General features: G+C 67.6%; 211 protein-coding genes and 1 tRNA gene (2 of these 212 running past the window's edge). 91 read left to right on the forward strand and 121 right to left on the reverse strand.

The genetic code is table 11. The annotated features are described in order from the left end of the window. A protein-coding gene (gene mscL / locus ACP690_RS02780) for a large conductance mechanosensitive channel protein MscL (protein ID WP_017977802.1) crosses the window boundary here: on the reverse strand, window positions 1-125 show its 5' portion. The gene continues 316 nt to the left of window position 1, outside the view; 125 of the gene's 441 nt are visible here — the first part of the coding sequence; it begins with the start codon at window positions 123-125; its stop codon lies beyond the left edge, outside the window. A gap of 113 nt (window positions 126-238) precedes the next feature. Between mscL and ACP690_RS02785 the strand changes: the two genes are divergently transcribed. Genes ACP690_RS02785 through ACP690_RS02800 form a run of 4 tightly spaced genes read left to right on the forward strand, consistent with a single transcriptional unit; the run spans window position 239 to window position 2,940 of the window. Then, the gene (locus ACP690_RS02785) at window positions 239-844 is read left to right on the forward strand and encodes a LemA family protein (protein ID WP_294211082.1); all 606 of its coding nucleotides are present in this window, start codon (window positions 239-241) and stop codon (window positions 842-844) included. 5 nt (window positions 845-849) lie between these two features. Then, a complete protein-coding gene (locus tag ACP690_RS02790; RefSeq protein WP_426260068.1) occupies window positions 850-1,743 on the forward strand; it encodes a TPM domain-containing protein in 894 nt (297 codons plus the stop codon). A 1-nt stretch (window position 1,744) separates the two neighbouring features. Continuing rightward, complete coding sequence (locus ACP690_RS02795) at window positions 1,745-2,416, forward strand: TPM domain-containing protein (RefSeq protein WP_426260069.1); 672 nt, start codon at window positions 1,745-1,747, stop codon at window positions 2,414-2,416. Then, a complete protein-coding gene (locus ACP690_RS02800; RefSeq protein WP_426260070.1) occupies window positions 2,413-2,940 on the forward strand; it encodes an NUDIX hydrolase in 528 nt (175 codons plus the stop codon). Before ACP690_RS02795 ends, ACP690_RS02800 begins: the two co-directional genes overlap by 4 nt. A 303-nt stretch (window positions 2,941-3,243) precedes the next feature. Here the strand turns inward: ACP690_RS02800 and ACP690_RS02805 are convergent, their stop codons facing one another. After that, complete coding sequence (locus ACP690_RS02805) at window positions 3,244-3,525, reverse strand: ETC complex I subunit (RefSeq protein WP_426260071.1); 282 nt, start codon at window positions 3,523-3,525, stop codon at window positions 3,244-3,246. A gap of 10 nt (window positions 3,526-3,535) precedes the next feature. Next, window positions 3,536-6,013, reverse strand: coding sequence for an ATP-dependent helicase HrpB (hrpB, locus tag ACP690_RS02810; RefSeq protein ID WP_426260072.1), 2,478 nt, complete (start codon window positions 6,011-6,013; stop codon window positions 3,536-3,538). Window positions 6,014-6,107: 94 nt separating this feature from the next. Between hrpB and ACP690_RS02815 the strand changes: the two genes are divergently transcribed. Both ACP690_RS02815 and ACP690_RS02820 read left to right on the forward strand, forming a co-directional pair. Continuing rightward, window positions 6,108-6,428, forward strand: a complete 321-nt coding sequence (locus tag ACP690_RS02815; RefSeq protein ID WP_426260073.1) for a hypothetical protein — start codon at window positions 6,108-6,110, stop codon at window positions 6,426-6,428. Between the two features lie 808 nt (window positions 6,429-7,236). Further along, the gene (locus tag ACP690_RS02820; protein ID WP_426260074.1) at window positions 7,237-8,175 is read left to right on the forward strand and encodes a cation diffusion facilitator family transporter; all 939 of its coding nucleotides are present in this window, start codon (window positions 7,237-7,239) and stop codon (window positions 8,173-8,175) included. Window positions 8,176-8,571: 396 nt separating this feature from the next. Here the strand turns inward: ACP690_RS02820 and ACP690_RS02825 are convergent, their stop codons facing one another. Further along, on the reverse strand, window positions 8,572-9,582 hold the full coding sequence (locus tag ACP690_RS02825; protein ID WP_426260075.1) for a polyprenyl synthetase family protein: 1,011 nt from the start codon (window positions 9,580-9,582) through the stop codon (window positions 8,572-8,574). Between the two features lie 66 nt (window positions 9,583-9,648). On the opposite strand from ACP690_RS02825, the gene ACP690_RS02830 reads away from it, so the two are divergent. The 5 genes from ACP690_RS02830 (at window position 9,649) to ACP690_RS02850 (ending at window position 13,288) form a co-directional block, all read left to right on the forward strand. Then, the gene (locus ACP690_RS02830; RefSeq protein WP_043060426.1) at window positions 9,649-9,963 is read left to right on the forward strand and encodes a chorismate mutase; all 315 of its coding nucleotides are present in this window, start codon (window positions 9,649-9,651) and stop codon (window positions 9,961-9,963) included. A 23-nt stretch (window positions 9,964-9,986) separates the two neighbouring features. Continuing rightward, on the forward strand, window positions 9,987-10,394 hold the full coding sequence (locus ACP690_RS02835) for a DUF2147 domain-containing protein (protein ID WP_426260076.1): 408 nt from the start codon (window positions 9,987-9,989) through the stop codon (window positions 10,392-10,394). Further along, the gene (gene tmk / locus ACP690_RS02840) at window positions 10,391-11,050 is read left to right on the forward strand and encodes a dTMP kinase (RefSeq protein WP_426260077.1); all 660 of its coding nucleotides are present in this window, start codon (window positions 10,391-10,393) and stop codon (window positions 11,048-11,050) included. The genes ACP690_RS02835 and tmk overlap by 4 nt, the downstream gene beginning before the upstream one ends. 202 nt (window positions 11,051-11,252) lie before the next feature. Next, a complete protein-coding gene (locus ACP690_RS02845; protein ID WP_426260078.1) occupies window positions 11,253-11,813 on the forward strand; it encodes a hypothetical protein in 561 nt (186 codons plus the stop codon). Then, window positions 11,810-13,288: a PepSY-associated TM helix domain-containing protein gene (locus ACP690_RS02850; protein ID WP_426260079.1), complete on the forward strand. Its 1,479-nt coding sequence runs from the start codon at window positions 11,810-11,812 to the stop codon at window positions 13,286-13,288. The genes ACP690_RS02845 and ACP690_RS02850 overlap by 4 nt, the downstream gene beginning before the upstream one ends. 54 nt (window positions 13,289-13,342) lie before the next feature. Here the strand turns inward: ACP690_RS02850 and ACP690_RS02855 are convergent, their stop codons facing one another. Further along, on the reverse strand, window positions 13,343-13,807 hold the full coding sequence (locus ACP690_RS02855; protein WP_020486387.1) for a hypothetical protein: 465 nt from the start codon (window positions 13,805-13,807) through the stop codon (window positions 13,343-13,345). 116 nt (window positions 13,808-13,923) lie between these two features. Beyond that, entirely contained in the window at window positions 13,924-15,009 is a 1,086-nt protein-coding gene (locus tag ACP690_RS02860) for a CobW family GTP-binding protein (protein ID WP_426260080.1), read from the reverse strand. Between the two features lie 140 nt (window positions 15,010-15,149). On the opposite strand from ACP690_RS02860, the gene ACP690_RS02865 reads away from it, so the two are divergent. Further along, a complete protein-coding gene (locus ACP690_RS02865) occupies window positions 15,150-16,385 on the forward strand; it encodes a GTP-binding protein (RefSeq protein ID WP_426260081.1) in 1,236 nt (411 codons plus the stop codon). A gap of 8 nt (window positions 16,386-16,393) precedes the next feature. Then, window positions 16,394-16,972 (forward strand): DUF1826 domain-containing protein, encoded by a 579-nt coding sequence (locus ACP690_RS02870; protein WP_426260082.1) that lies wholly within the window; start codon window positions 16,394-16,396, stop codon window positions 16,970-16,972. Window positions 16,973-17,076: 104 nt separating this feature from the next. On the opposite strand, the gene ACP690_RS02875 is transcribed toward ACP690_RS02870, so the two are convergent. From ACP690_RS02875 to ACP690_RS02890, 4 genes are all read right to left on the reverse strand, one after another. Next, window positions 17,077-17,153: transfer RNA gene (locus tag ACP690_RS02875), tRNA-Arg, on the reverse strand. A 44-nt stretch (window positions 17,154-17,197) separates the two neighbouring features. After that, on the reverse strand, window positions 17,198-17,854 hold the full coding sequence (gene nth / locus ACP690_RS02880) for an endonuclease III (RefSeq protein WP_294282184.1): 657 nt from the start codon (window positions 17,852-17,854) through the stop codon (window positions 17,198-17,200). Next, window positions 17,851-18,579 carry a 4-hydroxy-tetrahydrodipicolinate reductase gene (gene dapB, locus ACP690_RS02885; RefSeq protein ID WP_426256109.1) on the reverse strand — a complete coding sequence of 243 codons (729 nt, stop codon included), beginning with the start codon at window positions 18,577-18,579 and terminating at the stop codon, window positions 17,851-17,853. The genes nth and dapB overlap by 4 nt, the downstream gene beginning before the upstream one ends. Before the next feature lie 192 nt (window positions 18,580-18,771). Then, window positions 18,772-20,121 (reverse strand): methyl-accepting chemotaxis protein, encoded by a 1,350-nt coding sequence (locus ACP690_RS02890; protein ID WP_017977728.1) that lies wholly within the window; start codon window positions 20,119-20,121, stop codon window positions 18,772-18,774. Window positions 20,122-20,259: 138 nt separating this feature from the next. Here ACP690_RS02890 and ACP690_RS02895 point away from each other — a divergent pair, with 138 nt between their 5' ends. From ACP690_RS02895 to ACP690_RS02905, 3 genes are all read left to right on the forward strand, one after another. Further along, entirely contained in the window at window positions 20,260-20,451 is a 192-nt protein-coding gene (locus tag ACP690_RS02895) for a hypothetical protein (protein WP_294219520.1), read from the forward strand. A 190-nt stretch (window positions 20,452-20,641) separates the two neighbouring features. Further along, entirely contained in the window at window positions 20,642-22,483 is a 1,842-nt protein-coding gene (locus ACP690_RS02900; protein ID WP_426260083.1) for a methyl-accepting chemotaxis protein, read from the forward strand. Between the two features lie 75 nt (window positions 22,484-22,558). Beyond that, window positions 22,559-23,281: an NAD-dependent deacylase gene (locus ACP690_RS02905; RefSeq protein ID WP_426260084.1), complete on the forward strand. Its 723-nt coding sequence runs from the start codon at window positions 22,559-22,561 to the stop codon at window positions 23,279-23,281. Between the two features lie 127 nt (window positions 23,282-23,408). Here the strand turns inward: ACP690_RS02905 and era are convergent, their stop codons facing one another. The 3 genes from era to lepB all read right to left on the reverse strand — a co-directional run bounded on the left by era (window position 23,409) and on the right by lepB (window position 26,011). Beyond that, complete coding sequence (era, locus tag ACP690_RS02910) at window positions 23,409-24,308, reverse strand: GTPase Era (protein ID WP_017977724.1); 900 nt, start codon at window positions 24,306-24,308, stop codon at window positions 23,409-23,411. 183 nt (window positions 24,309-24,491) lie between these two features. Further along, the gene (gene rnc / locus ACP690_RS02915; RefSeq protein WP_426260295.1) at window positions 24,492-25,160 is read right to left on the reverse strand and encodes a ribonuclease III; all 669 of its coding nucleotides are present in this window, start codon (window positions 25,158-25,160) and stop codon (window positions 24,492-24,494) included. Continuing rightward, a complete protein-coding gene (gene lepB / locus ACP690_RS02920; protein ID WP_063687820.1) occupies window positions 25,157-26,011 on the reverse strand; it encodes a signal peptidase I in 855 nt (284 codons plus the stop codon). Before lepB ends, rnc begins: the two co-directional genes overlap by 4 nt. Window positions 26,012-26,142: 131 nt before the next feature. On the opposite strand from lepB, the gene pgi reads away from it, so the two are divergent. From pgi to gorA, 4 genes are read left to right on the forward strand one after another with little or no spacing between them, the layout of a single operon-like run. Beyond that, window positions 26,143-27,633, forward strand: coding sequence for a glucose-6-phosphate isomerase (pgi, locus tag ACP690_RS02925; protein ID WP_426260085.1), 1,491 nt, complete (start codon window positions 26,143-26,145; stop codon window positions 27,631-27,633). Between the two features lie 44 nt (window positions 27,634-27,677). Next, window positions 27,678-27,890 (forward strand): type II toxin-antitoxin system VapB family antitoxin, encoded by a 213-nt coding sequence (locus ACP690_RS02930; RefSeq protein WP_017977720.1) that lies wholly within the window; start codon window positions 27,678-27,680, stop codon window positions 27,888-27,890. Further along, on the forward strand, window positions 27,881-28,294 hold the full coding sequence (vapC, locus tag ACP690_RS02935) for a type II toxin-antitoxin system VapC family toxin (protein WP_426260086.1): 414 nt from the start codon (window positions 27,881-27,883) through the stop codon (window positions 28,292-28,294). The genes ACP690_RS02930 and vapC overlap by 10 nt, the downstream gene beginning before the upstream one ends. Window positions 28,295-28,298: 4 nt before the next feature. Further along, complete coding sequence (gorA, locus tag ACP690_RS02940; protein ID WP_043060606.1) at window positions 28,299-29,645, forward strand: glutathione-disulfide reductase; 1,347 nt, start codon at window positions 28,299-28,301, stop codon at window positions 29,643-29,645. Window positions 29,646-29,698: 53 nt separating this feature from the next. Here gorA and ACP690_RS02945 read toward each other — a convergent pair whose 3' ends face one another. The 6 genes from ACP690_RS02945 to ACP690_RS02970 form a co-directional block, all read right to left on the reverse strand. Next, window positions 29,699-30,475, reverse strand: a complete 777-nt coding sequence (locus ACP690_RS02945) for an enoyl-CoA hydratase/isomerase family protein (RefSeq protein WP_426260087.1) — start codon at window positions 30,473-30,475, stop codon at window positions 29,699-29,701. A gap of 191 nt (window positions 30,476-30,666) precedes the next feature. Further along, window positions 30,667-31,098: a c-type cytochrome gene (locus ACP690_RS02950; RefSeq protein ID WP_426260088.1), complete on the reverse strand. Its 432-nt coding sequence runs from the start codon at window positions 31,096-31,098 to the stop codon at window positions 30,667-30,669. Beyond that, the gene (locus tag ACP690_RS02955; RefSeq protein ID WP_426260089.1) at window positions 31,098-32,468 is read right to left on the reverse strand and encodes a dihydrolipoamide acetyltransferase family protein; all 1,371 of its coding nucleotides are present in this window, start codon (window positions 32,466-32,468) and stop codon (window positions 31,098-31,100) included. Before ACP690_RS02955 ends, ACP690_RS02950 begins: the two co-directional genes overlap by 1 nt. Window position 32,469: 1 nt before the next feature. Beyond that, window positions 32,470-33,477, reverse strand: a complete 1,008-nt coding sequence (locus tag ACP690_RS02960) for an alpha-ketoacid dehydrogenase subunit beta (RefSeq protein ID WP_426260296.1) — start codon at window positions 33,475-33,477, stop codon at window positions 32,470-32,472. A gap of 187 nt (window positions 33,478-33,664) precedes the next feature. Then, window positions 33,665-34,951 (reverse strand): 3-methyl-2-oxobutanoate dehydrogenase (2-methylpropanoyl-transferring) subunit alpha, encoded by a 1,287-nt coding sequence (locus ACP690_RS02965; RefSeq protein WP_020486371.1) that lies wholly within the window; start codon window positions 34,949-34,951, stop codon window positions 33,665-33,667. A gap of 310 nt (window positions 34,952-35,261) precedes the next feature. Further along, complete coding sequence (locus ACP690_RS02970; protein WP_426260090.1) at window positions 35,262-36,263, reverse strand: fumarylacetoacetate hydrolase family protein; 1,002 nt, start codon at window positions 36,261-36,263, stop codon at window positions 35,262-35,264. Window positions 36,264-36,536: 273 nt separating this feature from the next. Between ACP690_RS02970 and ACP690_RS02975 the strand changes: the two genes are divergently transcribed. The 3 genes from ACP690_RS02975 (at window position 36,537) to ACP690_RS02985 (ending at window position 39,715) form a co-directional block, all read left to right on the forward strand. After that, window positions 36,537-37,691 (forward strand): acyl-CoA dehydrogenase family protein, encoded by a 1,155-nt coding sequence (locus ACP690_RS02975; protein ID WP_426260091.1) that lies wholly within the window; start codon window positions 36,537-36,539, stop codon window positions 37,689-37,691. 286 nt (window positions 37,692-37,977) lie between these two features. Further along, the gene (locus ACP690_RS02980; protein ID WP_017977710.1) at window positions 37,978-39,333 is read left to right on the forward strand and encodes a DEAD/DEAH box helicase; all 1,356 of its coding nucleotides are present in this window, start codon (window positions 37,978-37,980) and stop codon (window positions 39,331-39,333) included. Between the two features lie 115 nt (window positions 39,334-39,448). Continuing rightward, window positions 39,449-39,715 (forward strand): hypothetical protein, encoded by a 267-nt coding sequence (locus tag ACP690_RS02985; RefSeq protein ID WP_426260092.1) that lies wholly within the window; start codon window positions 39,449-39,451, stop codon window positions 39,713-39,715. Between the two features lie 350 nt (window positions 39,716-40,065). On the opposite strand, the gene ACP690_RS02990 is transcribed toward ACP690_RS02985, so the two are convergent. Continuing rightward, window positions 40,066-40,731: a nitroreductase gene (locus ACP690_RS02990; RefSeq protein WP_426260297.1), complete on the reverse strand. Its 666-nt coding sequence runs from the start codon at window positions 40,729-40,731 to the stop codon at window positions 40,066-40,068. A gap of 74 nt (window positions 40,732-40,805) precedes the next feature. Here ACP690_RS02990 and ACP690_RS02995 point away from each other — a divergent pair, with 74 nt between their 5' ends. Together ACP690_RS02995 and ACP690_RS03000 are read left to right on the forward strand one after the other, a co-directional pair. Continuing rightward, window positions 40,806-41,975: an acetyl-CoA C-acetyltransferase gene (locus ACP690_RS02995; protein ID WP_426260298.1), complete on the forward strand. Its 1,170-nt coding sequence runs from the start codon at window positions 40,806-40,808 to the stop codon at window positions 41,973-41,975. Window positions 41,976-42,114: 139 nt separating this feature from the next. Then, window positions 42,115-42,897 (forward strand): SDR family NAD(P)-dependent oxidoreductase, encoded by a 783-nt coding sequence (locus ACP690_RS03000; RefSeq protein ID WP_426260093.1) that lies wholly within the window; start codon window positions 42,115-42,117, stop codon window positions 42,895-42,897. A 130-nt stretch (window positions 42,898-43,027) separates the two neighbouring features. Here the strand turns inward: ACP690_RS03000 and ACP690_RS03005 are convergent, their stop codons facing one another. After that, the gene (locus ACP690_RS03005; RefSeq protein WP_294314888.1) at window positions 43,028-43,807 is read right to left on the reverse strand and encodes a crotonase/enoyl-CoA hydratase family protein; all 780 of its coding nucleotides are present in this window, start codon (window positions 43,805-43,807) and stop codon (window positions 43,028-43,030) included. A 171-nt stretch (window positions 43,808-43,978) separates the two neighbouring features. Here ACP690_RS03005 and ACP690_RS03010 point away from each other — a divergent pair, with 171 nt between their 5' ends. Beyond that, window positions 43,979-44,404, forward strand: coding sequence for a PaaI family thioesterase (locus tag ACP690_RS03010; RefSeq protein ID WP_426260094.1), 426 nt, complete (start codon window positions 43,979-43,981; stop codon window positions 44,402-44,404). Further along, entirely contained in the window at window positions 44,401-44,796 is a 396-nt protein-coding gene (locus ACP690_RS03015; RefSeq protein WP_017977703.1) for a PaaI family thioesterase, read from the forward strand. The genes ACP690_RS03010 and ACP690_RS03015 overlap by 4 nt, the downstream gene beginning before the upstream one ends. Before the next feature lie 102 nt (window positions 44,797-44,898). On the opposite strand, the gene ACP690_RS03020 is transcribed toward ACP690_RS03015, so the two are convergent. After that, the gene (locus tag ACP690_RS03020; RefSeq protein ID WP_043059733.1) at window positions 44,899-46,038 is read right to left on the reverse strand and encodes a PQQ-dependent sugar dehydrogenase; all 1,140 of its coding nucleotides are present in this window, start codon (window positions 46,036-46,038) and stop codon (window positions 44,899-44,901) included. 172 nt (window positions 46,039-46,210) lie between these two features. Here ACP690_RS03020 and rimP point away from each other — a divergent pair, with 172 nt between their 5' ends. From rimP to ACP690_RS03090, 14 genes are all read left to right on the forward strand, one after another. Continuing rightward, entirely contained in the window at window positions 46,211-46,780 is a 570-nt protein-coding gene (rimP, locus tag ACP690_RS03025) for a ribosome maturation protein RimP (RefSeq protein ID WP_331360550.1), read from the forward strand. A 1-nt stretch (window position 46,781) separates the two neighbouring features. Continuing rightward, window positions 46,782-48,413 carry a transcription termination factor NusA gene (gene nusA / locus ACP690_RS03030; protein WP_017977700.1) on the forward strand — a complete coding sequence of 544 codons (1,632 nt, stop codon included), beginning with the start codon at window positions 46,782-46,784 and terminating at the stop codon, window positions 48,411-48,413. After that, window positions 48,413-48,643 (forward strand): tautomerase family protein, encoded by a 231-nt coding sequence (locus tag ACP690_RS03035; protein WP_017977699.1) that lies wholly within the window; start codon window positions 48,413-48,415, stop codon window positions 48,641-48,643. Before nusA ends, ACP690_RS03035 begins: the two co-directional genes overlap by 1 nt. A gap of 177 nt (window positions 48,644-48,820) precedes the next feature. Next, window positions 48,821-49,543: a DUF448 domain-containing protein gene (locus ACP690_RS03040; protein WP_426260095.1), complete on the forward strand. Its 723-nt coding sequence runs from the start codon at window positions 48,821-48,823 to the stop codon at window positions 49,541-49,543. Then, the gene (infB, locus tag ACP690_RS03045; protein ID WP_426260096.1) at window positions 49,540-52,389 is read left to right on the forward strand and encodes a translation initiation factor IF-2; all 2,850 of its coding nucleotides are present in this window, start codon (window positions 49,540-49,542) and stop codon (window positions 52,387-52,389) included. The genes ACP690_RS03040 and infB overlap by 4 nt, the downstream gene beginning before the upstream one ends. A gap of 151 nt (window positions 52,390-52,540) precedes the next feature. After that, a complete protein-coding gene (rbfA, locus tag ACP690_RS03050; RefSeq protein WP_426260097.1) occupies window positions 52,541-52,939 on the forward strand; it encodes a 30S ribosome-binding factor RbfA in 399 nt (132 codons plus the stop codon). Between the two features lie 66 nt (window positions 52,940-53,005). After that, window positions 53,006-53,797: a hypothetical protein gene (locus ACP690_RS03055; protein ID WP_426260098.1), complete on the forward strand. Its 792-nt coding sequence runs from the start codon at window positions 53,006-53,008 to the stop codon at window positions 53,795-53,797. Beyond that, window positions 53,797-54,375: a thymidine kinase gene (locus ACP690_RS03060; protein ID WP_426260099.1), complete on the forward strand. Its 579-nt coding sequence runs from the start codon at window positions 53,797-53,799 to the stop codon at window positions 54,373-54,375. Before ACP690_RS03055 ends, ACP690_RS03060 begins: the two co-directional genes overlap by 1 nt. 159 nt (window positions 54,376-54,534) lie before the next feature. Then, window positions 54,535-55,224, forward strand: coding sequence for a site-2 protease family protein (locus tag ACP690_RS03065; protein WP_017977693.1), 690 nt, complete (start codon window positions 54,535-54,537; stop codon window positions 55,222-55,224). Further along, the gene (truB, locus tag ACP690_RS03070) at window positions 55,224-56,231 is read left to right on the forward strand and encodes a tRNA pseudouridine(55) synthase TruB (RefSeq protein ID WP_426260100.1); all 1,008 of its coding nucleotides are present in this window, start codon (window positions 55,224-55,226) and stop codon (window positions 56,229-56,231) included. Before ACP690_RS03065 ends, truB begins: the two co-directional genes overlap by 1 nt. A gap of 16 nt (window positions 56,232-56,247) precedes the next feature. Next, on the forward strand, window positions 56,248-56,517 hold the full coding sequence (rpsO, locus tag ACP690_RS03075; protein WP_017977691.1) for a 30S ribosomal protein S15: 270 nt from the start codon (window positions 56,248-56,250) through the stop codon (window positions 56,515-56,517). A gap of 226 nt (window positions 56,518-56,743) precedes the next feature. Next, the gene (pnp, locus tag ACP690_RS03080; RefSeq protein ID WP_426260101.1) at window positions 56,744-59,131 is read left to right on the forward strand and encodes a polyribonucleotide nucleotidyltransferase; all 2,388 of its coding nucleotides are present in this window, start codon (window positions 56,744-56,746) and stop codon (window positions 59,129-59,131) included. Window positions 59,132-59,349: 218 nt separating this feature from the next. After that, window positions 59,350-59,526, forward strand: a complete 177-nt coding sequence (locus ACP690_RS03085; protein WP_294214908.1) for a hypothetical protein — start codon at window positions 59,350-59,352, stop codon at window positions 59,524-59,526. 349 nt (window positions 59,527-59,875) lie between these two features. After that, complete coding sequence (locus ACP690_RS03090) at window positions 59,876-62,377, forward strand: TonB-dependent receptor (RefSeq protein ID WP_426260102.1); 2,502 nt, start codon at window positions 59,876-59,878, stop codon at window positions 62,375-62,377. 171 nt (window positions 62,378-62,548) lie between these two features. Here the strand turns inward: ACP690_RS03090 and ACP690_RS03095 are convergent, their stop codons facing one another. After that, window positions 62,549-63,913, reverse strand: coding sequence for a sensor histidine kinase (locus tag ACP690_RS03095; RefSeq protein ID WP_426260103.1), 1,365 nt, complete (start codon window positions 63,911-63,913; stop codon window positions 62,549-62,551). 3 nt (window positions 63,914-63,916) lie between these two features. Next, the gene (locus tag ACP690_RS03100; RefSeq protein WP_017977685.1) at window positions 63,917-64,591 is read right to left on the reverse strand and encodes a response regulator transcription factor; all 675 of its coding nucleotides are present in this window, start codon (window positions 64,589-64,591) and stop codon (window positions 63,917-63,919) included. A 236-nt stretch (window positions 64,592-64,827) separates the two neighbouring features. On the opposite strand from ACP690_RS03100, the gene ACP690_RS03105 reads away from it, so the two are divergent. Together ACP690_RS03105 and ctrA are read left to right on the forward strand one after the other, a co-directional pair. Then, window positions 64,828-65,940: an AI-2E family transporter gene (locus ACP690_RS03105; RefSeq protein ID WP_426260104.1), complete on the forward strand. Its 1,113-nt coding sequence runs from the start codon at window positions 64,828-64,830 to the stop codon at window positions 65,938-65,940. A gap of 120 nt (window positions 65,941-66,060) precedes the next feature. Then, window positions 66,061-66,756 carry a response regulator transcription factor CtrA gene (ctrA, locus tag ACP690_RS03110; protein WP_020486368.1) on the forward strand — a complete coding sequence of 232 codons (696 nt, stop codon included), beginning with the start codon at window positions 66,061-66,063 and terminating at the stop codon, window positions 66,754-66,756. A gap of 82 nt (window positions 66,757-66,838) precedes the next feature. Here ctrA and ACP690_RS03115 read toward each other — a convergent pair whose 3' ends face one another. Beyond that, window positions 66,839-68,500 carry an amidohydrolase gene (locus ACP690_RS03115; protein WP_426260105.1) on the reverse strand — a complete coding sequence of 554 codons (1,662 nt, stop codon included), beginning with the start codon at window positions 68,498-68,500 and terminating at the stop codon, window positions 66,839-66,841. Window positions 68,501-68,556: 56 nt separating this feature from the next. On the opposite strand from ACP690_RS03115, the gene ACP690_RS03120 reads away from it, so the two are divergent. Beyond that, on the forward strand, window positions 68,557-69,798 hold the full coding sequence (locus ACP690_RS03120; RefSeq protein WP_426260106.1) for a threonine ammonia-lyase: 1,242 nt from the start codon (window positions 68,557-68,559) through the stop codon (window positions 69,796-69,798). 3 nt (window positions 69,799-69,801) lie between these two features. Here ACP690_RS03120 and ACP690_RS03125 read toward each other — a convergent pair whose 3' ends face one another. Both ACP690_RS03125 and ACP690_RS03130 read right to left on the reverse strand, forming a co-directional pair. After that, a complete protein-coding gene (locus ACP690_RS03125; protein ID WP_426260107.1) occupies window positions 69,802-70,290 on the reverse strand; it encodes a hypothetical protein in 489 nt (162 codons plus the stop codon). A gap of 141 nt (window positions 70,291-70,431) precedes the next feature. Continuing rightward, on the reverse strand, window positions 70,432-70,680 hold the full coding sequence (locus ACP690_RS03130; protein WP_017977679.1) for a hypothetical protein: 249 nt from the start codon (window positions 70,678-70,680) through the stop codon (window positions 70,432-70,434). A 254-nt stretch (window positions 70,681-70,934) separates the two neighbouring features. Here ACP690_RS03130 and ACP690_RS03135 point away from each other — a divergent pair, with 254 nt between their 5' ends. Continuing rightward, window positions 70,935-71,726 (forward strand): arginyltransferase, encoded by a 792-nt coding sequence (locus ACP690_RS03135; RefSeq protein ID WP_024310446.1) that lies wholly within the window; start codon window positions 70,935-70,937, stop codon window positions 71,724-71,726. A gap of 6 nt (window positions 71,727-71,732) precedes the next feature. On the opposite strand, the gene ACP690_RS03140 is transcribed toward ACP690_RS03135, so the two are convergent. The 5 genes from ACP690_RS03140 to ACP690_RS03160 form a co-directional block, all read right to left on the reverse strand. Continuing rightward, window positions 71,733-72,695, reverse strand: coding sequence for a cell wall hydrolase (locus ACP690_RS03140; protein ID WP_426260108.1), 963 nt, complete (start codon window positions 72,693-72,695; stop codon window positions 71,733-71,735). A 357-nt stretch (window positions 72,696-73,052) separates the two neighbouring features. Beyond that, window positions 73,053-73,856, reverse strand: coding sequence for a transglutaminase family protein (locus tag ACP690_RS03145; protein ID WP_018250505.1), 804 nt, complete (start codon window positions 73,854-73,856; stop codon window positions 73,053-73,055). After that, window positions 73,856-74,791 (reverse strand): alpha-E domain-containing protein, encoded by a 936-nt coding sequence (locus ACP690_RS03150; RefSeq protein ID WP_024310445.1) that lies wholly within the window; start codon window positions 74,789-74,791, stop codon window positions 73,856-73,858. Before ACP690_RS03150 ends, ACP690_RS03145 begins: the two co-directional genes overlap by 1 nt. A 190-nt stretch (window positions 74,792-74,981) precedes the next feature. Beyond that, the gene (locus ACP690_RS03155) at window positions 74,982-76,493 is read right to left on the reverse strand and encodes a circularly permuted type 2 ATP-grasp protein (RefSeq protein ID WP_426260109.1); all 1,512 of its coding nucleotides are present in this window, start codon (window positions 76,491-76,493) and stop codon (window positions 74,982-74,984) included. Window positions 76,494-76,756: 263 nt separating this feature from the next. Then, entirely contained in the window at window positions 76,757-78,784 is a 2,028-nt protein-coding gene (locus tag ACP690_RS03160) for a protein-disulfide reductase DsbD family protein (protein WP_426260110.1), read from the reverse strand. Window positions 78,785-78,845: 61 nt separating this feature from the next. Here ACP690_RS03160 and ACP690_RS03165 point away from each other — a divergent pair, with 61 nt between their 5' ends. Together ACP690_RS03165 and ACP690_RS03170 are read left to right on the forward strand one after the other, a co-directional pair. Further along, window positions 78,846-80,543, forward strand: coding sequence for an alkaline phosphatase family protein (locus ACP690_RS03165; protein WP_426260111.1), 1,698 nt, complete (start codon window positions 78,846-78,848; stop codon window positions 80,541-80,543). A 224-nt stretch (window positions 80,544-80,767) separates the two neighbouring features. Then, complete coding sequence (locus tag ACP690_RS03170) at window positions 80,768-81,829, forward strand: sialidase family protein (protein WP_426260112.1); 1,062 nt, start codon at window positions 80,768-80,770, stop codon at window positions 81,827-81,829. Window positions 81,830-81,944: 115 nt separating this feature from the next. On the opposite strand, the gene ACP690_RS03175 is transcribed toward ACP690_RS03170, so the two are convergent. Further along, window positions 81,945-82,871, reverse strand: a complete 927-nt coding sequence (locus tag ACP690_RS03175; RefSeq protein WP_426260113.1) for a right-handed parallel beta-helix repeat-containing protein — start codon at window positions 82,869-82,871, stop codon at window positions 81,945-81,947. Between the two features lie 201 nt (window positions 82,872-83,072). Between ACP690_RS03175 and ACP690_RS03180 the strand changes: the two genes are divergently transcribed. After that, window positions 83,073-84,281, forward strand: coding sequence for a cation:proton antiporter (locus ACP690_RS03180; protein WP_426260114.1), 1,209 nt, complete (start codon window positions 83,073-83,075; stop codon window positions 84,279-84,281). Between the two features lie 105 nt (window positions 84,282-84,386). Here the strand turns inward: ACP690_RS03180 and ACP690_RS03185 are convergent, their stop codons facing one another. From ACP690_RS03185 to ACP690_RS03205, 5 genes are all read right to left on the reverse strand, one after another. Continuing rightward, window positions 84,387-85,262 (reverse strand): cupin-like domain-containing protein, encoded by an 876-nt coding sequence (locus ACP690_RS03185; protein WP_426260115.1) that lies wholly within the window; start codon window positions 85,260-85,262, stop codon window positions 84,387-84,389. Window positions 85,263-85,395: 133 nt separating this feature from the next. Next, on the reverse strand, window positions 85,396-88,227 hold the full coding sequence (gene metH / locus ACP690_RS03190) for a methionine synthase (protein WP_426260116.1): 2,832 nt from the start codon (window positions 88,225-88,227) through the stop codon (window positions 85,396-85,398). Beyond that, window positions 88,224-89,270 carry a homocysteine S-methyltransferase family protein gene (locus ACP690_RS03195; protein WP_426260117.1) on the reverse strand — a complete coding sequence of 349 codons (1,047 nt, stop codon included), beginning with the start codon at window positions 89,268-89,270 and terminating at the stop codon, window positions 88,224-88,226. The genes metH and ACP690_RS03195 overlap by 4 nt, the downstream gene beginning before the upstream one ends. Before the next feature lie 174 nt (window positions 89,271-89,444). Next, window positions 89,445-90,386 carry a methylenetetrahydrofolate reductase [NAD(P)H] gene (gene metF, locus ACP690_RS03200; protein WP_294314835.1) on the reverse strand — a complete coding sequence of 314 codons (942 nt, stop codon included), beginning with the start codon at window positions 90,384-90,386 and terminating at the stop codon, window positions 89,445-89,447. Beyond that, window positions 90,383-91,336: a metalloregulator ArsR/SmtB family transcription factor gene (locus ACP690_RS03205; protein WP_294314833.1), complete on the reverse strand. Its 954-nt coding sequence runs from the start codon at window positions 91,334-91,336 to the stop codon at window positions 90,383-90,385. The genes metF and ACP690_RS03205 overlap by 4 nt, the downstream gene beginning before the upstream one ends. A gap of 106 nt (window positions 91,337-91,442) precedes the next feature. Between ACP690_RS03205 and ACP690_RS03210 the strand changes: the two genes are divergently transcribed. The 3 genes from ACP690_RS03210 (at window position 91,443) to ACP690_RS03220 (ending at window position 93,090) form a co-directional block, all read left to right on the forward strand. Further along, a complete protein-coding gene (locus tag ACP690_RS03210; RefSeq protein WP_426260118.1) occupies window positions 91,443-91,814 on the forward strand; it encodes a hypothetical protein in 372 nt (123 codons plus the stop codon). Window positions 91,815-91,903: 89 nt separating this feature from the next. After that, window positions 91,904-92,143, forward strand: a complete 240-nt coding sequence (locus ACP690_RS03215) for a hypothetical protein (protein WP_426260119.1) — start codon at window positions 91,904-91,906, stop codon at window positions 92,141-92,143. Beyond that, window positions 92,140-93,090 (forward strand): aldo/keto reductase, encoded by a 951-nt coding sequence (locus ACP690_RS03220; RefSeq protein WP_426260120.1) that lies wholly within the window; start codon window positions 92,140-92,142, stop codon window positions 93,088-93,090. Before ACP690_RS03215 ends, ACP690_RS03220 begins: the two co-directional genes overlap by 4 nt. Before the next feature lie 165 nt (window positions 93,091-93,255). Here the strand turns inward: ACP690_RS03220 and ACP690_RS03225 are convergent, their stop codons facing one another. The 5 genes from ACP690_RS03225 to ACP690_RS03245 form a co-directional block, all read right to left on the reverse strand. Beyond that, complete coding sequence (locus tag ACP690_RS03225; RefSeq protein ID WP_426260121.1) at window positions 93,256-94,695, reverse strand: hypothetical protein; 1,440 nt, start codon at window positions 94,693-94,695, stop codon at window positions 93,256-93,258. 594 nt (window positions 94,696-95,289) lie between these two features. Continuing rightward, on the reverse strand, window positions 95,290-96,882 hold the full coding sequence (locus ACP690_RS03230) for an isocitrate lyase (protein ID WP_426260122.1): 1,593 nt from the start codon (window positions 96,880-96,882) through the stop codon (window positions 95,290-95,292). 138 nt (window positions 96,883-97,020) lie between these two features. Then, window positions 97,021-98,406 carry a helix-turn-helix domain-containing protein gene (locus ACP690_RS03235; RefSeq protein ID WP_147036882.1) on the reverse strand — a complete coding sequence of 462 codons (1,386 nt, stop codon included), beginning with the start codon at window positions 98,404-98,406 and terminating at the stop codon, window positions 97,021-97,023. 235 nt (window positions 98,407-98,641) lie between these two features. Further along, the gene (locus tag ACP690_RS03240; RefSeq protein WP_426260123.1) at window positions 98,642-99,022 is read right to left on the reverse strand and encodes a type II toxin-antitoxin system death-on-curing family toxin; all 381 of its coding nucleotides are present in this window, start codon (window positions 99,020-99,022) and stop codon (window positions 98,642-98,644) included. Beyond that, on the reverse strand, window positions 99,019-99,336 hold the full coding sequence (locus tag ACP690_RS03245) for an AbrB/MazE/SpoVT family DNA-binding domain-containing protein (protein ID WP_426260124.1): 318 nt from the start codon (window positions 99,334-99,336) through the stop codon (window positions 99,019-99,021). Before ACP690_RS03245 ends, ACP690_RS03240 begins: the two co-directional genes overlap by 4 nt. 23 nt (window positions 99,337-99,359) lie before the next feature. Between ACP690_RS03245 and ACP690_RS03250 the strand changes: the two genes are divergently transcribed. Together ACP690_RS03250 and ACP690_RS03255 are read left to right on the forward strand one after the other, a co-directional pair. Next, window positions 99,360-100,316: a cation diffusion facilitator family transporter gene (locus ACP690_RS03250; RefSeq protein ID WP_294215743.1), complete on the forward strand. Its 957-nt coding sequence runs from the start codon at window positions 99,360-99,362 to the stop codon at window positions 100,314-100,316. 74 nt (window positions 100,317-100,390) lie between these two features. Continuing rightward, a complete protein-coding gene (locus ACP690_RS03255; protein WP_426260125.1) occupies window positions 100,391-101,053 on the forward strand; it encodes a hypothetical protein in 663 nt (220 codons plus the stop codon). A gap of 223 nt (window positions 101,054-101,276) precedes the next feature. Here the strand turns inward: ACP690_RS03255 and ACP690_RS03260 are convergent, their stop codons facing one another. Both ACP690_RS03260 and ACP690_RS03265 read right to left on the reverse strand, forming a co-directional pair. Next, window positions 101,277-101,927: a DUF4893 domain-containing protein gene (locus tag ACP690_RS03260; protein WP_426260126.1), complete on the reverse strand. Its 651-nt coding sequence runs from the start codon at window positions 101,925-101,927 to the stop codon at window positions 101,277-101,279. Beyond that, on the reverse strand, window positions 101,924-102,709 hold the full coding sequence (locus ACP690_RS03265; protein ID WP_426260127.1) for a 3-hydroxybutyrate dehydrogenase: 786 nt from the start codon (window positions 102,707-102,709) through the stop codon (window positions 101,924-101,926). Before ACP690_RS03265 ends, ACP690_RS03260 begins: the two co-directional genes overlap by 4 nt. A 101-nt stretch (window positions 102,710-102,810) precedes the next feature. Between ACP690_RS03265 and ypfJ the strand changes: the two genes are divergently transcribed. Continuing rightward, on the forward strand, window positions 102,811-103,722 hold the full coding sequence (gene ypfJ / locus ACP690_RS03270) for a KPN_02809 family neutral zinc metallopeptidase (RefSeq protein WP_426260128.1): 912 nt from the start codon (window positions 102,811-102,813) through the stop codon (window positions 103,720-103,722). A gap of 268 nt (window positions 103,723-103,990) precedes the next feature. On the opposite strand, the gene ACP690_RS03275 is transcribed toward ypfJ, so the two are convergent. Next, a complete protein-coding gene (locus ACP690_RS03275; protein ID WP_426260129.1) occupies window positions 103,991-105,238 on the reverse strand; it encodes an N-acetylmuramoyl-L-alanine amidase family protein in 1,248 nt (415 codons plus the stop codon). 492 nt (window positions 105,239-105,730) lie between these two features. On the opposite strand from ACP690_RS03275, the gene ACP690_RS03280 reads away from it, so the two are divergent. Next, window positions 105,731-108,418 carry an Rne/Rng family ribonuclease gene (locus ACP690_RS03280; protein ID WP_426260299.1) on the forward strand — a complete coding sequence of 896 codons (2,688 nt, stop codon included), beginning with the start codon at window positions 105,731-105,733 and terminating at the stop codon, window positions 108,416-108,418. A 597-nt stretch (window positions 108,419-109,015) separates the two neighbouring features. On the opposite strand, the gene ACP690_RS03285 is transcribed toward ACP690_RS03280, so the two are convergent. From ACP690_RS03285 to thiS, 3 genes are all read right to left on the reverse strand, one after another. Continuing rightward, entirely contained in the window at window positions 109,016-109,303 is a 288-nt protein-coding gene (locus tag ACP690_RS03285; protein WP_017977648.1) for a hypothetical protein, read from the reverse strand. Window positions 109,304-109,388: 85 nt separating this feature from the next. Next, window positions 109,389-109,571: a CsbD family protein gene (locus ACP690_RS03290; protein ID WP_426260130.1), complete on the reverse strand. Its 183-nt coding sequence runs from the start codon at window positions 109,569-109,571 to the stop codon at window positions 109,389-109,391. Window positions 109,572-109,698: 127 nt separating this feature from the next. After that, a complete protein-coding gene (gene thiS / locus ACP690_RS03295; protein WP_331360585.1) occupies window positions 109,699-110,706 on the reverse strand; it encodes a sulfur carrier protein ThiS in 1,008 nt (335 codons plus the stop codon). Between the two features lie 339 nt (window positions 110,707-111,045). Between thiS and aroQ the strand changes: the two genes are divergently transcribed. From aroQ to ACP690_RS03335, 8 genes are all read left to right on the forward strand, one after another. Continuing rightward, window positions 111,046-111,480, forward strand: a complete 435-nt coding sequence (gene aroQ / locus ACP690_RS03300) for a type II 3-dehydroquinate dehydratase (RefSeq protein WP_426260131.1) — start codon at window positions 111,046-111,048, stop codon at window positions 111,478-111,480. A 14-nt stretch (window positions 111,481-111,494) separates the two neighbouring features. Further along, window positions 111,495-111,980 (forward strand): acetyl-CoA carboxylase biotin carboxyl carrier protein, encoded by a 486-nt coding sequence (accB, locus tag ACP690_RS03305; RefSeq protein WP_426256162.1) that lies wholly within the window; start codon window positions 111,495-111,497, stop codon window positions 111,978-111,980. A gap of 6 nt (window positions 111,981-111,986) precedes the next feature. Further along, complete coding sequence (gene accC / locus ACP690_RS03310) at window positions 111,987-113,348, forward strand: acetyl-CoA carboxylase biotin carboxylase subunit (RefSeq protein WP_426260132.1); 1,362 nt, start codon at window positions 111,987-111,989, stop codon at window positions 113,346-113,348. A 327-nt stretch (window positions 113,349-113,675) separates the two neighbouring features. Continuing rightward, a complete protein-coding gene (locus tag ACP690_RS03315) occupies window positions 113,676-114,059 on the forward strand; it encodes an HdeA/HdeB family chaperone (protein WP_017977642.1) in 384 nt (127 codons plus the stop codon). A gap of 131 nt (window positions 114,060-114,190) precedes the next feature. Continuing rightward, entirely contained in the window at window positions 114,191-114,526 is a 336-nt protein-coding gene (locus ACP690_RS03320; protein WP_426260133.1) for an arsenate reductase family protein, read from the forward strand. A gap of 458 nt (window positions 114,527-114,984) precedes the next feature. Then, window positions 114,985-115,323 carry a P-II family nitrogen regulator gene (locus tag ACP690_RS03325; protein ID WP_017977640.1) on the forward strand — a complete coding sequence of 113 codons (339 nt, stop codon included), beginning with the start codon at window positions 114,985-114,987 and terminating at the stop codon, window positions 115,321-115,323. 116 nt (window positions 115,324-115,439) lie between these two features. Beyond that, the gene (gene glnA / locus ACP690_RS03330) at window positions 115,440-116,849 is read left to right on the forward strand and encodes a type I glutamate--ammonia ligase (protein WP_017977639.1); all 1,410 of its coding nucleotides are present in this window, start codon (window positions 115,440-115,442) and stop codon (window positions 116,847-116,849) included. A gap of 287 nt (window positions 116,850-117,136) precedes the next feature. Further along, window positions 117,137-117,436: a hypothetical protein gene (locus ACP690_RS03335; protein WP_295561329.1), complete on the forward strand. Its 300-nt coding sequence runs from the start codon at window positions 117,137-117,139 to the stop codon at window positions 117,434-117,436. 27 nt (window positions 117,437-117,463) lie between these two features. Here ACP690_RS03335 and ACP690_RS03340 read toward each other — a convergent pair whose 3' ends face one another. The 6 genes from ACP690_RS03340 to rpiA form a co-directional block, all read right to left on the reverse strand. Continuing rightward, a complete protein-coding gene (locus tag ACP690_RS03340; RefSeq protein WP_043059831.1) occupies window positions 117,464-118,210 on the reverse strand; it encodes an HAD-IIB family hydrolase in 747 nt (248 codons plus the stop codon). After that, window positions 118,207-119,037, reverse strand: a complete 831-nt coding sequence (locus tag ACP690_RS03345) for a Cof-type HAD-IIB family hydrolase (protein WP_426260134.1) — start codon at window positions 119,035-119,037, stop codon at window positions 118,207-118,209. Before ACP690_RS03345 ends, ACP690_RS03340 begins: the two co-directional genes overlap by 4 nt. After that, window positions 119,034-120,035, reverse strand: a complete 1,002-nt coding sequence (gene gnd / locus ACP690_RS03350) for a phosphogluconate dehydrogenase (NAD(+)-dependent, decarboxylating) (protein WP_426260300.1) — start codon at window positions 120,033-120,035, stop codon at window positions 119,034-119,036. Before gnd ends, ACP690_RS03345 begins: the two co-directional genes overlap by 4 nt. A gap of 201 nt (window positions 120,036-120,236) precedes the next feature. After that, complete coding sequence (tal, locus tag ACP690_RS03355) at window positions 120,237-121,361, reverse strand: transaldolase (protein WP_426260135.1); 1,125 nt, start codon at window positions 121,359-121,361, stop codon at window positions 120,237-120,239. Next, entirely contained in the window at window positions 121,361-123,430 is a 2,070-nt protein-coding gene (gene tkt / locus ACP690_RS03360) for a transketolase (RefSeq protein ID WP_426260136.1), read from the reverse strand. The genes tal and tkt overlap by 1 nt, the downstream gene beginning before the upstream one ends. A 71-nt stretch (window positions 123,431-123,501) precedes the next feature. Beyond that, window positions 123,502-124,203: a ribose-5-phosphate isomerase RpiA gene (rpiA, locus tag ACP690_RS03365; RefSeq protein ID WP_426260137.1), complete on the reverse strand. Its 702-nt coding sequence runs from the start codon at window positions 124,201-124,203 to the stop codon at window positions 123,502-123,504. A gap of 167 nt (window positions 124,204-124,370) precedes the next feature. Here rpiA and ACP690_RS03370 point away from each other — a divergent pair, with 167 nt between their 5' ends. From ACP690_RS03370 to ACP690_RS03385, 4 genes are all read left to right on the forward strand, one after another. Further along, window positions 124,371-125,612, forward strand: a complete 1,242-nt coding sequence (locus ACP690_RS03370) for an efflux RND transporter periplasmic adaptor subunit (RefSeq protein ID WP_426260138.1) — start codon at window positions 124,371-124,373, stop codon at window positions 125,610-125,612. A 142-nt stretch (window positions 125,613-125,754) separates the two neighbouring features. After that, complete coding sequence (locus ACP690_RS03375; RefSeq protein ID WP_426260139.1) at window positions 125,755-129,003, forward strand: efflux RND transporter permease subunit; 3,249 nt, start codon at window positions 125,755-125,757, stop codon at window positions 129,001-129,003. Beyond that, complete coding sequence (locus ACP690_RS03380; protein ID WP_426260140.1) at window positions 129,000-130,604, forward strand: efflux transporter outer membrane subunit; 1,605 nt, start codon at window positions 129,000-129,002, stop codon at window positions 130,602-130,604. Before ACP690_RS03375 ends, ACP690_RS03380 begins: the two co-directional genes overlap by 4 nt. 83 nt (window positions 130,605-130,687) lie before the next feature. Further along, window positions 130,688-131,191, forward strand: coding sequence for a GNAT family N-acetyltransferase (locus ACP690_RS03385; RefSeq protein ID WP_017977628.1), 504 nt, complete (start codon window positions 130,688-130,690; stop codon window positions 131,189-131,191). Window positions 131,192-131,229: 38 nt separating this feature from the next. On the opposite strand, the gene ACP690_RS03390 is transcribed toward ACP690_RS03385, so the two are convergent. Then, the gene (locus tag ACP690_RS03390) at window positions 131,230-131,658 is read right to left on the reverse strand and encodes a phasin family protein (protein WP_426260141.1); all 429 of its coding nucleotides are present in this window, start codon (window positions 131,656-131,658) and stop codon (window positions 131,230-131,232) included. Window positions 131,659-131,768: 110 nt separating this feature from the next. Between ACP690_RS03390 and ACP690_RS03395 the strand changes: the two genes are divergently transcribed. Further along, entirely contained in the window at window positions 131,769-131,957 is a 189-nt protein-coding gene (locus ACP690_RS03395; protein ID WP_017977626.1) for a hypothetical protein, read from the forward strand. 26 nt (window positions 131,958-131,983) lie between these two features. Here the strand turns inward: ACP690_RS03395 and ACP690_RS03400 are convergent, their stop codons facing one another. The 5 genes from ACP690_RS03400 to ACP690_RS03420 form a co-directional block, all read right to left on the reverse strand. Continuing rightward, a complete protein-coding gene (locus ACP690_RS03400; RefSeq protein ID WP_426260142.1) occupies window positions 131,984-132,466 on the reverse strand; it encodes a hypothetical protein in 483 nt (160 codons plus the stop codon). Beyond that, window positions 132,463-132,933: a hypothetical protein gene (locus ACP690_RS03405; protein WP_017977624.1), complete on the reverse strand. Its 471-nt coding sequence runs from the start codon at window positions 132,931-132,933 to the stop codon at window positions 132,463-132,465. Before ACP690_RS03405 ends, ACP690_RS03400 begins: the two co-directional genes overlap by 4 nt. 46 nt (window positions 132,934-132,979) lie before the next feature. After that, entirely contained in the window at window positions 132,980-133,369 is a 390-nt protein-coding gene (locus ACP690_RS03410) for a hypothetical protein (protein WP_426260143.1), read from the reverse strand. Between the two features lie 44 nt (window positions 133,370-133,413). Beyond that, on the reverse strand, window positions 133,414-134,088 hold the full coding sequence (locus tag ACP690_RS03415; protein ID WP_426260144.1) for a helix-turn-helix domain-containing protein: 675 nt from the start codon (window positions 134,086-134,088) through the stop codon (window positions 133,414-133,416). 69 nt (window positions 134,089-134,157) lie between these two features. Continuing rightward, window positions 134,158-134,442: a hypothetical protein gene (locus tag ACP690_RS03420; protein WP_426260145.1), complete on the reverse strand. Its 285-nt coding sequence runs from the start codon at window positions 134,440-134,442 to the stop codon at window positions 134,158-134,160. A 225-nt stretch (window positions 134,443-134,667) separates the two neighbouring features. Here ACP690_RS03420 and ACP690_RS03425 point away from each other — a divergent pair, with 225 nt between their 5' ends. Both ACP690_RS03425 and acnA read left to right on the forward strand, forming a co-directional pair. Next, complete coding sequence (locus ACP690_RS03425; protein WP_426260146.1) at window positions 134,668-135,387, forward strand: L,D-transpeptidase family protein; 720 nt, start codon at window positions 134,668-134,670, stop codon at window positions 135,385-135,387. Between the two features lie 157 nt (window positions 135,388-135,544). Next, entirely contained in the window at window positions 135,545-138,232 is a 2,688-nt protein-coding gene (gene acnA, locus ACP690_RS03430; protein ID WP_147035738.1) for an aconitate hydratase AcnA, read from the forward strand. Window positions 138,233-138,435: 203 nt separating this feature from the next. Here the strand turns inward: acnA and mtnP are convergent, their stop codons facing one another. The 6 genes from mtnP to ACP690_RS03460 form a co-directional block, all read right to left on the reverse strand. Beyond that, a complete protein-coding gene (gene mtnP / locus ACP690_RS03435; RefSeq protein ID WP_426256178.1) occupies window positions 138,436-139,293 on the reverse strand; it encodes an S-methyl-5'-thioadenosine phosphorylase in 858 nt (285 codons plus the stop codon). Next, window positions 139,290-140,681: an amino acid permease gene (locus ACP690_RS03440; RefSeq protein ID WP_426256179.1), complete on the reverse strand. Its 1,392-nt coding sequence runs from the start codon at window positions 140,679-140,681 to the stop codon at window positions 139,290-139,292. Before ACP690_RS03440 ends, mtnP begins: the two co-directional genes overlap by 4 nt. Before the next feature lie 183 nt (window positions 140,682-140,864). Then, entirely contained in the window at window positions 140,865-141,659 is a 795-nt protein-coding gene (locus ACP690_RS03445; RefSeq protein ID WP_426260147.1) for a transporter, read from the reverse strand. Continuing rightward, window positions 141,656-142,426, reverse strand: coding sequence for an exodeoxyribonuclease III (gene xth / locus ACP690_RS03450; RefSeq protein WP_426260148.1), 771 nt, complete (start codon window positions 142,424-142,426; stop codon window positions 141,656-141,658). The genes ACP690_RS03445 and xth overlap by 4 nt, the downstream gene beginning before the upstream one ends. 4 nt (window positions 142,427-142,430) lie before the next feature. Then, window positions 142,431-142,763 (reverse strand): iron-sulfur cluster insertion protein ErpA, encoded by a 333-nt coding sequence (erpA, locus tag ACP690_RS03455; RefSeq protein ID WP_017977613.1) that lies wholly within the window; start codon window positions 142,761-142,763, stop codon window positions 142,431-142,433. Between the two features lie 246 nt (window positions 142,764-143,009). After that, a complete protein-coding gene (locus tag ACP690_RS03460; protein ID WP_241769102.1) occupies window positions 143,010-144,149 on the reverse strand; it encodes a M23 family metallopeptidase in 1,140 nt (379 codons plus the stop codon). Between the two features lie 342 nt (window positions 144,150-144,491). On the opposite strand from ACP690_RS03460, the gene ACP690_RS03465 reads away from it, so the two are divergent. Beyond that, window positions 144,492-145,457, forward strand: coding sequence for an isopenicillin N synthase family dioxygenase (locus ACP690_RS03465; RefSeq protein WP_294284726.1), 966 nt, complete (start codon window positions 144,492-144,494; stop codon window positions 145,455-145,457). A 141-nt stretch (window positions 145,458-145,598) separates the two neighbouring features. On the opposite strand, the gene ACP690_RS03470 is transcribed toward ACP690_RS03465, so the two are convergent. The 5 genes from ACP690_RS03470 to parE all read right to left on the reverse strand — a co-directional run bounded on the left by ACP690_RS03470 (window position 145,599) and on the right by parE (window position 152,476). After that, complete coding sequence (locus tag ACP690_RS03470) at window positions 145,599-146,813, reverse strand: M20 metallopeptidase family protein (protein WP_426260149.1); 1,215 nt, start codon at window positions 146,811-146,813, stop codon at window positions 145,599-145,601. A gap of 98 nt (window positions 146,814-146,911) precedes the next feature. Beyond that, entirely contained in the window at window positions 146,912-147,829 is a 918-nt protein-coding gene (argF, locus tag ACP690_RS03475; RefSeq protein ID WP_147035744.1) for an ornithine carbamoyltransferase, read from the reverse strand. A gap of 149 nt (window positions 147,830-147,978) precedes the next feature. Beyond that, on the reverse strand, window positions 147,979-149,175 hold the full coding sequence (locus tag ACP690_RS03480) for an aspartate aminotransferase family protein (protein ID WP_426260150.1): 1,197 nt from the start codon (window positions 149,173-149,175) through the stop codon (window positions 147,979-147,981). 111 nt (window positions 149,176-149,286) lie between these two features. Beyond that, window positions 149,287-150,423, reverse strand: coding sequence for a hypothetical protein (locus tag ACP690_RS03485; protein WP_426260151.1), 1,137 nt, complete (start codon window positions 150,421-150,423; stop codon window positions 149,287-149,289). A gap of 70 nt (window positions 150,424-150,493) precedes the next feature. After that, on the reverse strand, window positions 150,494-152,476 hold the full coding sequence (gene parE / locus ACP690_RS03490; protein WP_294313446.1) for a DNA topoisomerase IV subunit B: 1,983 nt from the start codon (window positions 152,474-152,476) through the stop codon (window positions 150,494-150,496). Window positions 152,477-152,657: 181 nt separating this feature from the next. Between parE and ACP690_RS03495 the strand changes: the two genes are divergently transcribed. Next, window positions 152,658-153,491 (forward strand): outer membrane protein, encoded by an 834-nt coding sequence (locus ACP690_RS03495; protein ID WP_426260152.1) that lies wholly within the window; start codon window positions 152,658-152,660, stop codon window positions 153,489-153,491. 330 nt (window positions 153,492-153,821) lie between these two features. Here ACP690_RS03495 and ACP690_RS03500 read toward each other — a convergent pair whose 3' ends face one another. After that, a complete protein-coding gene (locus ACP690_RS03500) occupies window positions 153,822-154,526 on the reverse strand; it encodes a GcrA family cell cycle regulator (protein ID WP_426260153.1) in 705 nt (234 codons plus the stop codon). 66 nt (window positions 154,527-154,592) lie between these two features. On the opposite strand from ACP690_RS03500, the gene ACP690_RS03505 reads away from it, so the two are divergent. Then, the gene (locus tag ACP690_RS03505; RefSeq protein WP_426260154.1) at window positions 154,593-155,447 is read left to right on the forward strand and encodes an ABC transporter permease; all 855 of its coding nucleotides are present in this window, start codon (window positions 154,593-154,595) and stop codon (window positions 155,445-155,447) included. Further along, on the forward strand, window positions 155,405-156,739 hold the full coding sequence (locus ACP690_RS03510) for a serine hydrolase (protein ID WP_426260155.1): 1,335 nt from the start codon (window positions 155,405-155,407) through the stop codon (window positions 156,737-156,739). Before ACP690_RS03505 ends, ACP690_RS03510 begins: the two co-directional genes overlap by 43 nt. Here the strand turns inward: ACP690_RS03510 and ACP690_RS03515 are convergent. The 4 genes from ACP690_RS03515 to ACP690_RS03530 all read right to left on the reverse strand — a co-directional run bounded on the left by ACP690_RS03515 (window position 156,717) and on the right by ACP690_RS03530 (window position 159,744). Beyond that, entirely contained in the window at window positions 156,717-157,232 is a 516-nt protein-coding gene (locus ACP690_RS03515; RefSeq protein ID WP_426260156.1) for a GNAT family N-acetyltransferase, read from the reverse strand. The two genes, ACP690_RS03510 and ACP690_RS03515, sit on opposite strands and share 23 nt — an antisense overlap. After that, on the reverse strand, window positions 157,229-158,017 hold the full coding sequence (locus ACP690_RS03520) for a LysR family transcriptional regulator (protein WP_241890834.1): 789 nt from the start codon (window positions 158,015-158,017) through the stop codon (window positions 157,229-157,231). The genes ACP690_RS03515 and ACP690_RS03520 overlap by 4 nt, the downstream gene beginning before the upstream one ends. Window positions 158,018-158,132: 115 nt before the next feature. Beyond that, window positions 158,133-158,531, reverse strand: coding sequence for a Co2+/Mg2+ efflux protein ApaG (gene apaG, locus ACP690_RS03525; RefSeq protein ID WP_426260157.1), 399 nt, complete (start codon window positions 158,529-158,531; stop codon window positions 158,133-158,135). Window positions 158,532-158,538: 7 nt separating this feature from the next. After that, a complete protein-coding gene (locus ACP690_RS03530) occupies window positions 158,539-159,744 on the reverse strand; it encodes a trans-sulfuration enzyme family protein (protein ID WP_063687619.1) in 1,206 nt (401 codons plus the stop codon). Between the two features lie 496 nt (window positions 159,745-160,240). On the opposite strand from ACP690_RS03530, the gene ACP690_RS03535 reads away from it, so the two are divergent. Then, window positions 160,241-161,461 (forward strand): phospholipid carrier-dependent glycosyltransferase, encoded by a 1,221-nt coding sequence (locus ACP690_RS03535; protein ID WP_426260158.1) that lies wholly within the window; start codon window positions 160,241-160,243, stop codon window positions 161,459-161,461. On the opposite strand, the gene ACP690_RS03540 is transcribed toward ACP690_RS03535, so the two are convergent. The 7 genes from ACP690_RS03540 to hflK form a co-directional block, all read right to left on the reverse strand. Then, window positions 161,458-162,555 (reverse strand): glycosyltransferase family 2 protein, encoded by a 1,098-nt coding sequence (locus ACP690_RS03540; RefSeq protein WP_426260159.1) that lies wholly within the window; start codon window positions 162,553-162,555, stop codon window positions 161,458-161,460. The genes ACP690_RS03535 and ACP690_RS03540 overlap by 4 nt on opposite strands. Before the next feature lie 9 nt (window positions 162,556-162,564). Then, window positions 162,565-163,602, reverse strand: coding sequence for a 3-isopropylmalate dehydrogenase (leuB, locus tag ACP690_RS03545; RefSeq protein ID WP_147036608.1), 1,038 nt, complete (start codon window positions 163,600-163,602; stop codon window positions 162,565-162,567). A 34-nt stretch (window positions 163,603-163,636) separates the two neighbouring features. After that, the gene (gene recO, locus ACP690_RS03550; RefSeq protein WP_426260160.1) at window positions 163,637-164,368 is read right to left on the reverse strand and encodes a DNA repair protein RecO; all 732 of its coding nucleotides are present in this window, start codon (window positions 164,366-164,368) and stop codon (window positions 163,637-163,639) included. 365 nt (window positions 164,369-164,733) lie between these two features. Then, the gene (locus ACP690_RS03555; protein WP_426260161.1) at window positions 164,734-166,383 is read right to left on the reverse strand and encodes a helicase HerA-like domain-containing protein; all 1,650 of its coding nucleotides are present in this window, start codon (window positions 166,381-166,383) and stop codon (window positions 164,734-164,736) included. A gap of 147 nt (window positions 166,384-166,530) precedes the next feature. Next, window positions 166,531-168,087, reverse strand: a complete 1,557-nt coding sequence (locus ACP690_RS03560) for a Do family serine endopeptidase (RefSeq protein ID WP_017977592.1) — start codon at window positions 168,085-168,087, stop codon at window positions 166,531-166,533. Between the two features lie 153 nt (window positions 168,088-168,240). Next, on the reverse strand, window positions 168,241-169,116 hold the full coding sequence (gene hflC / locus ACP690_RS03565; protein ID WP_294284756.1) for a protease modulator HflC: 876 nt from the start codon (window positions 169,114-169,116) through the stop codon (window positions 168,241-168,243). Next, window positions 169,113-170,243, reverse strand: a complete 1,131-nt coding sequence (hflK, locus tag ACP690_RS03570) for an FtsH protease activity modulator HflK (protein WP_017977590.1) — start codon at window positions 170,241-170,243, stop codon at window positions 169,113-169,115. Before hflK ends, hflC begins: the two co-directional genes overlap by 4 nt. Window positions 170,244-170,314: 71 nt before the next feature. Between hflK and ACP690_RS03575 the strand changes: the two genes are divergently transcribed. From ACP690_RS03575 to ACP690_RS03595, 5 genes are all read left to right on the forward strand, one after another. Further along, entirely contained in the window at window positions 170,315-171,262 is a 948-nt protein-coding gene (locus ACP690_RS03575) for an Mrp/NBP35 family ATP-binding protein (RefSeq protein WP_426260162.1), read from the forward strand. Window positions 171,263-171,470: 208 nt separating this feature from the next. Then, window positions 171,471-171,902 carry a CoA-binding protein gene (locus tag ACP690_RS03580; protein ID WP_426260163.1) on the forward strand — a complete coding sequence of 144 codons (432 nt, stop codon included), beginning with the start codon at window positions 171,471-171,473 and terminating at the stop codon, window positions 171,900-171,902. Window positions 171,903-171,962: 60 nt separating this feature from the next. Then, entirely contained in the window at window positions 171,963-172,238 is a 276-nt protein-coding gene (locus ACP690_RS03585; RefSeq protein ID WP_017977587.1) for a hypothetical protein, read from the forward strand. 80 nt (window positions 172,239-172,318) lie between these two features. Then, entirely contained in the window at window positions 172,319-172,666 is a 348-nt protein-coding gene (locus tag ACP690_RS03590; protein WP_426260164.1) for a hypothetical protein, read from the forward strand. Then, a complete protein-coding gene (locus tag ACP690_RS03595; RefSeq protein WP_426260165.1) occupies window positions 172,663-173,100 on the forward strand; it encodes a hypothetical protein in 438 nt (145 codons plus the stop codon). Before ACP690_RS03590 ends, ACP690_RS03595 begins: the two co-directional genes overlap by 4 nt. Window positions 173,101-173,254: 154 nt before the next feature. Here ACP690_RS03595 and ACP690_RS03600 read toward each other — a convergent pair whose 3' ends face one another. Beyond that, entirely contained in the window at window positions 173,255-174,550 is a 1,296-nt protein-coding gene (locus ACP690_RS03600; RefSeq protein WP_426260166.1) for a homoserine dehydrogenase, read from the reverse strand. 138 nt (window positions 174,551-174,688) lie between these two features. On the opposite strand from ACP690_RS03600, the gene ACP690_RS03605 reads away from it, so the two are divergent. After that, window positions 174,689-176,668, forward strand: coding sequence for an OPT family oligopeptide transporter (locus ACP690_RS03605; RefSeq protein ID WP_426260167.1), 1,980 nt, complete (start codon window positions 174,689-174,691; stop codon window positions 176,666-176,668). A gap of 146 nt (window positions 176,669-176,814) precedes the next feature. Continuing rightward, complete coding sequence (locus ACP690_RS03610) at window positions 176,815-176,982, forward strand: hypothetical protein (protein WP_156002590.1); 168 nt, start codon at window positions 176,815-176,817, stop codon at window positions 176,980-176,982. A 236-nt stretch (window positions 176,983-177,218) separates the two neighbouring features. Here the strand turns inward: ACP690_RS03610 and ACP690_RS03615 are convergent, their stop codons facing one another. The 3 genes from ACP690_RS03615 to queF form a co-directional block, all read right to left on the reverse strand. Continuing rightward, on the reverse strand, window positions 177,219-178,499 hold the full coding sequence (locus tag ACP690_RS03615; RefSeq protein WP_331360622.1) for a glycoside hydrolase family 130 protein: 1,281 nt from the start codon (window positions 178,497-178,499) through the stop codon (window positions 177,219-177,221). Window positions 178,500-178,552: 53 nt separating this feature from the next. Continuing rightward, the gene (locus ACP690_RS03620) at window positions 178,553-180,829 is read right to left on the reverse strand and encodes a glycosyltransferase family 4 protein (protein WP_294313430.1); all 2,277 of its coding nucleotides are present in this window, start codon (window positions 180,827-180,829) and stop codon (window positions 178,553-178,555) included. Between the two features lie 123 nt (window positions 180,830-180,952). Continuing rightward, window positions 180,953-181,399 carry a preQ(1) synthase gene (queF, locus tag ACP690_RS03625; RefSeq protein ID WP_017977579.1) on the reverse strand — a complete coding sequence of 149 codons (447 nt, stop codon included), beginning with the start codon at window positions 181,397-181,399 and terminating at the stop codon, window positions 180,953-180,955. Window positions 181,400-181,428: 29 nt separating this feature from the next. Here queF and ACP690_RS03630 point away from each other — a divergent pair, with 29 nt between their 5' ends. The 3 genes from ACP690_RS03630 to metC all read left to right on the forward strand — a co-directional run bounded on the left by ACP690_RS03630 (window position 181,429) and on the right by metC (window position 185,099). Then, window positions 181,429-182,973, forward strand: a complete 1,545-nt coding sequence (locus ACP690_RS03630) for a cryptochrome/photolyase family protein (RefSeq protein ID WP_426260168.1) — start codon at window positions 181,429-181,431, stop codon at window positions 182,971-182,973. Window positions 182,974-183,040: 67 nt separating this feature from the next. Continuing rightward, window positions 183,041-183,895, forward strand: a complete 855-nt coding sequence (gene sseA / locus ACP690_RS03635) for a 3-mercaptopyruvate sulfurtransferase (protein WP_426260301.1) — start codon at window positions 183,041-183,043, stop codon at window positions 183,893-183,895. Beyond that, the gene (gene metC / locus ACP690_RS03640; protein WP_426260169.1) at window positions 183,885-185,099 is read left to right on the forward strand and encodes a cystathionine beta-lyase; all 1,215 of its coding nucleotides are present in this window, start codon (window positions 183,885-183,887) and stop codon (window positions 185,097-185,099) included. The genes sseA and metC overlap by 11 nt, the downstream gene beginning before the upstream one ends. 375 nt (window positions 185,100-185,474) lie before the next feature. On the opposite strand, the gene ACP690_RS03645 is transcribed toward metC, so the two are convergent. The 5 genes from ACP690_RS03645 to ACP690_RS03665 are packed head-to-tail and all read right to left on the reverse strand — an operon-like array spanning window position 185,475 to window position 191,383. Continuing rightward, a complete protein-coding gene (locus tag ACP690_RS03645) occupies window positions 185,475-185,891 on the reverse strand; it encodes a DUF3035 domain-containing protein (RefSeq protein WP_017977575.1) in 417 nt (138 codons plus the stop codon). Further along, complete coding sequence (gene lspA / locus ACP690_RS03650; protein ID WP_426260170.1) at window positions 185,884-186,393, reverse strand: signal peptidase II; 510 nt, start codon at window positions 186,391-186,393, stop codon at window positions 185,884-185,886. Before lspA ends, ACP690_RS03645 begins: the two co-directional genes overlap by 8 nt. After that, entirely contained in the window at window positions 186,386-189,175 is a 2,790-nt protein-coding gene (gene ileS, locus ACP690_RS03655) for an isoleucine--tRNA ligase (protein WP_426260171.1), read from the reverse strand. The genes lspA and ileS overlap by 8 nt, the downstream gene beginning before the upstream one ends. Before the next feature lie 39 nt (window positions 189,176-189,214). After that, on the reverse strand, window positions 189,215-190,153 hold the full coding sequence (locus tag ACP690_RS03660; RefSeq protein WP_043059870.1) for a bifunctional riboflavin kinase/FAD synthetase: 939 nt from the start codon (window positions 190,151-190,153) through the stop codon (window positions 189,215-189,217). 12 nt (window positions 190,154-190,165) lie between these two features. After that, the gene (locus tag ACP690_RS03665) at window positions 190,166-191,383 is read right to left on the reverse strand and encodes a dipeptidase (protein ID WP_426260172.1); all 1,218 of its coding nucleotides are present in this window, start codon (window positions 191,381-191,383) and stop codon (window positions 190,166-190,168) included. A gap of 203 nt (window positions 191,384-191,586) precedes the next feature. Here ACP690_RS03665 and ACP690_RS03670 point away from each other — a divergent pair, with 203 nt between their 5' ends. Next, window positions 191,587-191,952: an energy transducer TonB gene (locus tag ACP690_RS03670; protein WP_426260173.1), complete on the forward strand. Its 366-nt coding sequence runs from the start codon at window positions 191,587-191,589 to the stop codon at window positions 191,950-191,952. Between the two features lie 15 nt (window positions 191,953-191,967). On the opposite strand, the gene ACP690_RS03675 is transcribed toward ACP690_RS03670, so the two are convergent. From ACP690_RS03675 to ACP690_RS03705, 7 genes are all read right to left on the reverse strand, one after another. Continuing rightward, complete coding sequence (locus ACP690_RS03675) at window positions 191,968-192,237, reverse strand: hypothetical protein (RefSeq protein WP_426260174.1); 270 nt, start codon at window positions 192,235-192,237, stop codon at window positions 191,968-191,970. Window positions 192,238-192,295: 58 nt separating this feature from the next. Continuing rightward, window positions 192,296-194,122, reverse strand: coding sequence for a cobaltochelatase subunit CobT (gene cobT, locus ACP690_RS03680; protein WP_426260175.1), 1,827 nt, complete (start codon window positions 194,120-194,122; stop codon window positions 192,296-192,298). Beyond that, a complete protein-coding gene (locus tag ACP690_RS03685; protein ID WP_426260176.1) occupies window positions 194,122-194,508 on the reverse strand; it encodes a type II toxin-antitoxin system VapC family toxin in 387 nt (128 codons plus the stop codon). Before ACP690_RS03685 ends, cobT begins: the two co-directional genes overlap by 1 nt. Further along, a complete protein-coding gene (locus ACP690_RS03690; RefSeq protein WP_426260177.1) occupies window positions 194,508-194,789 on the reverse strand; it encodes a type II toxin-antitoxin system Phd/YefM family antitoxin in 282 nt (93 codons plus the stop codon). Before ACP690_RS03690 ends, ACP690_RS03685 begins: the two co-directional genes overlap by 1 nt. Window positions 194,790-194,836: 47 nt before the next feature. Then, the gene (cobS, locus tag ACP690_RS03695; protein WP_426260178.1) at window positions 194,837-195,841 is read right to left on the reverse strand and encodes a cobaltochelatase subunit CobS; all 1,005 of its coding nucleotides are present in this window, start codon (window positions 195,839-195,841) and stop codon (window positions 194,837-194,839) included. 124 nt (window positions 195,842-195,965) lie between these two features. Beyond that, window positions 195,966-196,445, reverse strand: coding sequence for a dihydrofolate reductase (locus tag ACP690_RS03700; protein ID WP_426260179.1), 480 nt, complete (start codon window positions 196,443-196,445; stop codon window positions 195,966-195,968). Further along, window positions 196,442-197,236, reverse strand: coding sequence for a thymidylate synthase (locus tag ACP690_RS03705; RefSeq protein ID WP_426260302.1), 795 nt, complete (start codon window positions 197,234-197,236; stop codon window positions 196,442-196,444). Before ACP690_RS03705 ends, ACP690_RS03700 begins: the two co-directional genes overlap by 4 nt. 108 nt (window positions 197,237-197,344) lie before the next feature. Here ACP690_RS03705 and ACP690_RS03710 point away from each other — a divergent pair, with 108 nt between their 5' ends. Next, on the forward strand, window positions 197,345-197,770 hold the full coding sequence (locus ACP690_RS03710) for a JAB domain-containing protein (RefSeq protein ID WP_426260180.1): 426 nt from the start codon (window positions 197,345-197,347) through the stop codon (window positions 197,768-197,770). Window positions 197,771-197,966: 196 nt separating this feature from the next. Here the strand turns inward: ACP690_RS03710 and ACP690_RS03715 are convergent, their stop codons facing one another. From ACP690_RS03715 to ACP690_RS03730, 4 genes are all read right to left on the reverse strand, one after another. Then, window positions 197,967-198,737, reverse strand: a complete 771-nt coding sequence (locus ACP690_RS03715) for a DUF5677 domain-containing protein (protein WP_426260181.1) — start codon at window positions 198,735-198,737, stop codon at window positions 197,967-197,969. A gap of 241 nt (window positions 198,738-198,978) precedes the next feature. After that, window positions 198,979-199,710 carry a class I SAM-dependent methyltransferase gene (locus tag ACP690_RS03720; RefSeq protein ID WP_063687569.1) on the reverse strand — a complete coding sequence of 244 codons (732 nt, stop codon included), beginning with the start codon at window positions 199,708-199,710 and terminating at the stop codon, window positions 198,979-198,981. Then, the gene (gene prfB / locus ACP690_RS03725) at window positions 199,707-200,834 is read right to left on the reverse strand and encodes a peptide chain release factor 2 (RefSeq protein ID WP_147036098.1); all 1,128 of its coding nucleotides are present in this window, start codon (window positions 200,832-200,834) and stop codon (window positions 199,707-199,709) included. The genes ACP690_RS03720 and prfB overlap by 4 nt, the downstream gene beginning before the upstream one ends. 114 nt (window positions 200,835-200,948) lie before the next feature. After that, on the reverse strand, window positions 200,949-203,471 hold the full coding sequence (locus tag ACP690_RS03730; RefSeq protein WP_426260182.1) for a penicillin-binding protein 1A: 2,523 nt from the start codon (window positions 203,469-203,471) through the stop codon (window positions 200,949-200,951). A 95-nt stretch (window positions 203,472-203,566) separates the two neighbouring features. Between ACP690_RS03730 and ACP690_RS03735 the strand changes: the two genes are divergently transcribed. After that, on the forward strand, window positions 203,567-204,277 hold the full coding sequence (locus ACP690_RS03735) for a CPBP family intramembrane glutamic endopeptidase (RefSeq protein WP_426260183.1): 711 nt from the start codon (window positions 203,567-203,569) through the stop codon (window positions 204,275-204,277). Between the two features lie 96 nt (window positions 204,278-204,373). Here the strand turns inward: ACP690_RS03735 and ACP690_RS03740 are convergent, their stop codons facing one another. The 8 genes from ACP690_RS03740 to ACP690_RS03775 form a co-directional block, all read right to left on the reverse strand. Continuing rightward, a complete protein-coding gene (locus ACP690_RS03740) occupies window positions 204,374-205,135 on the reverse strand; it encodes an ABC transporter permease (RefSeq protein WP_147037050.1) in 762 nt (253 codons plus the stop codon). Between the two features lie 58 nt (window positions 205,136-205,193). Continuing rightward, a complete protein-coding gene (locus tag ACP690_RS03745; protein ID WP_426260184.1) occupies window positions 205,194-206,123 on the reverse strand; it encodes an ABC transporter ATP-binding protein in 930 nt (309 codons plus the stop codon). Between the two features lie 90 nt (window positions 206,124-206,213). Continuing rightward, entirely contained in the window at window positions 206,214-207,902 is a 1,689-nt protein-coding gene (locus ACP690_RS03750) for a sensor domain-containing diguanylate cyclase (protein ID WP_426260185.1), read from the reverse strand. A 67-nt stretch (window positions 207,903-207,969) separates the two neighbouring features. Then, entirely contained in the window at window positions 207,970-208,683 is a 714-nt protein-coding gene (locus tag ACP690_RS03755; protein ID WP_426260186.1) for a DsbA family protein, read from the reverse strand. Next, complete coding sequence (locus ACP690_RS03760) at window positions 208,680-210,053, reverse strand: M48 family metalloprotease (RefSeq protein ID WP_426260187.1); 1,374 nt, start codon at window positions 210,051-210,053, stop codon at window positions 208,680-208,682. Before ACP690_RS03760 ends, ACP690_RS03755 begins: the two co-directional genes overlap by 4 nt. A 438-nt stretch (window positions 210,054-210,491) precedes the next feature. Continuing rightward, the gene (gene glpX, locus ACP690_RS03765; protein ID WP_043059882.1) at window positions 210,492-211,454 is read right to left on the reverse strand and encodes a class II fructose-bisphosphatase; all 963 of its coding nucleotides are present in this window, start codon (window positions 211,452-211,454) and stop codon (window positions 210,492-210,494) included. Between the two features lie 210 nt (window positions 211,455-211,664). Next, a complete protein-coding gene (dapD, locus tag ACP690_RS03770) occupies window positions 211,665-212,492 on the reverse strand; it encodes a 2,3,4,5-tetrahydropyridine-2,6-dicarboxylate N-succinyltransferase (protein ID WP_426260188.1) in 828 nt (275 codons plus the stop codon). Beyond that, window positions 212,489-213,154, reverse strand: a complete 666-nt coding sequence (locus ACP690_RS03775; protein WP_147037046.1) for a pyrimidine 5'-nucleotidase — start codon at window positions 213,152-213,154, stop codon at window positions 212,489-212,491. The genes dapD and ACP690_RS03775 overlap by 4 nt, the downstream gene beginning before the upstream one ends. Window positions 213,155-213,272: 118 nt before the next feature. Between ACP690_RS03775 and ACP690_RS03780 the strand changes: the two genes are divergently transcribed. Beyond that, complete coding sequence (locus ACP690_RS03780; RefSeq protein ID WP_426260189.1) at window positions 213,273-214,271, forward strand: LLM class flavin-dependent oxidoreductase; 999 nt, start codon at window positions 213,273-213,275, stop codon at window positions 214,269-214,271. Here ACP690_RS03780 and ACP690_RS03785 read toward each other — a convergent pair. The 4 genes from ACP690_RS03785 to ACP690_RS03800 form a co-directional block, all read right to left on the reverse strand. Next, entirely contained in the window at window positions 214,231-214,908 is a 678-nt protein-coding gene (locus ACP690_RS03785; protein ID WP_426260190.1) for an HPP family protein, read from the reverse strand. The genes ACP690_RS03780 and ACP690_RS03785 overlap by 41 nt on opposite strands. Before the next feature lie 189 nt (window positions 214,909-215,097). Then, entirely contained in the window at window positions 215,098-216,495 is a 1,398-nt protein-coding gene (locus ACP690_RS03790) for a sensor histidine kinase (RefSeq protein ID WP_426260191.1), read from the reverse strand. A gap of 100 nt (window positions 216,496-216,595) precedes the next feature. After that, the gene (locus ACP690_RS03795; protein ID WP_017977544.1) at window positions 216,596-217,261 is read right to left on the reverse strand and encodes a response regulator transcription factor; all 666 of its coding nucleotides are present in this window, start codon (window positions 217,259-217,261) and stop codon (window positions 216,596-216,598) included. A gap of 12 nt (window positions 217,262-217,273) precedes the next feature. Then, window positions 217,274-217,579: a hypothetical protein gene (locus ACP690_RS03800; RefSeq protein ID WP_286165152.1), complete on the reverse strand. Its 306-nt coding sequence runs from the start codon at window positions 217,577-217,579 to the stop codon at window positions 217,274-217,276. 121 nt (window positions 217,580-217,700) lie between these two features. Between ACP690_RS03800 and ACP690_RS03805 the strand changes: the two genes are divergently transcribed. Then, window positions 217,701-219,491 (forward strand): ABC-F family ATP-binding cassette domain-containing protein, encoded by a 1,791-nt coding sequence (locus tag ACP690_RS03805; RefSeq protein ID WP_426260192.1) that lies wholly within the window; start codon window positions 217,701-217,703, stop codon window positions 219,489-219,491. 402 nt (window positions 219,492-219,893) lie between these two features. Here ACP690_RS03805 and ACP690_RS03810 read toward each other — a convergent pair whose 3' ends face one another. Genes ACP690_RS03810 through ACP690_RS03830 form a run of 5 tightly spaced genes read right to left on the reverse strand, consistent with a single transcriptional unit; the run spans window position 219,894 to window position 227,545 of the window. Further along, window positions 219,894-220,724, reverse strand: coding sequence for a DUF815 domain-containing protein (locus ACP690_RS03810; protein ID WP_231291968.1), 831 nt, complete (start codon window positions 220,722-220,724; stop codon window positions 219,894-219,896). Between the two features lie 43 nt (window positions 220,725-220,767). Continuing rightward, window positions 220,768-222,765, reverse strand: a complete 1,998-nt coding sequence (locus ACP690_RS03815) for a tetratricopeptide repeat protein (protein WP_426260193.1) — start codon at window positions 222,763-222,765, stop codon at window positions 220,768-220,770. Beyond that, complete coding sequence (gene prsR / locus ACP690_RS03820) at window positions 222,758-224,116, reverse strand: PEP-CTERM-box response regulator transcription factor (protein WP_426260194.1); 1,359 nt, start codon at window positions 224,114-224,116, stop codon at window positions 222,758-222,760. The genes ACP690_RS03815 and prsR overlap by 8 nt, the downstream gene beginning before the upstream one ends. Further along, window positions 224,113-226,146, reverse strand: a complete 2,034-nt coding sequence (prsK, locus tag ACP690_RS03825) for an XrtA/PEP-CTERM system histidine kinase PrsK (protein ID WP_426260195.1) — start codon at window positions 226,144-226,146, stop codon at window positions 224,113-224,115. Before prsK ends, prsR begins: the two co-directional genes overlap by 4 nt. Before the next feature lie 10 nt (window positions 226,147-226,156). Beyond that, window positions 226,157-227,545 carry a TIGR03013 family XrtA/PEP-CTERM system glycosyltransferase gene (locus tag ACP690_RS03830; protein WP_426260196.1) on the reverse strand — a complete coding sequence of 463 codons (1,389 nt, stop codon included), beginning with the start codon at window positions 227,543-227,545 and terminating at the stop codon, window positions 226,157-226,159. Between the two features lie 159 nt (window positions 227,546-227,704). Here ACP690_RS03830 and ACP690_RS03835 point away from each other — a divergent pair, with 159 nt between their 5' ends. Beyond that, window positions 227,705-228,405, forward strand: the 5' portion of a protein-coding gene (locus tag ACP690_RS03835; RefSeq protein ID WP_426260197.1) for a mannose-1-phosphate guanylyltransferase/mannose-6-phosphate isomerase. Its footprint extends 337 nt past the window's final position; only the first 701 of its 1,038 coding nucleotides appear in the window; it begins with the start codon at window positions 227,705-227,707; its stop codon lies off the right edge, out of view.

Here is a 228,405-nt window from a genome sequence, read left to right on the forward strand (position 1 = left end):
ACCGGCATGATGATGTCTTCGGTCAGCGACGTCACGATCTTGCCGAATGCCGCGCCGATGATGACCGCCACGGCGAGGTCCAGCACATTGCCCCGCGCGATGAAGGTCTTGAATTCCTTGAACATGATCGCGTCTTCCCCGTTGTTCAGGCGTAGAATGAAAAGCCTAGGCTGCGATTACCCCTTCGCCAAGCCCGCACGCTGTCCTATATGGATAGCACAGATACGCTCTCAGGAGGATGTTCATGTCGTCGCTTCGTCCCGTTGCCGCCTTCGCGCTGGCTGCCACCGCGAGCCTGTCGCTCGCCGGATGCGGGATCAATTCCGTGCCGACGGCCGAGGAAAACGCCAAGGCGCGCTGGGCCGACGTCCAGAACCAGTATCAGCGCCGCGCCGACCTGATCCCCAACCTCGTCGCGACGGTGAAGGCCGCGGGCGCGCAGGAAAAGGACATTCTGGTGCAGGTGACGCAGGCGCGCGCCGGTGCTAACCAGGTGAAGCTGTCGGGTGACCAGCTCAGCGATCCGGCCAAGATGCAGGCGTTCGAACGCGCGCAGGGCGCCGTCACGCTGTCGCTCCAGCGCTTGCAGGAGGCGTACCCCGAGCTGAAGAGCCAGAGCAATTACACCACGCTGATGAGCCAGCTGGAAGGCACCGAGAACCGCATCACCATCGCGCGCACCGACTACAACAATGCGGTGCAGGCCTATAACACCAAGATCCGCACCTTCCCCGACGCGGTCGGCGCGAAGATCTTCTATGGCGCCAAGCCGCTGACCCCCTTCGCCGCGACGACGCCGGGGGCGGATCAGGCCCCGACCGTCAACTTCGGGAACGCGAGCTGACGGCGATGGCGCTCATGACGCGGGCGGCGATCGTGTGGCGGGCGGCCTTGCTGCTGCTCGCCGCGAGTCTGATGCTCGCGCCCGCAACCGCGCAGACCTTCCCCAAGTTCACCGGCCTCGTCGTCGACGCCGCGAACGTGCTGCCGCCGGAGACGAAGGCTGCGCTGACGCAGAAGCTGGAGGCGTTGCAGAAGGACACCAAGCGCCAGCTCGTCGTCGCGACCATCCCCGATCTGCAGGGCGATTCGATCGAGGATTACGGCTACAAGCTCGGCCGGAGCTGGGGCGTTGGCCTGCGCGACGTCAACAACGGCGCGATCCTCATCGTCGCGCCCAATCAGCGCAAGGTCCGGGTCGAGGTCGGCCGCGGACTGGAGCCGTTCATCACCGACGCTTTGTCCAGCGTCATCATCAATCAGGACGTCATTCCCCGCTTCAAGGCGGGTGACATGCCGGGCGGCATCACCGCCGGTGTCGATGCCCTCGACAAACAACTGCGCGCCTCCCCCGAAGAACAGCAGGCCCGGCTCGATGCGGCGGCGAAGCAGTTCGACCAGATCCATCAGCGCTCCGCCGAACGCCGCAGCGGCGGTGGCGGCGTCCCGTTCGGCCTGATCATCTGGGCGGTCATCCTGTTGTTCGTCCTCGTGCCGCTGATCATCGGTCGCCGGCGCAGCGCGGGGCCATGGGGTCGCCGCTATGACGATGGCGGCGGCAGCGCGCTGCCCATCGTCCTGTGGGGCATCGCCAACGAGATCGGCCGCTCGTCCGGCGATCGTGGCGGCGGCTGGGGCGGCGGCGGCTCGTCGGGCGGCAGCGACGGCAGCTGGGGTGGCGGTGGCTTCACCGGCGGCGGCGGCGGCGATTTCGGGGGCGGCGGCGCCTCGGGGGATTGGTGACATGCGCCTGACCCCCGCCGATGCCGCCCGCGTCGCCGAAGCCGTGGCAGAGGCCGAGCGCACCACCTCGGGCGAGATCGTCACGATCGTCGCGCACCGATCCGACAAATATCACGACGTCGCGCTGCATTGGGCGGTGCTGGCGATGCTGCTCGTTCTCGCGCTGCTCGCGCTCTGGCCGGAGATCGCGGTGACACTCCACGGTCTCGTCGCCGATCCGTGGGACGGCGCGCCCGCGCCCGGCGGGCTGTTCACCGTCGCGCTGGTACTGCTCGCCGCGACCTTCCTGATCGTCCGCGTCGCGCTCGCCTGGATGCCGCTCCGCCTCGCGCTGACGCCCAAGCGCACCGCCGCCCGCCGCGTCCGGATGCGTGCGCTGATGCTGTTCCGCGCCAGCGCCGAAGCGCGCACCCGCGACGCGACCGGCGTGCTGCTCTACCTCTCGCTCGACGAACATCGCGCCGAGCTGATCGCCGATGCCGCAATCCACTCCCGCGTCGCGCCCGAAGTCTGGGGCGCCGCGATGGCCGCGCTCATCACCGCGACGCGTGACGGACGCCCCGGCGACGGCATGGCAGAGGCGATCCGCCAGATCGGCATCGTCCTCACCGAACACTTCCCGCCGCGCGCCGACGACACCAACGAACTGCCGGACCGCCTGATTCAGCTATGACGACCGATACGATGTGGCAGGGCAAATACCTGTCGGTCCGCAAGGCGGGCACTTGGGAATATGCCGAGCGCAACGGCGGCATCGGCGCCGCGGTGATCGTCGCGATCGATGCCGAGGGGCAGCTGCTGCTCGTCGAACAATATCGCGTGCCGCTCGGCCGCCCCTGCCTCGAACTCCCCGCCGGCCTGGTCGGCGACGAAAGCGCGGGCGAAAGCATCGCCTCGGCCGCCCGCCGCGAGCTCGAGGAGGAAACCGGCTATCACGCCCAATTCGTCGAGGAACGCGGTGAGTATTTCTCCTCGCCCGGCATGACCTCGGAAAGCTTCACGCTCGTGCTGGCGACCGGCCTCACCCGCATCGGCGACGGCGGCGGCGACGCCGACGAGAATATCACCGTCCACCGCGTGCCACTGGCCGGAGTCGAAGGCTTCGTCGCCGAGAAACGCCGCGCCGGCGTCGCGATCGACGCCAAGATGCTGCTGCTGCTCGGCAGCGGCATCGTCGCGGAGATGATGGGGCGCTGAGAGCCCTTCTCCGTTCGCCCTGAGCCTGTCGAAGGGCGGCTATCCGCAAGCACACCGCTTGTGGCGCGCGCCCTTCGACAAGCTCGTGGCGAACGGGAAAGAAACGCCCGCAAGCGCTCGCATCGATCCTCCCCGCCTCCGCGGGGCGACGCGCGATGGGGGAACCGGCACACGCCCACACCCCCAATCGTCATTCCCGCGACGGCGGGAATCCATACCCTCTAACGTTTCGAATCCATCGAGGCGGTAACGCGTCTGGATTCCCGCCTCCGCGGGAATGACGGTGCGCGTTGGGAAACGCCCTTACCGGAAATTATCCGCGTACGCCTGCAGCTTCAGCTTGCGCTCCGGCGCCGGGATTAGCTCGTAATCGAAGCCCTGCGCCTCGCAATACGCCACCGCCGCCTCGGCCGACGGAAAGCTCAGCCGCACCTGTTCGCGCGTATCGCCGCTGCCCGCCCAGCCGGTCAGCGGATCGGGCTGCTTCGGCTCGGCCGGTTCGAACTCGAGGGCCCAGGTATGCGTGCGGGCCTTGCCCGATTGCATGGCGTTCTTGGGGCGCTGGAAGATGCGGGCGGTAGGCATAGATGCCCCTTTAGCGCGTCCCGCCGCCCCGCGCATCCGCCTTTTTCGTCCGCAACGTCGCGGTCGCCGCGGCGGGATCGCCGGGCCAGGGATGTTTGGGATAGCGCCCGCGCATCTCCTTCGCGACCGCCGTCCAGCTACCCGCCCAGAAGCCCGGCAGGTCGCGCGTCGTCTGGATCGGCCGCCCGGCGGGCGAAGTGAGGCTGAGCACCAACGGCACCCGCCCCGACCCGATGCCCGACCCGATACAGGGATGCTCGCCCAGCCCAAACAGCGCCTGCACCCGCAGCTCCACCTTCGGCCCGCCCTCCGCCGCATAGTCGATGGCGTGCGTACTGCCCGCAGGGCTGGTGAAGTCGGCAGGCGCCAGCCGGTCGATCTGCCGCATCCCATCCCAGCCGATCAGCGTGCGCACCGCGTCGGTCAGCGCCCCCGCCGGAATCGCGTCGAGCTTGCGCCGCCCAGCCAGCAGCGCCGGCAGCCATTCGTCCAGCCGCTCGACCAGCATGTCTTCCAGCGGCACGCCCGCATAGTCCGCCCGCGCCCGCAGCGCCGCCGCCCCCGCGCTCCACGGCAGCAGCGCCAGCCCATGCGTCCGCACGCCCTCCAGCAACGCCCCCGCAATCGCGTCCGGCTCCGCCCCCGCATCCGGCCCCGACGACAGCCGCAGCGCGCCCAGCCGCCGCTCGCGCAGCGTCACCACGCCGCCGCTCGCCGCATCGAACGTCACCGTCCGCCGCGTCTCGATCCGGTCGGCGAACAGGCGCTCGATCGTCGCCAGCGCGATCGGCGCCGCCGCCAGGATGCGCGCGCCCGATGCCGCCCCCTGCGTCTCCGCCACCGCCAGCCACGCATGCCGCGCCAGCGGCAGCGTCGGGTCGAGCCGGAAGCCACGCCCGCCCGCCGACGCCCATAATTCGCCGCTCGCATCCCGCGCCTTCGCGATCCGGTCGGGGAAGGCTAGCGCAATCGCCACCTCCACGCCCGCACCGTCGATCCGTAGCGGCTCGCTCACCGGCTTGCCCGCCAGCGCCGTCCAGCGCTCCGCCAGCCGCCGCGCCGCGGTCGCCTTCGTCCCCCGGTCGCTCCGCCAGCGCCGCAGCCGCACGTCGAGGTCGGGATCGTTGCCGCCCAGCCCGCGCTCCGACAATAGCACCGCCACCTCGGCGGCGAGCGCGCCCTGCCCCATCGCCCCCGCGCGCAGCAGCATATGCGCCAGGCGCGGCGGCATCGGCATCGCCGCGACGCGCCGCCCGTGCGCGGTCGGCCGCCCGTCGCCGTCGACCGCGTCGATCGCGGCCAGCCGCTCGCGCGCCTCCGCCACCGCCGCGGCAGGCGGCGGATCGAGCCAGGCAAGGTCGCGCGGATCGCCGACGCCCCAGATCGCACTCGCCAGCACCAGACCCGACAGATCCGCTTCCATGATCTCCGGCGGGTCGAATCGCGGCAGGCCGCCCGTTGCCGCCTCTTCCCACAGGCGATAGGCGACGCCCGGCCCCTGCCGCGCCGCACGCCCGGCGCGCTGCGTCACCGCCGCCTGGCTCGCGCGCTCGGTCACCAGCCGCGTCATCCCCGCCGCCCGGTCGTAGCGCGGCCGCCGCGCCAGCCCCGAATCGACGACGATGCGAATGCCGTCCAGCGTCAGGCTGGTCTCGGCGATGCCCGTCGCCAGCACCAGCTTGCGCGCGCCATCGGGCTCGGGCCGGATCGCCGCGCGCTGCGCCGCCGGCTCCATGCTGCCGTGCAGGTGATGCACCCGGATCGTCTCCGGCAGCCCCTCCAGCCGCTCCGCCGTCCGCTCGATCTCGGCGACACCGGGCAGAAACGCGAGCACGCCACCCTCCGCCTCGCGCAGTGCCTGCCGGATCGCGCTCGCCATCGCATCCTCGATCCGGCCGTCGCCGCTCCGCCCCAGATAGCGCAGGGCGAGCGGATAGCTGCGCCCCTCGCTCTCGATCACGGGCGCCCCCTGCTCCGTGGCGCCCAGCAGGCGCGAAAAGCGCGCCCCGTCCAGCGTCGCCGACATCGCGACCAGCCGCAGGTCCGGCCTCAGCGCGCCCTGCGCATCCAGCGCCAGCGCCAGACCGAAGTCGCCGTCCAGGCTGCGCTCATGCACCTCGTCGAACAGCACCGCCGATACGCCGGTCAGCTCTGGATCGGCCTGGATACGCGCGACGAAGATGCCCTCCGTCACCACCGTCACCCGCGTCGCCGCGGACCGCTTGCTGTCCATCCGCGTCGCATAGCCATAGGTGCCGCCCGGGCTTTCCCCGGCCAACGCCGCCATCCGCTCCGCCGCCGCGCGCGCCGCCAGTCGCCGCGGCGACAGCAGCAGCACCTCGCCCGTACACCAGTCCTCGCCCAGCAGCGCCGGCGCCACCGCGGTCGTCTTGCCCGCCCCCGGCGGCGCGACGAGCACAGCGTTGCTCCCGGTCCGCAACGCGGCGAGCAGGTCGGGCAGGACGGCGAAAATCGGCAGGTCGGTCACGATGCGCGCTCCCTTGCCACGGATCGCCCCGCGACGCGACCGTCACCGCCTGCTATGCTCCACGCCCGCGCGAACCGACGCGCGCAGGAGACATATGATGGGTCTGTTGGACGGCATCCTTGGCCAGATGGGCGACAATCCGATTCTCACCAACCTCGCCGAAAAGATCGGCCTCTCCCCCGAACAGGTCGCCCAGGCGATCGCCGCGCTGGGTGCCGCGCACGCCGAACCCGGCGACACGGTGGCCGGCGCCGCCGATTCGACCGGCCTGTCCCCCGACGTCCTGCACCAGATCCTCGCCCACCTCGGCGGCGAAGGCGCCCTCGCCAATATCGGCGGCATGCTCGGCGGCGAAGGCAACGGCGCGCTCGGCAATCTGGGCGGCATGCTCGGCGGCCTCTTCGGCAAGTCCTGAGGCCGCGGCAACTCCCTCCCTCGTCACCCCGCGCCCGACTCAGGGTCCCACTTCTCCCACGGTCGCCCCAAAAAGCGGGACCCCGGCTCTCCGGCCGGGGTGACGAGGAAACGGGCTCACCACCCAAAGCCCCCGGCCGAACGGGGGCGCGAGGCACGCCCCAAACACCCCCGTCACCCCGGACTCGTTCCGGGGTCCACTCCGCGGCGAGGGAGACGGCTAGAGGCTCCAGCTTCCCCCCGCGGCCCGGTAGACCCCGGACCAAGTCCGGGGTGACGAAGTGGATGGGACCCCCCGCCAAACCCACATCCCGTCACCCCGGGCTCGCCGCGGGGTCCCGCTTCTTCCCGCAGTCGCCCCAAAAGAGCGGGACCCCGACTCTCCGGCCGGGGTGACGAGAAAGAGCGCACACCACCCCAAATCCCCCGAACGAATGAGAGCGCAAGGCACGCCCCAAATCCCCCGTCACCCCGGACTCGTTCCGGGGTCCACTCCGCGGCGAGGGGGACGGCCAAAGGATCCAGCCTCCCCCCGCGGCCCGGTGGACCCCGGACCAAGTCCGGGGTGACGAATTGGATGAGGCACCCCGCCAAACCCACACTCCCGTCACCCCGGGCTTGACCCGGGGTCCCGCTTCTTCCCGCAGTCGCCTCAAAAAGCGGGACCCCGGTTCTCCGGTCGGGGTGACGAGGGAATTGTGGCGAATGTCCCCCACACCAGCCGGCACAACGCCCCCCGACAATCGATGCGCTAGTATCACGCACCGCCGCAGTGATACGACCACCCCACAACCACCCGGACGAGATCATTGGGCGCCCATCACCACCACGGCCACGCGCACGACCATAGCAAACATAGCCACAGCCACGGCGGCCACGGCCATTCCCACGCCCCCGCATCGTTCGACCGCGCCTTCGCGATCGGCATCGCGCTCAACATCGCTTATGTCCTGGCCGAAGGTGGCGCCGGCCTGTGGACGGGATCGGTCGCGTTGCTCGCCGACGCGGGCCACAATCTGTCCGACGTGCTCGGCCTCGCCGTCGCCTGGGGCGGCGCCGCGCTCGCCCGCAGTGCGCCCTCCAAGCGCTTCACTTATGGCCTCAAAGGCTCGACGATCCTCGCCGCGCTCGCCAATGCGCTGCTGCTGCTCGTCGCGCTGGGGGCGATCGTGCTGGAGGCGGTGCAGCGGATCGGCGACCCGCCGGTGCTCGCCGGCCTCACCGTCTCGACCGTCGCGGGCATTGGCATCGCGGTCAACGCCTTTACCGCCTGGCTGTTCGCGCGCGGGCGCAAGCACGACATCAACGTCCGCGGCGCCTATCTCCACATGCTCAGCGACGCGGTGGTGTCCGCGGGCGTCGTCCTCGCCGGCCTCGCGATCTGGGCGACCGGCCTCGGCTGGATCGATCCGATCGTCAGCCTCGTCATCGCCGCGCTGATTTTCTGGCAGACCTGGGGCCTGCTGCGCGAGACGGTCGAAATGAGCCTCTCCGCCGTACCCCGCCACATCGATTACGACGCGGTCACCGCCGCGCTCGCCGCGCTGCCCGGCGTCGCGCGCGTCCACGACCTCCACATCTGGCCGATGTCGACCACCGAACCCGTGCTCACCGCACACCTCGTCATGTCCGGGCGCTATCCGGGCGACGCCTTCCTCGTGGACGCGCGCGCGATGCTGCACGACCGCTTCGGCATCGGCCATACGACGCTGCAGGTCGAAACGGGCGACGACTGCGGAAGCTGTTGAGGGCCTCGCTCGACCCCACTCCAATCGTCATCCACGCGAAGGCGGGGATCCAGACTGGCTAGCCTATCGACTCTAGCGGTTGTGGATTCCCGCCGGCGCGGGAATGACGTGAGAGGGACGGTGTTGGACGACACCCTATGCAAGCTGCTGACTAAGCAGCGTAACCCCGCCCTGACAGCACTCTATCTCAGCCTTGAATCACCGCCCATTCCGAAACGATAGCCCTATATCGTTTCGCGCAAGGTGTTCATGTTGTTCATGTTGTTCATGTTGCGCATCCGGCCCGCCGACGGCAAAGCCGCCGGCCTGACGTCGGACGGGTTCGGCTAAGGCCGACCCGCCGGCCGTGCCGGGCGCTGCTTCGCATCGGCGCGGGCGTCGCCGCGCCTGCGCCCGTCAGTACGCGCGGGCCACCGCGAATTCGACCGCCTCGATCATCGCGTCCTTCGCCTTCCCGTTCGGGAAATGCCCGATCGCATCGATCGCGCGCTGGCCGTAATGCCGCGCGCGCGCCAGCGTGTCGTCGACCGCGCGCGTCTTGCGCACCAGGTCGATGGCGTGCGCGAAATCCTCGTCCGACGCGCGCCGTCCCTCGACCGCATCCTTCCAGAACTTGCGGTCGGTCTCGTCGCCGCGCGCATAGGCCAGGATGACGGGCAGCGTCATCTTGCCCTCGCGGAAGTCGTCGCCCGCGTCCTTGCCCATCGTGCCTGCGTCCGACACGTAATCGATCGCATCGTCGACCAGCTGGAACGCGATGCCCAGGTATCGGCCGTACGCATCCAGCGCCAGCTCGTCCGCCTCGCTCCGCTCCGCCACCACCGCCGAAATCCGGCAGGCGGCGGCGAACAGCGCCGCGGTCTTGGCGTTGATGATGTCGAGGTAACGGTCCTCGCCCAGGTCGATCCGCCGCGCCGCGGTCAGCTGGTTGACCTCGCCCTCCGCGATGACGGCGCTGGCGTTGGACAGGATCTTCAGCACCTTCAGGCTGCCGTCCTCGACCATCAGTTCGAAGCTGCGGCTGAATAGGAAGTCGCCGACCAGCACGCTCGCCGGATTGCCCCAGATCAAATTCGCTGCGCGCTTGCCGCGCCGCATGTCCGATCCGTCGACCACGTCGTCGTGCAGCAGCGTCGCGGTGTGGATGAACTCCACCGATGCCGCCAGCCGGTGGTGGCGCGTGCCGGTATAGCCGATCAGCCGCGCGCTCGCGAGCGTCAGCATAGGCCGCATCCTTTTGCCGCCGCCCGCGATCAGATGCCCGGCGAGCTCGGGGATCAGCGGGATCTGCGACTGCATGCGATCCAGGATCACCGCATTGACGGCGTTCATGTCGGCCGCGACCAGTTGGAGCATCGGCTCCAGCGACGGTTCGGGACGATCGAGGCGGTGGATGGTGGCGGTCATCTCGCCACGCGCTGTGGCCGCTGGCGCCCCCGAACGCAAGTCTTGCTCGCGCCCGCAACAACGCTCATGGGGGTCGGACTTGACCATCGAAGGGGGCGACCGGTGAGCGACGACGTGCTGCAAGGCTATCGCAAGAGCATCGACAATATCGATGCTGCGCTCGTCCATCTGCTCGCCGAGCGGTTCAAGGTGACGCAAGCGGTCGGCCGGCACAAGGCGACCAGCGGCCTGCCCGCCGCCGATCCGGGGCGTGAGGAACGCCAGATCGCCCGCCTGCGCCGCCTGGCCGAAGACGCCGAACTCGATCCCGAATTCAGCGAGAAATTCCTGCGCTTCATCATCGACGAAGTGATCCGCCACCACGAACAGTTGCGCGGCTGACCCGCGCCAGCCATCTGATCGACGTGTCCCTCCTTTCGTTCCTTGCCGCTCTGCCGCTCGCGCTCCAGTCCGCCGCGCTGCCGGCAGACCCGCATGCGCCGATCATCGGCAATTGGCACAACCCCAAGAACACCGTCGCGGTGCGCACCGGCCGCTGTGGCCAGAACCTGTGCGGCTGGGTCATCCGCGCCTCGGACAAAGCGAAGGCCGACGTCGCGAACAAGGGCTATCCGCCGCTGATCGGCACCGCGCTGCTGCGGGGCTATCGCAACAACGGCAAGGGCCGCTGGGCGGGGCAGATCTACGTACCCGACATGGGCCGCGCCTTCGGGTCGACCGTCACGATGATCGACGCAGACACGCTGAACGTGAAGGGCTGCCTGATCGGCGGCTTTATCTGCAAATCGCAGATCTGGCGCCGGGAATCATGACCCCGCGCGGCGCGTTCATCGCGGTCGAGGGCGTCGACGGCTCGGGCAAGAGCGGCGTCGTCCGCGCGCTCGTCGCCGCGTTGCAGGCCGCGGGGCATGACGTCGTCGCCACCCGCGAACCCGGCGGCACCCCGCAGGGCGAGGCGTTGCGCGGCCTGCTGCTCGCCGGCGACGACGCGGCATGGGAACCGCGCGCCGAATTGCTGCTGATGACCGCCGCCCGCGTCCAGCACGCCGCGCACGTCATCCGCCCCGGCGTCGCCGCCGGCCGGATCGTCGTCTCGGACCGCTACGCCGGCTCGACGCTCGCCTATCAGGGCGCGGGCCGCGGCATGGACGAAGCGCTGATCCGCGGCCTCCACGCGACGATGCTCGACGACCTGTGGCCCGACCTGACGCTTGTCCTCGACCTCGACCCGGCGATCGGCCTCACCCGCAGCCGCAAGCGCCTGTCCGACGAGGCGATCGATGAAGGCCGCTTCGAAAGCCTCGCCCTCCCCTTCCACCAGCGCATCCGCGCCTCGTTCCTGGCACAGGCCGCCGCGGCGCCCGACCGGCATGCGATCATCGCCGCCGACGACACGCCGGAGGCGGTGCGCGAGACGGCATGGCACGCAGTGCGCGACTTTCTGGCACGCGGCGCCGCACGCACCTGAGCGGCCCCGAGAGCGTTTCGAACAGCCTCCCCCAGCCACCGCCTATTTGATATTGATTCGCATTACGGCTCGCACTAGGTCGTCGTCCGGAAGGGGGACCGATGACACCGACCGTATATGCGCCTGCCCGCACCGTCCCGCACGGCCTGACGCCGCGTCCCGCTGACGCGCCGTCGGGCCGAGCCCCGATGGGACAGCCGGCATGATCGCGCTGCCCGCACTCCTCGCCATCGCAGGCGGCATCGCCGGTGCCACGCTGCTGCGCCGCGCCTGGGCCGAGCGTCAGCGCGAGCGACCGGACCTGATCGCGGCGGGCTGGGCGGTGATCGGCGGCACGATCCTGGCCGACGCCGCCTGGATCGGCTGGATCCGGGGCGGCGCGCTTGCCGTCGTCGCGGTCGGCATCGGTGCACTGATCGTCCTCATCCGGGGCCGGACCGTAAAAGCCACGCGCGCCGCCCGCGCCACCACCGCGCCGACCGAGCCCGACGAACCGTCCAGGGCGTGGCGCGGCGTGCTGAAGACGATCCTGGCCGGGCCGCTCGGGCTGGCCGCCGCCGTGGCCATCGCCTATTGCGCCGCCGCCTGGGTGCCCGGCGCGCCGCCCACCCGTGTCCTGATCGGCGGGCTCACCATCCCCATCGTCTGGGCGCTGGCGATGATCTGGACGCTCGCCGACCCCCGTCTGATGCGGTCGCTCGCCATGATCGTCACCACGACGCTGACCGGCTTCGCGCTCGCCGCCTTGCAGGGACCGGTATGACCGAGGCCCCCAAGACGGACGCGCCGCGCGGCTGGCCGCTGGCACCGGGCACGGTGCGCGCCGTGCTCAACGGGCATGGCATCCTCGGCCTCGCCTTCGCCGCGCTCATCTATCTCGTCTGCCTCACCGGCACGCTCGCCGTCTTCGCCGGCGACATCGCACGGTGGGAAGCGCCCGGCGCACCCGTGTCGAACCAGTTCGCCCCCGGCGCGCTCGATCGCGCGGTCAGGGCGGCGCAGACCGGCGGCCCGGCACAGGCAACGCTCTATCTGACGCTGCCCTCCCCCGCCCAGGACGGCGCCCGCATCCTCGCCTATACGCCAGCCGAGCACCACGACTGGGCGATCGCCCGCGACGGCACGCTGACCGAACAGCACACGCCGTTCAGCGAATTTCTGATCGACCTGCACATCGCGCTCCACCTGCCGCGGACATGGGGCGCGATGCTCGTCGGGCTGACCGGTGTCGCGCTGCTGTCCGTTCTGATCTCGGGCATCCTCGCGCATCCGCGCGTCTTCAAGGACGCCTTCAGCCTGCGGCGCGGCGGCGCGCGGCGCTTGCAGGAGGCGGATCTGCACAACCGCCTCGGCACCTGGGCGCTGCCGTTCCACGTCACCATCGCGCTGACGGGTGCGATCCTGGGGCTGACCACGCTGATCGTCGGCGTGCTTGCGATGCTGCTCTACGGCGGCAACACCGCGCGCGTGTACGGCTTCTTCTTCGAGCCACCGCCCGCCGCAAACGCCGCCGCGCAGCCGCTGCCCGCCCTCGCCCCATTGTTGCTGGACGCCCGCCGCCGCAGCGACGGCGCCGCCCCGCAGCAACTGATGATCGAACGCGCCGGCCGCGCCGATGCGCGCATCGCCATCACCTCGCGCCGCGACCGCCTGCTCGTGCCACAAGACACGACGGTCTTCGACGCGCGCGGCCGGATGGTGACGGACCGCCATCCGGCCGATCTGCCCGCCGGCGTGACGCTGCTGGGCGGAATCGGCCAGCTTCACTTCGGCTGGTTCGGCGGCTTGCCGGTGCGGCTGCTCTACGGTCTGTTGGGTCTGGCCCTCTGCCTAGTCACGTCGAGCGGCGTGACGATCTGGCTCGCCCGCCGCCGCGACCGCGGCCGCGCCGTGCCGCTGTGGGAACGCCTGTGGACGGCGGTCGCCTGGGGCCAGCCCGTCGCGCTGGCGCTCACCGCCGCCGCGTCCCTCGCGCTGCCGGCCTTCGGCGACGCCCTGATATGGCTATGGCTTGCGCTGACGCTCGCCCTGTTGCTCGCCGCGGGGCTGTCCCGACAATTCGGGGCGGCGGCCGGGTCGATCCGCGCGCGTCAGGCCGTGGGCGGCACGCTCCTCGGGGTCGCCCTCTTCTACCTGTTCGTGCGTCCTATCGACCTGTCGGGTCTGGGGGTGGAGGCCGCCCTGCTGCTCGGCGGCGCGCTGCTACTTCGGCGGCCCGCGACGCATCGCATCGCCTGACGCGCGTCATCGAAGGAACGGCAGCGCTGCGGGCAACGCTGCCGTTCCGAACGATCAGGGCTGATAGGGCAGCGACGATTGGTGCAGGACGATGCGCACCTTGCCATCCTCGCACGCCTTGAACACGAAGCTCTTGTTCACGAAGATGTGGCTGTCGTCCTGGCCGATGAAATGCACGTTGCACTGCACGATCGCCAGATCGCCGTGCAGGATGAAATCCTCCTTGCTGTACCACACCTTGACCCAGGGCTTCAGCTTGAACCCCTTGTCGTCGGGAAAGGCCTCGCTCCCGCCCGTGAAATAGGCCAGCGCGCCCTCCTTCGTCGGGCGGTAGGTCTGGGTGCCGAAAGTCAGCGTCGGCTTGAACAGCACCTTGCCATGGTCATAGTCGTAATTGTCGCTCAGCACCCGTTCCGCCACCGCGCGCGGATCGCCGCCTTCGGCATGCGCCTTGCCGACCGCCACGACATTGTCGCACCACGTCTGCAAGGCCGTATGGACCATCTCTTCGGTAAACATCGTATTCACTCCCGTTGAAAATAATGGGCGGCCGGATCGCCGCCGGCCGCCGGTGGGTCGCGATCGCTACGCGTGCGCGGAGGCCGGAGCGTCGTCGCCCCGGATCACGCCGACCATCACGGCGTCACGCTCTCGATCAGTCCCTGCAGGTCGACGCCGTTCAGGCCCACGGTCATCAGCGCCAACGTGCCCCGCAATTCTTCGGGATCGATATTGCGCGTGACGAACACCATCCGCGTGCGCCGGTCCGCCGACGGCCAGCGATCGAGTTCGATCGGCGGGTGGAAGACGTGCTGCACCCCGTGAATCACCACCGGCGCGTCATGCCCGACGAGGTTCACGATGCCCTTCACGCGCAGCAGGTCGGCGCCCTTGAACATGGTCAGCAGCCCTAACCAGCGATCGAAGGCGAGCGGCTCCAGCGGCGTATCGAACGTCAGGCAGGTCGCGCGGATACCGGCATCGTGCCGGTTCACGTCATGATGGTGATGGTGGTGATGGCCGGCATGCGCGGCCTCATGCGCCAGCCAGCGATTGACGTCCTCGCTCTTGCTGGCCGGGTCCCACAGCCCCACGTCGAACAGTGATGCCGGGTCCACCGCGCCATTGGTCACCGCGATGATCGGCGCGCCGGGGTTCAGCGCGGCCAGCCGGTCGCGGATCGCCTGCTGTGACGTCGCATCGGTAAGGTCGGTCTTGGTCAGCAGCAGCCGGTCGGCGACGGCCGCCTGCTTCACCGCTTCGGGCTGCGCGTCCAGCGTCGCCATGCCCGCCGCCGCGTCGACCGTCGCGATGACCGCGTCGAGCCGATAGAGCGGCGCCAGCTGCGGATCGGTCATCAGCGTGTGCAGGATCGGTGCGGGATCGGCCAGCCCGGTGGTTTCGATCACCACGCGGTCGAACCAGCACTCGCCGTCGCGGGCGAAGCGCCACGGCGCGTCGCGGAGCGTCCGCGACAGGTCGCCGCGGATGGTGCAGCACAGGCAGCCGCCCATCATCTCGACGACCAGATCCTCGTTCGATCGGGCGATCAATTCGTGATCCAGCCCCACCGCGCCGAATTCGTTGATGACGACCAATGCCCGCGCCATGCCGGGCGACCGGACCAGATGGTTGAGGACGGTCGTCTTGCCGCTGCCGAGAAAGCCGGTCAGCACCGATACGGGAATACGCGTGCCCGGCCCCTCTGGACCGCTGCTCATGCCGCACGCCTCGCCGCGACGGCGCCACGGCCCGCCGTCCCCTGCATCGGTCCACGCGGTTTCATGATCATGATGTCACTGGACATCGTTGGGCATCTCTGGATAGGTCATGTTGTAACATATCACATTGGACCGTCATCATGGCAAGCCTCTCCCCATCCGACACCCGTCTGCCCGTGACCGTCCTGTCCGGCTTCCTCGGCGCGGGCAAGACGACGCTGCTGAACCATATCCTCGCCAATCGCGAAGGGCGGCGCGTGGCGGTGATCGTCAACGACATGTCGGAAGTGAACATCGACGCCGATCTGGTGCGCGGCGGAGAGGCGGCGTTGTCGCGGTCGGAGGAAGCCCTGGTCGAAATGACCAACGGCTGCATCTGCTGCACACTGCGCGACGACTTGCTCGCCGAGGTGCGCACGCTCGCCGAAGCCGGGCGGTTCGATTATCTGGTGATCGAATCGACCGGCATTTCCGAACCCCTGCCGGTCGCCACCACCTTCTCCTTCCGTGACGAGGACGGCGTGTCGCTGGGCGACGTCGCGCGGCTCGACACGATGGTGACGGTGGTCGACGCGCTCAACCTGCTGGCCGATTATTCCAGCCAGGATTTCCTCGCCGATCGCGGCGAGAGCATGGGGGAAGACGATACGCGCAGCCTCGTCGGCCTGCTGGTCGAGCAGATCGAATTCGCCGACGTCGTGATCGTCAACAAGGCCTCGTCGGTGTCCGCGGAGCAGTTGGCCACGGTCAAGAAGCTCGTCGCCAGCCTGAATGCCGATGCGGTGATCGTGACTGCCGATCACGGGCGCGTCGACCTCGACCTCGTGCTCGCCACCGGGATGTTCGACGAAGAGAAAGCGGCGCGCCACCCGCTGTGGGCCAAGGAATTGTACGGCTATGCCCACCATCAGCCCGAGACTGAGGAATATGGGATCGAAAGCTTCGTCTATCGCGCCCGCGCGCCGTTCGATCCTGCGCGCTTCTACGCGTTCCTGACCGAGGGCGGGCTCGAGAATGTCGTGCGGGCCAAGGGGCATTTCTGGCTCGCGACGCGCCCCGACTGGGTCGGCGAACTGGCGGTGGCGGGCAGCCAGACGACCACCTCGCGGATGGGCCGCTGGTGGGCCGCGGTGCCCAAGCATCACTGGCCCGACGACGGCCGCTTCGAAGACTTCGTTGCCCAGCATTGGGACGACATCTGGGGCGACCGCCGACAGGAAATCGTATTCATAGGCATCAACATGGACGAACTCTCCATTCGGCGCCGGCTCGACGCATGCTTGGTGGCCGCCTCTGCCTTTACCCCGACGCTGTGGACGTCGCTGCCAGACCCATTCCCGGCCTGGGGTGAGCGCCAGTTGGAGACCTCCGTATGACGCCCGCCATGCTGGAGGACGTCGTCGCCTTCGGTTATGATCGCACGTCGCTCGACGCGATCGCCCGCCCGAAAACAGCGCTGGCGATCTGGTGGCGCCCGCTTCCCGACGCGGTGAAGGCCGGATTGGCTGCGCTGGACCTCGACACGGTCGATGACGTGACGCTGGACCTCGACGCGGACGCGCCGCTCGATGACGCGCTGCGCGACGCCGGCTACCCCGACGATATCGCCACCTCGCTTGCTGCGGACATCGACCTCCTGCTCCGGCGGCAGGCAGCGCTGACCGGCGACGATCGCCTGCGCCTGCGGCTCGAAGTGATCGAGACCGATGCCTGCCGGCGTTTCCATGCCGACTATGTCACGCTGCGGCTGCTATGCACCTATGTCGGGCCGGGAACCCAATGGTGCCGCGCCGCGGCGGCAGATGCAATCTACGAGGTACCGACCGGCGCAGTCGGCGTCTTCAAAGGCCGGATGCTGCTCGATCCTCCGACCGTACTGCACCGATCACCGCCCATCGCCGCCACGGGCGGACAGCGCCTGATCCTCGTGATCGACCCTATTCGTAGCAACGATGCAATGTAGCGATAGCGCGTCCGGAACAGGCGCGACGCTTGGCACGCCAGACGAGCCCGGCCCATCATGGCCGGACGACGATCAAAGCTATTGAAGAAGGCACTTGCCGATTTTGGCGCACCCGACAGGATTCGAACCTGTGGCCTCTGCCTTCGGAGGGCAGCGCTCTATCCAGCTGAGCTACGGGTGCCTGGGTGGCTCGCCTAGCAAAGGCGTCGGGGTTGCGCCAGTGGTTTATGGGGCCTTGATACGCTTGGGTGGCGGGGTCTTGGGCTTGTAGGCACACAGGTCGGCGACGGGGCAGCGCCAGCATTCGGGCGTGCGCGCCTTGCAGATGTAGCGGCCGTGCAGGATCAGCCAGTGATGCGCGTGCAGGCGAAAGGGCTGCGGCGTCGCCTTGTCGAGCTTCAGCTCGACCGCGAGCGGCGTCTTGCCGCGGGCAAGGCCGGTGCGGTTGCCGACGCGGAAGATATGCGTGTCCACCGCGAAGGTTTCGGCGCCGAAGGCGACGTTGAGGACGACATTGGCGGTCTTGCGGCCAACACCGGGCAGCGCTTCCAGCGCCGCGCGGTCGTTCGGCACCTTACTGTCGTGCTGCGCGATCAGGGCTTCCGACAGCGCGATGACGTTCTTCGCCTTGGTATTGAACAGGCCGATCGTCTTAATGTGCTGTTTCAGGCCGTCCTCGCCCAGCGCCACCATCTGTTCGGGCGTCTTCACCTCGGCGAAGAGTACGCGCGTCGCCTTGTTGACGCCGGCATCGGTCGCCTGGGCGGACAGCACCACCGCGACCAGCAGCTGGAAGACGTTGCCCGATTCCAACTCGGTTTCCGGATGCGGGTTCGCTTCCGCCAGACGGCGGTAGAATTCGAAGACGTCTGCTTTTTTCACAGGCCGAGCACGTCGCCCATGCGATAGCGGCCGGCGGGCCGGCCGGCCAGCCACAGCGCGGCCCGCACCGCGCCCTTGGCGAAGATGCCGCGATCCTGGGCCAGATGGGCGAGTTCGATCCGCTCGCCCTCGCTGGCGAAGACGACATTGTGATCGCCGACGATCGAACCGCCGCGGATGCTGGCCAGCCCGATCGTGCCCTCGGTCCGCGCGCCCGTCAGCCCCGCGCGGCCGTCAACGCGCAATTCGGACAGCGTCGTCCCCCGCCCGCTCGCCGCGGCCTCGCCAAGCAGGATCGCGGTGCCGGACGGCGCGTCGATCTTGTGGCGGTGATGCGCCTCTACGATTTCGATATCCCAGTCGGTGCCGAGCCGAGTTGCCGCCTCGCGGACCAATTGTGCGAGCAACGTGACGCCCAATGACGTGTTGCCGGTCTGGAGCACCGCAATGTCAGTCGCCGCGGCGTCGATCATGGCATGCTGGTCGATGCTGAGGCCGGTGGTGCCGATGACCATCGGGGTGCGCGTCGCCCGGGCGGCGGCGACATGCGCCTCCAGCGCGGCGGGAGTGGAGAAATCGACCAGAACGTCGGATATTTGCGCGAGTGCGCGCGGATCGCCGCCGGCATCGACGCCGCCCGCCAGCCGCGCGCCCGCCGCCTCGATCTGTTCGGCGATCGCGCGGCCCATACGACCGCTGCTGCCGTAGATGCCGATCGCGGTCATAGCGCCCCCGACAGGTCACGAGGGGCGCACGAACACGCAAGGTTCGCAGAGCGACGGCGGCGCGGGTCACAGGTCATGCCGCCCGTCTGGCACAAGTCGGGCGCGCAGGACAGGTGGGAGCTTTGGCCGGAATTATTGATCGGCGCCCGACGCCACCCGCGCGCGACCGGGGTCAGCGCCGCGCGCCGAGCATCAGCGGCGGGCGCGGCCGGCGAGGGCTACGACCCGGCCGGTCATCGCCGGCTCGTGCCGCGCCTCGCCGACGCGGAAGCGGCAAACGGCATCGGCGAGGCGCTCCGCATCCGCCGCCAGATTGCGGGCGGCGGCGGTGGTTTCCTCGACCATCGCGGCATTCTGCTGCGTCATCGCGTCCATCTCGCCGACCGCCGTGTTGATCTGGCTGAGCCCGCCGGCCTGCTGGCGCGCGGCGGATGCGATGCTGGCGACCGAGCTGCTGATGTCGGCCATCTGCGTGATGATCCGCTGGAGCGCAGCGCCGGTTTCGGAGACGAGGCCGACGCCATTGTCGACCTGTAGCGTCGAGGCGGTGATCCGCGCCTTCACGTCGCGCGCCGCATCGGCCGAGCGCTGCGCGAGCGCACGCACTTCGGAAGCGACGACGGCAAAGCCCTTGCCCGCATCGCCCGCGCGCGCCGCCTCGACACCGGCATTGAGCGCGAGCAGGTTCGTCTGGAAGGCGATGCCGTCGATGACGCTGATGATTTCGGAAATCTCGTTCGACGCGCGTTCGATTCCCGCCATCGCCTGCATGGCGCGCTCGACGACAACGCTCGATTCCTCCGCCGCGCGGTGCGCGCCGGCGACGATCGTCTCGGCCCGGCCGGCGGTGTCGGCGGTGACGCGGACGTTGCTGGTGATCTCGTCCATCGCCGCAGCGGTTTCTTCGAGGCTCGCCGCCTGACGCTCGGTGCGCAGCGACAGATCGTCCGCCGCGGTGCGGATGTCGCCGCAACCCGACGCGAGGCCGTTGCCGACCGCAACCACTGTCTGGAGCGAATCCTGCATCGTCGCGGCGGCGCTGTTAAAGCTGGCGCGCAGCGGTTCGAATTCCGGAGTGAATGCGGCGTCGATCCGCACGGTGAGGTCGCCCCCCGCCAGGCGTTCCAGGCCCTCGCCGATCGCATCGACGACCTGCGACGTCGCGGTCATGTCCTGCACCAGCACCAGAACCTCCGCCCCGCCGTCGATCGCCACCGGGATCAGCGTGACCAGCATGCGCACGATCTGGCCGTTACGCATGTTGAGCCATTCGAACCGGGCATGGCCGTCACGGATGGCCTGCGAGACGCGTTCGTTGACATGTTCGATCGTCGGACGCCCGTCGCCCTGTTCCGGTGCCGAGAAGACCACGGGATTCTGCCCGAGGATCGCGGCGGTCGGCGCGCCATACACCTGCTCGGCCGCCGCGTTGCAGGCGACGAACCGGTTATCGCGCAACAGCATCATCGCGTCGGGCGAATGGCGGAAGACGGCGAGCGCAGTGCGCGCTTCGAGCGTGTCGGAAGGGCGTTTGAACAGCATGGTTAAACCGATATCGACCGTTTCTTAACATGCGGTTGATCCGGATCGGCACTATCGCACCGGCCGTGATGCGCACACATGACGGCCTCGTCCCCCGCAGCCGTTGCCTGCCAAAGTCGCGCAAGCCAGTCTGCCCTGATGTGGACCACCGTCCTGACGATCATCGCGATCACCATCCCCGCGCTCTACTGTCTTGCGAGAGGGATCATCGACCTGCGCGCCCGCCGTTATGGCTGGGGCCTGATCGGAGTGTTCAGCGCGATACTGCTGTTCCTTATCCCGATTCCGACTAACGTCATCAAGGTAGACTTGCCGGTCGCCGGACAGTGATCACACCGGTTTGCAACGGCCGATATTTTCCAGTCTTTTCAGGTGGACAGATACGTCCGCGCGGCGCCCTACTTCAATAAGCCACTGCTTTAAGGAGGTTCCGCAGGCCACTTTCCCACATTTGGTTTATGGCCATAGTGAACCTTTTTATTAACCCATGTTGCTTATCGGGTCCTCTCAGGAGGATCGCATGACTATCCGCAACAAGCTCTTTTCTTGCCTCGCATCCCTCGCCGTGGCGATCGTGCTGCTCGCAGGCGTGTCGCTGTGGAGCATGCACAACAGTAAGACGGCGCTCGATTCGATCCTGAAGGATCGGGTCGTGCCGATGCGCGATCTGAAGATGGTCGCAGACAAATATGCCGTCGATATCGTCGATGCGTCGCACAAGGCGCGCAACGGCAATCTCAGCTTCGCCCAATCGTCGGCAAAAGTGCGCGCCGGATTGCGCACCTTGCACGAGCATTGGAAGGCCTATCGCGCCACCCGCATCACCGGCGACGAAGCCGCGCTGGCCGACGAGGCGGAGGCGCGCATGCGCATTGCGGACGAGCGCGTCGCCGAACTCCAGACGATTTTGGATAGCGGCGATCGCGCCGCGCTCGACCATTTCGTCGTCACCTCTCTGTATCGAGCCATCGATCCGGTGTCCGACTCGATCGGCAAGCTCGTCGACCTGCAACTGAAGATCGCGGAGCAAACCGGCACCAACGCCAGCATCACCGCGCAGACGAACCGCACGATCATGATCGCACTGGTGCTGGCCGGAATCGCGGTGCTTGCCGTGTCGCTGTTCATCATCGCGTCGAAGGTCGTCACGCCGGTCAAACGCCTGTCCGGAACGATCCGCGGGCTGGCCGCGCAGAATGGCACGGCCACCGTGCCGCATCTGGATCAGCAGGACGAGATCGGCGACATCGCGCGGGCGGTCGACATCTTCCGCGACTCCGTCGTCAGGGCCGAGCAGGACAAGGCCGCTGCCGCCGCGCAGGCGACCGACGCGCTGGCGACCGGGCTTGCCGCCCTGGCCGACGGCGATCTCACCTGCCAGCTGAACGGCAGCTTCCCGCCCGCCTATGCCAAGCTGCAGTCCGACTTCAACGACGCGGCCGCAGCGCTGCGCAGCGCCCTGTCGCAGGTCACGGAATCGGCGAGCGGCATCAACAGCGGCGCCAACGACATTCGTCAGGCTTCCGACGATCTGTCGCAGCGGACCGAGCAACAGGCGGCATCGCTGGAAGAAACCGCGGCCGCGATGGACGAGATCACCGCGACCGTCCGGTCGACGGCGGAGCGTGCCGGTCGCGCCGACGCCGCGATGCGCGACGCTCGCGTCGAAGCCGAGCGTTCGGGCGAGGTCGTGCAGCGCGCGGTCGATGCGATGGGCGGCATCGAACGCACCTCGCACGAAATCTCCGAGATCATCAGCGTGATCGACGGCATCGCCTTCCAGACCAACCTGCTGGCGCTGAATGCCGGCGTCGAGGCCGCGCGCGCCGGCGATGCCGGCAAGGGCTTCGCCGTGGTCGCATCCGAAGTGCGTGCGCTGGCGCAGCGCTCTGCCGAAGCGGCGAAGGATGTGAAGGCGCGGATCACCGCGTCCTCGGTTCAGGTGACGGCGGGCGTCCAGCTGGTCGGCGAGACGGGCGACGCGCTCGGCCGCATCATCGGCAAGATCGGCGAGATCAACGGCCTCGTCTCCGCGATCGCGGCGTCGGCCGAGCAGCAGGCGACCGGCCTGCAACAGATCAACACCGCCGTGTCCGAGATGGACGGCGTCACCCAGCAGAATGCCGCGATGGTGGAGGAGGCGACCGCCGCCGCACGCAGCCTGGCATCCGAAGTCGAGGAGATGAGCCGCCAGATCGCTCGGTTCCGGGTGGGCGAGGCCCCGGTGGGCGCCGCCGTACCCGTCGCCGTCCTGCGTCACCGCCCCGCCCCGGCCGCGCAGCGTACCGCCCGCCCCGCGCCGCCGCGCGCGGTCGGCAATACCGCGCTGGCGGTGAGCAACGACGACTGGTCGGAATTCTGACCGCGAGGAAGGTGGTGCGCCGACCGCCGGCCACCACCTTCCCGCCACCCGGTTCCGGTCCTATCTTCGCGGGCCATGACCGCTATCCGCAATATCGTCGTCCTGACCGGCGCCGGCATTTCCGCCGAATCCGGCATCGCCACCTTCCGCGGGCCGGGTGGGCTGTGGGAGGGACACCGCGTCGAAGACGTCTGCACGCCAGAGGCGCTGGCGGCGGACCCGGCGCTGGTGCATCGCTTCTACGACCTGCGGCGGGCGGCGCTGGCGGAGGTCGCGCCCAATGCCGCGCACACGGCGCTGGCGCGACTGGATCGCGCGTGGACGGGCGAGTTGCTGATCGTGACGCAGAATGTCGACGATCTGCACGAGCGTGCCGGTGCGACGCGGTTGCTGCACATGCACGGCGAGCTCCGATCGGCGCTGTGCGCGGTCTGCGGCATCCGCGAGGATTGGGACGGCGCGCTGCCGCCCGACACCGAATGCCCCAATTGCGGCGAGCCGGCGTTGCGGCCCGACATCGTGTTCTTCGGTGAGATGCCCTATCACATGGACCGGATCGAGGCGGCGCTGGCGGCGTGCGACCTGTTCGTATCGATCGGCACGTCGGGCGCGGTCTATCCCGCCGCCGGCTTCGTGCAGATGGCGGAGGCCTATGGCGCCGACACGCTGGAGCTGAACCTGGAGCGATCGGCGGGCAGCGGCTTCTTTGCCGAGACGCGGCTGGGGCCGGCAGGGGAATTGGTGCCGGCGTGGGTGGATGCGCTGCTGGCGGAGGCTGGCAGCCCGGCTGAGGGATAGCCCCGCGCGCGCCTCATTCCTCCCCCGCCAGGGGGAGGTGGCACCGCGCAGTGGTGACGGAGGGGGAGGATAGGACGCCGCCCGCCCAAGTTGCGGGCGCGTTCCGGGCAGCGCCGAAGAGAGGCCTTTACTCCACCCAGTCGAGACCGATGTCGCGGTAGATCTCGCGGTCTTCGTCCCAGCCGGGCTTGACCTTCACATGCAGGTAGAGGTGGACCGGCACGCCCAGGATGCCGGCGAGCTCGGTACGCGCGCGCGCGCCGATGTCGCGGATGCGCACGCCACCCTTGCCGAGCACGATCGCGCGCTGCGTCGGGCGTTCGACGAGGATCTGCTGATGGATTTCGACCGATCCGTCCTCGCGCTCGCTATACTTTTCCGTCTCGACCGTGCTGGCATAGGGCAGTTCGGCGTGGAGCTGGAGGTAGAGCTGTTCGCGCGTCACCTCGCTGGCGAGTGCGCGTTCGGTGGCGTCGGAGACCTGATCCTCCGGATAGTGCCACGGCCCCTCCGGCATCGCGGCGGCGAGTGCGGACTTGAGCTCGGCAAGGCCGTCGCCGGTCTGCGCCGAGACGAACCATGTGTCGGCGAAGTGCATCAACGCGTTGAGCTTTTCGGCGTGGAGCAGCAGCTTGGGCTTGTCCGCGACGTCGACCTTGTTGAGGATCAGGATCTTGGGCTCGGGCCGGTCCTTCAGCGCCTCGGCGATGCGTTCGACCTTGGGGCCGATGCCGCCCTTGCCGTCCACCACGAGCGCGATCATGTCCGCGCCCTCGGTGCCGCTCCACGCGGCCGACACCATCGCGCGGTCGAGGCGCCGCTGCGGTTCGAAGATGCCGGGCGTGTCGACCAGCAAAATCTGCGCCGCGTCCTGGATCGCAACGCCGAGCAGCTTGGTGCGCGTCGTTTGCGCCTTGGGGCTGACGATGGCGACCTTCTGGCCGACGAGCGCGTTGACGAGCGTGGACTTGCCCGCGTTGGGCGCGCCGACGACGGCGACGAGGCCGCAATGTTGGGTCTGGGTCATGGGGCTTCTTTTGGTTGGGTGGCGGGCGTTGGGCAAGTCACTCCTCCCCCGCCAGGGGGAGGTGGCGGCGCTGCTGCGCCGACGGAGGGGGGGATACGGCACAGAGGTCGTTTGTGGAACCGCCCCCTCCACCATTCGCTGGCGCGAACGGCCCCCCTCCCCCGGCTGCGCCGAGGGAGGAATTTACGACGCCACCTTCGCTAGCAGGGCCTTCGCTGCCGCGGTTTCGGCGATCTGCTTGTTCGCCCCCGTCGCCGTGGCTTCCGCGAACGTCCCGATCTTCGCCTGCACGGTGAACCGTGGCGCATGATGCGGGCCGGATCGGTCGACGACGACATATTCAGGCGTGCGGCGGCCATGCGCGGCGGCCCATTCCTGCAACGCCGACTTGGGGTGCTGCGGTGCCTTGTCGCTGCGGCGGACGCGGTCGCCCCAGGCGCTGCGGACGAAGGTGCGCGCCGCATCAAGGCCGGCTTCGCGATACCAGGCGCCGATCAGCGCCTCCATCACGTCGCCCAGGATATTGTCGCTCTCATACGCCCCGTCATCGCGCGCCTGTTTGCCGAGCTTCAGATGCGCGCGCACGCCGATCGACCGGGCGACGTCGGCGCAGACCGCGCCGGTCACCAGCGCGTTCAGGCGCTTCGACAGGCTGCCCTCGGTTTCCCTGGGGAACAGCTCCCACAGCCATTCCGCCATGATGAGGCCGAGCACGCGGTCGCCGAGAAATTCGAGCCGCTCGTAATTCTCCGCCGCCTGGCTGCCATGCGTCAGCGCGCGCGCGAACGGGGCGAGGTCGGCGGGTGCCCGGCCGAAGGTCTGCGCGATCCAGCTGGCGAGATCCGGGGTCAGAAGCCTTCTCCGATGCGGTTCCAGCGGGCGGCGGTGAACCAGCTGATCGGATTGAACCAGCGATAGTTGCCGTTGGTCGAGAAGAAGGTGACGACCGCCTTGCCCTCGATCCGCTCCATCGGGATATAGCCCATGCCGATCGGCGCGGGGAAACGGCTGTCGGCGCTGTCGTCGCGATTGTCGCCCATCAGGAAGACGCTGCCCGCGGGCACGGTGTAGAGGCCGGTGTCGTCCGCCTGCGGAATGTCCGCCTGGTCGAGCACCATATAGCTCTTGCCGTTGGGCAGGGTCTCGCGGAACTGGGGGTAGCGGCAGATCGGCTGCCCCTTTGCGTCGACGTCGACGAAGGTCGCGCCGCACTTCTGCTCGTTGAAATTGGCGGTCAGCGGCAGGACGAAGTCGGCGACGCGCTGCTTGGGGACGGGCACGCCGTTCAGGATCACCTGGCCGCGGCGCATCTGGATCGTGTCGCCGGGCAGGCCGATGACGCGCTTGATGACGTCATGGTCGGCGTGTTCGGGATCGGTATCGCCGGGCGCGGGATCGGGCGAGCGGAACACGACAACGTCGCCACGCGCCGGATTGCGGCCAAGCAGGCGGCCCGGGATCGGCGGAAAGCCATAGGGCAGCGACCAGCGCGAATAGCCGTAATTCCATTTCGTGACGAACAGATAGTCGCCGATCAGCAACCGCGGCAGCATCGATTCGCTGGGAATCGAGAAGGGCGCGAAGATGAAGCTGCGCAGGATGAACACGGCGACCGCCAGCTTCACGAGGAAGCGGATCGTCTCGCTGGTTTCCGAGCGGGGCTGTACCGGCTTGGGCGTCGCGGGGGCAGGAGTATCGGCCATAGGAGCGGAGCTTTAGCCGCCCCCGTGCGTCCTCACCAGTCGTTCCGGTGTCGGTGGAAACGGGCTTGTCGCCCGGCGCAGGATCGATACGGGACGGTCACGACTTTCCCCTCCCCATGAAGGACGGACATATGAGCGACTGGTCTGCGATCGAAGCCCTGCCCTCCCCCAAGCTGATGGACCTGTTCGCCGAAGACGGCGAGCGGCTGAAGACGTTCAGCCTGGACGTCTCCGGCATCCATTTCGACTGGTCGAAGACGCATCTGACGCGCGACGCGGTCGCGGCGTTCGAAGCGCTGGCCAAGGCCAAGGACCTTGCCGGCAAGCGCGACGCGATGTTCGGCGGCCAACACGTCAATGTCACCGAGGATCGCCCGGTCGAGCACACCGCCGAACGCGGCGAGGGTAATCCGGACAGCGTCGCCCGCGCTCGCCGCTTCCACGAGCGGATGCGCGCGCTGATCGACGCGATCGAGGCGGGCGCGCTGGGCGACATCCGTCACGTCCTCCACATCGGCATCGGCGGATCGGCGCTGGGGCCGGACCTGCTGGTCGATGCGCTGGGCCGCGAGGACAAGCGCTATGACGTCGCGATCGTCTCCAACGTCGATGGCGTGGCGCTGGAAGAGGCGATCAAGGATTTCGATCCATCGGCGACGCTGCTCGTCATCGCGTCCAAGACCTTCACCACCAAGGAAACCATGCTCAACGCCGAATCGGCGATGCAGTGGTTCCGCGAGCATGGTGTCGAAGACCCGTACGGCAAGGTGATCGCGCTGACCGCCGCGCCCGACAAGGCGATGGAATGGGGCATCGATGAAACCCGCATCCTGCCGTTCAGCGAAGGCGTCGGCGGCCGCTATTCGCTCTGGTCGTCGATCGGCTTCCCGGCGGCGGTGGCACTGGGCTGGGGCGCGTTCGAGGAACTGCTGGAAGGCGCGGCCGAGATGGACCGCCATTTCCGCCTGACCGCGCTGCACGAGAATGCCCCCGCGCTCGCCGCCTTCGCCGACCTCTACTACACGCAGGTCCGCCACGCCGAAACGCGCGCACCCTTCGCCTATGACGAGCGGCTGCGGCTGCTGCCGAGCTATCTCCAGCAGCTGGAGATGGAATCGAACGGCAAGGGCGTGACGGTGGACGGCCAGCCGGTCGGGCGGCCGACCGCGGCGATCACCTGGGGCGGCGTCGGCACCGATGCGCAGCATGCGGTGTTCCAGCTGCTCCACCAGGGCACGCACCTCGTCCCCGTCGAGTTCATCGCGGTGATCGAGCCGGGCGATACGCTGGCGGAGGATCACCATCGCCAGTTGCTGCTCAATGCCTTTGCGCAGGGCGCCGCGCTGATGAAGGGCAAGCAGGTCGACGATCCCGCGCGCTCGTACAGCGGCGGCCGCCCGTCCTCGACGATCCTGCTCGACGTGCTCGACCCGCGCACGCTGGGCGCGCTGATCGCCTTCTACGAACACCGCGTGTTCGTGAACGGCGTGCTGCTCGGCATCAACAGCTTCGACCAGTTCGGCGTCGAGCTGGGCAAGGAAATGGCCAAGGCCGCCGATCAGGGCGGGCAGGAGTTCGACCCCTCGACCGAAGACCTGATCCGCCGCGCCGGTCTGGATTGAGCTGGGCGTGAACGCTATGTGTATGGCTCTGCGGAGCCATACACATGCGGACGAATATCGAGATTGACGATGCTTTGATGGCGGAGGCCATCCAGCGCAGCGGCTTGAAGACCAAGCGTGACGTCGTGCAGTTCGTGCTGAACCGCTACGTTAACATCGAGCGGCAGCGTGAAGCGCTCGAAGGTTTACGTGGCTTGGGCTGGGACGGTGATCTCGACGCCATGCGGACCGACGACCCGGTGCGCGAATGGGGCTGACGCTCGTCGACTCGAGCGTATGGATCGACCTGTTGGCCAACCGCTCAACTGTACAGACCCGCGCGCTGACGCAGTGCCTTGATCGTGGCGACCCACTCGCCATCGGCGACCTAGTGTTGATGGAGGTATTGCAGGGCGCCCGCAGCGAACGAAGCGCCGATGATGCAATCCGCTTCTTCGCCAAGTTTAACAAAGTCCAGATCGCCGACCACCGCATCGCCGTGCAGGCCGCCCGCAATTACCGGCACCTGCGCAGCCTCGGCATCACCATCCGCAAGACGATCGACACGCTGATTGCGACGCGGTGCATCCTCGATCGCCTTCCCTTGTTATACAGTGATCGCGATTTCGACCCTTTCGTGCAGCATCTGGGCCTTCGCCCGGCGCTCGCCACCCCGGAGTAATACCATGCCCCAATATGACTACGACCTCTTCGTCATCGGCGCGGGGTCCGGTGGCACGCGCGCGAGCCGCGTCGCAGCGGCGCATGGTGCGCGCGTGGCGGTGGCCGAAGAGTATCGCGTCGGCGGCACCTGCGTGATCCGCGGCTGCGTGCCCAAGAAATTGCTCGTCTATGGCGCGCACTTTGCCGAGGATCTGAAGGACGCCAAGCGCTTCGGCTGGCAGGTGCCCGACCAGTGCGACTTCGATTGGAAGACGCTGCGCGACAATGTGCTGGAGGAGGTCGACCGGATCAACGGCGCCTATACGCAGACGCTGGAGACGCATGGCGTCGAGATCATCCACCAGCGCGCCACCGTCAGCGGCCCGCACAGCGTGCGGCTGGCCGACGGCACCGAGAAGACCGCGGAACGCATCCTGATCGCGGTCGGCGCGCATCCGGCCGTCCCCGCCTGCCCCGGCGCCGAACACGGCATCACCAGCAACGAGGCGTTCCACCTCGACGCCATTCCGAAGCGCATCCTGATCGCCGGCGCGGGCTATATCGCCAATGAATTCGCCGGCATCTTCCACCAGTTCGGCGCACACGTGATCATCATGAACCGCACGCAGGACATCCTGCGCGGTTACGACTTGTCGATCCGCGATCGCCTGCTCCAGATCAGCATGATGAAAGGGCTGGAGTTCAAGTTCGACGCCAATTTCGAACGCCTCGACAAGGGTGAGGATGGCTGCCTGACCGTCCATATGTCAAACCACGAGCCCGTGACCGTCGACATGGTGATGTTCGCGACCGGTCGCGTGCCCAACACCGAAGGTCTCGGGCTCGAAGAGGCTGGCGTCGCGCTGGAGAAGGGCGCGGTCGTCGTCGATGAGCAGAACCGGTCGAGCGTCGATAGCATCTTCGCGATCGGCGACGTCACCAACCGCATCCAGCTGACGCCCGTGGCGATCCGCGAGGGCCAGGCGTTCGCCGACACCTTCTTCGGCAACAAGCCCACCACGGTCGATTACGCCAACATCCCGTCGGCCGTGTTCAGCCATCCGCCGATGGCGGGCGTCGGCATGACCGAAAGCGAGGCGAAGCAGAAGCTGGGGTCGGTCGCGGTCTATTCGTCCGATTTCCGGCCGATGAAGAACGTGCTGGCCGGGCGCAACGAGCGCGCGCTGTACAAGATGGTGTGCGATGGCGTGTCGGGGAAGATCGTCGGGCTGCACATGATCGGGCCGGACGTGCCGGAGATCCTGCAGGCCGCGGCGATCGCGGTGAAGGCGGGGCTGACCAAGGCGCAGTTCGACGACACGGTCGCGCTGCATCCGACGATGGCGGAAGAGTTGGTGCTGATGAAGTAAGCGCCCCCGTCACCCCGGACTCGTTCCGGGGTGACGGCGTGTATGGGACGGCGTTAGGCGCCTACGAACCGTCCAGGACGGCGTTCGTTGACCGCGCGCACGCCCTCGGCAAAGTCGGCGGTCTTCTGCAACCAGGCCTGTTCGGCGAGTTCGTGGTCGGTCTGCGCCTCGACCAGCGCAAACAGTTCGCCGCGCATGGTTGCCCGAGTCGACTGCACCGCGAGCGGCGCTCCCGCCGCAATCTCCTGCGCCAATGCCAGCGCCTCGGCGCGCAGGCGGTCGGCGGGCACCAGCAGATCGACGAGACCCCAGTCCGCCGCCTGCTCCGCCTTGATGCGACGCGCGGTGAGATTCATCAGCAGTGCGCGCTGGCGGCCGATCACCCGCTCCAGCACCGCCGAGATGCCGAAGCCCGGGTGAAATCCCAGCGCGACAAAATTGGCGACGAAGCGCGCCTCCGCCGCCGCGACGCGGAAATCGGCGACGAGCGCGAGGCCGAGGCCTGCTCCCACCGCCGCGCCCTGGATTGCGGCAACGACCGGCGTCTTCACCGCGTAGAGCCGCGCGGCGGCGACGTAGAAGGGGTTGCGCGTGCCCGCGGGCTGGTCCTTTTCGACGGGATTGTCGCGGGCAAGGTCGGCACCGGCGCAAAAGATGCGGCCATCCGATTGCAGCACGATCGCGCGCACCTGCGGATCGGCATCCGCCGCGGCAAAGGCGGCGCCGATCGCCTCAATCAGCGCGAGATCGGCGAAATTGTGCGGCGGGCGCGCGAAGGTGAGAATGGCGACATGGCCGTCGCGGGCGGTGTGGACGAGGGGCTGGGTCATGGCGCGACAGTGGCGCGGATCGGGTTGCGGCGCCAGTAAGGTGGCTCGCCAGATGTTGCGAGAGATGTCCTGCACGCCCCCCGATCTCGTCATTGCGAGCGTAGCGAAGCAATCCAAGGCGTCCTGGTCCGGCTCTGGATTGCCGCGCTACGCTCGCAATGACGATGCGTAGGATTATCGCCCGCCGTGCTTCACCGCTGTGCGCTGAGATAGGCGATCAGGTCCGCGCGGGCGAGCGGGTCGGCGAGGCCGGGATAGCCCATCGACGTGCCGGGTGCGAAGGCGTGCGGGTTGGCGATCCACGCATCCATCCGCTCTGGCGTCCAGCGGCCGCCGATGCGCTGCAGCGCGGCGGTGTAGCCGAAGCGCGGACTGACGCCGGCGACCGGCGCGCCCATCGCGCCGAACAGATTGGGGCCGTTGCGATCGGGCGCGCCCTTGCGGATCGCGTGGCAGGCCGCGCAGGCGTTGAACAACCGCTCGCCCGTCCCGGCATCCGCGACGCGCAACAGCGCCGTGACGTCCGGGTTGGGCCCTGCCGCGCGCAGCCGGGCCGCCCGATCCGCACCGCCATCGCCGCAGCCGGCGAGCAGCAGCACGACGGCGGCGGCGGCCCCGCGCATCAGTCGGCGAACAGCAGGACCGGCGTCTCGAGCTGCGTCTTGAGCGCCTGGATATAGCTCGCCGCGTCCCAGCCATCGACGACGCGATGGTCGCAGCTGATCGACACGTTCATCAGCTTCGCCCGACGGATTTCGTCACCGCGGCCGGTGAAGACGGGGCGCTCGACGATCTTGTTCGGCCCGATGATCGCGACCTCCGGCCGGTTGATGACCGGCGTCGTCGCGATGCCGCCGAGCGGCCCCAGCGACGTGACGGTGATCGTGCCGTTGCCGAGTTCATCCGGCTTCAACTTGTTGGCGCGGGCCGCCTCGGCGAGGCGCGATATCTCGGCAGCGAGCTGCCAGACGTTCTTGTCCTGCGCGTCGCGGATGACCGGCACGGTCAGCCCGGCGTCGGTTTGCGCCGCCATGCCGAGGTGGACGCGGCCCGAGCGCGTCACCACGCCCGCCTCGTCGTCATAGCGCGCGTTGAGCATCGGGAATTGCGGCAGCGTCCGGCAGATCGCGACGATCAGCAGTGGCAGCATGGTGAGCTTGGGGCGCGGACCGCGGTGCGCGTTGAGATCGGCGCGCATCGCCTCCAGCGCGGTCACGTCCACCTCGTCGACATAGGTGAAGTGCGGGATGTGACGCTTGGCCGCAGCCATATTCTCGGCGATGCGACGGCGCATGCCGATGACGCGGACCTGTTCGTCCTCGCGCGCACGCGACGCGCCGGGGGCGTGATAGCCCTGGCCGGCATTGTAGCGGAGGAAGGCGTCGAGGTCGGCGTGGCGGACGCGATCGGCGTCGGTCTTCACCTGGGCGAGATCGATGCCGAGATCGCGGGCACGAGCGCGCACCGCGGGCGAGGCGAGGACGTGGGCGGCGACGGGTGCCTTGTCCGCCGTTTGCCCTGAGCCTGTCGCAGGGCTGGTCGCCGCTGGGGGTGCGCTTGCGGCCTGTGCTTCGACAGGCTCGGCACGAACGGGGGATGGCGTATCGCCCGATCCCGCCGGCGCCGTCACGGCAACCGCTTCGACCGCCTCGACGCCGGGGTTCTCGGCCTCATATTGCTGCGCGACTTCCGCCTGTTCCGCGGTCGCGGGCGCGGCGACGACCTCACCCCCCGCATCTTCGGCGCCCGCATCCTCGGTTTCGATCACGACCAGCGCCGCGCCGATCGCGACCTGGTCGCCGACCTCGCCCGCCAGTTCGACCACGACGCCTGACACCGGCGATTCCATCTCGACGGTCGCCTTGTCGGTCATCATGTCGGCGATGTTCTGGTCTTCCTCGACGCGATCGCCAACGGCGACGTGCCAGGCGACGATCTCGGCCTCGGCGATGCCTTCGCCGATATCGGGCAGGCGGAAGGTGAAGCGGCCCATCTTATGCGTCCTTCATGATCTTCTTGAGCGCCTGGCCGATGCGGACCGGGCCCGGGAAATACGCCCATTCGAGGCTGTGCGGGTATGGCGTGTCGAAGCCGGTCACACGCTCGATCGGGGCTTCGAGATGGTAGAAGCAGCGTTCCTGCACCAGCGCGGACAGTTCGGCGCCGAAGCCCGACGTACGCGTCGCTTCGTGGACGATCATGCAGCGGCCGGTCTTCTTCACCGACGCCTCGATCGTCTCGATATCGAGCGGCACGAGCGTGCGCAGGTCGATGATCTCGGCATCGATGCCTTCGTCGGCGACCACCTGCGCACAGACGTGGACCATCGTGCCATAGGCGAGGATCGTCAGCGCCTCGCCCGGCCGCACCACCTTCGCCTTGCCCAGGTCGACGCGGTAATAGCCGGTCGGCACCTCGCCCCCCGGATGCTTCGACCAGTTTTCCGCCGGCCGATCCCAATGGCCGTTGAACGGGCCGTTATAGATGCGCTTGGGTTCGAGGAAGAGGACGGGGTCGTTGTCCTCGATTGCCGCGATCAGCAGGCCCTTGGCGTCATAAGGCGTCGACGGAATCACCGTCTTCATGCCCGAGACGTGGGTGAAGATACCCTCCGGGCTCTGCGAGTGCGTCTGCCCGCCGAAGATACCGCCGCCATAGGGCGAGCGGATCGTGATCGGCGAGGTGAACTCGCCCGCCGAGCGATAGCGCAGCCGCGCCGCCTCGCTGACCAGCTGGTCGAGCGCGGGATAGATGTAATCCGCGAACTGGATTTCGGGGACGGGGCGCAGGCCATAGGCGCCCATGCCGATCGCGACGCCCATGATGCCGATCTCGGTGATCGGCGTGTCGAACACACGGGTCTTGCCGTATTTCGCCTGGAGCCCCGCGGTCGCGCGGAACACGCCGCCGAAATAGCCGACGTCCTCGCCCATCACCATCACGTCCGCGTCGCGCCCCATGCAGACGTCGAGCGCGGAGTTGATCGCCTGGATCATGTTCATGCGGGTGATGGCAGGCGTGTCGATCGTGGTGTCGGTCATGGCGTCACTCATAATCCCTCTCCCGGCGGGAGAGGGAGGGAGCCGCGAAGCGGCGGAAGGGTGAGGGTCGAAAGGCAGGCTGCCCTCACCCGTCCCACTGCCTCCGGCAGCGGGCCCCTTCCCTCTCCCGCTGGGAGAGGGAGATACATCACTTGCGCGCCCATGGCCGCCCGCTCGCTTCTTCCTCGGCGATCATCTGCGCCTGTTGTTCGCGCAGATGCCACGGCATCTCCTCGAATACGCCGTCGAACAGGCTGTCCAATGGCTGGTGCAGACCGTGGCCGAGGATGCCGTTCTTCTCGGCGTCCTTCTGCTGCGCACGGACGTACTCGGCCAGCTCCCGGTCCTGCGCGGCGTGGCGCTCCTCGTCCCATTCGCCGATGACGATGAGGTGCTGCTTCAGCCGCGCGATCGGGTCGCCCAGCGGCCAGGCGGTCGGTTCGCCGGCGCTGCGATATTGCGTCGGATCGTCGGAGGTCGAATGGCCTTCCGCGCGATAGGTGAAATGCTCGATCAAGGTCGGACCGGCGTTGGTGCGCGCGCGCTCCGCCGCCCACAATGTCGCGGCATAGACCGCGAGCGCGTCATTGCCGTCGACGCGCAGGCCGGCGATGCCATAGCCGATCGCACGCGCCGCGAAGGTGGTCGATTCGGCACCCGCGAAGCCCGAAAAGCTCGAAATTGCCCACTGGTTGTTGACGACGTTGAAGATCACCGGCGCGCGATAGACGGACGCGAAGGTGCAGGCCGAATGGAAGTCGCCCTCCGCGGTAGACCCCTCGCCGCACCAGGTCGCCGCGATACGCGTGTCGCCCTTCGCCGCCGACGCCATCGCCCAGCCGACGGCCTGCGGATATTGCGTGGTGAGGTTGCCGGAAATCGAGAAGAAGCCGAAATCCTTCGCCGAATACATGATCGGCAGCTGCTTGCCCTGCAGCTTGTCGCCGGTGTTCGAGTAGATCTGGTTCATCATCTCGACCAGCGGATAGCCGCGCGCGATGAGCAGCCCCTGCTGTCGATAGGACGGGAAGCACATGTCGTCGGCGTCGAGCGCCTGCGCCGCGGCGATCGCCACCGCCTCTTCGCCGGTCGCCTTCATGTAGAAGCTGGTCTTGCCCTGGCGCTGCGCACGGAACATGCGCTCGTCGAACGCGCGCAGCAGTGCCATGTTGCGCAGCATGCGGCGCAGCATGTCGGGCGACAGCTTGGGGTCCCACGGGCCGACCGCGCGCCCGTCCTCGTCGAGGACGCGGACCATCGTATAGGCGAGGTCGGTGAAATCGTGCGCCGATTCGGCGGTATCGGGCCGTCGTGCGGCACCGGCCGGGGGAATGTCCACGCCGACGAAATCGACGGGATCGCCGGGGCGGAACTTGGGTTCCGGCACGTGCAGCCGCAGCGGCTGCAAATTGGCGCGAGGATGCTCGCCGGCCACGTTTCTCTCCTGTCCGTGCCCCGCGGGAGTCGCCGGCACCGTTGATCGATACTTTCGCGCCGTTGTAATTAGATTTCAAGCGAGATTTTGGTCCAGTCCTCCCCCGCCAGGGGGAGGTGGCGCGCCCGCAGGGCGTGACGGAGGGGGAGGACGGCGGTGTTCCTGCTAAACGGGATTCACCCTGTCCTCCCCCTCCACCCCCACGCTTGCGCGTGGCGGTCCCAGCATCGGGTCGGATCGTCCCCCGGACGATCCTTGAGCATGCGCGGCATGCGCAACCCGATGCTCCCTGGCGGGGGAGGAATGTATGTCACCCCACAGTCTGTTCGATGACGCCGAAGATCGGATGGTGCTTGTCGTCCTCCGCCCAGATGCGCACGGTGTCGCCCGGCTTGAGGAACGGCGTCGTCGCCTTGCCGGTCGCGATCGTTTCGACGGTGCGCAGCTCGGCAAGGCAGCAATAGCCGACGCCGCCGTCGGCGATCGTCTTGCCGGGGCCCCCGTCGGCACCGCGGTTGCTGACGGTGCCCGATCCGACGATCGTCCCCGCCCCCAGCGCGCGCGTCTTGGCGGCATGCGCGACGAGCGTCCCGAAATCGAAGGTCATGTCCTCGCCCGCCTCGACCCGGCCGAAGGGCTGACCGTTGAGGTCGACGTTGAGCTTGCGGTGGAGCTTGCCGTCCCGCCACCAGTCGCCCAGCGCATCGGGTGTCACGAACACAGGCGAGAAGGCGCTGGCCGGCTTGGACTGGAAGAAGCCGAAGCCCTTCGCCAACTCGCCGGGGATCAGCCCGCGCAGCGACACGTCGTTGGTCAGCCCGACGAGGCGGATCGCGGCGAGCGCCTCTTCGCGGCTCGCGCCCAGCGGCACGTCGCCGGTGACGACGACGACCTCTGCCTCCATGTCGCACCCCCAGCTCTCGTCGCCGAGCGGAATGGGATCGCGGGGGGCAAGGAAGCCGTCCGATCCGCCCTGATACATCAGCGGATCGTGCCAGAAGCTCTCCGGCATCTCGGCCCCGCGCGCCTGCCGCACCAGTGCGACGTGGTTCACATAGGCCGACCCGTCCGCCCACTGATAGGCGCGCGGCAGCGGCGAGGCGGCGTCATGTTCGTGGAAGCGTTCGCGCGGGATCACCGCATGCTCCAGGTCGGTCGCGAGATTCTGGAGGTCGGGCAGATACCGGTCCCAATCGTCGAGCGCCGCCTGCAACGTCGGCACGATATGGCCCGCGTCCGCACACCAGGCGAGGTCGTTCGAGACGACGACGAGCCTGCCGTCACGCTTGTGCTTCAGACTGGCGAGTTTCATCGGGCATCCTCTTTTGGTTGGGCGCCCATGCTATCGTCGGCGGTGACGGGATGCACCGAAAAAGTCTCAGGCGTTACGATCTCCTCCATCCGTTCGTGCTAAGCCTGTCGAAGCACGGGTGGCCCCAGGCGCGGCGCTAGGGGAAACCCGCCCTTCAACAGGCTCAGGGCGAACGGCAGGGGTTTCCGAGGTTGTCCGTAACATTTGTTATTTTGACTTGACGGGGGCGCCTCTCGCCTGCAGCCTCTCACCCAAAGAGACAAGGAGAGGATCATGACGCTGGACAATGTCGCGGGCCGCAGCGCCTATGACGGGGATCACGAGGCGTTCCGGCAGAGCGTACGCCAGTTCCTGCGCAAGGAAGGCGTGCCCAACGTGGCGGACTGGGAGGCGAACCGGCTGGTGCCCCCCGCGTTCTGGCGCGCGGCGGGGGCGGTCGGGATGCTGTGCCCGACGGTGCCGGAGGAATATGGCGGGCTGGGCCTCGATTTCGGCTATAACGCGATCGTCAACGAGGAGCTGACCTATAACGGCGTGCCCGCGGGCTTCACGCTGCAATCGGACATCGTCGTCGGCTATCTGGAGCATTACGGATCGGAGGAGCAGAAGCGCCATTGGCTGCCGCGCATGGTGTCGGGCGAGACGATCACCGCGATCGCGATGACCGAACCGGGCACGGGCAGCGACCTCCAGTCGATCCGCACCACGGCGAAGCGCGACGGCAACCACTACGTCCTCAACGGCAGCAAGACCTATATCACCAACGGCCAGAACGCCGATCTGGTGCTGGTCGTCGCCAAGACCGATCCCGACGCCAAGCCCGCGTGGCGCGGCATGTCGATCATCCTGGTCGAGGCGGAACGCGAGGGCTTTCGGCGCGGGCGTAAGCTCGACAAGATCGGGCAGGAAGCGGCGGACACGTCCGAATTGTTCTTCGACGACGTGCGCGTGCCGATCACCAATTGTCTGGGCGAAGAGGGCAAGGGCTTCGTCTATCTGATGAGCCAGCTGCCGCAGGAACGGCTGTCGATCGCGGTCGGCGCGCAGGCGTCGGCACAGAAGGCGTTCGACGATACCGTCGCCTTCACCAAGGATCGCAAGGCGTTCGCCGGCGTGGTGTTCGACTTCCAGAACACGCGCTTCGTGCTGGCGGGCATCAAGACGAAGCTGCAGGTCGGCTGGGCGCATCTCGACTGGGCGATCCGCCGGCATCTGGCGGGCGAGCTGACCAACGAGGAAGGCGCGGCCGCCAAGCTGTGGCACACCGAATTGCAATGGGAGGTGCTCGACGCCTGCCTCCAACTGCATGGCGGCGCGGGCTATATGAACGAATATCCGATCGCGCGGGCATGGCGGTCGGCGCGCGTGACGCGGATTTACGGCGGCACGAACGAGATCATGAAAGAGGTGATCGGGCGGGCGTTGTAAGCCTCGCCCTTCGTCATCCCGGCGAACGCCGGGATGACGAATTTCGGGGGAAGCGCGCACGCTCCACCCCACCCCCACCTTGACTTTTGCGGCAGTGCAGCGCACATGCCGGGCCATCGAGGCGTCATGCAGCGTGAACGGGTTGGCCTTGCCACCCCCGGCTCCGCCTCGGTCGTTAGCTGAAGGCTTCCCTTTTCACGCGGGGTGTCGGTTTCCCCCGCCGCACCGGCGTGCCCTCTCCTTCGGACGGCGCGCTGGCGAGGCCGTTTTTGAAGGTTGTTATTCCATGTCATTCGCTCATCTCGGCCTTGCCGAGCCGCTCGTCCGTGCGCTCGAGGCCAAGGGCTATGCCACCCCCACGCCGATCCAGGCACAGTCGATCCCGATCCTGCTGGAAGGCAATGATCTACTCGGTATCGCGCAGACGGGCACCGGCAAGACCGCGGCGTTCGTGCTGCCGTCGATCCAGCGCCTGGTCGCCGCGCAGAAGCGCGTCCTGCCGACGCATGTCCGCATGCTCGTCCTCGCCCCGACGCGCGAACTCGCCAGCCAGATCGCCGACAATGCGCGCGGCTATGGCCAGTTTTCCAAGCTTAGCGTCGCGACCGTGTTCGGCGGCACCAGCATCAACAAGAACCGCCAGGACCTGAGCCGCGGCGTCGACATTCTCGTCGCGACGCCGGGCCGCCTGATCGACCTGGTCGAACAGGGCATGTGCAACCTGTCGATGATCGAAATCCTGGTGCTCGACGAAGCCGACCAGATGATGGACCTGGGCTTCATCCACGCGCTCAAGAAGATCGTGCGCATGATCCCGCGCAAGCGCCAGACGTTGTTCTTCTCGGCAACGATGCCGACCGCGATCCGCGATCTCGCCGGCCAGTTCCTCACCAACCCGAAGACCGTGTCGGTGGTGCCGGAATCGACCACCGCCGAGCGCGTCGATCAGTACGTCACCTTCGTCAACCAGACGGAGAAGCAGGCGCTGCTGACGCTGGTGCTGCAGGACCCGGCGATCGATCGTGCGCTTGTCTTCACGCGCACCAAGCATGGCGCCGACCGCGTCGTGAAGCTGCTCGCCGGCAACGGCATCGCGGCGAACGCCATCCATGGCAACAAGAGCCAGGGCCAGCGCGAACGGGCCTTGGGTGAGTTCAAGGACGGCAAGACCAAGGTGCTGGTCGCCACCGACATCGCCGCACGCGGCATCGACGTGTCGGGCGTCAGCCATGTCGTCAACTTCGAGCTGCCGAACGTCGCGGAACAGTATGTCCACCGCATCGGCCGCACCGCGCGCGCGGGCAACAGCGGTATCGCCATCGCCTTCTGCGCCGATGACGAGCGGCCGTATCTGAAGGACATCGAGAAGATCACGCGTCAGAAGGTGACCGTGCGTCCGCTGCCGGACAATTTCACCGGCCTCGCCAATGAGATCAAGGCGACGCGCGTCAAGGCGATCGGTGCGGACCCCGCGCCGCGCGCCGACCTGCCGCGCGGCCAGCGCCAGCCGGCCCGCCCGCGCGCGACGCATGCACCGACCGCGACGCGCAACTATGCCAACGCCAGCCGTCGTGGCGGCGGTGGCGGCCGCGGTCGTTCGGGCGGCGGCGGCCGTGGACAGGGTGCCGGCGCCGCGCGCTGATACCCTTCCCTTCGCGACTTGATGGCGGCCCGGCGAGCATCCCTCGCCGGGCCGTCGTCGTATCCGGCAACCGCGTTGCGGGTTCGCGCATTGTCCATGGCAAAGGAGAGCAGCCATGGACGTGTCGACCACTCCCGTCGCCGAACGGATCGCCCGCGTGCTGGCGGGGCAGCGGATCAGCGTGAATGCCGGCGGCGATGCCGAAAGCGCGAGCGATCAGGTGGACAGCGCGTGGCGCGATTACCTGCCCGATGCGCTGGCGGTGCTGCGCACATTACGCGAGCCGGACCAGTGCATGGCCGCGGCGGGCGACCCGGCGGTGTGGGAACGGATGGTGCTGGCGGCGATCGAGGAGTCGAAGCCTGAGCGGGTGGTTCTGTAGCCCCCCGTCACCCCCGACTTGATCCGGGGCCCCGCTTCCAGAGCCGATCAGCGGTCACCGTCGTGATGGAGTTTTCGACGAGCGGAAAGGCATGAAGAAGAAAGGGTTTTGTTCGCGCGGAGGCGCGGAGGACGCAGAGGTGTCGCGTTTGCCGCGCGAGCGGCCTGTCTATCTCGGTCGAGGTCAAGGCGAAGCGTTCCCACGCGCGTGACATCTCCGCGTCCTCCGCGCCTCCGCGCGAACCATCTTGTCTTTACCTCTTCGTATCTTGGCGTCAGTGAATGTCGATCGGTCCTAAGAAAGCCGGTAAGGAACGTCACCCCGGATCGAGTCCGGGGCGACGATAGCCGCTATTCCACCACGCTCAGCCACTCGTCCGCCGGTGCGCGCTCGCTGCGCAGCGCGTTGGCTGGCGCGTCCGTATCCTCGAACCCGATCGCCACGCCGCAGAACAGAATCCGGCCCTCGGGCAACTTCAGAAAATGCCCCACCGTGTCGGGATACATCGCCCAGCATTCCTGCGGACAGGTCGCCAGCCCCGCCTCGACCGCGAGCAGCATCAGCGTTTGCAGATACATACCGAGGTCCGACCATTGCGGCGGCCCCATACGCCGGTCCACCGAGCAGAAATACGCCGCCGGTGCCCCGAAGAAGCGATAATTGGCGGCGAACCAGCGTCGGCGCCCCGCCTTATCCTCCCGCGGAATGCCGAGCCGATCGTACAGCGCCTCCCCCACCGCAAAGCGCCGGCCGCGCCACGGGTCGTCGAGCTCCGGCGGATAGATGGCGTATTGCGGTGCCTCGCTCGCCCCGCTCGCCAGTCGATCGGCCATGAGGGCTTTCAGCCGCGTCATCGCGTCGCCCTGCACGATCTGCACGTGCCATGGCTGAAGGTTGCCGCCCGAGGGCGCCCGCGCCGCCGCCTCGGCAAGGTCCCGCAACTGCGCCAGCGGCACCGGCGTATCGAGGAACCCGCGTACCGATCGTCGTGCCGCCACCGCCTGTCGAACGCCCATCGTCACCCTCTTGCGCTTTGCCATGGATTACGCGACACATCGCCACAATAACAAGAGTTATGGAGAGCGAAGCGATGGCGGAGGCCTATATCGTCCAAGCGGTGCGGACCGCGGGCGGACGGCGCGGCGGGCGGCTGGCGGGCTGGCACCCGGCGGACATGGCGGGGGCGACGCTCGACGCGATCGTCGGACGGAGCGGCATCGATCCCGCCGCGATCGAAGACGTCATCATGGGCTGCGTCAGCCAGGGCGGCGAACAGAGCTTCCAGGTCGGGCGTGGCGCGGTGCTCGCCTCGTCGCTGCCGACCAGCGTGCCCGCCGTCACGATCGACCGCCAGTGCGGATCGTCGCAACAGGCGATCCAGTTCGCTGCCCAGGCGGTGATGAGCGGGACGCAGGACGTCGTGATCGCCGCGGGCGTCGAAAGCATGACGCGCGTGCCGATGGGCTCGACCGGCGCGCTGTTCGCGCAAGCCGGCCTCGGCAAGGCGAAAAGCCCGCGGCAGGAGGCGCGCTTTCCGGGCGTGCAGTTCAGCCAGTTCATGGGCGCCGAGATGATCGCGCGCAAATACGGCTTCGATCGGGCGCAGCTCGACGCCTATGCGCTCGAAAGCCACCGCCGTGCTGCCGCAGCGACCGAGGCTGGCGCCTTCGCCGACGAGATCGTCGGGCTGGAGGTGGAGACGCCCGAGGGCACGGTGATCCACGATCGCGACGAGGGCATCCGCTACGACGCGACGCCGGAAAGCATCGGCGCGGTGAAGCTGTTGCAGGAGGGCGGCTCGATCACCGCGGCCAACGCCAGCCAGATCTGCGACGGCGCGAGTGCGGTCATGGTGGTGAGCGAGGAAGCGCTGAAGGCGCATGGCCTGACGCCGCTGGCCCGCATCCACAATCTGACCGTCACCGGCGGCGATCCCGTCGTGATGCTGGAGGAGCCGTTGTTCGCCACGGATCGCGCCTTGCAGCGCGCCGGCATGCGCATCGACGACATCGACCTGTACGAGGTGAACGAGGCGTTCGCGCCGGTGCCGCTAGCCTGGTTGCAGCACACCGGTGGCGATCCGGCAAAGCTTAACGTCAACGGCGGTGCGATCGCGCTCGGCCATCCGCTCGGCGCGTCGGGTACGAAGCTGATGGCGACGCTGGTCCATGCGCTGCACGCGCGCGGCGGGCGGTACGGCTTGCAGACGATGTGCGAAGGCGGCGGCATCGCCAACGTGACGATCATCGAGCGGCTGTAACCAGTCCTCCCCCGCCAGGGGGAGGGGGACCGTTCGGCGTCAGCCGAATGGTGGAGGGGGAGGACGGCGGTACGTTCCGTAACGAAAGGCGCCGTCGCCCTTCCCCTGGCGGGGGAGGACTGAAAGAAGGACAGGGTCTATGCATATCACGAACACCACCGCCGCGGTCGTCACCGGTGGCGCATCCGGGCTCGGCGCGGCCACCGCACGCGCGCTGGCGGCAAAGGGCGCGAAGGTCGCGATCTTCGACCTGCAACGCGAGAAGGGCGAGGCGCTCGCCGCGGAGATCGGCGGCATCTTCTGCGAAGTGAACGTCACCAGCGACGACAGCGTCGACGCCGGCTTCGCCAAGGCGCGCGAGGCGCACGGGCAGGAATCGGTGCTTGTCTGCTGCGCCGGCACGGGCAATGCGGTGAAGACCGCCAGCCGATCGAAGGAAGACGGCAGCATCAAGCACTTCCCGTTGCAGGCGTTCGACTGGCTCATCCAGATCAATTTGGTCGGCACGTTCCGCTGCGTGGCCAAGTCCGCGGCCGGCATGCTGACGCTGGAACCGGGCGAACATAACGAACGCGGTGCGATCGTGATGACCGCCAGCGTCGCGGCGGAGGACGGCCAGATCGGCCAAGCGGCCTATTCCGCGTCGAAGGGCGGCGTCGTCGGCATGACGCTCCCCATCGCGCGCGACCTGATGGGCGAAGGCATTCGCGTGAACACGATCCTGCCCGGCATCTTCGACACGCCGCTGCTGCAAGGCGCGCCGCAGCCGGTGAAGGATGCGCTGGCGGCCAGCGTGCCGTTCCCGAAGCGGCTCGGCGATCCGGCGGAATATGCGCACCTTGCCATAACGTTGATCGAGAACGGCTATTTCAACGGCGAGGATATTCGCCTCGACGGCGGCATCCGCATGGCGCCGCGGTAAAGCGGCCGTCCCGCACCCACCCTCACCCTTCCCACGGCCTGACGGCCGCGGGCCCCTTCCCTCTCCCGCCGGGAGAGGGAGGGAGGCGCGCAGCGCCGGAAGGGTGAGGGTGTGTGCGGGACGTCGCTCCTCAATCCACGAACACCGGCGCCCGCTTGCCCATGTTCGCCGCGACCGCCTCCATCATATTCGGCTTGCCGATCACCTTCAGCTGTTCGGCCGTCTCCGCCTCCAGCATCGCGCGCGGGTCGGCGTCGTGCGCCATGTTGAGCAGGCGCTTTGCCCCGCGGATCGCATGCGGGCTGCGTCCGGCGATCTCGCGCGCCAACGCCAGGGCGGCTTCGTAAGGGTCGTCCGCCAGCCGCGTGACGAAGCCGTGGTGCAGCGCCTCCGCCGCATCGAATTCGCGCGCGGTATAGACCAGCTCACGCAGCACGTCGTCGCGCACCAGCCCGCGCCAGATCGGAAAGCCCGCCATGTCCGGCACCAACCCCCAATGCGTCTCGCGGATCGCGAAGCGCGTGTCGGGCGCGGCGATGCGGATGCAGGCGCCCGACATGATCTGGAAGCCGCCGCCGAAGGCGACGCCATGCACCGCGGCGATCACCGGCATCGGCAGCTGGCGCCAACCCCAGGTGACGTGCTGCGGCAGGATGCTGCCCTGGTCGTTGCGCGCGATCCCCGTGCCGGACCCGCCGCGCGCCATGCTCGCCATGTCGAGGCCGGCGCAGAACCCCCGTCCCTCACCCGACAGCACGACGCAGCGCACGTCGGTGCGATCGTGCAGCGCGTCGATCGCCGCGCCGATCGCTTCGAACATCGCAGGATCGATCGCATTCATCTTGTCGGCCCGCGTCAGGCGGACGTCGGCGATGCCGTCGGTGATGGTCGTGGTGACGCGGTCGTTCATGGCTCTCTCCCAAATCCTGCCCGTTCGCCCTGAGCCTGTCGAAGGGCAGGTGGCGGCCACCGTGCTTCGACAGGCTTAGCACGAACGGCGTGCAGATGCGTTCATGCTTTACCGCACGCTACCTGCTCGCCCCGCGTTGCGCCACCGGTCGCGGCGTGTAGAGACGGGGGCATGAGCGGTTTCAACATAGAGGCGTTCATGGCGCATCGCTTCGGCGGCCATGGCGGCGCAGTGGGTATCACCTATCACGGCAGGGACGACGATTGGGTCGAGCTGGCCTTGCCCTACGATGCGCGGCTGATCGGCGATGTCGACAGCGGCGTCCTCGCGTCCGGCCCGATCATCGCGCTGATGGACATGGCGACCAGCGTCGCGGTCTGGATCAAGCGCGACAAGTTCGCGCCCCAGGCGACGCTGGACCTGCGCGTCGATTACCTGCGGCCCGCGGTGCCGGGACGGACCGTGATCGGGCGCGGCGAATGCCTGAAGCTGACCCGCTCGATCGCCTTCGTTCGCGGTATCGCCTACGATGAAACGCCGGACGATCCGCTGGCGCATGTCGCGGGCACCTTCATGCTGATGGACCAGATGGCATGAACACGCAGCACGCTTTGCCGCCCTATGCCGAGATGCTCGGCGTGACGCTGGAGCCACGCGACGGCGCCGCACCGCTACTGGTGATGCCCTTCCGCAACGAGGTGCTGGGCCGCCCCGGCTTCCTGCACGGTGGCGCGATCTCGGGCCTGCTGGAGGTCGCGGCGATCGTATCGTTGCAGCATGCGCTGGCCGAAGAGGGTGGCGGACGGATCAAGCCCGTCAACGTGACGGTCGACTTCATGCGCGGCGGCCGCGACAAGCCGACACACGCCGAAGGGATCGTGACGCGGCTCGGCACGCGCGTCGCGAATGTCGAGGCGATCGCCTGGCAGGACGATCGCGACAAGCCGATCGCGCACGCGCGGATGAACTATCTGGTGGTGCGGGACTGAGACTGCCCCGTCACCCCGGCCGAAGAGCCGGGGTCCCGCTTCTTCTACGGCCGGCCAAAAAGCGGGACCTCGGGTCAAGCCCGGGGTGACGAGCGCAAGAGATTACCGCGGCGTCAGCCGAATCAGTCGCCCCTGCGACTCGCCGCCGTCCTCGATCACCCAGATCGCGCCGTCCGGCCCCTGTTCGACGTCGCGAATGCGCGCGCCCATCGGCCATTGGTCGGCCTTCTTCGCAGTCTGCCCGTCGAGGTCGACGCGAACCAGCGACTTGGACGACAGGCCGCCGATGAAGGCATCGCCCTTCCACGCCGGGAAGAGGTTGCCCGAATAGATCATCAGCCCGCCCGGCGAGATCACCGGGTTCCACCACACCTTCGGCGGTTCGTAGCCGTCGCCGGGGCGGTGATCGGGAATGTCGCGGCCGTCGTAATGGCTGCCGTTCGATGCATTGGGCCAGCCGTAATTGCGCCCGGGCATGATGAGGTTCAGCTCGTCGCCGCCCTTCGGCCCCATCTCCTGCTCCCACAACCGCCCCTGCGCGTCGAACGCGATGCCCAGCAGGTTGCGGTGGCCATAGCTCCACACCTCCGGCGCGAAGCCCTTGGCGACCAGCGGATTGCCCGGCGCGGGCTTGCCGTCGAGCGTCAGGCGCAGCACCTTGCCGAGCGTCGCCTGCGGGTCCTGCGCCGGCGTGAACTTCTGCCGCTCGCCATTGGTGAAGAACAGGCTCTGGCCATCGGGCGCGAAGGCGATGCGGCCCGAATAATGGCCGTTACCCTCGACGAAGGGCCGCGCCTGGAACAGCGCCTCGATCTCGCCGAGGCGTTCGCTCGCCCCCTCGCCGCGCAGCCGGCCGCGGGCGAGCACCACACCCTTGCCGCCCTGACCGGCAGTCGAATAGCTGAAATAGATGCGCTTGCTGGTCGCGAAGTCGGGCGCGGGCACCACGTCCATCAACCCGCCCTGCCCCGCCGAATCGACAGGCAGCGTCGCGATCGTCTGGCGGCGCTTGCCGTCGGCCGACAGCAGGATCATCTGCCCCGCCTTTTCGGTGACGAGGATGCGATTGTCCGGCAGGAACGCCAGCGCCCAGGGCGAGACGAAATCGGCGACCACCGTCTCGCGGAACGGTTTGGCTGAGGGCGGCGTCTCACCGGCCTGCGCGCCCTCCCCGGTCGCGGGGGCGTTGCCCGAACAGGCGATCAGGGCCACCGGCAAGGCGGCGAGCAGGTGCAGGCGCATGAATGTCTCCCTTTTATCGGTGCAGCGAACGCACGGGCCCGCACGATGGATGCTTGTTTCTATGCGGGGGCCGGCGTATATAGCCGCTGCCTTCTCTAACATCGTCAGGTGAAAGAGGCTGCGGGGGACCCCTTCCGCGGCGGCGAACACGCATATCTGTTTTGGAGCCCGCATGGCGGACATCGCCCTTCTGACCGCATTGATCGAACCCGAAGCCAAAGCGCTGGGTTTCGACCTCGTGCGCGTGAAGATGTTCGGCGGCAAATCCGACCCCACGCTCCAGATCATGGCCGAACGGCCCGACACCGGCCAGCTGACGATCGACGATTGCGCCGATCTGTCGCGCCGCATCTCGGACGTGCTCGATGCGCTGGAGGCCGAGGGCAAGGACCCGATCGAGGACGCCTATCGCCTCGAAGTGTCGTCGCCCGGCATCGACCGCCCGCTGACCCGCCCGCAGGATTACGTGAATTGGGCGGGACATGAGGCGAAGGTGACGCTGGTCGAGAAGATCGACAACCGCAAGATCCTGACCGGCGATCTGGTCGGGATCGAGGGTGATCGGGTGACGATCGACGTGCGCGGCTATCAGCCGATGACCGTCGGCCTCGACCAGATCCACGACGCGAAGCTGACGATCACCGATCGCCTGCTCGCTGCCACCGCGCCGCTTTCCAGCGAAGGCGCGGACGAATTCGAAGAAACAGACGACACCGACGCATCCAACGAAGGACAGCAGTAAGATGGCCACCGTCGCCACCGCCAACCGCGCGGAACTGATCGCGATCGCCAATTCGGTCGCATCGGAAAAGATGATCGACAAGAGCATCGTGATCGAGGCTCTGGAAGAAGCGATCCAGCGTGCGGCCAAGACCCGCTACGGCATCGAGAACGACATCCGTGCGAAGCTCGATCCGCAGACCGGCGACCTGCGCCTGTGGCGCGTCGTCGAGGTGGTCGAGGCGGTCGACGATTATTTCAAGCAGGTCGACGTCAACCAGGCGCAGAAGCTGCAGAAGGGCGCAACCGTCGGCGACTATATCGTCGATCCGCTGCCCCCGATCGAATTCGGCCGCATCCAGGCGCAGGCGAGCAAGCAGATCATCTTCCAGAAGGTCCGCGACGCCGAGCGCGAGCGCCAGTATGAAGAGTTCAAGGACCGCCAGGGCGAGATCATCACCGGCGTCGTCAAGCGCGTCGAGTTCGGCCACATCGTCGTCGATCTGGGCCGCGCCGAAGGCGTCATCCGTCGCGACCAGCAGATCCCGCGCGAAGTCGTCCGCGTCAACGATCGCATCCGGTCGCTGATCCTCAACGTCCGCCGCGAGAACCGCGGGCCGCAGATCTTCCTCAGCCGCGCGCACCCCGACTTCATGAAGAAGCTGTTCGCGCAGGAAGTGCCCGAAATCTACGACGGCATCATCACCATCCAGGCGGCGGCGCGTGACCCCGGTTCGCGCGCGAAGATCGGCGTCATCAGCCGCGATTCGTCGATCGACCCGGTTGGCGCCTGCGTCGGCATGAAGGGCAGCCGCGTGCAGGCCGTCGTGCAGGAAATGCAGGGCGAAAAGATCGACATCATCCCCTGGTCGCCCGACACCGCGACCTTCGTCGTCAACGCGTTGCAGCCCGCTTCGGTCAGCCGCGTCGTAATCGACGAGGAAGAGGACCGGATCGAGGTGGTCGTGCCCGACGACCAGCTCAGCCTCGCCATCGGCCGCCGCGGCCAGAACGTCCGCCTCGCCAGCCAGCTGACCGGCAAGGCGATCGACATCCTGACTGAGGCCGACGCGAGCGAAAAGCGCCAGAAGGAGTTCGTCCAGAATTCCGAGATGTTCCAGAACGAACTGGACGTCGACGAGACGCTGGCGCAGCTGCTGGTCGCCGAAGGCTTCGGCGCGCTGGAAGAGGTCGCCTATGTCGAGCTGGACGAACTGGCCGGCATCGAGGGCTTCGACGAGGACCTCGCGCAGGAACTGCAGAGCCGTGCGCAGGAAGCGCTCGACCGCCGCGAGGCCGCGGCGCGTGACGAACGTCGTGCGCTGGGCGTCGAGGACGCGCTCGCCGACATGCCGTATCTGACCGAAGCGATGCTGGTCACGCTCGGCAAGGCGGGCATCAAGACGCTCGACGACCTCGCCGATCTCGCCACCGACGAACTGGTCGAGAAGAAGCGCGCCGAGCCGCGTCGCCGCAACGAGGACGCGCCCAAGCGCCCTGAGCCGAAGGGCGGTATCCTCGCCGAATACGGTCTCAGCGACGAGCAGGGCAACGAGATCATCATGGCCGCGCGCCAGCATTGGTTCGAGGACGAAGCGCCGGCAGCCGCCGATGCCCCCGCCTCGACCGACGCGTCGGAGGGTGAGGAGGCCTGATGCCTTTCGTCTCGATCCGACTGGCCGGCTCCGCGACCAAGGAGCAGAAGGCAGGGGTCGTCGCGGACGTGACGGCCAGCCTCGTCACGCGCCTCGGCAAGAACCCCGCCGCGGTCCAGATCGTGATCGAGGAAGTGTCGACGGAGAATTACGGTGCCGGCGGTCAGCTGATCGCCGACCGCGATGCGCCCCAAGTGCGGGAGGACGCTGATGCGGTTCCCTCGCAATGAGACGCTGACGGTTCAACGACGCTTTGTGAGGGGCGACTCGTTCGCCCTTCCCTATCCGTCATCCCCGCGCAGGCGGGGATCCAGACTCGCTGACGTTGCGACTCTGTCGCGGACGGTAGTGCGTCTGGATTCCCGCCTTCGCGGGAATGACGATCGCTATCTGGCGGAGGTGGCGGCATGACCGACCCCATCCGCAAATGCATTCTGACGCAGGACCGCGATGTCCGCGACAACCTCGTGCGACTCGCAATCGCGCCGGACGGGCAGGTGCTGCCCGACGTGCGTGCCAAGGCCCCCGGCCGCGGCGCGTGGATCGGCGTGACCCGCGCCGAACTGGACGAGGCGATCACCAAGAAGCGACTGCGCGGTGCGCTCGCTCGTGCGTTCAAGGGCGCCGAGCTCGTGATCCCCGACGACCTGCCCGCGCGCATCGCCGGGGCACTCGAACGCAACGCGCTCGACCGCCTCGGCCTCGAATCGCGCTCCGGCCTGCTGCTGACGGGGTCCGAAAAGATCGAGACGGCGGCACGCTCGGGGCAGCTGCACGCGCTCTATCATGCGGCCGACGCCGGCACCGACGGCAACCGCAAGCTCGACCAGGCGTGGCGGATCGGATCGGATCGTGAAGGATCGGACATCCGGGGCTTGGTATTGCCGGTCTCGCGCACCATATTGTCGTTGGCGCTGGGCCGCGAAAATGTGGTACACATCGCCCTGACCGACCGCGCTGCCGCCGCGCGGGTGAGCGACGCGCTCGACCGCTGGCTGCATTTTATCGGACCTGAACCCACTCCCGTGCCTTGCGAAACGGCCCCGCAAGGCGCATCGGCGCACCGGTTATCCGGCGCCGAACCCGGCGGGACGCGACCGGCCGTAGACGTGAACGAGGAATTTGAGTGAGCGACACCGACAACGATAAGCCGAAACTTGGCATGCGCGCGCCCCTGGGGCTGAAGCGCACGGTCGAGACCGGCCAGGTGAAGCAGAGCTTCAGCCATGGCCGGTCCAATACGGTGATCGTGGAAACGAAGAAGCGGCGCGTGCTGGGCCGCCCGGGTGAGGCGCAGGCTGCGCCCGAGCAGCCGGTGCAGGCGCCCGTCGCCGCGCCGACGCCGGCTCCGGCGGCCCCCGCCCCGCGCCCGGCGCCGTCGAACGAGACGCCGCAGGAGCGCCAGGCCCGCATGCTGCGCGAGGCCGAGGACCAGCGCATGCACGCGTTGGAAGACGCGCGTCGCCGCGAAGAGGCCGCGCGTGCGCAGGCGCTTGAGGACGAACGCCAGCGCGCCGCCGAAAAGGCCGCCGCTGCTGCGGCAGCCGCCGCCGCTCCCCCGGCAGCGCCCGAGCCCACGCCCGCGCCCGAGCCGGTTGCACCTGCCGCAGCCGCCCCGGCGGCGCCTGCCGCGCCGACCGTGACCGTGCCGACCCCGGCCGGCCGTGGCTTCCGCCCGGTCGAGCGACCCGTGCCGCCGACGCCGGTCGAGGAACCCGTTGCGGCGCCCGAACCGACGCCGGCCCCCACGCCCGCGCCGGCCCCCACTCCGGCTCCGGCTCCGGTGGTCGCGCAGCCTGCGCCGCGTCCGGCGGCACCCGCCCCGGCGCCTGCGCCGACGGTGGAACTCGGCCGCGATCCGTCGCTTCCCGCGCCGCGTCGCTTCTCGCCAGTCGCGCGTCCCGAAATTCCCAAGCCGCAGCCCAAGCCGGCGCCGGCGCCCGCGCCCGCAGCGGCTCCGGCCGCGAGTGCGTCGGGCAGCAGCGCCTCGGGTGGCGTCAACCGCAACCTGCCTTCGGGTCAGGCGACGCCGCGCAACGCGCCGCCGAGCCGTCCGACGCAGCGCGACCGCAAGGGCGACGAGCGTCGTGGCGGAAAGCTGACCGTCAACCGCGCGCTGGGCGACGATGGTGCGCGCAGCCGCAGTCTCGCCGCGCTGAAGCGTGCGCGTGAAAAGGAAAAGCGTCACTTCGGTGGCCCGCGTGAAGCGCAGCCCAAGCAGGTCCGCGACGTGCAGGTGCCCGAGGCGATCACCGTCCAGGAACTCGCCAACCGTATGGCGGAAAAGGGCGCCGACCTCGTCAAGACGCTGTTCAAGATGGGCATGCCCGTCACGATGACGCAGACGATCGACCAGGATACGGCCGAGCTGCTCGTGACCGAATTCGGCCACAACATCGTCCGCGTCTCCGACAGCGACATCGATCTGGCAATCGACACGGTCGAGGATGCCGAAGAGGCGATGAAGCCGCGTCCCCCGGTCGTCACGATCATGGGCCACGTCGATCACGGCAAGACCAGCCTGCTCGACGCGCTGCGCGGCACCGACGTGGTGCGCGGCGAAGCCGGCGGCATCACGCAGCATATCGGCGCCTATCAGGTCACGCTGAAGGACAAGTCGAAGATCACCTTCCTCGACACGCCGGGCCACGAGGCGTTCACGCAGATGCGTGCGCGCGGTGCCGACGTCACGGATATCGTGGTGCTGGTGGTCGCGGCCGACGACGGGCTGATGCCGCAGACGATCGAGGCGATCAACCACACCAAGGCGGCCGGCGTGCCGATGATCGTGGCGATCAACAAGATCGACAAGTACGAGGCGAATGCCCAGCGCGTGCGCGAGCGCCTGCTGGAGCATGAGGTGGTGGTCGAGGAAATGGGCGGCGACGTCCAGGACGTCGAAGTCTCCGCGCTCAAGAAGACCGGCCTCGACGAGCTGATCGAGAAGATCCAGCTCCAGGCCGAGCTGCTCGAACTGCGCGCCAACCCCGACCGTCCAGCCGAGGGCACGGTGATCGAGGCGAAGCTCGACAAGGGCCGCGGCCCGGTTGCGACCATCCTGGTCAACCGCGGCACGCTGAAGGTCGGCGACGTCTTCGTCATCGGCGCGGAAAGCGGCAAGGTCCGTGCGCTGGTCGACGACAAGGGCCGTCAGGTGAAGCAGGCCGATCCGGCGATGCCGGTCGAGGTGCTCGGCATCTCGGGCGTGCCGTCGGCGGGCGATCCGCTGCAGGTCGTCGAGAACGAGGCGCGCGCCCGCGAGGTCGCCGAATATCGCCAGGGCGTGCTGACGCAGAAGCGCACCACGACCGCGCCGGCGAGCCTCGAGAGCATGTTCTCGGCGCTGAAGGCCAATGCGGCGAAGGAATATCCGCTCGTCGTCAAGGCCGATACGCAGGGCACCGTCGAGGCGATCGTCGCGTCGATCAACAAGATCTCGACCGATCTCATCAAGGCGCGCGTGCTGCATTCGGGTGTCGGCGGCATCACCGAAAGCGACGTGACGCTGGCGGGTGCCAGCGGCGCGCCGATCATCGGCTTCAATGTCCGTGCCAATGCCAAGGCGCGCGAGATCGCCGATCGGCAGAAGGTGGCGCTCAAGTATTACGACGTCATCTACGACCTGATCGACGAGATCCGGGCGGGCATGGCGGGCGAGCTCGGGCCGGAAGCGTTCGAAACCGTCGTCGGTCGTGCGGAAATCCGCGAGGTCTTCTCCGCGGGCAAGCACGGCAAGGCCGCGGGTCTGCTGGTCGTCGAAGGCGTCATCCGCAAGGCGCTCAAGGCCCGCATCACGCGCAACGACGTCATCATCTACCAGGGTGAGATCGCCAGCTTGCGCCGCTTCAAGGACGACGTCGCGGAGGTTCGCGCAGGGCTGGAATGCGGTGTGACGTTCACGCAGAATTTCACCGACATCAAGGCCGGCGACTTCCTCGAAACGTTCGAAGTCGAGATGCGCGAACGCACCCTCTAACCCTGACGTCCCTCTCCCTTTGGGAGAGGGAGGGAGCTGCCGCAGGCAGCGGAAGGGTGAGGGTGGCAATGGCGCCGTCCGTCACCCTCCCCCTCCCACCGCCTGACGGCGGCGGGCCCCTCCCTCTCCCGGCGGGAGAGGGGTTGGAGGCATGATGAACAAAGACTCCCAGGAAAAATCGGTCCGCACGCTGCGCGTCGGCGAACAGGTGCGCCACGTGCTGTCGGAGATCCTCCAGCGCGGCGACGTACACGACGAAACGCTGGCCAAACACATGGTCAGCATCACCGAAGTGCGCATGTCGCCTGACCTGCGCCATGCGACCGTCTTCGTGAAGCCGCTGCTTGGGCGTGACGAGGAGGCGGTGCTGAAGGCGCTGCGCACCAACACCGCCTACCTGCAACGCGAAGTCGCGCACCGCATCCAGAACAAGTACGCCGCGAAATTGAAATTCTTGGCCGACGAAAGCTTCGACGAAGGCAGCCACATCGACCAACTGCTCCGCCGGCCGGAAGTGGCACGCGATCTGGGTGACTCGGGCGAGGATTGACGGCTGGACGGCGGCAGGTCACGTTGGTGAATGACGGCGACCGTCATCACGTAGGCGGACGGCCGAATGCTACCGCCGAATCGCCCTGCATGCGCCATTGGTTCAATGCTCGAGGTGTCGGTGGGACGGAAGGGCAAAGCGTATTGGGTTCGCACGGCCGTAAGGCGCCATGGTCTATGGCTTTGTGCGCTCACCATCATAACGGCACTCAGCCAAGCGTCGTTCGTCCAAGCGCAGATCGGTGCGCTGACCACCAACTGCAAAGCCAGCGGGTTCAACCGCACCAAGACCGTCTATCAATTCGTTGCGACATGCCGCGGTCGGGCGCCGTCCCCGGATGGCAGCTTGGTTATTGTCCAGCGGGCATATCAAGATCGCCAGCCGCCGATCGAGCTTCAGGATTCGCGCGGCAAAATACTCGCGCGTCTGAGCTCTCTGTCCGATGATATGCCGTTCACGGTGCTCTGGTCGCCTGATGCCCACTGGCTTGCGGTGAACCATCATGTCGGTTCGTTCATGGATGAGCTTGAGCTCTTCGAAATCGTCGACCGCCGGGTCGTGCGGCGCCGTCAGCTTGTCACCGCAGCGAAACGGCAGGCAGTTAGTCGGTTCCGCTGCCTTACTCCGGACGCCGTCCTACCATCGGCGATGCGCTGGTCGAAGGACAGCCGGAATCTCATGATCGTTACGGTCAGTTCGTCCTACGCCTGTAGCGAGAACGCAAAGGCCGGCGACTGGTGGCCGCTGTGGATGATCGGCGACGTCGCTACGGGGCGGATCGACGCCAAGTCGGTGAGGGTCGATAAGGCAGAAGGCGCTTTACAGGAACCCCGCGATCCCCTGTACCGCCGCTTCTGATGGCCAAGCTCTATTTCTACTACGCCTCGATGAATGCGGGGAAGTCGACGACGCTGTTGCAGGCGGACTTCAACTATCGCGAGCGGGGGATGGAGACGATGCTGTTCACCGCGGCGGTGGACGATCGCTTTGCGCACGGCACCATCACCAGCCGCATCGGGCTGGAGGCGCCGGCGACGCCGTTCGAGGGTTTGACCGATCTCGCCGCCTGCGTCGCGGGTCGACTCGCGCGCGGCCCGCTCGCCTGCGTGCTGGTCGACGAGGCGCAATTCCTCTCCGCCGCGCAGGTCGCGCAACTGGCGCACATCTGCGACGTGCTCAACGTGCCGGTGCTCGCTTATGGTTTGCGGACCGATTTCCAGGGGCGGTTATTCGAGGGATCGGCGCGGCTGCTCGCGATCGCCGATGCGCTCATCGAGATCAAATCGGTGTGCGTATGCGGGCGCAAGGCGACGATGAACCTGCGCGTCGATGCCGAGGGTCGCGCCATCGCCGAGGGCGCGCAGACCGAGATCGGCGGTAACGATCGATATATCGCATTGTGCCGGCGGCATTTTTCGGAGGCGTTGGGCACGTAATCCCCTTTCGTCATCCCGGCGTACGCCGGGATCCATGGTTCCGGTGCCGCAAACGAGGGCGAGCTGCCATCGGCGTCACGCGTCCATGGATCCCGGCGTACGCCGGGATGACGAACAGGGGAGTGGCGCTCTCCCCTCCCCCGCGCCATATCGCGCGCCATGAACCCCGATAACATCGTCTACCGCACGGCCGTGTGGATCATCCCGCTCGTCATCGCGATCGTCTTTCATGAAGTCGCGCACGGCTGGATGGCGAAGTGGCTCGGCGATCCCACCGCCGCGGAGCGGAAACGGCTGAGCTTCAACCCGCTCCGCCACGTCGATCCGGTCGGCACGCTCATCCTGCCGCTCGGCCTCGCCATCGCAGGCGCGCCGGTGTTCGGCTGGGCGAAGCCGGTGCCGGTCGTCGCGCAGCGCCTGCGCAACCCCCGATGGGGCATGGTCGCGGTGGCGCTCGCCGGGCCGGGCATGAACCTGATCCTCGCCACGATCGCCGCGATTCTGATCGGCACCGCTGTCGCCCTACTGCATGGCGCACAGCCGACCGGCGTTGCGGCGTTCGTCTTCGCGAACCTCGTCAACTTCCTCTTGGTCAACGTCTTCCTCGCGATCTTCAACCTGCTGCCGATGCCGCCGTTCGATGGCGGGCATGTCGTCGAGGGCATCCTGCCCCGCCCGCTCGCGGCGCAATGGGCGAAGATCGGGCGGTTCGGCTTCCTGCTGCTGCTCTTTGTCCTCGTCGTCCTGCCGATGATCGCGCCCAAGGCCGATGTGGTCGGCCGGCTCGTCGGCCCGCCGGCCGATGCGGTGATCGGCCTGTTTCTGAAACTGGCGCAGGCGATCGGCTGATGCACGGCTGGATCATCGTCGACAAGCCGTTGGGGCTCGGCAGCACGCAGGTCGTCTCCGCTGTGAAGCGTGCGCTGCGCCAGGGCGGCTATGGCAAGTTCAAGGTCGGCCATGGCGGCACGCTCGATCCACTCGCGACGGGCGTGCTGCCGATCGCGGTCGGCGAAGCGACGAAGCTTGCCGGGCGGATGCTCGACAGCGACAAAGTGTACGACTTCACCATCCGCTTCGGCGAGCAGACCGATACGCTGGATGCGGAAGGCGTGGGTGTAGCGACGTCGGACGTGCGGCCGACGCTGGCCGACGTGGAGGCGGTGCTGCCGCGCTTCACCGGTGCGATTACCCAGGTGCCGCCGGCGTATAGCGCGCTGAAGGTCGACGGCGAGCGGGCCTATGATCTGGCGCGCGCGGGCGAGGAGGTGGTGCTGGCGAGCCGAGACGTGACGGTGCATGCTCTCCAATCCTCCCCCGCCAGGGGGAGGTGGCAGCGCGAAGCGCTGACGGAGGGGGAGGATACGACGACCGTCGCATCTGCGGACACGCCCCCTCCACCACTCGCCTGCGGCGAGCGGTCCCCCTCCCCCGCTGACGCGAGGGAGGCATTGCAGGACATCACCCTCACCGCCCACGTCTCCAAGGGCACCTATATCCGCTCCCTCGCCCGCGACATCGCGCTCGCGCTCGGCACGGTCGGCCACGTCACCATGCTCCGCCGTACCAAGGCCGGCCCCTTCACCCTCGCACCCGCGATAACGCTGGACAATCTCGCGGAAGCCGGTATGGGGCGCACCCTTGAACAGATACTCCTGCCGTTGAGGGCGGGGCTGGACGACATCCCGGCTCTACCCCTCACCCCCGATCAGGCAGGGGCGCTCCGCCAGGGGCGTGTTCTGACCGGGATCGCCACGGACGATGGCCCATACTTCGCATGCGACGGCGACACGCCGGTCGCGCTGGTATCGGTGGAGGACCAACAGGTCCGCGTCGTCCGCGGTTTCAATCTGTGATGTCGAGGATGAACACATGACCATTACCGCCGAGCGCAAGAACGAACTCGTCAAGGCTCACGCCCGCCAGGAAGGCGACACGGGTTCGCCGGAAGTCCAGGTCGCGATCCTGTCGGAGCGCATCAAGAACCTGACCGAGCACTTCAAGGGTCACAAGAAGGACAACCACTCGCGCCGCGGGCTGCTGATGATGGTCAACAAGCGGCGCTCGCTGCTCGACTATCTGCGCAAGACCGATGGCCAGCGGTATCTGGACCTGATCGCGAAGCTGGGTCTTCGCAAGTAACCTCCAGCGGGTGAAACGAGAGGGCGGCCTTCGGGTCGCCCTTTTCGTATATCCGTGCTATGGGCGCGCCACACGTTTCACGAATACCGGCACGAGCCGGGTAAGCGGAAGACGGGCAATTCGGCCCCGATCCATCGGAGCGACAAGACGCTCCACACCGCGCGAGCCGGCTTAGCTCGCAGATAGGCCCCCCGACGCATTTGGCGTGGGGAGTGAAGGAAAATACATGTTCAATGCCAAGAAGGTATCGATCGAGTGGGGCGGCCAGACGCTCACCCTCGAAACGGGCAAGGTCGCCCGCCAGGCCGACGGCGCGGTGATCGCGACGCTCGGCGAGACGGTGGTGCTCTGCGCCGTGACCGCCGCCAAGTCGGTGAAGGAAGGGCAGGATTTCTTCCCGCTCACCGTCCACTACCAGGAAAAGTTCTCGGCTTCGGGCCGCATCCCCGGCGGCTTCTTCAAGCGCGAGCGTGGCGCGACCGAGCGTGAAACGCTCGTCAGCCGCCTGATCGACCGTCCGATCCGCCCGCTGTTCCCCGAAGGCTTCTACAACGAGATCAACTGCATCGCGCAGGTTCTGTCGTATGACGGCGAGAACGAGCCCGATCTGCTGGCGATGATCGCCGCCTCGGCCGCGATGACGCTGTCGGGCGTGCCCTTCATGGGTCCGATCGGCGCGGCGCGCGTCGGCTACAAGGACGGCGAATACGTCCTCAACCCGTCGGATGCCGACGTGCTGACCGGCGAGCTCGACCTGATGGTCGCCGCGACGCATGACGCGGTCATGATGGTCGAATCCGAAGCCAAGGAGCTGTCGGAAGACGTCATGCTCGGCGCGGTGATGTTCGCACACAAGGCGTCGCAGCAGGTGATCGACGCGATCATCGACCTCGCCGAACAGGCCGCCAAGGAGCCCTGGGAACTCAAGGTCCAGGCCGACAGCGCAGGCGTGAAGGCCAAGCTGAAGAAGCTGATCGGCAAGGACCTGGAGGCGGCCTACAAGCTGACCGACAAGCAGGCCCGCCAGACCGCGATCAACGACGCGCGCGCCAAGGCCCGCGACGGCATGGCCGACCTGAAGGACAGCGATCCGCAGGCGTACCTCGCCAGCCTGAAGCTGGTGAAGAAGCTGGAAGCCGACATCGTCCGCACCGCGATCCTGAAGACCGGTCGCCGCATCGACGGCCGTACCACGACGCAGATCCGTCCGATCGAATCGGAAGTTCACTTCCTGCCGCGTGCGCATGGTTCGGCGCTGTTCACGCGTGGCGAGACGCAGACGATCGCGACCACCACGCTCGGCACCCGCGACGCGGAGCAGATGATCGACGGCCTCAACGGCCTGTCGTATCAGAACTTCATGCTCCACTATAACTTCCCGCCCTATTCGGTCGGTGAAGTCGGCCGCTTCGGTGCGCCGGGTCGTCGCGAAGTCGGTCACGGCAAGCTCGCCTGGCGCGCGCTGCACCCGGTGCTGCCGTCGAAGGAGGAATTCCCCTACACGATCCGCGTCACGTCGGACATCACCGAGTCGAACGGCTCGTCGTCGATGGCCACGGTCTGCGGCGGTTCGCTGTCGATGATGGATGCGGGCGTGCCGCTGAAGCGCCCCGTGTCGGGCATCGCGATGGGCCTGATCCTGGAAGGCAAGGACTTCGCCGTCCTGTCGGACATCCTGGGCGACGAGGATCACCTCGGCGACATGGACTTCAAGGTCGCCGGCACCAGCGAGGGCATCACCGCGCTGCAGATGGACATCAAGATCTCGGGCATCACCGAAGAGATCATGAAGGTCGCCCTGAAGCAGGCCCACGAAGGCCGCGCGCACATCCTGAATGAGATGGCGAAGGCGCTGGGCGAGACCCGCTCGGAGCTGTCGGCGCACGCGCCGCGCATCGAGACCTTCACGATCGACAAGTCGAAGATCCGCGAAGTGATCGGCACGGGCGGCAAGGTGATCCGCGAGATCGTCGCCACCACCGGCGCCAAGGTCGACATCGACGACGAGGGCGTCATCAAGGTGTCGTCGTCGGATTCGTCGCAGATCGAAGCCGCGATCAAGTGGATCAATGGCCTGGTCGAAGAGGCTGAGGTCGGCAAGATCTACGACGGCAAGGTCGTCAACCTGGTCGATTTCGGCGCGTTCGTGAACTTCATGGGCGGCAAGGACGGTCTCGTCCACGTCTCGGAGATCAAGAACGAGCGCGTCGAGAAGGTCTCGGACGTCCTGTCGGAAGGCCAGCAGGTCAAGGTGAAAGTCCTCGAGATCGATCCGCGCGGCAAGGTTCGCCTGTCGATGCGCGTCGTCGATCAGGAAACCGGCGCCGAGCTGGAAGACACGCGTCCGGCGCGCGAACCGCGTGAAGGAGGCGACCGTGGCAGCCGTGGCCCGCGCGGCGACCGTGGCGATCGCGGCGACCGTGGCGATCGCGGCGACCGTGGTCCCCGTCGTGACGGCGGCGATCGTGGCGGCGACCGCGGCGATCGCGGCCCGCGCCGTGACCGTGGCCCCCGCGGCGAAGGCGGTGACCGTGGCCCGCGTAACGGCGGCGGCAACGATGACGGCCCCGCGCCGGAATTCGCGCCGGCCTTCCTGACCGGTGATCGCGACTGATCATCGGCCAACGGCTGATGGAATGGGGGTTCGGCAGCGATGCCGGGCCCCCTTTTCGTTTGGAGACCGATCGGCTTTTTGCCGTTCGAGAGCCGCGCCGCCGGCCCGGGGCGGATTGATGCAGATGAAGGCGAAACGCGCCCTATCATGCTAAAAGGTCATGGCTTGTGACGCGTTGCCCGTTGGCGACAAGCATCACCTCAATGAGGGAGGCCTTCATGCCGACTCATGCCGAAACCCAATTCTATATCCATCGCGAGCGCCAGGAACGCGCGCTCGCCGATCGCACGCCAAACAGCGACGGCCGCCGCGTCCACCTCGACATGGCCCGACGCTACGCCAAGCTGATCGCCGAGGGAGAGGCGCAGGAGGCCGTCGACCGACGTCCGTCCTGACGCCCCTGCCCCAGCATTTGCCGATATCGGCAGCATCGTTCCGCTAACCTTTGCGATCGCCAGCAGCGAAGAGCAGCGGGCCTTCGCTGCCCTCGACATGCGGTCGCCCCCAAAACTGCGCGTCGGTCCGCCGCGACCGTCAACCGCCCCGTTCGGGGAACCCCAAGGCTTCGCATGGATTATGCCGACCCGGATCCAAATCGTCACCACGGCGTGGCCCCGTTCCGAAAATGAAACCAAGATGAAATCCCGCTCGCCGGCGGCGTCATCGAATCGCAACACGCCCGCCACAGCCCGGCGGTAGGCGCGCCCCAGGAAGGCACATTGCCTCGAAGGGGAATATTTCGTCATGATGAAGATGTCCGGCAGCCGCGCGCTGCTGATGATCGGCGTCGCCGCATCCGCCCTCGCCGCCGCACCAGCGTTCGCCGCCGATGCTGCCAAGGCGACCGCCACTGCCGCGCCGGCCGCCGATCCCACGCCCGCCACGGACCCGACCCCCGCGGCCGAGCCGGACCAGCTGCAGGACATCGTCGTCACCGCCACCAAGCGCGAAACCAACCTGCAGAAGACGCCGATCGCGATCAGCGTGCTCGATCCCGAAGCGATCAAGGACCGTCACGTCCAGAGCCTGCTCGACCTGGGTGACGGCGCGGTGCCCAGCTTGCGCGTCGCGACCTTCGAAGCGCGCCAATCGGCACTGACGATCGGCATCCGCGGCATCGTGCCGTTCGACCAGAACCAGACCGCGCGCGATTCGGGCGTCGGCGTCTATATCGACGGCGTCTACCTCGGCCGCTCGCAGGGCCTGAACGCCGCGCTGTTCGACGTGCAGCGCATCGAAGTGCTGCGTGGCCCGCAGGGCACGCTGTTCGGTCGCAACACCGAAGGCGGCGCGCTCAGCATCGTCACTAAGGCGCCCACCGGGGAATTCGGTGGCCGCGTCACCGCAGGCTTCGGCAATTATGGCGCGCGCAATGGCGAAGCGCATATCGACCTGCCCGAATATCAGAACATCTCGATCAAACTGGACGGCGTGTACCAGCATCAGGATGCGACGACGCGCAACCCGCTCGCCGGCCAGCTCGGCTGGAACGCCTATGACCGCGTCGGCGGCCGGATCGCCGCGCGCTGGAAACCGACCGACAGCTTCACCGCCGACGTCGCCTTCGACAAGGCGCGTGATGAGAACACGCCGTTCTTCAGCCAGCTGATCAACTATAACCCGCTGGGCCGCACCGTCGGCGTGCTGGACCGCACCACCAACCGCATCGTCCTGCCGGGCAGCGCGGCCGGCGCGCCCACCTGCCTGTCGAGCACGATCTCGGCCACCACCTGCATCGCGCCGCTGCCCGCGCTGGTCGGCGTCCACCCGAACCGCCAGAGCGTCGCCGACGTCGGCGTGCCGCAGCAGTACAGCGTTGACAAGACGCAGGGCGTCAGCGCGACGCTGTCGTACAAGGTCGATCCGGCGATCACGCTGAAGTCGATCACCGCATGGCGCCGCGTGGCGACCAACCAGTGGGACAATTCGGGCGGTCCGGAGCGCGTCGCCTACGCCCCCAACGGCAAGTTCAGCCGCTACAGCCTGTCGGATCTGTACCAGAGCCAGTTCAGCCAGGAATTCCAGGCGATCGGCAGCGTCGACCAGCTCGACTGGGTCGCCGGCCTCTATTATTTTAACGAACAGGCCCGCGAATCCGCCGCGACGCCCTCGTCGAACCAGTGGAACGCCGACGGCACCGCCTACACCATCCTGCCCTCGCAGGTGTTCGGCACGATCAGCTCGTCCAACCAGGGCTGGGACTATAACTCCCGCTTCCTGCAGCGCGCCAGCGTCGCCCGCACCCGCAGCTATGCCGCGTACGGCCAGGCGACCTGGACCCCCGCCGCGGCGGAGATGCTGCACCTGACGGTCGGTGGCCGCTATTCGAAGGACAAGCGTAACGGCACGCTGTACCTCGTGTCGGGCGTGCCCACCAATTACGTGCTGAACTACGATCGCGGGCGGTTCGACCCGATGGTGACGCTGGCCGCCGACGCGGCGCCCGGCATCAACCTGTACGCCAAATATTCGAGCGGCTTCCGCGCCGGCGGTGCCAACGACCGCTCGTCGAACTTCGGCGCGTTCGGGCCGGAATCGGTGAAGGCGTATGAAATCGGCGCGAAGACCGACTTCCTGAACCACAAGGTGCGCGTGAACGTCGCGGGCTATATCATGGACCGCAAGAACACGCAGATCGACTTCGACAACGTCGATACCAACCAGTTCCTGCCGGGCACCACGATCGCCAACCCGAACTTCAACCTGCACACCGAAAATACGGCGAATGCGCCGGGCACGTCGAAGATCCGCGGTATCGAACTGGACGTCAGCGCGCGGCCGATCGACAGCCTGACGCTGACCGCCTCCTACGCCTACACCTACACCAAGGTGCCCGCGACGGCGAACCCGAACCCGGGCCCGACCTTCGGCGTGCTGACGCAGGTCTACACCGTCTACACGCCGCCGCACGCGGCATCGGCGGCGATCGATTACGATCTGCCGGTCGGCACGGGCAGCACGCATGCGCGCTTCCACCTCGACGCCAATTATGCGGCGCCGCAGTACAGCTTCCAGTCGGAAAGCGTGAAGACCGACTCGAGCTTCATCGTGAACGGCCGCATCGCGCTGGCGGACATCCCGCTGAGCGCACAGGGCCAGAAGGCGACGCTGTCGCTCTGGTCGCGCAACCTGCTCAACGAACAGCATATCTATCGCCGTTCGGACGCGAACATCGCGGTGCTGGGGTCGTATGCGAACTTCAACCCGCCGCGCACCATCGGTTTGGAAGGATCGGTGAACTTCTAAGCGGCCGACAGGTCAGACTGCCTAGGGGCGGTGCCGGCGACGGCGCCGCCCCTTTCGTTTGGACTCAGACAGACGTCATGCCACCGAAGGTTGGGATCTCCGTGCAATGAGGCGCAGCAGGAGCTGCGAGAGGCCCCGCCTCCGCTGGGGCGACGATACTGTCGGGATCGATCACCCAGTCAGCGGCACGCTCAACACCACGCGCAGCCCCGGTGCCGCATCCTCCAGCGACAGCTCGCCATGATGCAGCCGCGCGATCGCCGCGGCGAGTGGCAGGCCCAGGCCGAACCCGCCGGTCGACCGGCTCGCATCCAGCCGGCCGAAGCGCCGCAACGCGGTGGCGCGATCCGCCGCGGCGATGCCAGGCCCGTTATCGGCCACCCGGACGATCGCCTGCCCCCGCATCGCCACGGCCGACAGCGTGATGCGCGTCCCCGCTGGCGTATGGCGCACGGCATTGACGATCAGATTGACCAGCACCTGCGTCAGCAACTGGCGATCGGCGTGGACGGGCAGCGCGGCGACGGGATCGCAGACGAGGACATGCGCATCGTCCTCGACCACCGGCGCCATCATTTCCCCGACCTCCGCGACGAGTTCGCCCAGGTCGAAGCGCGCGAAGCCCGCCCGCCGCGCGCCGCCCTCCACTTCGGCGATGCGCAGGATCGCGGCGAACATGCCGAGGATCGTGTCGCTCTGCGCGATCGCCGCGGACAGGCCGTCGCGCATCGCTGGCGTCTCGGCGCGGCGTTCGAGCTGGACGAGCTGGCCGCGAAGCCGCGCGAGCGGGCTGCGCAGGTCATGCGCGATGTCGCTCGACACTTCGGCGATCCCGCGCATCAGCTCGGCGATCCGGTCGAGCATGGCGTTGAACGCGTGCGCCTGTGCATCGAACGCGCCGCCATCGCCCTCGGTCGGCACGCGGCGCTGCATGTCGCCATCGACGATCGCCGCCGCGGTCGCGCGCATCGCACCGATCCGCCGCTCGACGAGCCGCGAAAACATCACGAGCCCCAGCCCGACGACCAACAGGATCGATCCGAAACCGGCAAGGTAGCTACGCAGCCGCGCCGTGCCCGAATCGTCGAACGGCTCGGTTTCGGCAATCATCGTCAGCCGCCGCCCATCGCCGACGTCACCGGTATAGGCGCGCCCAGCGGTCAGCCCCTTGATCCCGTCGTCGCTGTGCAGAGAGCTGAAGCCGCGCGGCGGCACCTGGCGCAACCGGATGTTGCCGCCGATCTGCCGCCCCTGCGCATCGACCAGCATCGCGCCGATGTCGCCGGTGTCGCGGTCGCTCGCCAGCATGCGCAGCCGCTCGACCAGAACCGGCGTCGGCATCGGCCGCTCGCCTTCGTGCGCGATCGCGTCGACCGCCGTGGCGATCCGCTGGTCGACCAGCTGGACGATCGCCCGACGCTGCGCAGTGTAAATGGCGACGCCCGTGCCCAGCGTCGCCGCGATCATCGCCGCGACGAAAATCCAGGTCAGCGCCCGCAGCGATCGCGGCGCACGCAGCCGCCGGCTCCGCGGCATGCGTCAGCTGCGCAACAGATAGCCGACGCCGCGCATCGTCTGGATCGGATCGTCGCCGCCATGCGCGGTCAGCTTCTGGCGCAGGCGGCGGATGTAGACGTCGACCAGATTGGTGTCGGGCTCGAAATCGTACCCCCACACCCGCTCGATCAGCATCGCGCGCGTCAGCACCGTATCGGCGTTGCGCACCAGTTCGGCGAGCAGCTTCAGCTCCAGCTTGGCGAGGTCGAGCGGCTTTTCGTCGCGCCATGCCCGGAACCGCGACGGGCTGACCACGATATCGCCTGCGCGCAGCGTGTCGCTCGCCTCGCGCGTCCACTGCCGGCCGCGCACCACCGCCTGCAGACGCGCGTGCAGTTCGGCCGCCTCGACCGGCTTGACGACATAATCGTCGGCGCCGGCGGCCAGGCCACTGATCTTGTCATCGGACTGGCCGCGCGCGCTCAGCATGATGACGGGCACCGATCGCGCGTCGCCGCGCAGCCGCTCGAGCAGCGCGATTCCGTCCACCCGCGGCATCATCCGGTCGAGCACCACCGCATCGAACGCATCCTGATCGATCGCCGCGAGCGCCGCCCGCCCGTCGCTCGCAGTCGACAGCGCGTGGCCGAAGCCGGTCAGTTCATCCGCCAGCGAATCGGCCAGGACGGGGTCGTCATCAACCAGAAGGATCTTCATGGGGCTCAAGTCCGCTCGACGCTGTTACGTCCAAAGGGCTGCCGTGTCGGCGGATAAAGATCAAATGACAAAGGTGTAAGGTGCGCGCAGGCGGCATTCGCGATGCCCCCGCATCGCCCACCTCCGCTACCCTGCAACCGGAACCGATCCGGCCCCACGGCAGTACTGCCCCCACCTCTTGTCCATTGCCCCCCGATCCTGTCAGGATAGCCCATGCCCAGCGCCCCCCGCCCCGCGTGAACCGTCTCGCCCCCGATCCCGATGATGCGCGCTTCATCCGGCGCATCTTTTACGTCCTCCTCATCGCAGCGGTCGCCGCGGCGCTGCTGCGCGCGGGCAATCTGCTGATCCTTGCTTTCGGGTCGATGCTGGGCGCGATCGCCATCCATGCGCTCGCCGACCTTTACCGCGATCACCTGCGTGTGTCGGACCGGACCGCCTTCTGCCTCGGCATGGCGACCGCCTATGGCGTCGTCGCCTTCCTCGTCTGGCTGTTCGGGGTGCAGTTCCGCGAGCAGGTCAACGTGCTCGTCACGCAATTGCCCAACCTGCTCGACCAGCTCGCCGCCTGGGCATCGCAAAGCCCGGTCGGCGCCAAGATCGTCGATGCCGTGCAACAGGCCTATGCCGGGTCGAAAGCGGCGCAGGACGTCGGCGGGCTGGTGCAGGGCGCGGGCGAACTCATCCTCAACAGCATTCTGCTGCTCGTCGGCGCGGCCTTCTTTGCCGCCGATCCCGGCATCTACCAGCGCGGCTTCCTGTTCCTGATCCCGCCCTCGAAGCGCCCGGCGATCGAGGATGCGTTGTTCGACGTCGGCTCGACGCTGCGGCTGTGGCTGCGCTCGTCGCTGATCCTGATGACGACGATGGGGCTACTGATCGGCATCGGCCTGTGGATTTCGGGCGTACCCTCCGCCGCCGCGCTCGGCCTGCTCGCCGGCCTGTCGGAATTCATCCCCTATGTCGGCCCCACGGCGGCGATGATTCCGGCGCTGGGCCTCGCCGCGACGCAGGGCAATGGCGCGCTGATCGGCGCGCTCGCCACCTATGCGATCGTCCGGCTGATCCAGACCAACTTCATCACCCCCTACGTCCAGGCGCGCGTCGTCTCGATCCCGCCGGCGATCACCGTCTTCGCGATCATCGGCATCGGCGTGATCTTCGGTATCTTCGGGCTGTTCTTCTCGGCGGCGCTGCTGGTCGTGATCTTCACGTTGGTGCGCAGCCTGTATCTGCGCGAGGTGCTGGGCGAGGATATCCCGCGCAGCCGCCACCAGACGCTGCTCGGCCCCGATCTGACACCGCACGATCCGGATGCCGATCCCGAGGCGGACGAGCGCAAATCGTAAAGATTGACGCCCGCACTTAATCCCGAATTAACCTTTTACCTTCAGATGTCGTTTGGTTAATGAATCGGGGCGAGCCGCGAGCCAGGGGTGCTGGCGGCCTCGCCAACAGGGGACGACGCGATGCGGGTGTTGTTGATCGAGGACGAGCCGACCACGGCCAAGGCGATCGAGCTGATGCTCGGCACCGAGGGATTCAACGTCTATACGACCGACCTTGGCGAGGAGGGCTTGGACCTCGGCAAGCTGTACGACTACGACATCATCCTGCTCGACCTCAACCTGCCGGACATGCACGGCTATGACGTGCTGAAGAAGCTGCGCGTCGCCCGCGTGACCACGCCGGTGCTGATCCTCAGCGGCATCAACGAGATGGACAGCAAGGTGCGCAGCTTCGGCTTCGGCGCCGACGATTACGTCACCAAGCCCTTCCATCGCGAAGAATTGATCGCCCGCATCCATGCGGTCGTCCGTCGTTCGAAGGGCCATTCGCAATCGGTCATCCGCACCGGCAAGCTCGCCGTCAACCTCGACGCCAAGACGGTCGAGGTCGATGGCGCGCGCGTGCATCTGACCGGCAAGGAATATGCGATGCTCGAGCTGCTCAGCCTGCGCAAGGGCACCACGCTGACCAAGGAAATGTTCCTGAACCACCTGTACGGCGGCATGGACGAACCCGAACTCAAGATCATCGACGTCTTCATCTGCAAGCTACGCAAGAAACTCAGCCTGGCCTGCGACGGCGAGAATTACATCGAGACCGTCTGGGGCCGCGGCTATGTGCTGCGCGAACCCGAAGAGGTCGTCGCGGTCGCCTGACCGCCCATTTTTACCCCTCCCCAGTATCTGGGAGTGAAGGGCCGCAGCATCGGGGGGTGCTGCGGCCCTTTTGGCGTGCGGCTTACTTCCGCTGCCACACCTTCTGGCCGCCGATCCACGTCTGTTCGACCTTGGTCGCGCGCAAGTCTGCGGGGGAGGCGAGCAGGGGGTCGCGGTCGACGATGACGAAATCCGCCTTCTGGCCGGGGGCGAGGCGGCCGAAGCGATCCTCGGCAAAGCCCGCATAGGCCGCGCCGCCGGTATAGGCCCACCACGCCTGTTCGCGCGTGATCGCCTCCTGCGGCTGCCAGCCGCCGAACGGCTGGCCGTCGGGGCCCTGGCGCGTGAACGCCGCCGCCCAGCCGGCCCAAGGATCGGGCTTTTCCACCGGATAGTCCGATCCGAACGCCAGTTTCGCGCCATTGCGCAGCATCGACGCCCAGGCATAGGCACCGGCGAGGCGTTGCGGGCCCAGCCGCGCCTCGGCCATCAGCCGGTCGCTCGTTTCATGGACCGGCTGCATCGAGGCGATTGTGCCATATTTGCCGAAGCGCGGCAGGTCGACGGGGTCGACGATCTGCGCATGCTCGACACGCCAGCGCCGGTCGCCCTTATAGGTCTGCGCCATCTCGTCGATCGCATCCAGCACCTCGGCATTGGCGCGGTCGCCGATCGCATGCACCGCGACCTGATAGCCGTCCATCGCCGCGCGGCTCATCCGGTTGCGCAGCACGGTGTCGTTCATGAAGCCCGCGCCCGTCTGGCCCGGCGCATCGGCATAGGGCGCCTTCAGCCACGCGCCACGCGATCCCAGCGCCCCGTCGGCGTAGAGCTTGACGCCGACCAGCTTCAGCCGATCGTCGTACAGCCACGGCGTCGGCCCGGTACCGCCGATCTGCACCGTCGTATCGACCCCCATGCCATAGCTCATGATGCGCACGCGCAGGCCGCCGAGGTCCGCGATCCGGCGATAGGTCAGCCAGTCGTCGATGCTTGTGCCCATGTCGGCGGTCGCGGTGACGCCATAGCCGAGCAGAATTTCCTGCGCCTTCAGGAAGGCGGCGTTGCGGTCCTTGCCCAGCGGCTGGGGCAGAATCTTCACCACCAGATCCTGTGCCGCATCGACGAACACGCCCGCGGGCTGCCCCCCCGCGCCCTTCTCGATCCGGCCGCCCGCGGGCGACACACTCTTCGCGGTGACCCCGGCTGCTTTCAGCGCGGCGCTGTTGCCCCAGCCGGCATGGCCGTCGGCGCGCGCCAGCCACACCGGACGATCGCCGACCGCAGCATCGAGATCGGCGGTCGTCGGGAAGCGGCCCAGCCCCCACGTCTCCTGGTTCCAGCCGCCGCCGATGATCCACGCCTTGTCGGGATTGGCGCGCGCATAAGCGGCGATCTTCATCTGCGCCTCGGCGAGGCTCTTCGTATCAGACAGGTCGAGTTCGAGCGCGCGAAAGCCCAGTTCCATCACATGGCCATGCGCGTCGATCATGCCGGGCAGCAGATATTTGCCCTTCATGTCGGCCCGCCAGTCGAGCTTCTCCGGCCGTTTGTCCTTTGCCGACAGCAACCTGACGACGGCGCCCTGCGCATTGACCAGCATCGCCTGGAACCGGACGACCTTACCGTCCTTGTCCAGCGTCATGCCGTTGACGTTATCGACCAGCCCGTCGGCGCCGGCCGCGTGCGAAGTCGCCAGAACCGCGGCCAGCGCCGCCACTATTGTCAAAGCCGATCGTGCCATAGCCTCAGCGCATAAGCGGTGTTCCCCCGCCGCACCAGATGGTCTAGCTCGGCGCCATGGCCACCAACCCTGCCGACACCGCCTCGCTCCCCGTCTCCATCGACGATGTGTACGCCGCCCACGCCCGCATTCGCGATGCGATCGTCCGCACGCCGACGCTGATCAGCAAGACGCTGAGCGAGATGACCGGCGCCACCGTGTTCCTGAAGTTCGAAAATCTGCAGTTTACCGCGGCGTATAAGGAACGCGGCGCCCTCAACACGTTGCTGCAATTATCGCCGGAAGCGCGCGCCAAGGGCGTCATCGCCGCCTCGGCTGGCAATCACGCACAGGGCCTCGCCTATCACGCCAACCGGCTCGGCATCCCCGCGACGATTGTGATGCCGCGCACCACGCCGACGGTGAAGGTGACGCAGACCGAAGGCCACAAGGCCAAGGTGGTGCTGGAAGGCGACACGTTCGACGCCGCTTACGCCCATGCCCGCGTGCTGGAGGCGGAGTGCGGCTTCACCTTCGTCCACCCGTTCGACGATCCGCGCGTCATCGCCGGCCAAGGCACTGTCGCGGTCGAGATGCTGGAGGACGTGCCGAGCCTCGACACGCTGCTGATCCCGATCGGCGGCGGCGGCCTCATCTCGGGCAACAGCGTCGTCGCGCGCGCTGCGGACCATCCGATCGAGGTGATCGGCGTGCAGGCCGAACTCTTCCCCTCGATGTACAACCGCATCCGCGGCACCGCTTTGCCCTGCGCCGGCGATACGCTCGCCGAGGGTATCGCGGTGAAGGAACCCGGCGGCATCACCTCGCGCATGGTCGCCGAGCTGGTCGACGACATCGTGCTGGTCGGCGAGCGCAATCTGGAAGAGGCGGTCAGCCTTCTGCTCCAGATCGAAAAGACCGTGGTCGAGGGCGCCGGGGCCGCCGGCCTTGCCGCGCTGATGGCCTATCCGGAGCGGTTCAAGGGCCGCACCGTCGGCATCGTGCTGTGCGGCGGCAATATCGACACTCGCCTGCTCGCCAACGTGCTGCTACGCGACCTCGCCCGGTCGGGCCGCCTCGCCCGCCTGCGCGTGCGGCTGCAGGACCAGCCCGGCGCGCTCTACAACGTCGCGCGCATCTTCGACGCGCAGCGCGTCAACATCATCGAAGTCTACCATCAGCGCATCTTCACCTCCTTGCCGGCGAAGGGCCTGATCACCGACATCGAATGCGAAGCCCGCGACCGCGACCACCTCAACCGCCTCATCACCGCGCTACGCGAAGGCGGCTTCGAAACGAGCATGGTGGAACAGGCGTAGGGGCTAGCGGATACTCCACGCATTTATGCAGCGTCCGTTCCATCCTGCGGGCGAAAGCCGCATGATGCACAGGCCCCCGTGGGCGGAAATACCTTTGCTGTAAGACACTTCCACCAAAGCGATGCGGCGATCGGTCGACAGGATGGGAGCGCTGAACGCAACCGCATAGCCGCTCTTCTCCCCCACGGTGTCGTCCTTGTCCCATGCGCACTGCGGGACGAAACCGGGGGATACGGCCGCCGCCTCGTTGGACTGCAGGTCCGCAAACTCATCGGCGGTCAAGCCGGTATAGCTTCGAAACTCCGGCCTATACGTCGCCAGAGGCGACGGGTCCGTCTTTGCAGGTCCGACCGTCGACAGATCGGTGCCGTGCCCCTCGCCTGTCGATATTCGATAGGCCTTTTGCAGCAACGTACACGTCTCGGGGGGCGTAACCGCTTGCGCAGGTGTCGGCGTCGACAGCGCCAGTGCGATAACCCAAAATGCCGGCATGATTCCCCCCGATGATCAAACGGATCATAAACACCCCGCATCTCGGTACAAAGATGCGTGGCGCCGGACGTCTTCGGGGAACGCGACACAAAAAAGGGGCCGCGCCGTGGCGCGACCCCCGCTTTGCAGCTGAGCGAACGCTCAGTTGCTGTCGGAATTGCCGTCGTCGACGATCGCGACGACACCGATCGCCACCACGCTGGCGGCGATGATCGCGGCGAGCAGGCCGCCACCGGCGAGCTTGTTCTTTTGCGCCGACGGGGCGCTGGCGCGGACCGACTTGGCCACCGACAGCGAGGCGGCGGGGTTCACGGGAGCCGCGAACGCCGGCGTGGCGATCGAGGCGGTGGTCAGCGCGAGCGCGGCGAGCGAGCCTGCAATCTTGGTCATCAGTCAACTCCGAAGTTACACCTAGGGACAGGGCCAACGTCCCGTCCGGCCTGAAGTTCCCGCACCGCAGCAATCAGGGTGCGGCGCAATATGGGCGCTGTCCGTCCCGGATCGGACCAACAGGCCGTGCTGGAAAGACTCTCTGCCGCCGATTAACCTTCTTTGATGGTAAAGCCGCTTTTCAGGACCGACGGGGTGATTCATATGTCGCCGCGGCGTATCGTGCGCCTGTCTGCTTCGGGGGTTTGTCGGCGGTGACTGCGCCTTTTCGCTTTCCGCGCTTCTTCGTCACCACGCCCGCGCCCTGCCCCTATCTGCCGGGCCGGCAGGAGCGGAAGGTGTTCACCGAATTGTCCGGCCCGCATGCCGCCGAGCTGAACGACGCGCTCGGCCGTATCGGCTTTCGCCGGTCGCAGGGCGTCGCCTATCGCCCCTCGTGCGCGGGCTGTGCCGCCTGCGTGTCGGTGCGCGTCGTCACCGACGAATTCGTGCCCAATGCGACGCAGCGCAAGCTGCTCCGCCGCAACGAGGATCTGGAGGTCAGCGCCTGCCGCCCCTGGGCGACCGACGAACAGTTCCAGTTGCTGCGCCGCTATCTCGGCGCACGTCATCCGGGCGGCGGCATGGCGGGGATGGACGAGGAGGATTATGCCGACATGGTCGAGCATTCCCCGGTCAATTCGCACGTTATCGAATATCGCACGCCCTCGGTCGGGGGCGTGCGCGGCCAGCTGGTCGGCGCCTGCCTGACCGACCGGCAGGCGGATGGGCTGTCGATGATCTACAGCTTCTTCGATGCGGATGGCGACGATCCCGCGACCGCGCGGCCGGGCCTCGGCAATTACATCATCATGGACCATATCCTGCGCGCGCGGGACAGCGGCCTGCCCTATGTCTACCTCGGCTATTGGGTGAAGGGGTCGGCGCGCATGGCATACAAGACGCGCTATCGCCCGATCGAGATGCTGGGCCCCAACGGCTGGCGCGCACTGACCGACGAGGAACTGGCCCCGCCGCCGCTGCCCGACGCGATGGCGGTCGCCTGACGCGGCTCAGGTCGGGTCGGATTCGGCGCCGATCACCGCACCCTCGGTCATCAGGCGCCGCGGCGCCTCGCTGCCGCGATGCACGCGAACGCCCGCCGCGATCATCATCCGTGGAGCAGGCGCGTCCGCCTTGGGGGCATCGGTCGCGGGCGCCTCGGCGATGCTCGCCACCGGCGTCATCCGGCCGCGATGCACCGTGACGCCGCGATCGTCCTGACTGTCGCGATACAAAGTCGCGACCTGCGGCTGCGCTCCGCCATCGCCACCGCCCGCGACCACCCCCGGCTCGACGCCCGCATAGGCCGCACGGAAGCTGAGCGCGCTCTCCATCGCGCCGCGCCAGCGATAGAAGATATGCGCGCCGACCGACCCGATCCGCGTCAGGCTGGACGCCCACCACGGCAGGATCGCATCGGTGTGGTAGAAGGTCGCGCCGCCGACCGGGGCATAGACGTTGCCCGCCAGCGCCGCCTGGGCCACGCTGCGCGCCCGCGCCCAGGCATAGGGTTCGCGGCGATGCGCCATCGATCCGTCGCAAGTGAAGCTGAACTGGCACCCCGTGCGCCGCGTCGATCCCTGAAACACCACGCCGCACACGCTGTGCGGAAAGGCACGGTCGCGCACACGGTTCAGCACCACCTGCGCGACGGCGCGCTGGCCATCGATGGGTTCGGAGCGCGCCTCGTAATAAACCGCGGCGGTCAGGCAGTCGGTGGCGCGCGCCGCATCCTCCTGGCTCTGCATCTGCGCGAGGAAGGGCGGCGCGGCCTGTGGCGCAATGGCCGCGGTATCGTCGCCGTCCACCGCATCGCGCAGGCTCGCGGGCAGACCGGCAAGCCCCGGCAGATCGCCGGGCACGTCGAGTGCCAGGTCGCGCAGCAACTGCCGCGGCGTCGGCGGCGGCACCGCCTGCGACACGCGGCTGACGCCCTGCCGCGGCGGCACGCACGACGCAGCGCTGACCAGCATCACGCCAACCCATGCGTATCGCAGCCTCGAGATGCGGACATACCCCACGCTGCCCGCCTAACGCCCGCGGAGTTGTGATCCGGTTAACTGCGTTTGCGGAGGAGCGACACGCACGAACAGCCCCTTTTCGTCATCCCGGCGCAGGCCGGGATCCATGGATGCGGGATCCCTGCCGCATCAACCGCCAACCGGCGTTCCGACACCATGGATTCCGGCGTCCGCCGGGATGACGAAAGGAATGCGCGCCCCCCAATCGTCATTCCCGCGCAGGCGGGAATCCAGACGCGCTACCGTCTCGGCTCAAGTCGGACCGTCAGCGGACATGCATCCCGCCAGCACAGCGAAGACGGCACGCAGCTATTGCGCCGCCGACACCTTCACCGCGACGTCCAGCTCCTCCTCGCCCTCGCCCAGCCGCGATCCCGCCACCGGCGCCGCGCCTGCCGCATCGAGCGCCGCGGCGACGCGGACGCTTTCCTCCTGTGGCGAGCGCCCCGTGCAGGGATCGAACCCCACCCAACCGAGCCCGGGCACATGCGCCTCCGCCCAGCCATGCGGCGTCGGGCGCAGCGATCCTTCGACGATGCTATATCCCGACACATAGCGCGCCGGAATGTCGAGGCTGCGCGCCGCCACCGCGAACATCTGCGCCAGATCGCGCGACGTCGCCGCCTCGCGCGTGAACGCTACCGCCGCGCTCAACCCCGCCTCCGGCCGCCGCCGGTCGAGCGCGAAGCGGCCATGGAAGGCGTGGTTCAGCCGATGCAGCTGCGCGATCACGCCGTCCGCGCCCGCCACCGCCTCGCGCGCATAAGCGGCAATCGCGGGGTCGCGTGGCGTTGCGTCGGTCGCGCGCAGGAACACTGCGGGCGGCAACACCTCGTTGACGCCGCGCACCACGCCATCCGAATGGCTGGTCAGCACCTCGCCGCGCACCGCGATCTCGATATCGAGCAGCGGCCCCTCGACGTACAGCATGGTGACGGCATTGCCGAAGCCATCGCGTCCGCGCCGCATCGTCGCGTCGTGATCCACGTCGATCCGCCAGCGCGCCACCGTCTGGTCGTGGCTGTTTTCGGGCGTCATGCGCAGCATCTGGACGAGCCGGCTCTGCGGCTCGCTGAAGCGGTAGACGGTGCGGTGATCGATCGAAAGGCGCATCAGCCGAACCGGAACTGGCGGCCGATCGCCTCGTGCAATTGGCCGTTTTCGCGGATGAAGGCTTGCAGATATTGGTGCAGTCCGCTCGCGATCACCTCGCCCGACCGCGTCCGCCCCAGCCGCGCGGCGCGCATCCGCGCCATGCGGTCCGCCTCACCGTGCGCGCCCGTCCGCTCGGCGAGCAGCCCGAGCAGATCGACCGTCGTCTCGGCGGAGGCGAGCAGGCTGCGCGGCAGGTCGCGGTTGGCGATCAGCAAGTCGATGACGTTCGCCGGGGTCAGCCCGTCCGAATAGAGCCAGCGATAGGCGGTCACTGCCGACACCGTCTGCAGGATCGTCGTCCACTGGTCGCGATCGACCACGCCGCCCACCGCCTCGCCCTCGGGCAGCAGGATATGGTATTTGACGTCGAGCAGGCGTGCGGTGTTGTCGGCCCGTTCCACCGCCTGCCCCAGCCGGATGAACCAGTGCGACTGATTGCGCAGCATCTGGTGCACCGCGCCTTCGAAACCGCGCGTCTCGTTCTTCACCGCCTCGACCAGGCTCAGCGTCTGGGCGGTGTCGCCCACCTGGTTGCGGTTTTCGAACACCAGCCACGCGCGGTTGATCGCGGTCCACGCCTCGCGGCTCAGCGCCGTGCGCACCGCCTTGGCATTGTCGCGCGCGCGGTCGAGGCAGCGGATCACCGATCCCGGGTGGCTGGTATCGAGCGTCAGGAAACGCACGACCTCGGTCTGGCGGAGCGCGGCGCCACTGGCGGCGAACGCCTCTTCGGTTTCGGTGACCGCAAGCGCCGACGACCAGGCGATCTCCCCCGCCGGCCGCGACGACATCACGTCGAGCCGCACGGTCGCCTCGATCAACCGCGCGATGAAATCGGCCCGCTCGAGATAGCGACCAAGCCAGTAGAGCGACGCGCCGGTGCGGGAGAGCATCATGCGAAACGCTCCCCGGAAAGTGTGGCACGCACCCCACGCCCCACCCACTCCGTCACCCCGGACTCGTTCCGGGGTCCACCCGGCCGCGGGGGCAGCGCCCGAACCTCCAGCCATCCCCCTCGCCGCGGAGTGGACCCCGGACCAAGTCCGGGGTGACGGAGGGTTCGTGGGTAATGGTGCGACACGCTCACGCCACGCCCCCCTGGCTCTGCGTCATGCCACCCCCCGTCTGCGTTTGCGTCTGCGTCTGCCGCTGCCGCGGCGTCTCTTCCGCCATCAGCACGAAGCTGTCCTTCGTTCCCCCGCCCTGGCTCGAATTGACGACCAGCGACCCCTCCTTCAGCGCGACGCGCGTCAGGCCACCCGGCACCACCTGCACGCCGCACGACCCGGTCAATACGAAGGGACGGAAGTCGACATGCCGCGGTGCGACGCCCGCATCGGTCAGCGTCGGCACGGTCGACAGCGCCAGCGTCGGCTGCGCGATATAGCGGTGCGGCTCGGCGACCAGCGCGGCACGGAACGCCTCGATCTCGGCCTTGCTCGCCGTCGGGCCGACCAGCATGCCATAGCCGCCCGACCCGTCGACCAGCTTCACCACCACCTCATCCAGGCGATCGAGCACATAGGACAAGGCCTCGGGCTCGCGGCAGCGCCACGTCTCGACATTGGGCAGCTTCGCCTCGCCGCCCGAATAGAAGCGGACGATCTCGGGCATGTAGCTGTAGATCGCCTTGTCGTCGGCGATGCCGTTACCCGGCGCGTTGATAATCGCGACGTTTCCTGCGGCATAGGCCGCGATCAGCCCCGGCACGCCGAGCATCGAATCGGGGCGGAAGACCAAGGGATCGAGGAAGTCGTCGTCGATCCGGCGATAGATCACGTCCACCTGCACCCGGCCTGCGATCGTGCGCATCCACACGCGATCGTCGTCGACGACCAGATCGGCCGCCTCGACCAGTTCGATCCCCATCGAATCCGCGAGGAAGCTGTGCTCGTAATAGGCCGAATTGTAATGACCCGGCGTCAGCACGACGCACACCGGCTGGCTGCCCCGCCCCGGCGGCGCCACCGACTTCATCGTCTGGAGCAGGCGGTCGGGATAGCTGTCGACCGGCTCGACACGATATTCGCGGAACAGCTCGGGGCACAGCCGCACCATCGCCTCGCGGTTCTCGAGCATGTAGCTCACACCCGATGGCGTGCGGGCGTTGTCCTCCAGCACGAAGAACTGGTCGGGCCCGGTGCGCACCAGGTCGATGCCGCAGATATGCGCCCAGATGCCGTGCGGCGGGCGCATGCCGGCGATCTCGGGGCGGAACTGCGGGTTGCCGAGGATCAGGTCGGCGGGCAGCACGCCCTCTTTCAGGATACGGCGCTCGCCATAGATGTCGTCGAGGAAGGCGTTGATCGCCTCGACCCGCTGCACCAGCCCCTCGGACAGACGCGCCCATTCATCGTGCAGGAACACGCGCGGCACGATGTCGAACGGGATGATCCGTTCGCGCGTGTCGGTGTCGCCATAGACCGCGAAGGTGATGCCCAATTGGCGGAAGGTATTTTCGGCGGCCTGCTGCCGACGGCGCAGATCGTCATCCGGAGTATCGGCGAGCCACGTGCCCAAGGCTGCCAGTTCGGGCCGCGGCGGCGTGTCGCCGTGCTGCCCCATGATCTCGTCGAACGCCGGTCGTTTCCCCATCGGAACGATAAAGCCCCCCTGCCAGCTTCGGTTCCATGCTGCGAGGAATCGCTGCGCCGCACAAGAGGGGAATATTCAACCAGTTCCGCAGAGGCGCCCCCCCCCAAGCCCTCCCCCGCCAGGGGGAGGTGGCAGCGAAGCTGACGGAGGGGGAGGATGGCGGTGTCCTGTACAATGGGAACCGCGCTTACCTCCCCCTCCACCATTCGGCTGACGCCGAACGGTCCCCCTCCCCCTGGCGGGGGAGGACTTCGACTTGGGGGTTATTTCAGCTCCGCCAGCATCCCCGGCGTCAGCACCTGCGGCAACACCCTCGGCTCAGTCGCTCCCGGCGCATAGTATAGATACAACGGCACGCCCGCGCGGTTATGCGCCTGGATGAACCGCCCCAGTGCCGGATCGCCATCGGTCCAGTCGCCCACCAGCACCGCGACATTGTTGCGCTCGAACGCCGCGCGCGTCGCGTTCGTGTCGATCGACGAGGCTTCGTTGACCTTGCACGACAGGCACCAGTCCGCGGTGAAATAGGCAAACACCGGCCGCCCCTGCTTGCGTAGGCTCGCCAGCCGTTCCTCGCTGAACGCATCGCCGCCGGTGTGCGCGGGCTTGGTCGCGCCGCCGGTCAGCGCCGCCGCCAGCCCCGCCGGCACCACCAGCGCTGCCAGCGCCAGCGCCCAGCCGAAGCCCTGGCCGCGCCGCTGCCGCGCGCCGCCCAGGCTCAGGATCACGCCCGTCGCGACCAGCGTCGCGAGGCCCAGCGCCAGCCCCATCGTCCCCGCCTGCCGCCACGCCAGCCACAGCAGCGCGAGCACCGTCAGCGCCATCGGCACCGCCAGCACGCGACGGAACCGCTCCATCCACAGCCCCGGCTTAGGCAACCGCCGCCGCAGCGCGGGCACGAAGCCGATGGCGAGGAACGGCAGCGCGAGCCCCAGCCCCAGCCCCGCGAACACCGCCAGCGCCGCCGGCCACGGCAGCACCAGCGCCGCACCCAGCGCCGCGCCCATGAACGGCCCGCTGCACGGCGTCGCGACGAAGGCGGCGAGCGCACCGGTCGCGATCGATCCCGCCGCCCCGCCATGGCTGGCGAAGGCGGGCACCGGCACCTCGAACCGCCCGGCGAGGTTCAGCGTGATCGCAAAGGTCAGCGCGATCAGCAGCACGACGATGCGCGGGTCCTGCAATTGGAACGCCCAGCCGACCGCCGATCCGCCCGCCCGCAGCGCCAGGATCAGCGCCCCCAGCCCGACGCACATCAGCACCGTGCCCAGCATATAGCCCAGCGCATCGATCCGCGCCGCGCGCTCGTCCGATCCGCCACGCGCCAGATGCAGCGCCTTCAGGCTCAGGATCGGGAACACGCACGGCATCACGTTCAGGATCAGCCCGCCCAGCACCGCGCCGGCAAAGGCGAGCAGCGCAGCCATCCAGCCGCTCCGATCGTCAGGCGACGCCACCACGCCGGGCTTGGCGGTCACGCTCAGCCCCAGGTTGCGACCGATGCGCAGCACGCCCGCAATCTCGCCCTTCGGCGCGCCCTCGGTGGTCAGCAGCAGCCGGTCGCCGTCGCGCGTCACGCTCTGCGCCGCGGCATATTTCACCATGTCGGGGCCATAAGGGAAGAAGGCGACGTCAGAGACTTTGGCCGCGGCGGGCAGCGGCACCGCCATCACCAGCTTGCCGTCTTTCACCTGATAGGTCGCGGCGGCATCCAGCGGCTTGGGGATCGCCGCGCGCCAGCGGTCGAAGTCCGCGCCATGCGACGGTGCGCCATCCCCGACCGTCAGGTCCAGGCTCAGCGCCTGCGCCTCGGGCACGCAGATCGTGTCGGTGCAGACGAGATAGTTGATCGCCAGCCGCACCGGCAGCTTCGTACCCTTGGCCAGCCCCGCCGGCACCCGCAGCGTCGCGAGCGGCGCATAGGGCGCCTCATACACGTAATTCATCAGCCCCGCGACGACGAGCGTCGAAGGCACCGGCCATTGCAAATCGGGCGCGGCGGTCACGCCCTTGGGCAGCGTCCATTGCAGCGCGGGCGCGAACCCCGCATCGCCCGGATTGCGCCAATAGCCGTGCCAGCCCTTTTCGGGCTGCGTCGCGATCGCGATCGTCAGCGCCTGGCCGGCGCGCGGGCTGTCGCTCTCCGGCACCAGCTGCATGGCCAGGTGCGGCGCGCCGCCCGCGGGGGCGGGGTCCGCCGTCGCCGGCACCGCCCACAGGCTCGCCACAATCGTCATCAGCGCGCAACACAGTGCGCGCATCGCCACCACCGCCGTTCGCGGCTTGCCCATTCTTGCCCGATCCATCGCCGCCCGTCATAGCGGCGGCGGTTTCGTAACACGAGTACCCTCGATGAAAGCGCTGATCGCCGCCGCCCTGTTCGCCACCGCCGCCGCGCCGGCGATCGCCCAAACCACGCCCGCGCCGGGCTTTCGCCCCGAACCGAGCCCCGCGCCCCGCATCCCGACGTCCGCCACGGCTCCCGGCGCGACCAGCACCGCGCTAAAGACGCCGCCGAAGCTGATCGTCGCCATCTCGGTCGACCAATTCTCCGCCGACCTGTTCCAGCAATATCGCAATCACTTCACCGAAGGCTTCGCGCGCCTGCTGACCGGTGTCGTCTTCCCCTCGGGCTATCAGAGCCATGCCGCGACCGAGACGTGCCCCGGCCATTCGACGATCCTCACCGGCATGCGCCCGGCGCACACCGGCATCGTCGCCAACAACTGGGTCGAGCAAAACATCGCCCGCGCCGACAAGATCGTCTATTGCACCGAGGACGAAACCGTCCCCGGCACCGACCACGAACATTACGTCGTCAGCGACAAGCATCTGAAGGTGCCGACGCTCGGCGAGATGATGAAGGCCGCCGATCCGCGCACCCGCGTCGTCTCGGTCGCGGGCAAGGATCGCGCCGCGGTGATGATGGGCGGCCACAAGGTCGACGAATTGTGGTGGTGGGACGGCAAGACCTATTCCAGCTACGCCGGCCGGGCCGTGCCCCGCGCCGTCCAGCGCGGCCGCGACGCCGTGGCGGCGCTGGTCGCCAAGCCCCAGGAACCGCTGCCGCTGCCCTCTTATTGCGAGGCGCTCGACCGGCCGATCACGGTGGCAGGCAAGGTCTACGGCCAGGGCCGCTTCGCGCGCGCGGCGGGTGACCTCAAGGGCTTCCGCGTCTCGCCCGCCAGCGATGCCGCGGTGTTCGCGATCGCCGCGGGGCTGATCCAGGACATGGGCCTCGGCAAGGGGCCGCAGACCGACATCATCGATATCGGCGCCTCGGCGACCGACTATATCGGCCATGCGCTCGGTACGCAGGGCACCGAAATGTGCATCCAGATGGACCAGCTCGATCACACGTTGGGCAGTTTCCTCAACACGCTCGACAGCTGGGGCATCGATTACGAGGTCGTGCTGACCGCCGATCACGGCGCGCACGACATGACCGAACGCCAGCAGCAGCATGCGATGCCGATGGAAGAGCATGTCTCCGGCGACGCCTCGATCAAGGTGGTGAATGCCGCACTGATGCGCGAGTTCGGCCTCACCGTTCCCGCGCTGGTCGGCGCGGAGGGCGACGTCTATCTCGGCAAGGACCTGCCCGCCGCGCTGCGTCCCCGCGTGCTGGCCGAGGCGCAGAAGCGCTTCGCCGCCATGCCGCAGGTCGCCGGCGCCTTCACCCGCGCGCAGATCGCCGCCACGCCCTTCGCCACCACGCCGCCCGAAAACTGGACGCTCCTCGAACGCGCGCGCGCCTCGTTCAATCCGGACGTGTCGGGCGACCTGCTCGTCCTGCTCAAGCCGCGCGTGACGACGATCGAAGAGCCGAAGGAAGGCTATATCGAAACGCATGGGTCTCCCTGGGATTACGACCGCCGCGTGCCGATCCTGTTCTGGCGCAAGGGCATCGCCGGCTTCGAACAGCCGCTGTCGGTGGAAACGGTCGACATCGCGCCGACGCTCGCCGCGACGATCCATCTGCCGGTAAAGGGCCTCGACGGCCGCTGCCTGGACCTCGACCCCGGCACCGGCGATACCTGCGCACGATGACGACCCCGCGTTTGCCCCTCCGCTCGCCCCACCCACACCGTCACCCCGGACTCGTTCCGGGGTCCACCGGGCCGCGGGGGCAACGCGTGAACCTCCAGCCATCCCCCTCGCCGCACACCCCTCGTCACCCCGGACTTGTTCCGGGGTCCACCCAGCCGCAGGGGCAGCGTCCGAGCCTCCAGCCATTCCCCTCGCCGCAGAGTGGACCCCGGACCAAGTCCGGGGTGACGAAGTGGGTGGGATGGCTGGCGCTCGTCATCACGGCCGCCGCCACGCCTGCGCTGGCCCAATCCCCCATCCTGCAATCCCAGTTCATCGACGCCGCCCCGCCCTACCCACAGGCGCACGCCTCGACGATCGTCGAACTCCCCGACGGCCAGCTCGCCGCCGCATGGTTCGGCGGCAGCGGCGAAAGCCGGCCGGACGTGAAGATCTGGTTTGCCCGCCACAGCGCCAAGGGCTGGGACACACCCGTCGCGGTCGCCGATGGCCGCGGCGTGGACGGCAAGCTCTACCCCACGTGGAACCCGGTGCTGTTCCAGCCCGCCGGCCAGCCGCTCCATCTGTTCTACAAGATTGGCCCCAACCCCCGCGACTGGTGGGGCATGGTCATCACCTCCACCGACGGCGGCCGCCACTGGAGCCAGCCGACGCGCCTGCCCGACGGCATCCTCGGCCCGATCAAGAACAAGATGTTCGTAACGCGCAACGGCAGCTGGCTCGCGCCGTCCAGCCGCGAAGTCGGCACGCCCGAAAAGAACCGCTGGTTCCTCACGATGGAACGCTCCACCGATCGCGGCAAGACGTGGCAGGCGGACGCGGAAATCCCCTCGCCGATGAATATCGAGGCGATCCAGCCGAGCGTGCTGAGCTTCCCCGACGGCCGCCTCGAACTGATCGCCCGCACCCGGCAGGGCGCGCTGGCGATGAGCTGGTCGAAAGACGACGGCAAGAGCTGGTCACCGCTCGCCGCGATCGACCTGCCCAATCCCAATGCCGGCACCGACGCGGTGACGCTGCAGGACGGCCGACAGCTCATCATCTACAACCACGCCGCGCACCGCCCCGACACACCCGGCGACGGCCCGCGCTGGCCGCTCAACATCGGCCTGTCCGCAGATGGCGTCGACTGGCACAAGGCGCTGACGCTGGAATCGAAGCCGATGCCCGACGGCTACGCCTATCCCGCGGTCATCCAGACCCGCGACGGCCTGGTCCACATCACCTACACCTGGAACCGCACGCGCATCCGCTACGTCGTGGTGGATCCCAAGCGGCTGAAATAGCGCCCACCCGCCGTTCGCCCTGATCCCGTCGAAGGGCAGCTTTCCACACGGGCGACGGTGCGCGGGGATACCCGCCCTTCGACAGGCTCAGGGCGAACGGAAGGGGCTTCCCCCCTCACCGCGTCTCGAACATCCGAATCCCCGGCCCCAGCCGGTTCGCCCCCACCGACAGCCGCTCGTGGCTCAGGTCCGCGACGAACGCCGGGTTGGTCGGCGCCCCCGGCGCCAGCCGCGCGTCATTGCCCTCGATGCGCAGCCCCGCGGACGGATAGGTCTTCGCCTCCGCCGCAATGACGATCAGGCCGCTGTGATTCTCCTTGGCGCGGCCCTGCACGAAGGTGTTGCGCGTGATCAGCCCGCGCGCGCCTTCCGGCAGGTCGATCATGTAATTGGTCTTCTGCCCCGCCGTGTCGTCGAAGCTGTTGTCGCTGATCGTCACATTGGGCACGCGCAGCTTGACGTAATGCCCGCCGCGACCGCGCTCGAACCGCGAATTGGTGATCGTCACCTGCCCGCGATTGGCGAGGTAGATGCTGTGTGCGCAATCGGGCGTCTCGTCGCACTGGCCGAGGCCGGAAAAGGTCGCATGGTCGATCCGGATGCGCTGCCCGGTCGGCTCGCCGCCCAAGATGCCTTCCTGGCTGTCGAGGAACATGGAGTTGGTGACGGTCAGGTCGCCCATTTCGGTGCGGATCCCTGCGCCATTGCCGTCCGGCACGCGATAGCCGCGGAACACGAGGCCATCGACCGTCGATCCCTGTCCGCGCAGCACCAGCCCGGCCTTGTCCTCGCACGCGGTCTTTTCGAAGATCGCAGTGCCCGGCTGCGCGGCGCGGAAGGTGATGCGCCCGCCCTGCTGCACCGCGCATTGCCGGTACACGCCGGGCGCGATGCGGATCGTTCCCGTCCCCATGCGGATCGACGACACCGCCTCCTGCAGATCGGTGAAGCCCTGCCCCGTCTCGACGATGGTGAACGGCGCCTGCTGCTGGGCAAAGGCGGGGCTGGCGACGAGGACGAGCGCGATCAGGGTACGGGTCATGGCCGCAATCCTGCCGCCCGCCCGCGCGCCACGCCAGCCTCAATTGCAGTTAACGGATCGCCCCGTTCTTTCATGGGGTTAGCGGACACGGGACGTGTCCCAGCGCGGGTCAGAAAAAGCATTGCGGACGCGGATCGGAGGGGGCAACACGCATGCCGCAGCGCGTCGGGGGACACGCCGCACCGGGGATATTGTCCAATCATGCACGCGATGTCGGCGACCGAGGTATTCCTCCTCGCCATCCTGATCATCTTCACCTTGCCCTATGCGGTGTGGCGGCTGGGGCGAACCGATTATTGGGCGCCGCTGGTCGTCGTGCAGATCATCGGCGGTATTTTGCTGGGGCCGGGCATCCTCGGCGCGATCTTCCCCAATTATTACGCCTTCGTCTTCGCGCCCGCGACGATGGGGGCGCTGAACGGCATCGCGTGGTGGTCGGTGATGCTGTTCGTCTGGGTGGCGGGGCTGGAGCTGGACGTCGGCGAGGCGTGGCGGCGGCGGCGCGAGACGGGCGTCACCGCCGGCCTTGCATTGGGCGTGCCGCTGATCGCGGGCAGCCTCGCCGCGCTCGTCATCCTGCGCTATCCCGGCTGGCGCGGGCCGAGCGGTGCGAACTGGCAGGTGGTGCTCGGCATCGGCATGGCCTGCGCCGTCACCGCGCTTCCCATCCTCGTGCTGCTGATGGAAAAGCTCGCCATCCTGCGCGCGCCGCTGGGCCAACGCGTGCTGCGCTACGCCAGCCTCGACGATATCGCGATCTGGGGCGTGCTCGCGCTGATCCTGCTCGACTGGGAGCGCGTCGGGCGACAGGCGGGCTTTCTCGTCGGCTTCGCCGTCGCGACCTGGGCGATCCGCAAGCTGCTGCGCGCGCTGCCGGAAAACGATCGCTGGTACGTCGGCCTGATCTGGCTCGCGCTCTGCGCGTTCGCCGCCGACTGGGCGGGCCTCCACTTCATGGTCGGCGCGTTCCTGGCGGGGGCAGTGCTCGACGCGCATTGGTTCGGCGAGGCGCGGATGGACCGGTTCCGCGGCACGATCCTGCTCGCGGTGATGCCCGTCTATTTCCTGTCGACCGGCCTCAAGACGCAATGGGGCATGGGCGGCGCATCCGTGTTCGCGGTCGCCGCGTTGCTGCTCGCCGCCTCGGTCGGCGGCAAGCTCGCCGGCATTCACCTGGCGGGCCGCATCCTCAAATGGCCGAAGGGCGATGCCAGCGCGATCGGCTGGCTGCTCCAGACCAAGGCGCTGATCATGATCATCTTCGTCAACATCCTGTTGGACAAGAAGATCATCACCAGCGAGACGTTCACCGCCCTGCTGCTGATGGCCGTCGCCAGCACGATGCTGACCATCCCCGTCGTCGCCCCGCAGCTCCGCCGCAACCCCGGCCTCGCGAAACGCGGATTCTAGCGCCCCCGTCATCCCGGCCTTGAGCCGGGATCCCGCTTCTGCTCGGGCGAACGAACGCGGGACCCCGGATCACGTCCGGGGTGACGGAATAATCGTTGGTGTCGCTCACCGGTTCGGCGGAAAATCCCGGAACGCGTCGTTGGGCCAGATGAAATTGTGATAGGTCAGCATGGCGCTGAACGACAGCGCCTCGACCTGGTGCCACCAGCCCACCGGCATGAACAGCGCATCGCCGGGGTGGATATCGACATGATAGCAGCGCGCCGAGAGCACCTCGGGATATTGCGCCACCTTGTCGTCGCTCATGATGTCGTGGACGTCGCTGAACACGAAGTCATTGTTGGCGAGCTTCGACGTCTCGTCCGGCGGCAGCAGGAACAGGCGCTTGGTGCCCATCAGCTGCACCAGCAGATTGTTGTTGAGGTCGTGGTGCAGCGGCGTGAACGTGCCCTTCGGCCCGATCCAGATGCTGCCGATCCGCTCGTCCAGAAACGGCACCGGCCCGAAATCGCCCATCAGCGGCTGTAGCGCCACCGTATTGGCGACGTTGTTATAGGCGGTGATATAGGCGTCGTTGCCGGTGTCGGCGCTCGTCACCATGTCAATATAGGCGTCGAACGGCATGGTCCGCGTGTGGCGCGTCTTGGCGATCTCGAAATCGGGGGCGCTGTTGCGGCCGCCCTGATAGGTGATCTCCGCTGACCCCACCTTGCGCGCCAGCTTCTTAGTCGTCCACTGGCGCACCGCCGGCCATTTCGCCGCCAGCCCTTCGATCACCACCGGAATGCCCGGCGCGTAGAACAGGTCGAGGAACGTCTCCGCCGATACCGGCCCGCGGATGCGCGGCACTGCGGTCAGCACCGGGCTCAGCGCCTGCTGGCGCTGGCGCGTCCGCACCCGCCACGCATCGCGCTCCGCGGCGACCGAGGCAAAGTCCGGCAGCGCGACACTGCCCGGCACGGGTGGAAGCTGGAGGCACATATGGCAACGTCCCTTGGCGTATACGGGCAGCCCTGCGGCACGCCCTTCCTCGCCGCTGCCTATCGGGAAGTGGTTAACAATCCGGTAGCACTCCGCCTCCCCTCCCTTCCAGGGAGGGGAGCAAGAGAATGCCTCAGTCCAGATTCGGCCGCAGCCAGCGCGTCGCCTGCTCCACCGAGACGCCGCGCCGCGTGGCGTAATCCGCCACCTGATCCTCGCCGATCCGCGCCACGCCGAAATATTCCGCCTGCGCATGGCCAAAGTAGAAGCCGCTCACCGCCGCGGTCGGCAGCATCGCGAAGCTGTCGGTCAGCTCCAGGCCCGCATTGCCCTGCGCGTCGAGCATCTCGAACAGCGTCACCTTCAGCGAATGTTCGGGGCACGCCGGATAGCCCGGTGCCGGCCGGATGCCGCGATATTGTTCGCGCACTAGCGCTTCGTTGGTCAGCTGCTCGCCCGGCGCATAGCCCCACAAATCGGTGCGGACATGCGCGTGCAGCCGCTCCGCGAACGCCTCGGCCAGACGATCCGCCAGCGCTTTGAGCAGGATGTCGTTGTAATCGTCGTTGTCCGCCTTGAACCGCGCCAGATGCGGCTCGATGCCGTGGATGCCGACCGCAAAGCCGCCCATCCAGTCGCCCGCCGGATCGATGAAATCGGCGAGGCACATGTTGGCGCGGCCCTCACGCTTGGCGATCTGCTGGCGCAGGAACGGTAGCCGCACGCTCGCTTCCTGCGTGCGGTCGAGGTTCGGGATCTGGAAGCCTTCGGGAATGCTCGCGCCATCGGGGCTGCGATGCGCCTCGCGATGCTGTGTATAGACCCACACGTCATCGTCGTGACGATGGCACGCCCACAGCCCGGCGACGCCGCGCGCGGTCAGCCACTTCTCCGCGACGATCCGGTCGAGCATGGCTTGCGCGTCCGCATACAGGCTGCTCGCGCTCTCGCCGACCACGTCGTCGGTCAGGATCGCCGGGAAGTTGCCGGCAAGCTCCCACGCACGGAAGAACGGCGTCCAGTCGATATACGCCCGCAGGTCGGCGAGGTCCCAGTCGTCGAACACATGCACGCCCGGCTGCGCCGCCGCCGGCGCCTTCAACGCCATGTCGACCGTCAAGCCCCGCGCCCGCGCCTCGGCGAGTGGCAGCAGGTCGTTCTGTCCCTTGTTGGCGCGCGCGATCCGCACCTTTTCGTAATCCTCGGCGACACCGGCGACATAGGCATCGCGCTGCGTGTCGCTGACCAGGGTCGTCGCGACGCCGACCGCGCGGCTGGCGTCGAGCACATGGACGATCGGCCCGTCATAGGCGGGCGAGATACGTAGCGCGGTATGCACCTTCGACGTCGTCGCACCGCCGATCAGCAGCGGCATCGACATGCCCGCGCGCTTCATTTCTTCGGCCACCGTCACCATTTCGTCGAGGCTCGGCGTGATGAGGCCGCTGAGGCCGATCATATCGGCGTCATTCTCGTTCGCCGCCTCGAGGATCTTCGACCAGGGCACCATCACGCCCAGGTCGACCACCTCGAATCCGTTGCATTGGAGCACGACGCCGACGATGTTCTTGCCGATGTCGTGGACGTCGCCCTTCACGGTCGCGAGCACGATCTTGCCCTTGCCCTTCGCGCCCGGCTCCTTCGCCGCCTCGATGAAGGGCAGCAGGTGCGCGACCGCCTTCTTCATGACGCGCGCGGATTTCACCACCTGCGGCAGGAACATCTTGCCCGATCCGAACAGGTCGCCGACGACGTTCATCCCGTCCATCAGCGGGCCCTCGATCACCTCGATCGGCCGCGCGAACGCCTGGCGGCATTCCTCGGTATCGTCGACGACATGCGCGTCGATGCCCTTCACCAGCGCATATTCCAGCCGCTTGACGACCGGCAGGCTGCGCCATTCCGCCGCGGCCTTTTCGGCCACCGCATCGGTGCCGCGGAACCGCTCGGCGAGCGCGACCAGCCGGTCGCCCGCCTCCGGATCGCGGTTGAGGATAACGTCTTCGCACGCGGTGCGCAGCTCGGGATCGATCGTGTCATAGACGTCGAGCTGCCCTGCGTTGACGATCCCCATATCCATGCCCGCGGGGATCGCGTGGTACAGGAACACCGAATGCATCGCGCGGCGCACCGGCTCGTTGCCGCGGAAGCTGAACGACAGGTTGGACAGGCCACCCGAGATATGGACGTGCGGGCAGCGCGCCTTGATCTCTTTGCACGCCTCGATGAAGTCGACGCCGTAATTGTTATGCTCCTCAATCCCCGTCGCCACCGCGAAGATGTTGGGATCGAAGATGATATCTTCAGGCGGGAAGCCGATGCCCATCAACAGGTCATAGGCGCGTGCGCAAATTTCGACCTTGCGGTCCTTGGTGTCCGCCTGGCCCACCTCGTCGAACGCCATCACGACCACCGCGGCGCCATAGGCCATGCAGCGCTTGGCATAGTGAAGGAACGACTCCTCGCCCTCCTTCATGCTGATCGAATTGACGATCGGCTTGCCGCTGACGCACTTCAGCCCCGCCTCGATCACGCTCCACTTGGAGCTGTCGATCATGATCGGCACGCGCGCGATATCGGGCTCGGCGGCGATCAGCTTCAGGAAGGTCGTCATGGCATGCTCGGCGTCGAGCAGCCCTTCGTCCATGTTGACGTCGACCACCTGCGCGCCATTCTCGACCTGCTGGCGCGCGACCTCGACCGCGCGCGTATAGTCGCCCGCCATGATCATCTTCTTGAACGCCGCCGATCCGGTAACGTTGGTGCGCTCGCCGATATTGACGAACTGGGCAGAGGAATTGGTCATCGTCTTTTCTTCCAATCCTCCCCGCTCGCGGGGAGGGGGACCGCTCGGCGAAGCCGAGGGGTGGAGGGGGCTCTCCACCGGCGATATCGTGTGTGGAGAACCCCCTCCACCATGCTGGGCATGGTCCCCCTCCCCGCAGGCGGGGAGGATTGGGATCACGCCGCCATCGTAAACGGCTCCAGGCCCGCCAGCCGGGTCCGCACCGGTGGCGTCGGGATCGTGCGCGGCGCAACCCCGCGCGCCATGTCGGCGATCGCCTTGATATGCGCTGGCGTCGATCCGCAGCAGCCGCCCAGCACGTTCACCTGACCCGCGCTCGCCCATTCGCCGACCAGCCCCGCGGTCGTCGACGGCGCCTCGTCATACGCGCCCAGTTCGTTGGGCAGGCCCGCATTGGGATAGACCATGATCAGCGTGTCGCACGTCTCGCTCAGCGTCTTCACGTGCGGCCGCAGCTGTTCCGCACCGAACGAACAATTGAGCCCGATCGTCACCGGCTTGGCATGCCGCACCGCATGCCAGAACGCCTCGACCGTATGGCCCGACAGGTTGCGCCCGGAGAGGTCGGTCAGCGTCATCGACAGCATCAGCGGCAGGTCGCGCCCCAACGCCTCGGCGGCGTCCAGCGTCGCCATGATCCCCGCCTTGGCGTTCAGCGTATCGAACACCGTCTCGATCAGGATGAAGTCCGCCCCGCCCTCGACCAGCGCATCGATCTGTTCGCGGTAGACGTCCTTCAGGTAATCGAAGTCGATCTCGCGATAGCCGGGATCGTTGACGTCCGGCGACAGCGACAGGGTCTTGTTGGTCGGCCCGATCGCGCCCGCAACGAAGCGCGGGCGGCCATCCTTCGCCTGGAATTCGTCCGCGATCCGCCGGGCGAGCCTCGCGCTCTCGACGTTGATCTCGCGCACCAGATGCTCGGCGCCGTAATCCGCCTGGCTGATCCGGTTCGCCGAGAAGGTGTTCGTCTCCGCGATATCCGCCCCCGCCTCGAAATAGGCGCGATGGATCGCCTCCGGCACCTCGGGCTTGGTCAGCGCCAGGATGTCGTTATTGCCCTTCTGGTCGTGGGACAGCCCCAAAGTGCCGGCATAATCGGCCTCCGAAAGCTTCCAGTTCTGGATTTCGGTCCCGAACGCCCCGTCGGTGATCAGGATGCGCTTGGCGGCTTCGCCCAGGAAGGTGTCGCGTATGGTCATCAAAGTCCGTCCTAAAACAAGTCCTCCCCCGCCAGGGGGAGGTGGCGCCGCGAAGCGGTGACGGAGGGGGCGGTAAGCGGGAGACCCGTCATCCAGTCCACCGCTTACCGCCCCCCTCCACCATTCGGCTGGCGCCGAACGGTTCCCCTCCCCCTGGCGGGGGAGGACTTCCCTTTACGCCGCCGCCGCGTCCTGCATCGGCTTCGCCCGCACGCCCAGCAGGTGGCAGATCGCGAACGACAGCTCCGCCTTGTTGAGCGTGTAGAAGTGCAGCGACTTGCAGCCGCCCGCATACAATTTGCGGCTCAGCTCCGCCGCCAGCGTCGCCGCCACCAGCTGCCGCGCGGCGGGATGATCCTCCAGCCCGTCGAACAGCCGCGCCAGCCACGCCGGCACCTCGGTGCCGCACATCTTGCTCATGCGCACGACGCTGGCGAAGTTGGTGACCGGCATGATCCCCGGCACGATCTCCGCGGTGATCCCGGCGGCGGCCACCTTGTCGCGATAGCGGAAGAAGGTTTCGGGCTCGTGGAAGAATTGCGTGATCGCGCGCGTCGCGCCCGCATCGATCTTGGCCTTCAGATTGTCCAGATCCGCCGCGACGCTCACCGAATCCGGATGGCATTCGGGATAGGCCGCGACCGAAATCTCGAACGGATGCAGCCGCTTCAGCCCCGCGACCAGCGCGGCGGCATTCTCATAGCCGCCCGGATGGCTTTCAAACTTCGCGCCCGCCGCGGGCGGATCGCCGCGCAGCGCGACGATGTGGCGCACGCCCGCCGCCCAATAATCCTCGGCGACCTGATCGATCTCCGCCTTGGTCGCCTCGACGCAGGTCAAATGCGCCGCCGCCGCCAGGCTCGTCTCGCGCTGGATGCGGGCGACGGTGGCGTGCGTGCGCTCGCGCGTCGAGCCGCCCGCGCCATAGGTGACGGAGACGAAGCTGGGCCCAAGCGGCTCCAGCGTCCGCACCGCTTCCCACAATTGCTCGTCCATCTTCTCCGTCTTGGGCGGGAAGAATTCGAACGACACGTCCAGATGGCCGCCCACGTCCGCGTACAGCGGTGCCTTCAGCGCGATCTGCGCCTCTTCCAGCTGGTTCACCGAAATCGTCATGCCGCTCTTACCTCACGCAGGCTGGCGCCGGACTTGCGCCCCAGCCATAAAGTCACCGTCAATTCGCCGCCGCCCAGCGTCTCCGTCCGGGCGAGGCTGAGCCCCGCATTGCCGAACCAGCCCGCGATCTGGTCGTCCGCAAAGCCCAGCCGCGTGTGCGCGTTACGGGTGCGCAGCTCCTCGCGGTCGTGTGGCGCGAAATCGACGATCAGCAACCGCCCGCCCGGCCCCAGCACGCGCGCCGCCTCGGCGATCGCCGCGCCCGGCTGCTGCGCGAAGTGGAGCACGTGATGCAGGATCGCGACATCCGCCGCGCCGTCCGCCATCGGCAGCGCATACAAGTCCGCCTGGCGCAATTCGGTGTTGGGCCGGTCATGCAGCTTCGCTCGCGCCAGCCGCAGCATCTCCGACGACCGGTCGATGCCCAGCGCGCTGTCCGCCTGGTCGCCGAACAGCTCCAGCATCCGCCCGGTGCCCGTGCCGATATCGATCAGGCTGCCGAGCGGCCCGGTGCCCAGCACCGCCGCCATCGCCGCCTCGACCTCGCTCTCGGCGACGTGGAGCGATCGGATCGCATCCCATTCGCCGGCATGCCCCTCGAACCACGCCGCCGCGCTCGACGCGCGATCGGCGCGCACCGCGGCCAGGCGCGCGGCGTCCGCCACCGCCCAATGATCGGGCTCATATTGCGTCCAGGCGTCGATCGCGCCCGCGACCGGCTGCGTCGCCGCCGCCTCGCCCAGCGCGACGAACACCCAGCTGCCCTCCTTGCGCCGTTCGGCAAGGCCCGCATCGCACAGGATCTTCACGTGCCGGCTGACCCGCGGCTGGCTCTGCCCCAGCACCTGCGCCAGCTCGCCCACCGACAGCTCCATCGTGCGCAGCAGCGAGAAGATGCGCAGCCGCGTCGCGTCGGCAAGGGCACGGAAGATGTCGAGTGCATGGGCCATGATCGCATCAACATATAAAGATATCTTTATATGCGGTCAACGCGGACCGAAACGGTCGCAAACGCGTTTGCGGCGGGTTAGACGTTTTCCCTGGGAGACCCGATTCATGAAGCGCCTGCTGATCCTCGCCGCCCCGCTCGCCCTTGGCGTCGCCGCCTGCAGCCAGAATGCGCAGGACCAGACCGCCGAAGCCGGCAATGCGATCGCCGCCGATGCCGCCGCGACCACGCGCAACGCGGTCAGCGATGTCGACGCCGCCACCGACGAAGCCTTCGGCTCGGCCGAACGCCACCTCGACAATGCCGGCAACGCCATCGATCGCGCCGCCGATCGTGCCGACGCACGCGCCGATCGTGCCGGCGACGACATCGACCGCGGGCTCGACCGCGCCGGCCGGTCGATCAGCAACGCCGCCGACCGCGCCGCCGATGCCACCGGCAACACGCTGGAACGCGCCGGCCGCGCGCTAAAGGACTAAGACGAACGACAGGCGTGTCATTCCTCCCCCTGGCGGGGGAGGAATGAATATCAACCGCATCCAACACACCGGGGGGAATTGACCGCCACATGTCGAACCGGATCGCCACGGCGCTCATCCCCCTGCTGCTCTCCGCATCGCTCGCCGCCTGTTCGGGCGGCAGCGACGATCCCCGCGCGGTGACGCCCGACGAAGCCGCGCAATTGAACGACGCCGCCGCAATGCTCGACGCCAACAGCATCGATCTCGACGCGGTCAGCGACGACGCCGCGAACGACACCCAGCCCGCCGCCGACCCGCGCGCCGCCAACCAAATGGACGCCTCATGACCCAGCTGCGCCGCCTCGGCTCCACCGACCTCCGCATCGCGCCGCTGGTGCTCGGCGGCAACGTCTTCGGCTGGACCGCCGACCGCGACGCCAGCTTCGCCGTCCTCGACGCCTTTGTCGCGGGCGGCGGCACGATGATCGACACCGCCGACGTCTATTCGGCCTGGATCGACGGCCACAAAGGCGGCGAATCGGAAAGCATGATCGGCGACTGGCTCCGCCACAGCGGCAAGCGCGATGACGTGCTCATCGCGACCAAGGTCGGCATGATGCCCGGCGAAGGCGGCGAAAAGCTCGCCCCCGCCCGCATCGTCGCCGCCGCCGAAGCCTCGCTCAAGCGTCTCGGCACCGACCGCATCGACCTCTATTACGCGCATCAGGACGACGACACAGTCCCGCAGGAGGCCGTGCTCGAAGCCTTCGGCACGCTGATCGACGCCGGCAAGGTCCGCGTCCTCGGCGCCTCCAACTTCCACGCCGCGCGCCTCAAATCCGCGGTCGACCTCGCCAAGGCGAGCGACCTGCCCCGCTACCACGTGCTCCAGCCCGAATATAACCTCGTCAGCCGCCACAAATTCGAAGGCGAGCTGCAGGATTACTGCGTCACCGAAAACATCGGCGTCCTCCCCTATTACGGCCTCGCCTCCGGCTTCCTCACCGGCAAGTACCGCACCAAGGACGACCTCACCCAAAGCGTCCGCGGCGGCCGCATGGGCGAACTGCTCGAAGGCAAAGGCGCCGCCGTCCTCGCCGCGATGGATCAGGTTGCCGACGAAACCGGCGCCACCCACGCCCAGATCGCCCTCGCCTGGCTGATGGCGCAAGAAGGCGTAACGGCGCCCATCGCCAGCGCGACCAGCGTCAAGCAGCTGGAGGATCTGCTGCCGGCGATGGAGCTGGAACTGACCAAGGACCAGCTCGAGCGGCTGACAGACGCGGGGGCGTGACCGCATCCGCCGAGCCGCCTTTCAATGCCATCACCGCCTAAAGTGTGTCGCTTTTTGTTTTCCCGATTTGGACTGTCGTCTCGGCAAAACGACTATACCTCGCGACGCAATATGTCGGGTTCGTCCGAACCCGCGGTACATCACGAGCAAGACTACTGCGTCAGGTCATGGCTGGCTGGCAACCGACGTCAAAACCGCGATCCGATCCTTCGTGACTGTAACCGTGGTCGGCCGATCAACATGAAGTGTTAGGCCTTCGGTGGACACGTTGAGGCTGTCGAGCGAGTGCGTTCCGGGCGCCAAAGCGTCCAGCGTTGGGAGCTTCACCTGCGGACTGAGGGAAATGGTGTACGTCGTGAGGAGCGCCTCCCCAGGTTTCGATGGTGCTCTCTCGGACATCACGGAGTAGCCCTTGAGCGCAAGCTTTATACCCGGCTGCTCGACTTGAAAGTTATTGACATCCAGAAATGCCATGGCCGCCCTTCCAACGGCTATCATCTGCTTTGTGCTGCTGAACTCCTGACCATCCGCCAATCGGCTACGGGGAATCGATATAGAAAGAACGAGATGGCGCGAGCCTAAGCGCATAAAATCGGCCGGGCTTTCCAATGTTTTCGGCGCCGCGGCCAATGCGGCTTTCATTTCGAGCAAAATTTGCCCGGCGCCATAAGTCGCCTGCGCTGTCCGACCGAGGCGCGTTCTTTCGTTATTATCTGTAATGCCCAAGGCCTTTTCGAGCAGTATATCGAGCGGCTCCCCGCTTTGAACACGTGCTTTCCAGTCCGACGGGCCGAGTTGATCGAGTAGCAGGGCGATTGCTCCACCAACGTCATAAGCGCGCGTCCGAAACCAGTTACCGCTGTACGACCCCTTGGCATTGGCGAACAGGTTGCGACGCAAGCCGGTCGCTAGCTGAGTAGCGACGCTACCATCTTCTCCGGTCAGTACAATGGCGGCAGCTTTGAAACCCACGTACTGGGCCGTTCCTTCCAGGCGTTCGAAGTACCGTTCTTTACCGACGATTGCTTCTCCCAACGTGGTCTCCCGGATTCGCCTGAGGGCCACATACTGTCGTGACAGTTCCGTCCGCTTCGCAGCCGTTTGCGCAAGGATAGCATCAGCCAGCACGCGCCTTTCCAGTTCAGCGGCTGCGGTAAAGCTGGCCCGATCCGTGATCTCTGTCAGATCAACATAGTCCCCTCCGTATCGCCGATCTTTCTTGTCGAACGCGTCGTGCTGGAAGTCATGGAACTGTTCATGGAACAGCGTCTCGACAGCTAGTGGCCAATCGTTCTTGACCGTCATCATCATCATATTTGGTGTGCCCGCGGGATAGTCGAACACGAAGTCCGAATCCGCTCCCGGCAGCTTGCCGTCGCGATAGGTCACATTGCGTGGTTGCCCATCGGCGCCGACCAAAACGGCGCCGGAGGATGGGTCGTAGAGGATGAAGCCCTGATTTTCAGGCCAATACCCAGGCCATATCCGCGAAAGTTCCCCGGAATGATCGAGTATGAGGCTGGCCTTGCTACGTAAATCAGCTGGCGGATTGCGAACATCGCTCTGAAAAGCCATGATAAACGGCGCCATCAGAGTTGCCGCCATCCATCCGTACCGGTTCCGAGCCCGCATGTTCCCCCCGATGTGGCGTGGGGATACAATTTATCATGACGACCTAATCGGTCAACACAAGAATACGGATCTTTTCAGAAATCATACCGCCGATAAATTGTTTTGCACAATGCACATGATTGACACTTAAGACATTGTTATCCGTCAGGTCTATGATACGATAATATTTAGCTGCATATCCGCCCGTTGGTTAGGCATCATATAATCGAGCCGAAAGTGGCAACATGATCGATCTTGGATGTTCTTCGATGAATCGGTCGGTGATGACCGCGGTTGTGTCTCACTTCGCTCGAACGGCAAATCAGATTGCACGGCGAAGCTCTTTCCTACACGGAACAAATGTGAAACACTCAGCCCCGCACCGACTCGGCGCGCCGCTCTTTCTCTCCCCACCCGCGGGGATCGCATACACAAAACCGCCCGCCGGATGACCCGGTCGGGCGGCAATCGAGGCGCCATCCGGCGCACGCGCCGGGGAAGGCTTTCGGGACGTTACGTACCGTCCACTTCGTCCACTTCCACGGACCAAAACGGCCCCCGCACCGTCGGGCACGGGGGCCGCGGGGGTTATGCCGCGAACTGGTTCATCGTGTTGTGGACGCCGCCCGCCTTCAGCGCGGCCTCGCCGGCGAAATACTCCTTGTGGTCGTCGCCGATGTCGCTGCCCGACATGTTCTGGTGCTTCACGCAGGCGATGCCTTCGCGGATTTCGCGGCGCTGCACCCCCTTGACGTAGCCGAGCATGCCCTCGTCGCCGAAATAGGCCTTGGCGAGGTTGTCGGTGCTCAGCGCCGCGGTGTGATAGGTCGGCAGCGTGATCAGGTGGTGGAAGATGCCGGCCCGCGCCGCCGCATCCTTCTGGAAGGTGCGGATGCGCTCGTCGGCCTCCTCTGCCAGCGGCGTGCCGTCGTAATCGACGCTCATCAGCCGCGCGCGGTCGTACGCCGACACGTCCCTGCCCTCGGCGGCCCAGGCGTCGAACACCTGCTGCCGGAAGTTGAGCGTCCAGTTGAAGCTGGGGCTGTTGTTATAGACCAGCTTGGCGTTCGGCACGACCTCGCGGATGCGATCGACCATCGACGCGATCTGTTCGATGTGCGGCTTCTCCGTCTCGATCCACAGCAGGTCGGCGCCGTTCTGGAGCGACGTGATGCAGTCGAGCACGCAGCGATCGGCGCCGGTGCCTTCGCGGAACTGGAACAGGTTCGACGGCAGGCGCTTGGGCCGCAGCAGCTTGCCCTCGCGCGTGATGACGACGTCGCCGTTACCGACCTGGGTCACGTCGATCTCGTCGCAGTCGAGGAAGGCGTTATACTGGTCGCCGATGTCGCCCGCCTCCTTGCTGAAGGCGATCTGCTTGGTCAGCCCTGCCCCCAGCGAGTCGGTGCGCGTCACGATGATGCCATCGTCGACGCCCAGCTCCAGGAAGGCGTAGCGGCAGGCGCGCACCTTCGCCAGGAAGTCCTCGTGCGGCACGGTGACCTTGCCGTCCTGGTGGCCGCACTGCTTCTCGTCGCTGACCTGGTTTTCGATCTGCAGCGCGCAGGCGCCTGCCTCGATCATCTTCTTGGCTAGCAGGTAGGTCGCCTCGGCATTGCCGAAGCCCGCATCGATGTCGGCGATGATCGGCACGACATGCGTCTGGTGGTTGTCGATCGCCTGGGTCAGGCGCTGCGCCTCCACCTCGTTGCCGCTCTCGCGCGCCTTGTCGAACTCGCGGAACAGCAAGCTCAGCTCGCGCGCATCGGCCTGGCGGAGGAAGGTGTACAGTTCCTCGATCAGCGCGGGCACGCTGGTCTTCTCGTGCATCGACTGGTCGGGCAGCGGGCCGAACTCGCTGCGCAGCGCCGCGACCATCCAGCCCGACAGGTACAGGTAACGCCGGTCGGTGGTGCCGAAATGCTTCTTGATGCTGATGATCTTCTGCTGCCCGATGAAGCCGTGCCAGCAACCGAGCGACTGGGTGTAGGCCGCGGGGTCGGCATCGTACGCCGCCATGTCCCGCCGCATGATACCCGCGGTGTAGCGCGCGATGTCGAGCCCGGTCTGGAAGCGGTTCTGCAACCGCATGCGCGCGACCGATTCGGCATCGATCCCGCCCCAGGTGGCGTGGCCGCCGATCGTCTGGCGGGCGGTGCCGATCTGCTGCTGGTAGGTCATGTCGCATATCCCTCGCTGTCTGGATGCGAGGATGTGTACGGAGATTGACACGGCACTCGGAGGGAAATGCGCCGCAAATCGCGTCCAAACGTCACGCCATCGGCGTTAACGCCTGTCACATTGTATGATTATTTTCAGTCAGTCCCCGGTGAAGGTGAACCCCGACACACCCCGATCCCGCTCGTTGATCAGCAGCGCCCGCCCCGCCGGCGGCGCCGACCGCTGCGGGCAATCGGTCCGCTGGCAGGCCCGGCACCCCAGGCCGATCGGCGTCGCATCGCCCTTCAGGTCGATGCCACGCGCCACCGCCAGCGCCCCGCCCAGCTCCGCCGCCACGCCGATGCCAACCGCGAATTCGGCCAGCACGCCGCCATAGCGCCGCCGCTGCGGCGTCACCGTCCGCGCAATCGTCAGCCACCGCGCCCGGTCCTCGAGCTCCACCAGCTGCACCGCAAGGCTGCCCGGCCGGTCGAATGCCTGGTGCAAGCGCCACAGCGGGCAGCGCCCCTCCGCCTCGGCGAGCGGCGACCCACTCGCCCCGGAAAAGCGCTTCGAACACTGCCCGGCGCGATCGATGCGAATGAGGAAGAACGGCAGCCCCCGCGCCCCGACGCGGTGCAGCGTCGTCAGCCGGTGCGCCACCTGCTCAAACCCCGCCCCGAACCGCCGCTGCAACAGCTCAAGGTCATACCCCGTGCTCTCGCAAGCCCGCAGGAACCGGGCATAGGGCATCATCACCGCCGCCGCGAAATAGCTGGCAAGGTGCCGCCGGAACAATCGCTCCGCCGAGCGGTCGGCAAATCCCGCCCCCTTGGCAAGCGCATCGATCTCGGCCCGTGCCTCGATCTGCGCCAATTGATAGGCGGCGGCAAAGGTACGCGACGCCGAATCGAGCACTTCGCTCAGCTGCAACTGCCGGGCATGCAGGTCGAGTCGGCGCAGCAGATCGGGCATCACGTCGACGGGCAGGATGCGGATCGTCAGCTGGTGCTTGACGCGCAACCGCTCGGCGATCGCGCCGTACAGGTCACCCGCCCCCAGTCGCAATTCGTCCGCCAGCGCTTCGGCTAGACTGTCGAGGTCCGCGAAATGCCCGCGCCACCGCTCGATCTCGCGCCGCACCTCCGCGACGGGGTCGGCCGCATCGCCGTCACGCGCCGCCCCTGCACCCAGCCGATCGTACGCCCGCGCAAACGCCTCCGCCCCGCCCGGCGCCCCGGCGAGCCATTCGGCGATCTCGTTGCGATCGATCTCCAGGTCCGCGAACAGCGGATCGGCCAGCCGCCGCCGCATCGCCGCTTCGCCACCGCCCGGCTCGCCCGCGGTCAGCGCGCGCGGATCGAAATCGTACGATTCGGCCAAACGAACGAGCAGTGCCGCCGACAGCGGCCGCTGGTTGCGCTCGACGAGGTTGAGATAGCTTGGCGAGATGCCCAGGACCTCGGCCATCGCGGCCTGCGTCAGCGCCGCCTGCCGCCGGAGCCGCCGCACCGCATGCCCCGCAAACAATTTACGCTCGGCCACGCCCCACTCCCCCACGCCACACCTGCGCTACAGGATCGCAACCCCGCGCGCTTGTCATTTTGTTACAGCATGACGCGCCCGCTTGTCCATGTGGTGGACACCATGACCCCGCTGCGCATCCGGCCCCTCTCGCCGCACCCGCCCCCACCTAGCTAACGGAATTCTCGAAAGTTTCCTGGGGAGGAAAGGTGGCCGCCGGCATCTCGTATGCCGGCGGCCATTCCCGTTCAGGGGATCAGGCGATGTGGCCGCGAAACCAATCCGCGAGTTCATCCACGCTCAATTCCCCCGCCGCCAATGCAATAAAAGCAACCACCACCTCCGCATCGGTTGCGGTCAGTGTGCAGCCGTTGAGCATCAGGAACGTTTCGCTGACCACCAGCGCCGTACGCTTGTTGCCGTCGACGAACGGATGGTTTCGCGCGATCCCGAAGGCATAGCTCGCCGCCAGATCGGCGATGTCCGGTTCCCCGTATGCGATCAGGTTGTGCGGACGCGCCAGCGCACTTTCGAGCATCGATTGGTCACGGATGCCCGCGGCTCCCCCATGCTCCGCCAACTGCTCCTCATGCGCGACAAGCGCGACCTCGATGTCAATCCAGACCCAGTCACTCATTTGGCCAGTTCGCGCAGCGCGTCGCGGCGCTTGCGCATCACCTCCCGCGCCGCTGCCATCTGGTCAGCAAACCCGATATCCTGTTTTCGCAGGAACACGCCGCCGTCCTTGGCGATCACATCGACCGTGTCGCCCTGCGCGACCCCTAGTTGCGCCAGCACGTCCTTTGGCAGAATCACGCCCTGCGAATTGCCGATCTTGATGACGCGGACTTCGGTTGCCGTCTTCAGACTGGAAAGCTTGTTCATACGCCCGTTATAACAGAGCCGCGGGAGCCGATCCACCGGCTCATGCGTCTCGTCACCACGCCGCATCGGCGGCGCAACAGGGAGCGACAATGGCAGACGGGCTGACCGCGCGGATCCGCGAGAATATCGTGCTGTACGGGGCGCTCGCCGCCAATCTCGGGATCGGTGTCGCCAAGTTCGTCGCCGCGGGCATCACGGGCTCGTCGTCGATGCTGACCGAGGGTGTTCACAGCTGCGTCGACAGCGGCAATCAGGTGCTGCTGCTCTACGGCCAGCATCGTGCCAAGCGCGCACCCGATGCCGTCCACCCCTTCGGCTACGGGCGCGAGCTGTATTTCTGGGCGTTCGTCGTCGCGATCCTGATCTTCGCGGTCGGCGCGGGCGTGTCGGTGTATGAGGGCTATCGCCACATCATCACGCCCGAACCGTTGCTCGATCCGCTGGTCAATTACATCGTGCTCGGCATTGCGATGGCGATGGAGGGCGCGTCCTGGTTCATCGCGATGCGCGAATTTTCGAAGGCGAAGGGCAAGGCAGGCTGGTGGCGCGCGATCCGCCAGAGCAAGGACCCGGCAGGCTTCATCGTGCTGTTCGAGGATTCGGCCGCGCTCGCCGGCCTCGTCATCGCCGGCGTCGGCGTGTGGGCGAGCCATTATTTCGTCGATCCGCGTATCGACGGCGTCGCATCGATCCTGATCGGGCTGATCCTCGGCCTCGTCGCCGTGCTGCTCGCGCGCGAAGCCAAGGGCCTGCTGATCGGCGAGCGCGCCGACCCGCAGGTGGTGGAGACGGTGCGCGACATCATCGCGCGCCATCCCGCCGTCACCGCCGTCAACCACGTCCGCACCATCCACACCGCGCCCGATGCGATCTTCGTCGCCGCCAGCGTCGATTTCGACGATGCCCTCACAATGGGCGCGGCCGAGACGCTGATCGAGGAGCTGGAGGACGAATTGCGCGCCGCCGTCCCGCGGCTCAGTTCGATCTATATCCGCCCCGAAAAGCGCGAGAATGCCGCGACGCTCGCCCATCCCGTCCAGGCTTAGGGGCGCGAAAATACCACGCCGCCTCAGTGTGATCTCCGTTGCCCAAGCCCCGCCGCCGCCTGTATCATCGGCGCATGGTTCGCTCCCTCCTCCGCCCCCTGCTCGCCACCGCGCTGCTACTGTCCTCGCTGTTCGGCGCGGCGCCCGCTTGGGCGGCGGTGACGATCACCTTCTGGAGCCACGAACTCGGCAACAGCTTTCCGCACGCCTTCTTTACGCTGCGTGGGGTGCCGGATGCGGGCGGTGCGCCGGTCGATGCCAATTATGGCTTTACCGCCAAATCGGTGTCGCCCAAATTGCTGCTGGGCACCGTGGCGGGGCGGCTCGACATTTCGAAGCCCTTCTACATCGCCGGCAGCGACGCGCAGTTCTCGGTCGTCCTCACTGACGCGCAATATAACGCCGTGCTCGGGCTGGTCGCGGCGTGGGACGAAAAGACCGGCGACGCGCATTACAATCTCAACCAGCGCAATTGCGTCCATTTCGTCAAGGAAGCCGCCCGCATCGCCGGCCTGACCGACCTCGACCGCCCGAAGCTGATGAAGAAGCCGCGGTCCTACCTTCAGTCGATCGCGGAGGCGAATGCCGGGCGAGTCACGGTGGTGAAGATGCACGGCAAGGCCTATCTCGCGACGCTGCCGCCGCTGGCGACGACGCCCGTGGTGGCACCGGCAGTGATGGCGGCGCCAGCGGCTGCTGCAACAGCGGCGATGCCGGTGGCAACAGGCGCACCATAAACCCCCACCCTCCCGTCACCCCGGACTCGTTCCGGGGTCCACTCTGCGGCGAGGGGAATGGCACGAGGCTCCAGCCGTGCCCGTGCGGCCCGGTGGACCCCGGACCAAGTCCGGGGTGACGTCGGGGGCTGGCGCGGGGGACGGCAAGAGGCTCAAGCCTCGCCCCCGCGGCCCGGTGGCCCCCGGAACCAGTCTGGGGTGACGACGTGGGGAGGAAAGGTCGCTACGCCGGCACGATCTCCATCACATCCAGCGTCGATTGAAACCCCGGGAACGGCAGAACCAGCCGCCAGCGCGCCTCGCCGATCCGCTCGACGAAGCCCGCCATGTCGCGCCGCAGATCGCGGCCGTATGGCATCGGCCGCGCCTCGTCGCCGAGCGCCAGCGTGCCGAGGAAGATCGTCCGCGAATCGGTGCTGTCGAACAACACGCCGCTCGCCCGCTGCACGCCGTCGGTGGCAAACTGGCGCTTGGGGCCCTCCCCTTCGACCCGGCACGCCGTCCAGGCGCCGCTCAGCAGCGCGCGCGGCGGCGGCGCGGTGCCGGCGAGCCGCTCGGCACCGTTACCGCCCAGCCGATAGGTGCGGCAGCGATAGGCCCCGGGCTTCAGCATCTCGCCGCGGATCACCTGGTCGGGATTGAACAATGCCGGGTCCGCCGACAGCACTGCTGCGCCCGCCGGATCGGCGCGCGCCTCCGCCAGCGCCTTCACCCAGGCGTCGCGCCATTCGCGCAGGCGCTGCCGGTCTTCCACCGTCGCCACCGCGCGCCAGTCGACTGCGGCCGTATCGGGGTCGCGCGCATGCGCCAGCGCCGCGCCTGCCAGCACCGTTGCGACCAGCGCCGTCGCCGTGCCCAGCCACACGCCCCTCATGCGGCCGTCCAGCCGCCGTCGACCGACAGGTTGGCGCCGGTGATCGCCTTCGCCTCGTCGCGACACAGGAACAGCGCGAGCGCCGCGACCTGTTCGGGCGTCACGAATTCCTTGGTGGGCTGCGCGGCGAGCAGCACGTCGTTCATCACCTGATCGCGCGTCAGCCCGCGCGCCTTCATCGTATCGGGAATCTGCGCCTCGACCAGCGGCGTCCAGACATAGCCCGGCGAAATGCAATTGACCGTGATGCCGTGCGTCGCGGTTTCCAGCGCGACCGTCTTGGTCAGCCCCACCAGCCCGTGCTTGGCCATGACATAGGCCGACTTGTTGGGACTCGCCACTTGGCTATGCGCCGATGCGGTCGAGATGATCCGCCCCCAGCCGCGCGCCTTCATATGCGGCACCACGGCCTTCATAACATGCCAGGCGCTCGTCATGTTAATGCGGACGATCGCTTCCATCTTGTCGTCGGGAAAGTCTTCGATCGGCGACACGTGCTGGATGCCGGCATTGTTGATCGCAATGTCGATCCGCCCCGTCTCGGCGACCGCGCGGTCGATCAGCGCCGCGATCTCGTCGGGCTTGGTCATGTCGGCCGCGTCGTACAGCGCGGTCGCGCCGCTGGTGGCCGCCAGTTCGGCGCGGATCGCCTCGATGGCATCCGCATCGCCAAAGCCATTGATGACGAGGCTCGCGCCCTCTGCCGCCAGCGCCTTCGCATAGGCGAGGCCGATGCCGGAGGTGGAGCCGGTGATGACCGCGGTCTTGCCCTGAAGGATCATGCTACTCTCCTGATAACACGCCTGTCGTGGCGCCAAGCGCAGCCGGTTGCAACCGGGGGACGGGTTCGGGCATTCGTTACACACGCTAAACGGAGCCTGCCATGCGCCTCGACGATTTCGATCCCAACGACATTAACGTCGGCGACCAGCGTGGCTCGGGCGGCGGCTTCGGCGGGGGTGGCGGCGGCGGTCTATTGTTCGGCCTGCTGCCGCTGATCGGCAGCCGCTTCGGGTGCGGCGGCATCGTCGTCGTGTTGTTGCTGTTCGCGGTATTCGGCGGGCTCGGTAACCTTAGCACCCTGATCGGTGGCGGCGGTGGCAGCACCGGCCGGCCGGCAACCCAGGTCGAGGGACCGCAGGCGGTGACCAAGGCCTGTACGCTCGACGCTGAGAGCAAGGCGGCATGCAACACCTTCGATTCGGCGCAGCGGACGTGGACCGCGCTATTCCAGCAGGAGGGGCAGCGCTTCCAAAAGCCCAGCCTGCAATTCTACAGCGGCAGCGGCCGGTCTGGATGCGGCGCCGCGCAGGCAGCGATGGGCCCGTTCTACTGCCCGACCGATCAGGGCATCTATCTGGACACCAGCTTCTTCAACGAACTGGCCAATCGCTTCGGCGCCAAGGGTGACTTCGCGCAGGATTACGTGATCGCCCACGAATTCGGCCATCACATCCAGAACCTGCTCGGCACGTCGGACAAGGTGCAGCAGATCCAGCGCAGCAGCTCGGAGCGAGAGGGCAATGCCGCCTCGGTCCGCCTCGAACTGCAGGCCGATTGCTACGCCGGCGTCTGGGCCGCACAGAACCGCAGCCGCATGGAGCCGGGCGATCTGGAAGAGGGCCTGACCGCCGCCGGCGCGATCGGCGACGACACGCTGCAAAAGGAAAGCCAGGGCCGCGTCGTCCCCGACAGCTTCACCCACGGCACCTCCGCCCAGCGCCAGACCTGGCTGCGCCGCGGCATCGAAACCGGCGATCCGGCCGCCTGCGACACTTTCTCCGGCGCGATCTGACGGAGATTTCGAACGGCGGTAAACACCGCCACACCCGCCCCGTCATCCCCGCGCAGGCGGGGATCTTCCCTGGACGGTACGCTTCGGGAGCCACGAGGAGCCCCAACTCTCCTAGACGTTCCGTCATTCCCGCGAAGGCGGGAATCCATAACCGCTAGCGTTTATAATGGAGTCGCCGCGGTAGCGCGTCTGGATCCCCGCCTGCGCGGGGATGACGAGGCGGGTGAAGCGTGCGTCCCTCCCTGACAAACGTCGCCCCGGCGCGCCCCTACCGGCTCGCCATCTGCCGCGCGAAATGCACCTCGACCGCCTTGGTCACGCTTTCCGCAATCTTCTCCCGCCCCTCGCTGCTGTCGAGGAACGCCGCATCGCGCGGGTTGGAGATATAGCCCGTCTCGAACAGGATCGACGGCATGTCGGGCGCCTTCAGCACCATCAGCGATGCCATGCGGTGGAACACCGGCTTGGTCGGAATCAGCGGCTTGGCCTCGCGCCCCAGCAGCCGCGCGAAGTTCGCCGACGTGTTCATCGTCTCGCGCTGCGCCAAGTCGATCAGGATCGACGTGACGTCCGCGCCCGCATCGCCCAGGTTCACGCCGGAGATCACGTCCGCCTTGTTCTCGCGCGCCGCCAGCCGCGCCGCTTCCTTGTCGGAGGCGACTTCCGACAGGGTGTAGACCGACGCACCGCTCGCCTCCCCGCTGCCGACGCTGTCGCAGTGGATCGAGATGAACAGATTGGCCTTCAGCCGCCGTGCGATGCCGTAGCGTTCGCGCAGCACCAGAAAGCGGTCGTCGTCGCGCGTCAGCGCTACGCGCACCCGCCCGGTGGCGAGCAACTGGTCGCGAATCGTCCGCGCGATGCGCAGCGTCACGTCCTTTTCGCGCAGCCCGGTCACCGGATTGATCGCACCCGGATCGACGCCGCCATGCCCCGCATCGATCACCACCAGCGGCCGGTTGTCGTCGCCACGCACTTTGGGCAGCGGCAGGCCGCGCGCCGGGGGCGGCACCGGCACCGATACCTTGTACTTGGGCCGTGCCGCCCAGCCGCCGATGTCGAAGGACAGGAAGCTCAGCGGCCCCGCCGCCCCCGCCGCCGCGAAGCGCGCCGCGCTCGCCGGCTCGATCGACAGCACCAGGCTGCGCCCGTCCTGCTCGAATGAGGCATCACCGATGATCGCTGGCCGCGCGAGGTCGAACAGAAGCCGCGTGCCCGCACCTTGCCGCAGCTGGGTGACGCTGCTCACCGGCCCGCCGCCGCGCGCGCGCGCACCGGGTACGGCATCGGCGATGTCGACGGCGATCTGACGGCTGGCCGACAGGATCTCGCCGCTCGCATCCGCGACCGGGCCATCGAAGCGGATGACGATCCGCCCGTCCTGCACCGCGACACTACGGATCATCGTCGCCGCCCAGGCGGGCGCGCTCGTGAACCATCCCGCAATCAGGGCGAACAACGTCAGCACACGGCGTCCTTGCCGCGACAGGCGTACGCGGGTCCAGCGAAAAGCCATACACAACCCCTCGGGCGATTCTGAACGCGATCGCCACGGGGCCGTTGTGACGCACAGGGTGCCAACAGGGGGTTGCCCGGCAAGGTTAATCCGGAATTCGGCACGATTTTGCCGGCCGATACGGCAAGTTCCTGCCAGTTGCGGTTCGCGCAGGCCGATGCTACCAACGGACTGCACCCGTGCGTCGCCCGTGAATACAGATCGGAGATGCGCCGGTTCTCGCGCCGTCCTGGCGCGGTCTTAACCAGGTTGACGCTCGCATGACGCACTTTTCCACCGTTCGACACCGCCCGGCCTCGGCCGGCGGCGTGTCGGGCGTGCGGGAGGGCCGTGCCCCCCGATGTGCCGGGCGAGCAGACGCATCTTTGCCACAAACCCGCGCCGGTCCGCCCGGCGCCACCTATCAACGCGCATGCGCGCCCTGCCGCCCGGTCCGTCACGGACCCGCCGCCGGAGCGCCACGCGCGCGGAGACTATTCAATGACCACGCGTATGCTGATCGACGCACGCCACCGGGAAGAAACCCGCGTCGCCGTCGTCAAGAATAACCGGATCGAAGAGTTCGATTTCGAATCTGCCGAACGCAAGCAGCTCAAGGGCAACATCTATCTCGCCAAGGTGACGCGCGTCGAGCCGTCGCTGCAGGCGGCGTTCGTCGATTACGGCGGCAATCGCCACGGCTTCCTCGCCTTCAGCGAAATCCACCCCGATTACTATCAGATCCCCAAGGAAGACCGCGACGCGCTGCTGCGCGAAGAGGCGGAGCATGCCGCGGAGGAAGCCGCGCTGCGCGCCGAGCATGACGACGACGATCATGACGACGATGCGCACGACGATTACGACGACGCCGATCATCATGACGACGACGATGCCGATCACGACGACGCCGAGGGCGGCGAAGGCGCCCCCGCGAAGAAGCCGCGCAATGGCAATGACGACCAGGTCGAGGCGCTGCGCCAGCGCCGCATGAACCTGCGCCGCCGCTACAAGATCCAGGACGTCATCCGCCGCCGTCAGGTGCTGCTGGTGCAGGTCGTCAAGGAAGAGCGCGGCAACAAGGGCGCGGCGCTGACGACCTATCTGTCGCTTGCCGGTCGCTATTGCGTGCTGATGCCCAACACGTCGCACGGCGGCGGAATCAGCCGCAAGATCAGCAACGCCGCCGATCGCAAGCGCCTGAAGTCGATCATGGCCGACATGCAGCTGCCCAGCTCGATGGGCTGCATCGTCCGCACCGCCGGCCTGCAGCGCACCAAGGTCGAGATCAAGCGCGACTTCGATTATCTCGCGCGTCTGTGGGACGGCATTCGCGAAGCGACGCTCGGCTCGTCGGCGCCGGCGCTGATCTATGGTGACAGCGACCTCATCAAGCGCGCGATCCGCGACATCTACAACAAGGACATCGACGAGGTGATCGTCGAGGGCGAAGAGGGCTATCGCCACGCCAAGGAGTTCATGCGGCTCCTGATGCCCAGCCACGCCCGCCGCGTGAAGCAATATGCCGACGCGGTGCCGCTGTTCCAGCGCGCGCATGTCGAAGATCAGCTCGCCGCCATGTACCACCCGGTCGTGCAGCTGAAGTCGGGCGGCTATCTGGTGATCAACCCGACCGAGGCGCTCGTCTCGATCGACATCAACTCGGGCCGGTCGACGCGCGAGCACAATATCGAACAGACCGCGACCGCGACCAACCTCGAAGCCGCCAAGGAAATCGCCCGCCAGCTGCGCCTGCGCGACATGGCCGGCCTCGTCGTCATCGACTTCATCGACATGGACAACAATTCCAATGTCCGGAAGGTCGAGAAGGCGATGAAGGAAGCGCTGAAGGACGATCGCGCCCGCATCCAGGTCGGCCGCATCTCGTCGTTCGGCCTGATGGAAATGAGCCGCCAGCGCCTGCGCACCGGCGTGCTCGAAGCCTCGACGCGCCCCTGCCCGCATTGCGAAGGCACGGGCCTCGTCCGGACCGCCTCGTCGGCGGGCCTCAGCGCGCTGCGTCTGATCGAGGACGAAGCGGCCCGCGGCCGCGGTTCGGTGCTCACCCTGCGCGCCAGCCAGGAAGCGACGATCTACGTCCTCAACAAGAAGCGCGCGGACATCGCCGAGATCGAGGATCGCTATGGCGTGATCGTCGAGATCGTCCCCGATCGCGAAGAGGAAGGCGCGCGCATGTCGGTCGAGGCCAGCGGCCCGCCGCCCGCGCACCCGCCCAAGATCGAGGCGCTGGTCGAAGAAGACTATGACGACGTCCCCGAGGATATCGAGGACGAGGAAGAGGAAGACGAGATCGTCGAGGCCGTCGAGGAAGAGCCGCGGCGTGAGCGCGAGCGCGAGGAGCGTGGCGAGGGCGAAGGCCGTGGCCGCCGCCGCCGCCGTCGCGGTCGCCGCGGTCGCAACCGCGAGGACGAAGCTGGCAACACCGCGTCGGACGATACCGCCGAAGCACCGGTCGACGCGACCGACGCGGAGGATGCCGACACCGACGTCGAACCGGTCGCGGGTGACGAGGCCGACACCGTCGAGGCCGACGGTGAGCAGCCGCAGGGCGAAGGCCGTCGCCGTCGCGGGCGTCGCGGGCGCCGTGGCGGTCGCCGCCATGCCGAAGGCACACCGGTCGAGGGCACGGACGCCGCGGTCGACAGCGCCGACGCCGATGGCGATGCGCCGGCGGCCAACGAACCAATCGTCGAGGCTGGCGATGCCGGTCCGGTGACGACCGGTCTCGACGCGCCGGCCCCGGCCAAGGTCGAAGACGCCGAGCCCGTCGAGGCCCCGCGCACCCGCCGCCGCCCGCGCGCCCGCAAGGTCGCCGACGCGGCGCCGGTCGAGGCCCCCGCCGCGGCCGAAGCGGAGCCCGCCGCGGCCGAAGCGCCGGTCGCCGCCCCGGCGGCCGACGCCGAACCGGCGCCCAAGCCCAAGCGCACCCGCAAGAAGGCCACCCCGGCACCCGCCGCCGAAGAGGCTCCGGCCGCCAAGGCGCCCGCCGCGGAGGAAAAGCCCAAGCGTCGCCGCACGCGCAAGGCCGCCACGACCGATGCCGCCCCTGCGGACACGGTCACCGCCCCGGAACCCGCCGCCCCGGCTGAGCCCGAGGAAGCAGAAACCCCGGCCACGGACACTGCAACCGACACCGGCGAACAACCCCGCCGCGGCTGGTGGCAGCGCACCTTCGGCGCCTGATCGCCCCCGCCCACAGCGGCCAATAAAAAACGCCCTCTTCCACGCGGAAGAGGGCGTTTTTCATTAGAGCAGACCGCGGAACCACGTAGGACGCCACCTACCGCAACGTCATCCCAGCGAAGGCTGGCATCTCCGGTGACGGGGCACGACAGGAGCCGCAAAAGGGCTCACCCGCCGCTGGGAAGACGTCGGTCATGAAGCATGCGCTGCACCCAGTGCGATCGCAGACCAAAAGGCCCCAAGCCGCCATTCCGGCACATTCAGCGCCCGGCATGTAGGTCACAAACGGCCTGACCCAAACACCCCGTCATGCCGGACTCGTTCCGGCATCCACCGCGCCGCGCATGGGCAAACGTTGCGTCACGCAACGACGACGACCAGCACAACGGACGCCACAAGCGCCCCACACCTGATCCCAGCCGCGCTCAAACCACCGTCATTCCCGCGTAGGCGGGAATCCAGACTGGCAAGCCCCACGGCTCCTACCGCAACGGTAGCGGTTCTAGATTCCCGCCTAAGCGGGAATCACGGACAGGACGGAGAAGGCGACCGCGTCATCAGCCAACGCCACGACCCGGACCGTCCCGGCCCTCATCCTCAGCGCAGCTTCTCGGACCCATTCTTCAGCGCCGCCTTCTGCTCTTCGGTCATCGCCTGCGCATTCACGTCGGCGTCGTCGATCGCATCGGCCTGCTGTTCGCCGCTCTTGCGGATTTCCTTGGCCTGGTCCTTCAGATTGTCCGCTGCCTGCTCCATCGCATCGGCGCGGTTGTCGTAGGACTTCTCGACCTCGGAGCCGAGCTTGTCGTCGCCCTTGCCGCCGCACGCGCTCAGCGAGAGTGCCATCGCCACCAGCGTCGCGCCGGCCAGAATCGTCTTCTTCATGTGTCGTCCCCTGTTGTTGTCCAAGCGAAAGGGCCGCCCCGCGATGCGAGACGACCCTGTCGGTTACGCGAACTGATGTCGTGGATCAGATCTTGTCGCCGAGCGCGCCCTTGACGCTGCCCTTGACGTCCTGACCGGTGCCCTTGGCCTGCTGCGCTTCGCCTTCTGCCACCAGACGGCCATTGTCGGTCGCCTTGCCGACAGCTTCCTTGACGTTGCCGGCGATCTTGTTGCCGGCCGCTGCGACCTTATCGGTGAATTCGCCCATCGATCGTCTCCTGCGATTGACTGCGACCCGCCAGCCGGGCCGCTTGATCTATCGCAAGAACAACGGGCCGAAGTCGGACCGGTTCCGTGACAAAAACTTTAGCGTTTGGTGCGGAACCAATACGATATCAGATCAAACCGGCGAGTGGACTTGATGGGTCGGCATAGCGCCGCTGCCCCATCCGCCCGGCACGATAGGCCATCCGCCCCGCCTCGACCGCGCGCCGCATCGCGCCCGCCATCAGGATCGGGTCCTTGGCCTCGGCGATCGCGGTGTTCATCAACACGCCGTCGCAGCCCAGCTCCATCGCCACCGCCGCGTCCGACGCGGTGCCGACGCCCGCATCGACCAGCACCGGCACGCCCGCACCCTCGACGATCAGCCGGATCGTCACGCGGTTCTGGATGCCGAGTCCGGACCCGATCGGCGCGCCCAAGGGCATGATCGCCACCGCCCCGGCATTCTCCAGCCGCTTCGCCGCGATCGGATCGTCGACGCAATAGACCATCGGCTTGAAGCCTTCGTTCGCCAGCACCTCCGTCGCGCGCAGCGTCTCGTGCATGTCGGGGTAGAGCGTCTTCGCCTCGCCCAGCACTTCCAGCTTCACGAGGTCCCAACCGCCCGCCTCTCGGGCCAGCCGCAGCGTGCGGATCGCGCTCTCCGCGTCGAAACAGCCCGCGGTGTTGGGCAGGTAGGTGACCTTCTTGGGATCGATATAGTCGGTCAGCATCGGCGCATTGCGATCACTGACGTTCACCCGCCGCACCGCGACCGTGACGATCTCCGCACCGCTCGCCTCCAGCGCCGCGGCATTCTGCGCGAAATCCTTATACTTGCCCGTCCCGACGATCAGCCGCGACCGGAACGTCTTGCCCGCGACGCTCCACGTGTCGTCGACGATCGGCGCCTGATGGTCGCCACCACCGACGAAATGCACGATCTCGATATCGTCGCCATCCTCGACGCACACGTCTTTCAACGTCGAGCGCGGCACGACCTCCAGGTTCCGCTCCACCGCGACCTTCTCGGGCACCAGCCCCAGCTCGTTCGCCAGATCGGCGAGGCTGAGGCCGGCGGCGACGCGCTTGTGCTCGCCGTTCACGGTGATCGATACGGTGCCGTCGCTATGGGCCATGACGCGTCAAACTCCTTATGCGTGCCCCATCTAGGCGCGTCACGCCGCGTGTCCACCGTTGCGGGGTCGATTCACGCGAAGCCGCGACGCCGCAAAGAGGCAAAAGAAGGTGCGTTCACGCGGAGACGCGGAGACGCGGAGGTGGCTTGCCCGCGGCAGCGGGCTTTCTCTTATCGCCAGCGAAATTGAGACCGCTTCGCGGTGGAGCGGGGTGGTCGTCGCGTGCGCAACCCTCCGCGTCTCCGCGTCTCCGCGTGAACCCCTTCTTCGCGTCTTCGCGTCTTCGCGTGAAAACCCCCTGCTTTGCGCCGCCCGCGAAACGACGATACACCCCCGCCCATGACCGACACGATCTACGTCCTCAACGGCCCGAACCTGAACCTGCTCGGCACGCGCGAGCCGGAGATCTACGGCCACGACACGCTCGACGACATCGCCGGCCAGCTCGAAGACCGCGCCCGGGAGCTCAACCTCGACATCGACATGCGCCAGTCCAACCACGAAGGGCACCTCGTCGACTGGCTGCACGAAGCGCAGGCGCGCGGCGCGAAGGCGGTGATCCTCAACGCCGGCGCCTTCACGCACACGTCTGTCGCCGTCCACGACGCGATCAAGGGTATCCGCACGCCGGTGATCGAGGTCCACCTCTCCAACCCGCACACCCGCGAGGACTTCCGCCACGTCAGCTTCGTCGGGCGTGCCGCAAAAGGCACGATCGCCGGCTTTGGCGCCCTCTCCTACATGCTCGCGCTTGAAGCCGCGGCGCGCTTCTGACAGGAGGCCTTCCCATGACCGTCCAGACCCCCAACGGCGCCATGCAGGTTGACGTGAACCTCGTGCGCCAGCTCGCCGAACTGCTCGACGCCACCCATCTGACCGAGATCGAGGTGGAAGAGGGCGACCGCAAGATCCGCGTCGCGCGCAAGGCCGCCCCCCAGGCCGCGCCCGTCCATTACGCCCCCGCGCCCGTCGCCGCAGCGCCTGCCGCCCCCGCGGCCGCAGCGCCGGTCGAAGCCGGTGCGATGGCACCAGCCGTGTCGGCCAATGCGGTGAAGTCGCCGATGGTCGGCACCGCCTATCTCGCCGCCGAGCCGGGCGCGAAGCCCTTCGTCAGCGTCGGCCAGAGCGTCTCGGCCGGCGACACGCTGCTGATCGTCGAGGCGATGAAGGTCATGAACCCGATCGTCGCCGCCACCGCCGGCACCGTCCGCCAGATTCTGATCGAAAACGGCCAGCCGGTCGAATTCGACCAGCCGCTCGTGGTCGTCGAGTAACCACGCGTGACCGCTGCTCCCCGTCAGATCAAGAAGCTGCTGATCGCCAACCGTGGCGAAATCGCGCTGCGCATCCACCGCGCCTGCCGCGAAATGGGCATCCGCACCGTCGCGGTCCATTCCACCGCTGATGCCGACGCAATGCACGTCCGCCTCGCCGACGAGGCGATCTGCATCGGGCCGCCCGCCGCGGTCGACAGCTACCTCAACATCCCGAACATCATTTCGGCGGCCGAGATCAGCGGCGCCGACGCGATCCACCCGGGCTATGGTTTCCTGAGCGAAAACGCGCGGTTCGCCGAGATCGTCGAGCTGCATAACCTGATCTTCGTCGGGCCGAAGCCCGAGCATATCCGCACGATGGGCGACAAGATCGAGGCGAAGCGCACCGCTGGCGCGCTCGGCCTGCCGCTCGTCCCCGGATCGGACGGCGCGATCAGCGACGTCGCTGAGGCGAAGGCGATCGCGGCGAAGGCCGGCTATCCCGTCATCATCAAGGCGGCGTCGGGCGGCGGCGGCCGCGGCATGAAGGTGTGCCATTCCGAGGACGAACTCGAAACGCTGATGCAGCAGGCCGGCAGCGAGGCGAAGGCCGCGTTCGGCGATGCCACGGTGTATCTCGAAAAGTATCTCGGCAACCCGCGCCATATCGAGATCCAGGTCTTCGGCGACGGCAACGGCAATGCGATCCACTTGGGCGAGCGCGACTGCTCGCTCCAGCGTCGCCACCAGAAGGTGCTGGAAGAGGCTCCCTCCCCCGTGCTCGCCCATGCCGATCGCGAACGCATCGGCGGCGTCTGTGCGAAGGCGATGGCCGACATGGGCTATCGCGGCGCCGGCACGATCGAATTCCTGTGGGAAGACGGCGAATTCTACTTCATCGAGATGAACACCCGTTTGCAGGTGGAACATCCGGTGACGGAGATGATCACCGGTCTCGACCTCGTCCGCGAACAGATCCGCGTCGCCGAAGGGCATCCGCTGACGCTGCGCCAGGAAGACGTGCAGTTCCGCGGTCATGCGATCGAATGCCGCATCAATGCCGAGGACCCGCGCACCTTCGCCCCCTCGCCGGGCCTGGTGAAGCAGTTCCACGCGCCGGGCGGCATGCACGTGCGCGTCGATAGCGGCCTCTACGCCGGCTATAAGGTGCCGCCCTATTACGACAGCATGATCGCCAAGCTGATCGTCTACGGCACCACCCGCGAAGGGGCGCTGCGCCGCCTGCGCCGCGCGCTGGAGGAATTCGTCATCGACGGTCCGACGACGACGATCCCGCTGCATCAGGCGCTGCTCGACGATCCCGAATTCCAGCGCGGCGACTATACGATCAAGTGGCTGGAAGAGTGGCTCGCGAAGCAGGGATGATGGCGGCCGTCCCTGGGACGGCCTCCTCCTGACCCGCCAGCCCCGATCGTCCTACACTCACAGAGTCCTCCCAGCGAAGGTGGGAATCTCCCGGCAAGCGCGCGCAACACGCGCCGCGAGAGGCTTCTGCCTTCGCCGGGACGACGGATCACGCGCCCGCACCGCACAAATCCCTGCTGCGCAACAACAATTCCCGAACACAATCGCATCACGATAACAGTCGTTGCTGACGCCCAAGTAACGGCATCATGAATTTGCCGTTAGAATGAAACCGATATGGACATATGGGAATTTTACCAGCGCCTCTAAGGAAGGGAGACTGGAACAATGACCCGGATGTTTGGCACGATCGCCGCCTGCGCGCTTCTCGCCGTTTCCTCGACTGCCGTTGCAGCGCCGCTGCAAGTGCAGGAAAAGGCGACCATTCCCAGCCGCAGCGGCGAAGTCCGCCACGTCGACCTGCTCAAGCAGGGCAAGCACCTCGAAACCGTGACCTGCGGCGACTTCGGCCTGCTCGACGAAAGCTTCCGCCCGCAGGCGGTCGTCTATGCCGCCAATTACGGTCCGAAGGGCAAGGCGCACCCGACCGTGACCCTCGACGGCGTCGAGAATGTCGTGCCGATCGTCGTGCAGCAGTGCAAAGCACAGCCCGGCAACCATTTCCTCACCGCCGTACGCAACGCCATGAAGGCTGCGCGTACCAAGGGCTGACCGCCTCACTCGGCCCGGTGCAGGGGGCGGCGCATCACAAATGCGCCGCCCTTTTGCCGTTCGGGCGACCAGACCCCGCCCGCCCCCGCACGCCCTCCCGCATCCCGCCGAACCGCGATATACCGCGCGTCATGCACGCCACCATCTATCACAATCCGCGCTGCGGCACCTCGCGCAGCACCCTCGCCCTCCTCGAAGACGCCGGCGCCGACGTCACGGTGATCGAATATCTCAAGCACCCGCCGACCGTCGCGGAGCTTTCGCGCCTCTATGCCGCCGCGGGCCTCACCCCGCGCGAGGGGCTGCGGATGACCGAACCCGATGCCAAGGCGCTGGCCGACGCCGACGATGCGACGATCCTCGAGGCGATGACGATCAATCCGATCATCATCCAGCGCCCGCTCGTCGAAACCGACAAGGGCGTCGTCCTCGCCCGCCCGGCCGATACGGTGCGCCAAATCCTCTAAGGCGAGACCACCGCCCCTTCTCCGTCATTCCCGCGAAGGCGGGAATCCATAACCTCTGACGTTTCGGCTCGAGCCGCACGGCCAGCCAGTCTGGATTCCCGCCTCCGCGGGAATGACGACACTTGCCGTCGCAGCCCGCCGTTTGGACCGCAGTCGAACGCCCGCTGTCCTACACGCGCCCGCTCTGCTATACTCGCCGCCATGCCGTTCCTGCCGCCTCGCGCCACCCGTTGCCCATCGGCACCGGGCCGGGGGCGTTTTCGGACGATACATACCGTCCACTTCGTCCACTTCCGCGCGTCGGATCGCTGCTCGCGACTCGGGCAACGGAGCACGAAATGCCCGTTTTCCAGGCAGCAAAATCGGCCGAATCCCGGTTGCCCCTCGGGCGCGGGACTGGCACGTTTGGTGCAACACCCGCGCTCGGGGCGAGGGTTTCAGTCAAGGGGCGTGTTCCGGTGAAGAAGGTCGAAGCCATCATCAAGCCGTTCAAGCTGGATGAGGTGAAGGAAGCACTGCACGAGATCGGCGTGTCCGGCATCACCGTCACCGAAGCCAAGGGCTTCGGGCGGCAGAAGGGCCATACCGAACTCTATCGCGGCGCCGAATATGTCGTCGACTTCCTGCCCAAGGTGAAGCTGGAGGTCGTGGTCGACGACGCGCTCGCCGAACGCGTGGTGGAGGCGATCGCCGCCGCCGCGCAGACGGGTCGGATCGGCGACGGCAAGATTTTCGTCATCCCGGTCGAAACCGCGCTGCGCATCCGCACGGGCGAGCGCGACGAGGCTGCGATCTAGTCACCGTCTGACATCTTCGTCATTTGACGCGGCGCAACAATCTGTGTGATTGGCACGCCCGCGACGCAACATCCTTCCGGTCCCGGCCGGGTCATTACCAGAGCAAAGGGCTTTCCATGGCGACCGCCAACGACATCCTGAACAAGATCAAGGACGAGGAGATCGAGTGGGTCGATCTGCGCTTCACCGACCCCAAGGGCAAGTGGCAGCACCTCACCATGGTCGCCAGCGTGATGGGCGAAGATGAATTCACCGACGGCCTGATGTTCGACGGCTCCTCGATCGAGGGGTGGAAGGCGATCAACGAATCGGACATGGTGCTGAAGCCCGATCTCGACGCGATCTACACCGATCCGTTCTCGGCCACCCCGATGCTGATCGTGTTCTGCGACGTCGTCGAACCCTCGACCGGCGAACTCTACGCCCGCGATCCGCGCTCGACCGCCAAGCGCGCCGAGGCCTATCTGAAGACGACCGGCGTCGGCGACACCGTGTACGTCGGCCCGGAAGCCGAATTCTTCATGTTCGACAACGTGCAGTTCGACACGAACTACGCCGAATCCTACTTCAAGATCGACGATATCGAGCTGCCGACTAACACCGGCCGCGAATATGAAGGCGGCAACCTCGGCCACCGTCCGCGCGCCAAGGGCGGCTATTTCCCCGTCGCGCCGGTCGACTCGGCGGTCGACATCCGCGGCGAGATGGTCTCGACGATGCTCGAAATGGGCCTGCCCTGCGACAAGCATCACCACGAGGTCGCAGCCGCGCAGCATGAATTGGGCCTGACCTTCGGCACGCTGACGCAGACCGCCGACCGCATGCAGATCTATAAGTACGTCGTGCATCAGGTCGCGCATGCCTATGGCAAGTCGGCGACCTTCATGCCCAAGCCGATCAAGGAAGATAACGGCTCGGGCATGCACACCCACTTCTCGATCTGGAGCGGCAAGACCCCGCTGTTCGCGGGCGAAGGCTATGCCGGCCTCAGCGAGATGTGCCTGTACTTCATCGGCGGCATCATAAAGCACGCCAAGGCGGTCAACGCCTTCACCAATCCGACCACCAACAGCTACAAGCGTCTGGTGCCGGGTTACGAAGCGCCTGTGCTGCTCGCCTATTCGGCACGCAACCGCTCGGCCTCGTGCCGCATTCCGTACGGCACCGGCCCCAAGGCGAAGCGCGTCGAAGTCCGCTTCCCGGATGCGATGGCCAACCCCTATCTCGCCTATGCGGCGCTGATGATGGCGGGCATGGACGGCATCCAGAACAAGATCCATCCGGGCGAGGCGATGGACAAGAACCTGTACGACCTGCCGCCGGCAGAGCTCGCCCAGGTCCCGACCGTCTGCGGTTCGCTCCGCGAGGCGCTCGACAGCCTGGCCGCCGACCACGACTTCCTGCTGAAGGGCGACGTGTTCTCGAAGGATCAGATCGAAGCCTACATCGAGATCAAGCGCGGCGAAGTCGCGCGCTGGGAAATGACCCCCAGCCCGGTCGAATATGATATGTACTACAGCGCCTGAGCGTGCCGGGCCGGCACGCGGTGCGGCAAAGCCGCACAGGCGCTGTCGGCCAGCCTCGCGCCGCGAGGACTGACGGCGTGGCTCCGCCACGCCGCCGCCAATGACAGAGGGGGCGCCGGACCAGATCCGGCGCCCCCTCTCTCGTTCTAGTTGGATGCCCGCCCGGCCATCCCACTGACAATGCTCGAAAAACCCAAATCCCCTGTCCTACACGCCCCGGCTTCGCTACCGCCGACGCCACCGCAACGCGACGCTCCGCCGGTCGCGGCAACGCAAGGACGACGACGATGGCCAAACGCTTCTGGGCACAGCTGATCGAGATGGATGAGCCGATGACGCCGGCCAGCATCCCCGGCGCGACCGATCACGAGTCCGCGGCGGAAAACCTCGTCGCGGATTTCGTCGGTGCGATGGGGGGAGAGATCACCAGCGGCGCGGTGCGCGTCTGGATCGATGGCGGCCTCGCGAAAATCTACGACTGGAGCGCCGAGTTCGAGATGCCCGATACATCCGACTTGTCGGATGACGAAGAGATCGAGGTTGAGGGCGAGATCGTCCTGACCGAACGGGTGCGGCACCCGGACTGACCGGGCCCGCCGCACCCCGCGGTTAAGTTACTTCTGGCAGGCGACGATCGCGGTGATGACCGAGATCGTTTCTTCCGGATCGCGAACGCGCACCGTGTCCAGCCCCAGTTCCTTCGCCGGATAATCGTTGCCGCCGGGGAAGATCGCGTCGCCGATGAACATCATCGCGTCGAGCGCAATGCCGCTTTCGTCACGCAGCTTCTTCAGGCCATAGGCCTTGTCGACGCCTTCCTGAGTGATGTCGATCGAGGTCGCGCCGCCCATGTTGATCGACAGGCCCGGCAGGCGCTGCTTCAGATCGGCTTGGATGACCTTGCGCTTCTCGAACTTCGGGTCCCAATGCTCTTTCTCAGCAACGGGCGCTTCCTGGCCGAGTGCGGAGAAGGTGATCTGGCTGCCGCGATCCTCGATCCGCTCGCCCCAGGTCTTTTCGGGAACGAAGCCCGTCGCTTCCAACGACTCGTCGAACGCCTTCAGGATCTTCGCCTTGGTCGCATCGTCGAACAGCTCGGCATAGACCGTCTGCCATGCGCCATCGCGGTGGACGTACAGCTTGGTGCCCGTCGTCGGCATCAGCCACAGCTTGGACAGGTCGGCGCGCGCCGGCAGGCGGCTCGCCACCTGCTTCTGGAACTGCGGCCAGTCGCCGCCCGAAATGACCGCGACATGCGCCACGCCGAGCAGGTCGGCGAGCGCTTCGCCCATCGGTTCCTGCAAGGGCTGCTTGCTCTCGGCCAGCGTTCCGTCGAGGTCGAAGGCAATCAGCTGTTTCATTCGGTAGCTCCGGTACGGGGAAGGATGATGGTGTCGATGGCGTGGGCGACGCCATCGGCGTCGTTGGCGGTGGTGACGTGATCGGCACGCGCCTTCACCGGATCGGGGGCGTTGCCCATCGCGATCGACAGGCCGGCGCGCTCCAGCATCGGCACGTCGTTGAACTGGTCACCGAGTGCGGCGATCGCATCCAGCGGCTGGTCGAACGCCGCGGCCAACGCGATCAGGCCGTCGCCCTTGTTGGCCGCCGGCGCGGTCACGTCGAGGTAATAGACCTGGCTCTGCACGATCGTCGCATCCTCGCCATGCGCCGCCTTGCAGCGGTCTGCGAGGTCGCTGAGCATCGGCGCGTCATCGCTGACGAAGGTGATCTTGTCGGCACGGTTCAGCAGATCGCCGAAATCGTCGGTGACGATCGGATCCTGATTCGACGCCAACCGCTCGTGCGCCACATGCTCACCCTGGTCGGTGGAGGCGTACCAATGGTCGTCAGCAAAGACCCACAGGTCGACCGGGCTGTCCGCCGCGATGGCCATCACGCCCTTCGCGACGCTCTCGTCGATGACGTGATGCTCGGTGATCGTGCCATCGCGCTTGAACAGGATGCCGCCGTTGAACGCCGCCATCGGTCCATCGAGACCCAGCGTCTCGACGATCGGCAGGATGCCGGAGATCGGCCGCGCGCTGATGACAGTGAACCCAACCCCCGCCGCTTCCAAGCGCGAGACCGCCGCGGTGGTCGCGGCGGTCAGTTTCTTCTGCTTGTCGACCAGCGTGCCGTCGATGTCGGACACGACGAGGGCAATGGGCTTCACGCCATCGCTCACTGCGGCATCTCGACGTGCCCGCCGAAGCCGAACCGCATGGCCGATAGGACTTTGTCGCCATAGGTATGTTCAATGCGGCTGCGATAGCGCGCGAACAGCGAGGCGGTGAGCACGTTGGCGGGCACCTTTTCCTCCATCGCGGCGTCGATCGTCCACTGGCCTTCGCCCGAGTCCGCGACGCTACCGGAGAAGCCGTTCAGTTCGCCGTCCTTGGCCAGCGCGATGGCCGTCAGGTCGAGCAGCCACGACGAAATGACGCTGCCCCGGCGCCAGACCTCGGCGATGTCGGTCATGTTGAGGTCGAAGCGCTCGTCCTCGGGCAGCTTGTCGCTGTTCTTCGATTTCAGGATGTCGAAGCCCTCGGCATAGGCCTGCATCAGGCCATATTCGATGCCGTTGTGGACCATCTTGACGAAGTGCCCGGCACCCGCGGGCCCGGCATGGATATAGCCCTTTTCGGCGCGCGGATCGGCCTGGCCCGCGATGCGGCCCGGCGTACGCTCGATTGTGCCGAGGCCGGGGGCGAGCGCGTCGAAGATCGGATCAAGCATCGTGACGGTGTCATCGTCGCCGCCGATCATCATGCAATAGCCGCGCTCGAGGCCCCAGACACCGCCAGACGTGCCGACGTCGACATAATGGACGCCCTTGTCCGCCAAACCCTTCGCGCGGCGGATGTCGTCCTTGTAGAAGGTGTTGCCGCCATCGATGACGACGTCGCCGGCCTTCGCGCCCTCGCCGATCGCGGCGATCGTATCCTCGGTCGGGCCGCCGGCGGGGAGCATCACCCACCAGATGGCGGGCGTATCGAGCTTGCCGCGGACGTCGTCGAGTGAACTGGCGGGAATCGCACCTTCCCCTGCGAGCTTCTCCACCGCCTCTGCGCTGCGGTCGTAGACGACGACCTGATGGCCCGCCTTCATCAGCCGTCGCGCGATGTTGCCGCCCATACGGCCGAGGCCGATCAGTCCGATCTTCATATCTGCTGCCTTACGGATGGTTGGATGTCGAAGGGTAGAACCCGGAGCAGGCCGAGTTGTTGCGGGGCCGGTTCGATTTGGTGCGGGGGCGCGGCCAGACAGTCAGCCCTTTCCCCTCGTCATGCCGGACTTGATCCGGCATCCCGCTTCTTCCTGCCGGTCGTAGCTGAGCAAGAAGCGGGACCCCGGCTCAAGGCCGGGGTGACGGAAGGGAGTAGGTCAGGCCTCGGCCGGCTGCTTGGCGGCGATCGAGCCCAGCAGGTCGTCGAACGCCTTGGCGAAAGAGGCGACGCCTTCCAGCACCAGCGTGTCGGTGACGCCCGTCAGGTTCAGCCCCAGACGCTCGGCATCGGCGAGAACCTTGCGCGCGCCCTCGACGTCCTGCGTCAGCGTCTCGGCGACGGTGCCGCGTTCGCGGAAGGCGTCCATCGTCGCGGGCGGCATGGTGTTGACCGTGTCGCGACCGATCAGCGTGTCGACGTAGAGCGTGTCCGGATACGCCTTGTCCTTCACGCCGGTCGAGGCCCACAGCAGCCGCTGCGGCTGCGCGCCCTTGGCGGCGAGCGCCTGCCAGCGGTCCGACTGTTCGAAGTCGAGGAACCACTGATAGGCGATCTTGGCGTTGGCGATCGCGACCTTGCCGCGCAGGCCCTTCAGCGTCTCGGCTTCGGGATCGCCCTCGGCCACGCGACGGTCGATTTCCTTGTCGATCACCGTATCGATACGGCTGACGAAGAAGCTGGCGACACTGGCGATATGGTCGATCGGCTGGCCCTGGCGGACGCGCTCCTCGAGGCCGGTGGCATAGGCTTCGGCGACGCGGATGTAGGCGTCGAGCGCAAACAGCAAGGTCACATTGACGTTGATGCCCTTGGCGATCGTCGCGCTGATCGCCGGCGCGCCCGCGACCGTGCCGGGGATCTTGATCATCAGGTTCTTGTGGCCGACCGCGTGCCACAGCTTTTCGGCCTCGGCGATCGTCGCATCGGTGTCATCGGCGATGTACGGCGACACTTCCAGGCTGACGTAACCGTCCTTGCCATCGAGGCGATCGTAGACCGGCTGCAACGTCTCGGCCGCGGCCTTGATGTCCTGGATCGCGAGATGCTCGTAACGGTCGATCGTCGCCGCGCCGGGGTTTGCCTTGTCGAAGGCGGCGAGCGTCGCGTCATAGGCGTCGCCATGGCCCATCGCCTTTTCGAAGATCGACGGATTGGAGGTGACGCCGGTCAGGCCGTCCTCGTTCACCAGCTTTTCGAGGCCCTTGGCTTCGAGAAACTTGCGATCGACGAAGTCGAGCCACACCGCGGTGCCCGCGGCGGAAAGGTCGCTCAGCTTGCTCATCACTTGGTCTCCAGCATCTCGCGCGCCACCTTGACGACATTGTCGACGGTGAAGCCGTATTTGTCCTGCAGCTTGGATATGGGGGCGGAGGCACCGAACGTCGACATGGTGATCGTGCGGCCTTCCAGACCGACGAAGCGATGCCAGCCGATCTCGCCCGCCTGCTCGACCGCGAGGCGCGCAGTTACGGCCTTGGGCAGCACGCTTTCCTTATAGTCGTCGGACTGGAGTTCGTAGCGATACCAGCTCGGCAGCGAGACGACGCGGCTCTTCACGCCATCCGCGGTCAGCTTTTCGTGCGCCTCGACGACGAGGTGCAACTCGCTGCCCGTCGCGATCAGGATGACGTCGGGCGTGCCGTCGCAATCGGCGAGAACGTAGCCGCCCTTCATCACGCCCTCTGCCGAGGCGTATCTCGACCGATCGAGCGTCGGCATCGCCTGACGCGAGAAGATCAGCGCGGTCGGGCGGCTGGCGTCCTCCAGCGCGGCGCGCCACGCATAACCGACCTCGTTGGCGTCACCGGGGCGGATCGTGTCGAGGCCGGGGATCGCGCGCAACGTGGCGAGATGCTCGATCGGCTGGTGCGTCGGGCCATCCTCGCCGACGCCGATCGAATCATGGGTGAACACCCAAACCGCGGCCAGTTCCATGATCGCCGACAGGCGGATCGGCGCGCGCATGTAATCGGCGAAGACGAGGAAGGTCGAACCGTAGCTGCGCAGGTGCGACAGCGCCATGCCGTTAACCACACCGCCCATGCCGTGTTCGCGCACGCCGAAGTGGAAGTTCTGGCCGCCATAGTTTGACGCTTCGAACGAGGCCTTGCCCTTGATGTCGGTCTTGGTCGACGGCGCAAGGTCGGCGGACCCGCCGATCAGCCACGGCACCTTCGCGGCGAGCGCATTCAGCACCTTGCCGCCCGAATCGCGGGTCGCGAGCCCCTTTTCGTCCGCCGGGAATTCGGGAACGTCGGCGTCCCAGCCCTCGGGCAGCGCATCCTTGAGCATCAGGTCGAGCTCGGCGGCGAGATCGGGCTGCGCCTCGCGATACTTCGCGAAATTCGCGTCCCATTCCTCGCGCAGCTTCGTGCCGCGGTCGGCAATCGCGTCGTGGAAGTGTTCGGCGACGCCATCGGGGATGTAGAAGCTCTTGTCCTCGGGCCAGCCATAGGCCTTTTTGGTCGCGCGGATGTTATCCTCGCCGAGCGGCTCGCCGTGCGCCTTTTCGCTGCCCGCCTTGGGGCTGCCCCAGCCGATCACCGAATGGACGACGATGAAGGTCGGCTTGTCGTTCGTCGCCTTGAACGTCTCGATCGCAGACGCAAACGCCTTGGTGTCGTTGGCATCGTCGATGTGGATGACGTTCCAGCCATAGGCCTCGAACCGCTTGCCGACGTCTTCGTCGAACGCGAGATCGGTGCCGCCCTCGATCGAGATGTGGTTGCTGTCGTAGATCCAGCACAGGTTGCTGAGCTTGAGGTGGCCGGCAAGGCTCGCCGCCTCGGCCGCGACGCCTTCCATCATGTCGCCGTCGCCGCACAGCGTGTAGACGTCATGGTCGAACAGCGTGAAGCCGCCCTGGTTGTAGCGCGCCGCGAGCCACCGCTCCGCGATCGCCATGCCGACGGAGTTGGAGCAACCCGCGCCGAGCGGCCCGGTCGTCGTCTCCACGCCCGTGGTGTGGCGATATTCGGGGTGGCCCGGCGTGCGCGAGGCGAGCTGGCGGAAACCCTTCAGATCGTCGAGGCTGAGCGCGGGACGGCCGGTCTTGTTACCGTCCGCGTCGATTTCCTCGATGCCGGCGAGGTGGATCAGGCTGTACAGCAGCATCGACGCATGGCCGACCGACAGCACGAAGCGGTCGCGGTTGGGCCAGTCGGGCTTGGATGGATCATAGCGCAGGAATTGCGACCAGAGCGTATAGCCGACGGGCGCCAGCGCCATCGGCGTGCCGGGGTGGCCAGAATTGGCTTTTTGCACCGCGTCCATCGACAGCGTGCGGATCGTGTCGATCGTCAGGCGTTCCAGCGATCCGTCCTCGTGGAGCGCAGTCGTCGTATCGGTCATGGATTAGGGCCCTTGCTCTTACGCTGCATCGAACGCCTGCACGCCCGATCCGTTGCGGTCGAAGGCAGCCTTTAACGGGAGGGCGCGTCCCGTTCCAGTCGCGAAACGACGCCGCCGCGCGCGATATAGGCGCCATCCACCTCGCGCAGGAACAGCCCGTGGCCAAGCGCGCCGGGCAAGGCATCGAGCCACGCTGCGGTGGCAAGGGGATCGGCAAGATCGAGGCGGCAGTCCGCGATCCAATTACCGTTATCGGTGACATAGGGGTCGCCCTCGCGCAGGCGCAGCGTCGCACCGTCCCCCAAAGCCGCCAGCACCGACGCACGGGCGAAGGGCAGGATTTCGACCGGCACCAGCACCCCGCCGATGCGCGAACGAAGCTTCGATTTGTCGGCGATCACCACCATCCGGTCCGACGCAGCGGCCACCACCTTCTCGCGCAGCATCGCCCCGCCCGCGCCCTTCACCGCATACAACCGGTCATCGATCGCGTCGGCGCCGTCGATCGTCAGGTCGACGCGTGGCACATCGGCAAAGTCGAGCATCGCGATGCCGAGGCTGCGGCCAAGCGCCTCGCTGGCGCGCGACGTCGCGACGGCCCGGATCGTCAGCCCCCCCTGCGCGATGCGTTCGGCGAGCCGGTGGATGGCGTGGGTCGCGGTGGATCCGGTGCCCAAGCCGACGAGCATGCCGTCGCGGATCTCCTCCACCGCCGCCGCCGCGGCAGCCGCCTTGTCGGCGTCCTGCCGCACCTTGTCGCATGTCTCCGTCATGGCACTCCTTTTCCGCACTGCGACAATTTGCGACATTAATAACGGTCAACTTGACTTGCATTTCCCCGTCGATCGCCGTCTTTGCATCGCGACGAGCAACCAACCACCGCGCCGCGCATTGACGCGCAGGTCGCGGCTGCGCGAGCCGAGATTAGCGGGTGACATACTTGACCACAGCATCGATTCGTCGCCGACGGCACCTTGCCGGGGCAGCCACTGTCGCCCTCGCCCTCACCCTGACCGCCTGTGGCGGTGGTACGCATGACAAGGAAAAGGCCGGCGGCCGCGGCGCGAATCGCGGGCCGACCACGGTCGGTTATGTCGTGATGCAGCCGACCAGTGCCGCGATGGTCACCGAACTGCCGGGCCGGACCAGCGCCTATGAAAGCTCCGACGTCCGCCCGCAGGTGAACGGCGTCATCCGCCGCCGCTTCTTTACCGAAGGCTCGCTGGTGCGTCGCGGCCAGCCGCTCTACGAAATCGATCCGCGCCTGTATCGCGCCGCCGTCAACCAGGCGCAGGCGAACCTCGCCAGCGCGCGGGCCAATCAGGAAGCGCTGACGATCCAGGCGGATCGCTACAAGCCGCTCGCCGCGATCGAGGCGGTGTCGAAGCAGGAATATACCAACGCCATCGCCTCCGCCCGGCAGGCGACCGCCTCCGTCGCGCAGACGCGGGCGGCGCTGGATACCGCGCGCGTGAACCTGCAATTCACGACAGTGCCCGCGCCGATCAGCGGCCGGATCGGCCGATCGCTGTTCACCGTCGGCGCGCTCGTTTCGGCGAGCCAGACCGATCCCCTGGCGCAGATCCAGCGGCTCGACCCCATCTTCGTCGATATCCAGCAATCCGCCGCGGACCTGCTGTCGCTGCGCCGCAAGCTGATGCAGGGCGGCGTCGCGCCGACCCGGGCCGAGGTGAAGCTGCTGCTCGAGGACGGCAGCGATTACGGCTATACCGGCACGGTCGAATTCGCCGAGGCGCTGGTCAATCAGGAAACCGGCACCGTCACGATGCGCGCACGCTTCCCCAATGCGCAGGGGCTGCTGCTGCCGGGCATGTTCGTGCGGGCGCGCTTCGCGCAGGCGATCAACGAACGCGCCTTCCTGGTGCCCGAACCCGCGCTGTCGCGCGATGCCAAGGGCAATGCGAGCGTGATGATCCTCGGCGCGAACAACAAGGTCGTCAGCCGCCGCGTCACCGCCGCCCGCACGCAGGGGCAGTATTGGGTGGTGACCCAGGGGCTGAACCCCGGCGACAAGGTCATCACGCAGGGCCTCAACAATTTGCGCCCCGGCGCGCAGGTGAAGGCAGTGCCGGCGAACAGTGCGCAGGTGGTCGCGCCGCCGAAACAGGGTGAGGGCAAAGGCGACGGCAAGCAGGGTTCCGGTCAGGGCAAGGCGGGTTGAGCCGGATGCCCGCCCCGTCCCCGCTCGCCCTGAGCCTGTCGAAGGGCGGATTGCCACATGCGAGCGCTCCCCTGGGTTGCCCCGCCCTTCGACAGGCTCAGGGCGAACGGCTTCACAATAAATTTTCGGGCTGCACGATCGCATGATCTCCCGCATCTTCATCGACCGCCCGATCTTCGCCTGGGTGCTCGCCATCATCGTGATGCTGGCGGGCGTCGGCGCGATCCTGAGCCTGCCGATCGCGCAATATCCCGACGTCGCGCCACCGCAGGTGTCGATCCGCGCGACCTTCCCCGGCGCGAACGCACAGACGCTGCAGAATTCGGTGACGCAGGTCATCGAACAGCAGCTGACCGGCATCGACGGCCTGCTGTATTTCAGCTCCTCCTCGTCGAGCCGCGGCTCGGTGTCGATCACCGCGACGTTCGAAAAGGGCACCGATCCCGACATCGCGCAGGTGCAGGTGCAGAACCAGGTGCAGCAGGGCGTCGCGCGCCTGCCGCAACAGGTGCAGCAGCAGGGCCTCGTCGTCCGCAAGTCGAACCCGGACAACCTGCTGATCGTCGGCGTCTATGACGAAACCGACCAGAAGACGAACCAGGACGTCAGCGACTATCTCGTCTCCAACCTGCAGGACCCGCTAGGCCGCGTGCAGGGCGTGGGCGACGTCAACGTGTTCGGATCGCAATATGCGATGCGCATCTGGCTGAATCCGGCACGCCTCGCCAGCTACCAGCTGATCCCGTCGGACATCACCACCGCGATCCAGAACCAGAATACCGAAGTCGCGGCGGGCGAAGTGGGCGGCGTGCCGTCCAGTCCGGAGCAGATGCTGAACGCGACCGTCACCGCCCAGTCGCGCCTGCAAACGCCAGAGCAGTTCCGCCAGATCATCGTCAAGACGCTCCCCTCGGGCGCGACCGTGCGCCTGTCGGACGTCGCCCGGATCGAGCTGGGCGCGGAAAGCTATGCCGCCTTCAGCCGCATCAACCGGCACCCCGGCGCGGGCATCGCGGTGCTGCTGGCACCGGGCGCCGACGCATTGAAGACCGCCGAGCTGGTGAAGGCCGAGGTCGCGCGCGTCGCCAAAAGCTTCCCGCCGGGCCTGAAGGTCGCCTACGCCAACGACACGACCGCGTTCATCAAGCTGTCGATCGATGAAGTGGTGAAGACGCTGCTCGAGGCGATCGTGCTGGTCGTCATCGTGATGTTCGTGTTCCTGCAAAGCTGGCGCGCGACGCTGGTGCCCGCCATCGCGGTGCCGGTGGTGCTGCTCGGCACCTTCGCAATCTTCCACTTCGCCGGCTTCTCGATCAACACGATGACGCTGTTCGGTCTCGTCCTCGCCATCGGCCTGCTCGTCGACGACGCGATCGTCGTTGTCGAGAACGTCGAGCGGTTGATGGAAGAAGACCCGGAGATGACGCCGCGTCAGGCGACGATCGAGTCGATGAACGAGATCAGCGTCGCGCTGATCGCCATCGCGCTCGTGCTGTCGGCGGTGTTCCTGCCGATGGCGTTCTTCGGCGGATCGACCGGCGTCATCTATCGCCAGTTCTCGCTGACCATCGTGTCGGCGATGGTGCTGTCGGTGCTCGTCGCGCTGATCCTCAGCCCCGCGCTCACCGCCTCGCTGCTGAAGCAGAAGTCGCAGGAGGAGCGGGAAAGCAAGGGCATCAAGAAGCATCTCGGCAAGGTCGCCGAATGGGGCGAGGCCGCGGGCAATTGGTTCAACCGCACGTTCGAAAAGACGGTGACGCGCTACACCGGTGCCGTGCAGACGGTGGTGGATCGCAAGTGGCTGTTCCTGCTGATCTATGTCGGCGTCGTCGCGCTACTCGCCATGCTGTTCCTGCGCCTACCCACCGGCTTCCTGCCCACCGAGGACCAGGGCGCGGCGATCGTGCAGTTCCGCCTGCCCCCCGGTGCGACGATCGCACGGACGCAGCAGGTGCAGCGGCAGGTCGAAAACTATTTCGCCCAATATGAGCCCAAGAACACCTCCGTCCTGTTCACCGTCGCGGGCGGCGGTGGCGGCGGCGTCAGCGGCCAGAACACCGGCCAGGGCTTCCTCAACTTCGTCGACTGGAAGGACCGGAGTGGCAAGGAGAACACCGCCGATGCGATCACGCAGCGCGCATCCGGCGCGTTCCGCGGGCTTCGCGACGCGCAGGTCTTCGCGTTGGTGCCGCCAGCGATCCGCGGCCTCGGTTCGTCGGACGGCTTCACGATGGAGCTGCAGAACACCGGCGGCCTGACGCAGGAACAGTTCGGCGCCGCGCGCGACAAATTGCTGGCGATGGCCAATGCCGATCCGAAGCTGGCATCGGTGCGCCTGACCGAACTGCCCGACATCGCGACGCTGCGTATCGACATGGACCAGCAGAAGCTGGCGGCCTTGGGCCTGACGCAGAGCGCGGCGAACAACACGCTGACCACCGCCTGGGGTGGCCAGTATGTCAACGACTTCATCGACCGCGGTCGTGTGAAGCGCGTCTATGTGCAGGGCGACGCACCCTATCGCGCCGCGCCGGACGATCTGAAGCAATGGTTCGTGCGCGGATCGAACGGCCAGATGGTGCCCTTCTCGTCCTTCGCGACGACCGGCTGGTCGACAGCCCCCACCACGCTGTCACGCTTCAACGGCATATCCTCGTTCGAATTCTCGGGGTCGGGCGCGCCGGGTGTCAGCTCGGGCGACGCAATGGCGCGGATCAGCGAGCTCGCGGCACAAATCCCCGGCGCGTCGATCGCCTGGTCGGGCCTCAGCTATCAGGAACGACTGTCGTCGGGTCAGGCGCCGCTGCTGTACGGCCTGTCGATCCTGGTCGTCTTCCTGTGCCTTGCGGCGCTGTACGAAAGCTGGTCGATCCCGTTCGCGGTGCTGATGATCATCCCGCTCGGGCTGATCGGCGCGATCGCCTTCGTGACGCTGCGCGGCCTCACCAACGACGTCTATCTGCAGATCGGCCTGCTGACGACGATGGGCCTCGCCGCAAAGAACGCCATCCTGATGATCGAATTCGCCGAACAGGCCGAACGCAAAGGCGCGCGCGTCATCGATGCGGCACTGGAGGCGGCCAAGATCCGTCTGCGGCCGATCCTGATGACCAGCTTCGCCTTCATCTTCGGCGTGCTGCCGCTGGCGATCTCGACCGGCGCGGGTGCGAACAGCCGTATCGCGATCGGCACGGCGGTGATCGGCGGCATGCTGTCGGCGACCTTCCTGGCGATCTTCTACATCCCGCTGTTCTTCGTCCTCGTGCGCCGCGGCGTGCGCGATGGTCTTGCCAAGCTCAGGGGCAAGCCGACCGGCCACCAGGGCCATCACGACGACACGCCCCCTGCCCCGCCGATGCCGCCCGCCGCCGATCCGGAGCCTGCGCGATGACCCGTTCGATCCTCGCCATCGCGCTCGGCGCCACGATGCTCGCCGGCTGTTCGATGGAGCCGAAATACGTCCGCCCCGACACGCCGGTGCCGACGTCGTGGCCAGTGGGCGACGCCTACCTTCGCCAAAGCGAGGCACAGCTGCCGGCGATCACCTATCGCGACGTGTTCAAGGACGCGCGGCTGCAACGGCTGATCGACCAGGCGCTCGCCAACAACCGCGACCTGCGCGTCGCCGCCGCCAATATCGCCGCGGCGCGCGCGCAATATGGCATCCAGCGTGCCAACCTGTTCCCCGCGATCAACGCCACCGGCCGCTACACCTATTCGGATGGCGGCAACGGCACGCGCGGCATCGCGAACAGCGGTAACACCGGGACGGGCACTGGCGGCACGGGAACGGGCGGAACGGGCACCGGCGGCACGGGAACCGGCGGTACTGGCACGGGCGCCGGCACCGGCGTCGATACGGGCAACGGCACGGGGACGGGCGCGGTCCTCAACACCGGCGGCGGCAACAGCGCCTTCTCCGCGCAAATCGGTACGACGGCGTTCGAGATCGACCTGTTCGGCCGCCTGCGCTCGCTGTCGCGCGCCGCGCTCGACCGCTATTTCGCCACCGAAGCGGGCGCCCGCGCGACGCGGCTGACGCTGGTGGGCGAGGTCGCGAGCGGCTGGCTGACCTACGCCGCCGACCGGAGCCTGCTGAAGGTCGCGGAGGATACCGCCAAGAGCGCCGCGGTTAGCGTGCGCCTGACCCGCGCCCGGCTGGAGGGCGGGATCAGCGCCCGCACCGACCTGCGGCAAGCGGAGCAGATCCTCGAAACCGCGAATGCCGACCTCGCCGAGCAGAAGACGCTGGTCGCGCAGGACGTCAACGCGCTGCAACTGCTGGTCGGGGCGCCGATCGATCCCGCACTGCTGCCCGAATCGATCGACGTCGCCGCGCCGACGATCGCCAGCCTGCCCGCCGGGCTCGACAGCGGCATCCTGCTGCGCCGGCCCGACGTCGTGCAGGCCGAATATACGCTGCAAAGCTACAATGCGCAGATCGGCGCGGCGCGCGCGGCGCTGTTCCCGCGCATCTCGCTGACCGGGCTGGTCGGCTTCGCGAGCAACGCGCTCTCGACGCTCTTCACCGGCGGGGCGTTCAACTATTCGGTGGCGCCGTCGGTCAGCTATCCGATCTTCCAGGCCGGCGCCGGGCGCGCCAACGTCCGCTATACCGAGGCACAGCGCGACGCCGCGCTCGCGACGTATGAAAAGACGATTCAGACCGCGTTCCAGGAGGTCGCCGACGCGCTCGCCCGTCAGGGGACGATCGCCGACCAGTTGCGCGCGCAGGCGAATTTCCGCGATGCCGCCGCCGATACGCTGCGGCTGGTCAATGCGCGCTATCAGGGGGGGCTCGATACCTTCCTGTCTAGCCTCGACGCCCAGCGCAGCTATTATTCGGCGCAGCGCACGCTGATCGGCACGCAGCTGACCGCGGCGAACAATCGCGCGACGCTCTACCGGGTGCTGGGCGGCGATTCGTCGCTGGAGGTGACGCCCGACGGGCCGCAACCCGTCTCCCCCAGTGGCGCGCCGCGCCGGGACTGACCCTTGGCGCGGGTTGACGCCGGCCGGGCGACTGCCGATGTACCGGCCCCACACGTACGGTAGCAGACGGGCCAGGAGCGATCATGAGCCACACCATCCGCCGGTTCCGGCCGACCGACGACGACGCCGTCCTCGCCTTTACCGCGACGCTGCCCGAACATGACCTGCTGTTTTCCGGCCGCGACCTGCGCCATCCGCGGGTGATCGAGGCGTGGCAGCAGGCGGTCGGCGAAGGCTGGATCGATAGCCTCGTCGCCGAGGACGACGGTCGCATCGTCGCCACCGCGGCGCTGATCCGCGATCCCTTGGGCTGGAGCGGGCATGTCGGCGAAATCCGGCTGCTCGTAGCCCCCGACCGGCGTGGCCAGGGTCTGGGCAGCGACCTGTTGCAGGCGTTGCTCGCCATCGCGCACGCGCACGGCCTCGCCAAGCTGACCGCGACGATGACGCCCGATGCCGCAGCATCGGTGGCACTGTTCGAGCGGCTGGGCTTCACGCAGGAGGCGCGGCTCGCCGGGCACGTCCGGGCGAGCGACGGCGTCGCGCACGACCTGCTGATGCTGGCACGCGCGACGCCGTTCGGCTGAGGAACAGGCGGCCCCTCGCCACCCGCCCCTCGCGCGCGTCAGTCGCCCGATTTGGGCGGCGTCACCGCGTCGCGGCCGAAGCGCAGGATCATCTCGCCGATCTCGCGCGCCTGCTCCATCGAGCGTTCGCCCTGCCGGCGCAGGTAATTGCCCTGGATGCGCAGCACGTCGGTAACGTCGCGGGCCTGTGCCGCCTCGCGCATCGCCTCGAACGCATCATGCGAATTGCGTTCGGCCTGTTCGATGATCTTGAGGCCCAGCGCCGCGCTGCCGTCTGCCACCTTCTGGCCGGACGCGCGCATCGCCTCGCCGGCGCGGCGGGCGGGATCCATCACATGGTCGGTGAAGGCGCCGCGCATGGCCTCGCTCGCGCCGCGCATGGTGTCGCTGGCACGCTGTGCGGCATCGTGCATGGGGTTGCTGCCGGTTTTCGCGGCATCGTCGGTGGGATGGGTGTCGTCCGCCATTGCGCCTCTCCTGTCATGACGTCTGGATGGTATGGGACAAACGTGCTGCCCCGGTTTTTTGCTCCGCTACCCGCTTGCACGGACGCGGGGGGCGGTTAGAGATCAAGGCGATGATGACGCCTGAGGACCAGAAGCAACGCCGCATCCGCGGCGAGCTGCTGCACCGCGCGGTGGCGCTCGGCGAAGAGCTGATGCGGCTGGCCGACGATCTCGACATGACGGTTGCGGGACTCCACGTCTGCCAGGGCGTCGAGATGATGCGCGAGGAGGCGGAGCGGCTGGTCGGCCCGACGCACTGACGCGCCGGCCCGCAGCGCCCTTGCCATCACGCGCCGCCGATGCAGCGCAGCACCAGCGCCAGCCCATCGTCGGTCAATGCCAGTGGCGTCGCCGGATCGCGTGTGCCCGTTCCATGCACGGCGCAGCGGATCAGCGCGCGTCGGGCCAGCAGGTCCAGCCAGCGGGCCAGCACCGCCGGGCGCACGGACAGCAAGGCGCAAAGCGCCTCGCCCGTCACCGGCCGCGCCTCTTCATAGGCGACGAACAGCGTCAGCAGGATATCCCAGCCCGGCTCGCCGAACAGCTCGATCAGGTCGCCCGCCATGGCGTCGCGCTGACGACGCTGGGCCAACAGCGTGCGCGCGCGATCGGCATCGCTCGGCTCTTCGGGGCCGGCGGGCACGGGGGCGACGATCTCGCCCCGGCTGCGCGCGGCGGAGGCCCGCACGCGCTCCAGCGCCGACACCAGCCGTTCGTATTCTTCGCGATCGCGTTCGGGCCAGCGCAGCAACCGTATGTCGGCAGTCATGATGAAGGGATGTCCGGTTGGCGCAGGGGCGACCAGTCGCGGTCGCTCCCGAACTGGGCCTTGCGCTGGCGGTGGCGCAGCGCGCCGATCGCCAGCATCAGCAGCATGGGATAGGCGATCTTGCCGCTCGCGCCCGCGTACATCCACGGCACCAGCGACGGCTGAATGGCCTTCACGCCATGGATCGCCAGCGTGATCAGATGGAGCGCGCTGACGTACAGCGGCCAATAGCGGTCCGCCCGCAGCGCCACCCCCAGCAGGCCGAGCAGGATCGCGACGTCGATCGCGAGCAGGATCGGCTCGACCTGATGATAGGGGCCCGACGGATAGAAATCCGGCACCGCGAACGTGGCCAGAGCCCCCGTGACGAACAGGATCGCCGTCCATCGTTCGGGTGCGCCGCCGGCGAACAGCGCGTAACCGCATGTCGCCAGCAGGACCAGATTGAAGACGAGGATGTGTGTCATGGCCTGACCTGTCAAAGGAGCAGTTCGACGGTCAAGCCATGACACCTCAGGCAGCGACGCGCAGATGACTGACGTCGGCACCTGTCGGGGCGAATTCGGGCTTCGGACGTTCGTCGCCGAAGCTCGTTTCATACCCGATCTGCTTACCGATCTTTTCGATGACGCGATGGCCCGCGACGGTGTGGCCACGGGCGGCACCGATCGCCATGATCGCCTGGCCGAGCACTTCGAACGCCTGCTGCCCGGCGATCGCCGGCAGGTTGGCGGCGTGGCGGGCGCGGGGCAGCGCCGCGAGCAGCTCGCCGCCGGTCGAAAAAGCCTCGTCGAGCTGCGTCTCGAGCTTCCAGAGCAGCTGTGCGACGGCATCGACCGCGGCCTTGGTATCCACAGACGACGCAGCGACCGAAGCGGTGCGCGATGCGATGATTGACGACATGATGGCGACCCTTTCCACCCCGTGCGGGGCGCTTTCGCTGACGATCAGGAAAGGTTGCGGGTCAGCGCCTCGATCAAATGGGTCAGTGCCTGGAGGCCGCTCATCAACATGCCGAAACCGACGATGGTGCCGAATGCGATAGCCTGTATCCAGATCAACCGATCCCCGACCGTCAGGTCGTTGCCCCGTTGTCCTTTCCGCCGGAAGGGCAGCCGGATCGGGAACGCCGATGACCTGAAAGGCCGGGCGCCGCCGCTGTCCGCTGCCATGACGATGGTCTCGTCCGGCACCACCGGCAGTGGCGGATCGGCGGCGAGCGGGGATAGCCGCGCAGAATGACCCCCGATTTTATCGGGGTCCCCGGCTCCTGGAATAATCGTTGTAAATTCAGCACTTGGCTCAGCAACCTGATCTTCATACGCCGCCCAGCGCAGCGCCGCATCGCGTCGATTGCGCGCGCCGAGCAGCTTCACCGCCTCGGTCAGATAGCTGTCGACGGTCGATTTTTCGATGCCGAGCTCCTCGGCGATCTCCTTGGAGCCCTTGAGCGCGCGTACCCCGCGCAGGCATTCGCGATGGCGACGCGACAGGCGATCGAACGCCGCGATCGGATCGGGCGCCGGGCTCGCCGTGGCACGCGCGCGAACGGCGCCGCCATCGCTCAGCGACGCGGCGATAGCGTTCGATCCGTTCCGCCCGGTGTCGTCGCGCGCCTTCATCGTCGTCCCATGCCCGGGGCGGGTCTAGCACGGCTGGCGCGCATCACCAGCGCTTCCGCCAATCTGGGTCTATTTTGCAGCTACCTTGCGATGTTTAGCGCCCGATGCCGCCTTGCGTACCGTCGCACGCTTGCCGCGCCGCTTGGGCACCGGAGTCGCACGGCCGCGCAGCAACGGCACGGCGAGCGCTGCGGCCGCCCCGACGACGAGCGTGCCGCCGATCGCCAGCCACGCCGGCAGGCCGAGCCCCTGACCACTTTCCGCCTGATTCGGCTTACCAAGCCGGGCCTCCGGCGCGGGGTCGTGATGGACGGGGCCAGCATGTTTCATCGCGGAATTGGGGATATGGGACACGGCATCGCTCCTTTTGGTCTTTCCACTCAACCGGATAGGGCCGGACAATGTTCCTGTTTCTGGGTTCCTGCTTCCGGCTTCCCGTTCCGGTTGGGTGGGCGGTTACCGGAAGGTTGACGGGCCCCCGCTCCGTACCGCCACGGCACACCGCGATTTGCGGACTCGCATTGCCCGCGAAACGCGCCCATCTTTGCGGCTCCGTACACCGTTACCGGAACACGCATCGTGGTTGCCCGTCGCCAGGCCATTGCGGCCAGACTGATCCTTGCCGGCGCCGTCATCGCAATCGCTGCGATTGCCGCGGTGGCACCGCATGGGACGGCATCGGTCGCCGGCCCGACATCCACACAGACGCCGACCGAGCGGCGGGTCACCCTCTCCCCGCCCGCGGCCGCGACCCATGTCACCACGCCCGCCGCAGCCACGGCCAAGCCGACGCCCGCCGCCCTCTCCACCCCCACGCCTGCGCCGGAGAACATGCAGGTCAAGCGCATCCTCGATATCGGCCCGATCAAGTTCGGCGATTACGCCTGGGATACCAAGGGCGTGCCCGATGGCCCTCTGATCATCACCGTCGATCTCGCCGCCCAGACGCTTTCCGTCTTCCGCGACGGCTATGAGATCGGCGCCGCCGCCATCCTGTACGGCGCCGACGAAAAGCCGACGCCGCTCGGCGCCTTTCCGATCCTGATGAAGGACGCGACGCACGTCTCGCGCACCTATGACAATGCGCCGATGCCGTACACGCTGCGCCTGACCGGCGATGGCGTCGCGATCCACGGATCGAAGGTCGAATGGGGCTATGCGACGCATGGCTGCATCGGCGTACCCGTCGCCTTCGCCAAATTGCTGTTCGCGCAGGCAAAGGTCGGCGACCGCGTCATCATCACCCGCGGCAAGACGCTGGCGACGGGACAGGCGATCCTCCCCGCACCCACGACCTGAGCCGCCAAGCGAACGCACGCGCAGCATAGGCGCTTCCCCAACCGTAAACCCCTTGCTAAGGCCGCGGCGACATACGCTTTCGCAGCGCTCATCGCGCGCCCGCGCGGCTCTCCCGCCGCCTCCCCGAGCGCCCTCGAGCCAAATTGAAGGGACCATAATGACCGCCATCGGCCAGGACAGCCTGAAGACCCGCACGACGCTCGACGTCGCGGGCAAGACCTACGATTACTACAGCCTTGCGAAGGCGGCGGAAAAGTACGGCGACATCAGCCGCCTGCCCTTCTCGATGAAGGTGCTGCTCGAAAACATGCTCCGCTTCGAAGACGGCAAGACCGTTACCGAAGAGGACGTGAAGGCGATCGTCGACTGGCAGAACGAGCGCCGTTCGGACCGCGAGATCCAGTATCGCCCCGCGCGCGTGCTGATGCAGGATTTCACCGGCGTACCCTGCGTGGTCGACCTCGCCGCGATGCGCGATGCGATCACCAAGCTCGGCGGCGACGCAGCCAAGATCAATCCGCAGGTCCCCGTCCACCTCGTCATCGACCATTCGGTCATGGTCGACGAATTCGGCACGCCGCAGGCGTTCGAGGATAACGTCGACCTCGAATATCAGCGCAACGGCGAGCGCTACGAATTCCTGAAGTGGGGCTCCAAGGCGCTCGACAACTTCCAGGTCGTGCCGCCGGGCACCGGCATCTGCCACCAGGTGAATCTGGAATACGTCAGCCAGGCGATCTGGTCGTCGACCGAAATGGGCGATCATGCCAGCGGTTCTGCGGCGATCGCCTACCCGGACACGCTCGTCGGCACCGACAGCCACACCACGATGGTCAACGGCCTGGGCGTGCTCGGCTGGGGCGTCGGCGGCATCGAGGCGGAAGCGGCGATGCTGGGCCAACCGGTGTCGATGCTGATCCCCGAAGTCGTCGGCTTCAAGCTGACCGGCGCGCTGAAGGAAGGCATCACCGCCACCGACCTCGTGCTCACCGTCACGCAGATGCTGCGCGCCAAGGGCGTCGTCGGCCGCTTCGTCGAATTCTACGGCCCGGGCCTGTCGTCGATGACGCTCGCCGACCGCGCGACGATCGCCAACATGGCGCCCGAATATGGCGCAACGTGTGGTTTCTTCCCGATCGACGACAAGACGATCGAATATATGCGCCTCACCGCGCGCCCCGAAGAAACCATCGCGCTGACCGAAGCCTATGCCAAGGCGAACGGCTTCTGGCGCCACGACGATGCCGCCGACCCCGTGTTCACCGACACGCTGGAGCTGGACATGGGCACCGTCACCGCCAGCCTCGCCGGCCCGAAGCGTCCGCAGGACCGTGTCAGCCTCGGCAATGTCGACGACGTGTTCAACGGCGACCTGACCAAGCTGTACAGCAAGACCAGCCCGAAGCGTGTCGACGTCGCCGAGCGCGGCCATGACATCGGCGACGGCGACGTCGTGATCGCCGCGATCACCAGCTGCACCAACACCTCGAACCCGTCGGTGCTGGTCGCCGCCGGCCTTGTCGCCCGCAAGGCGAATGCGCTGGGCCTGAAGCCCAAGCCCTGGGTCAAGACGTCGCTGGCCCCCGGTTCGCAGGTCGTCACCGATTACCTCAACAAGGCCGGCCTCACCGCAGACCTCGACGCGATCGGCTTCAACCTCGTCGGTTACGGATGCACCACCTGCATCGGCAATTCGGGTCCGCTGCCGGGTCCGATCAGCGCCGCGATCAACGAAAACGATCTCGTCGCCGCCTCGGTCCTGTCGGGCAACCGCAACTTCGAAGGCCGCGTCTCGCCCGACGTGCGCGCCAACTTCCTCGCCTCGCCGCCGCTCGTCGTCGCTTATGCGCTGAAGGGCACCGTGACCGAGGACATGGTCGAAACCCCGCTCGGCAAGGGCAAGGACGGCCAGGACGTGTTCCTGAAGGACGTGTGGCCGACCAACCAGGAAGTCGCCGACACGATGGCGGCGAACATCGACGACGAGATGTTCCGCAGCCGCTACGGCAACGTCTATGCCGGCGACGCCAAGTGGCGTGAGATCGACGTGACCGGCTCGGCCACCTACGCCTGGCCGGCGGCGTCGACCTATGTCGCCAACCCGCCGTATTTCGAGGGCATGGAAATGACCCCGAAGCCGGTCCACGACATCATCGAGGCCAAGCCGCTCGCGATCCTGGGCGATTCGATCACGACCGACCACATCAGCCCGGCGGGTTCGATCAAGGCGGACAGCCCGGCCGGCCAGTGGCTGACCGAACGTCAGGTCGCGCGCAAGGACTTCAACAGCTACGGCGCGCGCCGCGGCAACGACCATGTCATGGTCCGCGGCACCTTCGCCAACATCCGCATCAAGAACGAAATGGTGCCGGGCGTCGAAGGCGGCATGACCCAGTATGACGGCGAAGTGATGCCGATCTACGACGCGGCGATGCGTCACAAGGCGGACGGCACGCCGCTCGTCGTCGTCGCGGGCAAGGAATATGGCACCGGCTCGTCGCGCGACTGGGCGGCGAAGGGCACCAACCTGCTCGGCGTGCGCGCGGTCATCACCGAAAGCTTCGAGCGTATCCACCGTTCGAACCTGGTCGGCATGGGCGTCCTCCCGCTGCAGTTCGCCGACGGCGTGACCCGCCAGACGCTGAAGCTGGACGGCACCGAGACGTTCACCATCACCGGCGTCGCCGACCTGCGCCCGCGTCAGACCGTCGAAGTGACGCTGAAGCGCGCCGACGGCAGCACCGAGACGTTCGAGACGCGTTGCCGCATCGATACCGTCAACGAGCTGGAGTATTTCCTCAACGGCGGCATCCTCCAGTACGTGCTGCGCAAGCTGGCCGCGTAAGGGGGATCGTTTCCCGGAATAGGGAAGGGGAGGCGCCGCAAGGCCCCTCCCCTTTTTTGTTGTGCGAGTGAATCGCCCCACCCACTGCGTCACCCCGGACTCGGTCCGGGGTCCACTGGGCCGCAAGGGGGGCGGCAAGAGGCTCCAGCCCGCCCCCTCGCCGCAGAGTGGACCCCGGACCAAGTCCGGGGTGACGCGGTGGGTTAGGCGAGCGCCCGCCCCGCCACCGCGTCCAGCTTCGCGACCAGCGCCGGATCGCGCGCGCTCTTCGCGGTGATGATCGCCGCATCCAGACATGTATCGATCGGCGACGCCGCCCGCTCGGCCGGCAGCCCGCGCAGCAACGCCAGCACCATGCTGCGCGCCTTCGCCGCATTGGCCGACAGCTGCGCCAGCACCTGCGTCACATCGACCGCCGCCTCGTCCTCGCGCCAGCAATCGTAATCCGTCACCATGCCGACCAGCGCATAGGGCAGCTCCGCCTCGCGGGCGAGCTTGGCCTCGGGCATCGCGGTCATGCCGATCACATGGCAGCCCCATTGCCGGTAGAGCAGGCTTTCCGCCCGCGTCGAAAATTGCGGCCCCTCCATTGCCAGATAGGTGCCGCCGCGATCCACGCCCGCCCCCGCCGCGTCCGCGACCAGCGCCGACAGTCGCGGACAGACCGGATCGGCCATCGAGACATGCGCGACGCACCCGGTGCCGAAGAAGCTCGACACGCGCCCCTTCGTCCGGTCGATGAACTGGTCGACGATCGTAAAGCTGCCCGGCGGCCGCTCCTCCACCAGCGAGCCGACCGACGACACCGCCAGCACGTCGGTGACGCCCAGCCGCTTCAGCGCATCGATATTGGCGCGGGCGTTGAGGGCGTCGGGGCTGATCCGATGCCCGCGGCCATGGCGCGGCAGGAACGACACGCGCGCCGCGCCGACGCGCCCGGTGAAGATCGCATCGGAGGGCGGCCCCCAAGGCGTCGCCACCTCGACCCAGCGGCCATCCTCGATCCCGGCGACGTCGTACAGTCCCGACCCGCCGATGATGCCGATATGCCAGCCGCTCACGCGATCTGCGCCCGACCGCGCGCATAGAGGAAGTAGACGAGCAGGCCGAAGGCGTTCCAGCCGAGGAAGGCGATCTGCGTCACCACCTGCAGGCTGGTGAACAGATAGCAGCAGCCGAGGATCGCGAGCGGCGCGACGATCCAGGCGAGCGGCGTGCGAAACGGCCGGCGCGCGGCGGGGTCGCGGCGGCGGAGCACCAGAACGCAGGCGGCGACCGCAACGAAGGCGCACAGCGTACCCGCATTGGCGAGGCTGGCGATGACGTCGAGCGGCGCTAGGCCGGCGATCGCGGCGACGAACACCGCGGTCATCGCAGTGATGCGCGCGGGCGTTCCGCGCTTCGATACCTTTGCCAGGCTCTGCGGCAGGAAGCCGTCGCGCGCCATGACCAGGAAGATGCGGCTCTGCCCGTACAGGAAGGCGAGCAACACCGTCGGCAGCGCGACCGCCGCCGCCGCCGCGACGATCGTCGCGATACCGGCCTGATCGATCTCCCGCAGGATCAGCGCCAGCGGTTCCGGGCTGGAGCCGAAGCGCGTGTAGCTGAGTGCCCCCACCGCCACGGCGGCGACGATCATATAGATGGCGGTGCAGGCGATCATCGATCCGACGATGCCGATCGCCAGATCGCGCTCGGGGTTCTTCGCCTCCTCTGCCGCGGTCGAAATGGCGTCGAAGCCGTAGAAGGCGAAGAAGATGATCGCCGCGGCGCCCATCACGCCATATTTCACGCCGTTGGCATGCTCCGGGCTGCCGTAGCCGAATGGGGCGAACGGGTGCAGGTTGGCCACGTCGAAGTGCGGCAGCGCCACCGCGACGAACAGCGCCAGCGTCACGATCTTCAGCACGACCAGCGCGGTGTTGATCCGCGCGCTTTCCCGCGTGCCGAGCATCAGCAGCCCGGCGACCACCGCAATGATCCCCACCGCCGGCAGGTTGACGACGCCGCCGAGGCCCGGCCCATTGGCGAGCGCATTGGGCACGACGATGCCGAGCCCTTTCAGGAACCCCACCGCATAGCCCGACCAGCCGACCGCGACGGTCGAGACCACCAGCGAATATTCGAGGATCAGGCTCCAGCCGACGACCCAGGCGATCACCTCGCCCAGCACCGCATAGCTATACGTATAGGCCGACCCCGACGCGGGGATCATCGTCGCCATCTCCGCATAGCAGAGCGCCGCGCAGGCGCAGATCGCTCCGGCGACGACGAACGACAGGATCACCGCCGGCCCCGCCCGATCCGCGCCGACGCCGATCAGCGTCAGGATGCCGGTGCCGACGATCGCGCCGACGCCCAGCGCCACCAGATGCGGCCAGCCCAGCGTGCGCGCGAGCTGTTGGCCCGGCGGCTGTGGCTGGATCGTCTTGCGGCGGAACAGGCTCATGTCTTCCCCTTTGTCGTTATCGGACCGGGGTATAGGCGCTTGGTCGGGGCGTGGGTAGGTCGCTTCCCCCCGTCGTCCCGGCCTTGAGCCGCGATCCCGCTTCTTGTGCGGTCGACGATAGCGGGATCCGGATCACGTCCGAGGTGACGCAGCGAGGCTAGCATCGCAGGACGTCAATCGACCTCAGAACCGCCGCGCGATCCCGGCGATCAGCTGCACGTCCGGCGTGTCGCGATTGAGCCCGGCAATCGCGGACGTGTCGAGCTGCCAATCGTCCTTCGGCTGCCACGCGAGCGTCATCGCAGCGCGTGCGCGCGTCGTGTGATCGCGCGGGTCCTGATCGCGCGCGAGCGACGCATCCGCGCCGACCGACACCGCCTCGCTGAGCTTCACCGTCACGCCCGCCGCAGCGCCATAGCGCACGTGCTGGCCGCCCGCGTCCTCGTTCGCCAATGCCCGGATCGCCGGTGTAACGGCGATCTCGACCGTGTCGGACACATCATACGACAGCGGAAGCAGCAGGCTCGGCTGCGCGCGGCCGGCGCCGATCGGCTGACGTCCGACCGGCAGCGTCACCGATGGCAGGATCGCGATCGACAGACCCCTGCCATCGGGATGCAGCAACGACGCCTTCAGCCCGATCACCGCATCGCCGACGCGATTCGCCCGGTCGATATCGCCGGTCGCGACATCGCGCGTCCGCTCATGGCCGAACGGCTGCCAGCCTGCGCGCACCTCCAGCCGATCGGTCACGCCGACGCGGACCAGCGTGTCGCCGACCAGGATCGTATCGGTCACGCCGTCGCTCTGCCGATCGCGTGTCCAGTCGATCAGGCTCGATTCGATGGTCACGCGCCCGCGATCGACGATGCACGCCTGCGTTTCCAGCCCCGGCCGCTCCGGGCAGAATTCGCGGTCCTGTGCGGCGGCGGGGGTGGCGGCGGCGAGCGCGAGCAGCGCCGCCGCGCTGCGCCTCACGACAGTCGTACCCAGGTGGGTGCGTGATCGCTCGCCTTTTCGCGGCCGCGATAATCCTTGTCGATGCCGGCGTCCTGCAACCGGTCCGCCGCCTGCGGGCTGAGCAGCAGGTGATCGATCCGGAATCCCGCGTCGCGCTGCCAGGCCCCGGCCTGATAATCCCAGAAGGTCCACACCCCGCCCTTGGGCTGGCGCGTGCGCAACGCATCGGTCCACCCCTGCGCCAGCAACCGGCGGTAGGCAGCGCGGCTTTCGGGCTGCATCAGCGCGTCGTTCGCCATCGCGCGGACCGAGAAGGTGTCGTCGTCGTTGGGGATCACGTTGTAATCGCCCATCAGCACCGTCGGCACCTCGGCCTCCAGCAGCGCGCGCGCGCGGCTGGCGAGCCTCTCCATCCAGCGCAATTTATAGTCGAACTTGGGTCCGGGCTGCGGATTGCCGTTGGGCAGATAGATCGACGCGACGATCAGGCCATCGACCGCGCATTCCAGATAGCGGCTGTGCTCGTCTTCGGGTTCGCCGTCGAGGCCGCGCTGCGTCTCGATCGGGGTCTGCCCCTTAGCGAGCACGGCGACGCCGTTGAACCCCTTCTGCCCATGCCACACCGCGCCATAGCCCGCCGCCTCAATATCGGCGATCGGGAAGGTATCGTCGGTGGTCTTCAACTCCTGCAAGCAGACGACGTCGGGCTGCTGTTCGGTCAGATACTCGATCAGCCGCGGCAGCCGCGCCTTGATGCCGTTGACGTTATAGGTGACGAGCTTCACCGCCTCAGACCGCGAAGCTGGAGCCGCAGCCGCAGCCCGACGCCGCATTGGGATTGTCGACGCGGAACGCCGCACCGCCCAGCGATTCGACGTAATCGACCTGACAGCCGCGCACGAGGTCCAGGCTAATGCTGTCGACGACCAGACGGACGCCATCCGTCTCCGCGATCGTGTCGTCCCCCTCGGGCGCGTCGGCGAAGCCGAACTTGTACTGGAACCCCGAACAGCCGCCACCATCGACCGACAGGCGCAGGATGGCAGGCTTGTTCTGCTTGCCCGCAATCGCCGCGACGCGCGCGGCGGCAGCGGGGGTGAGGGCGATGTCGGGCTGGGTCATGCCGCCGAGATAGGCGTGGGATGCGAGTGGGGCAACCGGTTAGCCCCTCGTCCCTGCGCCATCATCCGTGCGAGGGACGACATGATGGATGGGGGGCTGGTAGGCGACCGCCGCTGCCCCCGCCCCGTCTCGTCATCCCGGCGAACGCCGGGATGCATGGACGCACGGCGGCGGGCGGCTCGTGCGCCACGTCAACCATCGCAACCATGGATCCCGGCGTTCGCCGGGATGACGAACTTGGGTCGATCAATCTTGCGCGGCAGGACCGTCGGTCGACACCGGGATCGCATGGACCGCACGGTCCTGCGCGGCGAGCAGGTAATCGGCGGTGGTCAGGAACGGCACCGGGTTCACCGCATGGCCGTCGATACGGACTTCATAATGCAGGTGCGGGCCGGTCGAGCGGCCGGTCGACCCCATCAGCGCGATCAGCTGGCCGCGCGTCACGCGCGCGCCATCGGCGACGAGGATCTTCGACAGGTGGCCGTAGCGGGTCGCGATGCCCTTGCCGTGGTTGATCTCGACCAGATTGCCGTAACCGCCCTGGCGGCCGGCGTGATCGACGATGCCGTCGGCGGTGGCATAGATCGGCGTGCCGACCGGACCGGGGATGTCGACGCCCGCATGCATCGCCGCGGTGCCGCGGAACGGGTCGGAGCGGATGCCGAAGTTGCTGGTGAACTGCAGGTGCTGCACCGGCTGCACCGACGGAATGGCGATCGCCCCCTGTTGCAGCGTGTCGAGCTTCTTCCAGCTCTGGAACAGCGTGCGGAACTGCGCATCGGCCTTCAGGTCCGCCTGCGCTTCCGCGCCATTGGCCTCCAGCATCGGGCCGCCCATCGCCTTGGCATTCACGCGGCTGGCGACACCGAGCGTCTTGAGCGTCGCATTCGCCTTGGCGAGGCGCTGGTCCACCACCTTCTGCGCGGCGTCGGCGAGCTGGGCCTGGCGCCCTTCCACCTTCACCAGCGGCTTGACGACATCGGCGGCGAGGCGATCGGCGGTGGGATCGATCGCGAGCGTCGCGAGCGCCAGTTCGGCCTCGTCGCCCTTGCCGGTCAGCGCCGCGGTGATCAGCGCCTGGCGCTGTTCGATCCGCTCGGCATGCAGGCGGGCGACGTCACGGATGTGCGACACGCGAGCCTGCATCGCGTCGAGCCGATGCTCCATGCCCGCAACGCGCGTATCATGCGCGGGGGCGACGACCAGCTGCGCAGCCTGTGCGGCGCCATAGCCCGAAAACCCCAGCGTCAGCGTCGCCGCGGCGGCGAGCGTCGCCTGACGACGGCCGGTCAGGCTGACACGGCGCAGCGCGTTGCCATCGTGAAACAGGACGTCGCGCGCGACGAAAAGCGAACGGATGCGGTTACCGAGTCGAGCGCTCATGGAAACGAAGCTGTTCATCAGACCCCAGTGCGATGCGCCGCAACCCGGGGGACCGGGTCCGGCCGTAATCCAATCGTCGTGATTCGCAGCCCCACCGCGCCCCAGACGCGCAGTCTCTGCCTGCAATCGATGCGCATCCACAACCCATGGGGCACGGCTCCCGCGATCAACCGGCTGACGCGCGCGCCGAGCCGATGATATGAGGTTACGCGGGCGTTCACCATAACCGTGCGATCGCCGTCGATCCCCGGTCGTTCGCACCATGACAGGCGCGTGACATGCGGGCGTGACGCGGTCGGCGCGGCGTCCTATATCGCTCGCCTGATCAAACGGATGGCCCTTATGCTCGACACCCCAACCGCGCTGGACGCACAGGTTCCGACGCTCAGCCTCGCCGACCAGGCGCGCGACCCCGACGGCTTCGCCAAGGCCTTCGGCGAATCGTTCGAACGATTCGGCTTCGCGATCGTCGCCGACCACGGCATCCCGCAGGACCTGATCGATCGTGCCTGGTCCGAAACCGAGGCGTTGTTCGCGTTGCCGGAGGCGGAAAAGCGCGACTATTTCGTCGCGGGCGGTGGCGGCGCGCGCGGATATACCCCGTTCAAGACGGAGATCGCCAAGGACGCCAAGCACGTCGACCTCAAGGAATTCTGGCACATCGGCCGCAATCTGCCGGAGGGGCATCGTTACGCCGACAGCATGGCGCCCAACATCTGGCCGGCGCGCCCCGAGGGGTTCAAGGACACGTTCCTCGAACTGTTCACCGCTTTCGATCGCGCGGGCGACAAATTGCTCTCCGCGATCGCGCGCCATCTGGGCCTTGCCCCCGACTGGTTCGACCCGGCGGTGAAGGACGGCAACAGCGTGCTGCGCTTGCTCCATTATCCCCCCATCCCCGCCGATGCGGAGGGCGTGCGCGCCGGCGCACATGAGGACATCAACCTCATCACCCTACTGCTGGGCGCCGAGGAAGCGGGCCTCGAACTGCTCGACAAGAACACCGGTGACTGGCTGGCGATCAAGCCGCCCGAAGGCGCGATGGTCGTCAACGTCGGCGACATGCTGCAGCGCCTGACCAACCACGTCCTGCCCTCGACCACGCACCGCGTCGTCAACCCGCCGGTCGAACGCCGCGGCCATTCGCGCTATTCGATGCCCTTCTTCCTGCACCCCGCGCCCGATTTCCTGATCGAGACGCTACCGCAGACGATCACCGCGGACCGGCCGAACCGTTACCCCACGCCGATCACCGCGCACGATTACCTGCACGAGCGGCTGGTCGAGATCGGCCTGATCAAGAAGTGATCGCGTAAGGGGTGGCCACACCCACCTCGTCACCCCGGGCTCGACCTGGGGTCCCGCTTTTCGCCACGGCCGGAAAGAAGCGGGACCCCGGCTCTTCGGCCGGGGTGACGGGCTAAGGCTAAGGGCCTGCCTGCCCCCCGCTCAATCGAACCCGTTCTCTAAGAACCGCGTCGCGATCGCGCAGTGCATCGCCACGCCCTTCGCCATCACCGATTCCTCGATCGTCATCCGCGTATTGTGCAGCGGCGGATTGGTCGCGGGATCGCTGCCCACCGGCGCGACGCCGATGAAGGCGAAGGCGCCGGGTGTCTCGCGCAGCACGTACGAAAAGTCCTCCGCGCCCATCATCGGCTGCGGCATCGTCGCGAACGGCTGGCCGAGCGTACCCGCCACGCCCTCGATCAGCGCCGCACCGCGCGGGTCGTTGACCGTCACCGGATAGCCCGCCTCGATCCGCGTCTCCGCGGTCGCGCCATGTGCGGCGGCGATATGCTCGGCAATCCGCTGGAACGCCGCCTGCATCGTCGCCCGCGTGCCCTCCGACAGCGTGCGCAGCGTACCGAGCATCGTCACCTCGCCCGGCACGATATTGTGCGCCGACCCGGCCTCGATCTTCGTCACCGACAGCACCGCCGGATCGGTGACGGGAATACGTCGCGCGATGAAGGTCTGGAGCGCGGTGACGATCTCGCAGGCGACGGGGATCGGATCGATGCAGTCGTGCGGCATCGCGGCATGGCCGCCGGCACCACGGATCGTCGCGTGGATCGTGTCCGCGGACGCCATGATCGGCCCGCCGCGCGTCACGACGACACCCGCTGGCGCATTGGGCGTGATGTGCAGCGCGAACGCCGCATCGGGCTTGGCGATGGCGAGCAGCCCGTCGTCGATCATGAAGCGGGCGCCGTGATAACCCTCCTCGCCCGGCTGGAACATGAAGACGATCGTGCCCGGCAGGCTCTCCCGGCGCGCGCACAGCGCCTTGGCCGCGCCGACCAGCATCGCGGTGTGCGAATCGTGCCCGCAGGCGTGCATGCGGCCGGGGATGGTGCTGGCGAAGGGCAGCCCCGTCTCCTCCTGCATCGGCAGCGCATCCATGTCGCCGCGCAGCAGCACGGTGCGACCGTTATCGCCCGCCTGCCCCTTCAGGATGGCGATGAAGCCGGTCGTGGACGTGCTGTCGTGAATCTCCAGCGGCAGGCCGGCGAGCGCCGCCTTGATCTTCGCGGTGGTCAGCGGGCAGTGCAGCCCGACCTCCGGCTCGGCATGGATCGCGCGGCGCAATGCGATCGTATCGTCCAGCCCCGCTTCGCCCGCAGCGGCCCAGTCGGTGGCAAACGTCTCGTCTAGGGACATGAATAGGCTCCGTTACTTGAGGCACATCGTGCGCCTCGAGAGCCGTTTTGTCGAGGTGCGGGGCGGCACGACGCGCGGCGGAACCGCCCCCAGAGACCTCAGCCGATCTGCCCGAACACCCAGCGCAGCACCGCCTTTTGCGCATGCAGCCGGTTTTCCGCCTCACGCCAGATCAGCGACTGCGGGCCGTCGATCACCGCATCGACCACTTCCTCACCACGGTGCGCAGGCAGGCAGTGGAGGAAGCGCGCGTCGGGCTTGGCGCGCGCCATCAGCGCCTCGTCGACCTGGAAGGGCATCATCGCGGCGAGCTTGGTGTCGGCATGCGCCTGGCCCATCGAGATCCAGGTATCGGTGACGATCACGTCCGCGCCCTCGACCGCCTCGGCCGCCGTGCCGACGACGCGCGCGCGGCCCTTGCCCAGCGCGACGTCCGCTTCGCTCGGCTGATAGCCCTGTGGACAGGCCGCGACGACGTCGAACTGCATCAGGCCCGCCGCCTCCATGATCGAAGCGAGCACGTTGTTGCCATCGCCCAGCCACGCGACCTTCAGCCCGGGCAGCGCCTTGCCGTCCTCCAGGATCGTCTGCAGGTCGGCCATGATCTGGCACGGGTGCGACGCGTCGGTCAGGCCGTTGATCACCGGCACGCTGGCATGGCGCGCCATATCCTCGACCTTGGCATGATCGTCGGTGCGGATCATGATCGCATCGACATAGCCCGACAGCACGCGCGCCGTATCCGCGATGCTCTCACCACGGCCGAGCTGCATGCTGCCGGCATCCATCACGATCGACGTGCCGCCCAGCTGGCGGATCGCCATGTCGAAGCTGACCCGCGTGCGCGTCGAATTCTTTTCGAAGATCATCGCCAGCACATGACCGGCAAGCGGGGCATCGGCATCGACGCGGCCCTTCGGCCAGCCCGCCCGCGCCGCTTTGCGGCTCATCGCATCGTCGAGCATCGCGGCAACGCCATCGGCGCCGGCATCGGTGAGATTCAGGAAATGACGCATGTGAAAAGTCCTCCCTCGCGCAGCGGGGGAGGGGGACCGCGGCCGTCAGGCCGTGGTGGAGGGGGCGCTTCCCCAAACGCAGCCCCCGCCGTCCTCCCCCTCCGTCACCGCATGCGCGGTGCCACCTCCCCCTAACGGGGGAGGAATCATCAATCGTCGCTCGCCGGCGTGAACACCCGCGCCGCATCCGACAGCTTCTCGATGCACTCGGCGACATGCGAATCCTCGATCACCAGCGGCGGCAGCATGCGCACGACATTCTCGCCCGCCGCGACCAGCAGCAGGTTGTGGTTGTCGCGGGCATGCGCGACGAATTCGCGCGGCTCGACTCCGGCCTTCAGCTTCAAGCCAAGCATCAGCCCCTTGCCGCGCACGCCTTCGAAGACGTGGTCGTGATTGGGAATCATCTGCTCCAGCGCGCCGCGCAGCCGCTCGCCCATCGTCGTGACATTCTCGAGGAAACCGTCCTCCAGCATCACGTCGAGCACCGCCTGCCCCGCCGCCATGGCCAGCGGGTTGCCGCCATAGGTCGATCCATGCGTGCCGATCACCATGCCCTTCGCCGCCTCTTCGGTGGCAAGGCACGCGCCCAGCGGGAAGCCGCCGCCGATACCCTTGGCGACCGACATGATGTCCGGCTCGATGCCGTAATGCTCATAGGCCCACATCTTGCCGGTACGGCCATAGCCGCATTGCACCTCGTCGAGGATCAGGAGCAGGCCTTGTTCGTCGCACGCCTTGCGCAGGCCCTGGATGAATTCGGGCGTGCTTACCGACACGCCGCCCTCGCCCTGGATCGTCTCGACCATGAAGCCGGCGGTGTTCTCGTCGACCAGCGCGAGCGCTGCCTCCAGGTCGTTGAAGGGCGCATAGGCGAAGCCCGGCAGCAGCGGCTCGAAGCCGTCGCGCATCTTAGGCTGGTTGGTCGCCGAAATCGCCCCCATCGTCCGCCCGTGGAAGGCGTTGTTGAAGGTGATGATCGTGTGCCGCTGCGGATTGCCGTTGGCGAAGTGATAGCGCCGCGCGGTCTTGATCGCGCACTCTACCGCCTCGGTGCCCGAATTGGTGAAGAACACCGTATCGGCAAAGCTGTTCGCGACGATCCGCTCCGCCAGCGCCTCGCCCTGGGGGCTGCCGTAGAGGTTGCTGACATGCATTAGCGTCGCCGCCTGCTCGGCGATCGCCTTCACCAGATGCGGGTGGCCATGCCCCAGCGCATTGACCGCGATCCCCGCCGCCATATCCAGATAGCGATCCCCATTTTCGGAGATCAGATAGCACCCCTCCCCTCGGACCGGACGCACCCCGCACCGTGGGTAAACGGGCATGAGCGGCGTAATGGTCACGAGAGGTCTCCTCTTCTCTTCAACGAGAAAGGGCGGCCTGTGCTGGCCGCCCTTGTCAGTCATACGAGGAGCCAGCCCGGCGGGTCAACCACGCCAGCGGCCTTCGCAGAATCACGATCGATACAAAGGCGTCATATCCATGGTATCAATTTCTCCAATCCGCGCTCGCACCGGCATGTGCATACCGATCGTCGACTGCACCACATGAACCAACGAATAGCGCTCGACACGATAAAGGCCCCGCGCCCCGACGGAGCCTTGCAAGGGCGCGTATCGCCGGCCGCTAACGGCCTTCAACTTTTCGCCGAGCCACGAACCCGGCCGGGCTTCCGACTGACGAACGACGGCAAGATCGGCAACCGACCCGTCTGGCCGCACCCAGAAGCTCACGTCGGCCCACTCGGGCACGCCTTCACGCGCCATTCCACCCGCGAGTTGCTGGTCGTCTGGAAGTACTTGAAGTTTCGGCTCGTCGAGCAGGATCGCAGCGTTGCCGTCGGCCGGTTGTGCAGCCGAATAGATGGCAGCCCGATCTTGAGGCTTCGCCGCCAGCGCGGCCAGTTTGGTACGGAGCAGCGACAATCCGCTGCGCATCTCGACGAATTCGGGCTCAGTCCGGCGCGTAATGCGATCAGCCCATTCCTGCGCGGAATTGCGATACACCGGGTCAAGGCTGGCAAGGGTCGCATAGAGTACCGCGCCGTCGAACAGCGCCTGCGCCTCCACCGCATATTGCCCACGCTGACGGGCCTTGTCGGCGACGTCGTTGTAGATTTGTGTGGCTCCGATGATCCGACCCTCGCGGGCGAGCTGGCTGGCGCTGAACAGGCGCTGGCTTAGGATAGTGGGGTCACCTGAGGGGAGGCCTGCACGCAATGCGTCAGTGGCATCCACGGCTGACAGACGTGCAGAGTCGCGCCAACCATCGAGCGTCGACAAGCGGGTCAGCGCGCGATGAAGATCGGACACTTGCAGGGGATAGGTCTTGTCGAATGCCGCGTTGCGATGACGCGCTGTGAGCAACGTCTGCCGTGCGGCGGGGTAATCGCCGTCCAACATCTGTCGCGTTGCATAGACCAATGATGCCTTGATCTCCTTGTCTGGCGTACAGCGGTCCGCAATGCACGCCTCGAGAATACGCTTGGCCTCCGCAGTCGTCTTACCACTGACGATAATGTCGGGATCCGGCGCGGGCGGCGGAACGGATGGCATCTGTGCAATCTGAAGAAGGACAGCGACTACAATCATGGCGTGTCTCCCTATCTCGTACCGAAGACAACGCTATCCTTGCCGTTAGGTGTCGTCCAGCAAAGATATTTCACGCATCGATCGCCTCTTCGTCCATCCGTGCCGCGTTTTCCTGAATAAACGCAAAGCGGTGCGCCGGGTTGTTGCCCATCAGCCGATCGACCAAGTCCTTCACCCCTGCGCGCTCTTCATATTCCTGCGGCAGCGTCACGCGGATCAGGCTGCGCGTGTTGGGGTCCATCGTCGTTTCGCGCAGCTGGCCGGGGTTCATTTCGCCGAGGCCCTTGAAGCGCGCGACGTCGACCTTCTTGCCCCTGAACGCGGTGCGCTCCAGTTCGGCGCGGTGGGCGTCGTCACGCGCGTACAGGGATTTGGCGCCGACGGTCAGGCGATAGAGCGGCGGCTGCGCGAGGTAGAGGTGCCCGCGTCGCACCAGGTCGGGCATTTCCTGGAAGAAGAACGTCATCAACAGCGTCGCGATATGCGCCCCGTCGACGTCGGCGTCGGTCATGATGACGATGCGTTCGTAGCGCAGCTGGCTGGCGTCGCAGTCCTTGCGCGTGCCACAACCAAGCGCCTGGATCAGGTCGGCGATTTCCTGGTTCGCGACGATCTTCGCACTCGTCGCGCTGGCGACGTTGAGGATCTTGCCGCGGATCGGCAGGATCGCCTGCGTCTTGCGATCACGCGCCTGCTTCGCGGAACCGCCGGCCGAGTCGCCTTCGACGATGAACAGCTCGGTGCCTTCCGGCGAGTCGGCGGCGCAATCGGTCAGCTTACCGGGTAGGCGCAATTTGCGCGCGCTGGTCGCGGTCTTGCGCTTGACCTCGCGCTCCGCCTTGCGGCGCAGGCGCTCGTCCATCCGGTCGAGCACATAGCCCAGCAGCGCCTTGCCCCGCTCCATATTGTGGCCGAGCCAATGGTCGAAATGGTCGCGCACCGCCTTTTCGACGAGGCCGGCCGCCTCCGGCGACGTCAGCCGATCCTTGGTCTGACTCTGGAATTGCGGATCGCGGATGAAGACGCTGAGCATCAGCTCGCTGCCGACCATCACGTCGTCGGCGGTGATGTCCTTGGCCTTCTTCTGGTTCACCAGCTCGCCGAACGCGCGCAAACCCCGGACCAGCGCCTGGCGTAGCCCCTGTTCGTGCGTGCCGCCGTCGGGCGTCGGGATCGTGTTGCAATACCAGCTGTAGCTGCCGTCGCTCCACAGCGGCCAGGCGACCGCCCATTCGACGCGCCCCGCCTCGCCCGGAAAATCCTGTCGCCCCGCAAAGAAATCGGCCGTCGCGCATTCGCGGCCACCGATCTGTTCGCGCAGATGATCGGCGAGGCCGCCCGGGAATTGGAACACCGCCTCCGCCGGCGTATCGCTGCCCTCGACCAGTTCGGGCGCGCAATGCCAGCGAATTTCGACGCCCGCGAACAGATAGGCCTTGGAGCGGACGAGTTGGTGCAGCCGCTTCGGCTTGAAGCCAAGCTCGGGCCCGAAAATCTCGACATCCGGCGTGAAGGCGACGGAGGTGCCGCGGCGATTGGGCGCCGCACCGACATGTTCGAGCGGCCCCAGCGTCTGCCCACGGCTGAACCGCTGGCGGTAGAGCTGGCGGTCGCGCGCCACCTCGACCACCGTGTCGCTCGACAGCGCGTTGACAACCGACACGCCGACGCCGTGCAGGCCGCCGCTGGTCGCATAGGCCTTGCCGGCGAACTTGCCACCCGAGTGCAGCGTCGACAGGATCACCTCCAGCGCGCTCTTGTCGGGAAACTTGGGATGCGGGTCGACGGGAATGCCGCGACCATTGTCGACGATGGTCAGGCGATTGCCCGGCTCCAGCGTCACTTCGATCCGCGTCGCATGGCCCGCGACCGCCTCGTCCATCGCATTGTCGAGCACTTCGGCGGCAAGGTGATGAAGCGCACGCTCGTCGGTGCCACCGACATACATGCCCGGCCGGCGGCGAACCGGCTCCAGCCCCTCGAGCACCTCGATCGACGAAGCGTCATAGCTGTTGGCGGGGGTAGCGGACGAAGCGAACAAATCCTGGGCCATCACGCGGAACCATAAGGGAACATCGCAGGCGATACCAGTATTGCGCGAGCGACGCATGTTGCTCGAATATTTCTACGCTGGTGCATAAAAGCCACACTGCCGCGATTTGGTTGATCTGACGCATATTTTCCGTCGAGGCGGACGTTCCTTGCCCGACTGTCACGTCTGTCGGGAGAGACATATGCGTTCTATTCTGGTCGCCGGCGCGCTTGCCGCGGCATCCTTCACCACCGCCGCGCAGGCGCAGGAGATGACCGACGATGCGCCGTTCAGCGGCATCTATATCGGCGCTGCCGGCGGCTACGACGTCCAGCCGAACGACGTCGGTTCGCGCATCCTGTTCGATCGCGGGTCGAACGGCAGCTTCGGCGATACGGTGTCGACCGCGGCGGGCGCCAACGCCTTCTCGCCCGGCTTCTGCAACGGCCGCGCGCGTGGCGCGACGCCGACGCCGGGCGGCTGTGCCAACGATCGCGACGGCTGGTCCTACTACGGGCGGATCGGCATGGACTCGCAGCGCGGCAACATCGTGATCGGTGCGGTCGGCGAATTCGGCAAGAGCGAGATCACCGACAGCGTCAGCGCCTTTTCGACGACGCCCGCCAATTACGTCATGACCCGCAAGCTGGATTGGGAAGCGAGCATTCGCGGCCGCGTCGGCTATGCACCGGGCACGACGCTGTTCTACGGCACGTTCGGACCGGGCTATGCGCGGATCGATCGCGAATTCACGACCACCAACACCGCCAATGCCTTCAGCCAGTTCGGCAAGCGCAACCAGTGGGGCATCGTCGGCGGCGGCGGTATCGAACAGAAGCTCGGCAAGAACTTCTCGATCGGCATGGAATACACCTATCACCAGTATCGCGACGACGATGCGCGCGTGCGGGTGACGCAAGGTGCCGCGCCGACGACGAACCCGTTTGTTCTGGGCGGAACGACGACGGACTTCCGCCGCTCGGACACGCAGTTCCGCTGGCATTCGCTGCGCGCAACGGCAGCGTTCCGCTTCTAAGGCGCAGGGCGGCCTGAGCCATGCCCGGCATGGCTCAGGACTCGCGCAAGCCCGGCCAGCGTGCCGCGCAAGCGGACACGACTGACGACGCGGCTTCGCCGCGGCGGGCCGTACCCACCTCCGTTCGTGCTGAGCTTGTCGAAGCACAGCTTTCCAGATGCGAGGCCATCACTCGGGGCGCCCCGCCCTTCGACAGGCTCAGGGCGAACGGGTGTGGGGTAGACGGAAGAGCACTAAACCAGGCCCGTCATGGGCAAAGCCCATGACGTCGGACGCGGCTTTGGCCGCGCCGGCCGGGCGGCCCTTTGGCCGCGTCGCTGAGACTTCGCCTCAGCGAACGCGCGGGCCGCCGAACGGCATCGGCGGGGGCGGGCGGCGATCACGGCGCGGCAGCTGTGCCTGATAGGCATGGCCGCAATGTTCGACGCAATAGGGGAAACCCGGGTTCACCTTCTCGCCGCAGAAATGGAAGTCGGGTTCGCCCGGATGGCCGAGGGGCCACTTGCAGATGCGGTCGTTGAGGTCGAGCAGCGTCGTCTTGCCCGCGATCTCAGGCGAAGGCTTGGCCGGGACCAGCCGGCGCGGCGGCGCGGGCGTGGCAGGGGGCTGCTGCTCGCCGGGCGACTGGCGCACGAAGCCGCCGGGGCCGACCGACCGCAGGATCGGCTGCGGCTCGCGACGCGGCGCGGCGACGACCGCATCCGTGTCGTCGTCATCCTCGTCTTCGTCGTCGCGCACATCCGCGGCGGCGACCACCGGCTCGGGCGCCGGCGTCGGCTTCGGCGCGGGTGGCGGCGGAGCGGGCGGCGCCGCGACGACGGGTTCGGGCTCGGGCGCGGCTGCCACCGGTGCGGGGGCCGCAGCGGGCTCGTTCGGCTTCACCGGCGATGGGCGCGACTGCAACCCCAGGCGATGCGCCTTGCCGATCACGGCGTTGCGGCTGACGCCACCCAGCGCCTCGGCGATCTGGCTGGCGGTCTGGCCCGCTTCCCACATCGTCTTGAGCGTGTCGATCCGCTCGTCGGTCCAGGACATTCGTACTTCCCTATATTCTCACAGCCGGGTTGCGGGCGGCTGCGCAGGCGATTACCCGCTTCGCTCATGAGCAGCCAGCCCCCAATCGGCGAAATCCAATCGGCGATCCGGTCCGCACCCGGCGTGCCGGTGATCCGGAACGTGAATTGGGGCGGCCTGAAGACCCTCTATGTGAAGGAGGTGCGCCGGTTCTTCAAGGTGCAGCTCCAGACGGTATGGGCGCCAGCGATCACGACCCTGCTGTTCCTGATCGTCTTTACCATCGCGACCGGCGCGAAAAGCCCGGTCCAGGTCGGCGGCACCATCGTCCCCTTCGCCGATTTCATCGCGCCTGGCCTCATCATCAGCCAGGGCATGATGGGCCCCGCCTTCGCCAATGCCAGCTTTTCGCTGCTGGTCGGCAAGATCCAGGGGACGATCGTCGATTATTTGCAAGCGCCGCTGTCGACCGCGGAGCTGCTTGCGGCGCTCGTCGGTGGCGCGATGACGCGCGCGTTCCTCGTCGGCTTCATCTGCTGGTGCGCAATGGCGCTGTATCCGGGCGTCCATGTGACGCCCGCGCACCCGCTCGCCATCCTGTGGTTCGGCTTCCTCGGTGCGGCCTTCCTGTCGTTCCTTGGCGTGCTGACGTCGATCTGGGCGGAGAAGTTCGACCATGCCGCCGCGGTCACCAATTTCGTGATCGCGCCGCTGTCGCTGCTGTCGGGCACCTTCTATTCGGTCGATCGCCTGGCCCCCGCGTTCCGCGCGTTCAGCCACGCCAACCCCTTCTTCTATATCATTTCTGGCTTCCGATACGGCTTCCTTGGCACCGCCGATTCGCCCATCATGGTCGGCAGCATCGCGATATTGGCGGTGGACGTCGTGCTGGGGGTGACATGCTACGTGCTCTTGCGAAAAGGCTGGAAGCTCAAGAACTAATCGCCGCGCTGGCGCTGGGCTGCCTCGCGCCCGTCACGGCGAGCGCCCAGACGCCGCCGCCCGTCGCGGCCCCCGTCGCGGCTGATGCCGATCCGGCAGTGCGCGCGCAGGCGGAAGCACTGCTGCCTGTGCTGAACGGCGGTCCGGGATACGACACCTTGTTCGCCCCCGCCTTTCGTCAGGCCGTGCCGCTGGGCCAGTGGCAGGCGCTCACCGCGCAATTGCGCGACTCGCTAGGGGCTCCGCAGCGGATCGCGACGCTGACCCCGAAAGGCCGCTACGCCGCGCAAATGCTGGTCGGCTACGAACGCGGCACCGCGACGATGCTGATCGCGATCGATCCCGCCGCGCCCCACGCGATCACCGGGTTGCGCATCACCGGCACGACCCGCAGCGACGACAGCGCGGCGACGATCGAAAAGGACCTGTCGGCGCTGCCCGGCACGACACGGCTCGGCATCTACGCACTGGACGGCGCGACGCCGACGCCCGTGCTGGCGATCCGCGACGCCCAGCCCGCCCCGCTCGGCTCCGCGTTCAAATTGTGGGTGCTCGCCGAAACCGCGCGGCAGGTCGCCGCGGGTAGGCATCGCTGGGACGAGGTGGTGCCAATTGCCGCGCCGTCCCTTCCCTCCGGCATCCTGCAAGCCTGGCCGGCAGGGACGCCGGTAACGCTCCAAGCGCTGGCGACGCTGATGATCTCGATCAGCGACAACACGGCCGCCGACACGTTGATCGGCGTGCTGGGGCGCAAAGAGGTCGACGCCATGGCCGCGCGCTTCGGCGCCACCGGGCCGGTGCTGACGACGCGCGAGGCCTTCGCGATCAAGGCCGATCCTACGCGCATCGCCGCATGGAAGGGCGCTGACGCCGCCGGCCGTCGCGCCCTCCTCGCCGCGCAGGCCTCTGCAATCGCGACCCAGCGCATCGACCCGATGATGTTCTCTTCGGGTCCGATCGCCAACGACAGCGTCGAATGGTTCGCATCGCCGCGCGACATGGCGCGCCTGCTTGCCCACCTGCGCGACGCGGGACCGGTGGTGCGCAGCATCATGGGCATCAATCCGGGCATCGACCCCGCCACCGCGGCGCGCTTCCGCTATGTCGGGTTCAAGGGCGGGTCGGAGCCGGGGGTGATCACGCTCAACCTGCTGGCGCAGGCACGGGACGGGCGCTGGTATGCGGTGGTCGGCGACTGGCATCGCCCCGACGCAGGCGTCGACGATGCCGCCTTCGTCGCGTTGGTGTCGCGCGCGCTGGCGCTGGTCGCTACGCCCGCCACTCGTCCCTGAGCAGGCCGTAGATCAGCGTATCGCGCACGCCGATATGCGTCTCCCACTCGGCGCGCAGGCGCCCCTCCAGCACGAAGCCCAGCCGCTCGACCAGACCGATCGACGGCGTATTGTCGGGGTCGATGTCGGCAAAGACGCGCCGCTGCCCCTCGGCGAACAGCTGGTCGAGCATCGCGCCCAACGCCTCGCGCGCGACAACCTGTCCCCACGTGGCGCGGTCGAACAGATAGCCGATCTCCGACACGCCAGTCCGGCGCTGGCCCGCCGCTACGAAGCCGATCGCCCGATCCTCGCCGCGCCACGTCACCGCCCACGCCCGCCAGTCGGGATGCGCCTCGGCGAAATGGGCGCGCAAATCCTCGACCTGCGTGAATGGCGGATAGGACCACCAGCGCATCGCCTCGGCATCCGCCATGGTCGGGAACAGCGCCTCGGCATCGTCCGCCACGCGCGGCCTGAGCGTCAGCCGCGCGCTATGCAGCGTCGGCGTCACGCCGTCAGCGCGTCAACCAGCGCCTTCACCTTCGCCTGCCGCCACTGCGGCAGCGGCGCGACCAGCCAATAGCCCATACGTGACGGCTGCGCCTCGCCGATCGTCACCAATTGCCCCGCCGCGATCGCCCGCGCCGCCAGTAGTTCGGGCACCGTCGCACGCCCCAGTCCCGCCACCGCCGCATCGATCGCCAGCCCTGCGTCGGCGACCTTCACCAACGCCGCACCGTCGCCGCCCGGCGCACCCGGCCAGCCGATCGCCGCGTCCCCGCCGCCCGGCGCCGCCACCGTGACCATACCCTCCGACTCGAGCGCCTCGCCCTCATGCTCGCCCGGCCCCTCGCCCCAGCGGATCGCCAGGTCGAGGTTCGCCTCGGTGAAATCGCCGGTGTCGTCGGCAGCGAGCAGCACGAAGCGCAGCTCCGCATCCGCCTGCGCCACTTCGGCCAGGCGCGGCATCAGCCATTTCTCGGTCAGGTCGCGCGGCGCGGCGATGGTCAGCGACTTGGACGATTGCCCCGCCTGCATAGCGCGCACCGCTTCCTCGAATTGCAGGAAGCCGTCACGCAGCGCCGGCAACCCCGCCTCCGCCTCGGGCGTCAGCTCCAGCCCGCGCGTCGTGCGGCGGAACAGCACGACGCCCAGCGTATCCTCCAGCGCGCGAATCTGTTGGCCGACGGCAGCCGGCGTCACCGCCAGTTCGTCCGCCGCGCGCGTGAAGCTCAGGTGCCGCGCCGCCGCATCCAGCACGCGCAGGCCGTTGAGGGGAAGGTGGGTGCGCTTCATCGGGTCGCCCTCACCCTTCCCACGCCGCTGCGCGTCGTGGGCCCCTTCCCTCTCCCGGCGGGAGAGGGAGGGAGCGCCGAAGGCGCGGAAGGGAGAGGGTCATGATCTCCACCCCTCACGTCTCTACCGCCGGGGCCAGCAGCGCAAACCGGGGGATCGATGCGTCGAACGCCTGCCCGGCCTCGTCGATCAGCCTGTAACTCCCCTGCATCGCGCCGCTCGGCGTTTGCAGCGGGCAACCCGACACGTAATCGAAGCTCCCGCCCGGTGCGATCACCGGCTGTTCGCCGACGACGCCCTCGCCCTCCACCGAATGGCGCGCGCCGCGGCCGTCGGTGATGATCCAGTGGCGCGTCAGCAGCTGGATTGTCCGGTCCGACTCATTCTCGATCCGGATATGATAGGCCCAGAACCAACGCCCCCGCTGCGGCTCCGATTGTTCGGGCAGATAGCTGACCGCGACGCGCACGGTCACGCCATCGGTGGTCGCGGCATAAGGAAACAGCTGCTTCACGGCCGCCCTACAGCCCGACCGCGCGCAGCGCCTGGTCGAGGTCGTCGATCAGGTCCTGCGGGTCTTCGAGGCCGACGTTCAGCCGCAGCATGCCCTCGGTTACGCCCATCTCGGCACGCGTTTCCGCCGACACGCCGGCATGCGTGGTAGAGGCGGGGTGCGTCATCAGCGAGCGCGAATCGCCGATGTTGTTGGAGATGTCGATCAGCGCCAGCGCATCGAGCAGCCCGTGCGCCTGCGCGCGGTCGGCGACCTCGAACGCGAAGATCGGGCCGGTCGCGCGCATCTGGCTCATCGCGAGCGCGTGCTGCGGATGGCTCGGCAGGCCCGGGTGCAGGATCTTCGGCACGCGGGCTTCCAGGAAGCGGCCGACCGTCAGCGCGCTCTCTGCCTGCCGCGTGATGCGCAGGTCCAGCGTCTCCAGCCCTTTCAACACCACCCAGGCGTTGAACGCCGACAGCGTCGGGCCGGTGTTGCGCGTGAAGGGCAGCAGCGTGTTGGTGATGAAATCCTCGGTCCCGCACACCGCGCCGGCGAGCACGCGGCCCTGCCCGTCCATCATCTTGGTCGCGGAATAGGCGGTGACGTCCGCGCCCATGTCCATCGGCCGCTGCAACGCGGGCGTGGCGAAGGCATTGTCGACCACGGTCGTGATGCCGCGTTCGCGCGCAATGGCGCAGACGGCGCGGATGTCGACCACGTCCATCGTCGGGTTCGCCGGGGTTTCGAAGAAGAACACCTTCGTCTCGGGCCGCACCGCGTCGAGGAATTGCTGCGGATCGCGTGCATCGACGATGGTGGTCTGAATGCCGAACTTGGGCAGCAATGTATCGGTCAGCCAGCGGCACGATCCGAACGCAGCCCGCCCGCCGACCAGATGATCGCCCGCCTGCAACTGGCACAGCAGCACCGCGGTCATCGCCGCCATGCCCGATGCCATCGTCCGGCACGCCTCGGCCCCCTCCAGCAGCGCGATCCGCTGTTCCAGCATCTCGACCGTCGGGTTCTGCAGGCGGGAGTAGGTCATCCCCTCCTGCTCGCCCGCGAACCGCGCCGCGGCGTCGCCCGCCTTGTCGTAGGTGTAGCCCGAGGTGAGGAACAGCGCCTCGCTCGTCTCGCCATATTCGCTGCGGGCCGTGCCGCCACGGACGGCCAGCGTCGCGGGGCGCCAATTGGCGGTGATCGAACGGTCCTGACCTGCCTTGCGCTTCATGCCGCCCGCTTTGCCGGACACGGACGGGGGGTGCAAGGGCGGGGTACGGTTGCGCGAGACGGCCGCCCCGCCCACCCCGTCACCCCGGACTCGTTCCGGGGTCCACCGGGCCACAAGGGGACGACCGGGGCCTCTAGGCCATATCGACATTCACCGTCGTGATGGATTTCCCGACGAGCGGACAGACATGAAGAAAAAGAGTTTTGTTCGCGCGGGGGCGCGGAGGACGCAGAGATGTCACGCGCGTGGCAACGCTGCGCCTTGACCTCGACCGAGATAGACAGGCCGCTCGCTCGGCAAACGCGACACCTCTGCGTCCTCCGCGCCTCCGCGCGAACCATCTTTTCTTCACCTCTTCGTATCTTGGCGTGAATGACTGTCGATCGGCCCTAGCGCCCCCCTCGCCGCGAAGTGGACCCCGGAACACATCGGGGGTGACGGGGGGCACGGACAGCACCCGCTTGCCAACCCGCGCGCTTGCCCCGACAAGCCCCCCGTGCGCCTGTTCCACCGCCCCCTGCCCGCCGCGCTCGGCCTCGGCCTGATCGCGCAACTGCTGTTCAGCTGGCGGCTCACTACGCCGCACACGTTGGTGTTCGACGAGGTGCATTACGTCCCCGCCGCGCGCATGCTGCGCGACCTCGGCGGGCCGGTGAACATCGAACACCCGCTGCTCGGCAAGACGCTGATCGCCGCCGGGATGGCGCTGTTCGGCGACGATCCGCTCGGCTGGCGGATCGGTTCGACGCTGGCGGCGACCGCGGTAGTCGTCGGCATCTTTGCGATCCTGTATCTGCTGTTCGGCCGCGTCCGCACCGCCGGTATCGGGGCGACGCTGGCCATCCTCAACTTCACCGTCTTCGTGCAGGCGCGCACTGCGATGCTCGACGGCTATATGGCCGCCTTCGTCGTCACTGGCGTCGCGACCCTGCTCTGGGCGATGCAGGCACAGACGCGCGGGCAGGCCTGGCGGCGCTGGATCGCGGGCGCGGTGCTGCTCGGCCTCGCACTGGGCACGAAATGGACCGCGCTGCCCTATATCGGCTTTGCAGGCCTCGCCTTCCTGCTCGCGCACCGCACGCAACCGCGCCTCCACCCGCTCGCAGCCCTCGCCGCGCTCGGCGTGGTCGCCGCGCTCACCTATGCGCTCACCTTCTGGCCGGCGTTCCTCTACCACACCCAGCCGCTCACGCTCTCGACGCTGCTTCCCTTCCAGCTCGACATGTACGCGCGCCAGACGCAGGTCTTGCCGCCCCACCCCTATCAGTCCGCCTGGTGGACCTGGGCGTTCGACTGGCGGCCGGTCTGGTATCTGTACGAACCCGTCGACGGCGCGCAGCGCGGCATTTTGCTGCTCGGCAATCCCGTGGTGATGTGGGGCGGGCTGATCGCCGTCCTTGCCTGCCTGTACGCCTGGGTGCGCGGCAACGTCCGCGCGGGCGGCGTCGCGCTGCTGTGGGTCGCCAGCGTCGCGATGTGGGCGCTGATCCCCAAGTCGCTCGGCTTCTTCTATTATTACTATCTATCGAGCATCTGGCTGTGCGTCGCCATCGCCGCCGCCTTCGACCATTGGCGTGCGCGCCTGCGCTATTGGGACGAGGCCTTTCTCGCCGCCGCCGCGGTGCTGTTCGTCCACTTCTACCCCATCCTCGCCGCGACGCCGCTCAAGGGCGCGGACTCGTTCCACGGCTGGATGTGGCTGAAGAGCTGGATCTAATAGCGGCCCCAGACGAACTTCGACGACAGGGCATAATTCCACACCGCGCCGACCAAGATGCCGATCAGCGCCGACGCCGCCGCGCCGCCGTTGCGGAAATCGTGGACGAAGGCGGCGATGCCGACATTCGCCACCAGCCCCACCGAACAGACGACGCAGAACGACACCCAGCCGTCGAGCAGCTGGCGGAATCCCTTCAAGCGCCGATCGCGATAGGTCAGCGCATTGTTGAGCGCGAAGTTGAACGTCATCGCCGCCACCGCGCCCAGGATCTGCGCGAACAGGAAGTCGGCACCGGCCAGCATGGCGACGCCCAGCACACTCATATGCACGCCCACGCCCAGCACGCCGATGCCGGAAAACATCGCGAAGCGCACCGGCACGAACCGGCCGAACATCCGGTCGTACAGCGCGATCAGATATTCCATGGCGACGACGTGATCGAGCTTCGATTCGCCCTCCGTCCGTACCCGGAACGTATAGGGCAGCTCGGCGAAGTTCAGCGGCCGCGTGCTCGTCGTCATCAAATCGAGCAGGATCTTGAAGCCGATCGCGGACAGGTCGGGCACCAGTTCGCGTACCACCGCGGTGCGGATCGCGAAGAACCCGCTCATCGGATCGCTGAGGTCGCCCTTCAGCACCCGGCGCGACAGCCTGGTCGCGAACGCCGACTTGGCGACGCGGTCGCGGTCCCAGTCGCCCGTGCCGCCGCCATCGACGAAGCGCGATCCGACCACCACGTCGAGCGCCTCGTCCGCCTGCAACAGGTCGAGCATCTTGGGCAGCAGCGTTTCGTCATGCTGCAAATCGCCGTCGATCACTGCGACCACCGGCGCCGCCGTCGCGCATATCCCCTCGATACACGCCGACGACAGGCCGCGCCGGCCGATACGGTGGATCACCCGCACGCGCGAATCGATCCGCGCCAGCTCGCGCGCGACGTCTGCGGTGCCGTCCGGGCTGTCGTCGTCGACGAAGATCGCCTCCCAGCGCCGCCCGGCCAGCGCCTGGTCCAGCCGCGCGATCAGCGTCGGCACGTTGGCGCGCTCGTTGAAGGTCGGGATGACGACCGCGATCTCGAGGAGCGTGCTCATGCCCGTCGCTTACAGTGCGGCGAGGACCGCGTCGCCCATCGCGGCGGTGCTCATCGTGCCGCCCAGATCCGCGGTACGCGCGCCGTCGCGGATCGCACGCGCCACCGCCGCCTCGATCCGGTCCGCCGCCGCGGGTTCGCTGAGCGAATGGCGCAGCATCATCGCCGCGGACAGGATCGCTGCGCACGGATTGGCCTTGCCCTGCCCCGCGATATCGGGCGCCGACCCGTGGATCGGCTCGTACAGCCCCTTGCCCGCATCATCCAGGCTCGCCGAGGGCAGCATGCCGATCGACCCTGCGCACATCGACGCCTGATCCGACAGGATGTCGCCGAACAGATTGCCGGTAACGATCACGTCGAACTGCCCCGGATTGCGCACCAGCTGCATCGCCGCATTGTCGACGTACATATGGGTGAGCTGCACGTCGGGATATTCGGCCGACACCTCGATCACCACGTCGCGCCACAATTGCGAGGTTTCGAGCACGTTCGCCTTGTCGACCGAGCACAGCTGCCCACGCCGCTTCGCCGCCGCCTGGAAGCCGACATGCGCGATGCGGCGCACTTCGGTCTCGTCGTACGACATGATGTCATAGCCTTCGCGCGCGCCATCCTTGCCGGCACGCCGGCCCTTTTCGCCGAAATAGACGTCGCCGTTCAGCTCGCGGACGATCAGCAAGTCGATCGCCTTCGCCACCTCCGGCTTCAACGCGCTCGCATCCTCCAGGCCCTCGAACAGGGTCGCGGGCCGCAGGTTGGAAAACAGGCCGAGGTGCTTGCGCAGGCCCAGGATCGCCTGTTCGGGCCGCAGGCCGCGTTCGAGGCTGTCGCACGTCGGATCGCCGACCGCACCGAACAGCAACGCGTCCGCGCGCCGCGCCACGTCCAGCGTCGCCTCCGGCAGCGGATGGCCCGCCTGATGATAGGCGACGCCGCCGACCAGCGCCTCTTCATAGGTGAGGTCGAGATCGAGCGCGTCGAGCACGCGGCGCGCCTGTGCGACGACTTCGGGACCGATGCCGTCACCGGCGAGGAGAGCGATCATTGCCATGGCGGCTGCCTAGCCGCGCGGGCCTTGCTCACGCAACGGCCCTTTTCAGCATGGCGACCAGCCGCGCGCGGGCCGCGAGCGGATCGGCGTGTCGATCGGTCAGCACATCGCGGCTGAGGAAATGGCCGGTGATCGCCAGCCCGGTAAAGATATCCGCCCACTCCGCCGCCCCGCCCGCATGCAGAAACGCCGGCAATGCGAACAATTTCTCCTCATAGCCATAGGCCGCACCGCGCGACACCGCCCCCCCGCTGCGTGGCGAGACATAGGCCAGATCCGCGTCGCCGCCCGTCACCACGCACCGGCCGAGATCCAGCCCGAACCCCAGCTCGGCGAGCAGCAGCAGCTCGTACCGCACCAGCACGCTCGCCCAGCCACGCGCGGACGGCGCCGCCTCCACCGCATCAAGCACCGCGCCCAAACCATCGTACAGGTGCGGATAGGGCTGCGCCTCGGGCAGTGCCGCCGCGGTCAGCGCCGTCACCCAGGCCAGCGCCGCCGCCGCGAGTGGCTCGCCGTGCAAAGCGGCACGGCTGTGCAGCGGCTCGATAGTCAGCGCCGGCAATTGCTCCCCCGTCCGTGCCCGCCATTCCCCCTGGATCGCATTGGCCGGCTGCAGGATCGGCCGCATCTGCCGTGACCGCCCGCCCCGGACATAGCCCGGCTGCACGCCATCGGCGCGCGTCAGCGCCCGCACCACCGCCCCATGCTCGCCATGCGCGCGAACGGCGAGGACGATGGCGGGCGCGCGCAGATGCATGGCCAGGATATAGGCCCGCGAAGAGGAGAAGTCGCGGGCCGCTTCGAACGCGTCTCTCCCCCCAATCCACCCGTCACCCCGGCCTTGAGCCGGGGTCCCGCTTCTTCAACCGCCGAGGTAGCGGGACCCCGGATCAAGTCCGGGGTGACGACGCGGGGCAAACCTTACAGCAACACTGCCCACACCAAACCGACAGCCGAAGACGGCCGCACCACCGCCCACGAACACCGCGTCACCCCGGACTTGGTCCGGGGTCCACTCCGCGGCGAGGGGGACGTTCAGAGGCTCAAACCACGCCCCCGCGGCCCGGTGGACCCCGGACCAAGTCCGGGGTGACGCGGTGGATGGGGCGACCGGAGCCCCCCTCACCGCCGCATCAAATTCCCCAGCACGCTGCGCAGCACCGTCCCCACCAGACCGCCGGACGACGACGACCGCCGCGATCCCGTGCCGAACACCTGCTTGCCGATCTCGTTCGCCACCTGCCGCCCGATCGACGAACTCGCCGCGCGGGTCGCGGACGTCACCGCCTTTGCCCAAGGTGAATTGGCCGCCTCACGCTCCGCCGCGCGCTGCGCCTGCGCCTCGGCCTTCGCCTGCGCCGCCGCGGCCCGCGCCGCTTCCTTGGCAGCCTGCGCGTCCTGCTTGGCCTGCATCGCCGCCGCCTTTTCCGCATCGTCGGCCGCCCGTGCCGCCGCCGCAGACGCCGCCGCCTCCTGCGTCTTGGCGGCGAGGATTTCCTCGGCCGATTCGCGATCCACCGCCGTATCGTATTTGTCGCCGATCGCGTCGGTCTGGATCATCACGCCGCGCTCCTGCGGGGTCACCGGGCCGACACGGCTGGCGGGCGGCTTGATCAGCGTGCGTTCGACCGGCGACGGCGACCCATCGGGCTGGAGCAGCGACACCAGGGCCTCGCCGACCTTCAACTCGGTGATCGCGGTCGCGACGTCGACGCCGGGATTGGCGCGGAACGTCTCGGCGGCACTGCGCACCGCCGCCTGATCGCGCGGCGTGAAGGCGCGCAACGCATGCTGCACGCGATTGCCCAGCTGCCCCGCCACCGTATCGGGAATGTCGATCGGGTTCTGCGTGATGAAATAGATGCCGACGCCCTTCGAGCGGATCAGCCGTACGACCTGTTCGATCTTGTCGAGCAGCGCCTTGGGCGCGTCGTCGAACAGCAGATGCGCCTCGTCGAAGAAGAAGACGAGCTTGGGCTTATCGGGGTCGCCCACCTCGGGCAGATGCTCGAACAGCTCGCTCATCAGCCACAGCAGGAAGGTGCTGTAGAGCTTGGGCGCCGCCATCAATTTGTCGGCGGCGAGTATGTTGACGATGCCACGCCCCTTGTCGTCGGTGCGGAGGAAATCGTCCATCTCCAGCGCCGGCTCACCGAAGAAATGCTCGCCCCCCTGCGTGCGCAGCTGGAGCAGCGACCGCTGGATCGCGCCGATCGACTGCTTGGACACGTTGCCGTAGTTCGTCGTCAGCTCGTCCGCCCGCTCCGCGCAATGCGCCAGCATCGCCTGCAAATCGTCGAGGTCGAGCAGCAGCAGCCCTTCCTTGTCGGCGACGTGGAAGGCGATCGTCATCACGCCCTCCTGCACCTCGTTGAGGTCGAGCAGCCGGCTCAGTAGCAGCGGCCCCATCTCGCTGACGGTGGTGCGGATCGGATGGCCCTGTTCGCCATACAGGTCCCAGAATTGCACGGGCGTGTCGGCATAGGCCCAGTCGCTCTCTCCAATCTCCGCGGCACGCGCGGCGAAGGCGGCGTGGGTCTTGGCGGTCGGCGATCCCGCCATGGCGAGGCCGGACAGGTCGCCCTTCACGTCCGCGACGAAGCTCGGCACGCCGATCGTGCTGAAGCCTTCGATGATCCCCTGCACTGTCACCGTCTTGCCGGTGCCGGTCGCCCCCGCGATCAGCCCGTGGCGGTTGGCTCGGCGGAGGTCGAGCATCTGCGGCTTACCGCCCTCGCCTTCGCCGGCCCCGATGAAGATCCCGTCCGCCATGCCTCGCGCTCCTGCTTGTTCCCGGCGGCAGACGTAGCGCGGCGGGCGGCCAAAGGAAAAGGGCCGCCGCCCTGAAAGAGCAGCGACCCTTTTCCCGTCACCCCAGGCTTGACCCGCGGTGACGGCGTAATGTCGTACCGGACGCGATCACTTCACCTTGAGCGGGATGAAGCCCGGCGCGCCGCGGCCACGCTGCACCAGCAGCAGTACCTGCGGACGGCCCGCCGCCTTCGCCTGGGCGACGATCCGCGCGACATCCGCCGCGGTGCGCACCGGGTTGCCATTGATGCCCTGGATGACATCGCCGCGCTTCAGCTTGCCGGCGGCGTCGCTGCTTGCGTCGACCGTCGCGATGACGACGCCCTGCACCGTCGGATCGACGCCGATCGCGCGCGCGATACCCGGCGTCAGCGGCTGGACGTTCAGGCCGAGCGGGGCCGTTGTTCCTTGCGTCGTGCCGTCATCCGACCCGTCGTCGTCTCCCTGACCACCGTTCGGCCCGAAGCCGCCCGAATCCTCGCCGCCGTTGGCGCGCGCCTGCAACTGCTCGTTCGACGGACGCGTCGCGACGGCGATGTTGATCGTCATCGGCTTGCCGCCGCGCAGGATATCGAAGCGCGCGGTCGTGCCCGGCTGCAGGTTCGACACGAGATAGGTCAGCGTCTGGTTCGGATTGACGTCCTGGCCGTTGATCCGCGTCACCACGTCGCCCGAGCGCAGGCCCGCCTTCGCCGACGGCCCCGTCGGCTCGACCCCGGCGATCAGCTCGCCCTGGCCCTTGGGAATGCCGAGTGCCGCCGCCGCATCGTCGTCCACCGCGCCGCCGATCGTCACGCCGATATAGCCGCGTGTGATCTTGCCGCCCTTCATGAACGTTTCGATGATCGGCTTGGCGGTCGCCGCGGGGATCGCGAAGCCGATGCCGATGTTGCCGCCCGATTGGCTGAAGATCTGCGAATTGACGCCGATCACATTGCCGTTGAGGTCAAACATCGGGCCGCCCGAATTGCCCTGGTTGATCGAGGCGTCGGTCTGGATGAAGCGGTCGTATGCACCGCCCTGTCCGGTGACGCGGTTGATCGCCGAGATGATACCCGCGGTCACCGTGCCGCCCAGGCCGAAGGGCTCGCCGATCGCCAGCACCCAGTCGCCGACCCGCGCCTTGCTGCTGTCGCCCCACTTCACATAGGGCAGGTTGGTCGCGTCGATCTTGAGCAGCGCCAGGTCCGAATCCTGGTCCTTGCCGATGACCTTGGCGGTATATTCCTTGTTGTTGTTCAGCGTGACGGTGATCGAATTGACCGTCGCGCCCTGCGCGCCCGGCGCGATGACGTGGTTGTTGGTCACGACATAGCCGTCGGGCGAGATCAGGAAGCCCGAGCCCAACGACGCGCCCTCGCGCTTCACCGGCGCACCCTGTCCGCCCATGCCCATGCCGCCGAACAGGTCGCCGAAGGGCGTGCCCGAGAACGGGTTCGCCTGCTGACGCTGCACGATCGTCTGCTTGGTCGAGATGTTTACGACCGCCGGCTGCAGCTTGGCGACCATGTCGGCAAAGCTCATCGGCGCGCCCGAGCGCGGCACGCTCGCCTGGATGGCACCCGGTTCGTTCTGGGCCTGCTGGGCGACGCTCGGCTGCAGCGCGAGCGTGGCGGTCGCACCGCCGAGGAGAAGCGCACTGGTGATGGCGTAGGCGTAGCGCACTAGGGGGAAATCCTCTTCTTAAATGGCGTCCCGGAGCGGGGCCGTACTGGCCCCGAACGCCTGAACGCCGCTTGAATGTTCACGGCCCCGAAAGCTGGGAATGATCAGCTGGGGAGCGGGGCGCCGACAATCAACGCCCCACTGGCCTCCCCGTTACCGACCACGCCCTTCGAACTCGCGCAAGTAACTGTTGTTCGGCGACAGGATGATGTTCGTCGACCCGCTGGGCGCCGGGCCGCCGTCTGCCCCGAACGTGTGACGATACGACTGCATCGCGCGGTAGAAGTCGTAGAAGTCGGCGTCCTTGGTGAAGCTTTCGGCATAGATGCGCGCGGCCTGCGCATCGGCTTCGCCGCGGATGATCTGCGCGTCCTTCTGCCCCTGTGCGCGGATCGTGATCGCCTGCTGCTGGCGCGCCGTCGCCATCCGCGCGAGCGCACGGTCGAGCGGGCTGCCATCGGGCAGGTCGGCATGCTTGATCCGCACGTCGACGATCTGCACGCCATATTGGCTGGCGAGCCGCTGCAGGCGCGCCTGGATATTGTCCATCACCTGATCGCGCTCGGGGCTGAGCAATGTCGCGAATGGCTGGTTGCCCAGCTCGTTGCGGATCGAGCTGCCGAGCAGCGGCCGTAGCGCGTCGGTGATCGCACTCTCGGTCTGCGACGTGCTGCCGGTCGCGTTCACCGCCTTCAGTGGGTTGATGATGCGGAAGCGCGCATAGGCATCTACCTCGAGCCGCAGCTGGTCGGACGAGAGCACCTGCTGATTGTCGTAATCGACGTCCAGCACGCGCTTGTTGAGCCATACCAACCGGTCGACGAACGGAATGCGCAGGATCGGGCCCGCGCCCGTCCGCCCGAACTGTTCGTTCGGCTTCCACGCATTCACCGTGCGCACCGGCTGTTCGAAGCGCAGGATCACCACCTGCTGCGTCTCGGGCACGATCACGATCGTCGCGGCGAGCAGGATGACAAGGACCAGCGCCGCCATGCCGAGCGCGATCGGGTGTCGCCAAAGCCCCTTCACTGGCCGCCTCCCGTCGTGGTGACGGGCTGGGTCGGCGTCACCGCCGCCGGTGCCGCGGGCACGCTGTCGGGCAGGCGGCGCGCGCCCTGCGACTGCAGATAGGGCACGACGTTCGACGGCTCGACGATCGTCTTGTCGGACTTGGCCAGCACGGCCTCCATGGTCTCGTAATACATGCGACGGCGGGTGACGGCGGGGGCGAGCTTATATTGCTCGTACACCTTGTCGAACTGCGACGCCTCGCCCTCGGCGCGCGCGATCACCTGCTTGGCATAGGATTGCGCCTGGTTGCGCACGCCCTGCGCGTCCTGCTGCGCGGCGGTCACGTCCTTGAACGCATCATTGACGCGCGCGGGCGGATCGGCCTGCTTGATGCCGACGCCGACCACGACGATGCCCGACTTGTAATCGTCCAACACCTTCTGCATCCGCTCCTGCGCCTGGTTCTCCATCTGCGCGCGGCCCGGCCCCAGTGCCGCGTCGAGCGTCTGGTTGGCGACCACTTCGCGCATCACGCTTTCCGCCGTCGCGCGCACCGTCTCGCGCGGCTTGTCGATCTGGAACACGTAATCCTGCGGATTGGCGATCTTCCAGCGCACCGCATAGGCGAGGTCGATGATGTTCTGATCGCGCGTCAGCATCAGATTTTCCGAGCCGGTCTCGGGAAAATTCTCGATGCGGATATTCTGCACGTCCACCTTCACCACGCGCGCGATCGGCGCGGGCATCGTCATCGCGATGCCGGGATCGAGCGTCCCCGAATAGCGGCCAAGGTAGGTCACCACGCCGCGCTCCTGCGGCGCGATCGGGTGGATCGAGGTGTAGAGGATCCAGACGAGCAGGATGATCCCCGCCCCGATCAGCCACAGCGCGCGCGGATTGGGCGACACGGGCAGGCCGCCGAAGCCGCCGCCCCCGCCATTGCCGCCACCGCCACCGCCGCGCGCCTTCTTCAGGAATTCGTCGAGCGCCGTCGGCTTGTTGGCGGGCTTGCGACCGCCCGGCGGCAGCGCCCAGGGGTTGCGCGGGCCACCGCCCTGATCGTCATCGCCCGATCCCCACGGGCTCTTCGGCGGTTCGGCGGCGAGAATGGGAGGGCGATTGGTGTTGCCCGGCAGGATCGTCATGCCCTCTGTTATAGGAGGGTGTTTGCGGAAAAACAGTGCCAAGCCGCAGCCGGGCCCCTATCTGCCCGCCCATGACACAAGACGTTACGATCGCCGCCGTCCGCGCCGCCGCCGGCAGCCGCGCCACCTTGCGCTTCGAAGGCGACCGCGCCGGCATCGTCCTCGACGCGACCGGCCTGTCGGCGCGCGCGCGCGCGGCGCTGGAGGCGGAGGTCCGCGCCGCCGCCGAGCGCAGCTGGGCCGGCGAGGTCCGCCTCGTCGTCACCGCCGAGCGCGTGGCCCGCCGGCTGATCGCGGTGGCGAGCGGCAAGGGCGGCGTCGGCAAGTCGACGCTCGCCGCCAATCTCGCCATCGCCCTGAAGCAGAGCGGCCGCCGCGTCGGACTGGTCGACGCCGACATCTACGGCCCGTCGCAGCCGCGGCTGATGGCCGCCGAGGGCCAGCGCCCGACCGCGAAGGACAAGGTGCTCGATCCCGTCCCCACGCCCTATGGCGTGCCGATGCTGTCGATGGGGCAGTTGGTCGAGGACGGCCGCGCACTCGCCTGGCGCGGGCCGATGGTCGCGGGCGCGCTGACCCAATTGGTCGAGGCGGACTGGGGCGCCACCGACACGCTCGTGCTCGACCTGCCGCCCGGCACCGGCGACGTGCAATTGACGATGGTCCAGAAGCATAAGCCCGCCGGGGCCGTGATCGTCTCGACCCCGCAGGACCTCGCGCTGATCGACGCTACCCGCGCGATCGACCTGTTCGACAAGGCCGGCGTGCCGGTGATCGGCCTCGTCGAGAATATGGCGGGCTATGCCTGCCCGCATTGCGGCGAAATCTCCGACCCCTTCGGCCAGGGCGGCGCTGAAGCCACCGCCCAGCGGCTCGGCCTGCCCTTCCTCGGCCGCGTGCCGCTGGCGATCGACATCCGCACCGCCTCCGACGCCGGCCGCCCGCCCGCCGCGGACCCGAACGACACGATCTTCGCCCCCATCGCCGCCCGCGTCGCGGAGTGGCTCGCCACACACTAACGCCCCCCGCCCGCGTCACCCACCACACCCGTCACCCCGGCCTCGAGCCGGGGTCCCGCTTCTTCTTCGAACCTCGCCGAGCAGCGGGACCCCGGATCAAGCCTGGGGTGACGAGAAGAAAGCTACGGAACGCCAACACCTCGGCCCCATCCCGCGGAACCACCGCCCCCGGCATCGGTATAGCTCCCACCCAGCCGGAGACGCACCGATGCCCCTCACCGACGATGCTGCGATCAAGACGCTGCTCGAAACCGCCCGCACCATCGCGTTGGTCGGTGCGTCCGATCGGCCCGATCGCCCGTCGTACCGCGTCATGGCGACGCTCCAGACCCACGGCTATCGCGTGATCCCGGTCAACCCGCAGATCACCGGCGAGCACCTGCACGGCGAATTCGTCTTCCGCGACCTCGATCAATTGGGCGACCCGATCGACATCGTCGATATCTTCCGCCGCTCCGACGCGGTCGGCCCGATCGTCGATCAGGCGATCGCGATCGGCGCGAAGTCGGTGTGGATGCAATTGGGCGTGATCGACGAAGCCGCCGCCGCCCGCGCCGAGGCCGCCGGATTGCAGGTCGTGATGGACCGCTGCCCCGCGATCGAAATCCCGCGCCTGCAGGTCGCCCCGGTTAGCGCTTGATCGTCGCGCCGTTTCGGCCAACATTCGTTCCCACCAAAGCCGTTCGGGAGTGCCCGTCCCATGTTCGCGCTGCTGTTGCTGATCCCGTCCGCCGCCAACGACACCGTCGCGGGGTTCAAGTTGACGCCCTCCAAACCGACGCTCGGCTGCATCAGCGGCGCCTGCACCCCGCCGCCGCGGCAGGAGGATTATCGCGTTCCCTATGAACCCGATCCGCTCGCCCGCAATTCGAAGGACCGCGCCTTCGCCAATGACGGCACGAAATGTCAGGTGGTCGGCGACAAATTCTGCACCAGCCGCGGCCGCACGATCTTCAAGACCGACTTCGACGACTGATCGGGGACGAGTAGTCGGAGACGATTGACCGAAAGCGATCGACCCGCGACGATAGGCCCTGCCCGCATGAGGGGGGATGCATGATCTGGATGATGCTGCTGGCCGTACAGGCGGGAGACGATGCGCAGGGGCTGATCGGGCGATCGCGCGACGTGATCGCCGGCGAACGCTGCGTCGCCGATCCCAACACGACCGACATCACCGTCTGCGGTCGTCGCCGCGCCGATCGCTTCCGCGTTCCCTTCATCGTCCATGATGCCGGCGATCCGCGCTACGAAGCGGTCGCCGTCGAGCGCGACCGCCTGCTCCACCGCACCAATCCGGTCGAGGAACTCTCGCCCTTCAAGGTCGGCGGCGGCATGGCCGGCGTCACGATGAGCAGTCGCAACGGCCTGACCGGCACCACCGACCGGCCGCTGGCGCCATGATCCTGCTCGCTGTCGCCTTGCAGGCCGCGGCCGCGACGCAGCCGGCCACCGCCTCACAGCCGGCCGCCACGCCGCAGCGCTTCTCGATCCTCGCCAAGCAATGCGGCCAGCCCGACGACAAGGGCACGATCGTCGTCTGCGGCAATGGCGACACCGGCAATCGCCTGCCCCTGCCCGACGAGCGCGACCCCGCCCCCGGCCGCGGCGCCAACCCCGAACTCTCGAGCGTCCGCGCGCTGGAATTGCAGGGAACGCCCTGCGCGGCACGCCAGGGCGGCTGTACGGTCGGCTTCGGGCCGCCGATCGTGCCGATGGCGATCGCCGCGGCCAAAGCGCTCAAATCCGCCTTCGCCAAGAAACCCGACAAACGCGGCCGCATCGCCATCCCGCTCGACGACCCGCCGCCCACGGGCACGGTGACGGTCAAGCCGTAACCCTTCTTCCGTCATCCCGGCGCACGCCGGGATGACAAAAATGGCGGGAGCAACACGCGCCAACGATGAGCCGTGGGACACTGCCCCAAACGATACCCCCCGAACGTTTCCGTTCAGGTGTTCCTGTCGTCCATCTTCCGCGAAATGGCGGACGTCACCCCAGGATCGGCATCCACAAAGGCTGGCCGGCAAGGCTCTGCGATCCGCGCAGCTTCTCCAGCGCATGCGCGACGCTGCGTTCCGGCCCTTCGTGCGTCACGATCGCGACGATGACGCTGCCGTCGGCGGCGACGCCACGCTGGATCAGGCTTTCGATCGACACGCCGGCATCGCGCATCGCCGCGGCGATCTCGGCGAGCACGCCCACCTTGTCCTCGACGGTGAAGCGCAGATAGGCACGGGCACGGCGTTCGCCGCTATCCGCCTTGGGCTCCGCGGTCAGCGAGGCGGCGGGCATCGCATAGGGCGGGCCGAACTCGCCGCGCGCGATATCGATCAGGTCGGCGACCACCGCGCTCGCGGTCGGCCCCTCGCCCGCACCGGCGCCCTGGAAAAACAGCCGGCCGACGAAATTGCCCTCCGCCACCACCGCGTTGAGCGACCCGGTGACATGGGCGAGCGGATGGTCGATCGGCACCAGATGCGGATGGACGCGCTGGAACAGGCCGTTCGCGCCGGATTCGGCGACGCCGACCAGCCGCACCTTATACCCCAGCGCCGCCGCCTCCGCGATATCCGCCGCGATGACGTGGCGCACGCCCGTCGCCGCCACGTCCGCGAACGCCGGCCGCGTGCCGAAGGCGATGCTCGCCAGGATCGACAATTTGTGGGCCGCATCGACGCCGTCGATATCGAAGCTCGGATCCGCCTCGGCATAGCCCAGCGCCTGCGCCTCGGCGAGCACCTCGGCGAAATCGCGGCCCTCGGCCTCCATCTTCGACAGGATGAAATTGCAGGTGCCGTTGAGGATGCCGTATACCCGGCCGATCGCATTGGCGGCAGCGCCTTCACGCAACCCCTTGATCACCGGGATGCCGCCCGCGACCGCCGCCTCGAACTTCAGCGGCACGCCCGCCGCCTCGGCCGCGCTGGCCAGTTGCAGGCCGTGGTGCGCCAGCATCGCCTTGTTGGCGGTGACGAAACCCTTGCCCGCCGCCAGCGTCGAGCGGGCGAGCGTCAGCGCCGGGCCGTCGGAGCCGCCGATCAGCTCCACCACCACATCCGCCTGCGGGTGCGCCGCCAGTTCGCGCGTGTCGTCCACCCAGTCGAAACGGGTCAGGTCGATCCCACGGTCCTTGCTACGATCGCGGGCGGACACCGCCACCACCTCGATCCCGCGGCCCGCACGCCGGGTGATGAGGTCGCGGTTCGCATCGAGCAGGCGGATAACGCCGCCGCCGACCGTACCGAGACCGGACAAGGCGACGCGCAAGGGTGTGTTCGTGGTCATGGCCGCCGCCTAGCGGAAAGCAGCGTCCGCTGTCGAGATAGCGCAAGCTTATGTCGCACGGGACGCCTGCCATTGCCGATCCGCCATGCGACGTGCAGAACCACGCGACACCTCCCTTTGCCGACGAGCGCCCGATCCATGGCCACCGCCCCCTCCCCCCGGTCCGACCGCACGACGCCCGTCGCCGAACTCACCGTTCGCGGCATCCTGCTCGGCGGGCTCATCACCTTGCTGTTCACCGCGGCGAACGTGTACCTCGGGCTGAAGGTCGGCCTCACCTTCGCAACGTCGATCCCGGCCGCGGTCATCTCGATGGCGATCCTGCGCTATCTGCCCGGCGCGACGATCCTCGAAAACAACATCGTCCAGACGGTCGCCTCCGCAGCGGGCACATTGGCGGCGATCATCTTCGTGCTTCCCGGCCTCGTCATGATCGGCTGGTGGCAGGGCTTCCCCTATCTGCTCACTGCCGGGATCACGATGACCGGCGGCATCCTCGGCGTCATGTTCTCGGTGCCGCTGCGCCGCGCGCTCGTGGTCGATACCGACCTGCCCTATCCCGAAGGCCGCGCCGCCGCCGAGGTGTTGATGGTCGGCGCCGGCAGCCGCGCGGGCGAAGCGGAAAGCGGCAAGGGCCTGAAGCTCATCGTCGTCAACGCGATCGTCTCGGCCGGCTTCGCACTGCTCACCCAGACGAAGCTGGTCGTTGCAGAGGCGGCGCAGTTCTTCCGCATCGGCAGCGGCGCGACCGCGATCTCGGGCGGCCTGTCGTTCGCGCTGATCGGTGCCGGGCATCTCGTCGGCCTGTCGGTCGGCCTCGCGATGTTCGCCGGCGTCGTGATCGGCTGGTGGGTCGCCCTGCCGATCCTCACCGGCCTGTCGCCTGCCGCGGCCGGCGTCGGCCTCGAAGATTGGGTCGGCGGCGTATTCCGCACCGACGTGCGCTTCCTGGGCGCGGGCGTCATCGGCGTCGCGGCGATCTGGACCTTGCTCAAGATCATCGGGCCGGTGATCGCAGGGATCCGCTCGTCGATCGCGGCCAGCGCAGCCAAGCGTAGCGGCGCGACGCTGGCGCTGGGCGAGCGCGATCTGCCGATCGGTATCGTCGCGATCGTCAGCCTTGTGACTTTGGTGCCGATCGCGGGCCTGCTCTGGTCTGTGATCGCAGGGGGGCCGCTGGCGGGATCGGCGGTCGTGCTGATCGCCGGCGCCTTGGTGTTCGTACTCGTCCTCGGCCTCGTGATCGCGGCGGTGTGCGGCTATATGGCGGGTCTGATCGGCGCGTCGAACAGCCCGGTGTCGGGGATCGGCATCCTTTCCGTCCTCGCCGCCTCGCTGATGCTGGTTGGGCTGTTCGGGCGCGGTGCGGGCGCGGACACGACGCAGGCGCTCGTCGCCTATGCGCTGATCGTCACCGGCATCGTCTTCGGCGTCGCGACCATCTCCAACGACAACCTCCAGGACCTCAAGACCGGCCAGCTGGTCGGCGCGACGCCCTGGAAGCAGCAGGTCGCGCTGATCTTCGGCGTCATCTTCGGCAGTCTGGTCGTGCCGCCCGTGCTCGAATTGCTCGCCACGACGCTGGGGTTCCAGGGCGCGCCGGGCGCCGGCCCCAATGCGCTCGCCGCCCCGCAGGCCGCGCTAATTTCCGCGCTGGCGAAGGGCGTGCTCGGCGGCAACCTCAATTGGGCGATGATCGGTTACGGCGCCCTCATCGGCGTCGGCGTGATCGCGCTTGACGAGACGCTGGGCCGCACCGGCAAGCTCCGCCTGCCGCCGCTCGGCGTCGGCCTCGGTGTCTACCTGCCGATGGCGGTGACGCTGCCGGTCGTGCTCGGCGCGGTGATCGGCGCGGTGTACGACCGCTGGGCGGACCGCACGCCCGACGTCGAATTCGCCAAGCGCATGGGCGTGCTCACCGCGACCGGCATGATCGTCGGCGAAAGCCTGTGGGGCGTCGCCTTCGCCGTCATCGTCTATGTCACCGGGTCCGACGCGCCATTGGCGATCGCGCCGGCGGGGTTCGACACGATCGCGCTGATCGGCGGTACGATCGCCTTCCTGGCGCTGGTCGCGGGCCTCTATCGCCTGACACGCCGATCGGTGACGCAGCCCTGATCCCAAAAAGCGACGAACCGTTCGTCGCGCCGGGAACCCTTACCTATGCACGCCGTTATGCCTTCAGAACCCGGTGATCGCCCAGCCATCCCCCCCCCCCGGCCGGCGATCGCCGGGTTTGCCGTATGCGTCATTTGGGGTCAGTCGTGACATCGTCAGCACAGCAGCATCGCGATCGGTTCAGCACCGTTGGCCGTACGCTGCGTCGTAGCATGCCCGTGCCGACCGACACGTTCATCACCGATGACATTCCGTTGCTGCTGACCAAATTGTCGCAGATCCCCGCCACGCGCGACTCCCGCGACGCGCGCTGAGCATGATGACATGGCGTTAATCCCCCTTCTCCGTTCGCCCTGAGCCTGTCGACGGGCGGGGTGCCACAAGCGAGGTCGGCACTTGCGGGCACCTGTGCTTCGACAAGCTCAGCACGAACGGTTCTAGGTCATTGGCATCCGGCTCTAGGGCGATGATGGCGCACCGCCGCCACGCTCGAGGCTCTATCCAAGCCTGCGCCGGGACGACGGGTGACAGTGCCGATACCGAAGCCCGCTCACACCATCGCGGCGAGCAGGTCCTTGATCGCTACGAAGGCAAATCCCACCGAACTGTCTGCGATGCCATAGGGCAAGAACAGCGTGTCGCCGTGGCGGATCGCGCCGCAGCTGTAGACGACGTTCGGGACATAGCCCTCGCGATCCTGATCCTTCGCGGCGAGGATGGGTTCGCGCGTGCGGCCCAGCACCTTCGACGGATCGTTCTTGTCGAGCAGTGCCGCGCCGATCGAATATTTGCGCATCGCGCCGACACCATGGGTCAGCAGCAGCCAGCCTTCGTCCAGCTCGATGGGCGGACCGCAATTGCCGATCTGCACCAACTCCCACGGAAAGACGGGGGTCAGAATCTTCTCGCCCTCGTCCCAATGCTCCAAGCTGTCCGACTTCAGCAGGAACAAATTCTCGCCGTCCTGCCGGCCGATCATCATATACTGGTCGCCGACCTTGCGCGGGAACAGGCCCATACCCTTGTTCCGCGCCGCAGAGCCCGACATCGGCACGAGGTCGAAGCTGCGGAAATCGCGCGTGCGCATCAGTTCCGACTGGATCACCGACCCATTATAGGCGGTGTAGGTGCCGATCCATTCGAAGCTGCCATCGTCATGCTGGAAGTGGCTGATGCGCAGATCTTCCAACCCCTTGGACTGCGCCTGCGTGATCGGGAAGATCACCGTGCCCGACAGCGTCGAATCGCGATGGCGCCAGACCGTGACCGGCCCCGCCGGCATTTCTTCCTCGCCGCCGATCACGTCGGTGGCGGTGGCAAAGGGCGGCTCTGGCGCCAGTTCCAGTTCGTGCCCGTTCGAGATGATGCCTTCGCGGAACGCGACCGAGGAGATGTGCCCCTCGCCGACCGAGCGCAAGCTCATCAGGATACGCATCGATCCTTCGGGCATGCCCGACTGGTCGAAATGTGGCACCGCGCTGGGGTTCATCAGCGCCGCCGCGGCATAGCTGTATTCGTGGCAGAAATAGGCGCCGATCAGCTGGCGCTTTTCGTCGCTGATCTCGGTGCCGTCGAGGCCGAGCAGTTCCTCGATTTCGTCGTAGCGCGTCATGAAGACACGCCGGGTCTGCCAGTGGCGTGCCTCGAAATCCTTCAGCACGGCCTCAAGCTGATCGCGTGCTTCTTCCGTCGGCATGGCAAGCACTTCGCCAACCAGGCGTTCCGTTCGGTTAGGGGCGCCGCCCTTGCCGCCCCACGCGATGTGGAACGGGCGGACGACGACGCGGGACGGATCGGCGTGCAGCCGCAACCCGTGATTGAACAAATCCATCGCGCTTCAGAACCCTCGTCGACCGGTCGTTATGACGCCGTCACCCGATCGTATCAGGCGACGGCGCGCGATGTCCCTGCCACGCCTTGGGTCGCCTTTGAAAGCCCCGAAATCGCACAACTTGCCAGCTGCAGCGCGAGGATCGACTCCGCACCCTGATTGCGATTGAGCCCAGTCGGCATCAGGCCGTCGAAACAGCCGCCGTCCGCGGCCGTCGCCAGCGGGAGGTCGAGGTCGTTGTGGCCCAGATACCAGCCATACGCCCGCTCCGCCTCGGCGACCCAGCGGGCGTCGCCCGTCGCACGCCAGGCGGCGAGACAGGCATCGACCGTCGCCTGCGCCTCCAACGGCTGCTGATCGAACTGCAACGGATCGGCATAGGGGCGATGGAAGCTCTCCGTGCCCACCGCGCGGAAGCGCCCCTCCGGCGACGTCTGCTTGGCGACGATCCAGTCGAGCGTCTCCAGCCCGCAATCGATCAGATCCTGTCGGCCCAGCGCCTGACCGGCAACGACCAGCGCCTGCGGCAGGCGCGCGTTGTCATAGGCCAGCACGATCTCGAACCAGCGCCATTCCGGCCGGCGTGCCGCCGCCAGCAGGGCAAGGTGATCGTCCGGGAAGCGTTGGAGGATCGACCGCGCGAGCTCGTGCCCCGGCGACGTCTCCAGCATTGCTGCGGCACCCAGCATCGCGAACGATTGCGCGCGGAGCGACCCCAGTTCCAGCGCCAGGCTGGCGGTACGATCGAACATCGTCCGCGCCCAGTCGCGATGCTTGGCGTCCTTGCCGTCGCGCGCGGTGACGCCGAGCGCCCAGATCGCGCGGCCGTTCGAATCCTCAGACCCCACGTCTTCGCACCACGTCCGGTCGAAGTTCATGAAGTTGCGGAACCGTCGTGCCTCCGGGTTCCACGCGTATTGGATGAACGAGGCGTAGATCGTCGTCCATTTGTCCCGCGCCACGGGATCGAGATCGTCCATCGCGCTCATCAGCATCAGCGCACGGGCGTTATCGTCGATGCAATAGCCGTGGCGGCGATCGGGCACCGAATAGATCGAATGCTGGAGCATGCCGGTCGCATCGCTCATCCGCTCGACCGCCGCGAAATTGGGCTCCAGCGCGCGCAGACCATGCGGCGCCGACTGGGCGAGGCGGCGCGGGCGCGATGCGACGGCGACCTCCAGCTCGTGCAGCGCCGATTCGGCGAGCCGGGGCCAGATCATCGTGCGACCGCGATCATAGGCACGCTGCGCCAGCCGCGTCCGGTCGCGCTTGCTCGACAGCAGGCGATCGATCTCGCGCGCGAACGCGGCGACGTCGCGGAAGTCGACCAGCACGCCATGGCCATCCGCCAGAATTTCGGTGGCGTGGACATAGGGCGTCGAAACGACCGCCTTGCCCACGCCGACCGCGTACGACAGCGTCCCGCTCGTGATCTGCGCGGGGTTGAGATAGGGCGTCGCATAGATGTCGGCGGCCTGCAGATAGTCGAGCAGTTCGTCATGCTCGACGAACCCGTCGATGAACGCGACATTATCGCCGACGCCCAGCTGTTCGGCGAGCGCCTTCAACCGATCGCGATAGGCCTCGCCTTCATGCGCGACGAGATTGGGATGGGTGGCGCCCAACACCGCATAGAGCAGATTGGGATGCCGCTCCGCGATCGCGGGCAGTGCCTCGATGATCGTCTCGATGCCCTTGCCGGGCGCGAGCAGGCCGAAGGTCAGCACGACATCGCGTCCCTGCCAGCCGAAACGGGGCTTCAACGTCTCGGGATCGACGAACGCGCGGTCTGGCACGCCGTGCGGGATCATCGCGATCTGGCGCGGATTTGCGCCATAGACGCGGCGCAGGATGTCGCGACCGCGCTCGGCCATCACCACGATCTTGGCCGCGCGATGCAGCAGGCCTTCCAGCACGCGACGCTCGTCGGCGTTCGGCTTTTCCAGGACCGTATGCAGGGTTACGATGACCGGCAAAGTGGTGCGATCGAGCAGGCTGAGCAGATGCTCGCCAGCCGGCCCGCCATAGATGCCGTATTCGTGCTGAACCCAGATCGCCTGCGCGCCGCTCGCTTCGATCGTGCGCGCCGTCGACAGATAGGCGGACAGATCGTGCTGCGGGATTGTCCCCGTCACCGCCGGCGGATAGGCGTACCGGCCCGGATGATCGTCCATCGCATAGACGTCGACCTGCACATCGGGGAAGCGATCGCGCATCGCTTGCCACACGTCGGTCGTGAACGTCGCCAGACCACATTGGCGCGGCAGGAAGTTGCCGATCAAGGCCAGATGCCGGATCGCGTCACCCTGTGCTGCCGTGGTCACCATACCTCATCCTTCGCTGGCGCAACATTACGGGCAGAGCCGCAACCTTACCGAGGGATGAACAGCCGATCGGCCGAAAGGTTGCACTCATGTTGCAGCGCAACCTGGCAATGATGCTGATCTCGATCAACCTCGCCCGCGATAGGACGCAACGCCCTGATCGGGCAGCCACAGGTCGGCCGGCGGCGCGCTCGACTGCCAGAAAACGTCGATGGGAATGCCGCCGCGGGGATACCAATAGCCGCCGATCCGCAGCCATTGCGGCTTCATCTCGTCGAACAGCCGCTGCCCGATGCCGACGGTGCAATCTTCGTGGAAGGCCGCATGGTTGCGGAAGCTGCCGAGGAACAGCTTCAGCGACTTCGATTCGACGATCGTGTCGCCCGGCACATAGTCCAGGACAAGGTGCGCGAAGTCGGGCTGCCCCGTTACCGGGCACAGTGACGTGAATTCGGGCACCGCAAACCGGACGAGATAGGTCGTACCAAGACGCGGATTGGGAACATAATCGAGCACCGCTTCTTCGGGAGAAGCGGGCAGCTGGCTGGTCTGGCCAAGATGCATCGGGGTCATGGCGGCCCATGTAGGAGACGCGAGGCCGGATGAAAACGCTTGTTCCCGTATTGGGCGACCAGTTGACGCCCACGCTGTCCGCGCTGCGCGATGCCGACCCTGCCGATACGGTCGTGCTGATGATGGAGGTCGGTGACGAGACGACCTATGTCCGCCACCACAAGCAGAAGATCGCCTATATCCTGTCCGCCATGCGCCACCATGCCAAGGCGCTCGAAAAGGCCGGATGGACGGTCGATTACGTCAAGCTCGACGACCCCGACAATGCCGGCAGCTTCACCGGCGAAATCGCGCGCGCGGTGGAGCGGCACGCGCCCGAACGCATCGTCGTGACCGAGGCCGGCGAATGGCGCGTTGCGGCGATGCTGGAGAGTTGGGAAACGATCTTCGGCATCCCCGTCGAGATCCGCCCCGACGACCGCTTCGTCGCCACGCATGCCGAATTCGACGCCTGGGCGACCGAACGCAAACAGCTGACCATGGAGTTCTTCTATCGCGACATGCGCCGCAAGACCGGGCTGTTGATGGACGGCAAGAAACCCGTCGGCGACCGCTGGAACTTCGACAAGGAGAACCGCAAGCCCGCCAAGGCGGACCTGTTCATGCCGCAGCCGCATGTCTTCAAACCCGACGCCGTCACCAAAGAGGTGCTGGCGCTGGTGGCGGAGCGCTTTGCCGATCATCCCGGCACGCTCGACGGCTTCGCTTATGCCGTCACCGCCAAGGATGCCGAAAAGCAGGCCGCCTATTTCCTGGCCAAGGCGCTGCCGCAGTTCGGCGATTACGAGGACGCAATGCTGACCGGCGAACGCTATTTGTGGCACTCGATCCTGTCGCCCTACATCAATTCTGGCCTGCTCGATCCGCTCGATCTGTGCCGCCGCGCCGAGGCGGAATATCGCGCCGGCCGTGCGCCGCTCAACTCCGTCGAGGGCTATATCCGCCAGATTATCGGCTGGCGCGAATATATGCGCGGCATCTATTGGCGCGAGGGGCCCGACTATGTGACCCGCAACTTCCTGAACCATAAGCGCAAGCTGCCCGGCTGGTATTGGACCGGCGACACCGACATGCACTGCCTGAAGGAAGCGATCGGCCAGACGCTGGAGACCGCGCACGCACATCACATCCAGCGGCTGATGGTGACCGGCAATTTCGCGCTACTGATCGGCGCCGATCCGGCCGAGGTGCATCGCTGGTATCTGGAAGTCTATGTCGACGCCTATGAATGGGTCGAGCTGCCCAACACGCTCGGCATGAGCCAGTTCGGCGATGGCGGTCTGCTGGGATCGAAGCCGTATATCTCGTCGGGCGCGTACATCGACCGGATGAGCGATTATTGCGGGCAGTGCCGCTACGACGTGAAGAAGCGGGTGGGTGAGGATGCCTGCCCGTATAACGCCCTCTACTGGGACTTCCTCGCGCGGCACGAAGGCAAGCTTGGCGACAATCAGCGGCTGCGCATGCCGTACGCGACATGGAAGAAGCAAAGTGCGCAATCTCGTAATGAAACACGCGCCCAAGCTAAAACTTTCTTACAGAGTCTCGACACCGCAGGCGAATCCGGTTATTGAGACATCCGGGCACTCCTCCCCAGCGTAGCCCGAACGTGAACGTGCAAACGTGAATGGAGAGAGTGTGATGGACGCGTTGGTGACGACCGAATGGCTGGCCGCAGAGATGGGCGCAAGCGACCTGCGGATCGTCGATGCCACTTATGTGGACGCCGCGCTGGGTCGCGATGCGGCAGCGGAATATGAGGCTGCGCACATCCCCGGCGCCGTATTCATGAATCTCGGCGAGCTGCGCGATACCGACAGCAATCTGCCGATGATGCTGCCCTCCGCCGAAAAGTTCGCCAGCCGCATGCAGAGCCTGGGGCTGGGCGATGGCAGCCGCATCGTCCTCTACGACAATTCCCCCTGGCATACCGCAGCGCGCGCATGGTGGATGTTACGCACGTTCGGCGCCCATGATGTCGCGATCCTCGACGGCGGCCTCGCCAAATGGCAGGCCGAGGGGCGTGAGACGGCGAGCGGCAAGGAACAGCTGCGCCACCGCCACTTCACCGTCTGGGCGGACCGGAAGACCGTGCGCGACCTCGACCAGATGAAGGCGAACGTCGACAGCCGGGCCGAACAAGTGCTCGACGCCCGATCGGCGGCGCGGTTCACCGGCGAGGAACCCGATCCACGCCCCGCGACGCACGCCGGCCATATCCCCGGATCGAAGAACCTGCCGTACACCGGCATCTTCAACGCCGATGGCACCTGGAAACAGGGCGACGCGCTGAAGGCCGCGTTCGAGGGTGCGGGCGTCGACCTGGACAAACCCATTACGCTGACCTGCGGTTCGGGCATCACCGCATCCACGCTGGCATTCGGTCTGCACTTGCTGGGCAAGGATTCGGCGCTGTACGACGGCAGCTGGTCGGAATGGGGAGCGGATCGCTCGACGCCCAAGGCCATGGGAGCCAAGGAAGCCGTTGACGCGTAACTCCGACGACGAAACCTCCCCGGAAGCTCGCCTGGGCGATGCCACGCGCGTCGTCCAGGCGGGCCGCCGCCCCGAATGGACCGCCGGGATCGTCAATCCGCCGGTCTGGCGCGCCTCGACCATCCTCTACGACACCATCGCCGATCTGCGCGCCAACGGGCATGGCGACACGCACCACCGCCTCTATTACGGCCGCCGCGGTACGCCGACGCAATGGAGCCTCGCCGATGCGCTGACGAGCCTGGAGCCCGGAGCGGAGGCGACGCTCCTCTACCCCTCGGGCGTCGCGGCGATCGCCGCGGCGTTGCTGTCCGTCCTGTCGCCGGGCGACGAACTGCTGCTGGTCGACAGCGCCTATGACCCGACGCGGGGACAAGCGATGCAGCTGTTGAAGCGGTTCGGCGTCAGCACCCTCTTCTACGATCCGCTGATCGGTGCGGGGATCGAACAACTGATCGGCCCCGCCACCAAGGCGATCTTCCTCGAAAGTCCGGGCAGCCTGACCTTCGAGGTGCAGGACCTGCCCGCGATCGTCGCCGTCGCCAAGCGCCACGGGCTGACCACCATGCTCGACAACACATGGGCGACGCCGCTGTTCTTCCCGGCGATCGAGAAGGGCATCGACCTCACCATCCTTGCCGCGACGAAGTACGTCGTCGGGCATAGCGACGTGATGCTAGGGTCGGTGACCGCCGCGCCCGGCCATTATGCGGCGCTGCGCGACGTCAGTTATCAATTGGGGCAGGTGACCTCGCCCGACGATGCCTGGCTCGGCAGCCGCGGCCTGCGCACCATGGCGGTCCGGCTCGCCCAGCATCAGAAGAGCGCGCTGGCCATCGCGCAATGGCTGTCGACCCGGCCCGAGGTCGCGCAGGTGCTCCACCCTGCTTTGCCCTCCTGCCCTGGTCACGACTATTGGGCACGCGACTTCAAGGGATCGAGCGGGCTGTTTTCCTTCGTGCTCAACGGCGGCGACGAGGCGGCGCGGGCCGCGCTGATCGACGCGCTCGACCATTTCGGCATCGGCTATAGCTGGGGCGGGTTCGAAAGCCTCGCCATCCCCGCGGATCCGGCGCGCATCCGCACCGCCGCGCCGCGCGACTATGCCGGGCCGCTGGTCCGTTTGCAGATCGGACTTGAAGACCCGGACGATCTGATCGCCGATCTCGACCGGGGGCTCGCCGCGTTTCGGGCGCGTGCCTGACCGGGCGAGCGCTGCTGGCTCCACGGCGGCACCAGAGACAAGATGAACACCTTAACCGAAACGTTCGGGGTTCATCGTTTCCAATAGGCGCATGTCAAAGGGCGGACCGGTTCGTCGGTCCGCACCACGGCGAAGTGACGTCCGGCCGAACCTGAGCCGTCATCGCGAACGTAGCGCGGCGATCCAGGGCGTCCTGGTCCGGCTCTGGATGGCTTCGCTGCGCTTGCCATGACGGACTGATTTGAGGCCGTCCCGCTCCATAGCGGAATGGTCAGATGCAGGACGGCGCCGGCGACTCCGGCCGCCCTTCAAACGACTTACCCGACCGTCGATCCTATCGACGGTCGGGCAGCGTGTCCCGGACTCGGGAAAGCCTTACTTCTTGGTCGCCGCCGCGCGCGCGTCCTGGCCGTCGCCTTCGGGGGCGGCGACGATGTCGCGCGTCGTCGCGCCCTTGTCGACGACGTTGGTCTGCGGATCGCCGACCTCGGAACGGATGCCGGCATCCGCCGCGTCGCCGCCGGCCTGGTTGACGACGCCATTCTCGGCGGCGCTGCGTGCCGTGTTGCCGCCGAACAGCGCGTCTAGCGTCTGCGCGGTCGCCTGATTGTCCTGCGGGCGGGCGGCGCCCGGCTGCGGCGGGACAAGCGCGAAATCGGGCGGGATCACCAGCGGCGCCTGGCGCGCGACGGCGAATTCGTCGGGACGCGCACGGTCGTAGCCGCGCTTGCCGCAGCCCGAGAGGAGAACGACGCAGGCGAGGCCGGCGAGAATCGGAACTGACTTACGCATGGGGATTCTCCGAGGGAATGTCGCGCTTGTCGCGCATCAGGAGCGCGCGGACAAGCAGCACCAGCACGCCGAGGGTGATCGCGGCATCCGCGACGTTGAAGACGAGGAACGGCTGCCATCCGCCGAAGTGCAGATCGGCGAAATCGACGACGTAGCCAAGCCGCACACGGTCGGCGATATTGCCGAGCGCCCCGCCCAGGATCGCGCCTAGCGCAATGCGATCCACGCGATTGGTTTCGCGCGTCATCCACACCGCGACGGCCAGCGCGATCGCGCTGGTCATCGCGACCAGCGCCCACCGCGTGGTGTTGGTGTCGGCATGGAGATACCCCAGCGAGATGCCGTGGTTGGCGACGAAGCGCAGGTTGAAGAACGGCGTGACGTAACGTTCGGCGGTCAGCGCATTGAGCTGCAGCACGTCGGTGATGCCGAACTTCGTCGCCTGATCGACGACGAACAGCAGCGCGGCGGTGATGAGGCCGGCGAGGGGAAGATTACGCATGGCCGACGACGCTCTCGCACCGCGCGCACAGATCGCCATCCACCGCGACGTCGGGCAGGTGGCGCCAGCAGCGGCCGCATTTGTGATAGTCGGTGCGCGTCACGGTCACCTCGTCGCCCTCACTCACCCGCGCGACGATGAACGTCTCGGCGAGCGCCGCCGCGTCGAGCGGCATCGCGGGCACAGTGACCTCTGCTTCCAGGCTCGACTTCACCTTCTTCTCGCGGCGCAGCGGCTCGATCGCCTCGGTGACGCTCGCACGCAACGAGCGGACGTCGGCCCAGTCGGTGCCGAGCGGCTCGTCACCCGGCAGCGCGGGCAGGTCTGGCCATTCGAGGAAATGCACCGAACCGTCCTCGCTCGGGAAGCGCGCCTGCCACACTTCTTCTGCGGTGAAGCACAGGATCGGCGCGGCATAGCGGACCAGCGCGTGGAACAGCACGTCGAGCACGGTGCGATAGGCGCGACGCTTGGGATCGGTCGCCGCGTCGCAATAGAGCGAATCCTTGCGGATATCGAAGAAGAAGGCCGACAGGTCCTCGTTCGCGAAGTCGGTCAGGCGGCGCAGGTAGCGGTTGAGCTCATACGCCTCCGCCGCCTCGCGCAGGTCCATGTCGAGCTGGCCGAGCAGGGTGAGGACGTAGCGTTCCAGCTCCGGCATCGCCTCGACCGGCACACGCTCCGCTTCGGTGAAGCCATCGAGCGCGCCGAGCAGGTAGCGGAAGGTGTTGCGGAGCTTGCGATAGCCGTCGGATGCCGTGCCCAGCACCTCCTTGCCGATACGCACGTCGTCGAAATAGTCGGTCGAGGCGACCCACATGCGCAGGATGTCCGCGCCGCTTTCACCGATCACCTTCAGCGGGTCGACGACGTTGCCCAGGCTCTTCGACATCTTGCGCCCCTGCCCGTCGAGCGCGAAGCCGTGCGTCAGCACCGCGTCATAGGGCGCACGGCCACGCGTGCCGCAGCTTTCGAGCAGCGACGACTGGAACCAGCCGCGATGCTGGTCGCTGCCTTCGAGGTACAGGTTCGCGCGCACGTCGGCGCCGTAGCGCGCCTCGACGGTGAAGACGTGGGTCGAGCCACTGTCGAACCACACGTCGAGGATGTCGGTCTGCGGTTCGAAGTCGGCGAGGTCATAATCGGCGCCGAGCAGCGTCTGGTGGTCTGCGGTGAACCACGCATCCGCGCCACCGTCGCGGAAGGCGGCGACGATGCGCGCATTGACCGCAGCGTCGTTGAGATAGTCGCCGGTCGCTCGGTTGACGTAGAGCGCGATCGGCACGCCCCAGGCGCGCTGGCGGCTGATCACCCAGTCCGGGCGCCCCTCCACCATCGAGCGGATGCGGTTGCGGCTGCGTTCGGGCACCCAGCGCGTATGCTCGATCGCGTCGAGCGCGGTCTCGCGCAGCGTCGCGCCGTTGCTGGCGCGGCCCTCGCCGTCGTTCAGGATCGCGCGGTCCATCGGGATGAACCATTGCGGCGTCGCGCGGAAGATCACCTTCGCCTTCGACCGCCACGAATGCGGGTAGCTGTGCGCGAAATCGTCGCTCGCCGACAGCAGCGCGCCCGCCGCGCGCAGGTCCGAACAGATCGGGCCTTCGGCGCTGGTGAACTTCTTGTTGATGACGCTGCCCTGCCCGCCGAGCCATGCCCAGTCCGGCCGGTACATGCCCGCGCCATCCACCGCGAAGACGGGGTCGATGCCATGCGCCTTGCACAGCAGGAAGTCGTCCTCGCCATGATCGGGCGCCATGTGGACGAGGCCGGTGCCGGCATCGCGCGTCACGAACTCGCCTGCCAGGAACGGCCGCGGCTTGGCGAAGAAGCCGCCGAGGCCATGCATCGGATGCTTCGCCGTCGCGCCTTCCAGCACCGCGCCCTTCACCAGCGCGATAAACTCTTCCATCTTCAGGCCGGTGCGCTTCATGAACGCACCCATCAGGTTTTCCTCGACGAGGAAACGCCGCCCGCCGCAACCGAAGAGGATGTAATCGAGCGCCGGATTATAGGCGAGCGCCTGGTTGACGGGAATCGTCCACGGCGTCGTCGTCCAGATCACCGCGGTCACGCCGACCAGGATGTCGGCTTCGGGCGCATGGTCGATCTCGAACCCGACGTCGATCTGCGTCGAGACGATGTCCTCATATTCGACTTCGGCTTCGGCCAGCGCGGTCTTTTCGACCGGCGACCACATGACGGGCTTGGCGCCGCGGTACAGCTGGCCGCTTGTCGCGAACTTCAGCAGCTCGCCGACGATCGTCGCCTCGGCGTCGTAATTCATCGTGAGATAGGGGTCGGCCCAGTCGCCCATCACGCCGAGGCGCTGGAACTGGTCGCGCTGCACGCCCACCCATTTGTCGGCATAGGCGCGGCATTCGGCGCGGAACTGCGCGACCGGCACCTCGTCCTTATTCTGCTTCTTGGCGCGATACGCCTCTTCGACCTTCCATTCGATCGGCAGGCCGTGGCAGTCCCAGCCGGGCACATAGGGGGCATCCTTGCCCATCAGCGACTGGCTGCGGACGATGATGTCCTTCAGCACCTTGTTCATCGCATGGCCCATGTGGATGTCGCCGTTGGCATAGGGCGGGCCGTCGTGAAGAACGAACAAATCCCGGCCCTTACGCTGTTCGCGCAGGCGATCGTACACGCCGATCCGCGCCCAGCGTTCCAGGATCGCGGGCTCCTTCGCGGCGAGGCCCGCCTTCATCGGAAAGTCGGTCTTCGGCAGGAAGACGGTGTCGCGCCAATCTTTGGCAGTGTCGGGCGTGTCGCTCATAGGTCGTTACGGCTTAGCGGCAAGGTGTGAACGTGTCATTCACAATGCTCGGGCCCCAGCGGAGAGCCGCGCCCGCGCCTCGGCACAATCCGCCTCCATCTGCGCGGTGAGCGCGTCGAGGCTGTCGAACTTCGCTTCGGGGCGGATATAGTCGATCAGCGCGACCTCGATGGTCTGGCCGTACAGGTCGCCGGAAAAGTCGAAGAAATAGGGTTCGAGCAATTCCTTGGGCGGATCGAAGGTCGGGCGGATGCCGAGATTGGCGGCGCCCTGCACCTGTCGCCCGTCGGGCAATCGCGCGGTGACGGCATAGATGCCGTAGGCGGGGCGGAGATATTTGCCCATGTCCAGATTGGCGGTGGGATAGCCGATCGTCCGGCCCAGCTTGTCGCCGTGCTGCACGGTGCCTTCGATCGCGAACGGGCGGGTAAGCAGCCGTGCGGCCCCGCGCGGATCGCCGGCGCGCAGCAACTCGCGGATGCGGCTGGACGACACCGTCTCCCCGTCCAGCGTCACGGCACCGACCGTTTCCGCGGTAAAGCCGTGCGCCGTGCCGAGCGCGGCCAGCATCGCGACGTCGCCGCGCTTGCCCTGGCCGAAGGTGAAATCCTCGCCGGTGACGACGCCCGCCACCTGCAACCGCGCCGCCAGCCGCTCGGCAAAGGCCTCCGCGGACAAGGCCGCCAAGGCAGCGTCGAAGGCGAAGACGACCATCGCATCCACTCCCGCCGCGGCGAACAGGCGTTCGCGCTGGTCGAGCGTGGTCAGGCGAAAGGGCGGCGTGTCGGGGCGGAAATGGCGGACGGGGTGCGGATCGAAGGTCGCGACCAGCGCCGGCCGCCCCTCGGCCCGGGCCCGCGCGACCGCCTGCCCGACCACCGCCTGGTGCCCGAGGTGAAAGCCATCGAAATTGCCGAGCGCGACGATCCCCCCGGCCAGATGCGGCGGCACCGTCGAGCCGCCGTCCAGCCGCTCCATGTCATGCGCGCCCTAGGACCGTGGCGCCCCCGGAGCAAGAGCGGGCGCAAGACCGTTTCGCAGGAGCCGCAGCACGTTGCCCCCCATCACCTTGGCGATCTCATTCGGTGTGAAGCCACGATCGAGCAGTGCCTGCGTGATCCCGACAAGCTGGCTGGTGTCGAACCCGGTCGTCACCGCGCCGTCGAAATCGGAGCCGAGACCGACGTGGTCGACGCCGACGAGGTCGCGGACATGCGCGATGGCGCGGGCGACGGCGGCGGGATCGGTCGAACAGACCGCCGCGTCCCAATAGCCGATGCCGACGACCCCGCCGGTCGCGGCAATGCCCTTGATCTCCGCGTCGGTCAGGTTGCGGTTGACGCGGCAGGTCGCCTGCACGCCGCCATGGCTGGAGACGACGGGGCGCCTGGCAACGCGCAGGATGTCGGCGACCGCAGCGTGGCTGGCATGCGCGACGTCGACGATCATGCCCTTCGCTTCCATCGCCGCGATTACCTGTCGGCCGAACGGCGTCAGGCCGCCCTTGGCGATACCGTGCATCGATCCCGCTACGTCATTGTCGAAGAAATGCGCCATCCCCGCCATGCGAAAGCCCGCCACATACAGGCGATCGAGATTGTCGAGCCGCCCTTCGAGGTCCTGCAACCCCTCGATCGACAGCATCGCACCAACCGGCGCGGCGGTGAGGCAATGGTCGCCATAGCATTGTGTCCACGCCTTGCGATCGGCGAGCAGGCGATCGATGTCGGCGGGCGTCCGCACCAGGCGCAGCTGCCCCCCCGACGCCGCAGCGGCGCGGTCCAGCTTCTCCGCATGCCATAGCGAGCGTTGCAGCAGCGACCCCCAGGTGCGCGGCGGCTGCATCTGCGCGATCGTGAGCAAGGTGATATTGTCGGTGTCGGCGCCGTTGGCATCGTAATTCTGGTGCTTGGGCGTCTTGGTGACCGACGAGAACACCTGCAGCGCGACATTGCCCGCCTGCAACCGCGGCAGGTCGACCTGACCGCGCGAGGCGCGATCGAGCAGGTCGCGGCGCCACAGCAAGGTATCGGCATGCATGTCCGCGATGGCGAGCGTGCGGTGCAGCGCGCGGGCCTGCGGCGTCACGCGGATCGGCACGGGTATGACGCGGTTCATCGATCGGTCGATCAATGCCGGCGCGATGCCGAAAAAGCCGGCGAGTGCCAGCGCGAGGATCACACCGCCGCCGATCAGCCATTTGCGCATGCCGCCGTCTCCCGCGGGGATCGTCCGCCCCCTGGAGCCGACTATGGGCAATCGCCGGAGCATGAGCCACCCAAAATCGCTCCGCGCCGATGGCGTCCCCATCCGCCAAACCGTCAGCCAATCGTAAGCCGGGGTGGCTACGGCTTGGGCGCCGTCGGCGGTACGCGTGCGTCCCCATCCGCCGCACCAGACGAGGATCGACCATGCGTTACCGGATAGTGCCTGCCGCCCTGATCGCCGTCGCCTGCGCCCAACCGGCCCTTGCCCGCCACCACGCCCGCCCACCACAGCCGGCGGAAGACCCGGCATCGTGGCTTGGCACCATGGACTATCCCCCCGCCGCGATGCGCATGGGCGAGCAAGGCGATGTCGCCGTAACGCTCGCCGTCGACGCGCAGGGCCGCGTCACCGGCTGCCGAATCGACCAGAGCAGCGGCTTCCCCGACCTCGACAACGGCACCTGCCAGCGTCTGTCCCGCCGCGCACACTTCCAGCCCGCCACGGACGCGCAGGGTCAGCTGATCGCCGGCGTCTACACCCACACCGTCCACTGGCGCTTGCCGGGCTGACCGTCCGTCATACCGTTAGTGCCGAAGCAACGTCCCCGACCACAGCAGCACACCCACCGGGAACGCCAGACAGGCGACGGCGGATGCGGTTCGCCGCCAACCCGGGGCGACCACGCTCGACAACGCGAGGACGCCGCCCGTCGCGACGAGCAGCGGTGCCGAGAAATACAGCACGGCCATCACATAGGGCAGGACGTGCGCCGTCGCGTCGGGTGCATCGAAGGCGAACAGGCCGACAAACGCGATCATCAGCGACGGCACCGCCGCCAAGCCCGCCAGGATCACCAGCGCGGCTGCGACGCCGCGCTCGATCCATGGCCGAAATGCCCTCCCCCGGCCATCCTCACGGCGTATCGAAGAGCGCCGCGAGCTGTTCGATGATCGTGCCGCCCAGCTGTTCGGCATCCATGATCGTGACGGCGCGTGCGTAGTAGCGCGTGACGTCGTGGCCGATGCCGATCGCAACGAGTTCGACCGGACTCTTGCCCTCGATCCAGCCGATGACCTGGCGGAGGTGCCGTTCGAGGTAGCTGCCCGAATTGACCGAAAGCGTCGAATCGTCGACCGGCGCGCCGTCGCTGATGACCATCAGGATGCGGCGATCCTCAGGCCGCGCAATCAGGCGGTTGTGCGCCCACAGCAGCGCCTCGCCGTCGATATTCTCCTTCAGCAGCCCCTCGCGCATCATCAGGCCGAGGTTGTTGCGCGCGCGCCGCCACGGTTCGTCCGCCTTCTTGTAGACGATGTGGCGGATGTCGTTGAGGCGGCCCGGCTGCGGCGGGCGTCCGGCCGCAAGCCACGTCTCACGGCTCTGCCCGCCCTTCCAGGCGCGGGTGGTGAAGCCGAGTATCTCGGTCTTCACGCCGCAGCGCTCCAGCGTGCGGGCGAGGATGTCCGCACTGATCGCGGCGATGCCGATCGGGCGGCCGCGCATCGACCCTGAATTGTCGATCAGCAGCGTGACGACGGTGTCGCGGAAATCCGTCTCGCGCTCGATCTTGTAGCTCAGCGACTGCGTCGGGTTGACGACGACGCGGGCGAGCCGCGCGGCGTCCAGCATGCCCTCGTCCTGGTCGAAGTCCCAGCTGCGCGACTGCTGCGCCATCAGGCGGCGCTGCAACCGGTTGGCGAGCTTCGACACCGCCGATTGCAGATGCGCCAGTTGCTGGTCGAGATAGCCGCGCAGCCGCGCCAGTTCGTCCGCGTCGCACAGATCGGTCGCCGCGATCACCTCGTCGAACTGCGTCGTCCACGGCTTGTAATCGAACTGCGGCATGTAGTCGCCGCTCGGGCGGTTGGGGCGGACGGGCTGCGTGCCGTCGTCGCCGTCTTCGCCCGCCTCGCCGTCGAGGTCGTCCATCGAGTCCTCACCGAACTCTTCGCCCTCGCTATCGTCGCTGTCCGACTGCTGCTGTTCGCCGCGCGCATCGACCTGGCCTTCGCCCTGGCCGGCGTCTTCGTCCTCGCTGTCCTCGCCCTCGTCCTGCTGCTGGTCGTCGGTGCCCTCGTCCTCCGACCCGCCGTCGTCCGCCTCCTCGGGCTTCACCTCGCCCTCGATCAGCTCCAGCTCGGCGAGCATCTTCATCGCGAGGGACTGGAAGGCGCGCTGGTCGTCGAGCGCGAGCGCAAGGCCGGACAGATCGGTGCGCTGCTCGATCCAGTCGCGCACCAGCGCCAGGCCGGGCGCAGCGGCGGCGGGTGCCTGCTGGCCGGTCAGCGCCTCGCGCACCATCAGCGACAGCGCGGTCGACAGCGGCACCTCTTCGCGCGTGCGGGCGCGGGTGATCGGATCGGCGCGCAGCCGCACGTCGAGCGCATGGCCCAGATTGTCGGCGATGCCCGCATAGCCGCGGCTGCCCAGCGCCTCGACGCGCGCACTCTCGACCGCGTCGAACACCGCACGCGCCACCGCCTCGGCGGGGGCGTGGCGCAGGTGCATCGCACTGTCGTGATGCTTCAGCCGCAGCGCGAACCCGTCGGCGAAGCCACGCGCCTCCGCCACCTGCTCCGCCGGCAGCGCGCGCGCGGGCATCGGAATCTTGATATGTTTGCCCGACTGCGAAGGCGCATCGGCCGTGAAGGCGAGCTCCACCTCCGGTTCCTCCGCAATCGCCCGCGCCGTGCCGGACAGGACCGCCTTGAATTGGTCGAGAGGGGTTTCGTTAGCCATTACCACAGCGTCTCGCATCCGAACGCCGCCATTTCGCGATCGCACGTCACCAGCACCATATTCTCCAACAATGCTTGCGCCGCCAATATGCGATCGAAAGGATCCTTGTGCGCGCCATGCAGCGCCCCGCCCTTCAGCCCGTGGATCATCGTGACGGGCAAGGTGTGAAATCCATCCGCAACGACGTCTTCTTCGAAACGCTCAAGCCGATCACGCATCGCCGCCAGCTGTCCTTTCCGTACCTTGGTCGCAATCTCCCAAGCGGTTGCGGCGCTGACGAAGACGAGGTTATCCCCATCCTCAATTGCGGCCGCGGCACGCGGCGGCAGAGCCGGATCGGCGAGCCACCACCAAAGCAGGGCGTGGGTATCGAGCAGCAGCCGCATCAGGCGTGGGGCGGGAAGACACTGGCGTTCTCGATCTCGTCGAGCTCCGCCCGCGTAAAACACGGCGCCATGATGTCGTCATACGAAAGCTTCAGGTCTTTCCACCGCCCCGGTTGCCGCCTGCGCTTCGCAACGGGTTCGATCGGCACCAATTTCGCGTAAGGAACGCCGGCCTTGGCGACGATGATCTCCTCGCCAGCATGGGCGCGGTCGACCAGCTTCGAAAACTGCGTCTTCGCCTCGTGGACGTTGAACGTCTTCTGCGGGTCGGCCTCTGCCATCGTGTATCTCCAGTGGATGGACTAAGTAGGTTAGCCCACCCGGCCGATCAAGCCTTTCCCACCACGCTCTCCGGCAGGTCCTTGCCGAAGACGCGCTGGTAATATTCCGCCACCAGCGGCCGTTCGTTCTCGTCGCACTTGTTGAGGAACGACAGGCGGAACGCGAAGCCGACGTCGCCGAAGATCAGCGTGTTCTGCGCCCAGGTGATGACGGTGCGCGGGCTCATGACGGTCGAGATGTCGCCGTTGATGAAGCCCTTGCGCGTCATGTCGGCGACGCGGACCATGTTATCCACCTGCTTCTTGCCTTCGGGCTTGTCGTATTCGCCCGACTTGGCGAGCACGATCTGCGCCTCGGTCGCGGCGGGCAGGTAGTTGAGCGTCACGACGATGTTCCAGCGGTCCATCTGGCCCTGGTTGATCTGCTGCGTGCCGTGATACAGGCCGCTCGTGTCGCCAAGGCCGACCGTATTGGCGGTCGCGAACAGGCGGAACCATTTGTTCGGGCGGATGACGCGATTCTGGTCGAGCAGAGTCAGCTTGCCCTCGGTCTCCAGCACGCGCTGGATCACGAACATCACGTCGGGGCGGCCCGCATCATATTCGTCGAAGACGAGCGCGGTCGGCGTCTGGAGCGCCCAGGGAAGCAGGCCCTCGCGGAACTCGGTCACCTGCTGCCCGTCCTTCAGGACGATGGCGTCGCGGCCGATCAGGTCGATACGGCTGATATGCGCGTCCAGGTTGATGCGGATGCACGGCCAGTTGAGGCGCGCGGCGACCTGTTCGATATGGCTCGACTTGCCGGTGCCGTGATAGCCCTGCACCATCACGCGGCGGTTGTGGGCAAAACCCGCCAGGATCGCCAGCGTGGTGTCGGGATCGAAGACATAGGCGGGGTCGAGATCGGGGACGCGTTCGTCCGCCTCGCTGAACGCCGGCACTTCCATGTCGCTGTCGATGCCGAACAGGTCGCGGACGCCGACCATCTTGTCGGGGGCGTCGAGGATCGTGGTTTCGCGGCTGTCAGGCTGGGTGTTGGGAATGTCGGTCATCGGGTCGGGGCACCGTTTTCGAAGCGAGGCAAAAGGCAGCCACCCCCAACGCACGAAGCGCGTGAATGACCCACCGGCTACCAGTGGAAACGGATCGCCGCCGCGTCAAGCGATGGCGGTGCCTTCAGTGCGCCGCGTCGGGGCGGACGAGCGTCACGAAGCTGTACGCGGGGCGGTCGCCCTCGGCGGGGTGATCCTCGCGGGCCACCTCACGCCAGCCGTCGAACGGAGGGACGGTGGCGTCGCCGGTGTAGTCGCCGTGGACTTCGGTCAGCTCGATGCGGTCGGCCTGCGGAAGGAACAACGCGAAGACCTCCGCGCCGCCGATCACCGCGACGTCCTCGCCCGCCAGCGCCAGTGCGGCGGCAGGGGTGTGCGCCACTTCGGCGCCCTCGGCGGCCCAGGCGGGATCGCGGGTCAGGACGATGTGGCGGCGGCCCGGCAAGGGCGACGGGAAGCTTTCGAACGTTTTCCGCCCCATCACCATCGCGCGGCCCATCGTCTGCGCCTTGAAGCGCTTCAGATCGGCGGGCAGCCGCCAGGGGAGCTGCCCGTCGCGGCCGATGACGCCATTGTCGGCACGCGCGAGGTGGAAGGTCATCATACCGACACGGCGGCCTTGATGTGCGGTTGCGCCGAATAATCGTGCAGGACGAAGTCTTCGTATTCGTACTGATCGATCGCGGGCGGCGTGCGCAGGATTTCGAGGCGGGGCAGCGGGCCGGGCTGGCGGGTCAGCTGCAGGCGCGCCTGGTCGAGGTGGTTGGTGTAGAGGTGGCAATCGCCGCCGGTCCAGATGAACTCGCCGACCTCCAGCCCGCATTGCTGCGCGAGCATGTGGGTGAGCAGCGCATAGCTGGCGATGTTGAACGGCACGCCGAGGAAGATGTCGGCGGAGCGCTGATAGAGTTGCAGCGACAGCCGGCCGTTGGCGACATGCGTCTGGAACAGGCAATGGCACGGCGCGAGCGCCATGGCGTGCAGCTCGCCCGGATTCCACGCCGAGACGATCTGGCGGCGCGAGGCGGGCTGCGTCTTGATCTGCTGGATCAGCTCGGCGATCTGGTCGATGTGGCGGCCGTCGCCCGCATCCCAATCGCGCCACTGCTTGCCGTAGACGGGGCCGAGTTCGCCCGCTTCGTCCGCCCATTCGTCCCAGATGCTCACCCGCTGCTCCTGCAACCAGCGCACGTTGGTCTGCCCACGCAGAAACCAAAGCAGTTCGATGATGATCGAGCGCAGGTGCAGCTTCTTGGTGGTGAGCACGGGGAAGCCCTGGCGCAGATCGAAGCGCATCTGCGCGCCGAAGACGGAGAGCGTGCCGGTGCCGGTCCGGTCCATCTGCTCGGCACCGCTGGTGAGCACGCGGTCCATGAGGTCGAGATATTGGCGCATCCCCGCTGGGTAGCGGAGGCGGGTGCGAGTCGCCACCCCGGCGGGACTTGCTCCGAAACGGATGCGCGGGACGCTGCACGGCACGGCGCGGCGTGACAGGACATAAGCGTGACGACGACGCCCCCCTTCCCGGTTATGGCCCCCTCGCCCGCTGCGGCCCCCGCCCCTGTGGTGACCGGCGTCGCGACGGCGGCGCGGCTGTTCGCCGGGTTGGCGGAGGGCGCGGTGGAGCGCGCGGCGGTGTTGAATCTCGATCCGAAACGGAGGCTTCTGGGCCGCATCGATGTCGGCGGCGGGCGGGCGTCGGTCGCGCTGTCGCTGCGCATGGTGATCGCGGGCGCGCTGGCGCATGACGCCGCCGCGCTGATCCTGGGCCACGGCCACCCGAGCGGCGACGCCACCCCCAGCCCCGCCGACCTCGCCTACACCCGCGCGCTCGCCCGCGTGTGCACGGCGGTGGAGGTGGAATTGCTCGACCATCTGATCCTGGCGGGCGACCGCATCACCAGCCTGCGCGCGCTCGGGATGGTGTGAATCGGGTGCGGATTCGGGCGCGGCGGGCCGTACCGCAGGTTCCAAAGTGGACGATGTGGACGATACGTAACATGCGGGATCGGAGACCCGAATGTTCGAACCGGAGACTGGAAGGGGGCAGCGGGGCAAAGCGCTCGCGGCATGAGATGGTATGTGGGGCGGGTGGGGTGAAATTGGAAGGGAATTTACACAGCCGTTATGTCATAAAAAATGGGCAGCGCCCATCATCTTCTCTGGCATCTTTCAGCAAGTGGATATTATAATCATCTATTCTCTCTGGATGACAATCGATCATACGCAGCATAGACCTCCTCAAACAAGCCTCCGCAACTTCCATCGACAAAGACAGTATGTCATATTGAGCTTCGCTTGGGAAATAGTAATCTATCTCATGCTCTCTCATTCTCATATAGCTCATAGGCGAAGAATGCGCGTGCGCAGACAAATATGCGTATACTGAAGAAAAGTTCTCTTCATTCCATCCCATAATTTTTTTAGATACCGCACGCATTCCAATAACGTAAATCTCCTCACCACTCAGCACTCTCTTCTTGCGATCCTCGGCAAGTTCACTGAAAGCTGAGCTACTAACAATCTCTAGTTTTAGCTCATCTCTTCCCCGACGCAAATCATCTGCCTCAGCACCGAACCCCCTCAGCAGCTTTAAGCGGTTAACAGTATCGTGTAATTTTAAGACGGTGTATCGAAACCGCTGCTGCTCCTCATCAACGGGATCCAAAAGATAAGCGATCATTGTCGATGCCTCTAATATCATCCTTGCCAAGGACATAATTGCATGATGATCAAACATCGGAGATTCGATCGCTATCGCTCCGATCGAACGGGCATGCGCACAACTTTTTGCGAAAACCATCGAGGCTAGCTCGCCGTTTTTCGTAGTAGGCAGTCCGGCTAAATTCATCGATACATGATTTGCAAAACCGCCGAGCACTGCAAGGCGACTCATTTTCTCTTCGAATTTTGCGGGGAGACGCCGCACTTGGGGCCGAGTATTCGGCGGCTTTCTTTGACCCGAACGTCGAAATTTTCGACTCAAATTTGCCATAGATTGCTCAGCCCTTGGGATGCCAGCACTCTTGACGCCAAAGATGGCGAGAAAAAGGGGGTCACACGTCACGCCCACTTATCCAAACACACCAGTGCTAAGTAAACTAGGTCGTCAGAGGTTTAATAGCATCGGGACCCGCTCAATCCCGCATCACACACGGCTTGATCGCCTCGGGCTCCGGCCTTGGGCCGACCGCCTTGAACGTCGCCATGTAGCCGCCCGCCGACGGCATGTCGGTCATCGCGACCTGGCGGTAGCCGACCGCCTCGAACTCGCACTTCAGCAGCGCAGGCGGCGTGCCGTGGTTCTTGGTCTGGCGGTTGGCGTCGACGACGACGACCAGGCCCTCGGGCTTGAGCGAGGGCCTGAGGCGCCAGAGGAATTCGTAGGGCTGTTCGATCTCATGGTACATGTGGACCATGAGGACGCGGTCGAAGCTCGCCGGGGGTAGCTTGGGGTCGGCGGGGGTGCCGAGGCGGACGGCGACGTTTTCGAGGTCTTCACGGGCGACGCGTTCCGCCAAAGCATCGCGGACGCTGGCGACGATATCCTCGGCCAGCACGCGGCCGTGTTCGCCGACGCGTTGCGCGAGGCGGATGGTGTAATAGCCCTCGCCCGCGCCGATGTCGGCGACGGTCATGCCCTTGGCGATGCCGGCCTTGTCCATCACCTCCGACGCTTCGTTGAGGCGATCGCGCGCCTCTTCGTTCGACCAGCGGGCCGAGACGATATGCGCGACGGGGCGGTCGGCAACCGGAAACTGGCTGGGCGCGTCGTCGCGCTTCAGCAGCGGCTTGGACCCGTCGCACGCGGACGCGACGAGGCACAGCCCCGTGGCGGCGGCGATGGCGCGGGCCCGGGGCCGGATCAATCCACGTCCTCCACGTCGACCTTCTCGCCCGTCACGCGCTGCGAAAGCGCGGCAGCCATGAAGGGATCGAGCGCGCCGTCGAGCACGTCGCCGGGCGCGGTGGAGGTGGTGCCGGTGCGCAGGTCCTTCACCAGCTGATACGGCTGGAGGACATAGCTGCGGATCTGGTGGCCCCAGCCGATGTCGGTCTTGGTGGCGTTTTCGGCGTTGGCGGCCTGTTCGCGCTTCTGCAGTTCCAGTTCGTACAGGCGCGCGCGCAGCTGGTTATACGCCTCAGCCTTGTTCTTGTGCTGCGACCGCTGGTTCTGGCACTGCACGACGATGCCGGTGGGGATGTGCGTGATGCGCACCGCCGAATCGGTGGTGTTGATGTGCTGGCCACCGGCGCCCGACGCGCGATAGGTGTCGATGCGCAGGTCGCTTTCATTGTAATCGACGACGATATTGTCGTCGATCACCGGATAGACCCAGACGCTGGAGAAGCTGGTGTGGCGGCGTGCGGCGCTGTCATACGGGCTGATGCGGACGAGGCGATGGACGCCGCTTTCGGTCTTGGCATAGCCATAGGCGTTCTCGCCCTTCACCAGCAATGTCGCGGACTTGATGCCCGCCTGTTCGCCGGCGTGATAGTCGATCAACTCGACCTTCATGCCGCGGCGTTCGGCCCAGCGCGTGTACATGCGCTGGAGCATGCCCGCCCAGTCCTGGCTCTCGGTGCCACCGGCGCCCGAGTTGATTTCGATATAGGTGTCGTTGGCGTCGGCCTCGCCCGCCAGCAGCGCCTGGATCTTGTCGTGGTCGGCGCGTTCCGCCAGCGCAGCGAGCGCCTCGACGCCCTCCTGCTCCATCGCGGTGTCGCCCTCGGCCTCGGCCATCTCGATGAGTTCGACGGTGTCGTCCATCTCGGACTGGATGGCGCGGGTGGCGGTGATCGCCTCGTCCAGGCGGCGGCGTTCGCGCATGACCTCCTGCGCGGCCTTGGGGTCGTTCCACAGCGCCTGGTCCTCGACGCGCGCGTTCAGCTCGTCGAGGCGGCGCAGCGCGCGGTCCCAATCGAGGAACCGGCGCAGCAGCGCCAGCGCGTCATTGATACGGTCGACGTGGGACTGCGCTTCGGCGCGCATGAAACTTCTCCAAAACCAAACGTCATGCCAGCGAAGGCTGGCATCTCATGCGGCAAAGATGGTGCCCCACGAGGAAGATCCCAGCCGGCGCTGGGATAACGAACAGAATGTTCGCTAGTAGATTCCGCCTTCCCTTTGCAAGAAATCGCTGTCGCGCTGCGTGCTGGTGGCGCGTTGCGGAGCGGCGGCGGTGGCGGTCGCGGCGGGGGTGGGCCCGCGATGGATCGCGCGGCGCGGCTCGCTCTGCGGCTTGAACGCTTCCCAGATCACCGCCGCCTTGGGATCGGTGTCGGTCGGGAAGGTGCCGTAGACCGGGCGACCGGTGGCGCGATCGATGCGGACCATGCGGATGCCGGCGGGGGCGCGGAACGGGATCTTGTCGAGCCCCTCATAGGCCTTGACCGCGAATTCCTTGAAGATCGGCGCGGCGAAGGTGCCGCCCTGCGCATAGCCGCCGAGGTTCGAGGGCGTGTCGTAGCCGACGTAGAGGCCGCCGATGAACTGCGGCGTGCCGCCAACGAACCAGACGTCCGTCGGCCCGGTCGTCGTGCCGGTCTTGCCCATCATCGGCCGGTCGAGGTCGCGCAGCACGACGGCGGTGCCGCGCTGGATGACGCCTTCGGTGATGTGGACCATCTGATAGGCGGTGAGCGGGTCGATCGCCTGGCGCGTGCGGTCGCCGGGGCGCGGCATCGGTTTGCCATTATAGTCGGGCGCGTTGCAGCCGTCGCAGCCGCGCCAATTCTCCGGCCAGATCACCTTGCCGTGGCGGTCCTGCACGAAGTCGATCAGCGTGGGTGCATGGGCGCGGCCCTGGTTGATGAGCGTCGCGTAGGCGTTGACCATGCGGCTGACGGTGGTGACGCCCGCGCCCAGCGCATTGGCGAGATAGGGCTGGTAATCGCCGACGCCCATCCGCTTCATGACGTCGACGACGCGCGGCATGCCGGTGGTCGCGGCGGCGCGGACGGTCATCAGGTTGCGCGACTGTTCGATGCCCCAGCGCATCGTGTGCGGCCCCGCCCCGCGCGAATTGCCGAAGTTGCGGAAGCACTTCTGCCCCAGACGCGCGCCCTGGTAGACGCAGAACGGGCCGTCGACGATGATGCTGGCGGGCGTCATGCCGTTTTCCAGCGCGGCAGAATAGACGATCGGCTTGATGGTCGATCCGGGCTGACGCATCGCCTGCGTCGCGCGATTGAACGCCTGCAAGCGGCTGTCGAACCCGCCCTGCATCGCTAGGACGCGGCCGGTCTGCGGCTCTTCGACGACGAAGCCGCCGCTGATCTTCGGCACCGAGCGGATGGCGTAGCTGCTACCTTGCGGCGCGACGGCGATGATGTCGCCGGCCTTCAGCGCGGCGAAGGCGGTGCCGCCCTTGCCCCGGACGGGCATCTGCGCCGCGCCGCGCGACAGCGTGCCGGTCTTGCCGTCGGCGAACCCGATCTGCCACGCGTCACCCTCGCGTGAGATCACGATCGCCGCGCGCCAATCCTTATAGTCGAGGCCGATGTTGGTGTTGAGCAAAGGCTGCAGCCAGCCGTCCGCGTCGTCGAGGTCGACGTGGCGCAGCGGACCGGACCAACCGCGCCCCGAATCGTAGCGGAGCAGGCCGTCGCGCAACGCTTGCGCCGCAAGGTCCTGCAGCCGCGTGTCGAGGCTGGTGCGCACCCACAGGCCGCCGGCGTAGACGCTGAACGGGCCATCGCGCTCGGTCTCGCCGAACTTGTCGATCAGCTGGCGGCGGACCTCTTCGACGAAATAGCCGCCGACGCGTTCGTATTTCGGCGTGCGGCGCAGGATGGTGCCAAGCGGTTCGGACACCGCTTGGTCGTGCTGGGCCTGCGTAATGAAGCCGTTCTTCAGCATCTCGCCGAGCACGTAATTGCGGCGGGCGAGCGCGCGATCGGCGTGGCGGACGGGATCGTAGTTCGACGGCCCCTTGGGCAGGATCGCGAGATAGGCGAGCTGCGCGAGATCGAGCTCGTTCAGTTCCTTGTCGAAATAGGCATGGCTCGCCGCCTCGACGCCAAAGGCGTTCCGGCCCAGCGCGATCTGGTTGAGGTACAGCTCCAGGATCTGCGGCTTAGTGAGCGTGTCCTCGATCTTATAGGCAAGGATCGCTTCCTTGAACTTGCGCGTCGGCGAATATTCGTTGCCGATCAGCAGATTCTTGGCGACCTGTTGCGTGATGGTCGATCCGCCCTTGGCGCGGCGGCCGGTGCCGAACTTGCGCACGTAATCGATCACCGCGCCGCCGAGGCCCGGATAGTCGACGCCATGGTGTTCGAAGAAGGTCTTGTCCTCCGCCGCCAGGAAGGCGCGGACGAGCAGCGGCGGATATTCGGCGTAGCTCAGCTCGACGCGGCGTTCGCGGGCGTAGGACTGGATCGGCGCGCCATCCGCGCCGCGCACGTTGGTGGGCAACGGCGGTTCGTAGCTGCGCAGCTGATCGACCGAGGGCAATTGCCGCAGCACCGTCACCCACACCACACCGTATCCGGCGACCGCCAGCACGGCGAGGATGGCAAGCCCCTTCACCCACCAGCGGCCCCACGAGCGGCTGACGAGGCCACGCACGCCGCCGGCGTCGCGGAAGGCGGTGAATCGGCTGGTGCGGGGGGGATCGGACGCCATAGACTGGAGCGCGCATCTACACGGCTTTGGCCGCGCTTGCCAGCCTGTGGGCGGGCGGACTGGTGCGAAGGGGCACGAACCGATAGGCGGCGGCGATGCTGGTCGCGATCCTCCTCGTCCTGACATTGGGCTATCAGGCGCTGATCCTGTGGCGCGGGCAGTTGATGGCGGGGTGGCGGATCGGCTTTGCCGCGCGCCACCTGCGCTGGGCGTCGGGGCTGTGGCTGGGGTACGGCCTGCCGGCATTGCTGGGGCTGGCGGCGATCGGGGGTCTGGGGGCGATCGGCGGCGTGCCGCTAGCTTTCCTACCGCTGGCGCAGACACTCGGTCTGCCGCCGGGGGCTATTTCGGCGACGACGATCGCGCTGGGGCTGGCAGGCGGTAGCGCGCTGGGGCTGGCGCTGACCTGGTGGCGGGCGCGGCGCGGGCGCGGGCCGTGGACGATCGGCGATGCCAGCTCGCTGCTGCCGCGGCGCGACGGCGATCTGTGGCCGGCGGCGGTTCTGGCGATATCGGCGGGGGTGACGGAGGAGCTGTTCTTCCGCCTGTGGCTCCCGCTGATCGTGACGCTGGCCTGCGGGTCGGGCGCGGTGGGGATGGGCGTGGGCACCGCCGCCTTTGCCGCGATGCACCGCTATCAGGGCTGTGCCGGGATGGCGGCGAACCTGATTGGCGGTGCGCTGCTCGCGGCGCTGTACATGGGGACCGGCAGCCTGTGGGTGGCGATCGCGGTGCATGCGCTGGTCGACCTCAACGCACTCGTGCTGCGGCCGTGGGTGGCATCGCGGGTGCGGGCGGCGGATTGACGTCCCTATCCGTCACCCCGGCCGAAGAGCCGGGGTCCCGCTGATCCCGATACTGCGGAGGAAGCGGGACCCCGGGTCAAGCCCGGGGTGACGGAGTCAGTTCTTCAGGCGCCAGCCGCTTTTGAAGATCCAGGCGATGATGGCGAGGCAGAGGATGAGGAAGCCCAATGTGACGCCGAGGCTTACGGCGATGTCGACGTCGCCCTTGCCGAAGAAGCTCCAGCGGAAGCCGCTGACCAGATAGACGACCGGGTTGAACAGGCTGACCGTCCGCCAGGGCTGGGGCAGCATGTCGATCGAATAGAAGCTGCCGCCCAGGAACGTCAGCGGGGTGATCAGCAGCATCGGCACGAAGTTCAATTGTTCGAAGCTCTTGGCCCAGATGCCGAGGATGAAGCCGAACAGGCTGAACGCGACCGCGGTGAGCAATAGGAACGCCACCATCGCGGCGGGATGATCGACGCGGATCGGCACGAAGAAGGCGGAGGTGACGAGGATGATGATCCCCAGCACGACCGACTTGGTCGCCGCCGCGCCGACATAGCCCAGCACCATCTCCATCGCCGAGACGGGGGCGGAGAGCAGTTCGAAGATCGTGCCGGTGAATTTGGGGAAATAGATGCCGATCGACGCATTGCCGACGCTCTGCGTGAGCAGGCTGAGCATGATGAGCCCCGGCACGATGAAGCTGCCATAGCCCACCCCGTCCACCGTCTGCATCCGGCTGCCGATCGCGCCGCCGAAGACGATGAAATAGAGGCTGGTCGTCAACACCGGCGCGACGAGGCTCTGCCAGAGCGTGCGCAATGCGCGGGCCATTTCGAAGCGATAGATCGCCCAGACGCCGTGGAGATTCATGCGCGCCCCGCCTTTCGGAAAGTCACAAAAGTCGCGCCGACGACGGTGTTTTGCGCGCTCATGCCCGCTCGCCCACCAGGTCGACGAAGATGTCCTCGAGACTCGATTTCGAGGTTTCGAGGTCCTTGAACGCAATGTCGCGTGCGGAGAGTTCGCGCAGGAGCGAGGGGATGCCGGTATGCTCCTCGGTCGCGTCGAAGACGTAGCGCAGCGTCTTGCCGTCGTTTTCGAGGCTGAGGTGCCAGCGGTCGAGGCCGTCGGGCACCGCCGACAGCGGTTCGACCAGAGTAAGGTCAAGTTCGCGCTTGCCCAGCTTCTTCATCAGCGCCGATTTCTCGTCGACCAGCAGCAGCTGCCCCTTGTTGATGACGCCGACGCGGTCGGCCATTTCCTCGGCCTCTTCGATATAATGCGTCGTCAGGATGATGGTGACGCCGCGTTCCCGCAGGCCGTGAACCAGCTTCCACATGTCGCGGCGTAGCGCGACGTCGACGCCGGCGGTGGGTTCGTCAAGGAACAGAATCTCGGGTTCGTGCGCCAGCGCCTTGGCGATCAGCACGCGGCGCTTCATGCCGCCCGACAGCTCCATGATCTTGGCATCGCGCTTGTCCCAGAGCGACAGATCGCGAAGGATCTGTTCGATATAGGCGCTGTGGCCCGAGCGGCCGAACAACCGCCGCGAAAAGGTGACGGTGGCGAGCACGGTTTCGAACATGTCGACCGACAGTTCCTGCGGCACGAGGCCGATGCGGCGGCGCGCGGCCTTATAGTCGGTGATGGCGTCGTGCCCGGCGACGTGGATCGTGCCGGTGGACGGCGTGACGATGCCGCAGATGATGCTGATCAGCGTCGTCTTGCCGGCGCCGTTGGGGCCGAGCAGCGCGAAGATTTCGCCCTTGTTGATCGTCAGGTCGACGCTGTGGAGGGCGGTGAAGCCGCCCTTATAGGTTTTGGACACGCCGGACACGGCGAGGATCGGTTCCGGCATTGATGCGCCCCCTTGGTGCGGCGGGAGATAGGGTGCTCAAGCGACTGGAAAAAGGGGGGCACCGATGCGTCTGCGATCGGCGCCCGTCCGTCATTCAGCCGCGAGGGGGATATCCGCCATCGCGTCGCGGGCGCGGTCGGCGCTCATCACCCGGTTGCGGCCCGCGGATTTGGCGTCGTAAAGCGCGGCGTCGGCGGCGGCCATCAGCGCCGGGATCGTGCGGCCGTGCCGTTCCGACGTGGCGACGCCGAGCGATGCCGAAATCGGGAAATTATAGGCGCTCGACAGCTCGGCGATCCGGCTTCGGATCACCTCGGCACGGGCGACGGCGTGGTCGTGATCGCAATTGGGCAGGACGACGACGAGTTCCTCGCCGCCATAGCGACAGGCGACGTCGGTCTTGCGCAGGCCGACCAGCAGCAGCGGGCCGACGTCGCGCAAGATATTGTCGCCGACGGCGTGCCCGTGTTCGTCGTTGATGGTCTTGAAGTGATCGAGATCGATCATGATGATCGACGAAGCGGGCGCGGCGGGGCCGTTTCCGTCGAACAGCCGTTCGAGCGCGTCCTCCATATAGCGGCGATTATACAGGCCGGTCAGCCCGTCGCGCAGCGCCTGGGTGCGCAGGCGTTCGCGCAGCGCGATGTTCGACAGCGCGAGCGACATGCCATCGGCAAGCGCGGTGGCGACGAGGCGCAGTTCGCCGGTGTCGGCGGACTCGCCTTCCGGGGCGACCATCACCAGCATGCCGAGGATGTTGCCGCGCGCGATCATCGGCACCTCGATCGAGGCCGACGCGCCATGGTGCGCATGCATGCAGCGCAGCGACTGGTCGCCATCGCCGTTGACGTGCGGCTTGCCCCGCTTCAGCGCCCAGCATTCGTTAGGCGTGATCGTCATCGGCAACAGCTGGTCGGCGCGCGCATCGCCCCATTGGGTGGACAAATGCAGCCGGTCGCCCGAATTGTTGAAGACGTACAGCGCGCCCAGCACGCTCGGCGCGAGCTGCGACGCGGTCGCCGACAGGATCAGGTTCGCGTCGCGATGATCCTCCGCCGCCTGCAGCATGTCGTGCATGCCGAACAGCAGCTCCAGCCGACGCCGGGTCGCCGCTTCGCTGGTCATCGCATCCAGGCGGCCGCGCGATTCGGCGATCACGCGGCGGTAGGACCGGCCGATCGCCAGCGCGAGCAGGATCACCGACGCGATCTGAAACCAGAACAACAGGTTGAAGATCATCCAGATGCGCTGCGATGCGGCCGCGGCATCCGCCCGGCTGCGATCGATCGCCCGCCCGACCGATGCCTGCACTTCCTCCATCGCCCGTTCGGCAGCGGGCAGCGTGAGGATACCGACCGCGCGCGCGTCATCGTGCGTTTCATAGGCGGCGACGGTGCGGCGCCACCCCTGCACGAGCGTGTGGATTTCGCCATGGATGCCCGGATCCAGCGCATAGCTGCGCTGATCGATGCGCAGGCGCGGTACGATCGTTTCGACGTCGCGGAGCGAGGTGTAGAATTGCGCGATCGCCTTGCCGTCGTGGCGGACGCCCGCGACGTTGTGGAGCGCATCCTCGGCGTTGGACAAAGCACGCGACAGATCGGCGAGCGCGGCGGCATGCGCATCGAACCTGGTCCGCTGTTCACGACTGGCGTGGATCAGGGCGTAGGCGGTCAGCTGCGCAAGGACGATCGCGAGCGTCGCCATCAGGATCGTTCGCGGTGCCGTGAACCGCTGGGATAGCGACCGGTCGAAATGCAAGCGCTTGAAGACCGTCATGAATTGTCCTTTCGACAGGACTAGCATTCCGGACTTTGACAAAGTGCTAATGCGACGGCCGGTCCGCCTACCGCGCCCGCGCCGCAGCGATCGCTTTTTCGATCTCCTCGATCGGCAGCGCGCCGGAGAGGATGCGGTCGCCGACGACCCAGCTGGGGGTGCCGTTCATGCCGAGCTTGACCGCGGTCTGCATGTTCTTGGCGATTTCGGCGGTGACGACGGGGCTTTGCAGGCCCGACAGGCTGACGCCCGCCTTCGTCGCCGCCGCCTGGATCGAAACATCGCTGACCGGGCCGCCGGCATAGAGCGCGTCGTGGAAGGCCTGGAACTTGCCCTGCTGCGCCGCGAGCAGGCTGGCGCGGGCGGCGACGCGGCTTTCGTCGGACAGGATCGGCAGGTCGCGATAGACGACGCGCAGCTTGGGATCGCGCTTGATGAGGTCGGCGATCATCGGCAGCGAGGCGCGGCAATAGCCGCAATTATAGTCGAAATATTCGACCAGCGTCACGTCGCCCTTGGGATTGCCCGCCCAGGCGCTGCCGAACGGTGTTTCGATGTCGCGGCGGTTGGCGGCGACGGCCTGGCCCGATTGCTGGTCCTGCAGCTTCTGCATCGCCTGCGGGATGATCTCGGGATGGCTGAGGACATAGTCGTGGACGACGCGCTCGATCCGCGCCTGGTCGGGGCCGCCCGGCGAGGCGAAGCGATCGTAGCTCCAGACGGCGCCGGCGCCGATCACGGCACCGAGAGCCGCGATCAGCGGGAAAGTGTATCGGGTCATCTCTTCTTATATTTCTTGGGGTTGTCGTCCATGTCGTTCTGCGCGGCCATGGCGATGTCCTGCGCCCGAATCCAGTCGGGCGTGTTTTTCGGAATATTGGCGAGCGCGTAGCGCGCGCTTTGCGCGGCGGTGCGCATGTCGCCGTCCATGCTGGCACGCTCCGCGGTGGCGAGCGCGGCGCGCGCGGTGTCGCCGGTCAGTTCATAGGCGGTGCCGAGCTGATACCAGGCGAAGGGATTCTGATCGTCGCGGCCGGTGGCGACGCGCAGCACGCGGATCGCCTCGGAATAATGCGTCTTGTCCTCGGTCGCGATCAGCGCGTGGCCGAAGGTGGTGGCGATCAGCGGGTTGTTGCGCGAGCCTTCGGTCGCGGCGCGCAGGGGCGCAATCGCGTCGGCGGGCTTGCCGGCTTCGAGCAGGATCTGGCCGCGGATTTCCTGGAAATAGGGATCGTCGGGCTTGGCCTTGATCAGCGCCAGCGATTCGGCGTCGGCTTTGTCGGGATAGCCGGCCTTATGATAGGCATAGGCGCGCGCGTAATGCGCGTAGATGCTGGTGTCGGTGTCGGGGAAGTCGCGCAGCGTCCGCTCGGGCGGCATGACATAGCCTTCGAGCTTCGCCTTCACGCGGCGGAAGCGTTCCTCGAGCGCCGGATCGGGCGGCGTGTTCCACGACGGCGCGGCAGTGAGCACCGCGGTCAGATTGGCGATACGCTCGCCCGACAGCGGGTGGGTCTGCATGAACGGATCGATATTCTCGACGCCGTAGCGATATTCCTGCTGCTGCAACGTCTTGAAGAAGGTGAGCATCCCCTTCCCCGTGATCCCGGCGGTGGTGAGGAAGCGCGCGCCGGCGGCGTCGGCGGAGGATTCCTGCGTCCGGCTGAACGAGAGGTACTTGCCCATGCCGGCCTGCTGGCCGAGCGCCATCAGCCCCGCCCCGGCCTCGCCCGCGCCGGCCGCGACGGCGGCGAGGCCGAGGACCATCGACAGAAGCGTGATGTGCATCGCGGGCTTGATGCCGGCATCGGCGAGGACGACGTGCCCGTCGGCGATATGCCCCAGTTCGTGCGCGATGACGCCCTGCACCTGGTTGGCGCTGGTCGCCGCCTGGAGCAGGCCCGAATGGACGTACACGGTCTGGCCGCCGGCGACGAAGGCGTTGATCGAATCGTCGTTGATGAGGACGACCTTGACGTCGCGCGGCGACAGGCCCGCCGCCTTGACCAGCGGCGTGGACATGTCGGCGAACATCGCCTCCGTCTCGGCATCGCGCAGGATCGACTGGGCATAGGCCGGCTGGGCGGCCAGCAGCACGCTGGCGGCGGCGGCGATGACGAGGCGCTTCAGGGCAGGCACGCGAGCGATCATAGGCGGGCCGGGCGGCGGGGTCACGGGCAAACGACGGACGCTGGCGGGCATGCGACGGGTGGTTAGCGGCGGGCGGGTGAACGGGGGGTGAGCGGGGTTTTGGTTCGCGCGACGACACGAAGCCGCGAAGAAAAAGGGGGGGGTCGCGCAGAGGCGCGGAGGACGCGGAGGGGGCGCGGGTGCGGCGGCGTTGGTCGCGATGCTTTGGGAGGGTGTAGGCGCGCTGTCGCGCGATATCGGCTGTGCGTCCCCTACGCCTTTGCGCGCGAAAGCCGTGGGCCACCTGGCGCGCGCGGGGAGCCGTCCCCATGCCGCCGTTCGGCCTGAGCCTGTCGAAGGGCGGCTGTCCACACGCATGGGCGGTGCTCGGGGCGATCGGCCCTTCGACAGGCTCAGGGCGAACGGAGGAGGGAGAAGGGTCCCTCCCCCCCTGCCCTTTTATGCCGTGCGGTGTTCGCCCTTGACCCAGCGGACGGTGCCGGTGGAGGCGCGCATGACGACGCTTTCGGTGGTCATCTTGCCCTTGCGGCGCTTGACGCCTTCGAGCAGCGAGCCGTCGGTGACGCCGGTCGCGGCGAAGATGCAGTCGCCCTTGGCCAGTTCCTCGAGGTCGTACTGCTTGTCGAGGTCGGCGATGCCCCATTTGCGGGCGCGGGCGCGTTCGTCGTCGTTGCGGAACAGCAGCCGGCCCTTGAACTGGCCACCGACGCAGCGCAGCGCGGCGCAGGCGAGGACGCCTTCCGGCGCGCCGCCCGAGCCCATGTAGACGTCGATCGTCGTGTCTGGATCGGCGGTGGCGATGACGCCCGCGACGTCGCCGTCACCGATCAGCATCACGCCGACGCCAAGGCTGCGCAGCTCGGCGATCAGCGCTTCGTGGCGCGGGCGGTCGAGGACGCAGGCGATGATCTCGTTGGGAGCCACGCCCTTGGCCGCGGCGATCGCCTTGATATTCTCGGTCGGCGACTTGTCGAGATCGATGACGCCGGCGGGCAGGCCCGGGCCGACCGCGATCTTGTCCATATAGACGTCGGGCGCGTTGAGCAGGCCGCCTGCTTCGGCGATGGCGAGCACCGCGAGGCTGTTGGGGCCGGCCTTGGCGCAGATCGTCGTGCCTTCGAGCGGATCGAGCGCGATGTCGATCGCCGGGCCGTTGCCGCTGCCGACCTTTTCCCCGATGAACAGCATCGGCGCCTCGTCGCGCTCGCCCTCGCCGATCACGACGGTGCCGTCGATGTCGAGTTCGTTGAGCGCAGCGCGCATCGCCTCGACCGCCGCGGCATCCGCCGCCTTTTCGTCGCCGCGCCCGGTCAGCGTCGAGGCGGCGATCGCCGCCGCTTCGGTGACACGCACCATTTCGAGGACGAGAACCCGGTCGAGGAGCGTGCTGGCGTCGGACATGGGAGCCTTCCGTTTAACGTGTATAACGGGCCTGATAGACGCTGGCGGGGCGGGGTACAACGCTGATTCGACCGGGGGTGGCCGTGCGCCCCATTCGTCATCCCCGCGAAGGCGGGGATCCATAACCTCTGACGTCAGCGATAGAATCGAGACGATAGCGCGTCTGGATTCCCGCCTTCGCGGGAATGACGGAGTGGGTTGGGTGGAAATTCAATCGCGCAGCAGGTCGTTGATGCTGGTCTTGCTGCGCGTCTGGGCGTCGACGCGCTTGACGATGACGGCGCAGTAGAGGGACGGTTTGCCGTCACCGCCGCCCATCGAGCCGGGCACGACGACCGCATAGGGCGGCACTTCGCCCTTGAAGACTTCGCCCGTTTCACGGTCGACGATCTTGGTCGAGGCGCCGAGATAGACGCCCATCGACAGCACCGCGCCTTCGCCGACGCGGACGCCCTCGGCGACCTCAGCGCGCGCGCCGATGAAGGCGCCGTCGCCGATGATGACGGGGTCGGCCTGGAGCGGTTCGAGCACGCCGCCGATGCCGGCGCCACCCGACAAATGGACGTTCTTGCCGATCTGCGCGCAGCTGCCGACGGTCGCCCAGGTGTCGACCATGGTGCCTTCGCCGACATAGGCGCCGATGTTGACGAAGCTCGGCATCAGGATCGCACCGGGGGCGACATAGGCACCACGGCGCACGACGCTGCCGGGAACGGCGCGGAAGCCGGCGGCGCGGAATTCCGCCTCGCTCCAGCCGGAGAACTTCGAGGGCACCTTGTCGAACCAATGGCCGGCGCCGGGGCCGTTATCGATCAGGCTGTTGTCGTTGAGGCGGAACGAGAGCAGCACCGCCTTCTTGAGCCACTGGTTGACGCGCCAGCCGCCATTGCCGTCCGGTTCGGCGACGCGCGCTTTGCCCGCGTCGAGCAGCGCGAGGGCGCTGTCGACGGCGTTGCGCACGTCACCCATCGTGCCGAAGCCCAGATCGGCGCGGGCCTCCCACGCGGACTCGATGATGGGCTGAAGATCCTGGCTCATGATGCCTCCATGACATGTTGCAGCCACGGCGCGAGGTCGTGGACGGTGAAATCGATATGGTCGCGTGCCGCTTCCGGCCCCTGTTCGGAGCCGTTGTCGATCCAGACCGTGGTCATGCCGATCGCCTTGGCGGGCGTGAGGTTGCGCGCCATGTCTTCGAAGAAGATCGCGCGGGTGGGATCGATACCGAAGGCGGCGCAGAGACCGGCATAGGCCGAGGCGTGCGGCTTGGGCACCAGGTCCATCGCGTGGATGTCGTGCACCGCTTCGAACGCATCGCCCAGGCCCAGGCGGTCGAGGACGCGCAGCGCATAGGGCTTGTCGCCGTTGGTGAAGACGAGCTTGCGGCCGGGCAGTTGCGCGATCGCGGCGGCGAGCGGAGCGTCGGCCTCCAGCACGTCCATCTCGATCGCATGGACATCGGCCAGGAAATCGTGCGGATCGACGTGGTGTTCCGCCATCAGCCCGGTCAGCGTCGTGCCGTGGCGGTGGAAATAGTCCTTCTGGAGCCGGCGCGCCTCGTCCCACGGCAACTCAAGAAGCCGCGCGACATAATCGGTCATCCGCTGGTCGATCTGCGCGAACAGGTTCGCGCGCGCCGGATAGAGCGTATTGTCCAGATCGAAGATCCAGGTGTCGATATGGGCGAGCGCAGGCAGCATCGCCGCGCGTCTAGGCGGGGCGGCGGCCCTGCACAAGCAAGGGCGGCGTGCTTTGGCTTGGGGCGGGACAAGCCACTCTATGATTGCGAGCGATCACTCGCATAACCATATTCGTGGCATGACACGCTTTTCCCTGCTCGATCTGGTGCCCGTCGTCGAAGGCGGCACCGTCTCGCAATCGCTCAGCCGTGCCGCCGACCTGGCGCGCCACGCCGAGACACTGGGCTTCCAGCGCTATTGGGTGGCGGAGCATCATGGCATGCGCGGTATCGCCAGCGCGGCGACCGCCGTGGTGATCGGCCATGTCGCCGCGGCGACGAAGACGATCCGCGTCGGTGCGGGTGGGATCATGCTGCCCAACCATGCGCCGCTGATCATCGCCGAACAGTTCGGGACGCTCGACGCACTGTTCCCGGGGCGGATCGACCTGGGCCTCGGCCGTGCGCCGGGATCGGACCAGCGCGTCGCGCAGGCGATGCGGCGGACGCTGGAGAGCGACCCCAACGCCTTTCCGCGCGACGTGATGGAATTGCAAAGCTATTTCGCCGACGACGGGCGCACCGGCATTGCCGCGACGCCGGGCGCGGGCGCGAATGTGCCGTTGTGGATCCTGGGGTCGAGCACCTTCGGGGCGCAGCTCGCGGCGGCCTTGGGGCTGCCCTATGCCTTCGCCTCGCACTTCGCGCCCGATGCGCTGGATGCGGCGCTGGCGATCTATCGGCGCGATTTCCGCCCCTCGGCGCAGCTCGACCGGCCCTATGCGATGGCGGGGTTCAACGTCTTCGCCGCCGACACCGATGAGGAGGCCGAGCTGCTGGCGAGTTCGCAGCAGCAGTCGTTCGTCGCGCTGCGCACCGGCCATCCGCGTCAGCTGCCGCCGCCGGTCGCGGGCTATCGCGCCTCGCTGGGGCCGCAGGGGTCGGGGATACTCGACCATGTGCTGCAATGTTCGGCGGTGGGATCGCCCGAGACGGTGGCCCGCCAGACCGCGGCGTTTCTCGAGCGGACGGGCGTCGACGAGGTGATGGTGGCGAGCGCGATCTACGATCACGAGGCGCGCAAGCGGAGCCTCGCGATCACCGCCGAGGTGTTGAGCGGGCTGGCGGTGCCTGCCTGACGCGCGCGTGGTGCGCGGCGCGGGCGAGCAGCGCGTCGAGGTCTTCGCGCGCGATGTCGAACGTCTCGTGCATGTCGGCGAGCGCGGCGTCGATGTCGCCGTCGGTGAAGGGGGACGCCGGCACCGGCGCGACCCGGTGCGGATAGGCGTGGCCGGACACGCGGTGGAAGGCGAGGCCGGCGAGGACCAGCAGCGCCGAATCGAGCGCGACCGGCGAGAACGGGAACCACGGGCTGGCCGGCGTGTGTGCGGCGGTCAGCAGCACGACGCTCAAGGCCACCGCGCCGCCGGGCGGATGCAGGCAGCGCGCCAGCGACATGACGACGATCGCGCCGCCGACCGCGACCGCGGCGGCGAGCGCCGTGTGTGGCACGAGCGCGACCACCAGCAGCGCCCACAGGCCCGAGACGGTATTGCCGCCGATCACCGACCAGGGCTGCGCGAGCGGGCTGGCGGGGACGGCGAAGACGAGCACCGCGCTCGCGCCGATCGGGGCGACGAGCAGGGGCGAGGTGCCCGCGTGGGTGGCGAGCGCGGCGATCAGGCCGGTGAACAGGATGCCGCAGGCGGCGCCAAGGCCGGCGCGGAGGCGGTCGCCCAACTGGGCGCCGGCGAGGATCGGGCGGAAGGCGGGCATGGTGCGCGCGTTAGCGGTGGAGGTGTGGGGGCGGCAATCCTTTCGCCCTTCTGTCCGTCACCCCGGACTGGTGCCGGGGCCCACTCTGCGGCGAGGGGAAAGGCTAACGCCTCTCGCCTTCCCCCTGCGGCCCGGTGGACCCCGGAACGAGTCCGGGGTGACGGGGGGATGGGGCGGCGGAGCCGTGCCTCAGTTGGCGGCGGGCAGTCGCAGGCGGACGAGGAGGCCTCCGAGGTCCTCGCTTTCCTCCAGCGCAACGGTGCCGCCATAGATTTCGGCGACGTCGCGGACGATGGCGAGGCCCAGCCCGGTGCCGGGCTTGCCCGTATCCAGGCGAACACCGCGGTCGAAGATTCGGATGCGGTCTTCCTCGGGGATGCCGATGCCATCGTCCTCGATCATGAGTTCGACGAAGCCCGCTTGGCCCGTCACCGTCACGAAGACGCTGCCGCCGCCGTACTTCGCCGCGTTCTCCACCAAATTGCCGAGCATTTCGTCGAGGTCCTGCCGTTCGACATGGACCTGCAGATCCTTGGGCCCGGTGATGTCGATGCGGACGTGACGGTACAGCCGCGCCACCGCGCGCTCGACCGATTCGAGGCTGGGCCAGACGTCGGCGCGGCTGTGCGCGGAGCCGCGACGGCCGACCGCGCGGGCGCGGGCGAGATGGTGGTCGACCTGGCGCCGCATCGTGCGCGCTTCGCGGATCACCGTGTCGGCGAGGTCTTCCGATTGGGCGGTCGCGGCGTTCATGATGACCGTCAGCGGCGTTTTCAGCGCATGGGCGAGGTTGCCGGCGTGGCGGCGCGCTTCCTCGGCCTGGCGTTCGTTGTGTTCGATCAGCGCGTTCAGCTCCTCGACCATCGGCGCGACCTCGTCGGGCATCGCGGTGTCGATGCGGTTCGACTGGCCGGCGCGCATCCGGGCGATCTCTTCGCGCACCCGGCGCAGCGGCCACAGTCCGTACGAGGTCTGGAGCCACGCCAGCACGACAAGGCCCAGCCCGAGCAGCGCGAAGCTGCGCACCAACGTCCGCCGCAGCACGGTGATCTGCGCGTCGAGCGTGCCGCGACCCTGCGCGACCTGGAAGCGCCAATGGACCTTCGACCCCGGCAGCTGCGCGTCGCGTTCGACGATCCGCAGCTTCTCGTCGGGGAACTGGCGGCTGTCGTAGATATGGATGTTGCGGTCTTCGTGCCGGCCGCCGAATTGCAGGCGCCGGTCCCACAGCGAACGCGAGCGGAAGAAGGCGTCGCCGCCGACCTGCGCACCGGGCGCCGACACCTGCCAATAGAGACCCGAATAGGGTTCGACGAAGCGCGGATCGGTGGCGGCGTCGCGGCTGAACAGCACCTCGCCATCCGGCCCGATCTCCGACGAGGCGAGTAGCGAGCGCAGGACATATTGCAGCTGGTCGTCGAAGTTGCGCGTGACGGCGGAAACCAGCACGCGATCGAGCGCGAAGCCGCCGCCGACGAGCAGCAGCCCGATCCACGCCGCCGCGATCAGGATCATGCGGCGCGAGAGCGATCCGGTGGTCTTCGCGCGCTTGCTGGGCGGCGATTCGGCGAGCGGGGGGGTGTCCATAGACGTCTTCACGAAACCGTTCGCCCTGAGCCTGTCGAAGGGCAGTGAGACTCACCGTGCTTCGACAGGCTCAGCACGAACGGGGTGTAAGCGGCGCCGGTCAGGCGTCGGGGTCTTCGAGGCTGTAGCCGAGGCCGCGGATCGTGGTGATGACGTCCTGGCCCAGCTTCTTGCGGATGCGCGTCACGAACACTTCGATCGTGTTCGAATCGCGGTCGAAATCCTGGTCATAGATATGTTCGATCAGCTCGGTGCGGCTGACCACCTTGCCCTTGTGATGGAGCAGGTAGCTGAGCAGCTTATATTCCTGCGCGGTCAGCTTCACCGGCTCGCCGGCCTTGGTCACCTTGCCCGAACGCGTGTCGAGGCGGACGTCGCCGGCGGTGAGTTCGCTCGACGCATTGCCCGACGCGCGGCGGATCAGCGCGCGCAGGCGGGCGATCAATTCCTCGGTCTGGAACGGCTTGGCGACGTAATCGTCGGCGCCGGCGTCGAGCCCCGCCACCTTGTCCGACCAGCTGTCGCGCGCGGTGAGGACGAGCACGGGCATCGTCTTGCCTTCCTTGCGCCAACGGTCGAGCACGGTCAGGCCGTCGATCTCGGGCAGGCCTAGGTCGAGCACGATCGCGTCGTAATTCTCGGTGGAGCCGAGGAAATGCCCCTCTTCGCCATCGGTGGCGAGATCGATGGCATAGCCCGCGCCTTCGAGCGTGTTCTTGAGCTGTGTCCCGAGATTCGGCTCGTCCTCGACGATCAGAACGCGCATGTCAGTCCCTCTTTATCTTCCGGTCCGGCCGATGATCTGGCCCGAGCGGCCATCGACATCGACCCATACCACGACGCCATCGCGCATGAACTTGAGCGTGTAAACCGAGCTACCGAAATCGAGGTCGAAGCCCAGATATTCATAGCCCTTCATCGTCGGGATCACCCGCGCCTCGATCGCGCGCGGCGACAGCATCTCGCCCTTGCGGCGGGCGTCATAGGCGCGTTCCTGGTCGCTGCGACGCTGGTCGGGCGCCTGCGCGAACGCGGGCACCGGCGCGGCCAGGGCAAGGAGCAACACGGGCAGAACCATCTTCATGACGCCTTGCATAAGCGGGAGGCATTGAACACCCTGTGAATGACACGGTTGCATACCATTCAGGCACAGCCACTCGCCACGCTTGCCGGGACACGCGCCGCCGCCTACCTGCGGGAGCATCATGGCTGCCCCCATTCTCGCTTACGAAGACCTTGGCGTTATCCAGGGCCACGGCTGGCTGTTCCGCCACCTCGACATCCATATCGGCGCACGCGACCGGCTGGCGCTGATCGGGCGCAACGGCGCGGGCAAGACGACGCTGCTGAAGCTGATCGCCGGCGCGATCGACGCCGACGAGGGGCGGCGCGTGATCGTGCCGGGCACGCGCGTCGTGCTGCTGGAGCAGGAGCCGAGCCTGGCGGGCTGCGCCACCCTGGCCGATTACGTGCTGCGCGGCGATGACGCGCCCCTACGCCATGAGGCGGAGGCCATCGCCGACCAGCTGGGCATCGACCTTGGCCGAGAGGCGGCGTCCGCATCGGGCGGCGAGCGGCGGCGCGCGGCGATCGTGCGCGCGCTGGCGCAGGACCCCGACGTGCTGCTGCTCGACGAGCCGACCAACCACCTCGATATCGCCGCGATCGACTGGCTGGAGGACTGGCTGGGCCGGTTCAGGGGCGCGTTCGTCGTCATCAGCCACGACCGCACCTTCCTGACGCGCCTGACCAAGCAGACACTGTGGATGGACCGCGGGTCGATCCGCCGCGCCGAAATCGGCTTTGGCGGGTTCGAGGCATGGACCGAGCAGGTCTATGCCGAGGAAGAGCGCAATGCGCAGCGGCTCGATGCCAAGCTGAAGATCGAGGAGCATTGGCTGCAACGCGGCGTCACCGGGCGGCGGCGGCGCAACCAGGGGCGGCTTGCGAAGCTGAAGGAGATGCGCGCCGAACGCGCGGCGATGATCGGGCCGCAGGGGGCGGCGAACCTCGCGACGGCGGCGGACGACAGCAAGACCAAGGTCGTGATCGACGTGAAGCATGCGTCGAAGAGCTTCGGCGCCGGAGACCAACAACGTGCGATCATCAAGGACCTCAATCTGCGTGTCACGCGCGGCGACCGGATTGGCATCGTCGGCCGCAACGGCGCGGGCAAGACGACGCTGCTCAAGCTGCTGACCGGCGAGATGGCGCCCGATGACGGCGAGGTGAAGCTCGCCAAGACGCTGGACGGCATCGTCATCGACCAGCAGCGCAGCCTGATGGCGCCGACCAAGACGGTGCGCGAGGTGCTGGCCGACGGCGGCGACTGGATCGACGTGCTGGGCGTGAGAAAGCACATCCACGGCTATCTGAAGGAGTTCCTGTTCGATCCGTCGCTGGCGGAGGCGAAGGTGGGGACGCTGTCGGGCGGCGAGCGGTCGCGCCTGCTGCTGGCGCGTGAATTTGCACGCGAATCGAACCTGCTGGTGCTCGACGAGCCGACCAACGACCTCGACCTCGAAACGCTCGACCTGTTGCAGGAGGTGATCGCAGATTATGCGGGGACGGTGCTGATCGTCAGCCACGACCGCGACTTCCTGGATCGCACGGTGACGGTGACGCTGGGCCTCGACGGATCGGGGACGGTCGACGTGGTCGCGGGCGGATATGAGGATTGGGAGCGGCAGCGGAAGACGCCGGTGGCGGCGGCGAAGAAGGCCGCGCCCAAGCCGGTCGCGGCCGCGCCGGTGCAGGCGAAGACGAAGCTCAGCTACAAGGACCAGCGCGACTACGATCAGCTGCCCAGCCGGATCGAGGCGCTGGATGCGGCGATCGCGCGCGACGAGGCGGCGATGGCGGACCCGGCCTTGTACACGCGCGATCCCAAGCGCTTCGCGGCGCTGAGCGCGGCAATCGAGGCGGCGCGGGCCGAAAAGGACGCGGCGGAAATGCGCTGGCTGGAACTGGCGGAACAGGTCGAGGGGATGGGGTAATTCCTCTCCCGGCGGGAGAGGAAGAGACGGCGCAGCCGGCGACAGGTGAGGGTGGGTGCGGGACGGCTGGTGGCAGTCGCTGGCCGTCCCGCACCCACCCTCACCCTTCCCACCGCTAAAGCGGCGGGCCCCTTCCCTCTCCCAGAGGGAGAGGGCGCTACAGGCTGCGCCCCAGACGCGCTGACGCAGTTGCAGGAGCCGCAGCGGTAGCGGTTCTGGATTCCCGCCTTCGCGGGAATGACGGGGTTTGGGAATGGGTTCGCCTACCCCCTTCGTCATCCCGGCGGAGGCCGGGATCCATGGATGCGGGCGGTTCGTAGGTCGCGTGCCCTCGCCTGCTTCGTCGTGTCCATGGATCCCGGCGTTCGCCGGGATGACGAAGGAGGGGCGTCTTCCTTCGGATTAGGGCAGGCTGCGCCCCAGGCGGCCGGCGACTTCGGTGACATATTGCCATGCCACGCGGCCCGAGCGGCTGCCGCGGCGGGTGGCCCAGTTGATCGCCTCGGCCGCGTCGAAGGGCAGGTCGTAGCGGGCGGCGTAGCCGGCGACGATCGCGCAATAGCCGTCCTGGTCGAGCGCGTGGAAGCCGAGGCTGAGGCCGAAGCGGTCGGCGAGCGCGAGCTGGTCGTCGATGCTGTCGCGCGGGTTGATCGCGCTGCTCTGTTCCTCGATGTCGCGCGGCATCAGGTGGCGGCGGTTAGCGGTTACCAGCAGGCGGACGTTGGCCGGGCGCGCCTCTGCGCCGCCTTCGAGCAGCGAGCGCAAAATGCGGCCCTCCGCAGGCGCTTCGACGCCGAGGTCGTCGAGGAACAGCGCGAAGGCGCGGGGGACGCTGGCGAGGCGCGCGAAGAGCTGCGGCAGCGTGTCGAGCGCCGCGACCTCGACCAGCGCGATGGCGCCGCCCTCGGCCTGTACGGCGCCGACCGCGGCCTTCACCAACGCGGACTTGCCGGTGCCGCGCGCGCCCCACAGCAGCACGTCCTGCGCCGCGGCGCCGGCGGCGAGGCGGCGTAAATTCTCGATCAGCGCGGTCTTCTGCTTGTCGATGCCGACCAGCAATTCGGGCGGCAGCGGCGCGAAGGCGCGGGCGGCGACTAGCACGTCCCCCCGCCAGACATACGCGGGGTGCGCGGCGGGGTCGGCGCCCGGCGGCGGCGGCGGCGACAGGCGGTCGAGGGCCGCGGCGATACGCAGCAGCGGGTCGGTGGCGGGATCGGCCATGGCGTGCGTCATGGCGTGGCCGTCCGCCGCGCGCAAGCGGTCAGCGGGCGAGCGATCAGCGGGCGAGCGATCGGGCATGCGCGGCGATGCGCGGGTCGCCAGGGGCGAGCGCCAACGCCTTGATCGCGAGCTGGCGCGCGCCGGCAAGGTCGCCGTCCGCGGCGAGGGCGAGCGCATAGGCGTCGCACACGCCGGGGTTCATCGGCGACAGCGCATAGGCCGCGCGGGCGTAGCGGCGCGCGATGGCGCCGTCGTCGGTGGCGGCATAGCCGCGCGCGAGATCGGCGAGCAGCGCGGCGTCGCGGTTGCCGGCGATGCGGCGCACCGCCTCCAGCGTCTCGATACCGGCATCGGCTTCGCCATTTTCGATCTGGAGGCGGCCGCGCAGGCCTTGCGCGGTCAGGTTCTGCGGATTTTGTTCGAGGAACAGCGACAGCGCCGCCGCCGCCTGTTCGGGGCGGCCCGCGCGACCCCAGGCGTCGACCAGCCGCAGCATCGTCGCCTCGTCGAACGACAGGCTGGCGGCGCGGGCATAAACGGGCGCGGCCTCGGCATAGCGGCCCGCGGCGGCGAGCGTATCGCCGAGCGCAAGCTGGGCGGGCGGCGCGCCGGGGCTTTGCGCGACCAGCACGCGCGCCTGGGCGATGGCGCCCGCGGTGTCGCCGGCGGAGAGCTGGCCGCGGATCACCTCGATCAGCGCATGCGGGTCGCCGGGATCGCCTGCCGCCGCGGCGCGCAGCGTGCCGACGGTGTCGTCGCTGGCGAAGCCGCCGGCGCTGTCGGAGGCGCCGCGGGCCGCGCGGTCGAGCAATTGCCCGGCGGTCAGGCGGTCGCCGCGTGCTTCATAGGCGCGGGCGGCGAGCGTCAGCGTATAGGCGTCGGCGTCGCGGCGCTGGATCGCGGGGCCCAGCCAGTCGAGCGCGCCAGCGGGATCGCCCGCGCGCAGCATCGCGTCGCCGAGCAGGCGGCGGACGACCAGATTGGCGGGCTGTGCCTCGGCGAGCCGGCGCCACGTGCCGGTCGCGCCCTCGTACCGGCCGGCCTGAAGATCGGCGCCGCCGTCGAGCAGCATCGCCCCCGGCGTGGCGGCGAGCGCGCCGCCGGCATGGTAGAGCATCGCGCGGGCGAGGCCCGGTTTGCCCGCGCGCGCGGCGAGGACGGCTTGCAGATACAGCGCCTGCGGATGGCCCGGCCGGGCGGCGAGCGCAGCGCGGGCGGCATCGAGCAGATCGGCGTTGCGCCCCAGCTCGCCCAGAGTCGCGGCATAGCCGATCAGCGCAGGCGTGTAATAAGCATCGCGCTGCAACGCCGCCTCGAACCAGGGCAATGCGGCAGTGAGGCCATAGCGGGTGCGCACCACCTCCGCCTGCAAGGTCAGCGGGCCGGGATCGCCGGGGGCGAGCCGCACCGCGCGCGCCGCCGCCTGCGTAGCGCCGGTGAGTTCGCCGGCATCGAGGCGGATGCGGCCGAAGTCCATCACCGCCAGCGCGTCATCGGGGTGCGCGGCGATCCAGTCGGTCAGCAGGCGCGCGCCCTCACCGGCATCGCCGCCGAGTGCGGTGGCGCGCGCGCGCGCGCGGACCGCGTCGCCATCGTTCGCCGCGGCCTGGTCGGCGCGGTCGAGCGCGCCCTGCGGATCGCCCTGCAACAGCCGCGCCTGCGCCTGCAGGCCGGCGAGCGCCGCGGCCGGTTCGCCGAGCTTACCGGCGCGCGCCAATGTGCCCTCCGCCGCAGCGCCCTCGCCCAGCCGCAGATAGCTGCGCGCGAGCAGCAGCATCGCGGGGCGTGACGCGGGGTCGCCGGCCAGCGCGGCGAGCGCGTGATTGCGCGCGGCGCTGAAATTGCCGAGCCCGAAGGCGGTGCGTGCATCGGCGAGCGCCTGGGCCGGCGCGGGGCGGGCATGCGGGCGCAACGTGAGTGCGGCGGCGGCGATCAGCACGAGGAGGAGGACCCCGAGCGCAACCGCGCGGGCGCGGGTGAACGCCGGTAGCTGGAGCCGCATCCCGCGCCGCCGCCGACGACGGCGCAGCATCGGATAGCGCGGATCAGCCATGCAGGTCGTAGCTCTTCAGAAGATCGTACAGCCTCGGGCGACTGATGCCGAGCAGTCGCGACGCGCCGGAGATGTTGCCGCCCGCCTGCGCCAGCGCCTGGCGGATCGCCTGCCGGTCGGCCGCCTCGCGCGCGGTGCGCAGGTTGAGCGGCAGGCCGTCGTCGGACGCGGCGACGAGATCGAGGTCGGCGGCGGTGACGAGCTTGCCGTCCGCCATGATGACCGCGCGCTTGATGCGGTTTTCGAGCTCGCGGACGTTGCCGGGCCAGCCCCAAGACTCGATCGCGGCGAGTGCATCGGGGGCGAGGCCGGTGACCGGCAGCTTCATCGCCGCGGCATGGCGGTGGACGAGCGCGCGGGCGAGCAGTGCGGCATCGCCCGGCCGTTCGGCGAGCGCAGGAATGCGCACGACGATCTCGGCGAGGCGGTAATAGAGGTCGTCGCGGAAGCTGCCGTCGGCGACCATCGCATCGACGTCGCGATGCGTCGCGCAGACGATGCGCGTATCGACGGGGATCGGTTTGCGCCCGCCGATGCGTTCGATGACACGCTCCTGCAGGAACCGTAGCAACTTGACCTGGAGCGGCAGCGGTACGTCGCCGATTTCGTCGAGGAACAGGGTGCCGCCGGCGGCCTGTTCGATCTTGCCGGGCGTCGTCTTCACCGCGCCGGTGAACGCGCCCTTTTCGTGGCCGAACAATTCGCTTTCGAGCAGGGTTTCGGGGATGGCGGCGCAGTTGATCGCGACGAAGGCCCCGGCGCGCCGCGGCGAGGCCTGATGCAGCCCGCGCGCCAGCAATTCCTTGCCGGTGCCGCTGGCGCCGAGCAGCATGACCGAGACGTCCGCCGGCGCGACGCGTTCGACGGTGCGCACCACCTTCGCCATCGCATCCGAGGCGTAAATCAGGCCGCCGAATCCTGCGTGACCGCTATCCCGCGCGGCGAGCCGGCGGTTTTCCGCCTCGAGCCCGTGGACGTGAAAGGCGCGCGCGACGATCAGGCCCAGCGCATCGATGTCGATCGGCTTGGCGTAAAAGTCCCAGGCCCCCAGCGCGATGGCGTCCAGCGCGCTCGCGCGCGCGCCATGGCCGGAGGCGACGATGATCTTGGTATCGGGCTTCAATGCCAGCATCTCCGCCAGCGTCGCAAAGCCCTCGCTGGTGCCGTCGGGATCGGGCGGCAGGCCAAGGTCGAGCGTGACTACCGCGGGTTCGTGCAGGCGCAGCGCGTCGATTGCCTCGGCCCGGCTGGCGGCGGTGACGATCTCATAGCCTTCATAGGCCCAGCGCAACTGGCGTTGCAGCGCGAGGTCGTCCTCGACGACGAGCAGGACGGGTCGCACCTCGCTCATGCTGCCGCCTCCAGCGCCGTCGCGGCCGGCAGCGTGACGCGGAAGCGGGTGCCGGCGCCTTCGCGGCTGGTGACGGTCAGCGTGCCGCCCATCGCGCTCGCCAGTTCGCGCGCCTCATAGGCGCCGAGGCCGAAGCCATCGGGCTTGGACGACGAAAAGGCGCGGAACAATTGGTCGCGGATGAAGGCAGCGCTCATCCCACAGCCCTGGTCGACCACGTCGATCTCGACGCGCGCGCCCTCCGTCGCGATTCCGATCGTGATGGGTGCGTCGGTAGGCGAGGCCTCCACCGCGTTCTGGAGCAGGTGACCGAGCAATTGTTCGAGCCGCCCGGGCTGCGCGAGCGCCGTCCCCTGCCCTGCGACTTCGATGACATGCTGCGCGCGGCGGGCGCCGGCCAGGCGTGCGGCGAGCACGGCGACGTCGACCGGCTGTAGCGGTTCGGGCAGGCTGCGATGATGCTGCGACAGGCGGGCGAGCAGCGCGTTCATGCGGGCGGCGGAATCCTTGAGGGTTTCGACCATGTCGGCGCGGAAGGCGGGATTGTCGGCATGCCGCTCCGCATTGCGCGCGACGAGACTGAGGCCGCTGACCATGTTCTTGATATCGTGGAGGATGAAGGCGAAGCGTCGGTTGAATTCATCGAAGCGCGCGGCATCGGCGAGGGCGGCATGCGCGCGATCCTCGGCAAGGTAGCTCGCCGCCTGCCGCCCGGCGACGCGCAGCAGATCCAGATCTTCCCAGTCGAGCGCGCGGTCCACCGCCGGGCGGGCCAGCAGGATCGCCCCGATCAGGCTGGTGCCGTGCAACAGGGGCACGAGCGCCCAGGCCTCGTCCTGCGTACACATCCATGCTGGCACCGCCACGCCCTCGCCCTCCGGTGCGTCGCCGCGGCGAACCTGGTCGAGCGCGATGATGCGGCCGGTCGCGGCCAGATAGGCGAAGAGCGCGGTGTCGCCCGCTGCCGCTTCGGGCGGGTGTTCGGGCCAGTGCCAGGCGGCGCCTGCCTCAAGGGCCATGCCGGCGGGGATCAGCAACAGGCCGGCGGGCGATCCGGTCAGCTCCGCCATCGCACGGACGATGCGGCGGTCGAGCGGATCGGCGCCCTCGCCCGGCGACCCCAAAGTCGCGGTGAAGCGCTGCCATTCGGCGCGATAGTCGTAGCGGTGGTCGAAGAAATGCTTGGCGACCTTCACCTTGGTCCAGGCGCGCAGCCAGGGTGTCGACAGCAAGGTCATCAGCGCGGTGGTCGCGCCGAGCACGATCGCGGTCTGTGCCACGCGCGCGGCATCGCCCGCGTACCGGCCGGCGACCTGCGTCGCGAGCAATGTCGCGCCGACATAGGCGGCGATCGCGGTCGCGACGAACAGCCGCATCGCGACGTCGTGCGACAGCGACAGGCCGCGCCGATCCGCCTGCAACGGCACCGCGAGAAACACGGTGGCGGCGGTAAGCGCGACGCCGCGGACCACGACCACCCCGGGCGACGCCCCCCAGCCCCAGTCCGCCGCCGCGACGAGCAGGTCGAGGCCCCAGATGGTGGCGATCGCCGCCGCGATCAGCACGATCCGCCCGCGTTCCCGCTCGCGCCCGACGAAGGCGAGCTGGTGGACGAGGATCAGCCCGCCGACCGCCGCCAGCATGCGCGCGATCAGTCGCAGGTCGGCGAGCGTCGCCAGCGTCGTCGCCGCGAACGGCAGCGTTTCCAGCAACGCGCACCCGATCGCCAGCGCGCTGACCGTCGCGGTCGCCGCGTAGAGCGCATACACCGCCGCCACGCCGGCGCCGGTCCGCCGGACCAATACCAGCATCGCCGCGAGCCAGATGAGGTTGCGCAACGACTGTACGACGCGCGTGACGAGGTCGGCTTCGCCGATTCCCGCCACCGCCAGCGCCCACAACGCCGTCACCGCCAGCGCCGCGACCAGCATGCGACTGTGCAGGCCGACCGCCGCCGCCCGACGCGACCAGGCGAGCGTCAATGCCGCAAAACCAAGCGCGGCGAGCGCATGCCCCCAGAGGATCAGCATCACCATGACGCTAGCGCGCGCCCGACGGCCACAGGATCACGCGCAACGTCTGCAACAGGATCAGCAGGTCGAGGAACGGCGAATAGTTCTTGGCGTAATAGAGGTCGTATTCGAGCTTGTGGCGCGCATCCTCGATCGACGCGCCATAGGGATAGTTGATCTGCGCCCAGCCGGTGATGCCGGGCTTCACCATGTGCCGCTCGGCATAATAGGGCAGCTGCTGTTCCAGCTGCGCGACGAATTGCGGACGTTCGGGGCGCGGACCGACGAAGCTCATCTCGCCCTTCAAGACAGACCAGGCCTGCGGCAGTTCGTCGATCCGCACCTTGCGGATGATGCGGCCGATGCGGGTGATGCGGGGATCGTCCTTCTCCGCCCAGACCGCGTGCCCCGGCACCTCGGCATCCTGGCGCATCGAGCGCAGCTTCAGAATGTCGAAGCCCTGGTTGTACAGGCCGACGCGGCGCTGGCGGTAAAAGGCGGGCCCCTTCGATTCGAGGCGGATCGCCACCGCGGTCAGCAGGATGATCGGCAGCGTGAAGGCGAGCAGCACCAAACTGGCGATGACGTCGAAGGCGCGTTTGAAGGCGCTCGACACCATGCGGCCCGAGGCGAAACCGTCCGAAAAGATCAGCCACGACGGATTGACCGAGCGGAGATCGATCCGCCCCGTCTCGCGTTCGAGGAAGCTGGAGATATTGGTGACGGCGACGCCCGTGGTGCGGACGCGCAGCAGGTCCTGCAGCGGCAGCGCGTTGCGCCGTTCCTCCAACGCCAGCACCACCTCGGCGACCTGGTGGTCGAGGACGTGCGCGGCGAGATTGGGGATGGCGCCGCGCGGGATCGCGTCGGGCACCACCGTCTCGCCATCGCGCATCGCGATGAAGCCGGCGACGATGACGTTGGCACCGGGCTGCTGCGCCAGTTCGCGGATCCGGTTCGCCTGCGCGCCCGCCCCCAGCACGAGGATGCGCCGCTTGAGCATGTCTCCGCCGACGAGGCGCCCGACGACGCCGCGTACGATCACGAGCAACACCGCCGCGATCAGCGTCGCATAGGCGAGGTTCGACCGCCACAATGCGAGCGGCGGGATCAGGAAGAACAGGATCGACAGGCATGACACGCCGATCAGCAGCGCCACCGCCAGCCGTGCCGCCGCGAAACGGAGCGACAGGAGCGAGGCGACGCCATAGGCGCCGACTGCGATCAGCGCGACCTGCAAGGCGAAGGCGAAGGACAGCAATTGCGGCAGGCGCGTCGTGATCGGATCGACGTGCATGCCGATCTGATAGGCGCGCAGCACCCAGCCGAGTTCGCCGGCCAGCACCAGCAACAGCGCGTCGACCAGGCCGAGCAGCAGCACGACATGCGGCACGTAATGCTTGAACAGGCGGATCATGCCCGGCTCCTCCGACGCCGTCCTGTAAGCTTTTCCGACAGGCTGTCAGCGGCGTCGCAGAAAAATACGAAGAAAGCTTGAACAAGCGGCGAGGATTATCGTTACGTTTCCGGTCTTTTCTCGTTTAGGAGAAGACCTCCTAGGAGTTGCCTGACCTATATGACGATCGTTCCTGTGATCCTTTCCGGAGGATCGGGCACCCGGCTGTGGCCCATGTCGCGCCCCGAAATTCCAAAGCAGCTGCTGCCGCTGACGGCGGACGAGACGATGCTGCAGCTGACCGCGCGGCGAGCGCATGGTGAGGCGTTTGCGGCGCCGATCGTCGTGGCCAATGCGCGGCACGCCGATGCGATCGACGAACAGCTCGCCGCCGCCGATGCCAAGCCGCAGGCGGTGATCCTGGAGCCGGTCGGCCGCAACACCGCGCCCGCGATCGCGCTCGCCGCGCTGGCAGCCGGGGCGGAAGACGCGCTGCTGGTGATGCCGTCCGATCACGTCATCGCCGATGTCGAGGCGTTCCGCGCCGCGGTGGACGCCGCGATGCCGATGGTCGCGGATGGCTGGCTTGTGACGTTCGGGATCGCGCCCGATGCGCCCGAAACCGGCTATGGCTGGATCCAGGTCGGCGACCAACTGGCCGAAGGTGTCCATCGCGTCGCGCGCTTCATCGAAAAGCCGCCGCGCGACCGTGCCGAGGCGATGCTCGCGGCGGGCGACCATGTGTGGAACGGCGGCATCTTCCTGTTCCGCGCTGACATGTTTCTGGGCGCACTGGCGGCACATGCTCCGGCGATCCTAACCGCGGCGCAGACGGCGATGCGGCAGGCCCGGCGCGAGGGCGTGCGGGTCTATCCGGATGC

This window comes from Sphingomonas sp. DC4900 (assembly GCF_049896485.1).
Taxonomy (GTDB): domain Bacteria; phylum Pseudomonadota; class Alphaproteobacteria; order Sphingomonadales; family Sphingomonadaceae; genus Sphingomonas; species Sphingomonas aquatilis.

Bases quoted from the DNA above. Each gene is read 5' to 3' on its own strand.
- ACP690_RS02785 (WP_294211082.1), top strand. From the start codon at position 239: ATGTTCATGTCGTCGCTTCGTCCCGTTGCCGCCTTCGCGCTGGCTGCC.
- ACP690_RS02790 (WP_426260068.1), top strand. From the start codon at position 850: ATGGCGCTCATGACGCGGGCGGCGATCGTGTGGCGGGCGGCCTTGCTG.
- ACP690_RS02795 (WP_426260069.1), top strand. From the start codon at position 1,745: ATGCGCCTGACCCCCGCCGATGCCGCCCGCGTCGCCGAAGCCGTGGCA.
- ACP690_RS02800 (WP_426260070.1), top strand. From the start codon at position 2,413: ATGACGACCGATACGATGTGGCAGGGCAAATACCTGTCGGTCCGCAAG.
- ACP690_RS02805 (WP_426260071.1), bottom strand. From the start codon at position 3,525: ATGCCTACCGCCCGCATCTTCCAGCGCCCCAAGAACGCCATGCAATCG.
- ACP690_RS02815 (WP_426260073.1), top strand. From the start codon at position 6,108: ATGATGGGTCTGTTGGACGGCATCCTTGGCCAGATGGGCGACAATCCG.
- ACP690_RS02825 (WP_426260075.1), bottom strand. From the start codon at position 9,582: ATGACCGCCACCATCCACCGCCTCGATCGTCCCGAACCGTCGCTGGAG.
- ACP690_RS02830 (WP_043060426.1), top strand. From the start codon at position 9,649: ATGGGGGTCGGACTTGACCATCGAAGGGGGCGACCGGTGAGCGACGAC.
- tmk (WP_426260077.1), top strand. From the start codon at position 10,391: ATGACCCCGCGCGGCGCGTTCATCGCGGTCGAGGGCGTCGACGGCTCG.
- ACP690_RS02845 (WP_426260078.1), top strand. From the start codon at position 11,253: ATGATCGCGCTGCCCGCACTCCTCGCCATCGCAGGCGGCATCGCCGGT.
- ACP690_RS02850 (WP_426260079.1), top strand. From the start codon at position 11,810: ATGACCGAGGCCCCCAAGACGGACGCGCCGCGCGGCTGGCCGCTGGCA.
- ACP690_RS02855 (WP_020486387.1), bottom strand. From the start codon at position 13,807: ATGTTTACCGAAGAGATGGTCCATACGGCCTTGCAGACGTGGTGCGAC.
- ACP690_RS02860 (WP_426260080.1), bottom strand. From the start codon at position 15,009: ATGAGCAGCGGTCCAGAGGGGCCGGGCACGCGTATTCCCGTATCGGTG.
- ACP690_RS02865 (WP_426260081.1), top strand. From the start codon at position 15,150: ATGGCAAGCCTCTCCCCATCCGACACCCGTCTGCCCGTGACCGTCCTG.
- ACP690_RS02870 (WP_426260082.1), top strand. From the start codon at position 16,394: ATGCTGGAGGACGTCGTCGCCTTCGGTTATGATCGCACGTCGCTCGAC.
- dapB (WP_426256109.1), bottom strand. From the start codon at position 18,579: ATGACCGCGATCGGCATCTACGGCAGCAGCGGTCGTATGGGCCGCGCG.
- ACP690_RS02890 (WP_017977728.1), bottom strand. From the start codon at position 20,121: ATGCTGTTCAAACGCCCTTCCGACACGCTCGAAGCGCGCACTGCGCTC.
- ACP690_RS02895 (WP_294219520.1), top strand. From the start codon at position 20,260: ATGTGGACCACCGTCCTGACGATCATCGCGATCACCATCCCCGCGCTC.
- ACP690_RS02900 (WP_426260083.1), top strand. From the start codon at position 20,642: ATGACTATCCGCAACAAGCTCTTTTCTTGCCTCGCATCCCTCGCCGTG.
- ACP690_RS02905 (WP_426260084.1), top strand. From the start codon at position 22,559: ATGACCGCTATCCGCAATATCGTCGTCCTGACCGGCGCCGGCATTTCC.
- era (WP_017977724.1), bottom strand. From the start codon at position 24,308: ATGACCCAGACCCAACATTGCGGCCTCGTCGCCGTCGTCGGCGCGCCC.
- lepB (WP_063687820.1), bottom strand. From the start codon at position 26,011: ATGGCCGATACTCCTGCCCCCGCGACGCCCAAGCCGGTACAGCCCCGC.
- pgi (WP_426260085.1), top strand. From the start codon at position 26,143: ATGAGCGACTGGTCTGCGATCGAAGCCCTGCCCTCCCCCAAGCTGATG.
- ACP690_RS02930 (WP_017977720.1), top strand. From the start codon at position 27,678: ATGCGGACGAATATCGAGATTGACGATGCTTTGATGGCGGAGGCCATC.
- vapC (WP_426260086.1), top strand. From the start codon at position 27,881: ATGGGGCTGACGCTCGTCGACTCGAGCGTATGGATCGACCTGTTGGCC.
- gorA (WP_043060606.1), top strand. From the start codon at position 28,299: ATGCCCCAATATGACTACGACCTCTTCGTCATCGGCGCGGGGTCCGGT.
- ACP690_RS02945 (WP_426260087.1), bottom strand. From the start codon at position 30,475: ATGACCCAGCCCCTCGTCCACACCGCCCGCGACGGCCATGTCGCCATT.
- ACP690_RS02950 (WP_426260088.1), bottom strand. From the start codon at position 31,098: ATGCGCGGGGCCGCCGCCGCCGTCGTGCTGCTGCTCGCCGGCTGCGGC.
- ACP690_RS02955 (WP_426260089.1), bottom strand. From the start codon at position 32,468: ATGGGCCGCTTCACCTTCCGCCTGCCCGATATCGGCGAAGGCATCGCC.
- ACP690_RS02960 (WP_426260296.1), bottom strand. From the start codon at position 33,477: ATGAACATGATCCAGGCGATCAACTCCGCGCTCGACGTCTGCATGGGG.
- ACP690_RS02970 (WP_426260090.1), bottom strand. From the start codon at position 36,263: ATGAAACTCGCCAGTCTGAAGCACAAGCGTGACGGCAGGCTCGTCGTC.
- ACP690_RS02975 (WP_426260091.1), top strand. From the start codon at position 36,537: ATGACGCTGGACAATGTCGCGGGCCGCAGCGCCTATGACGGGGATCAC.
- ACP690_RS02980 (WP_017977710.1), top strand. From the start codon at position 37,978: ATGTCATTCGCTCATCTCGGCCTTGCCGAGCCGCTCGTCCGTGCGCTC.
- ACP690_RS02985 (WP_426260092.1), top strand. From the start codon at position 39,449: ATGGACGTGTCGACCACTCCCGTCGCCGAACGGATCGCCCGCGTGCTG.
- ACP690_RS02990 (WP_426260297.1), bottom strand. From the start codon at position 40,731: ATGGGCGTTCGACAGGCGGTGGCGGCACGACGATCGGTACGCGGGTTC.
- ACP690_RS02995 (WP_426260298.1), top strand. From the start codon at position 40,806: ATGGCGGAGGCCTATATCGTCCAAGCGGTGCGGACCGCGGGCGGACGG.
- ACP690_RS03000 (WP_426260093.1), top strand. From the start codon at position 42,115: ATGCATATCACGAACACCACCGCCGCGGTCGTCACCGGTGGCGCATCC.
- ACP690_RS03005 (WP_294314888.1), bottom strand. From the start codon at position 43,807: ATGAACGACCGCGTCACCACGACCATCACCGACGGCATCGCCGACGTC.
- ACP690_RS03010 (WP_426260094.1), top strand. From the start codon at position 43,979: ATGAGCGGTTTCAACATAGAGGCGTTCATGGCGCATCGCTTCGGCGGC.
- ACP690_RS03015 (WP_017977703.1), top strand. From the start codon at position 44,401: ATGAACACGCAGCACGCTTTGCCGCCCTATGCCGAGATGCTCGGCGTG.
- ACP690_RS03020 (WP_043059733.1), bottom strand. From the start codon at position 46,038: ATGCGCCTGCACCTGCTCGCCGCCTTGCCGGTGGCCCTGATCGCCTGT.
- rimP (WP_331360550.1), top strand. From the start codon at position 46,211: ATGGCGGACATCGCCCTTCTGACCGCATTGATCGAACCCGAAGCCAAA.
- nusA (WP_017977700.1), top strand. From the start codon at position 46,782: ATGGCCACCGTCGCCACCGCCAACCGCGCGGAACTGATCGCGATCGCC.
- ACP690_RS03035 (WP_017977699.1), top strand. From the start codon at position 48,413: ATGCCTTTCGTCTCGATCCGACTGGCCGGCTCCGCGACCAAGGAGCAG.
- ACP690_RS03040 (WP_426260095.1), top strand. From the start codon at position 48,821: ATGACCGACCCCATCCGCAAATGCATTCTGACGCAGGACCGCGATGTC.
- rbfA (WP_426260097.1), top strand. From the start codon at position 52,541: ATGATGAACAAAGACTCCCAGGAAAAATCGGTCCGCACGCTGCGCGTC.
- ACP690_RS03055 (WP_426260098.1), top strand. From the start codon at position 53,006: ATGCTACCGCCGAATCGCCCTGCATGCGCCATTGGTTCAATGCTCGAG.
- ACP690_RS03060 (WP_426260099.1), top strand. From the start codon at position 53,797: ATGGCCAAGCTCTATTTCTACTACGCCTCGATGAATGCGGGGAAGTCG.
- ACP690_RS03065 (WP_017977693.1), top strand. From the start codon at position 54,535: ATGAACCCCGATAACATCGTCTACCGCACGGCCGTGTGGATCATCCCG.
- truB (WP_426260100.1), top strand. From the start codon at position 55,224: ATGCACGGCTGGATCATCGTCGACAAGCCGTTGGGGCTCGGCAGCACG.
- rpsO (WP_017977691.1), top strand. From the start codon at position 56,248: ATGACCATTACCGCCGAGCGCAAGAACGAACTCGTCAAGGCTCACGCC.
- pnp (WP_426260101.1), top strand. From the start codon at position 56,744: ATGTTCAATGCCAAGAAGGTATCGATCGAGTGGGGCGGCCAGACGCTC.
- ACP690_RS03085 (WP_294214908.1), top strand. From the start codon at position 59,350: ATGCCGACTCATGCCGAAACCCAATTCTATATCCATCGCGAGCGCCAG.
- ACP690_RS03090 (WP_426260102.1), top strand. From the start codon at position 59,876: ATGATGAAGATGTCCGGCAGCCGCGCGCTGCTGATGATCGGCGTCGCC.
- ACP690_RS03095 (WP_426260103.1), bottom strand. From the start codon at position 63,913: ATGCCGCGGAGCCGGCGGCTGCGTGCGCCGCGATCGCTGCGGGCGCTG.
- ACP690_RS03100 (WP_017977685.1), bottom strand. From the start codon at position 64,591: ATGAAGATCCTTCTGGTTGATGACGACCCCGTCCTGGCCGATTCGCTG.
- ctrA (WP_020486368.1), top strand. From the start codon at position 66,061: ATGCGGGTGTTGTTGATCGAGGACGAGCCGACCACGGCCAAGGCGATC.
- ACP690_RS03115 (WP_426260105.1), bottom strand. From the start codon at position 68,500: ATGGCACGATCGGCTTTGACAATAGTGGCGGCGCTGGCCGCGGTTCTG.
- ACP690_RS03120 (WP_426260106.1), top strand. From the start codon at position 68,557: ATGGCCACCAACCCTGCCGACACCGCCTCGCTCCCCGTCTCCATCGAC.
- ACP690_RS03125 (WP_426260107.1), bottom strand. From the start codon at position 70,290: ATGCCGGCATTTTGGGTTATCGCACTGGCGCTGTCGACGCCGACACCT.
- ACP690_RS03130 (WP_017977679.1), bottom strand. From the start codon at position 70,680: ATGACCAAGATTGCAGGCTCGCTCGCCGCGCTCGCGCTGACCACCGCC.
- ACP690_RS03140 (WP_426260108.1), bottom strand. From the start codon at position 72,695: ATGCTGGTCAGCGCTGCGTCGTGCGTGCCGCCGCGGCAGGGCGTCAGC.
- ACP690_RS03145 (WP_018250505.1), bottom strand. From the start codon at position 73,856: ATGCGCCTTTCGATCGATCACCGCACCGTCTACCGCTTCAGCGAGCCG.
- ACP690_RS03150 (WP_024310445.1), bottom strand. From the start codon at position 74,791: ATGCTCTCCCGCACCGGCGCGTCGCTCTACTGGCTTGGTCGCTATCTC.
- ACP690_RS03155 (WP_426260109.1), bottom strand. From the start codon at position 76,493: ATGGGGAAACGACCGGCGTTCGACGAGATCATGGGGCAGCACGGCGAC.
- ACP690_RS03160 (WP_426260110.1), bottom strand. From the start codon at position 78,784: ATGGGCAAGCCGCGAACGGCGGTGGTGGCGATGCGCGCACTGTGTTGC.
- ACP690_RS03165 (WP_426260111.1), top strand. From the start codon at position 78,846: ATGAAAGCGCTGATCGCCGCCGCCCTGTTCGCCACCGCCGCCGCGCCG.
- ACP690_RS03175 (WP_426260113.1), bottom strand. From the start codon at position 82,871: ATGACCCGTACCCTGATCGCGCTCGTCCTCGTCGCCAGCCCCGCCTTT.
- ACP690_RS03180 (WP_426260114.1), top strand. From the start codon at position 83,073: ATGCACGCGATGTCGGCGACCGAGGTATTCCTCCTCGCCATCCTGATC.
- ACP690_RS03185 (WP_426260115.1), bottom strand. From the start codon at position 85,262: ATGTGCCTCCAGCTTCCACCCGTGCCGGGCAGTGTCGCGCTGCCGGAC.
- ACP690_RS03195 (WP_426260117.1), bottom strand. From the start codon at position 89,270: ATGACCATACGCGACACCTTCCTGGGCGAAGCCGCCAAGCGCATCCTG.
- metF (WP_294314835.1), bottom strand. From the start codon at position 90,386: ATGACGATTTCGGTGAACCAGCTGGAAGAGGCGCAGATCGCGCTGAAG.
- ACP690_RS03205 (WP_294314833.1), bottom strand. From the start codon at position 91,336: ATGGCCCATGCACTCGACATCTTCCGTGCCCTTGCCGACGCGACGCGG.
- ACP690_RS03210 (WP_426260118.1), top strand. From the start codon at position 91,443: ATGAAGCGCCTGCTGATCCTCGCCGCCCCGCTCGCCCTTGGCGTCGCC.
- ACP690_RS03215 (WP_426260119.1), top strand. From the start codon at position 91,904: ATGTCGAACCGGATCGCCACGGCGCTCATCCCCCTGCTGCTCTCCGCA.
- ACP690_RS03220 (WP_426260120.1), top strand. From the start codon at position 92,140: ATGACCCAGCTGCGCCGCCTCGGCTCCACCGACCTCCGCATCGCGCCG.
- ACP690_RS03225 (WP_426260121.1), bottom strand. From the start codon at position 94,695: ATGGCGGCAACTCTGATGGCGCCGTTTATCATGGCTTTTCAGAGCGAT.
- ACP690_RS03230 (WP_426260122.1), bottom strand. From the start codon at position 96,882: ATGACCTACCAGCAGCAGATCGGCACCGCCCGCCAGACGATCGGCGGC.
- ACP690_RS03240 (WP_426260123.1), bottom strand. From the start codon at position 99,022: ATGAGTGACTGGGTCTGGATTGACATCGAGGTCGCGCTTGTCGCGCAT.
- ACP690_RS03245 (WP_426260124.1), bottom strand. From the start codon at position 99,336: ATGCGGCGTGGTGACGAGACGCATGAGCCGGTGGATCGGCTCCCGCGG.
- ACP690_RS03250 (WP_294215743.1), top strand. From the start codon at position 99,360: ATGGCAGACGGGCTGACCGCGCGGATCCGCGAGAATATCGTGCTGTAC.
- ACP690_RS03255 (WP_426260125.1), top strand. From the start codon at position 100,391: ATGGTTCGCTCCCTCCTCCGCCCCCTGCTCGCCACCGCGCTGCTACTG.
- ACP690_RS03260 (WP_426260126.1), bottom strand. From the start codon at position 101,927: ATGAGGGGCGTGTGGCTGGGCACGGCGACGGCGCTGGTCGCAACGGTG.
- ACP690_RS03265 (WP_426260127.1), bottom strand. From the start codon at position 102,709: ATGATCCTTCAGGGCAAGACCGCGGTCATCACCGGCTCCACCTCCGGC.
- ypfJ (WP_426260128.1), top strand. From the start codon at position 102,811: ATGCGCCTCGACGATTTCGATCCCAACGACATTAACGTCGGCGACCAG.
- ACP690_RS03275 (WP_426260129.1), bottom strand. From the start codon at position 105,238: ATGGCTTTTCGCTGGACCCGCGTACGCCTGTCGCGGCAAGGACGCCGT.
- ACP690_RS03280 (WP_426260299.1), top strand. From the start codon at position 105,731: ATGCTGATCGACGCACGCCACCGGGAAGAAACCCGCGTCGCCGTCGTC.
- ACP690_RS03285 (WP_017977648.1), bottom strand. From the start codon at position 109,303: ATGAAGAAGACGATTCTGGCCGGCGCGACGCTGGTGGCGATGGCACTC.
- ACP690_RS03290 (WP_426260130.1), bottom strand. From the start codon at position 109,571: ATGGGCGAATTCACCGATAAGGTCGCAGCGGCCGGCAACAAGATCGCC.
- thiS (WP_331360585.1), bottom strand. From the start codon at position 110,706: ATGGCCCATAGCGACGGCACCGTATCGATCACCGTGAACGGCGAGCAC.
- aroQ (WP_426260131.1), top strand. From the start codon at position 111,046: ATGACCGACACGATCTACGTCCTCAACGGCCCGAACCTGAACCTGCTC.
- accB (WP_426256162.1), top strand. From the start codon at position 111,495: ATGACCGTCCAGACCCCCAACGGCGCCATGCAGGTTGACGTGAACCTC.
- ACP690_RS03315 (WP_017977642.1), top strand. From the start codon at position 113,676: ATGACCCGGATGTTTGGCACGATCGCCGCCTGCGCGCTTCTCGCCGTT.
- ACP690_RS03320 (WP_426260133.1), top strand. From the start codon at position 114,191: ATGCACGCCACCATCTATCACAATCCGCGCTGCGGCACCTCGCGCAGC.
- glnA (WP_017977639.1), top strand. From the start codon at position 115,440: ATGGCGACCGCCAACGACATCCTGAACAAGATCAAGGACGAGGAGATC.
- ACP690_RS03335 (WP_295561329.1), top strand. From the start codon at position 117,137: ATGGCCAAACGCTTCTGGGCACAGCTGATCGAGATGGATGAGCCGATG.
- ACP690_RS03340 (WP_043059831.1), bottom strand. From the start codon at position 118,210: ATGAAACAGCTGATTGCCTTCGACCTCGACGGAACGCTGGCCGAGAGC.
- tal (WP_426260135.1), bottom strand. From the start codon at position 121,361: ATGAGCAAGCTGAGCGACCTTTCCGCCGCGGGCACCGCGGTGTGGCTC.
- tkt (WP_426260136.1), bottom strand. From the start codon at position 123,430: ATGACCGATACGACGACTGCGCTCCACGAGGACGGATCGCTGGAACGC.
- rpiA (WP_426260137.1), bottom strand. From the start codon at position 124,203: ATGACGGAGACATGCGACAAGGTGCGGCAGGACGCCGACAAGGCGGCT.
- ACP690_RS03375 (WP_426260139.1), top strand. From the start codon at position 125,755: ATGATCTCCCGCATCTTCATCGACCGCCCGATCTTCGCCTGGGTGCTC.
- ACP690_RS03380 (WP_426260140.1), top strand. From the start codon at position 129,000: ATGACCCGTTCGATCCTCGCCATCGCGCTCGGCGCCACGATGCTCGCC.
- ACP690_RS03385 (WP_017977628.1), top strand. From the start codon at position 130,688: ATGAGCCACACCATCCGCCGGTTCCGGCCGACCGACGACGACGCCGTC.
- ACP690_RS03390 (WP_426260141.1), bottom strand. From the start codon at position 131,658: ATGGCGGACGACACCCATCCCACCGACGATGCCGCGAAAACCGGCAGC.
- ACP690_RS03395 (WP_017977626.1), top strand. From the start codon at position 131,769: ATGATGACGCCTGAGGACCAGAAGCAACGCCGCATCCGCGGCGAGCTG.
- ACP690_RS03400 (WP_426260142.1), bottom strand. From the start codon at position 132,466: ATGACTGCCGACATACGGTTGCTGCGCTGGCCCGAACGCGATCGCGAA.
- ACP690_RS03405 (WP_017977624.1), bottom strand. From the start codon at position 132,933: ATGACACACATCCTCGTCTTCAATCTGGTCCTGCTGGCGACATGCGGT.
- ACP690_RS03410 (WP_426260143.1), bottom strand. From the start codon at position 133,369: ATGTCGTCAATCATCGCATCGCGCACCGCTTCGGTCGCTGCGTCGTCT.
- ACP690_RS03415 (WP_426260144.1), bottom strand. From the start codon at position 134,088: ATGAAGGCGCGCGACGACACCGGGCGGAACGGATCGAACGCTATCGCC.
- acnA (WP_147035738.1), top strand. From the start codon at position 135,545: ATGACCGCCATCGGCCAGGACAGCCTGAAGACCCGCACGACGCTCGAC.
- ACP690_RS03440 (WP_426256179.1), bottom strand. From the start codon at position 140,681: ATGAGCCTGTTCCGCCGCAAGACGATCCAGCCACAGCCGCCGGGCCAA.
- erpA (WP_017977613.1), bottom strand. From the start codon at position 142,763: ATGACCCAGCCCGACATCGCCCTCACCCCCGCTGCCGCCGCGCGCGTC.
- ACP690_RS03460 (WP_241769102.1), bottom strand. From the start codon at position 144,149: ATGAGCGCTCGACTCGGTAACCGCATCCGTTCGCTTTTCGTCGCGCGC.
- ACP690_RS03465 (WP_294284726.1), top strand. From the start codon at position 144,492: ATGCTCGACACCCCAACCGCGCTGGACGCACAGGTTCCGACGCTCAGC.
- ACP690_RS03470 (WP_426260149.1), bottom strand. From the start codon at position 146,813: ATGTCCCTAGACGAGACGTTTGCCACCGACTGGGCCGCTGCGGGCGAA.
- argF (WP_147035744.1), bottom strand. From the start codon at position 147,829: ATGCGTCATTTCCTGAATCTCACCGATGCCGGCGCCGATGGCGTTGCC.
- ACP690_RS03485 (WP_426260151.1), bottom strand. From the start codon at position 150,423: ATGATTGTAGTCGCTGTCCTTCTTCAGATTGCACAGATGCCATCCGTT.
- parE (WP_294313446.1), bottom strand. From the start codon at position 152,476: ATGGCCCAGGATTTGTTCGCTTCGTCCGCTACCCCCGCCAACAGCTAT.
- ACP690_RS03495 (WP_426260152.1), top strand. From the start codon at position 152,658: ATGCGTTCTATTCTGGTCGCCGGCGCGCTTGCCGCGGCATCCTTCACC.
- ACP690_RS03500 (WP_426260153.1), bottom strand. From the start codon at position 154,526: ATGTCCTGGACCGACGAGCGGATCGACACGCTCAAGACGATGTGGGAA.
- ACP690_RS03505 (WP_426260154.1), top strand. From the start codon at position 154,593: ATGAGCAGCCAGCCCCCAATCGGCGAAATCCAATCGGCGATCCGGTCC.
- ACP690_RS03510 (WP_426260155.1), top strand. From the start codon at position 155,405: ATGCTACGTGCTCTTGCGAAAAGGCTGGAAGCTCAAGAACTAATCGCC.
- ACP690_RS03520 (WP_241890834.1), bottom strand. From the start codon at position 158,017: ATGAAGCGCACCCACCTTCCCCTCAACGGCCTGCGCGTGCTGGATGCG.
- ACP690_RS03530 (WP_063687619.1), bottom strand. From the start codon at position 159,744: ATGAAGCGCAAGGCAGGTCAGGACCGTTCGATCACCGCCAATTGGCGC.
- ACP690_RS03540 (WP_426260159.1), bottom strand. From the start codon at position 162,555: ATGAGCACGCTCCTCGAGATCGCGGTCGTCATCCCGACCTTCAACGAG.
- leuB (WP_147036608.1), bottom strand. From the start codon at position 163,602: ATGATCGCTCTCCTCGCCGGTGACGGCATCGGTCCCGAAGTCGTCGCA.
- recO (WP_426260160.1), bottom strand. From the start codon at position 164,368: ATGCATCTGCGCGCGCCCGCCATCGTCCTCGCCGTTCGCGCGCATGGC.
- ACP690_RS03555 (WP_426260161.1), bottom strand. From the start codon at position 166,383: ATGGCGGACGGGATCTTCATCGGGGCCGGCGAAGGCGAGGGCGGTAAG.
- hflK (WP_017977590.1), bottom strand. From the start codon at position 170,243: ATGACGATCCTGCCGGGCAACACCAATCGCCCTCCCATTCTCGCCGCC.
- ACP690_RS03575 (WP_426260162.1), top strand. From the start codon at position 170,315: ATGACACAAGACGTTACGATCGCCGCCGTCCGCGCCGCCGCCGGCAGC.
- ACP690_RS03580 (WP_426260163.1), top strand. From the start codon at position 171,471: ATGCCCCTCACCGACGATGCTGCGATCAAGACGCTGCTCGAAACCGCC.
- ACP690_RS03585 (WP_017977587.1), top strand. From the start codon at position 171,963: ATGTTCGCGCTGCTGTTGCTGATCCCGTCCGCCGCCAACGACACCGTC.
- ACP690_RS03590 (WP_426260164.1), top strand. From the start codon at position 172,319: ATGATCTGGATGATGCTGCTGGCCGTACAGGCGGGAGACGATGCGCAG.
- ACP690_RS03595 (WP_426260165.1), top strand. From the start codon at position 172,663: ATGATCCTGCTCGCTGTCGCCTTGCAGGCCGCGGCCGCGACGCAGCCG.
- ACP690_RS03600 (WP_426260166.1), bottom strand. From the start codon at position 174,550: ATGACCACGAACACACCCTTGCGCGTCGCCTTGTCCGGTCTCGGTACG.
- ACP690_RS03605 (WP_426260167.1), top strand. From the start codon at position 174,689: ATGGCCACCGCCCCCTCCCCCCGGTCCGACCGCACGACGCCCGTCGCC.
- ACP690_RS03615 (WP_331360622.1), bottom strand. From the start codon at position 178,499: ATGGATTTGTTCAATCACGGGTTGCGGCTGCACGCCGATCCGTCCCGC.
- ACP690_RS03620 (WP_294313430.1), bottom strand. From the start codon at position 180,829: ATGGTGACCACGGCAGCACAGGGTGACGCGATCCGGCATCTGGCCTTG.
- queF (WP_017977579.1), bottom strand. From the start codon at position 181,399: ATGACCCCGATGCATCTTGGCCAGACCAGCCAGCTGCCCGCTTCTCCC.
- ACP690_RS03630 (WP_426260168.1), top strand. From the start codon at position 181,429: ATGAAAACGCTTGTTCCCGTATTGGGCGACCAGTTGACGCCCACGCTG.
- sseA (WP_426260301.1), top strand. From the start codon at position 183,041: ATGGACGCGTTGGTGACGACCGAATGGCTGGCCGCAGAGATGGGCGCA.
- ACP690_RS03645 (WP_017977575.1), bottom strand. From the start codon at position 185,891: ATGCGTAAGTCAGTTCCGATTCTCGCCGGCCTCGCCTGCGTCGTTCTC.
- lspA (WP_426260170.1), bottom strand. From the start codon at position 186,393: ATGCGTAATCTTCCCCTCGCCGGCCTCATCACCGCCGCGCTGCTGTTC.
- ileS (WP_426260171.1), bottom strand. From the start codon at position 189,175: ATGAGCGACACGCCCGACACTGCCAAAGATTGGCGCGACACCGTCTTC.
- ACP690_RS03660 (WP_043059870.1), bottom strand. From the start codon at position 190,153: ATGGAGCGGCTGGACGGCGGCTCGACGGTGCCGCCGCATCTGGCCGGG.
- ACP690_RS03665 (WP_426260172.1), bottom strand. From the start codon at position 191,383: ATGCGCAAATGGCTGATCGGCGGCGGTGTGATCCTCGCGCTGGCACTC.
- ACP690_RS03670 (WP_426260173.1), top strand. From the start codon at position 191,587: ATGCGTTACCGGATAGTGCCTGCCGCCCTGATCGCCGTCGCCTGCGCC.
- cobT (WP_426260175.1), bottom strand. From the start codon at position 194,122: ATGGCTAACGAAACCCCTCTCGACCAATTCAAGGCGGTCCTGTCCGGC.
- ACP690_RS03685 (WP_426260176.1), bottom strand. From the start codon at position 194,508: ATGCGGCTGCTGCTCGATACCCACGCCCTGCTTTGGTGGTGGCTCGCC.
- ACP690_RS03690 (WP_426260177.1), bottom strand. From the start codon at position 194,789: ATGGCAGAGGCCGACCCGCAGAAGACGTTCAACGTCCACGAGGCGAAG.
- cobS (WP_426260178.1), bottom strand. From the start codon at position 195,841: ATGACCGACATTCCCAACACCCAGCCTGACAGCCGCGAAACCACGATC.
- ACP690_RS03700 (WP_426260179.1), bottom strand. From the start codon at position 196,445: ATGATGACCTTCCACCTCGCGCGTGCCGACAATGGCGTCATCGGCCGC.
- ACP690_RS03705 (WP_426260302.1), bottom strand. From the start codon at position 197,236: ATGCGCCAATATCTCGACCTCATGGACCGCGTGCTCACCAGCGGTGCC.
- ACP690_RS03715 (WP_426260181.1), bottom strand. From the start codon at position 198,737: ATGAGTCGCCTTGCAGTGCTCGGCGGTTTTGCAAATCATGTATCGATG.
- prfB (WP_147036098.1), bottom strand. From the start codon at position 200,834: ATGCGCGCCGAAGCGCAGTCCCACGTCGACCGTATCAATGACGCGCTG.
- ACP690_RS03730 (WP_426260182.1), bottom strand. From the start codon at position 203,471: ATGGCGTCCGATCCCCCCCGCACCAGCCGATTCACCGCCTTCCGCGAC.
- ACP690_RS03735 (WP_426260183.1), top strand. From the start codon at position 203,567: ATGCTGGTCGCGATCCTCCTCGTCCTGACATTGGGCTATCAGGCGCTG.
- ACP690_RS03740 (WP_147037050.1), bottom strand. From the start codon at position 205,135: ATGAATCTCCACGGCGTCTGGGCGATCTATCGCTTCGAAATGGCCCGC.
- ACP690_RS03745 (WP_426260184.1), bottom strand. From the start codon at position 206,123: ATGCCGGAACCGATCCTCGCCGTGTCCGGCGTGTCCAAAACCTATAAG.
- ACP690_RS03750 (WP_426260185.1), bottom strand. From the start codon at position 207,902: ATGACGGTCTTCAAGCGCTTGCATTTCGACCGGTCGCTATCCCAGCGG.
- ACP690_RS03755 (WP_426260186.1), bottom strand. From the start codon at position 208,683: ATGACCCGATACACTTTCCCGCTGATCGCGGCTCTCGGTGCCGTGATC.
- ACP690_RS03760 (WP_426260187.1), bottom strand. From the start codon at position 210,053: ATGATCGCTCGCGTGCCTGCCCTGAAGCGCCTCGTCATCGCCGCCGCC.
- glpX (WP_043059882.1), bottom strand. From the start codon at position 211,454: ATGTCCGACGCCAGCACGCTCCTCGACCGGGTTCTCGTCCTCGAAATG.
- dapD (WP_426260188.1), bottom strand. From the start codon at position 212,492: ATGAGCCAGGATCTTCAGCCCATCATCGAGTCCGCGTGGGAGGCCCGC.
- ACP690_RS03775 (WP_147037046.1), bottom strand. From the start codon at position 213,154: ATGCTGCCTGCGCTCGCCCATATCGACACCTGGATCTTCGATCTGGAC.
- ACP690_RS03780 (WP_426260189.1), top strand. From the start codon at position 213,273: ATGACACGCTTTTCCCTGCTCGATCTGGTGCCCGTCGTCGAAGGCGGC.
- ACP690_RS03785 (WP_426260190.1), bottom strand. From the start codon at position 214,908: ATGCCCGCCTTCCGCCCGATCCTCGCCGGCGCCCAGTTGGGCGACCGC.
- ACP690_RS03790 (WP_426260191.1), bottom strand. From the start codon at position 216,495: ATGGACACCCCCCCGCTCGCCGAATCGCCGCCCAGCAAGCGCGCGAAG.
- ACP690_RS03795 (WP_017977544.1), bottom strand. From the start codon at position 217,261: ATGCGCGTTCTGATCGTCGAGGACGAGCCGAATCTCGGGACACAGCTC.
- ACP690_RS03800 (WP_286165152.1), bottom strand. From the start codon at position 217,579: ATGAAGATGGTTCTGCCCGTGTTGCTCCTTGCCCTGGCCGCGCCGGTG.
- ACP690_RS03805 (WP_426260192.1), top strand. From the start codon at position 217,701: ATGGCTGCCCCCATTCTCGCTTACGAAGACCTTGGCGTTATCCAGGGC.
- ACP690_RS03810 (WP_231291968.1), bottom strand. From the start codon at position 220,724: ATGACGCACGCCATGGCCGATCCCGCCACCGACCCGCTGCTGCGTATC.
- ACP690_RS03815 (WP_426260193.1), bottom strand. From the start codon at position 222,765: ATGGCTGATCCGCGCTATCCGATGCTGCGCCGTCGTCGGCGGCGGCGC.
- prsR (WP_426260194.1), bottom strand. From the start codon at position 224,116: ATGAGCGAGGTGCGACCCGTCCTGCTCGTCGTCGAGGACGACCTCGCG.
- prsK (WP_426260195.1), bottom strand. From the start codon at position 226,146: ATGCTGATCCTCTGGGGGCATGCGCTCGCCGCGCTTGGTTTTGCGGCA.
- ACP690_RS03830 (WP_426260196.1), bottom strand. From the start codon at position 227,545: ATGATCCGCCTGTTCAAGCATTACGTGCCGCATGTCGTGCTGCTGCTC.